At 35.6% G+C, this 230,686-nt stretch carries 235 protein-coding genes, 1 tRNA gene, 8 pseudogenes, 2 riboswitches and 3 other annotated features (2 of these 249 cut by a window edge); of the genes and pseudogenes, 76 read left to right on the top strand and 168 right to left on the bottom strand.

Going from position 1 to position 230,686, the window contains the following annotated elements:
- Nucleotides 1-221: the end of a DUF3149 domain-containing protein gene (locus ABH955_RS12820; protein ID WP_113936978.1), read on the top strand. Its footprint begins 1,276 nt before the window's first position; 221 of the gene's 1,497 nt are visible here — the last part of the coding sequence; its start codon lies off the left edge, out of view; it ends in the stop codon at nucleotides 219-221.
- 29 nt (nucleotides 222-250) lie between these two features.
- On the opposite strand, the gene ABH955_RS12825 is transcribed toward ABH955_RS12820, so the two are convergent.
- Nucleotides 251-532: an aspartyl-phosphate phosphatase Spo0E family protein gene (locus ABH955_RS12825; protein WP_002011543.1), complete on the bottom strand. Its 282-nt coding sequence runs from the start codon at nucleotides 530-532 to the stop codon at nucleotides 251-253.
- A 490-nt stretch (nucleotides 533-1,022) separates the two neighbouring features.
- Here ABH955_RS12825 and ABH955_RS12830 point away from each other — a divergent pair, with 490 nt between their 5' ends.
- Complete coding sequence (locus ABH955_RS12830; protein ID WP_002086817.1) at nucleotides 1,023-1,793, top strand: divergent polysaccharide deacetylase family protein; 771 nt, start codon at nucleotides 1,023-1,025, stop codon at nucleotides 1,791-1,793.
- A 67-nt stretch (nucleotides 1,794-1,860) separates the two neighbouring features.
- Here the strand turns inward: ABH955_RS12830 and cbpA are convergent, their stop codons facing one another.
- The 11 genes from cbpA to ABH955_RS12885 all read right to left on the bottom strand — a co-directional run bounded on the left by cbpA (nucleotide 1,861) and on the right by ABH955_RS12885 (nucleotide 14,386).
- Nucleotides 1,861-2,484 carry a cyclic di-AMP binding protein CbpA gene (cbpA, locus tag ABH955_RS12835; RefSeq protein ID WP_002140932.1) on the bottom strand — a complete coding sequence of 208 codons (624 nt, stop codon included), beginning with the start codon at nucleotides 2,482-2,484 and terminating at the stop codon, nucleotides 1,861-1,863.
- A gap of 125 nt (nucleotides 2,485-2,609) precedes the next feature.
- Complete coding sequence (locus ABH955_RS12840; RefSeq protein ID WP_002011549.1) at nucleotides 2,610-3,239, bottom strand: class II aldolase/adducin family protein; 630 nt, start codon at nucleotides 3,237-3,239, stop codon at nucleotides 2,610-2,612.
- A gap of 249 nt (nucleotides 3,240-3,488) precedes the next feature.
- A complete protein-coding gene (locus tag ABH955_RS12845) occupies nucleotides 3,489-5,774 on the bottom strand; it encodes an NEAT domain-containing leucine-rich repeat protein (protein WP_404457285.1) in 2,286 nt (761 codons plus the stop codon).
- 438 nt (nucleotides 5,775-6,212) lie between these two features.
- Entirely contained in the window at nucleotides 6,213-6,995 is a 783-nt protein-coding gene (locus tag ABH955_RS12850; protein ID WP_113936976.1) for a DeoR/GlpR family DNA-binding transcription regulator, read from the bottom strand.
- Nucleotides 6,996-7,035: 40 nt separating this feature from the next.
- Nucleotides 7,036-8,220: a saccharopine dehydrogenase family protein gene (locus tag ABH955_RS12855; RefSeq protein WP_113936975.1), complete on the bottom strand. Its 1,185-nt coding sequence runs from the start codon at nucleotides 8,218-8,220 to the stop codon at nucleotides 7,036-7,038.
- Entirely contained in the window at nucleotides 8,217-9,314 is a 1,098-nt protein-coding gene (phnW, locus tag ABH955_RS12860; protein WP_113733582.1) for a 2-aminoethylphosphonate--pyruvate transaminase, read from the bottom strand. Before phnW ends, ABH955_RS12855 begins: the two co-directional genes overlap by 4 nt.
- 16 nt (nucleotides 9,315-9,330) lie before the next feature.
- Nucleotides 9,331-10,125 (bottom strand): phosphonoacetaldehyde hydrolase, encoded by a 795-nt coding sequence (gene phnX / locus ABH955_RS12865; protein ID WP_404491156.1) that lies wholly within the window; start codon nucleotides 10,123-10,125, stop codon nucleotides 9,331-9,333.
- 21 nt (nucleotides 10,126-10,146) lie between these two features.
- The gene (locus ABH955_RS12870) at nucleotides 10,147-11,904 is read right to left on the bottom strand and encodes a putative 2-aminoethylphosphonate ABC transporter permease subunit (protein ID WP_404457283.1); all 1,758 of its coding nucleotides are present in this window, start codon (nucleotides 11,902-11,904) and stop codon (nucleotides 10,147-10,149) included.
- Complete coding sequence (locus ABH955_RS12875) at nucleotides 11,905-12,906, bottom strand: putative 2-aminoethylphosphonate ABC transporter ATP-binding protein (protein WP_404491157.1); 1,002 nt, start codon at nucleotides 12,904-12,906, stop codon at nucleotides 11,905-11,907.
- A gap of 19 nt (nucleotides 12,907-12,925) precedes the next feature.
- On the bottom strand, nucleotides 12,926-14,002 hold the full coding sequence (locus tag ABH955_RS12880) for a putative 2-aminoethylphosphonate ABC transporter substrate-binding protein (protein ID WP_113936972.1): 1,077 nt from the start codon (nucleotides 14,000-14,002) through the stop codon (nucleotides 12,926-12,928).
- 228 nt (nucleotides 14,003-14,230) lie between these two features.
- Nucleotides 14,231-14,386, bottom strand: a complete 156-nt coding sequence (locus ABH955_RS12885; protein WP_002011566.1) for a hypothetical protein — start codon at nucleotides 14,384-14,386, stop codon at nucleotides 14,231-14,233.
- A gap of 97 nt (nucleotides 14,387-14,483) precedes the next feature.
- Between ABH955_RS12885 and ABH955_RS12890 the strand changes: the two genes are divergently transcribed.
- Complete coding sequence (locus ABH955_RS12890; RefSeq protein ID WP_002011568.1) at nucleotides 14,484-14,867, top strand: DUF3905 domain-containing protein; 384 nt, start codon at nucleotides 14,484-14,486, stop codon at nucleotides 14,865-14,867.
- 39 nt (nucleotides 14,868-14,906) lie between these two features.
- On the opposite strand, the gene ABH955_RS12895 is transcribed toward ABH955_RS12890, so the two are convergent.
- The 5 genes from ABH955_RS12895 to phaR all read right to left on the bottom strand — a co-directional run bounded on the left by ABH955_RS12895 (nucleotide 14,907) and on the right by phaR (nucleotide 20,120).
- Entirely contained in the window at nucleotides 14,907-16,256 is a 1,350-nt protein-coding gene (locus ABH955_RS12895) for a TrkH family potassium uptake protein (RefSeq protein WP_002011570.1), read from the bottom strand.
- Between the two features lie 25 nt (nucleotides 16,257-16,281).
- Entirely contained in the window at nucleotides 16,282-17,475 is a 1,194-nt protein-coding gene (locus ABH955_RS12900) for an NAD(P)/FAD-dependent oxidoreductase (RefSeq protein ID WP_002011571.1), read from the bottom strand.
- A gap of 94 nt (nucleotides 17,476-17,569) precedes the next feature.
- The gene (gene phaC / locus ABH955_RS12905; protein WP_002011573.1) at nucleotides 17,570-18,655 is read right to left on the bottom strand and encodes a class III poly(R)-hydroxyalkanoic acid synthase subunit PhaC; all 1,086 of its coding nucleotides are present in this window, start codon (nucleotides 18,653-18,655) and stop codon (nucleotides 17,570-17,572) included.
- An 83-nt stretch (nucleotides 18,656-18,738) separates the two neighbouring features.
- Entirely contained in the window at nucleotides 18,739-19,482 is a 744-nt protein-coding gene (locus ABH955_RS12910; protein WP_000250406.1) for an acetoacetyl-CoA reductase, read from the bottom strand.
- Between the two features lie 152 nt (nucleotides 19,483-19,634).
- On the bottom strand, nucleotides 19,635-20,120 hold the full coding sequence (gene phaR, locus ABH955_RS12915; RefSeq protein WP_113936970.1) for a polyhydroxyalkanoic acid synthase subunit PhaR: 486 nt from the start codon (nucleotides 20,118-20,120) through the stop codon (nucleotides 19,635-19,637).
- A 198-nt stretch (nucleotides 20,121-20,318) separates the two neighbouring features.
- On the opposite strand from phaR, the gene phaQ reads away from it, so the two are divergent.
- The 7 genes from phaQ (at nucleotide 20,319) to ABH955_RS12950 (ending at nucleotide 25,790) form a co-directional block, all read left to right on the top strand.
- On the top strand, nucleotides 20,319-20,771 hold the full coding sequence (gene phaQ, locus ABH955_RS12920; protein WP_000903018.1) for a poly-beta-hydroxybutyrate-responsive repressor: 453 nt from the start codon (nucleotides 20,319-20,321) through the stop codon (nucleotides 20,769-20,771).
- Between the two features lie 42 nt (nucleotides 20,772-20,813).
- Nucleotides 20,814-21,338 carry a polyhydroxyalkanoic acid inclusion protein PhaP gene (gene phaP / locus ABH955_RS12925; protein ID WP_002011575.1) on the top strand — a complete coding sequence of 175 codons (525 nt, stop codon included), beginning with the start codon at nucleotides 20,814-20,816 and terminating at the stop codon, nucleotides 21,336-21,338.
- Nucleotides 21,339-21,439: 101 nt separating this feature from the next.
- Complete coding sequence (locus ABH955_RS12930; protein WP_404457278.1) at nucleotides 21,440-21,883, top strand: MaoC family dehydratase; 444 nt, start codon at nucleotides 21,440-21,442, stop codon at nucleotides 21,881-21,883.
- 142 nt (nucleotides 21,884-22,025) lie between these two features.
- Complete coding sequence (locus tag ABH955_RS12935) at nucleotides 22,026-22,211, top strand: alpha/beta-type small acid-soluble spore protein (RefSeq protein WP_000241212.1); 186 nt, start codon at nucleotides 22,026-22,028, stop codon at nucleotides 22,209-22,211.
- Between the two features lie 113 nt (nucleotides 22,212-22,324).
- Nucleotides 22,325-23,644: a TrkH family potassium uptake protein gene (locus tag ABH955_RS12940; protein WP_113936969.1), complete on the top strand. Its 1,320-nt coding sequence runs from the start codon at nucleotides 22,325-22,327 to the stop codon at nucleotides 23,642-23,644.
- 38 nt (nucleotides 23,645-23,682) lie between these two features.
- A riboswitch (yybP-ykoY riboswitch) is annotated at nucleotides 23,683-23,857 on the top strand.
- Nucleotides 23,858-23,934: 77 nt separating this feature from the next.
- Nucleotides 23,935-24,729 (top strand): TerC family protein, encoded by a 795-nt coding sequence (locus tag ABH955_RS12945; RefSeq protein ID WP_113936968.1) that lies wholly within the window; start codon nucleotides 23,935-23,937, stop codon nucleotides 24,727-24,729.
- A gap of 209 nt (nucleotides 24,730-24,938) precedes the next feature.
- On the top strand, nucleotides 24,939-25,790 hold the full coding sequence (locus ABH955_RS12950) for a formate/nitrite transporter family protein (RefSeq protein ID WP_404457276.1): 852 nt from the start codon (nucleotides 24,939-24,941) through the stop codon (nucleotides 25,788-25,790).
- Between the two features lie 27 nt (nucleotides 25,791-25,817).
- Here the strand turns inward: ABH955_RS12950 and ABH955_RS12955 are convergent, their stop codons facing one another.
- From ABH955_RS12955 to ABH955_RS12995, 9 genes are all read right to left on the bottom strand, one after another.
- Nucleotides 25,818-26,129 (bottom strand): cyclic-phosphate processing receiver domain-containing protein, encoded by a 312-nt coding sequence (locus tag ABH955_RS12955; RefSeq protein ID WP_002064363.1) that lies wholly within the window; start codon nucleotides 26,127-26,129, stop codon nucleotides 25,818-25,820.
- 14 nt (nucleotides 26,130-26,143) lie between these two features.
- Nucleotides 26,144-26,866 carry a prepilin peptidase gene (locus ABH955_RS12960; RefSeq protein WP_242309976.1) on the bottom strand — a complete coding sequence of 241 codons (723 nt, stop codon included), beginning with the start codon at nucleotides 26,864-26,866 and terminating at the stop codon, nucleotides 26,144-26,146.
- 112 nt (nucleotides 26,867-26,978) lie between these two features.
- The gene (locus tag ABH955_RS12965) at nucleotides 26,979-27,689 is read right to left on the bottom strand and encodes a LutC/YkgG family protein (protein ID WP_002126142.1); all 711 of its coding nucleotides are present in this window, start codon (nucleotides 27,687-27,689) and stop codon (nucleotides 26,979-26,981) included.
- Nucleotides 27,689-29,110 carry a LutB/LldF family L-lactate oxidation iron-sulfur protein gene (locus ABH955_RS12970; protein WP_002011586.1) on the bottom strand — a complete coding sequence of 474 codons (1,422 nt, stop codon included), beginning with the start codon at nucleotides 29,108-29,110 and terminating at the stop codon, nucleotides 27,689-27,691. Before ABH955_RS12970 ends, ABH955_RS12965 begins: the two co-directional genes overlap by 1 nt.
- Before the next feature lie 16 nt (nucleotides 29,111-29,126).
- Complete coding sequence (locus ABH955_RS12975; RefSeq protein ID WP_113936966.1) at nucleotides 29,127-29,846, bottom strand: (Fe-S)-binding protein; 720 nt, start codon at nucleotides 29,844-29,846, stop codon at nucleotides 29,127-29,129.
- Between the two features lie 168 nt (nucleotides 29,847-30,014).
- Nucleotides 30,015-30,704, bottom strand: coding sequence for a FadR/GntR family transcriptional regulator (locus ABH955_RS12980; RefSeq protein WP_201053587.1), 690 nt, complete (start codon nucleotides 30,702-30,704; stop codon nucleotides 30,015-30,017).
- Between the two features lie 229 nt (nucleotides 30,705-30,933).
- Nucleotides 30,934-32,334 (bottom strand): sensor histidine kinase, encoded by a 1,401-nt coding sequence (locus ABH955_RS12985; RefSeq protein ID WP_078421964.1) that lies wholly within the window; start codon nucleotides 32,332-32,334, stop codon nucleotides 30,934-30,936.
- Between the two features lie 3 nt (nucleotides 32,335-32,337).
- Nucleotides 32,338-33,009, bottom strand: coding sequence for a response regulator transcription factor (locus ABH955_RS12990; RefSeq protein WP_002126137.1), 672 nt, complete (start codon nucleotides 33,007-33,009; stop codon nucleotides 32,338-32,340).
- Nucleotides 33,006-33,977: a YncE family protein gene (locus ABH955_RS12995; RefSeq protein WP_341307344.1), complete on the bottom strand. Its 972-nt coding sequence runs from the start codon at nucleotides 33,975-33,977 to the stop codon at nucleotides 33,006-33,008. The genes ABH955_RS12990 and ABH955_RS12995 overlap by 4 nt, the downstream gene beginning before the upstream one ends.
- A gap of 136 nt (nucleotides 33,978-34,113) precedes the next feature.
- On the opposite strand from ABH955_RS12995, the gene ABH955_RS13000 reads away from it, so the two are divergent.
- The 4 genes from ABH955_RS13000 (at nucleotide 34,114) to ABH955_RS13015 (ending at nucleotide 39,344) form a co-directional block, all read left to right on the top strand.
- The gene (locus tag ABH955_RS13000) at nucleotides 34,114-35,229 is read left to right on the top strand and encodes a CdaR family transcriptional regulator (protein ID WP_404445715.1); all 1,116 of its coding nucleotides are present in this window, start codon (nucleotides 34,114-34,116) and stop codon (nucleotides 35,227-35,229) included.
- A gap of 117 nt (nucleotides 35,230-35,346) precedes the next feature.
- Entirely contained in the window at nucleotides 35,347-36,759 is a 1,413-nt protein-coding gene (glcD, locus tag ABH955_RS13005; protein WP_404445718.1) for a glycolate oxidase subunit GlcD, read from the top strand.
- Nucleotides 36,756-38,084, top strand: a complete 1,329-nt coding sequence (locus ABH955_RS13010; protein WP_404491158.1) for a (Fe-S)-binding protein — start codon at nucleotides 36,756-36,758, stop codon at nucleotides 38,082-38,084. The genes glcD and ABH955_RS13010 overlap by 4 nt, the downstream gene beginning before the upstream one ends.
- 465 nt (nucleotides 38,085-38,549) lie before the next feature.
- On the top strand, nucleotides 38,550-39,344 hold the full coding sequence (locus tag ABH955_RS13015; RefSeq protein ID WP_404491159.1) for a CAP domain-containing protein: 795 nt from the start codon (nucleotides 38,550-38,552) through the stop codon (nucleotides 39,342-39,344).
- A 36-nt stretch (nucleotides 39,345-39,380) separates the two neighbouring features.
- On the opposite strand, the gene ABH955_RS13020 is transcribed toward ABH955_RS13015, so the two are convergent.
- The 11 genes from ABH955_RS13020 to inhA1 form a co-directional block, all read right to left on the bottom strand.
- A complete protein-coding gene (locus tag ABH955_RS13020; RefSeq protein ID WP_002126129.1) occupies nucleotides 39,381-39,986 on the bottom strand; it encodes a DUF1648 domain-containing protein in 606 nt (201 codons plus the stop codon).
- A 91-nt stretch (nucleotides 39,987-40,077) separates the two neighbouring features.
- Nucleotides 40,078-41,001: an RluA family pseudouridine synthase gene (locus ABH955_RS13025; protein WP_201038524.1), complete on the bottom strand. Its 924-nt coding sequence runs from the start codon at nucleotides 40,999-41,001 to the stop codon at nucleotides 40,078-40,080.
- A gap of 100 nt (nucleotides 41,002-41,101) precedes the next feature.
- On the bottom strand, nucleotides 41,102-41,518 hold the full coding sequence (locus ABH955_RS13030) for a hypothetical protein (protein ID WP_002011605.1): 417 nt from the start codon (nucleotides 41,516-41,518) through the stop codon (nucleotides 41,102-41,104).
- A gap of 99 nt (nucleotides 41,519-41,617) precedes the next feature.
- Entirely contained in the window at nucleotides 41,618-43,810 is a 2,193-nt protein-coding gene (locus ABH955_RS13035) for an MMPL family transporter (RefSeq protein WP_404491160.1), read from the bottom strand.
- Between the two features lie 110 nt (nucleotides 43,811-43,920).
- Complete coding sequence (locus ABH955_RS13040; protein WP_404457265.1) at nucleotides 43,921-44,568, bottom strand: phosphatase PAP2 family protein; 648 nt, start codon at nucleotides 44,566-44,568, stop codon at nucleotides 43,921-43,923.
- Nucleotides 44,569-44,628: 60 nt separating this feature from the next.
- Complete coding sequence (potD, locus tag ABH955_RS13045) at nucleotides 44,629-45,678, bottom strand: spermidine/putrescine ABC transporter substrate-binding protein PotD (RefSeq protein WP_016093032.1); 1,050 nt, start codon at nucleotides 45,676-45,678, stop codon at nucleotides 44,629-44,631.
- Between the two features lie 38 nt (nucleotides 45,679-45,716).
- On the bottom strand, nucleotides 45,717-46,517 hold the full coding sequence (gene potC, locus ABH955_RS13050) for a spermidine/putrescine ABC transporter permease PotC (RefSeq protein ID WP_002135065.1): 801 nt from the start codon (nucleotides 46,515-46,517) through the stop codon (nucleotides 45,717-45,719).
- A gap of 6 nt (nucleotides 46,518-46,523) precedes the next feature.
- Complete coding sequence (potB, locus tag ABH955_RS13055) at nucleotides 46,524-47,372, bottom strand: spermidine/putrescine ABC transporter permease PotB (RefSeq protein ID WP_002126118.1); 849 nt, start codon at nucleotides 47,370-47,372, stop codon at nucleotides 46,524-46,526.
- Nucleotides 47,369-48,352 (bottom strand): spermidine/putrescine ABC transporter ATP-binding protein PotA, encoded by a 984-nt coding sequence (gene potA / locus ABH955_RS13060; protein ID WP_113937745.1) that lies wholly within the window; start codon nucleotides 48,350-48,352, stop codon nucleotides 47,369-47,371. Before potA ends, potB begins: the two co-directional genes overlap by 4 nt.
- 236 nt (nucleotides 48,353-48,588) lie before the next feature.
- Nucleotides 48,589-49,956 carry an aldehyde dehydrogenase gene (locus ABH955_RS13065; protein WP_088038168.1) on the bottom strand — a complete coding sequence of 456 codons (1,368 nt, stop codon included), beginning with the start codon at nucleotides 49,954-49,956 and terminating at the stop codon, nucleotides 48,589-48,591.
- A gap of 170 nt (nucleotides 49,957-50,126) precedes the next feature.
- Complete coding sequence (inhA1, locus tag ABH955_RS13070; protein WP_113937744.1) at nucleotides 50,127-52,514, bottom strand: M6 family metalloprotease immune inhibitor InhA1; 2,388 nt, start codon at nucleotides 52,512-52,514, stop codon at nucleotides 50,127-50,129.
- A 342-nt stretch (nucleotides 52,515-52,856) separates the two neighbouring features.
- On the opposite strand from inhA1, the gene ABH955_RS13075 reads away from it, so the two are divergent.
- A complete protein-coding gene (locus ABH955_RS13075) occupies nucleotides 52,857-52,991 on the top strand; it encodes an anti-repressor SinI family protein (protein ID WP_002011474.1) in 135 nt (44 codons plus the stop codon).
- 79 nt (nucleotides 52,992-53,070) lie between these two features.
- On the top strand, nucleotides 53,071-53,394 hold the full coding sequence (locus ABH955_RS13080; protein WP_002011473.1) for a helix-turn-helix domain-containing protein: 324 nt from the start codon (nucleotides 53,071-53,073) through the stop codon (nucleotides 53,392-53,394).
- Between the two features lie 82 nt (nucleotides 53,395-53,476).
- Here ABH955_RS13080 and calY read toward each other — a convergent pair whose 3' ends face one another.
- From calY to ABH955_RS13110, 6 genes are all read right to left on the bottom strand, one after another.
- The gene (gene calY / locus ABH955_RS13085) at nucleotides 53,477-54,070 is read right to left on the bottom strand and encodes a biofilm matrix protein CalY (RefSeq protein WP_002135058.1); all 594 of its coding nucleotides are present in this window, start codon (nucleotides 54,068-54,070) and stop codon (nucleotides 53,477-53,479) included.
- A gap of 423 nt (nucleotides 54,071-54,493) precedes the next feature.
- On the bottom strand, nucleotides 54,494-55,372 hold the full coding sequence (locus ABH955_RS13090; RefSeq protein WP_404491161.1) for a DUF4047 domain-containing protein: 879 nt from the start codon (nucleotides 55,370-55,372) through the stop codon (nucleotides 54,494-54,496).
- 162 nt (nucleotides 55,373-55,534) lie between these two features.
- A complete protein-coding gene (locus ABH955_RS13095) occupies nucleotides 55,535-56,122 on the bottom strand; it encodes a CalY family protein (RefSeq protein ID WP_002064335.1) in 588 nt (195 codons plus the stop codon).
- A gap of 61 nt (nucleotides 56,123-56,183) precedes the next feature.
- The gene (gene sipW, locus ABH955_RS13100) at nucleotides 56,184-56,753 is read right to left on the bottom strand and encodes a signal peptidase I SipW (RefSeq protein ID WP_113937741.1); all 570 of its coding nucleotides are present in this window, start codon (nucleotides 56,751-56,753) and stop codon (nucleotides 56,184-56,186) included.
- 197 nt (nucleotides 56,754-56,950) lie between these two features.
- On the bottom strand, nucleotides 56,951-58,237 hold the full coding sequence (locus ABH955_RS13105; RefSeq protein ID WP_404457260.1) for a D-alanyl-D-alanine carboxypeptidase family protein: 1,287 nt from the start codon (nucleotides 58,235-58,237) through the stop codon (nucleotides 56,951-56,953).
- A gap of 155 nt (nucleotides 58,238-58,392) precedes the next feature.
- The gene (locus ABH955_RS13110; RefSeq protein ID WP_002064332.1) at nucleotides 58,393-58,620 is read right to left on the bottom strand and encodes a hypothetical protein; all 228 of its coding nucleotides are present in this window, start codon (nucleotides 58,618-58,620) and stop codon (nucleotides 58,393-58,395) included.
- Nucleotides 58,621-58,903: 283 nt separating this feature from the next.
- Between ABH955_RS13110 and ABH955_RS13115 the strand changes: the two genes are divergently transcribed.
- Nucleotides 58,904-59,128, top strand: coding sequence for a hypothetical protein (locus ABH955_RS13115; RefSeq protein ID WP_113937739.1), 225 nt, complete (start codon nucleotides 58,904-58,906; stop codon nucleotides 59,126-59,128).
- A gap of 190 nt (nucleotides 59,129-59,318) precedes the next feature.
- Nucleotides 59,319-59,391, top strand: a tRNA-Val gene (locus tag ABH955_RS13120).
- 655 nt (nucleotides 59,392-60,046) lie between these two features.
- Here the strand turns inward: ABH955_RS13120 and ABH955_RS13125 are convergent.
- The 8 genes from ABH955_RS13125 to ABH955_RS13160 form a co-directional block, all read right to left on the bottom strand.
- Entirely contained in the window at nucleotides 60,047-61,288 is a 1,242-nt protein-coding gene (locus ABH955_RS13125; RefSeq protein WP_002135049.1) for an ABC transporter permease, read from the bottom strand.
- Nucleotides 61,281-62,180 carry an ABC transporter ATP-binding protein gene (locus ABH955_RS13130; RefSeq protein ID WP_098635429.1) on the bottom strand — a complete coding sequence of 300 codons (900 nt, stop codon included), beginning with the start codon at nucleotides 62,178-62,180 and terminating at the stop codon, nucleotides 61,281-61,283. Before ABH955_RS13130 ends, ABH955_RS13125 begins: the two co-directional genes overlap by 8 nt.
- Nucleotides 62,181-62,212: 32 nt before the next feature.
- On the bottom strand, nucleotides 62,213-62,371 hold the full coding sequence (locus ABH955_RS13135) for an SDR family oxidoreductase (protein ID WP_404457255.1): 159 nt from the start codon (nucleotides 62,369-62,371) through the stop codon (nucleotides 62,213-62,215).
- Nucleotides 62,372-62,419: 48 nt separating this feature from the next.
- Nucleotides 62,420-62,617 (bottom strand): hypothetical protein, encoded by a 198-nt coding sequence (locus tag ABH955_RS13140; protein WP_404457304.1) that lies wholly within the window; start codon nucleotides 62,615-62,617, stop codon nucleotides 62,420-62,422.
- Between the two features lie 49 nt (nucleotides 62,618-62,666).
- The gene (locus tag ABH955_RS13145) at nucleotides 62,667-63,020 is read right to left on the bottom strand and encodes a hypothetical protein (RefSeq protein ID WP_404457253.1); all 354 of its coding nucleotides are present in this window, start codon (nucleotides 63,018-63,020) and stop codon (nucleotides 62,667-62,669) included.
- 134 nt (nucleotides 63,021-63,154) lie between these two features.
- On the bottom strand, nucleotides 63,155-63,337 hold the full coding sequence (locus ABH955_RS13150) for a DUF3976 domain-containing protein (RefSeq protein ID WP_002086895.1): 183 nt from the start codon (nucleotides 63,335-63,337) through the stop codon (nucleotides 63,155-63,157).
- 28 nt (nucleotides 63,338-63,365) lie between these two features.
- Nucleotides 63,366-63,743, bottom strand: coding sequence for a hypothetical protein (locus ABH955_RS13155; RefSeq protein ID WP_001109902.1), 378 nt, complete (start codon nucleotides 63,741-63,743; stop codon nucleotides 63,366-63,368).
- Complete coding sequence (locus ABH955_RS13160; protein WP_002135046.1) at nucleotides 63,740-63,955, bottom strand: helix-turn-helix transcriptional regulator; 216 nt, start codon at nucleotides 63,953-63,955, stop codon at nucleotides 63,740-63,742. Before ABH955_RS13160 ends, ABH955_RS13155 begins: the two co-directional genes overlap by 4 nt.
- A gap of 826 nt (nucleotides 63,956-64,781) precedes the next feature.
- Here ABH955_RS13160 and odhA point away from each other — a divergent pair.
- The 5 genes from odhA to ABH955_RS13185 all read left to right on the top strand — a co-directional run bounded on the left by odhA (nucleotide 64,782) and on the right by ABH955_RS13185 (nucleotide 74,614).
- Nucleotides 64,782-67,649 carry a 2-oxoglutarate dehydrogenase E1 component gene (odhA, locus tag ABH955_RS13165; RefSeq protein ID WP_404457251.1) on the top strand — a complete coding sequence of 956 codons (2,868 nt, stop codon included), beginning with the start codon at nucleotides 64,782-64,784 and terminating at the stop codon, nucleotides 67,647-67,649.
- 129 nt (nucleotides 67,650-67,778) lie between these two features.
- Complete coding sequence (gene odhB, locus ABH955_RS13170; protein WP_404457249.1) at nucleotides 67,779-69,038, top strand: 2-oxoglutarate dehydrogenase complex dihydrolipoyllysine-residue succinyltransferase; 1,260 nt, start codon at nucleotides 67,779-67,781, stop codon at nucleotides 69,036-69,038.
- A gap of 125 nt (nucleotides 69,039-69,163) precedes the next feature.
- Nucleotides 69,164-71,083 carry a putative thiazole-containing bacteriocin maturation protein gene (locus tag ABH955_RS13175; RefSeq protein ID WP_404491162.1) on the top strand — a complete coding sequence of 640 codons (1,920 nt, stop codon included), beginning with the start codon at nucleotides 69,164-69,166 and terminating at the stop codon, nucleotides 71,081-71,083.
- Nucleotides 71,080-73,029 (top strand): TOMM precursor leader peptide-binding protein, encoded by a 1,950-nt coding sequence (locus tag ABH955_RS13180; protein ID WP_404491163.1) that lies wholly within the window; start codon nucleotides 71,080-71,082, stop codon nucleotides 73,027-73,029. Before ABH955_RS13175 ends, ABH955_RS13180 begins: the two co-directional genes overlap by 4 nt.
- A 22-nt stretch (nucleotides 73,030-73,051) precedes the next feature.
- Entirely contained in the window at nucleotides 73,052-74,614 is a 1,563-nt protein-coding gene (locus tag ABH955_RS13185) for a SagB family peptide dehydrogenase (RefSeq protein WP_113937728.1), read from the top strand.
- A gap of 33 nt (nucleotides 74,615-74,647) precedes the next feature.
- On the opposite strand, the gene ABH955_RS13190 is transcribed toward ABH955_RS13185, so the two are convergent.
- The 15 genes from ABH955_RS13190 to ABH955_RS13260 all read right to left on the bottom strand — a co-directional run bounded on the left by ABH955_RS13190 (nucleotide 74,648) and on the right by ABH955_RS13260 (nucleotide 87,925).
- Nucleotides 74,648-75,304: an HAD family hydrolase gene (locus ABH955_RS13190; RefSeq protein WP_113937727.1), complete on the bottom strand. Its 657-nt coding sequence runs from the start codon at nucleotides 75,302-75,304 to the stop codon at nucleotides 74,648-74,650.
- A gap of 2 nt (nucleotides 75,305-75,306) precedes the next feature.
- Complete coding sequence (locus ABH955_RS13195; protein WP_113937726.1) at nucleotides 75,307-76,080, bottom strand: inositol monophosphatase family protein; 774 nt, start codon at nucleotides 76,078-76,080, stop codon at nucleotides 75,307-75,309.
- Nucleotides 76,050-77,018, bottom strand: coding sequence for an aminoglycoside phosphotransferase family protein (locus tag ABH955_RS13200; RefSeq protein WP_113937725.1), 969 nt, complete (start codon nucleotides 77,016-77,018; stop codon nucleotides 76,050-76,052). The genes ABH955_RS13195 and ABH955_RS13200 overlap by 31 nt, the downstream gene beginning before the upstream one ends.
- A gap of 1 nt (nucleotide 77,019) precedes the next feature.
- Nucleotides 77,020-77,772 (bottom strand): molybdopterin-binding protein, encoded by a 753-nt coding sequence (locus ABH955_RS13205; RefSeq protein WP_113937724.1) that lies wholly within the window; start codon nucleotides 77,770-77,772, stop codon nucleotides 77,020-77,022.
- Nucleotides 77,769-78,884, bottom strand: coding sequence for a class II aldolase/adducin family protein (locus ABH955_RS13210; protein ID WP_235661788.1), 1,116 nt, complete (start codon nucleotides 78,882-78,884; stop codon nucleotides 77,769-77,771). Before ABH955_RS13210 ends, ABH955_RS13205 begins: the two co-directional genes overlap by 4 nt.
- Nucleotides 78,865-80,439 (bottom strand): hypothetical protein, encoded by a 1,575-nt coding sequence (locus ABH955_RS13215; protein WP_113937722.1) that lies wholly within the window; start codon nucleotides 80,437-80,439, stop codon nucleotides 78,865-78,867. The genes ABH955_RS13210 and ABH955_RS13215 overlap by 20 nt, the downstream gene beginning before the upstream one ends.
- 11 nt (nucleotides 80,440-80,450) lie before the next feature.
- On the bottom strand, nucleotides 80,451-81,467 hold the full coding sequence (locus tag ABH955_RS13220) for an ABC transporter ATP-binding protein (RefSeq protein WP_181777942.1): 1,017 nt from the start codon (nucleotides 81,465-81,467) through the stop codon (nucleotides 80,451-80,453).
- Between the two features lie 22 nt (nucleotides 81,468-81,489).
- Nucleotides 81,490-82,290, bottom strand: a complete 801-nt coding sequence (locus ABH955_RS13225; protein WP_404491166.1) for an ABC-2 family transporter protein — start codon at nucleotides 82,288-82,290, stop codon at nucleotides 81,490-81,492.
- A gap of 4 nt (nucleotides 82,291-82,294) precedes the next feature.
- Nucleotides 82,295-83,089 (bottom strand): ABC transporter permease, encoded by a 795-nt coding sequence (locus ABH955_RS13230; protein WP_113937719.1) that lies wholly within the window; start codon nucleotides 83,087-83,089, stop codon nucleotides 82,295-82,297.
- 26 nt (nucleotides 83,090-83,115) lie between these two features.
- On the bottom strand, nucleotides 83,116-84,804 hold the full coding sequence (locus ABH955_RS13235) for a B12-binding domain-containing radical SAM protein (protein WP_113937718.1): 1,689 nt from the start codon (nucleotides 84,802-84,804) through the stop codon (nucleotides 83,116-83,118).
- A gap of 136 nt (nucleotides 84,805-84,940) precedes the next feature.
- Complete coding sequence (locus ABH955_RS13240) at nucleotides 84,941-85,069, bottom strand: hypothetical protein (protein WP_258550642.1); 129 nt, start codon at nucleotides 85,067-85,069, stop codon at nucleotides 84,941-84,943.
- Nucleotides 85,070-85,103: 34 nt separating this feature from the next.
- Entirely contained in the window at nucleotides 85,104-85,232 is a 129-nt protein-coding gene (locus tag ABH955_RS13245; RefSeq protein ID WP_258550641.1) for a hypothetical protein, read from the bottom strand.
- Nucleotides 85,233-85,266: 34 nt separating this feature from the next.
- A complete protein-coding gene (locus ABH955_RS13250) occupies nucleotides 85,267-85,395 on the bottom strand; it encodes a hypothetical protein (RefSeq protein ID WP_404491169.1) in 129 nt (42 codons plus the stop codon).
- A gap of 203 nt (nucleotides 85,396-85,598) precedes the next feature.
- Nucleotides 85,599-85,703, bottom strand: a riboswitch (SAM riboswitch).
- Nucleotides 85,704-86,020: 317 nt separating this feature from the next.
- The gene (locus tag ABH955_RS13255; protein WP_404491170.1) at nucleotides 86,021-86,431 is read right to left on the bottom strand and encodes a DUF3908 family protein; all 411 of its coding nucleotides are present in this window, start codon (nucleotides 86,429-86,431) and stop codon (nucleotides 86,021-86,023) included.
- 159 nt (nucleotides 86,432-86,590) lie between these two features.
- Nucleotides 86,591-87,925, bottom strand: coding sequence for an FAD-dependent oxidoreductase (locus ABH955_RS13260; protein WP_404491172.1), 1,335 nt, complete (start codon nucleotides 87,923-87,925; stop codon nucleotides 86,591-86,593).
- A 199-nt stretch (nucleotides 87,926-88,124) separates the two neighbouring features.
- Between ABH955_RS13260 and ABH955_RS13265 the strand changes: the two genes are divergently transcribed.
- Complete coding sequence (locus tag ABH955_RS13265; protein WP_002135033.1) at nucleotides 88,125-88,553, top strand: hypothetical protein; 429 nt, start codon at nucleotides 88,125-88,127, stop codon at nucleotides 88,551-88,553.
- Nucleotides 88,554-88,593: 40 nt separating this feature from the next.
- Here ABH955_RS13265 and ABH955_RS13270 read toward each other — a convergent pair whose 3' ends face one another.
- The 5 genes and pseudogenes from ABH955_RS13270 to ABH955_RS13290 all read right to left on the bottom strand — a co-directional run bounded on the left by ABH955_RS13270 (nucleotide 88,594) and on the right by ABH955_RS13290 (nucleotide 91,585).
- Nucleotides 88,594-88,704: a YARHG domain-containing protein gene (locus ABH955_RS13270; RefSeq protein WP_235661787.1), complete on the bottom strand. Its 111-nt coding sequence runs from the start codon at nucleotides 88,702-88,704 to the stop codon at nucleotides 88,594-88,596.
- Between the two features lies 1 nt (nucleotide 88,705).
- Nucleotides 88,706-88,873, bottom strand: a pseudogene (locus ABH955_RS13275) (zinc ribbon domain-containing protein); the annotation flags it as partial.
- Between the two features lie 149 nt (nucleotides 88,874-89,022).
- Nucleotides 89,023-90,102, bottom strand: a complete 1,080-nt coding sequence (locus ABH955_RS13280; RefSeq protein ID WP_404491174.1) for an RNA-guided endonuclease InsQ/TnpB family protein — start codon at nucleotides 90,100-90,102, stop codon at nucleotides 89,023-89,025.
- A 333-nt stretch (nucleotides 90,103-90,435) separates the two neighbouring features.
- Nucleotides 90,436-90,783, bottom strand: a pseudogene (locus ABH955_RS13285) (TcaA second domain-containing protein); the annotation flags it as partial.
- Between the two features lie 19 nt (nucleotides 90,784-90,802).
- Complete coding sequence (locus tag ABH955_RS13290; protein WP_113937714.1) at nucleotides 90,803-91,585, bottom strand: zinc ribbon domain-containing protein; 783 nt, start codon at nucleotides 91,583-91,585, stop codon at nucleotides 90,803-90,805.
- Between the two features lie 200 nt (nucleotides 91,586-91,785).
- On the opposite strand from ABH955_RS13290, the gene ABH955_RS13295 reads away from it, so the two are divergent.
- Entirely contained in the window at nucleotides 91,786-92,619 is an 834-nt protein-coding gene (locus ABH955_RS13295; protein WP_404491176.1) for a hypothetical protein, read from the top strand.
- A 45-nt stretch (nucleotides 92,620-92,664) separates the two neighbouring features.
- Here ABH955_RS13295 and ABH955_RS13300 read toward each other — a convergent pair whose 3' ends face one another.
- The 12 genes from ABH955_RS13300 to trpE all read right to left on the bottom strand — a co-directional run bounded on the left by ABH955_RS13300 (nucleotide 92,665) and on the right by trpE (nucleotide 103,539).
- Complete coding sequence (locus tag ABH955_RS13300; RefSeq protein ID WP_404457235.1) at nucleotides 92,665-93,636, bottom strand: DUF4179 domain-containing protein; 972 nt, start codon at nucleotides 93,634-93,636, stop codon at nucleotides 92,665-92,667.
- 4 nt (nucleotides 93,637-93,640) lie between these two features.
- Complete coding sequence (locus tag ABH955_RS13305) at nucleotides 93,641-94,180, bottom strand: sigma-70 family RNA polymerase sigma factor (protein ID WP_404457233.1); 540 nt, start codon at nucleotides 94,178-94,180, stop codon at nucleotides 93,641-93,643.
- A 164-nt stretch (nucleotides 94,181-94,344) separates the two neighbouring features.
- Entirely contained in the window at nucleotides 94,345-95,028 is a 684-nt protein-coding gene (locus ABH955_RS13310) for a DUF2278 family protein (protein WP_404491178.1), read from the bottom strand.
- 90 nt (nucleotides 95,029-95,118) lie between these two features.
- Nucleotides 95,119-96,618: an L-lactate permease gene (locus ABH955_RS13315; protein WP_113937711.1), complete on the bottom strand. Its 1,500-nt coding sequence runs from the start codon at nucleotides 96,616-96,618 to the stop codon at nucleotides 95,119-95,121.
- Between the two features lie 127 nt (nucleotides 96,619-96,745).
- Complete coding sequence (locus tag ABH955_RS13320) at nucleotides 96,746-97,096, bottom strand: DUF4029 domain-containing protein (RefSeq protein ID WP_002086916.1); 351 nt, start codon at nucleotides 97,094-97,096, stop codon at nucleotides 96,746-96,748.
- Nucleotides 97,097-97,170: 74 nt separating this feature from the next.
- Complete coding sequence (trpA, locus tag ABH955_RS13325; RefSeq protein ID WP_002011422.1) at nucleotides 97,171-97,947, bottom strand: tryptophan synthase subunit alpha; 777 nt, start codon at nucleotides 97,945-97,947, stop codon at nucleotides 97,171-97,173.
- Between the two features lie 3 nt (nucleotides 97,948-97,950).
- On the bottom strand, nucleotides 97,951-99,144 hold the full coding sequence (trpB, locus tag ABH955_RS13330; protein WP_002086917.1) for a tryptophan synthase subunit beta: 1,194 nt from the start codon (nucleotides 99,142-99,144) through the stop codon (nucleotides 97,951-97,953).
- Nucleotides 99,141-99,755, bottom strand: coding sequence for a phosphoribosylanthranilate isomerase (locus tag ABH955_RS13335; protein ID WP_404457228.1), 615 nt, complete (start codon nucleotides 99,753-99,755; stop codon nucleotides 99,141-99,143). Before ABH955_RS13335 ends, trpB begins: the two co-directional genes overlap by 4 nt.
- Nucleotides 99,752-100,513 carry an indole-3-glycerol phosphate synthase TrpC gene (gene trpC, locus ABH955_RS13340; protein ID WP_269480919.1) on the bottom strand — a complete coding sequence of 254 codons (762 nt, stop codon included), beginning with the start codon at nucleotides 100,511-100,513 and terminating at the stop codon, nucleotides 99,752-99,754. Before trpC ends, ABH955_RS13335 begins: the two co-directional genes overlap by 4 nt.
- A 1-nt stretch (nucleotide 100,514) precedes the next feature.
- Nucleotides 100,515-101,540 (bottom strand): anthranilate phosphoribosyltransferase, encoded by a 1,026-nt coding sequence (gene trpD, locus ABH955_RS13345; RefSeq protein ID WP_404491179.1) that lies wholly within the window; start codon nucleotides 101,538-101,540, stop codon nucleotides 100,515-100,517.
- The gene (locus tag ABH955_RS13350) at nucleotides 101,537-102,124 is read right to left on the bottom strand and encodes an anthranilate synthase component II (protein WP_269480917.1); all 588 of its coding nucleotides are present in this window, start codon (nucleotides 102,122-102,124) and stop codon (nucleotides 101,537-101,539) included. The genes trpD and ABH955_RS13350 overlap by 4 nt, the downstream gene beginning before the upstream one ends.
- Nucleotides 102,121-103,539 (bottom strand): anthranilate synthase component I, encoded by a 1,419-nt coding sequence (trpE, locus tag ABH955_RS13355; protein ID WP_002086925.1) that lies wholly within the window; start codon nucleotides 103,537-103,539, stop codon nucleotides 102,121-102,123. The genes ABH955_RS13350 and trpE overlap by 4 nt, the downstream gene beginning before the upstream one ends.
- A gap of 51 nt (nucleotides 103,540-103,590) precedes the next feature.
- Nucleotides 103,591-103,835: a binding site (T-box leader), on the bottom strand.
- Nucleotides 103,836-103,877: 42 nt separating this feature from the next.
- Nucleotides 103,878-104,116: a binding site (T-box leader), on the bottom strand.
- A 307-nt stretch (nucleotides 104,117-104,423) separates the two neighbouring features.
- On the opposite strand from trpE, the gene putP reads away from it, so the two are divergent.
- A complete protein-coding gene (gene putP, locus ABH955_RS13360; RefSeq protein ID WP_269480915.1) occupies nucleotides 104,424-105,902 on the top strand; it encodes a sodium/proline symporter PutP in 1,479 nt (492 codons plus the stop codon).
- Between the two features lie 163 nt (nucleotides 105,903-106,065).
- Nucleotides 106,066-106,464, top strand: a complete 399-nt coding sequence (locus ABH955_RS13365) for an Ig-like domain-containing protein (RefSeq protein WP_002064293.1) — start codon at nucleotides 106,066-106,068, stop codon at nucleotides 106,462-106,464.
- Between the two features lie 30 nt (nucleotides 106,465-106,494).
- On the opposite strand, the gene ABH955_RS13370 is transcribed toward ABH955_RS13365, so the two are convergent.
- A complete protein-coding gene (locus ABH955_RS13370; protein WP_269480914.1) occupies nucleotides 106,495-106,890 on the bottom strand; it encodes a PH domain-containing protein in 396 nt (131 codons plus the stop codon).
- Between the two features lie 88 nt (nucleotides 106,891-106,978).
- On the opposite strand from ABH955_RS13370, the gene ABH955_RS13375 reads away from it, so the two are divergent.
- Nucleotides 106,979-107,650, top strand: coding sequence for a DUF4386 domain-containing protein (locus tag ABH955_RS13375; RefSeq protein WP_113937698.1), 672 nt, complete (start codon nucleotides 106,979-106,981; stop codon nucleotides 107,648-107,650).
- Here ABH955_RS13375 and ABH955_RS13380 read toward each other — a convergent pair.
- Together ABH955_RS13380 and ABH955_RS13385 are read right to left on the bottom strand one after the other, a co-directional pair.
- Entirely contained in the window at nucleotides 107,640-108,215 is a 576-nt protein-coding gene (locus ABH955_RS13380; RefSeq protein ID WP_404491180.1) for a Crp/Fnr family transcriptional regulator, read from the bottom strand. The two genes, ABH955_RS13375 and ABH955_RS13380, sit on opposite strands and share 11 nt — an antisense overlap.
- Nucleotides 108,216-108,361: 146 nt before the next feature.
- Nucleotides 108,362-109,273, bottom strand: a complete 912-nt coding sequence (locus ABH955_RS13385) for a DMT family transporter (protein ID WP_000806933.1) — start codon at nucleotides 109,271-109,273, stop codon at nucleotides 108,362-108,364.
- Between the two features lie 199 nt (nucleotides 109,274-109,472).
- Here ABH955_RS13385 and ABH955_RS13390 point away from each other — a divergent pair, with 199 nt between their 5' ends.
- From ABH955_RS13390 to exsF, 6 genes are all read left to right on the top strand, one after another.
- The gene (locus tag ABH955_RS13390; RefSeq protein ID WP_002135007.1) at nucleotides 109,473-110,204 is read left to right on the top strand and encodes an alpha/beta hydrolase; all 732 of its coding nucleotides are present in this window, start codon (nucleotides 109,473-109,475) and stop codon (nucleotides 110,202-110,204) included.
- A gap of 90 nt (nucleotides 110,205-110,294) precedes the next feature.
- A complete protein-coding gene (locus ABH955_RS13395) occupies nucleotides 110,295-110,813 on the top strand; it encodes a YjcG family protein (protein WP_113733636.1) in 519 nt (172 codons plus the stop codon).
- Nucleotide 110,814: 1 nt separating this feature from the next.
- The gene (locus tag ABH955_RS13400) at nucleotides 110,815-111,237 is read left to right on the top strand and encodes a GNAT family N-acetyltransferase (protein WP_044437812.1); all 423 of its coding nucleotides are present in this window, start codon (nucleotides 110,815-110,817) and stop codon (nucleotides 111,235-111,237) included.
- Between the two features lie 223 nt (nucleotides 111,238-111,460).
- Nucleotides 111,461-113,527, top strand: a complete 2,067-nt coding sequence (locus ABH955_RS13405) for an ATP-dependent helicase (RefSeq protein ID WP_002135005.1) — start codon at nucleotides 111,461-111,463, stop codon at nucleotides 113,525-113,527.
- A 142-nt stretch (nucleotides 113,528-113,669) separates the two neighbouring features.
- Entirely contained in the window at nucleotides 113,670-114,140 is a 471-nt protein-coding gene (gene cotY, locus ABH955_RS13410) for a spore coat protein CotY (RefSeq protein ID WP_002135002.1), read from the top strand.
- A 167-nt stretch (nucleotides 114,141-114,307) separates the two neighbouring features.
- A complete protein-coding gene (gene exsF / locus ABH955_RS13415) occupies nucleotides 114,308-114,811 on the top strand; it encodes an exosporium protein ExsF (protein WP_002011391.1) in 504 nt (167 codons plus the stop codon).
- Nucleotides 114,812-114,887: 76 nt separating this feature from the next.
- On the opposite strand, the gene ABH955_RS13420 is transcribed toward exsF, so the two are convergent.
- Nucleotides 114,888-115,073, bottom strand: a complete 186-nt coding sequence (locus tag ABH955_RS13420) for a hypothetical protein (RefSeq protein ID WP_002064286.1) — start codon at nucleotides 115,071-115,073, stop codon at nucleotides 114,888-114,890.
- A 163-nt stretch (nucleotides 115,074-115,236) separates the two neighbouring features.
- Nucleotides 115,237-115,596 (bottom strand): DUF1360 domain-containing protein, encoded by a 360-nt coding sequence (locus ABH955_RS13425; protein ID WP_000899658.1) that lies wholly within the window; start codon nucleotides 115,594-115,596, stop codon nucleotides 115,237-115,239.
- A 124-nt stretch (nucleotides 115,597-115,720) separates the two neighbouring features.
- On the opposite strand from ABH955_RS13425, the gene exsY reads away from it, so the two are divergent.
- Nucleotides 115,721-116,185 (top strand): exosporium assembly protein ExsY, encoded by a 465-nt coding sequence (gene exsY / locus ABH955_RS13430; protein WP_002135000.1) that lies wholly within the window; start codon nucleotides 115,721-115,723, stop codon nucleotides 116,183-116,185.
- 48 nt (nucleotides 116,186-116,233) lie between these two features.
- Here the strand turns inward: exsY and ABH955_RS13435 are convergent, their stop codons facing one another.
- The 10 genes from ABH955_RS13435 to ABH955_RS13480 all read right to left on the bottom strand — a co-directional run bounded on the left by ABH955_RS13435 (nucleotide 116,234) and on the right by ABH955_RS13480 (nucleotide 124,264).
- On the bottom strand, nucleotides 116,234-116,761 hold the full coding sequence (locus ABH955_RS13435; protein WP_181777941.1) for a CotO family spore coat protein: 528 nt from the start codon (nucleotides 116,759-116,761) through the stop codon (nucleotides 116,234-116,236).
- A gap of 147 nt (nucleotides 116,762-116,908) precedes the next feature.
- Nucleotides 116,909-117,679, bottom strand: a complete 771-nt coding sequence (gene fabI / locus ABH955_RS13440) for an enoyl-ACP reductase FabI (protein WP_002011384.1) — start codon at nucleotides 117,677-117,679, stop codon at nucleotides 116,909-116,911.
- Between the two features lie 108 nt (nucleotides 117,680-117,787).
- The gene (rfbD, locus tag ABH955_RS13445) at nucleotides 117,788-118,642 is read right to left on the bottom strand and encodes a dTDP-4-dehydrorhamnose reductase (protein ID WP_404491181.1); all 855 of its coding nucleotides are present in this window, start codon (nucleotides 118,640-118,642) and stop codon (nucleotides 117,788-117,790) included.
- Nucleotides 118,643-118,653: 11 nt separating this feature from the next.
- Nucleotides 118,654-119,625: a dTDP-glucose 4,6-dehydratase gene (gene rfbB / locus ABH955_RS13450; protein ID WP_002125972.1), complete on the bottom strand. Its 972-nt coding sequence runs from the start codon at nucleotides 119,623-119,625 to the stop codon at nucleotides 118,654-118,656.
- A gap of 15 nt (nucleotides 119,626-119,640) precedes the next feature.
- On the bottom strand, nucleotides 119,641-120,186 hold the full coding sequence (gene rfbC / locus ABH955_RS13455; RefSeq protein ID WP_269480913.1) for a dTDP-4-dehydrorhamnose 3,5-epimerase: 546 nt from the start codon (nucleotides 120,184-120,186) through the stop codon (nucleotides 119,641-119,643).
- 8 nt (nucleotides 120,187-120,194) lie between these two features.
- On the bottom strand, nucleotides 120,195-120,932 hold the full coding sequence (locus tag ABH955_RS13460; RefSeq protein ID WP_002030415.1) for a sugar phosphate nucleotidyltransferase: 738 nt from the start codon (nucleotides 120,930-120,932) through the stop codon (nucleotides 120,195-120,197).
- A 14-nt stretch (nucleotides 120,933-120,946) separates the two neighbouring features.
- Entirely contained in the window at nucleotides 120,947-121,627 is a 681-nt protein-coding gene (locus ABH955_RS13465; RefSeq protein WP_002030417.1) for a glycosyltransferase family protein, read from the bottom strand.
- 11 nt (nucleotides 121,628-121,638) lie between these two features.
- Nucleotides 121,639-122,325: a glycosyltransferase family protein gene (locus tag ABH955_RS13470; protein ID WP_088292256.1), complete on the bottom strand. Its 687-nt coding sequence runs from the start codon at nucleotides 122,323-122,325 to the stop codon at nucleotides 121,639-121,641.
- Nucleotides 122,322-123,011 carry a class I SAM-dependent methyltransferase gene (locus ABH955_RS13475; RefSeq protein ID WP_269480911.1) on the bottom strand — a complete coding sequence of 230 codons (690 nt, stop codon included), beginning with the start codon at nucleotides 123,009-123,011 and terminating at the stop codon, nucleotides 122,322-122,324. The genes ABH955_RS13470 and ABH955_RS13475 overlap by 4 nt, the downstream gene beginning before the upstream one ends.
- Before the next feature lie 155 nt (nucleotides 123,012-123,166).
- Complete coding sequence (locus ABH955_RS13480) at nucleotides 123,167-124,264, bottom strand: tetratricopeptide repeat-containing glycosyltransferase family 2 protein (RefSeq protein ID WP_269480910.1); 1,098 nt, start codon at nucleotides 124,262-124,264, stop codon at nucleotides 123,167-123,169.
- Nucleotides 124,265-124,429: 165 nt separating this feature from the next.
- Here ABH955_RS13480 and ABH955_RS13485 point away from each other — a divergent pair, with 165 nt between their 5' ends.
- The 7 genes from ABH955_RS13485 to ABH955_RS13515 all read left to right on the top strand — a co-directional run bounded on the left by ABH955_RS13485 (nucleotide 124,430) and on the right by ABH955_RS13515 (nucleotide 131,940).
- Complete coding sequence (locus ABH955_RS13485) at nucleotides 124,430-125,326, top strand: BclA C-terminal domain-containing protein (RefSeq protein ID WP_404491183.1); 897 nt, start codon at nucleotides 124,430-124,432, stop codon at nucleotides 125,324-125,326.
- A 123-nt stretch (nucleotides 125,327-125,449) separates the two neighbouring features.
- Entirely contained in the window at nucleotides 125,450-126,295 is an 846-nt protein-coding gene (locus ABH955_RS13490) for a TylF/MycF family methyltransferase (RefSeq protein ID WP_113937689.1), read from the top strand.
- Nucleotides 126,296-126,519: 224 nt separating this feature from the next.
- Nucleotides 126,520-127,278 (top strand): class I SAM-dependent methyltransferase, encoded by a 759-nt coding sequence (locus tag ABH955_RS13495; protein ID WP_002134979.1) that lies wholly within the window; start codon nucleotides 126,520-126,522, stop codon nucleotides 127,276-127,278.
- 6 nt (nucleotides 127,279-127,284) lie between these two features.
- Nucleotides 127,285-128,211: a glycosyltransferase family 2 protein gene (locus ABH955_RS13500; RefSeq protein ID WP_002134977.1), complete on the top strand. Its 927-nt coding sequence runs from the start codon at nucleotides 127,285-127,287 to the stop codon at nucleotides 128,209-128,211.
- Between the two features lie 130 nt (nucleotides 128,212-128,341).
- Entirely contained in the window at nucleotides 128,342-129,502 is a 1,161-nt protein-coding gene (locus tag ABH955_RS13505) for an FtsW/RodA/SpoVE family cell cycle protein (protein WP_404455938.1), read from the top strand.
- A 79-nt stretch (nucleotides 129,503-129,581) separates the two neighbouring features.
- Nucleotides 129,582-130,322 (top strand): bis(5'-nucleosyl)-tetraphosphatase PrpE, encoded by a 741-nt coding sequence (gene prpE, locus ABH955_RS13510; RefSeq protein WP_404455935.1) that lies wholly within the window; start codon nucleotides 129,582-129,584, stop codon nucleotides 130,320-130,322.
- Nucleotides 130,323-130,545: 223 nt separating this feature from the next.
- Complete coding sequence (locus ABH955_RS13515) at nucleotides 130,546-131,940, top strand: peptidase G2 autoproteolytic cleavage domain-containing protein (RefSeq protein ID WP_404491185.1); 1,395 nt, start codon at nucleotides 130,546-130,548, stop codon at nucleotides 131,938-131,940.
- A gap of 45 nt (nucleotides 131,941-131,985) precedes the next feature.
- Here the strand turns inward: ABH955_RS13515 and ABH955_RS13520 are convergent, their stop codons facing one another.
- The 4 genes from ABH955_RS13520 to ABH955_RS13535 are packed head-to-tail and all read right to left on the bottom strand — an operon-like array spanning nucleotide 131,986 to nucleotide 134,751.
- Nucleotides 131,986-132,879 (bottom strand): RluA family pseudouridine synthase, encoded by an 894-nt coding sequence (locus tag ABH955_RS13520; RefSeq protein ID WP_219301718.1) that lies wholly within the window; start codon nucleotides 132,877-132,879, stop codon nucleotides 131,986-131,988.
- A 15-nt stretch (nucleotides 132,880-132,894) separates the two neighbouring features.
- Nucleotides 132,895-133,692: an NAD kinase gene (locus tag ABH955_RS13525; protein WP_002011365.1), complete on the bottom strand. Its 798-nt coding sequence runs from the start codon at nucleotides 133,690-133,692 to the stop codon at nucleotides 132,895-132,897.
- A gap of 18 nt (nucleotides 133,693-133,710) precedes the next feature.
- Nucleotides 133,711-134,349, bottom strand: coding sequence for a GTP diphosphokinase (yjbM, locus tag ABH955_RS13530; protein WP_002125951.1), 639 nt, complete (start codon nucleotides 134,347-134,349; stop codon nucleotides 133,711-133,713).
- 30 nt (nucleotides 134,350-134,379) lie between these two features.
- On the bottom strand, nucleotides 134,380-134,751 hold the full coding sequence (locus ABH955_RS13535) for a UPF0738 family protein (protein ID WP_002011362.1): 372 nt from the start codon (nucleotides 134,749-134,751) through the stop codon (nucleotides 134,380-134,382).
- A 144-nt stretch (nucleotides 134,752-134,895) separates the two neighbouring features.
- Here ABH955_RS13535 and ABH955_RS13540 point away from each other — a divergent pair, with 144 nt between their 5' ends.
- The 4 genes from ABH955_RS13540 (at nucleotide 134,896) to ABH955_RS13555 (ending at nucleotide 137,354) form a co-directional block, all read left to right on the top strand.
- Nucleotides 134,896-135,474 carry a CYTH domain-containing protein gene (locus tag ABH955_RS13540; protein WP_404491187.1) on the top strand — a complete coding sequence of 193 codons (579 nt, stop codon included), beginning with the start codon at nucleotides 134,896-134,898 and terminating at the stop codon, nucleotides 135,472-135,474.
- Between the two features lie 185 nt (nucleotides 135,475-135,659).
- A complete protein-coding gene (locus ABH955_RS13545; protein WP_219917488.1) occupies nucleotides 135,660-136,058 on the top strand; it encodes a globin domain-containing protein in 399 nt (132 codons plus the stop codon).
- Nucleotides 136,058-136,951, top strand: coding sequence for a ClpXP adapter SpxH family protein (locus tag ABH955_RS13550; RefSeq protein ID WP_113937683.1), 894 nt, complete (start codon nucleotides 136,058-136,060; stop codon nucleotides 136,949-136,951). Before ABH955_RS13545 ends, ABH955_RS13550 begins: the two co-directional genes overlap by 1 nt.
- Nucleotides 136,952-137,180: 229 nt before the next feature.
- Entirely contained in the window at nucleotides 137,181-137,354 is a 174-nt protein-coding gene (locus ABH955_RS13555) for a hypothetical protein (protein WP_002086970.1), read from the top strand.
- Between the two features lie 146 nt (nucleotides 137,355-137,500).
- On the opposite strand, the gene pepF is transcribed toward ABH955_RS13555, so the two are convergent.
- From pepF to mecA, 4 genes are all read right to left on the bottom strand, one after another.
- The gene (gene pepF, locus ABH955_RS13560) at nucleotides 137,501-139,327 is read right to left on the bottom strand and encodes an oligoendopeptidase F (protein ID WP_404491189.1); all 1,827 of its coding nucleotides are present in this window, start codon (nucleotides 139,325-139,327) and stop codon (nucleotides 137,501-137,503) included.
- 50 nt (nucleotides 139,328-139,377) lie between these two features.
- Nucleotides 139,378-140,613 carry a competence protein CoiA gene (locus ABH955_RS13565; RefSeq protein WP_404491191.1) on the bottom strand — a complete coding sequence of 412 codons (1,236 nt, stop codon included), beginning with the start codon at nucleotides 140,611-140,613 and terminating at the stop codon, nucleotides 139,378-139,380.
- 90 nt (nucleotides 140,614-140,703) lie between these two features.
- Nucleotides 140,704-142,248: a cardiolipin synthase gene (locus ABH955_RS13570; RefSeq protein WP_113937681.1), complete on the bottom strand. Its 1,545-nt coding sequence runs from the start codon at nucleotides 142,246-142,248 to the stop codon at nucleotides 140,704-140,706.
- A gap of 71 nt (nucleotides 142,249-142,319) precedes the next feature.
- Nucleotides 142,320-143,003: an adaptor protein MecA gene (gene mecA / locus ABH955_RS13575; RefSeq protein WP_002149820.1), complete on the bottom strand. Its 684-nt coding sequence runs from the start codon at nucleotides 143,001-143,003 to the stop codon at nucleotides 142,320-142,322.
- A gap of 436 nt (nucleotides 143,004-143,439) precedes the next feature.
- Here mecA and ABH955_RS13580 point away from each other — a divergent pair, with 436 nt between their 5' ends.
- Nucleotides 143,440-144,114, top strand: a complete 675-nt coding sequence (locus tag ABH955_RS13580) for a TerC family protein (RefSeq protein WP_002011349.1) — start codon at nucleotides 143,440-143,442, stop codon at nucleotides 144,112-144,114.
- Nucleotides 144,115-144,164: 50 nt separating this feature from the next.
- On the opposite strand, the gene spx is transcribed toward ABH955_RS13580, so the two are convergent.
- Nucleotides 144,165-144,560: a transcriptional regulator Spx gene (spx, locus tag ABH955_RS13585; protein ID WP_002011348.1), complete on the bottom strand. Its 396-nt coding sequence runs from the start codon at nucleotides 144,558-144,560 to the stop codon at nucleotides 144,165-144,167.
- Nucleotides 144,561-145,139: 579 nt separating this feature from the next.
- On the opposite strand from spx, the gene ABH955_RS13590 reads away from it, so the two are divergent.
- Nucleotides 145,140-145,343, top strand: a complete 204-nt coding sequence (locus ABH955_RS13590; RefSeq protein WP_000559981.1) for a hypothetical protein — start codon at nucleotides 145,140-145,142, stop codon at nucleotides 145,341-145,343.
- A 29-nt stretch (nucleotides 145,344-145,372) separates the two neighbouring features.
- On the opposite strand, the gene ABH955_RS13595 is transcribed toward ABH955_RS13590, so the two are convergent.
- Complete coding sequence (locus ABH955_RS13595) at nucleotides 145,373-147,019, bottom strand: peptide ABC transporter substrate-binding protein (RefSeq protein WP_113937680.1); 1,647 nt, start codon at nucleotides 147,017-147,019, stop codon at nucleotides 145,373-145,375.
- 353 nt (nucleotides 147,020-147,372) lie between these two features.
- Here ABH955_RS13595 and ABH955_RS13600 point away from each other — a divergent pair, with 353 nt between their 5' ends.
- Nucleotides 147,373-148,818, top strand: coding sequence for an MATE family efflux transporter (locus ABH955_RS13600; protein WP_113937679.1), 1,446 nt, complete (start codon nucleotides 147,373-147,375; stop codon nucleotides 148,816-148,818).
- A gap of 190 nt (nucleotides 148,819-149,008) precedes the next feature.
- On the opposite strand, the gene ABH955_RS13605 is transcribed toward ABH955_RS13600, so the two are convergent.
- The 5 genes from ABH955_RS13605 to ABH955_RS13625 all read right to left on the bottom strand — a co-directional run bounded on the left by ABH955_RS13605 (nucleotide 149,009) and on the right by ABH955_RS13625 (nucleotide 154,705).
- Entirely contained in the window at nucleotides 149,009-149,944 is a 936-nt protein-coding gene (locus tag ABH955_RS13605) for an ABC transporter ATP-binding protein (protein ID WP_113937678.1), read from the bottom strand.
- Nucleotides 149,937-150,980 carry an ABC transporter ATP-binding protein gene (locus ABH955_RS13610; protein WP_113937677.1) on the bottom strand — a complete coding sequence of 348 codons (1,044 nt, stop codon included), beginning with the start codon at nucleotides 150,978-150,980 and terminating at the stop codon, nucleotides 149,937-149,939. The genes ABH955_RS13605 and ABH955_RS13610 overlap by 8 nt, the downstream gene beginning before the upstream one ends.
- 20 nt (nucleotides 150,981-151,000) lie before the next feature.
- Nucleotides 151,001-152,017 (bottom strand): oligopeptide ABC transporter permease, encoded by a 1,017-nt coding sequence (gene opp3C, locus ABH955_RS13615; protein ID WP_113937676.1) that lies wholly within the window; start codon nucleotides 152,015-152,017, stop codon nucleotides 151,001-151,003.
- Nucleotides 152,014-152,943, bottom strand: a complete 930-nt coding sequence (gene opp3b, locus ABH955_RS13620; protein ID WP_000534164.1) for an oligopeptide ABC transporter permease — start codon at nucleotides 152,941-152,943, stop codon at nucleotides 152,014-152,016. Before opp3b ends, opp3C begins: the two co-directional genes overlap by 4 nt.
- A gap of 127 nt (nucleotides 152,944-153,070) precedes the next feature.
- The gene (locus ABH955_RS13625) at nucleotides 153,071-154,705 is read right to left on the bottom strand and encodes a peptide ABC transporter substrate-binding protein (RefSeq protein ID WP_404491194.1); all 1,635 of its coding nucleotides are present in this window, start codon (nucleotides 154,703-154,705) and stop codon (nucleotides 153,071-153,073) included.
- A 319-nt stretch (nucleotides 154,706-155,024) separates the two neighbouring features.
- Here ABH955_RS13625 and ABH955_RS13630 point away from each other — a divergent pair, with 319 nt between their 5' ends.
- Both ABH955_RS13630 and trpS read left to right on the top strand, forming a co-directional pair.
- Nucleotides 155,025-155,405: a DUF3899 domain-containing protein gene (locus ABH955_RS13630; protein ID WP_002125921.1), complete on the top strand. Its 381-nt coding sequence runs from the start codon at nucleotides 155,025-155,027 to the stop codon at nucleotides 155,403-155,405.
- Nucleotides 155,406-155,510: 105 nt separating this feature from the next.
- Nucleotides 155,511-155,727 (top strand) — a binding site (T-box leader).
- 75 nt (nucleotides 155,728-155,802) lie between these two features.
- Nucleotides 155,803-156,792 (top strand): tryptophan--tRNA ligase, encoded by a 990-nt coding sequence (gene trpS, locus ABH955_RS13635; RefSeq protein ID WP_000110999.1) that lies wholly within the window; start codon nucleotides 155,803-155,805, stop codon nucleotides 156,790-156,792.
- 391 nt (nucleotides 156,793-157,183) lie between these two features.
- Here the strand turns inward: trpS and ABH955_RS13640 are convergent, their stop codons facing one another.
- The 7 genes from ABH955_RS13640 to ABH955_RS13670 form a co-directional block, all read right to left on the bottom strand.
- Nucleotides 157,184-157,930, bottom strand: coding sequence for a YjbA family protein (locus tag ABH955_RS13640; protein ID WP_002030367.1), 747 nt, complete (start codon nucleotides 157,928-157,930; stop codon nucleotides 157,184-157,186).
- A gap of 141 nt (nucleotides 157,931-158,071) precedes the next feature.
- Nucleotides 158,072-158,863, bottom strand: a complete 792-nt coding sequence (locus ABH955_RS13645) for a DUF2268 domain-containing putative Zn-dependent protease (protein ID WP_404455912.1) — start codon at nucleotides 158,861-158,863, stop codon at nucleotides 158,072-158,074.
- 114 nt (nucleotides 158,864-158,977) lie between these two features.
- Nucleotides 158,978-160,216 (bottom strand): beta-ketoacyl-ACP synthase II, encoded by a 1,239-nt coding sequence (fabF, locus tag ABH955_RS13650; protein ID WP_002030364.1) that lies wholly within the window; start codon nucleotides 160,214-160,216, stop codon nucleotides 158,978-158,980.
- Nucleotides 160,217-160,247: 31 nt separating this feature from the next.
- Nucleotides 160,248-161,180, bottom strand: coding sequence for a beta-ketoacyl-ACP synthase III (gene fabH / locus ABH955_RS13655; protein ID WP_404455909.1), 933 nt, complete (start codon nucleotides 161,178-161,180; stop codon nucleotides 160,248-160,250).
- Nucleotides 161,181-161,615: 435 nt separating this feature from the next.
- Nucleotides 161,616-161,792 (bottom strand): ComZ family protein, encoded by a 177-nt coding sequence (locus ABH955_RS13660; protein WP_002011319.1) that lies wholly within the window; start codon nucleotides 161,790-161,792, stop codon nucleotides 161,616-161,618.
- A gap of 64 nt (nucleotides 161,793-161,856) precedes the next feature.
- Entirely contained in the window at nucleotides 161,857-162,729 is an 873-nt protein-coding gene (locus tag ABH955_RS13665; protein ID WP_242309833.1) for an NAD-dependent epimerase/dehydratase family protein, read from the bottom strand.
- Nucleotides 162,730-162,758: 29 nt separating this feature from the next.
- On the bottom strand, nucleotides 162,759-163,493 hold the full coding sequence (locus tag ABH955_RS13670; RefSeq protein WP_404445910.1) for a lipase family protein: 735 nt from the start codon (nucleotides 163,491-163,493) through the stop codon (nucleotides 162,759-162,761).
- A 156-nt stretch (nucleotides 163,494-163,649) separates the two neighbouring features.
- Here ABH955_RS13670 and ABH955_RS13675 point away from each other — a divergent pair, with 156 nt between their 5' ends.
- Nucleotides 163,650-163,832, top strand: coding sequence for a YjzD family protein (locus ABH955_RS13675; RefSeq protein WP_001211111.1), 183 nt, complete (start codon nucleotides 163,650-163,652; stop codon nucleotides 163,830-163,832).
- Nucleotides 163,833-163,863: 31 nt separating this feature from the next.
- Here ABH955_RS13675 and clpB read toward each other — a convergent pair whose 3' ends face one another.
- Both clpB and ABH955_RS13685 read right to left on the bottom strand, forming a co-directional pair.
- Entirely contained in the window at nucleotides 163,864-166,464 is a 2,601-nt protein-coding gene (gene clpB / locus ABH955_RS13680) for an ATP-dependent chaperone ClpB (RefSeq protein WP_404491196.1), read from the bottom strand.
- A gap of 173 nt (nucleotides 166,465-166,637) precedes the next feature.
- Nucleotides 166,638-166,817, bottom strand: coding sequence for a YjzC family protein (locus tag ABH955_RS13685; RefSeq protein ID WP_002086997.1), 180 nt, complete (start codon nucleotides 166,815-166,817; stop codon nucleotides 166,638-166,640).
- A gap of 491 nt (nucleotides 166,818-167,308) precedes the next feature.
- Between ABH955_RS13685 and ABH955_RS13690 the strand changes: the two genes are divergently transcribed.
- The 3 genes from ABH955_RS13690 (at nucleotide 167,309) to ABH955_RS13700 (ending at nucleotide 168,562) form a co-directional block, all read left to right on the top strand.
- Entirely contained in the window at nucleotides 167,309-168,118 is an 810-nt protein-coding gene (locus ABH955_RS13690) for a Cof-type HAD-IIB family hydrolase (protein WP_002030271.1), read from the top strand.
- A 105-nt stretch (nucleotides 168,119-168,223) separates the two neighbouring features.
- Nucleotides 168,224-168,364 (top strand): hypothetical protein, encoded by a 141-nt coding sequence (locus ABH955_RS13695; protein ID WP_000516816.1) that lies wholly within the window; start codon nucleotides 168,224-168,226, stop codon nucleotides 168,362-168,364.
- Entirely contained in the window at nucleotides 168,365-168,562 is a 198-nt protein-coding gene (locus tag ABH955_RS13700; protein ID WP_002011309.1) for a DUF3813 domain-containing protein, read from the top strand.
- Between the two features lie 26 nt (nucleotides 168,563-168,588).
- Here the strand turns inward: ABH955_RS13700 and ABH955_RS13705 are convergent, their stop codons facing one another.
- On the bottom strand, nucleotides 168,589-169,446 hold the full coding sequence (locus ABH955_RS13705) for a YitT family protein (protein WP_002125914.1): 858 nt from the start codon (nucleotides 169,444-169,446) through the stop codon (nucleotides 168,589-168,591).
- A 100-nt stretch (nucleotides 169,447-169,546) separates the two neighbouring features.
- Here ABH955_RS13705 and ABH955_RS13710 point away from each other — a divergent pair, with 100 nt between their 5' ends.
- Together ABH955_RS13710 and prsA are read left to right on the top strand one after the other, a co-directional pair.
- On the top strand, nucleotides 169,547-169,678 hold the full coding sequence (locus ABH955_RS13710; protein ID WP_001120851.1) for a DUF3941 domain-containing protein: 132 nt from the start codon (nucleotides 169,547-169,549) through the stop codon (nucleotides 169,676-169,678).
- A 130-nt stretch (nucleotides 169,679-169,808) separates the two neighbouring features.
- Nucleotides 169,809-170,666 carry a peptidylprolyl isomerase PrsA gene (prsA, locus tag ABH955_RS13715; protein WP_404491197.1) on the top strand — a complete coding sequence of 286 codons (858 nt, stop codon included), beginning with the start codon at nucleotides 169,809-169,811 and terminating at the stop codon, nucleotides 170,664-170,666.
- Nucleotides 170,667-170,914: 248 nt separating this feature from the next.
- On the opposite strand, the gene ABH955_RS13720 is transcribed toward prsA, so the two are convergent.
- From ABH955_RS13720 to ABH955_RS13745, 6 genes and pseudogenes are all read right to left on the bottom strand, one after another.
- Entirely contained in the window at nucleotides 170,915-171,610 is a 696-nt protein-coding gene (locus ABH955_RS13720; RefSeq protein WP_404491199.1) for a hypothetical protein, read from the bottom strand.
- Between the two features lie 86 nt (nucleotides 171,611-171,696).
- Nucleotides 171,697-172,182: a hypothetical protein gene (locus ABH955_RS13725; RefSeq protein WP_404491201.1), complete on the bottom strand. Its 486-nt coding sequence runs from the start codon at nucleotides 172,180-172,182 to the stop codon at nucleotides 171,697-171,699.
- A gap of 139 nt (nucleotides 172,183-172,321) precedes the next feature.
- Nucleotides 172,322-172,765: a hypothetical protein gene (locus ABH955_RS13730; protein ID WP_404491203.1), complete on the bottom strand. Its 444-nt coding sequence runs from the start codon at nucleotides 172,763-172,765 to the stop codon at nucleotides 172,322-172,324.
- Nucleotides 172,766-173,175: 410 nt separating this feature from the next.
- Nucleotides 173,176-173,529, bottom strand: a complete 354-nt coding sequence (locus tag ABH955_RS13735) for a hypothetical protein (protein WP_078184084.1) — start codon at nucleotides 173,527-173,529, stop codon at nucleotides 173,176-173,178.
- Between the two features lie 194 nt (nucleotides 173,530-173,723).
- A pseudogene (locus tag ABH955_RS13740) lies at nucleotides 173,724-175,496 on the bottom strand (RHS repeat domain-containing protein); the annotation flags it as partial.
- Nucleotides 175,497-175,648: 152 nt separating this feature from the next.
- Nucleotides 175,649-176,503 (bottom strand): CvfB family protein, encoded by an 855-nt coding sequence (locus ABH955_RS13745; protein ID WP_002149869.1) that lies wholly within the window; start codon nucleotides 176,501-176,503, stop codon nucleotides 175,649-175,651.
- A 284-nt stretch (nucleotides 176,504-176,787) separates the two neighbouring features.
- On the opposite strand from ABH955_RS13745, the gene ABH955_RS13750 reads away from it, so the two are divergent.
- Entirely contained in the window at nucleotides 176,788-177,279 is a 492-nt protein-coding gene (locus ABH955_RS13750) for a YajQ family cyclic di-GMP-binding protein (RefSeq protein ID WP_002030284.1), read from the top strand.
- A gap of 18 nt (nucleotides 177,280-177,297) precedes the next feature.
- On the opposite strand, the gene ABH955_RS13755 is transcribed toward ABH955_RS13750, so the two are convergent.
- On the bottom strand, nucleotides 177,298-178,659 hold the full coding sequence (locus ABH955_RS13755) for an alpha-amylase family glycosyl hydrolase (RefSeq protein WP_404491204.1): 1,362 nt from the start codon (nucleotides 178,657-178,659) through the stop codon (nucleotides 177,298-177,300).
- Between the two features lie 157 nt (nucleotides 178,660-178,816).
- Here ABH955_RS13755 and ABH955_RS13760 point away from each other — a divergent pair, with 157 nt between their 5' ends.
- Nucleotides 178,817-180,049 carry an ammonium transporter gene (locus tag ABH955_RS13760; RefSeq protein WP_404491206.1) on the top strand — a complete coding sequence of 411 codons (1,233 nt, stop codon included), beginning with the start codon at nucleotides 178,817-178,819 and terminating at the stop codon, nucleotides 180,047-180,049.
- Between the two features lie 164 nt (nucleotides 180,050-180,213).
- Here ABH955_RS13760 and ABH955_RS13765 read toward each other — a convergent pair whose 3' ends face one another.
- The 4 genes and pseudogenes from ABH955_RS13765 to asnB form a co-directional block, all read right to left on the bottom strand.
- Nucleotides 180,214-180,519, bottom strand: coding sequence for a hypothetical protein (locus ABH955_RS13765; protein WP_000382767.1), 306 nt, complete (start codon nucleotides 180,517-180,519; stop codon nucleotides 180,214-180,216).
- A 120-nt stretch (nucleotides 180,520-180,639) separates the two neighbouring features.
- Entirely contained in the window at nucleotides 180,640-182,106 is a 1,467-nt protein-coding gene (katB, locus tag ABH955_RS13770) for a catalase KatB (protein WP_404491207.1), read from the bottom strand.
- Nucleotides 182,107-182,165: 59 nt separating this feature from the next.
- Nucleotides 182,166-182,619: pseudogene (locus ABH955_RS13775) on the bottom strand (ferrochelatase).
- A 189-nt stretch (nucleotides 182,620-182,808) separates the two neighbouring features.
- Nucleotides 182,809-184,656 (bottom strand): asparagine synthase (glutamine-hydrolyzing), encoded by a 1,848-nt coding sequence (gene asnB, locus ABH955_RS13780; RefSeq protein ID WP_016119809.1) that lies wholly within the window; start codon nucleotides 184,654-184,656, stop codon nucleotides 182,809-182,811.
- Between the two features lie 242 nt (nucleotides 184,657-184,898).
- Between asnB and ABH955_RS13785 the strand changes: the two genes are divergently transcribed.
- On the top strand, nucleotides 184,899-185,453 hold the full coding sequence (locus tag ABH955_RS13785; protein WP_404491208.1) for a DUF2777 domain-containing protein: 555 nt from the start codon (nucleotides 184,899-184,901) through the stop codon (nucleotides 185,451-185,453).
- A 53-nt stretch (nucleotides 185,454-185,506) separates the two neighbouring features.
- On the opposite strand, the gene ABH955_RS13790 is transcribed toward ABH955_RS13785, so the two are convergent.
- Nucleotides 185,507-185,875: a YisL family protein gene (locus tag ABH955_RS13790; protein ID WP_002011256.1), complete on the bottom strand. Its 369-nt coding sequence runs from the start codon at nucleotides 185,873-185,875 to the stop codon at nucleotides 185,507-185,509.
- Between the two features lie 150 nt (nucleotides 185,876-186,025).
- Between ABH955_RS13790 and rocD the strand changes: the two genes are divergently transcribed.
- Both rocD and ABH955_RS13800 read left to right on the top strand, forming a co-directional pair.
- Nucleotides 186,026-187,216, top strand: coding sequence for an ornithine aminotransferase (gene rocD / locus ABH955_RS13795; RefSeq protein ID WP_000616665.1), 1,191 nt, complete (start codon nucleotides 186,026-186,028; stop codon nucleotides 187,214-187,216).
- A 106-nt stretch (nucleotides 187,217-187,322) separates the two neighbouring features.
- Nucleotides 187,323-187,607, top strand: coding sequence for a hypothetical protein (locus ABH955_RS13800; RefSeq protein ID WP_404491209.1), 285 nt, complete (start codon nucleotides 187,323-187,325; stop codon nucleotides 187,605-187,607).
- Nucleotides 187,608-187,641: 34 nt separating this feature from the next.
- On the opposite strand, the gene ABH955_RS13805 is transcribed toward ABH955_RS13800, so the two are convergent.
- Nucleotides 187,642-188,544: a fumarylacetoacetate hydrolase family protein gene (locus tag ABH955_RS13805; protein WP_404491210.1), complete on the bottom strand. Its 903-nt coding sequence runs from the start codon at nucleotides 188,542-188,544 to the stop codon at nucleotides 187,642-187,644.
- A gap of 243 nt (nucleotides 188,545-188,787) precedes the next feature.
- On the opposite strand from ABH955_RS13805, the gene ABH955_RS13810 reads away from it, so the two are divergent.
- From ABH955_RS13810 to gerPF, 7 genes are all read left to right on the top strand, one after another.
- Complete coding sequence (locus ABH955_RS13810; protein WP_002087032.1) at nucleotides 188,788-188,967, top strand: aspartyl-phosphate phosphatase Spo0E family protein; 180 nt, start codon at nucleotides 188,788-188,790, stop codon at nucleotides 188,965-188,967.
- A gap of 96 nt (nucleotides 188,968-189,063) precedes the next feature.
- Entirely contained in the window at nucleotides 189,064-189,285 is a 222-nt protein-coding gene (gene gerPA / locus ABH955_RS13815) for a spore germination protein GerPA (RefSeq protein WP_001111190.1), read from the top strand.
- Nucleotides 189,286-189,299: 14 nt separating this feature from the next.
- Nucleotides 189,300-189,506 (top strand): spore germination protein GerPB, encoded by a 207-nt coding sequence (gerPB, locus tag ABH955_RS13820; protein WP_001012505.1) that lies wholly within the window; start codon nucleotides 189,300-189,302, stop codon nucleotides 189,504-189,506.
- A gap of 67 nt (nucleotides 189,507-189,573) precedes the next feature.
- Nucleotides 189,574-190,188 (top strand): spore germination protein GerPC, encoded by a 615-nt coding sequence (gene gerPC / locus ABH955_RS13825; RefSeq protein WP_044437743.1) that lies wholly within the window; start codon nucleotides 189,574-189,576, stop codon nucleotides 190,186-190,188.
- 6 nt (nucleotides 190,189-190,194) lie between these two features.
- Nucleotides 190,195-190,389 carry a spore germination protein GerPD gene (gene gerPD / locus ABH955_RS13830; RefSeq protein WP_001052805.1) on the top strand — a complete coding sequence of 65 codons (195 nt, stop codon included), beginning with the start codon at nucleotides 190,195-190,197 and terminating at the stop codon, nucleotides 190,387-190,389.
- Nucleotides 190,390-190,403: 14 nt separating this feature from the next.
- Nucleotides 190,404-190,790 (top strand): spore germination protein GerPE, encoded by a 387-nt coding sequence (locus tag ABH955_RS13835; RefSeq protein WP_113937653.1) that lies wholly within the window; start codon nucleotides 190,404-190,406, stop codon nucleotides 190,788-190,790.
- Nucleotides 190,791-190,832: 42 nt separating this feature from the next.
- Complete coding sequence (gene gerPF / locus ABH955_RS13840; RefSeq protein ID WP_001141570.1) at nucleotides 190,833-191,048, top strand: spore germination protein GerPF; 216 nt, start codon at nucleotides 190,833-190,835, stop codon at nucleotides 191,046-191,048.
- A gap of 55 nt (nucleotides 191,049-191,103) precedes the next feature.
- On the opposite strand, the gene ABH955_RS13845 is transcribed toward gerPF, so the two are convergent.
- From ABH955_RS13845 to ABH955_RS13880, 8 genes and pseudogenes are all read right to left on the bottom strand, one after another.
- Complete coding sequence (locus ABH955_RS13845) at nucleotides 191,104-191,811, bottom strand: DNA alkylation repair protein (RefSeq protein ID WP_404491211.1); 708 nt, start codon at nucleotides 191,809-191,811, stop codon at nucleotides 191,104-191,106.
- 96 nt (nucleotides 191,812-191,907) lie between these two features.
- A pseudogene (locus ABH955_RS13850) lies at nucleotides 191,908-192,185 on the bottom strand (RNA polymerase alpha subunit C-terminal domain-containing protein).
- 23 nt (nucleotides 192,186-192,208) lie between these two features.
- Complete coding sequence (gene addA / locus ABH955_RS13855) at nucleotides 192,209-195,934, bottom strand: helicase-exonuclease AddAB subunit AddA (RefSeq protein WP_404491212.1); 3,726 nt, start codon at nucleotides 195,932-195,934, stop codon at nucleotides 192,209-192,211.
- A complete protein-coding gene (addB, locus tag ABH955_RS13860; RefSeq protein ID WP_113937650.1) occupies nucleotides 195,931-199,446 on the bottom strand; it encodes a helicase-exonuclease AddAB subunit AddB in 3,516 nt (1,171 codons plus the stop codon). The genes addA and addB overlap by 4 nt, the downstream gene beginning before the upstream one ends.
- Nucleotides 199,447-199,563: 117 nt before the next feature.
- Nucleotides 199,564-200,127: a signal peptidase I gene (gene lepB, locus ABH955_RS13865; RefSeq protein WP_113937649.1), complete on the bottom strand. Its 564-nt coding sequence runs from the start codon at nucleotides 200,125-200,127 to the stop codon at nucleotides 199,564-199,566.
- Between the two features lie 210 nt (nucleotides 200,128-200,337).
- Complete coding sequence (locus ABH955_RS13870; protein ID WP_113937648.1) at nucleotides 200,338-200,931, bottom strand: TVP38/TMEM64 family protein; 594 nt, start codon at nucleotides 200,929-200,931, stop codon at nucleotides 200,338-200,340.
- Nucleotides 200,932-201,265: 334 nt separating this feature from the next.
- Complete coding sequence (locus tag ABH955_RS13875; protein WP_002011279.1) at nucleotides 201,266-201,847, bottom strand: competence protein ComK; 582 nt, start codon at nucleotides 201,845-201,847, stop codon at nucleotides 201,266-201,268.
- 49 nt (nucleotides 201,848-201,896) lie between these two features.
- Nucleotides 201,897-201,974: pseudogene (locus ABH955_RS13880) on the bottom strand (RNA-guided endonuclease TnpB family protein); the annotation flags it as partial.
- Nucleotides 201,975-202,276: 302 nt separating this feature from the next.
- Here ABH955_RS13880 and ABH955_RS13885 point away from each other — a divergent pair.
- The gene (locus tag ABH955_RS13885; RefSeq protein ID WP_113937647.1) at nucleotides 202,277-202,462 is read left to right on the top strand and encodes a hypothetical protein; all 186 of its coding nucleotides are present in this window, start codon (nucleotides 202,277-202,279) and stop codon (nucleotides 202,460-202,462) included.
- 50 nt (nucleotides 202,463-202,512) lie between these two features.
- On the opposite strand, the pseudogene ABH955_RS13890 reads toward ABH955_RS13885, so the two are convergent.
- Together ABH955_RS13890 and cspA are read right to left on the bottom strand one after the other, a co-directional pair.
- Nucleotides 202,513-202,774: pseudogene (locus ABH955_RS13890) on the bottom strand (hypothetical protein).
- Nucleotides 202,775-202,800: 26 nt separating this feature from the next.
- Nucleotides 202,801-203,004 (bottom strand): RNA chaperone/antiterminator CspA, encoded by a 204-nt coding sequence (cspA, locus tag ABH955_RS13895; protein ID WP_002011282.1) that lies wholly within the window; start codon nucleotides 203,002-203,004, stop codon nucleotides 202,801-202,803.
- 279 nt (nucleotides 203,005-203,283) lie between these two features.
- Between cspA and ABH955_RS13900 the strand changes: the two genes are divergently transcribed.
- The gene (locus ABH955_RS13900; RefSeq protein ID WP_113937645.1) at nucleotides 203,284-203,778 is read left to right on the top strand and encodes a DUF6584 family protein; all 495 of its coding nucleotides are present in this window, start codon (nucleotides 203,284-203,286) and stop codon (nucleotides 203,776-203,778) included.
- A 136-nt stretch (nucleotides 203,779-203,914) separates the two neighbouring features.
- On the opposite strand, the gene aceA is transcribed toward ABH955_RS13900, so the two are convergent.
- From aceA to ABH955_RS13955, 12 genes and pseudogenes are all read right to left on the bottom strand, one after another.
- Complete coding sequence (aceA, locus tag ABH955_RS13905; RefSeq protein WP_002125874.1) at nucleotides 203,915-205,192, bottom strand: isocitrate lyase; 1,278 nt, start codon at nucleotides 205,190-205,192, stop codon at nucleotides 203,915-203,917.
- 25 nt (nucleotides 205,193-205,217) lie between these two features.
- Complete coding sequence (gene aceB, locus ABH955_RS13910) at nucleotides 205,218-206,807, bottom strand: malate synthase A (protein WP_404491213.1); 1,590 nt, start codon at nucleotides 206,805-206,807, stop codon at nucleotides 205,218-205,220.
- Between the two features lie 187 nt (nucleotides 206,808-206,994).
- Nucleotides 206,995-207,660, bottom strand: coding sequence for an S-layer homology domain-containing protein (locus ABH955_RS13915; protein WP_000727132.1), 666 nt, complete (start codon nucleotides 207,658-207,660; stop codon nucleotides 206,995-206,997).
- A 361-nt stretch (nucleotides 207,661-208,021) separates the two neighbouring features.
- Complete coding sequence (locus ABH955_RS13920; RefSeq protein WP_404445976.1) at nucleotides 208,022-208,672, bottom strand: S-layer homology domain-containing protein; 651 nt, start codon at nucleotides 208,670-208,672, stop codon at nucleotides 208,022-208,024.
- A 400-nt stretch (nucleotides 208,673-209,072) separates the two neighbouring features.
- Entirely contained in the window at nucleotides 209,073-209,264 is a 192-nt protein-coding gene (locus ABH955_RS13925) for an S-layer homology domain-containing protein (RefSeq protein ID WP_395922792.1), read from the bottom strand.
- A 77-nt stretch (nucleotides 209,265-209,341) separates the two neighbouring features.
- The gene (locus ABH955_RS13930) at nucleotides 209,342-210,250 is read right to left on the bottom strand and encodes a DMT family transporter (protein WP_404491215.1); all 909 of its coding nucleotides are present in this window, start codon (nucleotides 210,248-210,250) and stop codon (nucleotides 209,342-209,344) included.
- A 219-nt stretch (nucleotides 210,251-210,469) separates the two neighbouring features.
- A complete protein-coding gene (locus ABH955_RS29170) occupies nucleotides 210,470-211,423 on the bottom strand; it encodes a methyl-accepting chemotaxis protein (RefSeq protein WP_483862309.1) in 954 nt (317 codons plus the stop codon).
- Nucleotides 211,418-212,197: pseudogene (locus ABH955_RS29175) on the bottom strand (MCP four helix bundle domain-containing protein); the annotation flags it as partial. The pseudogene ABH955_RS29175 and the gene ABH955_RS29170, both read right to left, overlap by 6 nt.
- 134 nt (nucleotides 212,198-212,331) lie before the next feature.
- Nucleotides 212,332-213,600, bottom strand: coding sequence for a M48 family metallopeptidase (locus ABH955_RS13940; protein WP_404491217.1), 1,269 nt, complete (start codon nucleotides 213,598-213,600; stop codon nucleotides 212,332-212,334).
- Between the two features lie 262 nt (nucleotides 213,601-213,862).
- Nucleotides 213,863-214,162 (bottom strand): hypothetical protein, encoded by a 300-nt coding sequence (locus ABH955_RS13945; protein ID WP_061676514.1) that lies wholly within the window; start codon nucleotides 214,160-214,162, stop codon nucleotides 213,863-213,865.
- Between the two features lie 31 nt (nucleotides 214,163-214,193).
- Nucleotides 214,194-214,550, bottom strand: a complete 357-nt coding sequence (locus tag ABH955_RS13950; RefSeq protein WP_002064186.1) for a hypothetical protein — start codon at nucleotides 214,548-214,550, stop codon at nucleotides 214,194-214,196.
- A gap of 1 nt (nucleotide 214,551) precedes the next feature.
- Nucleotides 214,552-215,400, bottom strand: coding sequence for a CPBP family intramembrane glutamic endopeptidase (locus tag ABH955_RS13955; protein WP_404491218.1), 849 nt, complete (start codon nucleotides 215,398-215,400; stop codon nucleotides 214,552-214,554).
- Between the two features lie 139 nt (nucleotides 215,401-215,539).
- On the opposite strand from ABH955_RS13955, the gene ABH955_RS13960 reads away from it, so the two are divergent.
- Complete coding sequence (locus ABH955_RS13960) at nucleotides 215,540-216,244, top strand: response regulator transcription factor (protein ID WP_404491219.1); 705 nt, start codon at nucleotides 215,540-215,542, stop codon at nucleotides 216,242-216,244.
- Between the two features lie 9 nt (nucleotides 216,245-216,253).
- Nucleotides 216,254-217,996, top strand: a complete 1,743-nt coding sequence (locus ABH955_RS13965) for an ATP-binding response regulator (protein WP_404491220.1) — start codon at nucleotides 216,254-216,256, stop codon at nucleotides 217,994-217,996.
- Nucleotides 217,997-218,314: 318 nt separating this feature from the next.
- Here the strand turns inward: ABH955_RS13965 and ABH955_RS13970 are convergent, their stop codons facing one another.
- Nucleotides 218,315-219,217, bottom strand: coding sequence for an AraC family transcriptional regulator (locus tag ABH955_RS13970; RefSeq protein ID WP_404491221.1), 903 nt, complete (start codon nucleotides 219,215-219,217; stop codon nucleotides 218,315-218,317).
- A 136-nt stretch (nucleotides 219,218-219,353) separates the two neighbouring features.
- Between ABH955_RS13970 and ABH955_RS13975 the strand changes: the two genes are divergently transcribed.
- Both ABH955_RS13975 and ABH955_RS13980 read left to right on the top strand, forming a co-directional pair.
- The gene (locus tag ABH955_RS13975; RefSeq protein ID WP_002125854.1) at nucleotides 219,354-219,839 is read left to right on the top strand and encodes an RNA polymerase sigma factor; all 486 of its coding nucleotides are present in this window, start codon (nucleotides 219,354-219,356) and stop codon (nucleotides 219,837-219,839) included.
- A 5-nt stretch (nucleotides 219,840-219,844) separates the two neighbouring features.
- On the top strand, nucleotides 219,845-220,966 hold the full coding sequence (locus ABH955_RS13980) for an anti-sigma factor (protein WP_404491222.1): 1,122 nt from the start codon (nucleotides 219,845-219,847) through the stop codon (nucleotides 220,964-220,966).
- A 67-nt stretch (nucleotides 220,967-221,033) separates the two neighbouring features.
- Here the strand turns inward: ABH955_RS13980 and ABH955_RS13985 are convergent, their stop codons facing one another.
- The 5 genes from ABH955_RS13985 to ABH955_RS14005 all read right to left on the bottom strand — a co-directional run bounded on the left by ABH955_RS13985 (nucleotide 221,034) and on the right by ABH955_RS14005 (nucleotide 224,725).
- Nucleotides 221,034-221,645 (bottom strand): hypothetical protein, encoded by a 612-nt coding sequence (locus tag ABH955_RS13985; RefSeq protein WP_061674920.1) that lies wholly within the window; start codon nucleotides 221,643-221,645, stop codon nucleotides 221,034-221,036.
- 484 nt (nucleotides 221,646-222,129) lie between these two features.
- The gene (locus ABH955_RS13990) at nucleotides 222,130-223,107 is read right to left on the bottom strand and encodes an HD domain-containing protein (protein WP_404448325.1); all 978 of its coding nucleotides are present in this window, start codon (nucleotides 223,105-223,107) and stop codon (nucleotides 222,130-222,132) included.
- 270 nt (nucleotides 223,108-223,377) lie between these two features.
- Nucleotides 223,378-223,794 (bottom strand): YvaD family protein, encoded by a 417-nt coding sequence (locus ABH955_RS13995; protein WP_016093106.1) that lies wholly within the window; start codon nucleotides 223,792-223,794, stop codon nucleotides 223,378-223,380.
- A complete protein-coding gene (locus tag ABH955_RS14000; RefSeq protein WP_016093107.1) occupies nucleotides 223,791-224,153 on the bottom strand; it encodes a DMT family transporter in 363 nt (120 codons plus the stop codon). Before ABH955_RS14000 ends, ABH955_RS13995 begins: the two co-directional genes overlap by 4 nt.
- A gap of 14 nt (nucleotides 224,154-224,167) precedes the next feature.
- On the bottom strand, nucleotides 224,168-224,725 hold the full coding sequence (locus ABH955_RS14005) for a TetR/AcrR family transcriptional regulator (protein WP_002087086.1): 558 nt from the start codon (nucleotides 224,723-224,725) through the stop codon (nucleotides 224,168-224,170).
- Between the two features lie 577 nt (nucleotides 224,726-225,302).
- On the opposite strand from ABH955_RS14005, the gene ABH955_RS14010 reads away from it, so the two are divergent.
- On the top strand, nucleotides 225,303-226,193 hold the full coding sequence (locus tag ABH955_RS14010) for a CPBP family intramembrane glutamic endopeptidase (RefSeq protein WP_002087088.1): 891 nt from the start codon (nucleotides 225,303-225,305) through the stop codon (nucleotides 226,191-226,193).
- 74 nt (nucleotides 226,194-226,267) lie between these two features.
- Here ABH955_RS14010 and ABH955_RS14015 read toward each other — a convergent pair whose 3' ends face one another.
- From ABH955_RS14015 to ABH955_RS14030, 4 genes are all read right to left on the bottom strand, one after another.
- On the bottom strand, nucleotides 226,268-227,374 hold the full coding sequence (locus ABH955_RS14015) for a metallophosphoesterase (protein ID WP_113936559.1): 1,107 nt from the start codon (nucleotides 227,372-227,374) through the stop codon (nucleotides 226,268-226,270).
- Nucleotides 227,375-228,455: 1,081 nt separating this feature from the next.
- The gene (locus tag ABH955_RS14020) at nucleotides 228,456-229,304 is read right to left on the bottom strand and encodes a hypothetical protein (RefSeq protein WP_404491223.1); all 849 of its coding nucleotides are present in this window, start codon (nucleotides 229,302-229,304) and stop codon (nucleotides 228,456-228,458) included.
- 238 nt (nucleotides 229,305-229,542) lie between these two features.
- Nucleotides 229,543-230,457: a hypothetical protein gene (locus ABH955_RS14025; RefSeq protein ID WP_404491224.1), complete on the bottom strand. Its 915-nt coding sequence runs from the start codon at nucleotides 230,455-230,457 to the stop codon at nucleotides 229,543-229,545.
- A gap of 111 nt (nucleotides 230,458-230,568) precedes the next feature.
- Nucleotides 230,569-230,686, bottom strand: the 3' end of a protein-coding gene (locus tag ABH955_RS14030; RefSeq protein WP_113936563.1) for a DUF6882 domain-containing protein. The gene runs 347 nt beyond the window's last position; only the last 118 of its 465 coding nucleotides appear in the window; its start codon lies off the right edge, out of view; it ends in the stop codon at nucleotides 230,569-230,571.

Consider the following 230,686-nt stretch of genomic DNA (forward strand, 5'->3'; position numbering starts at 1 on the left):
AACACGCACACTTGCAAATTATTGATACTGGAAAAGGGATTCCTAAACATATTCAAAAACACCTCTTTCATCCGTTCTTTACTAATAAAGATACTGGAACAGGTCTTGGGCTTGTTATATGTAAACGAATTGTAGAGATGTACAATGGGCATATATTTATTGATAGTAAAGAAAACAAAGGAACGACAGTTCATATAGAGATTCCATTACACATAGTATAATTATCCTTATCTTAAAAGGGTAATTATACTTATTTCATAAAACCAGCTACAAACATTCTCCAAAAATTGTTTGATTTCCCTTCATACCCAATTTGAAAAATAGGAACCTTTATAATTGAAAACCATTTCGGTGTTTGTTTTTCTTTGTAACGCTGATACTGTACGATAAGCTTGTCCAATTCTTGACTAACTTGAATTGTCTCCATACTATTTAACCCACTTGTTAATCCTAAATGAATCATTTCTTCACGTTTCATATGAATATCATGCGAAAGCTTTTCTAATGTGTACTTCCTTTTTACAGTAAACATCCATATCCCCCTTATTTTTCTTCAATACTCTCAACGCCTCTTCTACTTTAGCCCTTTAAACACTTAATCCTATTTAAAATTGAAGAATCAGAAAATTTAACATTTTTCCCCTGTAATTTACAAATCTTTACCCTCACTTTGAGAATTATTACAAATTATTCTATCTTTGTAAATACATTCGCAATAATAGACATTTTTTTCATCTTCTTTTTTGTAAATACTCAGTAAACAGTGGATTCTCTATTTTCAATGTACTTTTCTTCGACATTTTTTGTTTAATTTATGTAAAAACGCAAAACATAATGATGATTGATAAAGTGAAACTTGAATTAGTGGGGATTTTGTTCATCCCCCACTAATTATTAGCCTTCACCAATCGAGCGCTTACGGGCAGTGGATCTCCCACCTAACTTCTTTGCTCCAGCCGAATTTTGAGGTGGGAGTCTTACTGCCCGCAAATAGCGGGATAAAATAGAAAGGAAATATTTATATGCGCAAATATACCATTGCATTTCTCGTCTTCACCCTGTTCATACCCTTCTTCTTCTTTCCTATTCAAGCAAACGCTCATACGAATAAGGTTGCTATTGTCATCGATGATTTCGGCAATAATATGAAAGGCACAGATAAGATGTTATCACTTCCAATTCCACTCACTGTTGCTGTTATGCCATTTCTTCCTTCTACTAAACAAGACGCAATAGCTGCCCATAAAAAAGGGCATGAAGTTATTATACATATGCCAATGGAACCAATTAGAGGAAAAAAAGAGTGGCTTGGACCAAAAGCGATTACAACAGATTTAAGCGATGAAGAAATAAACAACCGACTCGAACAAGCAATTCAAGAAATACCTCATGCAATAGGAATGAACAATCATATGGGATCAAAAGTAACCGCTGATGAAAGGATTGTACGTCTTATACTTTCTGCCTGTAAAAAACACGGTTTATTTTATTTAGATAGTAAAACAAACCCTAATAGTGTTGTCCCAAAAATCGGTAAAGAATTAGGCGTGCCTATTATTGAAAACCAATTATTTTTTGATGATGTATATACGGTAAGTCACATTTCAAAACAAGCACAATTACTCATAAAAAAAATCCAAGACAAACCCATTATGGTAGCTATCGGACACGTTGGGGCTCCAGGTGAAATTACATCACGTATTATCGAAACTTCTATTCCTAAAATTCGTGAGCATGCAGACTTTATTTTTTTATCTGATTTAGCGCTATCTCCACCTTCTGTTTCAAAATAAGATTCATTTCTCGCACTAAAAAAGGTACCTATCTACATATAGCAGATAGGTACCTTTCCTTTTCAACTTAAATATAATCTACATGACTCACCCTGAATCCCTTTTTCTCTATCTTTTCAATTAATTGCTTTAATTTTTTTTCATTTAACTCATCCGATATATTTACGATAACACGGCGAATATATTGATCACCATTATCAAGCGTAAACAGCCCACCGATATTATATGCTTTTAATAATGTCCCAAGCTCTTTAATTGTTCCCTTACAATCTTGTGTTGCAATTGTTAATATATAACCACCCGTCCGCATACCGAACGAATCCTCAATAACATCAAATACATTAGAATGTGTTAAAATGCCGACAAATTCATTATACTCATTTAAAACCGCTAAAAACGGGAGACGACGAATAACGTAAAAAGCTCTAAAAAAAGAATCCTTTTCAAAAATAAACGAATTTGGATTTTCCAGTACATCTTCTGTACTTACATCCTCTAATCTGCTATTACACTTCTTTTCTAAAAGATCTACTTTATAAATAATCCCCGTGAATTCCTTCTCATTTTCTGCTAATACAGGGATTGCGCGAAATCCCGTTTCATTCATAATTTGTAACGCCTTTTCACCAGAATCATTCGTTTTACAAAATGTCACCTGCTGTTTTGGCAGAAAATGATATTTAACTCGCAAAATATGTTCCTCCTTACATGTCAACATGTAATCTATATATAATAAGGAGACCTATATTTTATGAGTGAAATTTCTTTTTAAAACGCTTTCATTTTTATGGAATGGTAATCTCTGTGAATACATCTTTATATAACAGAACTTTTTGCCCCTTTTATCATTAAAAGCTTTACGTGATAGTTCATTAAATACTCTATACCTTCCAACCATTTTTTCGCTTCTTCTGGAGTTTTCCCCCACACGATCATTCCGTAATTATGAACAAGGACTACTCCTCCACCTTCAATAAAATTCGGAACATTATTTTCTAATAAATTAGCGAATTTCTTTTCATCTTCTACAATTGGAATTGTCATTTCTGTAATACCATCTTTTCCAAAAACACGTTCCACACTACGTTTTTCGAATGTTACTTCTCCTTCTTTCCCATATAGCTCTGACATTAAATGACTATCTACAGTCTGTACTTGTAAAATGCATTCTGCACTACTTTTTTTATAAATATCCGCATGCATAAATGACTCTATAGCTGGTTTTTCTTCGTTTTCAAATACTGGCTCACACATGCAATTTACGACAATAAAATCTTCTTCAGAAAATACCCCTTTATCTCTTCCCTCTACATTCACTAAAAATGTTAATGGCTCTTTTGACGTACACATCGATAAACTAATTTTCGTACCATAAAACCAATCGCGAAGTGCCAATTCTGCTTTCACATCTTTTAATTCGTTCCATTTTTTCAGAAAAAATAACATTTCGTCACCCCCGGCGTAATATTAATATAATGTTCAAATCCTTTCTATATAAAAGGAATGTTTTTTGATTATTCTAAAAATTTAATTGAATTATCACACGAGAATGCCTTTTTGTCAATATCGTTTCAGCACCTATCGGAAAAATAGGCCTATCACATGTAAACACTCCTGTCTATTTAGCACTTGATTTTGTACATATAAAAAATACGTTATTCTTCTTATTAAAGAATAACGTATTTTTCTCATTTATTATTTTTTTATTGCCTTATACAGAAATTGCGCATATTGCTCACGTGTTACGAAATCATCCCCTAAAAAGTTCCCATTCCCGTCACCTTTTGATATATTATTATCCACTAATGCTTTCACATATCCTTCTGCCCAATGACCTGTTGGTACGTCTGTAAAGTTCTCCAAATTATTTTCATTTTCATTTAACTGAAATACTTTTTGTAATACTACTGACATCTCGTACCTAGTTAATACTCCTTCTGGACGAAACTTACCTGTACCATCTCCTTGCATAATTCCAGCTTGTGCAACTGTAGCAATATCTTGCTCAAACATATGCCCTTTCGTATCAGTAAACATCTCTTTCTGCTCTACTTTACTTTCTAATTTCAAGTACCTTTGTACTAAAGACGCAACTTGTCCACGAGTAATATTATCCCCAAATCCAAATTTACCATTTCCATATCCTTTAAAAATATCTTCTTTCGCTAAATAGTTAATTGCTGTCTCTGACCAATGTCCTTTCGGCACATCATTAAATTCTATTACTGCTTCTATTTTCTCGTCTTCTTTAGAAGGATTGTCCTCTTTACTTTCTACTACATTTTGAATAACAGATCCTGTGAAGAAGATTCCTGTATCTGCAAATGGGTCTTTCACACCAAATTCATATACTTTCTCACCTGGTGTACTCCACTTAACTACATCGTTACTATACGTACCATCTTCACTCTTCAAACGAATTTTTGTAGAGATTTTACCATCTTTTTCGTATACAGGTACTTTCACTTCTTTATTTACTTCTGTGTCCGCTAAAAAGACTTTTTGATTTTGAACATTAATGTAAGCTGTCTTACTTAGTTCCACAACTGGTCTCACATCGCGGATTTCATTTGCCACAAAACTTAGAAATACTAACTTTTTCAAATTGCTAACTGGTGTTAAGTCTGAAATATAATTTGCCTCTAAATCAAGCTTTTGTAAGTTTACTAGACTTGATAATGGAGTAATATCCTTTAACTCATTATTAGGTAAATCTAATTCTGTAAGCTGAGTCATTTTAGCAAGTGGTGTCACATCTTCAATTTGATTTTTCCCGATAAATAATTTATTTAATTGATTCATTTGATCAATACCCGATAAATCTTTAACTTTATTACGCGTTAATACTAAATCCTTTAAAGGTAATGAATATAACGGTTTAATATCTTCAATTTGATTACCTGCTAAAGTTAAGTATGTTACATTTTTCAACGCGCTTAATGGAGCAACATTCGTAATTTTATTATTTGCTAAATTCAAGTAATCTAGTTGTTCCATTTTCGCTAATGCTGTTACATCTTCTATTTGGTTGCCTGATAGATATAAACTTTTTACATTTTTCATTTCAATTAGTGGTGCAATATTTGTAATTTTATTATTACTCAAATCAAGAGATTCTAAATTATCCATCTTAACAAGTGGTGTTACATCTGAAAATTCATTACCACGCAAAGCTAAATGATTTAATTGCTTTAAATTCGCAAAGAACGACGGATCTGTTATCTTCGCATTCGCAACTGTTAAAGATTTTAAATTTGGCATATATTTTAATGCACTATAATCCAGAATCTCATTCGTGTTTAAAAACAAGTCCTTTACTTGTAATAACTCCTCTTTCGTAATTGGTGTATTTAAATCTTTTCGATTAAATACTTTTTTATTAACAAGTTCTCTTAATTTGTTATCTGTTATCATATTTTGACTATCAACTGGATGATCCGTTTCCGTATTGCCTGAATTAGAGTTATCATCTGGTTTCTCTGTTTCTTTGTCACCTACAGTTGGATCTTTAATTTCAAATTGAACTTGATATTTGTGATCATATCCGATGGCCGGAATAAGTATATGCATTTGCATATTATGCTTCTTCTCAAATTCGCCAATTTCAAATTGGACTACTTTCGTTCCATTTTTCCTCTTATCTTCTGATAAAACTTTCACATCTTGAAATACACCAGGTTGGTTTTTATCCTCTATTCTAAGATATTGAAAATAATCGCTATCTTGTATTGTTACAGTAACGATTTTTTTCCCGTCTTTAATTGCTACTTTAGGATTTTTTATGTACTGAGAAACCATAGATGGCTCATCTTTTTGATCCTTATATATTTTAATCTCAGTATCATACGTGCGATCACTGGCTGCTGCTACCGACTGGTTTGCTTCAATTTTTATTGCTGCTAACGCTGGAGTAGAATACGCAGCAAATGGAATAGCTAATGTTGTTGCTACTACTAGAGCTTTAATATAACTTTTTTTCAAAATAATATCCCCTTATCTTATATATATTTCAATTGATAATTACTATCAATTACTAACATAATAAATGATAATGAATCTCATTATCATTGTCAACAAGAATATTACATTAAGTTTATATTTCCATAGATAAAAAATAAAAAACCCTTTACTCAAAGGGCTTTTTTGCCTATCGTATGAAGGATTTCACTTTTTTCTTTTTCATTAATAACACCAATTTTTTGCAAAATGTTTGCATACAATACAAGTTTATTATATATCCGTTCCGACATACTTTCCCTTCTTTCCTTCGACCAACTTTTTTTGTATTGGTAAATTATATGAACGAGATGAGAAAATGTGTCCACTTTTTGCATAAATACAAAGCTTTTATTTTTTTACTTGCTGCTAGTAAAACTCCCACCTAAAAATTAGGTGGGAGTCTAAACGTATTCAATTCATTTAGCAAACTGTCCATTGAATATTATGCTTTTTGACTTCTTCTTCAAAACTATAGGGCATTTTCTTATCACACATAATATGTTGAATACGAGAAAATCCTGCTATTCGGTAGTTCCCTTTTACGCCTACCTTTGTATGATCGCATAAAATATACGTTTTCTCAGCTAATTTCATCATCGCTTCTGACAGTTTCGCCTTTTCTAATTCAAAGCTAGAAACCCCAAAACCTTGCAACAACCCATCAATCGAAACGAATGCTTTATGAAAATGAAATTGATGAATTACTTGCTGTGAAATAGACCCCGACACACGTGAATGTTTTGGAGATACTTTCCCGCCTATAAATAAAACTTCACCGTGAAACATCTTTTTATTAATAGAAGAAATTAATTGTGTTGCTACTGGAAATGAACTTGTTACAATCGTTAAATTTTTACGATGAACAAGATATGGCACCATTTGAAGTGGTGTACTTCCATCATCAATCGCAATAACATCTCCATCTTCCACAAACGTTGCTGCTTTATACCCAATTCTTTTCTTCTCTTCTATATGCAGCATCTCTCGTTCTAACATCGGTGCCTCTATCCCAGCTCCCGGAAGTTGAACGGCTCCACCGTACACTTTCTTCAATTTTTTTTCACGATCTAATTCTTCTAAATACCGACGAATCGTCTCTGTTGATACTGCGAACTCTCTCGCTAATTCTGAAACTTTTACTTTTCCTTTAAACTCTACCTTCTCAAGAATTGTCCTCTTTCTCTCTTCACCTACTACAGACATAGCCTCACCCCATTTATATCTACCTCATAAACTGTCTTACTTATACAAAGTTATAATTTTCTTTTTCAGTGAAAATCTCTTCATGAATATAAATACCGCGCTTTTCTAGTTCGTCAAAAATAATTTGTGGATTTTCGAAAGCTTCTTCAGGAGTAATAACACCGACTTTATTAACTACTCCTTTTGCAATTAACTCTGTAGCGATTCCAAATGGGATACCAACATTTCTTGTATAGGCCCTTAATTTCTCCCAACCTACTACAGAACCGTCAGATAGCGGATGTGTATGGTATAACACATGCCTTTGTTTTTGATTATTTTTCATACCTACTACTTCTACATGAAGTGCATAACCATAAAGCTCTGTTTCTTGTCCTTCTTTCGATTTTAATAGATACTTCGAAATACAATCCATAATACCAATTTCTTTACCCTTTATTTCAATTTGATCATTACGCAATATACCATAATCATATAAAGCACGAACGAGCTGCATATTTTGCTCTGGCCAAGTTCCTCTTGTTTCAATAAGCTGTACACCTTTATCCTCCAGTGCCTTCGCTAACGTAATCGTTTCTGAATGCGGGATTATATACTGCATTGTTTTTCCGTAAGGTGCTGGTAATTCAATTTCTCTCGGGCGCGCAAACGGAGGTACTTGCTTGAATTCACCTTCCTCATACACTGTACGCGTCGGCAAATGTGGATCATATTCATATGTCGTTGTCTCTGTAATTGATGCAGAAAAAGCAATTGGACGATACGAGCCATGACTTACTCGAACTGACTCTACAGTATCTAGCTGATTTGCTGCATACATGGCCATCATTTGCGTTACACCTGGTGTCATACCAAACCCAGGTAAACATGTTGTTCCATGTTGAACAAATTTAGAATGGGATTCATTTTCTTCACCGAATCCATTTAAGTTCACACCGTGACAACCGGCCTCTGCGATACAGCGAGTAGACAATCCATTTAACTTTATCGTCGTACCATCCATTACAATGTTATAGCCCTTCATTTTTGCGACCGTATCCTCATGATTTGTCACATCGACTTTCACAAAATCAACACGAGGATCATTTAACCACTCTACTACTTTTCGGCCTTCCTCTTCATTAAAATCGGCTACCGTAATCGTCTCAAAAGATGAAAATTGAACTAAATCTAAAATTGCTTCACGACAAATTTTACCTGCTCCACCTAAGCAAAATACTTTCACCCTATAACAACCCCTTTAGCAATACTATCAACTAAGCGATTAATATCGTCTTCATGTACATCACCGATATTTCCAATGCGGAACGTATCTACTTTCGAAATTTTACCTGGATAAATAACAAATCCATATCGCTTTAATTCATTATATAGCTGCAAAAATTCAAATCCTGCTTCTGGATAAATGAAAGATGTAATAATAGGAGATTGATATTTTTCATCTACTAATGGCTTAAAGCCTATTTCTTTCATTTTGTGCACTAGTAGTTTTTGATTGCTATAATATCGATTGTAACGGGCTCTTACCCCGCCTTCTTCTTCTAATTCAAGCAATGCCTGATAAAAAGCATGTACAACATGTGTAGGTGAAGTAAAGCGCCATTTCCCATTTTGCTCTTCCATCGTTTCCCACTGATCATATAAATCTAATGATAAAGAACGAGCTTGTCCTTTACATTTCAATAGTTCATCACGATTTGCGATGACAAAACCGAATCCGGGAACACCTTGAATACATTTATTCGCACTACTAATTAGAAAGTCAATTTGCAACTCAGCGATATCTATTTCAATACCACCGAAACTACTCATTGCGTCAACCAGTGTAACTTTTCCATATTGTTTTCCCAATTTACATACGTCTACAATTGGATTAATAATACCTGTAGTTGTTTCACAATGAACAACTACAATATGCGTAATCTCTTTATCTTGTTGTAATAACTGTTCTACTTCTGCAATATTAGTAGGCTCCCACTCTTCTGTTTGACTGACCACCACATCTATATGTAACATCTCTGCCATTTGTACAATCCGCTTACCATACGCACCATTTGTACAAACTAGCAGCTTTCCGTTTCTAGGAATAACAGAACCAATTACTGCTTCAACCGAAAACGTACCGCTTCCTTGCATTAAAACTGTTGTGTACTTTTCTTCCTCCTTTGTCGCTAACGATACAAGCCTATTTCTTACATCTTGCACCATCGTGTTATATTCAACATCCCACGTACACCAATCGTATAACATAACTTCTTTTACAGTTTTTGTTGTCGTTAATGGTCCTGGTGTTAATAATAAATAGTGATTTTCATTCATGATCGTGTGCCCCCCTTTATGAAATAATAAGTTCTTGTTTCTCGATATGTTCAATTACGTTTTCGAGCTCCTGCATCGTTTCAATTGTAAAATGAGCCCCATTTTCAACGAAACGATTACGAACTACTTCTATTTTTTCACGAAGATCTAACGGATCCATATTCTCAACTTCCTCTTCCGTTAAACCGAGCTCACTACTACCGAGGATTACACCAACTGTCCACATTCCAGCATTTCGGCCCTCTTTCATATCTGACACGGTGTCTCCAACTTTTATCATATGATTCATTGGGTATACACAGAGTTCCATCGCATTTTTATAACACATCCACGGATATGGACGACCTGCTGGAACATCATTTGGCGTCACAAGAAAATCAGGTTTATACCCTTGTATTTCTGCTTCTTTTGCAACAATGTCCATCATTTCTCTCGTATAACCAGTTGTTGATCCAATTTTAATACCTCTTTCACGTAGTGAAGAAACCACTTCTTTTACCCCATCAATTAGCGTGGCATAGTACGGTAAAATAGCAAAGAGAATTTCTTCAAACTCTTCATACATCTCATGAATGTCTTCTTCTGTTGGTAATTGTCCGAAGACACGCTTCCACTCATTCGAAATACGGGGCATTTCCGTTAATACCCTAACATGATCAATCTTCAATAACCCCATTGGTTTACGAGCTTCTTCTGCTGTAATTTCAACACCGCGTTTATGAAAAATCTTCATGAATACTTCTAATGGTGCAAAACATCCGTAATCAACTGTCGTACCTGCCCAATCAAAAATAACTGCTTCAATTTTCATTCTATCCATCACCCTTCTTACTTATCTTTTTTGCCATTGTGACGTTCGGTTACGAAGTGCTTTCGTTCCCCATTCATATACAACCCTCACTACAATATTTGTAACAACAATAAGTACACTCATTGCAGCTGCTGGTGCTACATTTCCTGCATCATCCATATTTACAATTGATACAGCAGCTAGTTTAAAATCAGCCGCGTATAAGAACACTACTGCCGATACAGTTACCATTGAATTTACGAAATAGTACATAACCATTTCTAAAATAGCTGGTAAACACATCGGTACTGTTACTCGAAAGAAAGTTTTATAGAATGGTACACTCATCGACTGTGAAACAAGTTCAAACTCTCGGTCCAGTTTCTTTAAAGCAGTCGTTGCGGTAACAAACGTTACAGAGTAAAAATGTATGATATTTACTAATACTAAAACAGCAATTGTGCCATATAAGGAATGAAACGGATTTGTTACTGAAAGTCCTAGAATTTGAATTGTTGGTTGACTGAAGAAAAAGACATATCCTAATCCAAGTACTAATCCAGGAATCGCTAACGGTACAATAGAAAAAAAGTAGCCTACTTTTCTGAAAAAATGTAGCTGTTCTATTTTTTCAATCGCATAAGCGAACACAAATGTTAAAATCGCACCGATAACTGCCGTAACGGCTGAGACAATTACACTATTTTTAAACGCTTCAAGTCCGTCTCCTGTCAAACTTGAAAAATTAAAATGCTCAAGTGTAAAGCTCATATTATAGGGCCATACTTTCACACTTGCAGCAATACCAACTGCCACAAATAAAAGAATGATCATAGACGTGACTACGCTACAATATACGAATGAAATAACATCTCTTTTCTTATTATTTATTATTCTGTAAGGTACTGCTTTTGAAGATAAAAGATTCGCCTGTTTTCTTTGCGTAATACGATCAACTGCAAATGCGAAAATAGCTGGGATCAATAAAATCATTCCGACAGTTGCGCCCATGGACATATTTTGCTGTCCAATTACTTGCTTATATACGTCAGTAGCAAGTACGTTATATTGTCCTCCAACAATTTTAGGTGCCCCAAAATCAGTGAAACTAAGTGTAAATACAACGAACATCGCACTAATTAATCCGTATTTCACACTAGGTAAAGTAACCGTAAGAAACTGTTTCACTTTACTTGCACCCAACATATTAGAAGCTTCATATAAACGATAATCAGAACCTTGGAGAGCAATTAATAAAATAAGGAATGCTTGCGGAAATGTATACATAACTTCAGCCATTACAATTCCTACTGGTCCGTATAACGGTATTTGTATTCCTTCAAATAAACCAAACATCCCTTTTGTTATTAACCCTTGATTACCAAATAAATATGTAAGCGCAATACCGTGCATCATCGTTGGTGCGAATAATGGTAATAATGCTATGTATTGAAATACGCGCTTTCCAAAAACATTTGTACGAGTGATCGCATATGCGTAAGCGAAAGCGAGTGTAACCGAAATAATTGTTGTAGCGCCCGAAATCCATATCGTATTTTGTAATGATTGAACTAGCGTTGGTGTTGTGAAATATTTACTGAAATTCGCAACACCAACAAAAGCTCCATCTTTATCATAAAAGGCTTGTGTAAACAGTTGTAATAAAGGCAATACAAGCATGATAAAAAATGAAAGAAGCATACCAATAATTAATAGTCTTTGTATCCACTCTTCTTTACCGATACGTCTCTTAATCTTTTTTTTTGTACTTTCTACCTTAAAGTTTTCTAACATCTCCATCTATACAATGACCTTCTTTCCATATGACAACATATGATTTTCTAAGAAAGAGATTTGAATTGGCTTTCCTTTTCTAATAGCAGTTTCCTCTACTTCTGATGCCAATATATCCACTACAATTTTCTCATTATAAAGGTGTGTTTTCTCTTCTATGACCCGCACTTCCGTCCGGTATACAGAACCGCGAAATTCCATGCTTTCTACAACTGTTTTAATACCATTATTTTGTACAACTGTTACATGTTCAGGACGAATTGCATGTTCTTCGTTATTTTTCGAAAAGAAATTAATAGAACCAATAAAATCTGCCACAAACGGATTGGCTGGTCTTTGATAAATCTCCTCTGGTGTTCCAATCTGCATAATTTCCGCATGATTCATTACAACAATTTTATCAGCCATCGTTAATGCCTCTTCTTGATCATGCGTTACCATAATAGTTGTTACTCCCACTTTTTCTTGCAAATCACGCATTTCTCTGCGCAACTTTTCACGCACTTTTGCATCTAAAGCAGATAATGGCTCATCAAGTAACAAAATATCGGGAGACAGAGCGAGCGCACGTGCAAGTGCTACTCGCTGCTGTTGTCCACCAGACATTTGAGCAGGATATTTATCTTTTACATTCAGCAAATCAACAAGTTCTAACGCCGATAGCGCATTTTCTTTTACTTCTGCTTTTCCATATTTTTTTGTTTTTAAGCCGTATTCAATGTTTTCAAGTGCAGTTAAATTCGGAAATAATGCATACGATTGAAAAACCATTCCGAAGTTCCTCTTTCCAGGTGGTAATGCTGTAATATCTTTTCCATTCACAGCAATACTACCTGTTGTTGCCTCTTCTAGCCCCGCTAAAATTCGGAGCAATGTCGTTTTCCCACAACCACTTGGGCCTAATAAACAAACAAACTCATTTTTTTTCACAGTAAAAGAAATATCCTTTAACGCTGTAAATGCATCAAACTGTTTTTGAATGTGTTGAATTGATAAATATTCGCTCATTTTTCTCTCTCCCACTCACTTACTTTTTCGGTTCTGCTTTTTGGCCAAACTCTTTTTCCCATTTTTCTAAAATTTTGTCACGATTTTCTGCTGCCCATTTAAAGTCATTCTTTTTATATAACTTTTCTGTCACATCTTTAGGGAATCCATCTGGAAGTTTATAATCATTTTTAATTGTCGCAAATCCATTTTTCTCGAAGTATAACTTCATTACATCATCTGTAATTGCCCAATCTAAAAATGCTTGCGCTAATTTATCATTTTTAGCATTATCTTTTTTAATAAGTGCGTTCGCTTCTACTTCCCAGCCTAATCCTTCTTTCGGCAGTACAACTTCAACTGGTGCACCTTTTTGTTTCTCTTTCAAAGCACTATAAACCATTGATACACCAACTGGATATTCACCTGCGCCTGCTAATTTCGCTGGTTTTGAACCTGAATGAGTATAAGTTGCCATATTATCATGAAGTTTCTTCATGTAATCCCAGCCCTTATCTTCTCCCATAATTTGTAGCCATGCAGAAACTGTTAAAAATCCTGTTCCAGAAGAAGCCGGATGCGGCATAACTAGCGTTCCTTTATATTCTGGTTTCGTTAAATCTTCATATGATTCTGGCATCGGTAAATTTTTCTTCTTCAATTCTTCTTTATTTACAGCAATCCCCGTCATAAATGCAGTATTTCCTACCCATTTTTCTGGTTTCTTATCGTCTTTAAATTGCGGAAGGACACGATCTGCTCCTTTTGGAGAGTATCCTTTTAACATATCTTTTTTCTCTAAAGCTAATAGACTAGACGCTGCAGTTCCCCATACAACATCTGCTTGTGTATTTTTTCCTTCAGCTAGCAATTTCGCTGTAATAACTCCTGTTGAATCACGAACAATGTTCAACTTCACGTCTGGGTACTTCTGTTTAAAAGAATCAAGATAAATTGGTACAAGCTCTTCTTCAATCGCTGTGTAGACAGTTAATGATCCAGATAATTTATCATCTTTTACTTTTGCTCCAGCACTTTCTTCTTTCTTTGCACCACACCCCATTAATAACGAAAATACCATTCCAGTTGCTACAGCTTTAAAGATTGTTTTTTTCACTGTCTCTCTCTCCTTTTACAAATCTTATGTACAACTCTAATATAAACAACTAGTGTAAAAGCAGTATTAAACCAACATTAATCTTTTGTTTGTTGTTTGTTTTTGTGTAATACGTTGCTACTTCTATGTTTTTTCGCATTTTTCTGCTAATATCAAACGTGAAATTTACAAATAATTAAAAAAACCTTTATAATCCCACAAAAAAATGAGGCGTTTGTAAAAAACGCCTCATTTTTGTTTACCTTTTTTTGAATTACGATTTGCATACTTCGCACTATTTTCTCCTTCATACTCTAATGCAAATTCTGCATCTGGTAAGCTTTCTTTCGGAGTTTTATTATTATTAATTGCTGCATTTTGTTTTACTTTTCTTTTTACCAACATATTCACCTGCTCTCACGAAATAACTTTCTATTCTAGTTTGAAACAACTTACAGTAATTATTACTGGGAAGTGTTAACAAGTACATAAGAGCTTATAGATGGAAATACTACATACGAACAAGCCATTACAAAAAGGAGCGATTACTTTGAAAGAAAAAGAAACGATACAATCGCCAATTTTAGACGAGACGCTCCCTCATCAAATGAACTTTCCTTCTTTTAAAGGCACAGGCAAAAAGATGCAACAACCTTTTATAAATCAATATGATGTTGTAATTGGAGACAGTAAATACGATTCCACTAACAGTCCTCTTAATAATTGGAGTGATGAGGTAGATCCTGCCATTATGGCTGGGGAAGAATGGATCCATCCTACAAATGATATCGGATGGATTGCAGAAGAAAATCAAGAATTACTTAAAAACGAAGTTGATAATAAAAATGATGCTTTTATGCATCCCCAATTCGGAATTAACGACTAAAAAAACCATTCTACCTAACTCAGGTAGAATGGTTTCATACTATCCAATAATAATTCGCTCTTTCGGGTACTTATAGCGAGCTGGTTGCTCTCTTCCACCACTAGCTAAAATAAATGTCAAAATACCGACGCGTCCGATAAACATAAGTACAATAAGTACAAGTTTACCAACAGTTGTTAAATCAGGAGTAACACCTGTTGATAGTCCCGTCGTTCCGAAAGCAGAACAAACTTCAACGATTAAGCTCATAAGCGGTACATTTTCCGTAATAGATAAAATGAATAGCGCTGAGGCACATAATAAAATCCCCATCGTCATAACGACAGATGCTTTCAACACGTCCTCTTCATGTAGCTGGCGTTTGAAAACTCGGACTGTTCTCCCGCCTCTTGCAAATGTATATAACGATAATATACTAACTGCAAATGTTGTTGTACGTATTCCGCCCCCAACTGAACTTGGAGATGCCCCAATGAACATTAATATACTCATAAATAAAAGCGTTGGTTGTGATAATTCACGTATGTCCATTGTAGCGAGTCCTCCACTTCGCGTCGTCACAGATTGGAATAATGTATAAAATACAGTTTCATGCCATGACTTTCCTACTAAAAAATGATTTCGTTCTAATAGAAAAATCATAATTGTTCCAACAATAACGAGTACAAAAAATGTCGTTGTCGTCAATTTTGTAAATAACGAAAAGCGAAATAGTTGTTGTCGCCTTTTACTAAGGAATTGTTTTACTTCCATTAACACTGGGAAACCGATAGCTCCTAAAATAATAAGCAACATATGAATCATTTGAACAATATAATCTTTTTTGTACGGAATAAGTGATTGTCCTGTTAAATCAAATCCTCCGTTCGTTGTTGCGCTCACAGCGGCAAAGAAACCGTGAAAATAAGCTTCTTGCCAAGTCGGGAAATATAGTAAGAATCTTGTACCTAACAGTATTGCTCCAATGAGTTCTATCGAAATAATTACAATTAAAATAGAACGCATCAATTCTACAAGGCCCGATAAATTCCCTTGGTTATGGTCTGCCATAATTAATCTTCTTCTTTGCAAACCAATCTTTTTCCCCGTTATAATCCAGACGAATGTACCAAGCGCCATAATTCCTAATCCGCCTAATTGTAAAATAAGGGCTAAAACAATAATTCCTGCCGTTGTAAACGTATCTGAAATCGTAACAACAGACAGTCCCGTAACACTTACCGCACTAACAGATGTAAATAGTGCATCGATAAATGTCCATTTCACTTCAGGCTTCGTAACAAATGGTAAACTAAGCAAAATTACCGATACGACTACTGCTAGTAAATAAAATACAACGATAAGTTGTACGGGACGTAACTTTTGTAAAAACTTTTTTATATCTCTCATTCCATCACTTCGCTACCTTTTTTTTCTATCGATTAAATAAAGAAAAATCATCACTTTCTTCATTTGTAAATAACTGCTGAAATAGTTTCGCAAATACCATTCCGTATACAGTTCCATTTCCCCCATACGGCAGTGCGTAATATAAATTATGTATTTTTTTATCTTCTTTTAAAATAGGAAGACCGTCATGACTGCCACCAAATGCTGCTGCCCAATAGTACTCTGCCCGTATATTTTTATACTGCGGGAACATTTCTTTTACAATGTTAATAAGAAGATCACGCTTATGCAATAATTTCGTATCGCCGATTTTTTGAATTTTCAGCGCCTCATCTAATCCGCCTATAACAATGCGGTTTTGATACGTTCGACTATACAAATACGGACGTGCTGTTTCCCAAATTAACGATTGCTCATGCCAGCCTTCAAAATAATCTATCTTATTTGTCACAACGGCATAAGACGTTTCTACTGTTGTATTTTTTTCTTTCTTTCCAAAAATTGCTTCATAACCTGTCGCCATAATAATATTCTTTGCTACTATTTTATTTCCTGTATTCGTGTAACAAATTAAATCATTTTGGATTTGTTTAATATGTAATGCCTCTGTATGTTCGTATATAGTAGCGCCCATTTGTTTCGCTTTATGCAAAAGACTATGCGCTAATAAATACGGATTCACTTCTGCATCACCGCTTGTATATAACGCTGCTTGTTTTGCAAATGAATAACGTTTCTTAATATCAGACTCTGTAAAATATTCAACCGGAAATCCATAATGGCGTAACGTATTATATTCTTCTTGTAAAAATGAAACATCCTCATCTCTACTTGCATAATACAAACTATTTCGCGGAATAAAATGGGGATCAATATCGAGAGTTGGCACAACCTTCTCCATTGTTTGCAGCGCTTCATAACAAAGTCTATATGCTCGTACCCCTTTCTCTTCACCAAATGTATGAATAAGAGAGGTTAACGATTTATCATGAACAAATTGTAATAATCCTGTATTTGCAGCTGTGCTACCACATGCAATTGCTCTTTTTTCAATGAGCATAACACGCATTCCAATTTTAGCTAACGAATACGCTATATGAGCACCCGCTTCTCCACTTCCAATTACGAGCACATCACATATCATATCATTTTCTAACGTTGGATAACAAGGTACAGAAACTCCAGAATTCCAAAACAACTTACCAGTCATAAGCTTCATAATTATACTCCTACCATATAATTTTCTCCTTTCTATGTTTCGTCATTTTCCATAAAAAAATCCAACTAACATACGCTAGTTGGATTTTTTCTCTTTAATTAGAACGCTCTTCAAGCCAATTTCCAACCGTCGGATATGTTTGCTTTACAGCCGTTCCACCATACACAATAGACATATGTCCTGTCGGTAAACATACATACTCTTTATCTGTGCTAGAAATATGATCAAGTAAAGCTTCTACTTGACATGGCAGAGCGATATGATCACGCTTCGCAGAAATATTTAAGACATTCGCCTTAATATTTGCAAGGTCTACCTTTTGTCCGCGAATAACGAGTTCACCCTTCACTAATTTATTATTTTGATAAAAATCACGAATCCATTGTCTATACGATTCACCTGGGAACGGAATACCATCGCCTACCCACTTTTGAACTAATTTCCAACTTTCGACGAAGCGCTCATTTTCTGAACGATCGACTAAAGCAACATATGGACCGACAAAGTTTGTAATTGGTTTTAACATCTTATTTCCGAAATCAATCATTTCTGGTGGAATATTTCCAAATGTATCAACTGCTTTATCTAAATTGAAATATTTCTCATCTAATAAAGGACCGTATAACCCTGTTTCAGAGAAATCAAAAGGACTTGTCATAAAAATCAAGTTTCGAATTGGCATGTCCGGATGAAGCGCTGCATAAATAGATGTTAACGTTCCACCCATGCAATAACCAAGTAAAGAAATCTCGTCCGATTTTGCAGTTCTCATTACTTTTTTCACTGCTTTTGCAATATAATCGAACACGAAATCATCAAATTTCAAATGACTATCTTCTAAACCAAATGTGCCCCAATCAAGCATATACACATCAAAACCACGATCTACTAAATATTCCACTAAACTATTACCTGGAGTTAAATCCATAATATACGGTTTATTAATAAGAGCGTATATTAATAAGATTGGAACTCTCTGTGTTTTTTCTTGTTTTGGAATGTAACGATAAAGCTTCGTTTTATTCTTCGTCCAAATAACCTCTTTCGGTGTTAAACCAACTTGTGGTTCTGGTTCGCGTAATAAAACTTCGCTCGCTCTTTTCACACGGCGATATGCTTTACGATATTCTTCTGGGTACAACTCCAATTGCTTTTCCCATTCTGTTACGAATGTAGTCATTTTTTCTATCTCCTTTTTGGTCAATTTCTTTCTAAAAAAAGAAGTGCATTCCTGCTATGGATATGCACTTTTTTCTTACTTCATTACATGTATAATCCGCCGTTAATGTTTAATTGCTGACCTGTGATATACGCACCGTCACGGCATAGATATACTACACCTTTTGCAATTTCATCAGCTTGACCAAAACGTTTTTTCGGGATTTTCGCAACGATTTTTTGACGCACTTCTTCTGGTACTTCTGCTACCATTTCAGTATCAATAAATCCTGGGCAAATTGCGTTTACAGTTACATTTGTTCTTGCAAGTTCTAACGCTAATGATTTTGTAAATCCTAGCATACCTGCTTTTGCTGCTGAGTAGTTTGTTTGTCCAAATCCACCAGCTTGGCCAATAATAGAAGAAATACTAATGATTCTTCCTTCTTCTGCTTCCGATATGTATGGAAGTACCGCACTTGTCGTATTAAATACACTGCTTAAGTTCACGTCAATTACGCGCTCCCAATCTTCACGATTTAATTTTTTGAATGTACGATCTCTTGTAATACCAGCATTATTAACAAGAATATCAACTTTACCAAAATGATTCACAGCTTCTTCTACAAGTCTGTTTGCATCTTCTACTTTAGAAACATCCGCTTGAACTGCATAAACGTCATGTCCTTCTTTTCCTAATTCATTTACTAAGTTTTCAGCTGCTTCTTTACTGCTGTTATAGTTAATAACTACTTTTGCTCCCTCTTCTGCTAATGCTACTGTAATTGCTTTTCCAATTCCTTTTGCCCCACCTGTTACGATTGCTACTTTGCCATTTAATTGAACCATTTCTTTTCCCCCTTAAATGAATTTGTGAACGATTGTTATGAATCATTTTGGTACTCATACTAATTGAGTCCATATATTAATTATGTTTCGTTGTTTATACATGAAAAGAGATTCTCCCTCTCTCTTTTACACGTTATAAACAAACGCGATTATCATTTTTTATTTTCTGGCTTATTTACTACAGGCTTTACTTCTTCTTTTACAGGTACTTGTAGTTTAGCTAGTACTGCATTTTGCTTTTCTAGCAATTCTAAAATTTGATCAACTTTCGTTTCTAACGTGCGCATATCTTGTTTTACTTTCGTAACATCACGCTTTAATGTAGGGGCTTGTCCTAATGAATCCACTTTCTCTTCTAGAATTTCCTCGATATTATCAACTTTATTTTCTAAGTTAATAACAAGCGTAGCTACTCTAGCGATATCCTCTCTCGTCGGCACATTCACCTGTTCTAAATAATTTTTTGTCGTATCATTTAATGCTTTTTGATAAAACAAATTCAAATCTAGAACGCTGCCCATCCAAGCAGAATATTCTTCTGTTTTAATTGTTTCATTGAGCGCTTTTCCCCAAAATGTTTCGGTTTGTTCATAAGCATTTTTCCATGCTTGCAATGGATCGAATTTTTGATCAATCACTTCGACTACACTCCCTTTTTCGTTTTTGAAACAATTCAACCTATTCACTATTTTCTAATATTCCGAATAAAACTTCAAGTATATATTTTATTTTTCTTTATTTTCTAACAAATGTATTGACATTAAAAACAGATAGGTGTAAATTGCACTTATAAGCAAAAAATTCCATCTAACTGATTCATGAGGTGATGCACAATCATGCTACATAATGAACCAGAACACCCAGAAAGTTTGGAAAAAAACCAAGCGAAACAACCAAACTCCATGCCAAAAAACTTCTTAGTTCCTTTCTTACTTCTCTGTCTAAAAGACTGGAGTCTTCATGGTTACAAACTTATTCAAATGCTAATGGACATCGGCTTTTCTTCTGTTGACCAAGGTAATGTGTATAGGACACTACGCAAATTAGAAAAAGAAAATCTTATTTCTTCTACTTGGGATACAAGCGAAGGCGGGCCAGCGAAACGAATTTATTCTTTAACAGAATATGGAGAGCAATATTTAACAACATGTGCGACTTCTTTTGAACATTATCAAAATATGTTGCGGACGTTTTTCACGTTATACACCAATGCATTCTTTCCATTTTCTACTTCTCCAGAAAAGGATGAAAAGGATTCTTCATCTTCACCTGGTGGTACAGCAGAGTAATCTGCGTTCACAATATGCAAAAAAACATTTGGAGGTCAAACAATGGAAACTAAGCCATACGAATTAGTCGATGCATTTTGGAAAAACTGGTCTCAATCTCTTTCCCTCTTCTCTTCAGCTGGGAAACAATTAGAGCAACTTACTTTAGAAACGTTAAAACAACAACAAGACGCTTTGCATAAATTAACATCAGGAGTAGATGAACTAGAAAAAGAACTACACCAATTCACTGCTCAGTTCAATAACCAATATACAGACTATGTGAAGCAATTAACTGGAAACTCCTTAAATGATCAAATTAACGAGTGGCAAGAAAAGTGGAATGAGCTTTCTAATCAAATGCACCAACTTACTGTTTCGCCTACGAAAACATCTTTGTCTATTCTTACTCAAACTAGCGGCCAATTTGAAGAAACAACAAAACACTTTATCGAACAACAACAGTCGCAACGTGAAGAGGTTCAAAAACAGTTAGAAGTTTTTTTGGGAGAGTTCAAGTCCAAACAACTAGAACTCGCAAAGCAGTTCGAGGAAAACTCAAAAAATCTATTTACTTCCATCAAGTAAGAAAAATGTGGCAACTAACTGCAGCACAAACAAAACTCTTTCTTCCTCCTACTACATCAAGATGGCTTACATTTTTCGATATGGAAAAGAAGGAGGACAAAATGAATCCATTTCAAGAAGCACAAACTGTTCCGGAGCTTCGTTACGATGAGATTCAAGTCGGTGATCAAGCATCACTTACAAAAAATATTACGGATGAGGACGTTATCAATTTTGCAAAATTGACTGGAGATGTAAATCCTATTCACATTCTAGACTCTTTTGCAAAAACGACAATGTTCAAAGAACGTATTGCCCATGGCATGCTCGTTTCAAGTTTTATTTCTACCATTCTTGGAACGAAACTTCCTGGCAAAAATACGATTTATTTATCACAAAACGTTTCATTCCGTGCTCCTGTCAAAATCGGTGATACACTTCGCGTTGTGGCAGAAGTTATTAAAAAACGGGACGATAAAAAAATTATCACATTGCAAACAAACATATATAATCAATCTGATGATATTGTCGTAGAAGGTACAGCGACAATACTGAAAAAAGAGTAGCAAATTTGCTACTCTTTTTTCTATCCAAGAACTTCTAATCACACCGTTTACTTCCGTGTATGAGTACGTCGTTTACACATAAAATAACATTACCAGATAGCACTTAGCTAAACTGGATTACTCTTTAAGGATGTGTATCAACATGGTGAAAACAAACAAATTACTAGTTCCGGGTGCAGAGCAAGCACTTGAACAATTCAAATATGAAATCGCACAAGAATTCGGTGTAAGCTTAGGATCTAATACAGCATCTCGTTCTAACGGATCAGTTGGCGGTGAAGTAACGAAACGTCTTGTTGCTTTAGCTCAACAACAATTACGCGGATAACTATATAACCTATGGCTTAGAGGCAGATATTCTCTGCCTCTTTCTTTTTTAACATACATAATAGTGCTTCTTCACATACTAGTAAGAGCAAATCGAAAGGAACGATATGTGAAATGAAACGGATTAACATTAGCATGAGTCCTCCCCGTGTTCTTACTGTATCTTTTATTATGCTATCAATTATCGGTACATGCCTATTGAAATTGCCAATTGCTACAACAACGTCTATTTCATGGCTCGATGCTTTATTTACAACGGTTTCTGCTTGTACGGTTACAGGGCTTGGTGTTGTGGACACTGGTAAAGTATTTACCTTATTTGGCCAATGTGTCATTTTAACACTTATACAAGTTGGCGGGCTTGGCATTATGAGCTTTGCTGTTTTAATTGCAATTATGCTCGGCAGAAAAATCGGCCTTCAAAACCGGATTTTATTACAACAAGCATTAAACCAAACAAATGTCGGCGGAATCATTCGTCTTGCAAAAGCGTTATTTTTATTTTCTTTTACTGTAGAATGTATCGCTACTTTACTTCTCTCTTTTGAATGGGTACCAAAATACGGGGTTGCCAAAGGTATATATTATAGCTTTTTTCATTCTATCTCAGCCTTTAACAATGCTGGGTTTTCTGTGTGGAGCGATAATTTAATGCCGCACTCCCATAGCATTCTCGTCAATCTCGTTATTTCTTCCCTCATTATTTTAGGTGGGATTGGTTTTACGGTTATCGTAGATATAAAAAGAAAGAAAAACTTTAAAAACCTTACTTTACACTCAAAGCTTATGCTCTCTTCTACTCTAATCATCAATATTATTGCTACAGCTTTTATTTTTATATTCGAGTTCCATAATTCTCTTTCTATGAGAGGATTTACACCATTTGAAGAAGGTATGGCTGCTTATTTTCAAGCAATCTCGACTCGTACAGCTGGGTTTAATACAGTGGATATTGCCGCTCTATCTAAACCATCACTTTTATTAATGATGCTTCTTATGTTTATTGGTGCTGGCAGTGCTTCTACTGGTGGTGGGATTAAATTAACAACTTTTTTAATTATGTTTTTCGGCGTATTTAAATTTTTGCAAGAACAAGATGATATTGTCGTGTTTAAAAAATCCATTAAAGATACGCTCATTGTCAAATCATTAACGATTACTATTATTTCAATTTCGTTTATTTTTCTTTCCATTTTAATTTTAAGCATCACTGAGAAGGTTCCTTTATTAATGAGTGCTTTTGAAGTATTTTCAGCATTTGGAACTGTCGGCCTTAGCATGAATTTGACACCACACTTAACAATCATCGGCAAAACAATTATTATCTTTATGATGTTTTTTGGAAAGATGGGGCCTTTAACATTAGCCTTTTCATTTGCACGTAAAAAACAAAGAAAAATAAAATATCCAAACGAAGATATTTTAACAGGTTGACAACCGTATAAATTATCCATATAATGAGAGTACAATAGCATATCTCCAAAGGGGAGTAGCGTCCAAGAACTATTTCTTGGAAACAAAGTCGTCATTACGTAGAACTTAGTTCTTCCGGCTTTGTTGGCATTTTCATTACATATGTCTAGCAAGACCTTTGCCTATCAACGGCAGAGGTCTTTTTTGTTTTCAAATTTCCTCCACCGTTGATGCGCAGGAGTATGGGGAAACTAAACAGTGGGGAACTTCTTCACTTGTTTAGACTTTATAGAAATGAGAGGAGAATTTACATGGATGTATCATTATTATTGGAGTATGGTTGGGTATTACTCATCCTAATTGCACTAGAGGGGATTTTAGCGGCCGATAACGCTCTCGTTCTCGCAATTATGGTAAAACATTTACCAGAAGAAAAACGAAAGAAAGCACTATTTTATGGATTAGCAGGAGCGTTCGTTTTCCGATTCGGATCACTATTTATGATTTCGTTCCTAGTCGATGTATGGCAAGTGCAAGCAATCGGTGCAATTTACCTTATGTTTATCGCTGGTAATCACTTATTTAAAACGTATGTTAAAAAGAATTCAGATGAAGAAACAGAAGAAAAAGAAGCAAAGAAAAAACAAGAGAACTTTTGGTGGACTGTATTTAAAGTCGAGGTTGCTGATATCGCCTTCGCAGTTGATTCAATTTTAGCTGCTGTTGCATTAGCAATGACTTTACCGAAAACAGGATTAGGTACAATCGGTAGTCTTGATACTGGACAATTCATTGTTATCTTTGTAGGTGGACTTATCGGATTAATCATTATGCGATTTGCAGCAACTGCTTTCGTACAAATTTTAAAACGTAAACCAGGACTTGAAACTGCAGCATTCTTAATTGTAGGTTGGGTTGGTGTGAAATTAGCAGTTTATACATTAGCACACCCTGCATTAAATGTAATTCCGCATTCATTCCCAACATCTACTCCGTGGAAACTTACTTTCTGGATTGTATTAGTTGGAATCGCAGTTGGCGGTTGGTTCTTCTCGAAAGAAGTAGAAGTAAAAGTAGAAAAGAATTTAGACGAAAAAGCGCTGTAATTACAGCGCTTTTTCTTTTTTCTCGTTTCAATCCCCCTCTCTATTTTTAGAAAAAATTCCATTATACTACCTTTTGTAAGCGCTTCCCTTCTAGATGTATGTCCTTTTTGTGAAACATTGCACAAACTTATTGAAACTATGAACAAATCCATGTACCTTATTCATATAAGGAGTATTTATAGACGATGTATTAAAGGAGCGTATTACTCATGCTAGAACAAGGATTAGATTACGTTGTAAAACTGGCTAAGAGCAAAAAACAAATGCTAGATATAAATCCAATGCAATATTTCATTCGTGCTGCACTTGCGGGCATTTATATCGGTTTTATTATTGTACTATGTTTTAAATTAGGTAACTTTTTTCATATTGCAGATTCACCAGCAACATATTTAGCTTCCTCCATGTTTTTCGGAATTGCTCTCGTACTTATTATATATGGCGGCGCTGAATTATTTACTGGCAATACGATGTACTTCACAGTGGCAACTTTAAGAAAAGAAACAACGATTTCTGATACACTTCGCAACTGGGTTGCTTGTTATGCAGGTAACTTAGCTGGCGCTTTATTCTTTGCCTTACTATTTTACGCAACTGGAATTTTCGAAGCAATTGATTACAGTCATTTAATGAATAAAGTTGTTGAAGGAAAGATGAATACACCTACAATGCAATTATTCTTTAAAGCGATTTTATGTAACTGGCTCGTATGTCTTGCCTGCTTCTTACCTTCTCAAGTGAAAGGTGACACAGCCAAAATATTAATGATGATGATGCTCGTTTTCACTTTCTTTTTATCTGGTTATGAGCATAGCATTGCTAACTTATCACTGTTTGCTTTATCTTTAGTATCACCACATCCTGAGACAATTTCTTTTGCGGGCGCTATTCATAACTTAATTCCAGTTACAATCGGTAACATTATTGGCGGATCCGTATTTGTCGGTATGGTATATCATTACTTAACAAAGAAAGCACCTGTTGTTGAACAAGAGAAAACTCAATTAGTTGGAGCTCAAACAGAGGAAATTATTCCTTTACAAGCACATATGAAACATTAAAAACTCCAAAGTTTCACTTTGGAGTTTTTAGCTCCCTACATATTTCAAGGCAATATAAGGATTAATTTCCCCGTTTTCCTTCCCTCTCTCTATGCTCTTTTTCATCTGATGCATACCGATGACATCATTTGTATGAAGGTGAATTTCATTAACATATAAACCTTCGTTGCAGAAAGCTTCTACGAAATCTAACCCACTTTTTTGTCGCCATCCCATATTATAATCAAGGGAAATAATATTTACCTCATTGTCCCTAACAATTTGCAAGGCAGATTCTACTGTAGTTGCCAAAACATATCCGTATGGGCAACTTCTTTGATCATCCATATATACATTCATTTTCTATCTCCTCTCTATTTTGCATATGTGACCAACACATAACATATTGCTCCAAGGCTAATAAAAGGTCCAAACGGAATTGGAGTTCTTATTTTTATACGCTTTAGCGCTATACCTATTCCGAAAAAACAAAGACTAAAGCAAGATGCTAAAAATAAAGTTATAAAAACCCCTTTCACTCCGACTATACATCCGAGTAACGAAAGTAATTTTACATCACCTCCGCCAAGACCATCTGGATAAATCTTTTGCATGCAATATAACAAAATGAATATAGTTCCACTGCCAGCTAAACTATCTATCCAAGTAACTAACGGTACAAAAATACATTCTAAAATAAGCAAAAGCGCAAACCAAATTAAAATACGATTAGGTATTAGCATATATACTAAATCTGTAACTGAAATAATTAGAAGTAACGAAAAAAGCGATAAAATGATGATGAGCTCTCGTTCCATTCCAATTACATATACAGTAAGAAAAAATAAACTGCCTGTAACAAATTCAAATACTATGTACAAACTTGAGATTTTCCTTTTACAATTCGTACAACGCCCTTTTTGTATACAAAATGAAATGATTGGAATAAGTTCTTTCGGCTGTAACGTATACTTGCAGTAATGACAGTACGAACGCGGTGTAATAATAGATTCCCCTACTGGGACTCTCATCGCAATCACCATAAAAAAAGAACCAAACACCATACCTATTAACAATGCATATAAATAAGTGAACATCCCTTCCTCTCCTTTCCAAAAGAACATAACAAAAAAAGGAGAGAACTTCTACTTCATATTATCTTTATTCTATTAAAAAAGCAGGCCGTTTTCCGGCCTGCTTTCCCCTATTTTATACGATGAAATATACTGCTTTTAATGGCCCGTGTACTCCGACAACAAGATTCATTTCAATATCCGCAGAGTTACTTGGTCCTGTAATAAAGTTAATACAAGATGCGACTGCTTCACCTTTTTCCACACGTGAGTTCATATGTTGAACTGCTTGTGTAATACGCGGTACAAGTGTTTCACGTGGAATAATAGCAAAGTATACAGTCGGTAAAAAGTGTAAAGAACGCCCTTGTCCTTTATGACTTTGTACAACAATCGTACCAGATTCAGCTAAAGTATAATCACTAAATGCAATACCGATATTCGCTTTTTCCGCTATACGCATATTCTCTTCTTTTTTCTCAGGATCCCATACATTTACCTCAACATTTTGCTTTGGAAGCTCTTCTTTAAATAAAGAAGTCAATCCATAGGAATCAAAACGTTCATCTGCTGATAATATAATAGGTCCTCCGCCGTTTTCAACGATTACTTTTTGAATATCTTCACGTAAGCGGTCGTTTGTCGTTTCCACAACAGTTGTATGAATGTTTGTACATTGCTTTTTAAATACTTCTAACAATTCTTCTTGTGAATAATCTTTTAACGTTTCTACATTCACATTACTTTTCCATGCTGGACGTTCTACGCCTTCTGTTTTACGCGCGCGCCCAAGTTCTTTTGCGATATTATCTAGAAAGGACTCACGGTTTTGAATTAATCCTGTCATTATTTGTCCCCGCCTTTCTTATGATCTTTATACCAATCACGGAATCGTTCTTTACTTGGAGCTGGGAATTCACGAATATCCGTCCAGTTTTTAAGTGGTCCAACACCTTTTGATACACGGTTACCAGATGTAAATGGACTCATTGCTGCCGGTGCCATTTTCGATCCCATTTTATATAAAGCTGCTGAAGAAGCACCCATACTAAACATTTTCATTGCTAATTTTTCTGCAAGTGGGGCACGACCTTCTTGCTCAACGATGACTTGACGATGTTTTAATAATAAATCATGTAATGGAATTTTTACTGGACAAGCTTCTGTACATGCTCCGCATAAACTAGATGCATAAGGAAGCTCTTTGTAATCGTCATACCCACCTAAAAGTGGTGTTAATACCGCACCGATTGGTCCTGAATAAATAGATCCATACGAATGTCCACCAACGTGACGATATACGGGACATACGTTAACACAAGCGGCACAACGAATACATTGCAATATTGAACGGAATTCCGATCCAAGAATTTGAGAGCGGCCATTATCAACAACGACTAAATGAAACTCTTCTGGTCCATCTACCTCTTCCTCTTGAATTGGTCCTGCTACTGTTACATAACTTGTTAATTTTTGACCTACCGCACTACGACATAGTAAACCAACTAAAACATCTAATTCTTCCATTGTCGGAACCATACGTTCCATACCCATTACTGCAATTTGTGTTTTCGGAATCGACATGACAAGATCGGCATTACCTTCGTTCGTCACTAAACAAAGAGAGCCAGTATTTGCAACAGCGAAGTTACAACCTGTCACACCAATTTCTGCATCCATAAATTTCTCACGAAGTTGTTTACGAACAAACTTTGTCATTTCGTATGGATCATCAGAATTTTCATATCCAAGTTTTTCTTTAAATACATCACGAATTTGCGTTCTGTTTTTATGAAGTGCAGGCGCAATAATATGTGATGGTGGATCGTTATCTACTTGCAAGATATACTCTCCTAAGTCACTCTCTAACACTTCACAACCAATCTCTTCAAGGGCATGATTCATACTAATTTCTTCAGTTACCATTGATTTTGATTTTACAACTTTCTTCGCTTGTTTCTTTTTTGCAACGTCTTGAATATACTTTGCTGCATCCTCTTTCGTTTTCGCAAAGTAAACGTGACCGCCTCTTTTTGATACATTTTCACTTAACTGCATTAAATAATAATCAAGATTTTCTAACGTATGTTGACGAATTTGTTCACCTAGTTCACGCCACTCTTCCCAGTTTCCCAACTCGTCAGCTGCTTTTAATCGATTTGTATATAAACGCGTTTGTGCAGAAGATACCGCTCCGCGCATAAACGAATCTTGAATTCCATCGCCAACGCGATCATTAAATTTTTTCTCACTGATTTTCATAGACATAGCTTATGTTCCCCCTTCATGAGCGACTATTCAAGACCTCAGCAATATGCATTACTTTTACTTCTTTTCCTAAACGCTCAATACGTCCGCCAATGTTTAACAAACACCCACAATCTGCACCGATTAAATAATCAGCACCTGTTTCCATTACACTATCTACTTTTTCATCTACCATTTGCTCAGAAATTGGAGTCATCTTAACTGAAAACGTTCCCCCAAACCCACAACAATTTTGCACGTTCGGCAGTTCTCTCACAATTAATCCTTTTACGCTTGATAATAAAATTCCTGGTGCCTCTTTTACTCCAAGCAGGCGTGTCATATGACAAGATTTATGAATAGTAGCTATCCCTGGTAAACTTGCACCAACATCTGTAACTTTTAAAACATCTACAATAAATTGTGTAAATTCATATGTTTTATCAGCAACCTTTTGTGCACGTTTAGCCCACTTCGGATCATCTTTAAAAACATGCGGATACTCATGAAACATTGTCGCACAAGATCCAGATGGCGTAACGATATATTCTGCATCTTCGAAAGTTTCAATCATATGTTTCATCGCTTCTTTTGCTGCTTCTACATGGCCGCTATTATAAGCAGGCTGACCACAACAAACTTGTGCTTCTGGAAATTCAATTTCACAACCTAAACGCTCCAATACTTCAACTGTTGCTTTACCGACGTTTGTTTCAAACATATCGACTAAACAAGTAACAAATAAAGTAACTCTCATAACTATAATTCCCCCTCATTACAACTCCGCCAAAAATCATATGGTCATCAGATGACTAAGATTAGAAGAAGTAGGCTCAACCATGGCCTATCCTCTCCCCCTTCTAAAGAAAGCGCTTACTTAATCTCTCTCTATTTTATCAGAAAATTAGATTTTTAAAAGATTAAATTACGAATTTATATCGCTTTTACCTGTGACAATATGTTCTACATTTGTTAAATGATCTAGCATCGCTTGCTGCGCTAATTCCACATCTTGCTTTAACACCGCATCATATATAGATTGATGCTCTTCTAAAAGTCGTTCTGATGTTGTTTGTTCACCATATAAAATAATGCGTCTTGATTCACCAATCGTTTCAGCAATCATCTCTGAAACATGATTCATGAGCTCAAGCAAGATATTATTATGCGAAGATTCTGCAATTCCCATATGAAAATGAAAGTCTGCTTTTTCGCCAGCCTTCTCATCTCCAATGCTCTTTGCCATTTCATCTAACCACTGCTTCATATTTTGCAAATTAGCTTCCGTACGTTTTGCCGCTGCCGCTCGAACTGCCCCCACTTCGAGCACCTTCCGTACTTCTAATAAATTCAAAATATCCTCTTTCTTCATTAATAACTTGTTATTTAGTGATTTTGTTAATGAAGAAGGATCGAAATTCCTTACATATGTACCTTCTCCTTGTTTCATTTCAATTAAGCCCATTGCTCTTAGCGCACTTAGCGCTTCACGAACAGCAGATCTGCCAACTTGAAACTGCTCAGCTAATTGATGAACAGGAAGTAGTTTGTCACCAGGTTTTAACGTACCATTTTTAATCATTGTTAAAATAGCTTCAGATACTTCTTCGTAAATTTTTTTCGGTTTAATAGATTTGTACTCCAGTTAAATCACCTCAGTATCTTCCAAACAACAATTGTAACGTTTTATAAGAACTTAGCATCCATAACTATTTTAGAACGAATTAGTAAGAAGTACAAATGTTTTGTTCATAAAATAGTCAAATTTTTGATATTTGTTTGATATTAATTAATACATTTACGCGTAACTATTTACCTTCAATATGAAGAGCATATTCCAAAAGTTAGAATATGCTCTCCTCATCTTGTGCTTTTAATTTAATACTAACTGTCGTGCCCTTACCTTTTTCACTTTCTATTCTCCACTCACCGTCATGTATATGAACAATTTGCCTTACAATTGCAAGACCTAAACCTGTTCCACCGTGTTGACGACTTCTCGCTTTATCTACTCGGTAAAAGCGTTCCCCCAGATTTTCTAAATGCTCTCTATCAATACCTATTCCTGTATCTTTTATGTGCAATTCACAATAATCATCGATTTGCTTTAATGTTATTATGATATCCCCGTTTTGATTTGTATAACGTATCGCATTATCTAACACATTATGAAGTACTTGTTGCATACGATCCTCATCAATCATTACGATAATTTCAGGATTTAAATTCGTTGAAATACGAAGGGTTTTTTCTACAAACTGTAACTCGTACGTATTTAGTACATCTTCAATAAGCTGTGAAAAAACGATAGGTTGTTTCTTTAGGGGAAAGTGTTCACCTTCTAGCTGCGCTAGATCTAATAAATCATGAACGAGGCGCTGCATGCGACCTGCTTCTTTATGAATAAGTTGCGTTACTTTTTCCTGCTGCGGCCCCTTCGCTACACCGTCTAAAATAGCTTCACTATATCCTTTAATATAACTAAGCGGTGTTCTAAGTTCATGCGAAACATTAGCTAAAAATTCCTTACGCTTTACATCTTCTGTTTCTAAGGAATTTGCCATTTTATTAAAGGCTTTTCCCAATCGTCCAATTTCATCTTCTGAAGAAATTGTAATCCGCTCTGAGAAATCTCCAGTAGCCAAATGATTTGCAACTCGTTCCATTTGCGAAAGCGGTCTCGTAATGGCGATAATAATTTTTCTACCAATCCATATTGTAATTAAAATCATTGCAAGTGCTAACGGCGCTAAAATAAGACCCATATCAAATATTAAGTCTTTTATACTTTTTAAAGGAATATAAGAGTATACAATACCAACTAATTTTTTATTATCTAAAACAGGGATGACAACACCCATAATATTACGATCAAAATGTTCTTCATACCCTATCTTTGTCACAGTTTTCCCATCTAATAGTGCCTGTCTATCCCCTTCACTTATAAGAGAATGATGGTGAACATCAAAAGGCAAACATGCGCTTAAATCACGCGGATTGTATACGAAAAGGACATCTGAACTAGATATTTGATCATATGCCCTTACTTTCTCTTCAAAAGTGGATACTCCTTCACGTTTATCATATTGCGTGGCAAGACGTTTCCCTTCCATTACTAATGAATCTTTTAAATTATCAACGTATAACTTTTCATATGAGTATAAAGATACAAAATAAAGAAAGGAAACTGTTACACATACTGCACATACTACTGTAAGCCAAAGCTTTTGTACCATCGTAAACATACGTTACACCTCAAATTTATAACCTACACCCCAAACGGTTTGAATGTAGTTTCCACTTTCTCCTAGCTTTAGACGCATCGTTTTCACATGCGTATCTACCGTTCTTGTACTTCCTGCATAATCATATCCCCACACCTTTTCAAGCAATTGTTCCCGGCTAAATACTTGTCCATTATGTTGGCAAAGAAAATATAGTAAATCGAACTCTTTTACCGTAAGAGGAATCGTCTCACCATTCGTCTCGACCCTCCTACTTTTTTCATTAATAAGAATCGGTCCAAATTGAATCTCTTCTTGCTGTTCTTGCTTTGTATATCGTCTTAAAACAGCTTCCATACGAGCAATTAGTTCCCCGGGACTAAATGGCTTTACAATATAATCATCTGCTCCCATACGTAAGCCGTTCACCCTATTCCACTCTTCACCTTTTGCTGTTAAAAATATAATAGGTACATCCGACGTTTTTCGAATCTCTTTACAAACTGAAAGCCCATCCATCTCAGGCATCATAATATCTAGTACAACGAAATCGTAATGATCCGTCTCTAATTTTCGAAGTGCCTCTTTTCCATTTTCAGCTTCTCCCCACTCGTATCCGAAGTTATCTAAGTACATTCCGACAAGTTGCCTCATATCACTTTCATCATCTACGACTAGCACGTTATATTTACTCATTGTCCTTCCCCTTCTCTCTCTATGAGTTGAAACGGTCCTTTTCCGACTTTAATTGTTTGTTTTATTTTCATATTCTTCATATCCATTACGCATACTTCATCGCTATCATAACTAGCTACATATCCTTCTGCCCCGCTTTTCAAAAATGCAAATGGATTAGATCCTACTTCTGCAAACCCTACCTCTTGATACGTACTTGCATCAAACTTTCTAAGCGTATTTGAACCGTGACTTAGCGCATATACATACTTATCATCCTTTGTTATATTCACAGGCATAAACGGAGCATGTAAAGAACGCATCATCTCTCCGCTTTGTAAAGAATACACTAATACTTTCTCATTCACTTGACTTCCATCACCATGTCCACCAATCCATATTTCTTTCCCATCAGCGCTAACCGTTGCTCCTGTTGATGCTGGTGGAATCATAAAGGACTGTATCACTTCTTTTTTCTTTGTATCAATGGTCGTTAGTTTCGTATCATAAAAGTTGAGTACTGATAACTGGTTATGATGCTCTACCATCGTTATCGGCCCTTTTCCTGTTGAAACACTCCCTGTCTCTTTTCCTTTTATCGTAAAGAACCTTACCTTTTGTTCATTTTGATCGGCAGCAAATAATTGTTTTCCATCATCTGATGCGATAACATTAGCAATTCCTTTTCCAGTCTTATATTTGTCCACTTGTCTTCCTTCTGCTAGTGAATATACATACATATATTCTAATTGCTTACCATAAACAAGTATTTCTTCGCCATTTGGAAGTAGCGTAACCCCCGCAATCGGCTCATTTAATTCCCATGTTGTTAATAGCTTCTTTGTTTTTTTATCAATAAAACTAATACTACCTTCCTTTATATTCGTTGTTATAATAACACTTTTATCTTTAGCAATCGGTGTATACGAACTTCCTTGACACCCTACTAATAGAAATAAAAAACAGAGAAGAAAAACATACTTTCTCAAAAGATTCCCTCCATCTTCAGATGATTTCGTTATAATTGTAAAATAACAAATAAATGTGTGGAAAATGTGAAATCTTCCTTTATTAATAAACTTACATATATAATGTACAACAAATAGAATTTGAGGTGTGTAAATTATGCTTTTTCCTGATTTAGCGAATAAAATTGTACGTGAAGTACGCAGATTAATTACTGAAAACATTATTATTATTAATATACAAGGCATTATTATCGCAAGTACAGATGCGGAAAGAATCGGTCAATTTCATGAAGGTGCACTCCGCTGTGCGAAACAAAAGAAAACTGTCATTATTACAAAAGATGATGAACGACGACTGCAAGGTGTAAAAGCTGGTATGAATCTTCCTTTACTATTCCATGACGAAGTAATCGGCGTGATTGGAATTACAGGAGAACCTGAAAATATTTCACAATACGGAGAAATATTACGTAAGATGACCGAATTATTAATTCATGAAAACTACTTTTTAGAACAACTAGAACTTGAGCACCGTTCTTATGAAGCATTTGTCTTTGATTGGCTTCAAAATACAGACTGGTCTCCAAGTTTTCTCGATCGTGCAAAAACGCTTGGCATTGATTTATATAAGAAGAAACAACTTATTTTATTATCAATCGCCCAAGATAATACGATGCTCCAGCGTAAAATTTGGCAACATATGCGCAACATTTTAGCAAAAGAAAATTTATTTGTTCGCTGGGGAAATGATCGGTTTATTTTGTTTACAACAATCCAATCCAAAGAGCAAACCTTTCAATTTTTAAAACGGTTAAAGCAAGACTGTGAAACTTTATTTTCTATTACTTTATATATCGGGATTGGACAAACAGTTACGCCAAGCAATATGAACTTATCGTACGAACAAGCATTACGCGCCCTTTCAGTATCACTTGAAACGAAAAAAATTGTATTTAATGAAGATTTACGTTTAGAAATGTGCTTACAAGATATTTCTACTGAAACTCGAGAACAGTTTCTAGAGCGTACCATTGAAAACTTAGTATCATCTCCTGAGCTTATGCACACTTTACGTTTATTTATCGATTATAACCAATCTTATAAGCAGACAGCTGAGCAATTACATATACACATTAACACATTGCATTACAGGCTAAAAAAGATTGAAGAGCATACAGGACTTGACCCGAAACAATTCAAAGATTTAAATGTTTTATACTTCGCACTCCTCTTATTAGATAATCATACAAAAAATAATGATAAAATAGATTAATCTTTAGATGATTGTACATAGAAAGAATCCCCCAACTTTTTTATCATTATAACGAAAGCACTGTTACAACGTTTTTTATTATGACGAAATACGTTAACAGTTTGAGGGGGATTTCCAATGTTAGAAAAGCAAATTATTGATTCATTCGTATCTATTGTTGGCGAAGATAATGTAGATACATCCAATATGGGGCGTTTAACTTATAGTTATGATGCCACTCCAAACTTCCAAGCGATGCCTGATGCAGTCATTGCTCCTCGTAATACAAATGAAGTAGCTGAAGTGTTAAAAGTATGTAACGCTCACAAAATCCCTGTGTATGTTCGTGGTTCTGGAACAAACCTTTGTGCAGGAACTTGTCCACTAGAAGGCGGTATCGTCCTTATTTTCCGCCATATGAACAATATTTTAGAAATTGATGAAGAGAATTTAACAATTACCGTACAAGCTGGTGTCATTACACTTGATATTATTAAAGCAGTAGAAGAAAAAGGTTTATTTTATCCACCAGATCCAAGCTCTATGAAAATTTCTACAATCGGCGGTAACATTAATGAAAACTCCGGCGGATTACGTGGTTTAAAATATGGCGTAACACGTGATTATGTAATGGGGCTTAAAATTGTTTTACCGAACGGCGATATCATTCGCACTGGCGGTAAATTAGCAAAAGATGTAGCTGGTTATGATTTAACTCGTTTATTTATTGGTTCTGAAGGAACACTTGGTGTTGTTACAGAAGCTATATTAAAACTTGTCCCTATGCCTGAAACGAAGAAAACGATGCTTGCGCTATATGAAGATATTAACGAAGCTGCTCGAGCTGTTTCTGCTATTATTGCAAATAAAATCATTCCTGCGACACTTGAGTTTTTAGATCAACCGACAATTGAAGTTGTAGAAGAGTTTGCACAAATCGGTTTACCAACTGATGTCAAAGCAATTTTATTAATTGAACAAGATGGCCCGCCCGAGGTTGTCAATCGAGATATTGAAAAAATGGCTAACGTTTGCCGTGCTATGAATGCGGTCGATGTTCGCATTGCAAAAGATGAAGCCGAAGCAGATGCGCTTCGTACAGCACGCCGTAGTGCACTATCAGCACTTGCAAGACTAAAACCGACAACAATATTAGAAGATGCAACTGTACCACGTTCACAAATCGCTCCAATGGTTGAAGCAATTAATGCAATTGCAAAGAAATATAATATTCCTATTTGTACTTTTGGTCATGCTGGTGATGGCAATTTGCATCCAACTTGTATGACAGATGCCCGTAATGAAGAAGAAATGCATCGTGCCGAACAAGCTTTTGCTGAAATATTTGCGAAAGCGATTGAGCTTGGTGGTACGATTACTGGTGAACATGGTGTTGGCGCAATGAAAGCTCCGTATTTAGAAATGAAATTAGGTAAAGAAGGTATTGCTGCTATGCAAGGGATTAAACAAGCCTTCGACCCAAACAACATTATGAATCCTGGAAAGATGTTCGCGAAAGACTCTCGTAAAAGAGTGGTGGTTGAGCGATGACCACATTAAATAAAGAAAACATTCAAAAGGAATTTAAAGAACGATTAAGTGAAGATGAACTACTAAACTGTATGCGATGCGGCTTTTGTTTACCAACTTGCCCTACTTACATTCAATCTGGGTATAAAGAATCACATTCCCCACGCGGACGTATCGCCTTAATGAAAGCCGTCGCTGATGGTTTAATTGAGCCGGATGAAGATGTTGAAGATACATTAAATGTTTGCCTTGGCTGCCGCGCTTGTGAACCTGTTTGTCCATCTGGTGTGAATTATGGACATTTATTAGAAGAAGCTCGTGATATTATTAATCAAAATAAAAAGTTCTCCATGCCCGTGAGAGCTGTTCGTAAAGTTGTTTTTGAAGGACTATTCCCGCATCAAAACCGAATGCGAACATTAACAGGACTAATCGGATTTTACCAGCGTTCTGGTTTACAAACGCTAACACATAAAACAGGTATTATGAAGTTATTCCCTGAAACACTTGCAACGATGGACCTCGTTTTGCCAAAAGTCCCTAAAATGAAAGCAATGAAAGATCGTCCTGAATTTTTACCTGCTGAGGTGGCAAAGAAGAAACAAGTTGCATTCTTCACAGGCTGTTTAATGGATACGATGTTTTTAGAAACAAATAACGCAACGATGAAACTTCTTCAGTTAGCTGGTTGTGATATCGTTATTCCGAAAACACAAAGTTGCTGCGGGGCATTACACGGACATGCTGGTGAAAAAAGTGGAGCAAAAGAATTAGCGAAGCGAAATATAGAAGCATTCGAAGATTTAAACATCGACTATATTATTACGAATGCAGGTGGTTGCGGAGCTTACCTCGTAGATTATGATTATTTACTAAAGGATGATCCAGAGTGGGCAGAACGCGCAAAGCAGTTTGTTTCTAAAATTAAAGATATTACTGCTATATTAGTAGAACTAGATTTCCATAAACGTAATGACTTACGACTCACGCCGCAAATCATTACGTATCAAGACTCTTGTCATTTACGCAATGTTATGCGAACATCTTCTGAACCTCGTATGTTACTAGAGGCCATCAAAGGTGCAATCTATCGTGAAATGAAAGATGCAGACCGCTGCTGTGGTTCTGCTGGTATTTATAATATTGTTCATTCAGAGTTATCAATGGAGTTTCTAGATTACAAAATGGACCGTGTGCATGAAACAGATGCAGCGACAATTGTTACTGCAAATCCTGGATGTCTATTACAAATGAAACTAGGTATTGAACGAGAAGATCTTTCTCATAAAATGAGAGGAATTCACATTGTAGATCTATTATTAGAAGCAATTGAAACCAACTCGTAATAACTCGTAACATACGTAATAATAGGAAAACGGCTATCTCCTTCGTCTATGTAAAGAGATAGCCGCTTTTTTGTCTGCTACAACATTAAAAATATGTTACTTTATTATAAAAAAGAACAACAGAAACATTACAGTTTTGTAAAAATACATCCAGTATATTCCTCGAAAAAATGCTCAAATCATTGATACAATAGGATTCTTTATTTTTAATATAGGTACATTTATCCAAAAATCCCCTCTTAAAACCAAGTATAAAAATGCTAAAAATTCCTTTTATACTCTATGTTTCTCTTATTTCATCCCTTTCCTCCTCTTAGGATAAATTAGGAAAATTTAAAGTCTATGAATTTTTTTCCATCTTTTTTCTCGCAAATTGTATGCTACGATGAATTGGTCAGTCAGACAGGCTGTCAAAAACAAATCGTGTGAAAACAAATTAAAACTTTATATAGGGGGACACACATCATGAAAAAGCGTGTTTTATTATCTGTAGCTGCTGCAACAGCTCTTACTTTAGGAGTATCTTCTTTAGATGCACAAGCTGCAACAGTACAACCATCTAACATAAAGGTTCAAAATATTCAGCATTCAAAAATGATGATGAAGCAAATGAGCCAACAAGAATTACAAGCATTCTTACAATCTATGGGAGTTGAATCATTAGCACAATGGAATCAAGGTCAATTCCAACAAGATTGCTTCATTCCTGGTCAACAGCCTACTGAAAATGTTGTTACTGAACAACCAACAGCTAAGCCAGAAGCTCAAAAGCCTGCTGAAGAAGTTCAAAAACCAGAAGCTCAAAAACCTGCTGAAAATAACAATACTCAAACTGAAACACAAAAACCTGCTGAGCAAAAGCCTGCTGAAGAAGCAAAATCTTTAAGCGAATTCGAACAACGTGTTGTTGAATTAACAAACGCAGAGCGTACAAAACAAGGCTTATCAGCATTACAAATCGATACTGAATTAAGCAAAGTAGCACGCATTAAGTCTGAAGATATGCAAAAAAACAACTACTTTGATCATAACAGCCCTACATACGGGTCTCCGTTTGACATGATGAAGAAATTTGGTATTTCTTATAAATCTGCAGGTGAAAACATCGCCCAAGGTCAACGTACACCAGAAGAAGTTGTACAAGCTTGGATGAACAGTGCTGGACACCGTGCAAACATCTTAAATAGTGGCTTCACTCATATCGGTGTTGGCTATGTAGAAAGCGGAAACTACTGGACACAACAATTTATTACGAAGTAAATAGAAAAAAGAGTCTTCTCCTAGAAGACTCTTTTTTTATGTTTCATAGCTTTCTAATATGTATGCGTATAAAATGTAGAACATAAACAAAATAGACCCGCAGCTTATTACACTAATTAACAAGTAAAATCCCCACTTCAGGCTCAAAAGCAACGAAAATAATATGCTGCATGCCATCACTTGAAAGATTCGCCTACTAACTAAACGGATTTTTTGTAATTTGATCGGTTCTTTCTCTCTATCCTTCACCTTTTTAAACACTTTACTAAACATAAAAAGAAACATACTAATTCCAATCGTTAGTCCTGTCTGAAAGGATATAATACTTCCCAAATTAATAAAGAGAATTAGTATATGGACAAACATCATAAATAAAGTAATACTCTTTATAAATCCATTTATAATGAAGTACTCCCCTTCATTAAACTTATATATATTATGTAAAATAACATATACTAATCCATGTAAAATAATAATAAGGACAGGGATAAATAATACGACAACTTGTTTACTCATAAACTCGTTCGCTCCACCATTCTCGTTCCAATGCACTGCCATACGAGTTGGTAAATATGGATAAATACATAGAGTAAGTAAAAGACAAGCGAAAAATATCCCTAGCATATATTTATATTTGATCAAGTAATTCTCACCTCTCTTTTCTCTTAACGGCTTCGCCTCTTTTAGAGAAATCCCTGCAAAAATCTACCTTTTTCAACTTTAAATTTACACTTTACCCATTTTCTCTTTCAAATTTTTTCATTGTATCGTTTAAATTTGTAGGGAAAGGTACGTCAACAACGATCTCTTCTTTCGTAATCGGATGCAAAAAATTAATCTTCATCGCATGTAACGCTTGCCCGGACATATATGTTGTTTGCCCACCATATAATACATCCCCAACTAATGGATTTCCATTATAGCTCATATGAACGCGAATTTGATGCGTTCTACCGGTTTCTAACTGTAACGTTACGAGCGTCGCATTTTGTTTTTTAAAATATTTCTCTACTTTATAATACGTTATAGCTTGGTCTCCCTTTGGAGAAACACGACGCCTTGTAGCATGATGTCGATCTCTTCCGATAGCTGCATCAATTGTCCCCTGCTTCTTTTTTACTTTTCCTTCAACAAGTGCCATATACGTTCTTTTGATTTTCCGTTCCATTAATAAACGATCCATAATTGCACCCGCAATTCTATGTTTTGCGAATACAACACCACCTGTCGTATCTTTATCTAATCTATGGATATGCCGAACCTTCGTCTCTAAACCTTGCATTTGAAAATGAAAAGCAACAAGATTGGCAAGTGTTCCCGTCCCATTTTTTTCAGAAGGATGTGTATCCATTTGCCCCTGCTTATTTACAATGAGTACGTGATCGTCTTCAAACACTACATTTAATTCACCATATTCCGGCTCTACGCCGTACTCCTCCTCCATAAACATATGAACTTGTAACTTATCTCCTTCTTTTAAAAGTTCATTCCATCTCCTTTGTTCTCCGTTAACCGTAACACCTTTTTCCATACGAAGTTGATGTAATAACTTTTTTGGTACTTCCCATTCCATTTTTAACAACGACTCAATACTTATACCATTCCACGTCGCTGGAACCGTAATTTCGCACCATTCGCCCTTTTTCTTTGTTTCCATACTATAATCACCTTATTTCTATTGATTCTCTCATTGTAACGGAAAACATACTTTGATGCACCGTCAAAAATAGAGGACAGTCTTATAATCGACTGTCCCCTCACGCTCTAAGCCTTTTCATCTCCTGCAACACTTCTTCAGCTTTTTGTTCATACAACAAATCTTTAAAGAAATCCGCCAATCGTTTATAGTCGTTGTACGTATCTAATAAGTCGTCTATTTTCTCTCCTTTCATAACTTGCTGCTTTTGCTTCATTTTTACTGGATAACGATACCCCGATACTTCTTGTATTTTATAATACTCATCCTCTACTTGAATAACTTTTACAATTTCCTCTTCTTCCGCATCCATCGTATACCCGTCAAATTCTCTAAGTAGTTCATAAATAATATGAGTCCATTCATCTTTTGGGTAAAACCCTTTTTCTAACCGATAACCGACAATGCGATACATATGCCCATCGTTTTCAGCAAACTGTACTGTATCATTTAGCTTAAACTTAAAATAACGAAACATTGCCTTCACCTACTTGTATGTAATCTTCTTATCACATACTATGCGCAAAATATAGGCCCTGCTATTCATAAAAAAAACTCATCTTATAGATGAGTTTTTTTATGATGATTTTTCTCTTTTCTTTCGAAATGGTAGCCACCAGTTCCAATCCCCAAACAATTTCATTAAACTTGGTACGAGCATAAGACGGATAATTGTTGCATCAAGAAATATTGCTAATGCAACCCCAAGCCCCATCTGCTTTACTGGTAAAATATCAGTAAAGGCGAACGCACCGGTAACAACAATCATAATTAAAGCAGCTGACGTAATGATTCTACTTGTCGATACAAGTCCTTCTAACGTTGCTTGATCGTTATCTCCTGTTTCTTCATAGAGCTCATGAATACGTGAAATAAGAAATACTTCATAATCCATGCTAAGCCCAAATACGAGGCCGAAAATAAAGATTGGTAATACAAATAAAACTGAACTCTCTTCTAATCCGAAATGGCCACCTTCAAATAACCAAATAACAATTCCAATTGTTGCACTTAAACTAAGTACGTTCATAATAATAGCTTTAATTGGAATGAGTATAGAGCGGAATGCCAATAATAAAATGACAAAGGTTGATCCAAATATAACAGACATACCAATTGCAACTTTATCTTTAATTTCATCTTCTAACTCTTGCTGGAACGTTGTCATACCGCCCAAATAATAAGTAACATCATTTTCTTTATAATTCTTTTTGAAATCACGAACCCATTGTTTTGCAGTTTCTGTACTTGGCTTCGTATCCAAAAAGACTTCCATTGTTGTTTTATTTCCTTTCGTATACGCTTCAAATACAGGAGCTATTTTCGCAGCTTCTGGCGACTGCAATATTCCAGCAACTTGATCTGCCTTCATTCCATTTAGCCCGTCATATACACTTTTCACCTTATATACTTGCTTATCATCTTTTAACTTTTGAACAACAGCTTCTATCTTTTGTAAACTTTCTTTTTCTGTTATGTTTTTCTTCGTCTCTACTACTAATGTAACATCAGCGTGTGTTTGGACAGTTTTATTAAAGGCTTCTTCATACTTCTCAAATGCAACTCTCGTATCACTCTTTTCAGGTAACGCTTCAACACCAGGAAACTGCAAGTTAGCTGTACGTAGCGGTAATAAACAAATAACAATAAATGTTGTAACAACAATAATCATGACGATTGGATGTTTCATTACAAACTGTGCAAATTTACGCCATACATTTGATGGGGTAGGCGCCGCCTGATTCTTTTTTAATATCCTTTTACCAATTAAAGATAATAACGCTGGAAGAAGTGTGAGCGAAAACAAAATGCTCATAATAACGACAATCATCCCGCTAATAGCAACAGACTGAATATAATCTATCTTAAAGAAAAATAAGCCTGATAAACCGACGAATACACATAACCCTGAAAATACGATAGCACGCCCTGCCGTTTGATACGTAATCGCTATCGCTTCTTTCACTGTTCTCCTCGCAACTTCCTCTCGAAAACGATTTACAAATAACAGTGCAAAATCAATTGATAATGCGAGCCCAATCATCGGCGCAACATTTAACACGAAAATAGATAGCTCTTTATCACTACCTATAAAATATAAAATCCCCATCGTACTAATTACACTAAGCGCACCATTTACAATCGGTAAAATAGAAGCAATCAGACTACCAAATGAGAATAATAGTACGAGAAAAGCAATAGGTAATCCAATCATCTCTGCTACTTTTAAATCATTTTGCGTTCTTTCATTAATCTCTTGATTAATTTTCGGATATCCTGTCGGTGTTACTTTTAATACGCTATTACTTTCCTTCTCGATTTTTCCGGCAAATTGTAATGTCTTTTCCATTCGTTCTTTATTTGTTTTCCCGGAAAATAAAATCGTCGCATAACCGATATCATCTTGTAGCATCACTTTATTTTCTATCGGATGATGGAAAGACTCATACGTTTCTTTCTCTTGAATATGTTTTATAATTCCCTCTATACCTTTTTGAAACTCCTCATGTGAAGCATTCTTGTTCTTCTCAAAAATGAGTAAAAGTGTATCCTGAGACTGCTTAAAATCTTTATCTAAAATTTCCTTCGTCTTTTGATAATCCCCTTCTGTTTGGAAACCATCACCGCCCAATACTCCTGGAAGTTTTGGAGCAAAAATACCGAGCACTATCGCAAGTAGTAGTAATGCTACAATTACTGTATAACGAAATTGATACAAAAAAGTTCCTAACTTCCCCCACTTATCAATTTTATGTACATTTGTCTTCACACATTTTCACCTACTTTATATAATTCACTTGTCATTTATACTGTATCACATCTCCCCGTAAACAAAAAACGTCTAGAAAAACTATAATACTAGTTTTTCTAGACGTTTTTCTATCTCTCGTTATTAAGTCCCAATCTCTCGGTAAGTAAACGATGACAATAAATTGCTATAATTAACAAAATACCACTTGCGCAGTAACCTGCTAAAATATCGGTTGGATAATGAACATTTAAAATGACTCTACTTAATCCAATCAATATAATTAATATGCCCATTGAAATCGTAATACCACATTTTCCAGCTACACTCTTCAAATTCGCAGCAATGATATAGGCAAGAAAACCAAATGTCATAATAGATAGCATTGCATGTCCACTCGGGAAGCTATATCCAAGTGCATCAAGTGCCTCGTTTAATGATGGACGGTCTCTTTTTACAATTTCTTTTATCCCTTTATTAACAAGATGTGTCGTTAATATAGCCATTGGATACACGATCATAGCAGCATAATAACGTTTTTTCCAAAAAACGAGCAAACTTATAATTAGTGTCGTTATAACTCCAATTGCAGATCCTAACTTTGTAAAATATGTGAAGAATGTAATTGAGCTTTCTGTTTGTAATCCTTTTACCATCTCTCGGGCATATGTATCCACTGCTGTAACTCCGCTTGCTTGTACTCTCCAAGCGATAATGCCGAATAAAGCAAGTAATAAAATCATACACATGAACTCATATCGATGTAACTTTTTCTTCAAACGATTTCCTCCTACTTATGAAAAAATGCGATTTCTACTTTAGAAACCGCATTTTCTTACTTATTTACCTTTTGTTTTCAGCTCTGTCCAGTAACGATCGTAATCTTTTAACTTATCGTCTACATCAACAAGCCATTCTGTACGATCTAATTCTTCTTTCGTTAAGAAAATCATGTGGTTTTCACGATATTCTTTACTATGAAGAGGACGAGCTTTTTCATTTGGATTACTGTAACCAATTGACTCATAGTTTTTCACACTTACTTTTTCATCTAATAAGTAATTCATAAACTTCTCTGCAAGTTCTTTATGTTTCGCACCTTTTGGAATCGCTAACGTGTCAGCCCAAATTGTGCCGCCTTCTTTTGGTACAACGTATCCTACATCTTTGTTATCTTTCGCGATAAATGCTGCGTCTCCAGACCATACAGTCCCGATCCACGCATCTTCTGTAATGAATTTTTGTTTAATATTATCTGTATCAAATGCTAATAAGTTTGGAAGTAGCTTCTGTAAATCATTAGACGCTGTCTTTAACTGTGCATCCTCTTTTGTACTATTAGAGAAACCATTTTTCTTAAGTCCCATTCCTAATACTTCACGAGAATCATTTAATAAAGTAACATGTCCTTTATATTTATCGTTCCATAAATCATTCCAGCTTGTAGGTGCTTCTTTCACATACTTTTTATTGTATGCAATGCCTGTTACACCCCAAGTATATACTAGAGAATACTTATTCTCTGGATCAAACGCAGGTGTTTTAAAGTTAGAAACAAGGTTCTCGATATTCGGGATGTTCTTCTTATCTAAAGGCGCTAATAAGTCCATCTTCGCCATCGTTTTCACCATGTAATCAGATGGCTGAATTAAATCATATGTCGCGCCACCAGCTTGTAATTTCGCAAGCATTTCTTCATTACTTGCATATTTATCATAGTTAATTTTCACGTTATATTTCTTTTCAAAATCTTTTAAAACTTGCTCATCAAAATTGTCAGCCCAGCTATAAATGTTTAATTCTTCTTTTTTCTCACCACAACCAGCAAGTACACCTGCAGCAAGACTGAAGCTAATTGCTATACCAGCTAATCTCTTCACTAATTTCATCGGTTTATTACCTCCTCGTTCTTTCTATATCATTCGTATTATAAAGGAAGGTGTCCTCCAGAGTTTTCTTCACCGTCTGCACCTTTATTACGGAAGATTTCCGATAGCACCATTAATCCTACAATTACAACAATTAATATTGTAGAAAGAGCATTAATTTCAGGTGATACTCCGCGCTTAACCATACTATAAATGTATAATGGCAATGTTGTTGATCCTGGTCCTGATACGAAGAAACTAATTACAAAATCATCAATCGATAATGTGAATGTTAATAATGCGGCTGAAATAACTCCTGGTGCAATTGCTGGAAACGTTACATAACGAAACGTTTGCCACGGCGTTGCTCCTAAATCGTTTGCAGCCTCTTCTAAATCACGTCCCATACCAGAAAGACGTGCCGCTAAAATAACAACAACAAATGAAATACTGAATGTAATGTGTGCAATAATAATTGTTGTTTTTCCAAGTTCTATACCTAATTGACTAAATAGGATAAGTAAAGATAATCCCATTAAAATATCAGGAATTAAAATTGGTAAATATACAAGACCGTTAATGGCCCCTTCAAAACGATATTTGTAACGGTGTATTGCAATAGCAAAAATCACACCAAGAACTGTCGTCACAATTGTCGTTATAAGAGCAATCGTAATACTATTTACAAACGCATCAATAACATCTTGTTTTTGAAATAAATCTGTATACCAATGGAGTGTAAAGCCCTCCCATTCCGCATTAATGCGAGAATCATTGAAGGAATATACCATTAAAACCATCATTGGAAAATACAAAAACAATAAGATTAACCAAGAATAAGAAACTAAAAACTTCTTCATTTTTGCCTATTCCCCTCCGTTTCCATCATATTTATATACTTTCGTTGCACGATAATATAAGTAAATTAACAGAACAGAGAATAGAACAACAATCATAGATAACGCGGAACCAAACGGCCAGTCACGTGAACCTAAGAATTGGTTTTGAATTACGTTTCCGATTAATGCTACTTTCGATCCACCCATAACGTCTGATACAACAAACATTCCGATAGACGAAACGAATACTAAAATAGAACCCGTAGTAATCCCTGACATCGTCATCGGTACTGTTACATTCCAAAATGCCTTTACTGGTGTTGCTCCTAAATCATAAGCTGCCTCTAGCTTACGCTTATCAAGCTGCTCAATTGCTGCATACACTGGTAAAATCATAAATGGTAATAAAGAATATACCATTCCGAGTATTACAGAAGGTGTATTGTATAACAGATTTAAAGGTTCACTAATAATACCTAGTTTCAATAGCAATGTGTTTACAAGTCCTTGTGAACGTAAAATAACAATCCATGCGTATGAACGAACAAGAAAGTTAATCCAGAACGGAATCGTTGCCAATAATAGAAGGATAGAACGATATTTACGATCAACAATTGTAATTGTATAGGCGAATGGATAACCGATTAATAAACATAGTACTGTCGTAATAACAGCTATCTTCACTGTTTCCCATAATGTCCCCATATATAATGGATCAAACACACGTGCTATGTTATCTAATGTAAATTTCATTTCCACTGTCCCGTATGCTCCGCGCTGCATGAAGGCAAATGCTAATACGAACAGAAGTGGAATTAGGAAGAAGAGTAACAGCCATACGACTGTAGGTAATGCGAGTAATTTCCCTTTCTTCAATTTAAGGTCACCTCGTCCTCTTGCTCCCAGCCTACATATACATTATCTCCAATGCTCCACTGCGTTGCTTCTTCAGCAGTTTGGTATGCCATTAGTAATTCCGCTGTTTTCTCCTCACGTACATATAGCTTTTCCATATTTCCAACAAATTCAATATCTTCAATATGTCCAAGATGGTATTCTTTTAAAATTGGCTCTTCAACCGAGCGAACTTTTACATGTTCAGGGCGAACTGCTACGTAGTTTTCCCCATTTTTCACGATATTATTTTCACCGATGAACGTCGCAACAAACAATGTTTTCGGCTTATTGTAAATTTCTTTAGGCGTGCCGACTTGTTCGATATGCCCTTTATTCATAACGACAATACGATCACTCATACTCATCGCTTCTTCTTGATCGTGCGTTACATATATGAATGTAATTCCTAAATTACGTTGTAAGTTTTTCAATTCACGTTGCAAATCTTTTCTTAACTTAAAGTCAAGCGCTCCAAGTGGCTCATCTAATAGTAATACACGTGGGTTGTTTACAATTGCTCTTGCAATTGCTACACGCTGCTGCTGTCCACCAGAAAGCTTCGAAGGTTTACGATTACGGAACTCAAGTAACTGCGTTAAACGCATTGCCTCTTCCGCACGTTCTTTCTGTTCTGCTGCTGATACTTTTTGCATTTTCATACCGAAACAAATATTTTTTTCAACATTCATATGTGGGAATAGTGCGTAATGTTGGAACACTAAATTCATATGACGCTTGTATGGCGGCAAATCGTTAATCTTTTCATCATCTAATAAAAGATTCCCTTTAGTTGGGGTTTCAAATCCTGCGATCATACGAAGTAAAGTCGTTTTCCCGCAACCACTCGGTCCTAAAATTGTTAAAAATTCTCCTTCTTTAATATCTAAAGAAAGAGGGGGGATAATCACTTGATTTCCAAAATGTTTTTCTACTGCTTCAACTTTAATAATCTTTTTCATTTTCCCGTCCTATCTACCTTAAATTTTAATTTTTATATTCATGAATAAATATTTATGTTCTATAGACTATTTTTTGTTTCGATCCAAACAAAAATGGTTGTTTAGCAGCGTTCTCTTCTATTCTTTATGTAGTATGTTTGATTCATTTTCGCATGATACATATGTCGAACAGAAAAACCCCTTCAGTTGCGAAGGGGTTTTTATCATACGGCTACGCCTACTGATAAACACCATCATCATTTTAACAACTTTCGTATGAATTTTAAAGCACTTTTTGTAGAAGAGTAACGAATTTTCATGTCGAATGCTGTAGATTGGGACAAAATGCTTTTATAATGGGAAAAAGTCCGAAAACTTTGTTCACCATGATAGCTGCCTAATCCACTACTTCCAACGCCCCCAAAAGGTAAATATGGCGTTGCAAGATGATATACGACATCATTTATACATCCTCCGCCATATGAAATATTACTCGTCACTTTCTCTTGCACTTTTCTATCTTCAGAAAATACATATAGTGCTAACGGCTTTGGATGGTGCTGAATCGTTTCAATTACCTCTTCTATTTTGTCATATTCTATAATTGGTAAAATCGGCCCAAAAATTTCATCTTCCATAACAGCACTTTGCCATGTAACATTCGTTAACACTGTCGGCTCGATGTGTAATGTTTCTTTCGTATAATTCCCGCCAATCACAGGTTTACCATCTTGCAAAAATGTACATAAGCGTTCAAAATGACGCTCACTCACAATTCGTACATAATTGTCATTTTGCAAAGCATCTTTTCCATATTGCTCTGCGATTTCATGTCTTAATGCCTCGATTAACTGCTCTTTCACTGAAGAATGAACGTACATATAATCAGGCGCTACACACGTCTGCCCAGCATTCAAAAACTTCCCCCAAACGATACGTCTTGCGGTTACATCTAGCTTTGCATCTTTATGTACAATACATGGGCTTTTCCCGCCAAGCTCTAACGTAAGAGGCGTTAATTTTTTCGCCGCTGCTTCCATCACAACTTTTCCAACACCAACACTACCTGTAAAGAAAATATAGTCAAACGGTTCCTTTAAAAGTGCAGTGCTTTCCTGAGCACCGCCTTCTACTACCGATACAAGCTCTTCTGGGAATAATTCACCTAACATTCTCGTAAGCACTTTTGAAACGTTTGGCGTTAACTCTGACGGCTTTAAAACGACTGTATTGCCAGCTGCCAATGCTCCTACGAGTGGTGCAATTGCTAATTGAAACGGATAGTTCCACGGTGCGATAATAAGCGTCACACCATACGGTTCTGGCACCACTTTCCCCTTCGATCCAAAATGAGTAAGAGCTGTGCGAACACGCTTTGATTTACTCCAAGATGAAATATGCTTCATTTGAAAAGAAATCTCTTTTAGTACATATCCAATTTCTGTTGTAAATGATTCGTGAACTGATTTATTCAAATCTAATTTCAACGCTTGAAAAATCTCACCTTCAAAACGCTGAATTCCTTCATACAGCTTCTGCAAATTATTCTTTCTTGTCTCTACACTTCTCGTATGCCCTTTATAAAAATATTCCTTTTGTTTATTTACAATAGAGGAAATACTCATTCACTCACCTTCTCCCACTATTTTTATCCAATTCTTTCATTATTTATATAGACTTCATATGTAACAAATTTCTATTCTTAAAGTTACATTATATATAACTTTTCCCTTTATATAAAATTCATTGCTCACAAAAAACTACCGAAAGAAAATCTCCCGGTAGTTTTACTGTATTAACGGTATAAACGAACAGCACCTGCAGAATTATCATCAGCTTGTCCTACTACTTCAAACTTCAGACCAAGCTTCGGTAAAATACGTCCTGCATCTGGAATCTGCTCATTAATATACTTTTTAGAGTCATCGAACTTCGGTACCCCTGGTAATCCATCGTATACGAATGTTCCACGCGTTGGAGATACAACTTTCCAAGCTGGCGTTTTGTCGAATGAGAACGCCGCATCAGCAATTTGGAATCGCGTACTGCTTGTAAATGTTGGTTTGCCATTTAAAGTTCCTGCAATTGCTTCTGGATGAGAGTCAACTACACCAAGGAAACCATGTCCTGGATGTATGCCAACCCAGTTATCTGTGTAAGCTGAATCCGCATACCATACAACCATACCAGTGTTATATACTGGACCGCGAGCAAATTTCAATGCGTTATCTGAACCCGCATAGTTTCTCCACTCTACATAGTAGTTATGCTTTTTCTTATCCATTCCGTTAGATGCAACGAAACCGTCCAATTTGAATTGTGGTGTACCTTCTGCATCATCAGAGAATGCAACTTTACCATCTACTGTTAATGACGCATTATCAAGAGCAAATCCGTTTAACGCTAAACCACCATCCGTAATGTACTCAAATGTTAATTTCACTTTCTTACCTTTGAACTGACTTAAATCATATGATTTATCAACCCATTTTCCATTTGTCGTAGCTGCATTTCCACTATTTGCTTTCTCACCAATTCTTTCAATCAACGTTTTTTGTCCATCTTCTGTTACAGCGTGTACTTCAAGGAAATCGTACTCTGCTTCGATTTCATACAATGACTTATAATCGAATTTTGCAGTCGTTGCTTTCGTTAAATCGAATAGTGGCGTTTCCATCGTTGTATGAAGGTCATCACCTTTTGTGCTGTAGTAATACTGTTTACCAAATGCAGGCTGAATTCCTTTTACATCTTTATCTGGTAAGTTAACACGAATCAGACCTGGACGATCTGACTTCGTAACACTTTGGTCTAAGTATGTTGCAAGACCGATACCTTTATTTAATTTCTCGTAATCTACTTCTACGATATTCGCCCAGTTACCACCGATTGTTTTTTGGAAAAACTCTTTATTTTGTGGTGATAAACTCGTTGGCGTTGTTCCTGCGATTTTACCAGCCCAGCTTCCGCCACTCATAATAGACCAAGCTTCAACCGGTTCACCATCACCGCTATACTGTGTATCATACTCATCTGGAAGACCTAAATCATGGCCATATTCATGTGCGAATACACCAACTGCACCATCTTCTGGTTCAATTGTGTAATCATACGCAGCCATCTTTCCTTCCCAATACGGAACTTTCGACTTTGTTCCTTCAATCGGGAATGGCTTTGATCCAACTGTCCAACGATGTGACCAAATCGCATCATCACCTAATTTACCACCGCCTGCTTCTTGTCCAACGCCCGCATGAATAATCATTAAATGATCGATTAAACCATCAGGTTGATTTTTATTTCCATCTTCATTTACATCATATTGGTCAAATTGATCAAACTCTGATAAATCAAGTCCGCTATCTACAGCCGCTTTTAATGCATCTTTTACTAGATCACGTGGTCCTTTTGGTCCTTTATTATCATGACCTGTACCAGCATCTGCACCGTAATCAGCAGCTTTACCTGGAACTGTTAACCATTTTGTGACTGTTCCGTCCACTGTGTAACTACCACCTGATTGCTCTTCGTAATATTGTTTAAACGTTTCGATTTTGCTTCCATCCTCTAACGCGAATGGCTCATTACCGAATAACATTTTTTCATAATGTTCTTTGTTAAAATCGTTAGAATACATGTAGCCAGGCTCTTTATCAATATTGTTATGCTTGAAATCAGCGTACTCTACAAGTAAAACAAGTACTTTATCTTTACGAACTTCACCGTTATACTCTTTTTGCTTAGCAGGTGAAGTTGGTACTTTCCCATTTAAGCCTCCTCTAACTGGACCTGTTCCTGCTGTAGTCCCGTTTGCTGGCTGCTCTGATTTTTCTTTCGTATCTGCCTTTGCATCTTTCACTTTCTTTAAAAAGTCAGATGCATCTTTCGTAAGTTGGTCCCCACTTGCCGCTTCTTTCCCAGGATTTTCACCCTTCTTTTTCTCTACATACTTTTCGACAGCTTTCTTTGTTTCTGTCCCTGAAGCAGATGAATCAATTACCCCACGTTTTTTTAGCGCATTTGCTAATCTCTCTTCTGGGATTAAGTGATCATCAACTGGGCTTGTAGCTGTCTTGTTCTCCGGCGTTTCAGCATATACAGACTGGCTTCCAGCACCAAACGACAAGCCTAGAACAGCTGTCAAAGCAATTGATGATAACACTTTAAATGGTTTCTTTTTCATCCCTTATTGCCTCCCCTAATATAAAATATGTATTACATACTCTATATTATTAAAAATTCAATATATTTTCAATATTTAGTTATATTATGTAATTTTTTTAATATATTTGTAAAAATTTCATAGTTAGTATACGAATATATCACAATTCAACAATGTTTTCAGAAAATATTGAAAATATTTGTCAGAAACTTTATAATCGCCATAGAGGGAATTTAATGGGGATTTTATCTTTGTTTCATCTACAAAATATTTGATAATTCACTATATAAAATACAAAATCCGATTGCATTATCATATATTCTGTAGCAGCAATTATGACCACTAATTAGGGAGGAATTACATTTGTACAAAGATAAGGCTGACTCACTAGATCAAGAATGGATTGATTTAATACTTGAAGCTCTAGATGCTGGCATTGCCCTGCAAGATATTGAACACTTTTTTCAACGTATGAAGCATACGAGCCAGGCTCAATAGCCTCGTTCTTTTTAACGAAGTTTATGTTATAATAATCACATCATAAGACGACTACATATTGATAGAAAGGTGCGCAAATATGATAGGAGAACGTATAAAACGCCTTCGTTTACAAAAAGGCATTTCATTAACAGAACTCGCCGAAAAAGCTGGTGTCGCTAAATCTTACATTAGTTCTATAGAACGGAATTTACAAAAAAACCCTTCTATTCAGTTTCTTGAAAAAATTGCAGCTGTTCTACAAATTCCAGTTGATACTTTACTTCACGATGAAACAACAACGGAAAGTCATCTAGACTCCGAATGGACACAGCTCGTTAAAGATGCGATGAGCTCTGGTGTCTCAAAAGAACAGTTTCGTGAATTTCTCGAATTTACACAATGGAAGAAAAATCAACAATAATACATATGAAAGAGTGCTTAAAACGGGCACTTCTTTTTTTCTTTATAAAAAAAAGCGGGGAATCCCCCGCTTTTTTTATTTATTATTTTTCTTCGCCATCTGTTTGGTTAGCATTGAATGTCCATTCTAAGTTCAATGAATCGCCTTGGAATTTGTTTTGATCTTTACCATCATCTTCGAATACAAATTGTACCCATAGATAGTCTTCTGAATTTGGTGCTAGACCACCATTCTCTGCCCACTCTGGAGCAAAGATGTCTTTAGCTAAAACATCTGGATCCACATTTTGTAAATCTGCTAAAGTTGTTTCATATACAGGCTCACTTTGTTTATCCCAGTTCCAAAGGAATTTCACTTTAATGTGCTTACCAAAATCTTCACCAGCATTATCACCTTTTGCATCTTTAATAGTATACTTTGTCGCTAATTTAACGTCTTTAATCGCTAACGTACCGTCGTTCTTTAATAAGAACTCTTTCTTAACAGAATCCCCTGGTTTTAAATCTTTAATATCTACAAGCGTTTTAGGGTTTAATGTAAGATCTAACGTCCCAGCTGCAAATGTATTGTTCGATACTTCTTTATCGCTAAAGTAAGCGAATGTTCCTCCACCAATTAAAGATAACCCCAATGCTGCTGATGCAACTCCCATACCTAATTTCTTTTTCAGACTCACAATCAATTCCCCCTAGCTGTTTTTTGTATTTTTATCTCTTATTTCAAAATAAGAGGTGTAACTAAAACTATATTAGCTTAGCTAATATTTGTTCTTTTTTAAAAACCTTAAGTTCATTATAACGAACAAATCTATATAAGTACAATATATTTTTGATTATTTTTATTTCTCAATATTATTTTGACTTTTCAGAAATCAAAAAAGAGATACTTTAATAATTTAACAATTATTCATTTTTAATACTATAAGAAAAAGAAAGTAAAACAAAGAGGTGAGGGCTGGCGTTCCCTCACACTCATATAAACATTAATATTTTTTATAACTATTTACAGCTAATGTATTCGCATTCTCTTGCACCACATTATTATTTTCCAGCCGTTTCATGATCCATTTGATCAGACTGTTTTTCTATTTATATTTTTTCTACTCTTCTAGCTTTTTTTGTTCTTCTGCTTTCTTCTGTTCTTCTACTTTCTTTTGTTCTTCTGCTTTCTTCTGTTCTTCTACTTTCTTTTGTTCTTCTGCTTTCTTCTGTTCTTCTGCTTTCTTTTGTTCTTCTACTTTCTTCTGTTCTTCTGCTTTCTTCTGTTCTTCTGCTTTCTTCTGTTCTTCTACTTTCTTCTGCTCTTCTGTTTTCTTTTGTTCTTCTAGCTTCTTCTGTTCTTCTACTTTTTTCTGCTCTTCTAGCTTCTTCTGTTCTTCTACTTTTTTCTGCTCTTCTAGCTTCTTCTGTGCTTCTGTTTCATTCTGCTTCTTTACTGTTTCATCTTTTAATAGTTGTTGTAACGCCTGAATTTGTTCATCAATGGCTTGCAAACTAGCCTCTTTATCAACATAATCACGCTTCTCTTTAATGCTATGAAAACCTTCGTTCACATACAAGGATACTTGCTGAATTGATTCACTTTTATTCACTTTCAATTCTTCTTGTATTTGATTGTAAGGCGTTTCTATTAAAGTATATACTTTTTGTAAAGACTCCTTCTCATAAGCAATTTTCTCACGCCCTTGCTGCCATACAACAATTGCTTGTTCTATTTCTTCAATAGAAGTAACTTTCAATTTCGCTTTCATTTCTCCATACTCATGTCCAATAAGCTGTTTATGTTGCTCAGCTTGCTCTTTTAACGTATCAACTGTTTTCGGAAATATAATCGCTGTAGAAAGAGTGGCTTCTACTTTCGTTTCGTGAATAAATGAAGCTTCTGTATACGTCATCATTTGAGAGCCTAAATAAAACGTAATAGAGCACATACACGGCAATATAAGCATCCTTTTTAATTTGCGAGGTGTTTTCAGCATCTTAATCTCTCCCATCGAACAATGTGTTCTTTATACAGAACGTTACTTTCATTATAATAAAGACCTGTACAAAATGATAGCCATATCCTAGAAAATACATTCCAATCCACGCTATTTAAATGTAAAAGGGGCTATCAAGGTGATAGCCCCTTTTACATTATATTATCTTTCTGTACCATCTGTTTGTTGTGCATCAAACGTCCAAGTTAAATTTAGTTTATCGCCTTGGAATTCATTTTGGTCTTTTTTATTATCAACAAACTCGAATTTCACTGTAAATTTATCTGACTTACCTGCAGAAATACCTTTTTCATCCCAGAACCAAGCAGATAAATCATTGTCTACCGCTGTAAGTGTGTCACCCTTCAATTTATCTAGCGTTGTTTCTTTTACAATTGTTTCATGCTTATCTACATTCTTTAAGAATGTTACTTTAATATGTTTACCAAAATCATCTTTATTGTCGCCCTTCGCATCGCTTACTTTGTAATCTGTTTTTAGTAAAACTTTTTTAATGTCTAAAGAGCCTTTATTTTCTAGTTTAAAATCTCTTTTAATTGTATCGCCAGGCTTTAAATTCGATACATCAACAACTGTCGATGGGTTTGCCGCTAAATCAAGTGTACCAGCCGCAAATGTATTGTTTGACACTTCTTTGTCGCTAAAGAATGCAAATGTTCCTCCACCAACTAATGCTGCTCCTAGTACTGCTGATGCGATACCCATTCCTAATTTTTTCTTTAAAGTCATGTCCAAATCCCCCATAATATATATTTGTTAACTTCCTAATAGGAAGATATAACCAAACTAACTATACGGATTGTTCTACTTTTTTATCTTTCTTTTCTCCGTCGATGCTACGAATAGCGCCAAAAATAGAAATCGCGGAATAACCAAGTAAAAAGACTCCTGGAATAATAAGAAGTAATGCTGCTCCCGCTTTTGAACTCGCATAATTCAGTCCATAACCAAGGTATGGAACTGTAATATCTGCATATTTTCCGATTACATTCTCTGCAAGTACTGGTGCTAAATCTGGTCCGTTGTTGTTATCACCTTTTGTTTCATACATTACTTTTCCATTTGTATCTTTCACACCGATAATACGGTGAGTGATAATTTTGTTATCTTTCTCTTTAAACGTAATAACGTCACCTTTTTTATATTTAGATCCATCTTTCGTAGGCTCTATCGCAATGATGGATCCTGTTAAAAATGTTGGTTCCATCGACCCTGAAAGAACGCTCTTAAATTGATATCCCATAACAGTCGGATCCCCGCCACTCGCTTTTGACGAAATAACTACAAAAGCTAAAAAAACCATCAGTGCAAATAAAACAAATGAGATAACGTTGCTAATAATCTTCCAAACGAATTTCATCATCTCTCTCCCTCTCTGTTGTTTTATATCATTTTGAAATTAATAACGCTCTAATTGTTCTTTAACAAGAACATAAACAAATAATATAACGAACAAATAAGAAATGCAAGGTGAAAATTTACAATTATTAGTTAAATCACTTTTGAAATGCATGCAAAAAAGACCGTGACAAAATCTCATCACGGTCTACTAGCAATTTATTTTTCTTCTGATTTCATCCCTTGGTTATTTCGGCGCAGCACTACATATAAAATCGCTCCAAATAATACAATCGCACCGATCCCAACACTTATCACTTTCACATTCGATACCTTTACTTCAGGTGCAACTGTATCTTTTTTAGGCATCGCAAAAGTAACATCTTCTTTTGAAAGAACATTTATCGTCGCAATTGTTTGATTATTCTTCGTAATATCAACTGCACCAACTATCTCACCACGATGGATTCCCTTATGATACAAAGAGTCTTTATCTAATGAAGCGGCTCGAAAAATAGTTTTCACATTTTTCCCTTCATCTTTCTTAAGCATAAGCTCAGCACTTTTTTCTAACTCAGAATCAACATCTTTATTTAAATATGTTGTCTTTTGATGCCAACTATGTTTATCTAGCACCGTTTGTTTCGTAAATTGCCCAAAAGAATATTCCGCCATCTGCTTTAAATCCTCATAGATTTCAGGTCTTTGAGAAGCCATTACTACATTTATAATACGATTTCCATCTTTCTCATTTAATAAAACGAGCGTATTGCGCGCTTCATTCGTAAATCCTGTCTTACCACCAATGCTATATGGATTTTCAAAATAAGTAGACTTATTAAAAATAGAAACTGTTTGCGTAGATGTCATAACCGTCGTTCTTTTCGTATTCATCGCTTGTAAAATTTCAGGATACTTTTGCACACCTCTCGTAATCATGGCCATATCATATGGCGTCGTATAATGATTTGGATCATGCAATCCATTTGGCGTTACAAAATGGCTATCTTTAGCCCCTAATTGCTTCGCCTTTTCATTCATCATATTAGCGAAATTTTCAACACTTCCTCCAATACGCTCCGCAATCTCATACGACACATCATTCGCACTTAGCACCATTAAAATCATAAGCGCAGTATTTCTATTCACCGTCTCACCAGGTTGAAACTCAATTTGATAATTACTCTTCTCCTGATCTAATGCTAATTGCGAAAATGTAAATTGATCCTCTGGCTTCGTATGCTCCATAAGTAAAATTGCCGTTAACACTTTCGTTATACTAGCCGGAAACGCACGATGATGTGCATTTTTGTCATACAACACATCCCCTGTTTTCGCATCAATCGTAGCTGCAAACTGACTAAAAACATTCGGCCCTTCCGCTGGTGGTGGTGCCACTTGCTCCGGATTCACTCCAACATTCGTCTCAGCATATAACGTCATAGGTGTCAAAAAAAATAAACAAATAACCATAATAAAAGCCGAAATTTTCTTAAAATTAACCATATGACTCTCCCTTTTCACTTTACTTTCACACTCTATAAAATGACTCTACCAATCTATATGTAATTTGTATTAAATTGGAAGAATATTCACTGTTTTTTACTATATCATATTTTTACGATAAATAACATAAATATACAATAAAAAATAAGAAGGAATTACTCTTTCTTATCCTTCTCATCAATCAACGAATCTATTAACTTTTGTCCAGCTTCCTCGGCCGTAATCTCATCCGTCATCCCCATAAATGACCACCCTTTAGAATCGACCCACTCAACGAACTCTTGCAAAAACTCATCATGCGTCACATCCACATCAAGAATCGAACCATCAATCGAAATCGTTCTATTTCTAGACACACGCATCTTGAACGTTTTTCTTACCATTACAATTATTCTCCCTCTACTCCTGAATATTTATAAATATCTTGTACTTCTTTTATACATGATTTCTTGAAAATTGTAAAAAGGATATATTGGCCAATTTGCATATTAAAAATGAAAATCTCTTATTATATAACCCTCACACTACATTCATTTAGTCATAAATTACGGAATACATCCATATAAAAAAACAAACCAACTTACATTATATCACACCAAACACACTTGACTTTAGTACAATGAAATCGAATATATTAGAAAATACCTTAAAATGAGGAGGAACTCCATGGCGCGTTGTACGTATTGTAAAACGAAGTGGAAAATAAAAGATGTATGGTCAATACTCGTGACATTTGAAAAAGATTGTCCGTATTGTTTCGGAAGACAATATCTATCAAAGAAAACATTGAACGCTATGCCAGAACTTATAAGCTTACCTTTACACTTCTTATTCCCTTTTCTTGTTGATTTAAGCGATAAAGGTCCTTTGGATTGGTATCGGAAATCATAATATAACCGGTTTATTCAAAATCCACTTTCAATTAAATGCTCTTCTTATATATTCCTTAATACACTACTAGCCTGATTCCAAATACTTTACCTTTAAAAGATTACCACAAAAATATTGTAAAATTTCAGTTAATTATATATAATTGCTTTAGCATAATTATTAAAGATGCTATTAGATAAGCATTTTTAAAGATCCCGTAGCTCAGCAGGGAGAGCGCCACCTTGACAGGGTGGAGGTCGCTGGTTCGAGGCCAGTCGGGATCATATGAGAAACCCCTTGATAGTCAAGGGGTTTTCTTTATGTAGCAAATCAATATATTATTTTTATAATAAATTTTTTATATACTGTTCAAGATTTGATCAATAGCTCTCTTTTGGTTAACGATTAATTTTTCATATGAAAATAAACTTATGATTTTAAATCTCTTATTAGATTTGAGTCAATATTTTAGACAAAAAAATTCAATCTAAGCTAGCTTTATTTTATTTGATTTACTGCTATTTGTAATATCGTTCACCGTGATATAGCAAAGTGCGATTCTAAACTTGTAATATTATAAATATATTAAAAAATAAGTAAATATATCCTTTTCTTTCAACTTATATTCATCTCGATTGAAACATTGCGTAAGATTCTGTGAGACTTCCGGTTCATCAATCGCTAATATTATATTTCTACCATTTTCCCCTACTTCTTTTCCTCAATTCTTGAGAAAGACATAAATTATATCAATCATCACTCTGCGTTGTTCGCCAAAACTCAATTCTTCACTCTCTTCTTGGGAGCTTTTTAAAGTTTTCTTTGAAAAATAGCCTAATACAATAATTTTTATATTTATTTATATACATTTTACAACAACAAAGAACTACATAGATTAACCATGTAGTTCTTTGTTGTTGTAAAATGAATGGGCTAATCTTATTTCTTCCCTAACTTGATTGCCTTTTTTATATTACTGAATGCACCTTTACCATATAATAATACACCACCGCGGTAAACACGGCTCGTTAAACCAATCATCATACATATTGTTACTAATAGAATCGCTAATGTAAGCGCAATCTCCCATACTGGGATATTGAGGAATCCAATTCGTACGAGCATAACAATAGGAGTAAAGAAAGGTATATAGCTAGTAATGGTAACAACCGTGCTGCTTGGATTTGACATTCCATAAAGCGCGATATACAAAGCAGCAATTAACATAAACATCAGTGGCATAACAGCTTGAGAAGATTCCTCTATACGACTAATAATAGAGCCGAGTAGACAAGATAATGAGCCATATAATAAGAATCCTAATGTGAAGAATAGAATCCCATACACTACTAGAGTAGGAGCAACAGAATTTAAATCAATACTATTTAAAATATCATTTTTCGATTCATTAATTGCTGTTTTATACCCTACAGTTGCGACCAAGCCCCAAATTATTATTTGTGTAATACCTGCCAACAATGTTGAGAAGAGCTTCGCATATAAATGTTTTGTAGGCGAAATACTTGAAACAACTAACTCCATTACACGAGAAGATTTTTCTGTTGCAACATCTGTAGCTAATTGTGCAGCATACATTAATATCATTACATAATTTAGCATGATAAAGGTATTAATTAAAATTCCTACACCCTCTGTATGTTCTCCATCTTTAACCTTATCTGAAACAGTTTTGGTTTGTATTTCTACTGGCGTTGTTAACACCTTTAATTCATCTTGCGATAGATTCAATTGCTGAGCGAAATTAGAAGATTGTATTTGAGATAAAATAGTTTGAACCTTGCTAACATCTTGCTGATTTGTATCTGTCTCAGTTATATACGTAGCCTTTAGTTGTTTATTATCCAATTCCTCTACAACGATTGCATATGTATAATCACCATTTTTAACACCTGATTCTGCTTTTGGTTTATCCGTACTACGTTTAACATGCAATTTACTATCTACATTTTTAAACACTTGATGAATAGTTGTATATAATTCTTCTTTTTCTGTAACAATGACAACTTGCTCTTCCTCGTTACCTACAAAATAGTTATAAATTTTGTCAAAATTCATCAATCCTATAATTAACATAGAAATTATGATTGTAATAGCAATATATGATTTAGCTTTTACCTTAGATTTATAGTTTTGTAAAAAAATCGTCCAGAAACTATTCATGCTGTGTACCTACTTTCTCAATAAAGATGTCATTTAGTGTAGGCTCTTCTACTGCGAACTTTTTAACATACCCTAATTTCGTTATCTCTTTAAATAAAACATGCGAAACTTCTTCATATGAGATTTTAAGAGTAACTGCATTCTTACGTTTCTTCATACTTTCTACACCTTTTATTTCTTTCAAATGGTCAAAGTCATGATCGCCAACGATTACAACATTCTTTTTACCAAAGTCACTTTTAATTTTGGCAATGTCTCCTTGAACAACAGGTACTCCTTTGTGCATGATACAAATGTGTTGGCATAATTCTTCCACATGTTCCATACGATGTGAACTAAAAAGAATCGACGCCCCTTGTTTTTGCATATCAAGAACAGCTTCTTTTAACATTTCAACATTTACTGGATCTAAACCACTAAATGGTTCATCTAAAATTAAGAGTTCAGGCTTATGTATAATCGCTGTTATCAGCTGAATTTTTTGCTGATTCCCTTTTGAAAGTTCTCCTACCTTTTTGTTCAGATACTCAGTTATATTAAAACGCTCCAGCCAATAGTGAAGTTCTTTTTCTGCATCTTTACTTTTCATGTTCTTTAATTTTGCAAAAAAGTTAACCTGTTCTTTGACAGTCATTTTCGCATAAAGCCCACGTTCTTCTGGTAAATACCCAATCTTATCCGTAACATCATAATTTATAGGTTTACCATTCCATGAAATGGTTCCGCTTGATTTCGATAAAAGTCCAAGTATCATTCGAAATGTAGTCGTTTTACCTGCTCCATTCCCGCCCAAGAATCCAAATATTTCACCTTTTGGTATCTCGATATTCAAATTATTCACTGCAACATGTTCGTCAAATTTCTTTATTAAATCTTTAATTAGTAAACTCATTATCCACACCCTTAATTCCCAAGATGATTTATTTATACAATTGTATATCCATAGTCAACAACAATATTTTGACCTCTAATGGCATCGCTTTTATCAGACATTGAAAATAAGATGACGTTTGTAACATCTGAACTTCTAATAATTTCCCTATATGGTATTTTTTTCGACAACTTATTTCCTTCAAAAATCATTCATTACCAACAAATGTTATATTTTCCATTATAAGTTTAGCATAAGATTTAGAATAACCAATATGCAATTTTGCATATTTTAATATTTTTATAAGGTATTTCTTTGAAAAAATTTTCGTTATGTACTTTAAAACAGCTTATTATTGCGCCACCATTTAAGTTTTGTTCCTTAAACGTGTTTATAAGCTGCTCAACAGATGAGTCATTCGTTTTTATTTTTTCAAAAGTTCCTGCTTTCCATCTCATAACGCTCACTACTCTCTATTAAAAATTTATTTTTTCATTATTATAGTACTTACTTTAACATCGGCCTTACTACTCTACATTCTTCACTATTAGGTTCTTTTGCGAGTATAGGCGGCCTTTCATCCTCTTCTTCTAAAATCATTTCAAATACTTCTGTTTTTTCTTGTAATATGTTGGATTCACTATCTTTAGTAGGCTGTTTGCTCGTTTCAGTTTTCTTTGTTACTTCACCAAGTCTTTGTCCGATTTCTTCTGCTTTGGCAGGTTCATTCGTAACGTAGTATTCTTGGTTCTCCCATACTAACATAGGTGGCACTTGTTCTCGTTTGTTACATATTATATAAGTAATACTAGCTACAAGTAGTAAACATGTTAATAAAAAGAAGATAGCTTTTTTATTCATATACTATTCTCCTTATCTATCATTTTATTTGATTATATAATAAAAGATATAGATAAAAAATGGATTTTATGGTAATTTTTAGTTTTATTTTCAAAAAGAAAAACCTTACAAAAGTAAGGTTCCATTTTTAAATTCTATAGTGACTGATTTATTAAAACGATCATTACGATAATCGCTATAAACATAACAACTAAACAGCCGATCATTTTATAAAATCCTCGTTTCGTTAACGTTCCGCCTTGAACGTCTTTACGAATAAATAAGAATACCGCTAAAAATAATACAAGCCCCATGCCAAAAGCGTACATCATTTGCATATGTTAATCTTCCTTTCTCTATTACATCTTAATATCTTTTCGATAAAACAACAAACGATATAAAAACTGTACTCATCGTGAGTGCCATAAGTATGTTCAATAGTTCAGTAGCAGATAGTGTAAGTATTTTTAAGTTTAAGCCGATAGAGAAAAGAAGATAATATGCGGTTAGTGCAAAAAAGGTCACGAACATCCCTTTATAACGAATAAGCTTCATTCGCTCGTCTTTTTCTTTAAATTGTGGGTGCAAGTAACTTAGGCAGAAACTCATAATCATCATCCCAAGCAATGGATAAGTTATAGCTGGCGGTGCAGAATGCGTCATTATACCTGTTAATATCATAAATCCACTCATAAATAGAAAAATAATCCCCATAATTACAAAGTACTTTTGTGAATAATTCATCCTTTCTCCTCCTCTTCTTTTCCCTCATAAATAAATACATGTTCTATCGTTGTCTGAAATGTTTTTGCAATTTCAAATGCTAACGGAAGTGACGGATCGTATTTCCCTTTTTCAATTGAGATAATGGTTTGTCTGGAAACTCCAAGTTTCTCAGCCAATTTTTCTTGAGATAGTCCAAGTTTTTTTCGATATTCGACCATTTTATTTTCCAAGGAAATTTCTCCCTCCTTCCTTATACCGAGTATATACGTAAAGGAAACTTTACGTCAAGGTTCCTTTACATTCATTTCGTTTATTTTTCATTCTATTTATATAGAAGAAACTTTTTCAAATTCAGCACGTCTATTTTGAAATGAAACATGGAACAATGTATATAGCCGTTACTATATCTCCTCCCCGTTTTTATGAAAATTTAATATCTCCATATTTGTTTTATCCTTTTAAAATGTTTCATTCTGCTCTTTATCGAGTGAAATGCGCTATTGTTTTTACGTTGTTTTTCGCCATATTTATAGAAACTAACGGTTTATGAAGCATTTTTTATGTATAGCCACTTTTTTTGTAGAAATCCTTCATTTTCCTTTCGATATTTAACACTATCGAGATAAAGTTTATGGTAAATTCATAATTTTTTATTTTTTATACTATATTCCGTTATATTGTTGTATAATATCAATGAAAGCGCTTATTATTCCAATATACATAATTCGAACTAAACTTTATCGAAACATTCTGATAGTTATACTTATATTTAAATGCAACAATTATAGGTATTAATGTAGGTATACCAAATATATCCACCCCGTTTTCCCGTGAAATTACTTTATAACATGAAAGATTAACTTGGGTGATAAGTTATTGTGAATGTTTTTTTACAAAACAGATAAGTAATAGTGTTTGGTATTATGTAAATTATTGTAATAACATAAGAGTAAAGAAAAACATTTACATTGATTATTGGTTCATCAATTATTGAAAAGAGCAAAATGCACCTTTTTGTATGGAAAAAGGATTATATGCATTGGGAGGTTTAAACAAATGACGAGGAAGAATACAACGACAAACCCTTGGGCCAAGTTCCATGGTCCGAACCTTGGTTATGTTATTGAACAGTATGATCTTTACGTAACTGGAGCAGGTTCTGTTGATCCGGAATTACAAGAGCTTTTTGAAATTTTTGGAGCTCCTTCGTTTCAAGATGATGTCGTAACAGGGGACAACACAGCAACACATTTTTCTCCTCAAAACACAGGGAACATTGAAAAGATTCTTAAAGTCGTTCAACTTGTTGAACAGATTCGTTCTTTCGGGCATACATTGGCTCACATTAATCCGATGGAAGATGCTGCAAACGGACAATCTCTTATCGAGAAAACAATGAACGAACTGAGCGATGCTGACTTGAAAGCGATTCCAGCAAAAACAGTATGGCAAGATGCACCAGAGGGTATTCACACTGCACTTGATGTAATTCATAGATTAAAAGACGTTTATACAAAATCTTTAGCTTATGAATTCTCACATATACAAGATAGTGAAGAACGCGCGTGGTTGCATCAAATGGTGGAATCAAATTCATTGCGTCAACCATTATCAAATAAAAAACGAACTGCTCTTTTAAAACGTTTAACTGCTGTTGAAGGTTTCGAGCAATTCTTGCATAAAACATTCGTTGGTCAAAAACGTTTCTCAATAGAGGGCGTTGATATGCTTGTACCTGTACTAGATGAAATTGTTTCTGAAGGTGCTAAAGACGGCGTAGAAGATGTCATGATTGGTATGGCTCACCGTGGTCGTCTAAGCGTACTCGCTCACGTATTAGAAAAGCCATATAATCACATGTTTGCAGAATTCAAACATGCAAAAATAGAAGGTGCAGTGGCAAATGCTGGCTGGACTGGCGACGTGAAATACCATTTAGGTAGAGAACAAGTCGTTGGTAATGAAGAAGTTAGCACTCGTGTTACATTAGCAAATAACCCGAGTCATCTTGAGTTCGTTAATCCTGTTGTTGAAGGTTTCGCACGTGCTGCTCAAGAGAATCGTAAAAAATCTGGTCTTCCAGAACAAGATACTACAAAATCATTCGTAATTTTAGTTCATGGTGATGCTGCATTCCCTGGTCAAGGTGTTGTGTCTGAGACACTCAACTTAAGTAGATTGAATGCGTACCAAACTGGCGGAACTATTCATGTTATCGCAAATAATGCAGTCGGCTTTACGACTGATAGCTATGATTCTCGTTCTACTAAATATTCAAGCGACCTTGCAAAAGGTTTCGATATTCCGATTGTTCACGTGAATGCTGATGATCCGGAAGCTTGTCTTGCTGCTGCAAACCTTGCGATCCAATATCGTACGCTGTTCAAAAAGGACTTCTTAATCGATTTAATCGGTTACCGCCGATATGGTCATAACGAAATGGATGATCCAGCAGTTACGCAACCACAAGTGTACAAAAAAATTAAAAATCACCCAACTGTAAGAGCAATTTATGCAGATCAATTACAATCTGCTGGCGTTCTGAATGCAGATGAGGTTGAAACAATTACTCAGTTTATACAAGAGGAATTAAAGGCTGAATACGCACAAGTGCCACCAGCTGATACGAGTGCTGCAACAATTCACGTTAAAGTTCCAGAGGTTGTTGCAAAAGGAATCCAGCCGATTGACACTGGTGTTTCAATTGAATCACTTCGTGCAATTAATGAAGGACTATTATCTTGGCCTGAAGGCTTTAACGTATATCCAAAAGTGAAGAAAATTCTTGAGCGCCGTAAAGATGCTCTTGAAGAGAACGGTAAAATTGAATGGGCACTTGCTGAATCGTTAGCATTCGCTTCAATTTTGCAAGAAGGTACGCCAATTCGTTTAACTGGTCAAGATTCACAGCGTGGTACATTCGCGCACCGTCATATCGTATTACACGATACTGATACAAACGAAACATATTCACCATTACACCGTTTACCGAACATTAACGCATCATTCTCTGTTCATAACAGTCCGTTATCAGAAGCTGCTGTTGTTGGTTACGAATATGGTTACAACGTATTTGCTCCAGAAACTCTTGTTATGTGGGAAGCTCAATACGGTGACTTCTCAAATACTGCGCAAGCATTATTTGATCAATATGTTTCAGCAGGAAGAGCAAAATGGGGTCAAAAATCTGGTTTAGTTCTTCTATTACCACACGGTTATGAAGGTCAAGGGCCAGAGCACTCTAGTGCACGTCCAGAGCGTTTCTTACAATTAGCTGCTGAGAACAACTGGACAGTTGCAAACTTAACGAGCGCGGCACAATACTTCCATATTTTACGTCGTCAAGCATCTATCTTAGGAACAGAAGCTGTTCGACCGTTAGTGCTTATGACGCCAAAGAGTTTATTACGTCATCCACTTACGCTTTCAACTGCTAGTCAGTTAAGCGAAGGACGTTTCCAATCTGCTTTAGAACAAGAAAACCTTGGTGCGAAACCAAACAAAGTAAAACGTCTTGTTTTAAGTACAGGTAAAATGGCAATTGACTTAGCAGCAGAAATCGAAAGTGGTAAGCATGAGTACAGCCTAGATGAAGTTCATATGGTTCGTATCGAGCAGTTGTACCCATTCCCTGCTGAAAAAGTTCAATCTATTATTAAACGCTTTAAAAACTTAGAAGAAATCATTTGGGTTCAAGAAGAACCTCGTAATATGGGCGCATGGCATTACATGGCTCCAATTCTGTTCGAACTAGCTGGGGATAAAGTGAAAACAGGTTACATTGGGCGCCCGGATCGTTCTAGCCCATCTGGTGGCGATCCATTCGCTCACAAAGCTGAGCAAGAATTAATCGTTGCACACGCTTTAGATGTGAAGTACAACTTCCGTCAAGATAAACAAGAAATTGAAGTTTTCAGCAACTGAAAGTAACAATGAGTTTTTCAGGCTTGGCTATGGCAGATAGTCTGCCACAGCCAGGCTAACAAATGGAGATTACCGAAGATTAAAGAAGACAAAACACACCGTTAGGCAAATAAGGGGAGGACATTTAAAATGATCGAAATTAAAGTACCTGAGCTTGCAGAATCTATTTCAGAAGGAACTATTTCACAATGGCTTATCAACGTAGGCGACAAAGTTGAGAAAGGTGGCAGCGTTGTTGAGCTTGAGACTGACAAAGTCAATGTAGAAATCATTGCAGAGGATTCAGGTATTGTATCGAAGTTACTAGGCGAACCTGGGGATACAGTTGAAGTTGGCGCTACTATCGCAATTTTAGATGCAAACGGCGCAGGAGTTGCAGTAAGTACACCAGCACCACCTGCTGAGCAACCAAAACAAGAAACTACTGAAGCACCTAAAGCAGCAGCTCCAAGTGCTGAACAAAATAAAGCGTTACAAGGTTTACCAAATACAAATCGTCCTATCGCATCACCAGCTGCTCGCAAAATGGCTCGTGAATTAGGAATCGACTTAAACGACGTACGCAGCACAGATCCACTTGGACGTGTGAGACCACATGATGTACAAGCTCACGCTGCAGCGCCAAAAGAAGCACCAGCTGCTCCAAAAAGTCCAGCTCCTGCTCCAGTTGCAAAAACTGAATTCGAAAAACCAGTTGAGCGTGTGAAAATGTCCCGCCGCCGTCAAACAATTGCAAAACGTCTTGTAGAAGTTCAACAAACATCTGCAATGTTAACTACATTTAACGAAGTTGATATGAGTGCAATCATGGAATTACGTAAAGAACGCAAAGATGCTTTCGAGAAAAAACATGATGTACGTCTTGGCTTTATGTCATTCTTCACAAAAGCAGTTGTTGCAGCATTAAAACAGTTCCCATTATTAAATGCTGAAATTCAAGGCGATGAGCTTATCATTAAAAAATTCTATGATATCGGTATTGCAGTAGCAGCTCCAGATGGATTAGTTGTTCCAGTTGTACGCGATGCTAATCAATTGAACTTCGCTGAAATTGAAAGCGAGATTCGTAATTTAGGTCTGAAAGCACGCGATAATAAACTTTCATTAAAAGAGCTACAAGGTGGTACATTTACAATTACAAACGGTGGTGTGTTCGGTTCTCTAATGTCTACACCAATCCTAAATAGTCCACAAGTAGGTATTCTAGGGATGCATAAAATCCAAGTACGTCCAGTTGCGATCGATAACGAGCGTATGGAAAACCGTCCAATGATGTACCTTGCACTATCTTACGATCACCGTATTGTTGATGGTAAAGAAGCGGTTAGCTTCCTTGTTGCTGTTAAAGATATGCTTGAAGATCCAAAATCATTATTATTAGAAGGTTGATAGATTATTAATCTATTAAAGGCTGTAGAATGAATCATTCTACAGCCTTTTTTCATTATGTTCATATGGGACAAATCACACTACATAGACTAACAATGTATGCCTAAAACGTAAGGGGGATAAACATGAATAACCTTCCAGTTCATGCAAAACTTAAAGCAAATAAGGATACTTTCTTCCTCCCCGATTCAAACGGGGGTGTTTACTTTCGAAATAACTCCAGTTCATTCCGTATGGATGGTGATGGAATTTATGACTGGATTGAGAAATTAATGCCTATGTTTAACGGTAATCATTCTTTGACAGAAATAACCGATGGTCTCCCTCTCCCCTATCAAAATCGTGTATTTGAAATTGGAGAGATTTTATATGAAAATGGTTTCATTCGTGATGTAAGCCAAGATGCTCCCCACGAATTAAACAGTGCATTACTCGACAGATATGCTTCGCAAATTGAGTTTTTAGAAGCTGATTCCCATTCAGGCGCTTTAAAATTCGAAACGTACCGCGCAGCAAATGTGCTTATAATTGGTTCTGGCGATATGCTTACTTCCCTAGTTTCTTCTTTATTAGAATCTGGTTTACCTACATTCCATTATCTTGTTACAGATCGTGCTGAAACAAACTACGATCGAATTCATGAACTAAGCGAACGTGCATATGCAAATGATGACAATGTACTTATTCAAGAAATAGATATTACAATTGATCGCCCTTTACATGAAGTATTCGAGCCTTTCGACTGGATTTTATACGTTTCCCAAAATGGAGATATTGAAAGTTTAAGAGCAATCCATACTATTTGTAGAGAGTTTAAGAAAAATTTCATACCAGCTATTTGCTTATCAAGAATTGGTTTAGCTGGACCCGTCGTAACCACAGACCGTGAGGAATGCTGGGAATCAGCTTGGCATCGTCTACACGAAACTACTTTACAAAGTGAAAATCCACCTGAACCTTTCTCACCAATTGCATCTGCAATGTTAGCAAATGTTATCGTTTTTGAGTTATTTAAACATGTCGCTGAAGATTCACATAGGCAGCATAATCCTCAATTCTTTTTATTAAACTTGGAAACACTTGAAGGAAAGTGGCACCCTTTCATAAAACATCTTCTCGCAACCGATGAAATCTTTACAATTGATACGGTGCAAAATCTTCAAGAAAACCTTGCCCAACGTTCCGGACAATATACTTCAACTGAACTTTTTCGTTTTTTTGATACGTTAACTTCTAAAGAAGCTGGCATATTCCACATGTGGGATGAACAAGATTTACACCAATTGCCTTTATCACAGTGCAATATTCAAGTTGCAAATCCATTATCAGACGGACCTACCTCTCCCCTTCCTACTATAACTTGCGGTGGATTAACTCATAATGAAGCACGCCGCGAAGCTGGTTTAACAGGAGTTGAAACATATGTAGCTGAAATGATTCATCGTCTTATCCCCGAACATACTGATATCGGTATTGGTGCTGGGGAAACGATGATAGAAGGTGTATACCGAGCACTCCAAAAACATTTAAATAATAAGCTATATGAACGCCAATCACATATGCTAGAAGAGATTACAGAGCTTTATTTAACCGAAATTCATGATAAACATTGTAGGTTTTACTACGATGCTCTCTCTACAATTCATGAAATACCTAAAGTAGGAATGAGTGAGGAGTTACTTGGTTTTCCTGTCGTTTGGATCGGTATTAATGATAGATGGTATGGTGCGGCAAATATTAATATAACACTCGCATTAAGAAATGCTCTGCAACAAGCACTCCTTCATATTCAAAATGAAGAGATTCCTTATAAAGCTAATATGTTACCGGAATCATCCATTGTTTTATATAGCACGGATTCTGTTAGAGTAGCAATACAAGAAGAGGAAGAAATTCCAGGCGTACAGTCTTTACAAGTTTCTTTGCAAAATTTAGCGGAAAACAACTTGTATCCATTCGTTTTTGATTTAGCTATTGAGTCATTTTTAAGAGACAGCTTAGACGGTGTATATGGAGTATTAATTGCAAAGGAGGATGACCAATGACTCAAAACATACTACTTATAGGAGATGGCCTACTCACAGACTATGTACATGAACAATTGTGTAAGCAATATTCACTCATCCGCCAGCATACAATTACAGAAGCTCTTCCTGAAAACATTCATCTTGCTCTCGTTTTACATGACGGGTCTCCTTCTTCCGTACATCGCGATGCTGAGCTTATCTTTCGCTCAAATAATATTCCGTGGCTTCGCGCGTTTACTTCGTTTGGTGAAGGTATTATCGGTCCTTACGTGAAGCCTCTTACAACTGGATGTTCCCACTGCGCTGATGGACGCCGGTTTATAGCTGGCTTTGATCAAAGAGAAATGTGGGAACTACAACGAAAATATGCATTAAAAGCAGAGAACGTGACGAGGCGTGATGTACGCGCCACCCAAAATGGAATGTTACAAATGTGCCAGCTCATTCATGCTGAAACAGAGAAAATATTAGCTCATGGATATTCTTCTTTAGAAAACGAACTCATTTTACTGGACTTACAAACGTTACAATGTACCCGGAATTCGTTTCTTCCAGACCCTCTCTGTCCGGTATGCAGCAATTTGTCTGACGATACAGCAGATGCAGCGCAAATTTCTTTACAACCAAGTTTGAAAACGAGTACTGCAACGTATCGCTGTCGTTCCATTCATGAGCTAAACACATTTTTAACGAGAGACTATTTAGATTACCGGACTGGTATTTTAAACGGCCAAATGCAACATTCTTTATTACCGTTTGCTGATGTCATTATAAACATGCCGTTACTGTTTGGAAATGAAGGTGTCGCGGGCCGGACTCATTCATTTTCACTTAGTGAAGCAACCGCTATTTTAGAAGGATTAGAACGCTATTGCGGTATGTCGCCTCGTGGAAAAAAAACAAATGTACATGGCAGTTTTCGTGAGCTAGAAGATGTTGCACTGAATCCCCTCACACTTGGTGTACATACAAATGAACATTACAATCGTGATAGTTTTCCATTTAAGCCGTTTGATCCTGATTATGAGCAAAACTGGGTATGGGGATATTCTTTATTACAAAGCAGGCCCCTTCTAGTTCCAGAATCAATCGCTTATTATAGCCTTGGTCATAGAGATGCTTTCGTGTATGAAACATCAAATGGATGTGCCATTGGTGGTAGTTTAGAAGAAGCAATTTTTCACGGCATTTTAGAAATTGTAGAGCGTGACGCCTTTTTGCTCACTTGGTATGCCGAATTACCTCTTCCCCGTCTCGATCTTAGTTCAGCCAATGATACTGAATTGCAATTAATGATTGAACGCTTACGCACAATTACTGGATATGAATTATACGTTTTCAACGCGACGATGGAACATGGTATTCCGAGCATATGGGTCATTGCGAAAAATACAAGGCAAGATGGTATGAATCTCGTCTGTGCTGGCGGCGCACATATGGAACCAATTCGAGCTGTAAAAAATGCAATTCATGAAATAGCGGGCATGTTACTTATAACAGATGAAGAGCTTGAACAAAAAAGAGAGAAATATGAAAACTGTTTACAAGATCCATATCTTGTTTCGCAAATGGAAGACCATAGTATGCTGTATGGATTGAAAGAAGCGGAAGAACGTCTTCACTTCCTTTTACGTGATGATGCTCCGGTGCAAACGTTCCAAGAAATGAATGCATTACAATCATTTGATGTGGATTTAACATCTGATCTTCATCAACTTTTAAACAGGTTACATCAATCTGGACTTGAAGTAATTGTTGTAGATCAAACGGTCCCCCTTATAGAAAAGAACGGCTTACATTGTGTAAAAGTAATTATTCCAGGCATGTTACCGATGACGTTCGGTCACCATCTCACTCGGGTTACAGGACTGGATAGAGTGTATACCGTACCGATGACACTTGGATATTGGGCTGAGCCTTTAACGAATGAAAGTTTAAATCCACATCCGCATCCGTTTCCATAATTCATAGTGAGGGGGAAATTTGATGCAACCTGATACTTTTTTACATCATCTCCATTTTTCTATTAATGAAATTATGTCGTCCGATAAAGATATTGACTGGGAAGACGCACCACTTCCTTATAAATTATATCGAAATTTACCAGTAATCCCTCTCTCTTTAGAAATCCCATTAACTTTGCGGAATTCTTCTACTGAACCTACCTTAGAGGAAATCGGTCATTATCTTTGGTACTCATTTGGTTTAACACAATTATGTCAGCCTACTACTAACCTAGAAAATAATAAAACAACGACTCTATTTCGAAGATTCATCCCTTCTGGGGGTGCTTTATATCCAAATGAATTATATATGTATTTAAAAATTGATCATTATCCAGACGGCATTTACCATTACGACGCCGCGCACCACCGTCTTATCTTACTTCGTGAAGGAAATTTTGATTCTTATCTTACAGAAGCACTCGGCAATCGTTGTAACATACATTCTTGTTTTGGTGCTGCATTTGTATCCACTATGTTTTGGAAAAACTTCTTTAAATACAATAACTTTTCGTATCGTCTTCAAGGATTAGATAGCGGTGTTCTCATCGGTCAATTACTTGAATGCGCAAAACAATTTGGTTATACAAATGGTGTATATTTTCAGTTTCTAGATCGGGCAATGAATCATTTACTTGGACTGTCAGAAGGTGAAGAAAGTGTGTATGCTGTTATTCCTTTAAGTACAGAACCGAATACAGATTGGTTTCATGATGATCATCGTAAAAATAAAACCATTACTTCTCATGACTTGTTGCAGCAAATCCCGCCGTTAACACATGAGCATTTCGTTCGCTCAAAATATGTAGATGAATATCCGATGATAAAAAAAATAAACGCGGCATCTATGATTGAATCAACAGAACACTTCCAAACATTTACCTGTGAAGAACGACAACAATATAGTGCACACGCTATGCAGCTACCTAAAGTGGAACGTTTATCATATGATTTTTTACAACTTTGTAAAAAACGATATTCACCTGATTCTGACTTCATTTTAACGAAATGGGATGCAGCCGAGCTCGCTACTTTACTACAAGAAGCGAGCCTCTCCTTCCCTTATTACAACGACCTTGATGGCAAGTATGTAAATGAAAACGCACGAGTCTCACTATATGGATGCTTTTATAACGTAAAAGACATAGAAAACGGCGCTTACGCTTATAACAGTAGGACACATTCCATACAGCCACTTCGGTACGGAGACCTTCGTTATTCTCTGCAATCCAGTATGACGATGGATAACGTAAATCTTTTTCAAGTACCACTTTGTCTACATGTAATCGGAAATAAAGATTACTATAAAAATAAATTAGGTTATAGAGGATATCGAATTCATCAAATGGAAGCTGGCATGCTCGTTCATAAACTCGTTTTTGCAGCGACTGCGATGGGAATGGGTGGGCATCCTTTACTTAGTTTTGATACAAATTCATGCGATCAATTGTACGGGATAGATGTTGGAAAAGAAACGTCACTTATTCAAATTCCTGTTGGGGCGTATCGAGCGCGAAATTGGCTAAAAGGGTCCTTGCATAATTGAAATTGCACCCTTTGTTCACACAAAGGGTGCAATTCAAATATACACGCGTTCAAAATAATTTTCTTTATTAAACTCTAAAAAAGAATCGAATTTAACATGTGCATGGTTAAACAATAAGTTTTTCGTTAATTTTGTTGGTATCACAATACAATTTAATCCGGCCCTATAAGCTGATTCTAAACCTATTGGAGTATCTTCAAAAGCAATCGTATTAGAAGCAGAAACATTTAATTCAGATAAAGTTTTTATATAGACTTCAGGATTAGGTTTAAAATTCGTTACATCATTTGCAGTATTTATAATATCGAAAAAATCTAATAATTTTAAATGCATTAAAAAACTAAGTACCCAATCTATGTCTGAGTTAGATGCTAAACCTATTTTCACGTTGCTAGCTTTTAACGATATTAGTAAATCTTTCACACCCTCTCTAGGTTTTTCATCGCTTAATAAAGAATAGAACAACTTTTTACGTTCCCTATGTAATTCTTTTATATTTACATTGTAACCTAATTTTTTTTCTAAAAACATATAGGGATTAGTTTTGTGACGTGAGCCTATATTGTTTAACCATAAATCTTTTGGAAACTCTTCATCAAAACATTTATATAGCTCTTTAAAGCTTTTATATTCATGTTTTTCCGTATCAAAAATAATACCATCAAAATCAAATATAACTGCTCTTTGCATTTCTATTCCTCCACAGTTTTTAAATTCATATAATTATTTAGTTCTTGATAGATAGATTGAGAAGTGGCTAATACTGAGCTTTTATTATTGATAGTAAGTTTCTTACCATACGCTGTTGTTATAATACCCCCTGCTTCTTCAATCAACAATTTTCCTGCTACAAAGTCCCAGGGTTGTAACCTGTCGTATAAAAATATATCTAATCTACCAGCCGCAATATAAGCTAATTCTAAAGATGCACTTCCTAATTGCCTGATTCCTCGTACGTTAAATGGTTGTTTAAATGGATTGTTTTTTTGATTCCAACAAACATTAAGCAAGCACTCTTGTAGCGAGTTTTCATGTTTCATGAAAATTTTTTTATCATTTAAAAATGCCCCTTTATTTTTAATAGCATAAAAAAATTCATCTCTAGAAGGATCGTAAATTCCCGAAATCATAGGTTCATTATTTTTACATAAAGCTATGGCAATTGTAAAATTTATTTTTTGATGTACATAGTTTACTGTTCCATCTAAAGGGTCAATAATCCAAGAATAATTAGAATTCTGTACCACACTCAAATCTGTATTATTCTCTTCTGAGATTATGTTATGATTTGGATAATACCTATTTATGCTACTCTCTAAAAAACAATTAATATCTCTGTCCATACTCGTAACAATATCATTCAGCCCTTTATTTGTTACTTCTAAATTTTTTTTAGTTTCTAATGACATTTTTCCTGCCTTTTTAATAATTCTCCTTATAAATTCAATAAATTCGATATACTCCATACTTCTCCATCTTCCTTACTTATAAATTTTATAGCAGTATTATAGAGTTCTTGGATAAATTCAATTGACTCACTTATTCTGTTTGGGGTAGATAAAATTAATAGATACGCCAATTCCAACTTATATATTTGCAAATATATAAGCATGTTTTTTTGAAAAATTTCAGGATTTATACCATATCCTCGATAAAATATTTCTTTATATTTAAATTGAGGAAAGATAAACATTTCCAGAACTCTAAAGTCATATATAGGATCTCCAATTAAGGACCATTCAAAATCCAAAATACCTATTCTTTCTTCCGAGGCAAAATCAACTACGATATTATTTGGATAAAAATCCCCATGTAAGAGAGCTAAATTATTAGATTCTCTCATTTCATCTATTAAATAGTGAAAATACTTTCTAAGAACAACTAAATAATTAGACATACCATTTATACAAATTCTTTGTTTCTTTATTTCACATATCCATTTATCTATTCGTATCCTTAGAAAATCTTTCCAGTTGAATACTGTAGAAGCATTTATATAACCGATTTTTTCATTTGTCCTAATAGAATGAATCTTTTTTAATGTCTTCCCCATCTTAAAAAAGATTCTTGGTAAGTTCTCTACATTATTTTCTAAATATATTCCTAAATTAGATCCTTTCATCCCTTCTGTAAGTATGAATTCAGTAGATTGATTATTATATTGAAAATTCCCATGTTGCAATATCTTAGGAACAATTAGACCATTTTCACCTAAGATCTCCAACATGAAAATTTGGCGTTTCTTTTTATGTGAAATATGATACTTATTTAACCATAGGTAGAGAATTTTATTTTTTAACTGAATTTTAAAAGCTTGATTTGAATAACTGCCTTTAGCTAATTGAATAGATTCTATTGGTTCATCTACCATTCCATTTAATAATTTTTTTAAGTCGTCAATCATCTTATCCCCCTTCTAAAGAATAAATAAAGTCCTCCCATTTCTTTTTGTAATACTCATGGTGCTTGTATATGGTTAGAGTTATCTTTATTTGGTTATTTATTACCCTTAATAGTACATCTACATTTTTATCATTGAACCATCCTTGCTCTTTTAAACTCTTATTAACCTCTAGTTCAGCTTTTCCCTCAATTTTTTTTTCTATTTTATGAATTTCTTTCACAGTTAAATACGGTTTGTATTTGATAGATATATATTGACTAATTGATGTTTCAATTAAATTTTTCACTTCTTTCGGTACCCCTGGCAAGAAAATAAGCATCGTACTATTAATAAAAATTGAAAAAGCTGGCGAAGTTCCTAAATCATTTAAGAATATTTCTGCTTCTTTTGGCACTACAAGCTGTTTAGAAATCCCTCTAGGCCACCTACAATTCCATTTTGAATAACATTTTTTGATTTGATCCCTATACATTTTCCCTAAAATCTTTGGTGGCGTATTAGATAGTTCCAAAGCCACTTGTCTTGTAACGTCCAAATCACTCCCTCCCATCCCACCTGTAATAATCACGAAATCGTTACATCTAGAAATATCAATTATAGTTTTTCTTATTAATTCAATTTTGTCATTAATAATTCTAATTTCTTGACACTTATAACCGCAGCCTGAAAAATAGTTCGTTAACCAATAACCATTTTCATCACGTACTCCAGTAAACAATTCTTTCCCCGTAATAATTATTGAAAAATTCATCATACTAGTTCTAGCTCTCTACTACTGTCTGATTGTATTTTAATTAAATGTTCTATGGCCTTTTCTAATGTATTCCCTACCACTATCTCACCGTGATCTCTAGCAATGGCAAAATTACTTTGCAGGGATTGCATTTTATGTATAATTCCTTTCCCAAATTGGAAAGTTCCATATCTTAAATATGAATTGCTTCGATATCTATCTAAAAAAGTTGCGTATGTTAAAGACGGACAATGACTATGTATGACAGATTTCATCTCAGTATTAGCATAAACTTCATAGTGCAAAGGTGTTTCACTCGAAGGTGAATTAATGCCTTTCCAATATACTTCATTATTTAAATGATCTACATGTTGTACCCATACAAGTTCTTCCATTTTAATATTTCCAAGCTCACATCCTGAGGAAGTGATTACAAATCCTTTTTCTACTCTTTTACTAATACACCCCTTTGAACCATTAGTTAAACCATACGTAACTAATTTTCCACCTACTTCTTTAAATTCTTCATATACATTCTTTATGGTACGATGCCAAGTGAAAGATTCATCTGTATCATCATTCAATACCTGAATTGATTTAAATCTAATTTTATTAAAATCATATATTATACTATCATTTACCTTTTCACCGAACGCCATCGTACAGTAAGACCCTTCTATTCTAGGATGGATCATTTTCACACCAATTTTAATTAATTTTTGAAGATTTTGTTGTAAAATTGGACTTCTCCATAGATCAATATTCATTGAAGGCGCTAAATAAATAGGTGTATTTCTTCCAATTGCTGCTGCAATACAAGAAGTAGCAAAATTATCAGCAATTCCTCCTGCTATTTTGTTTATTGTTGAATATGTTGCAGGTGCAATAACTATTAAATCTTCAAGCGGAAGTGATTCACCGTCTTTTTTATCAAATGAATCTCTGATGAAGTTTCCACTGGCCTCTTTTAACAACTCTAAATCTACCATCTGATGCGCAGAAGGAGTTAAAATAACAAATACATTCGCACCTAAATCCGATAACTCCTTTATATATCGATAAGACTCCTTAGATTTTCTAGCCCCAGTTAAAATATAATATATATTTTTACCCTTAATAGACACTGTTCTCACCTCTCCCAAGTTCTAATCCCCCATTAGAAGGAATATATAATGTATTCCCTAAAACTTCCTCTATTTTTTCAGTCCATTCTATTGAACCACCCGGTATCCAAAGACTATTAATTAGGCTGTCTCGAAATTTAATTATATTATTTTGATTCAATTCTCTATATTGACTTTCAATTGACCTTGCAATAAAGAATGCTATGAGTCTTGCTTCAGAATATTGGTTTTTAGTTCCAATTAATTCCTGGTAACTCCATCTCATTTCATTTATATCCTGATTTACTAGCAGAAATTTAAGATCATTTTCAAATTTTATTTGATTTATATTCTCGCCACCATTTTCATATATCTCAATTTTAGTCATAACTGCTGAACAGATGCGCCTAATAAATAATAAATAGTACTTATTCCATATTTCAAGGGCTTCATAATATTCATTTTCACTTAGTCCTATATAATGAAGTAAAAATTCACGACTCTTAGCCAGGGATTCTATTGTTTGTGCCATCCCTTCTGTAAAGGCTGTACTTTCTCCTTGAAATAAGAAATTATCATACCTTATATATTCTGCATGAAGGGCATGACCAAATTCATGAAAGATAACTTCTAGAATATTTAGATTTTTCAATGAAGGGTTTATTAATATTTTAATCTCAAATTTATTCTTAAACATTGTGACCGCAGGAAAATTCGACTTACCCAAATATTCTATTTGAATATTTGATTTATTTTTCAAAAATCCATAATCAGATAAAAAGTTTTTTATTTGTAATATTATTTCTGTTGAATCTATATTTAGTAATGGGTGTTCAAATTCTTTTCTACTAAATAAATGCATCAAATCAAAATGTCTTACTTTTTTCAAGCCAAGATTATCAGATTCTTTTTTATAATAATAGGTATATAGCTCTCGAGTCCGTTCTTCAAAACTCATTATTAACGCCTTGAGTTTTGGGATTTCCATCCCCTGATTTTCTAATAATAAATTAGAATAAAAATCGAATTTATTCTCTTTTGCTATTTGATTTTGAGTCTGAACTAGCTCTTTAATATGCTTCTCTAATTCTCCCCCCATCATAGGTAAATTTCCATATAAGCATTTTCTTTTTAAAGCGCTGGCTTGAAATCTCATCTCGTTTTCAAATTGATTTACAGTAAGTTTTATTTTTTTATAGTGATTACTAGCTATTAAATTTATTTTTTTTTCTACTCTAAATAAATATTCAGAGTTCAAAACTTGCTGTTCAACATATAACCTTTTAAGTGCCTTTACTTTCTGTTTCACATTTACATCTATATTACTAAATTTACACTCTACTATATTTTTATAAAAACCACTTGAATTAATTAATTCGGCTTTAATTTTTTGTAGTCTTCTTGTTTTTTGAATATCAACTTCCTCATCCTTAGCAAAATTATAATAAATATCAATATGAGCTTCTTTAATTTCAGAAAGTAAATTTTCCACATGATCAACATAACTATATAATTGTTGGTGACTATTTGGTGAGAAATCTAATAACTCTTTATATGGCATATGCATTATTTTATTATCTTTCAACAAAATCATTCCTAACTAATTTTCATATTATTAGTAGTAGCTGCATCCAAGCTTCTAAACAATTTAGAGATAACTCTTTCAATATTTTCTTCTGAAACCTCCATTTCTTGTATAATATTTCTTTCAAAGAAAGGTATTAAAACATCAGATATTTCTAAATCTTTTTTAGAATAAAAAATTTCTATATTATAATTGGATTTTTTATTAATTTCTAAAACATCCCTAAATTCATCTGGAATGATAACAGGGTTTTGAGTAATTAAATTTATAGATTTCATCCCCCCGTATAGTTCTTTAAGCTCATTTTGACTACCGTCAAAAAATATTTGTCCATCATCAATAAACATAATTCTACTACAAAGCTTTTCAATATCTGACATATCATGTGTTGTAAGGATAACAGTGACCTTTTTTTCACGATTCATTATCTTTATAAACTCTCTGATTTCCTCTTTTGCTTCAATATCTAATCCTATTGTTGGCTCATCTAAAAACAATACCTTTGGATTATGTAGCAAACTAGCTGCTATATCACAGCGCATTCTTTCGCCAAGACTCATAAGACGAACCGGCTTATTTAAAAGCGACTGCAAGTTTAAAACATCATCAAATTGTGATATTTTCCTTCTAAATTCTTGTTCCGATATTCCATATATATCTCTTAAAAGTTTGAAAGAATCTATAAGAGGAAGGTCCCACCAAAGTTGTGTCCTTTGACCAAAAACAACTCCAATTTCTGATGATATTTTTCTTCTGTCAATGTAAGGGTCAAAACCATTAATCTCAATAGCACCGTTTGATGGCATTAAAACACCTGTTAACATCTTAATAGTCGTAGACTTTCCTGCCCCATTTTTCCCAATGTAACCAACTATTTCTCCCTGTTCAATATCAAAACTAATATTTTTGACGGCATCAATTTGATTATACTTTCTATAAAATAAACTCATTGCTTTTTCAATTTTATTGGTTGTGGGTTTTGGTACCTTATAGCTTTTACTCAAGTTCTTCACTTGAATGACCTTCATAGTAACACACTCCTCTTTTATACTATGATCCTGTTGCATCGTATTTTCGTAACATTAAATTCCATATTTTCCATGTGAATATTAAATAGAAAAAACCCAATCCTGGAGATATACCAATTAATATATCGGGAAAATCTACCAATTGTTTTCCTAATATAAAGTGAATCGGTATGTACGCTACTATCCCATATGGGATTAATAAAACAAGAATCCATTTCAGATACCAAGGATATATCAACAGTGGAAATCTACTCATTTCTTTTGATACCCCAATTGTATTCTCAAATGTTTCAGTAGTATCTATTTGTTTAAAAGCCATACTAGAGTTTAAAATAAATGTACCTGCAATTGTAGCTGCTCCACCGATAGTACTATATATTAAGAAAATAACATCTATTATTGTAAAATTTATACCTATAGATAAAACTCCCCATATAAACATAATGATAGAGGATAAAGCAACACCAATCGTACTTATGGGTAAATTACTTGAAATATAATAATAAAGTGGTGAAATTGGACGAATTAAGTATTTTATAAAATTGCCATCTCTTACTTCAAAAATTAAAGTTGCCACATGAATACAAAAAATCGAGGCTATTGCCCATGACATATAGAATAATGAAATCAATAACAATATTTCCGAAAATTCCCACCCTCCAATTGTTCCATACTTAACCATCGCAAATTTTATGCCAAATAACCAAACACTTACTGACGAAAATACCCCTATCAGCTCAAGTATAAAGTTAAAATGAAATGAAAATCGGCCTTTCAAGTGAGCTAGTTTCAATGTAAAAAACAACCTTAAATGATACCTCACATTACTATCCCCCTTGAATTATCAACTTTTTAAACATTACTCTCCATAAAATTATATTTGTAATATATAACACTACTATCCATATAAATCCTGTCACTAATTCTGAAAGTACGTCCTCTTGCGATATAATTCCATTAAATATACTTGTTGGAACATAGTATAAAAATTTAAGTGGTAATAGTTGTATTACATATTGTATTTTTTCTGGATATATCCAAATTGGAAAAGGCATTCCTCCCAAAAAAAACGTCAGTGAATTAAAAAGTACCCAAACTCCACTTGTTTCAACATATTTCATCATAAGCAGACAAAAATTAATATTAATAAAGAAACCTACAAGTATACTAATTATTGTAGCTACTAAAAAAGATAAGAATACTTTAGCTTCCGGGATATACCCAGTACTTAAAAACACTACAAAACTATAAATTGGAAGTACAATAAAGAAAAAGAAGATTAAAACTGTACCTATTCTTTCAAAAAAAAGTTTCCTTATAAAATTACCTGGTCTTAAAATATCAAAGACAATATTCCCATTTCTAATTTTCTCATTAAATGGATGTCGCATTCGCATACTATGTAATTGTGGAATTAATATTGCATATGATATTGCCATATACGTAATCATCTGACTAATTGAAATTCCATCGATTTGTTCTTTTCCTTGATATAATCCCTTCCAAAAAAAGATCCAAAGGACAAAGGCTATTATCATCCCAAATACATTTAGCCAAAGATCACCTTTATATACTAACTGTTGCTTTATTCCTATTTTTGAATAAGCTATATACTTTTTCATAAACTTCACCCCATGTAACCATTGTTTTAATTAGTTACATATTCTCTTTTTATCTCTTGATATTTTTCTAAGCTATGTATAAGAGCTTTTTCTTTTCCAAGAAAATACGTATTATATTTCATGAAGCTTTCCCATACACTATCTAAAACTTCAAATTGTTTTATTTCGTGTTCTTCTTCATCTTTTAGTTGTTCGACTATATAACTTAAAGTTTCTACTGTAAATTTAGCTAGGTATTTATTCCACTCTATTAATTTCTTTAACTCTTCATGAGATTGTTGATGATTTGGATTTTCAGAAATTCGCTTTAAGCAACTAGTTCTATATTTTTGATTAATTAATATTTGGCGTCCTATTTCACCTCGAACAAGTCCACATGCATGAGCAATTGTAGCCAATTTAGAATTTTGATAAATAAAAGCTTCGCTATGATTTCGCTTTAGAGCATGTTTATCAACATTTTCAATATGTTCAGCACTTTGGTTATACAGAAATCCCTTTTTTGTGTATTCAAGATGGGATGGTGTTCCTTCAGTAACAAAAAGCACCCCACCTATCAATTTTTCAGGTTTAGAAAATAGCCATCCTTTAGTCTTACAAATTTCTTTAAGATTCACAATATTTTCTTCTAGTTCTTCAATGGTTGTTTCAGCATCAAATAATATAAATCCAGGATGTATATATATATCATATTTCTTACAAATATCAATCGCTCGCATATTAGTTTTTACTTTTGTTCCTTTGGTATATCTGTTTAATTGCGTTTGGCTAAATGATTCTAAGCCTAACAGTATGGTAGTTAATCCTGCTTCTTTTAGTATTTTGATTGTTTCGTCATCTACAGTATCAGCACGCGCGTAAAGGAAAAATTTGACATCTATATTTCTCCTCATAATTTCTCGCGCAATTTCTTTTGCGTATTTTTTCCCCTTTTTTCCTGGTCCAATAAATAGTGGATCACCAAAGTAAAAAAATTTCACACCATACTCTTTATTTACATTTTCTATCTCATCTACTACGCGCCCTGGTGACATAATTCTCCAATTATAACGTTCGTAAAAATCTGCGAAGGACTGGACCTGACAAAACGTACACTTCCCATAACATCCATAGCTACTTCGAATAAGACATAGTAAATTGTTGAATGGCTTCTTTTCTTTCTTTAAGTTTTCAAATTGATATCTTTTGTAGTAAGGTAGCTCATTCAATTCTTCTTGGCTTGATAATGGTAATGGCTTATTAATTTTAATAGATCCATTTTGTAAAAATACAGTGGCTGGAGAATCTTTCACACAATTCTCCAAAACACTACTGACATATCTCACAATTGATTGTTCTTCACCAATATTACCTAAATATAGAGAATCTACTATTCCATCTATAAGATATTCATGAAAATGATTTGGGCTTTGGATCCAAAGAGAGAGATGTGTCTCTTTAAAAGCCTCTTCTTTACTTATTAATTCAATTAATTTTTTGTTAGGTTCCCAATCATAACTATTTAGATGTGTAAATACAATAATTAGTTTGGGCTTCTCATTAATCAAATCTTGAATATTATATTCTTGAGGGTTCAAATTAAAATCATATACTTTGACGTCATAATTATGCTTCTCTAAAACTGCAGCGCCAAAAGATAAATAATGATTTTCTACTTGGAACACCTCATTTTCTACATAATGTCTCCCTGATACAAGCATTAAAATATCAGCCATTCCCTATCACCTTCCATTCCTTATTTTAACAATTTATTGATATTAATTTCTTAAACATCGTAAGCCACAACACACCTAAAACTCTCCTTATGATGTGGCTTATGATAATTTATGAATTTATGTAAATCTCAATTGATTACATAGATGTCATTTCACCCGCTAATACAAAGGCTAAAGTATGCATTGCTGTTGCATCTTCTAATGACAATTCTTCTTGACTATTCGTTTCTACTTCCTCAAGAATCGATTCTAAGTACTCTTCCATTTCTTTCACCTCCCTTCACTTAGAAGATACAACACTACATAGATGTCATTTCACCCGCTAATACAAAGGCTAAAGTATGCATTGCTGTTGCATCTTCTAATGACAACTCTTCTTTACTATTTGTTTCTACTTCTTCAAGAATTGATTCTAAGTACTTTTCCATTTCTTTCACCTCCCTTCACTTAGAAGATACAACACTACATAGATGTCATTTCACCCGCTAATACGAAGGCTAAAGAATGCATTGCTGTTGCATCTTCTAATGACAACTCTTCTTTACTATTTGTTTCTACTTCTTCAAGAATTGATTCTAAGTACTTTTCCATTTTTTCACCTCCTTTCAATAAATAAATAGTTTTATGAATTTGAATACGCCACCAATACACATTAAACGCATGTGTATAATATGAATTAATTGTACATATATCTCTTTTTTATCATTTTTATAGTATTTATGGTAATAATAAAAGACGCTAATAAAAAACCCTTCTCTAAATAAGGAGAAGGGTTTTTTTATTAAAAATACTTCTTCTTATTTTTTAGGATATACATCCTACAGGAATTAGCACCTTCTTTTAAACACAAGGTTGCTGAGGTGTCATAGGGCCAGTCCCTCTACCTCTCTTAATAAGAATTAATCTTTATATTCAATTTTATAGCTTACAAAATTTAGTATATACAAAATATAAAGAAATTGCAATATCTTTAGAAAATTATTTTTAAATAAATTTTCAGATATATATAACCTATGAAATTTTATTTTTTTATTTAATAAACTCTACTCACTCATTATTCCAGGCATTATAAATCTAACGTTAAAACTTAATACCATTTCATTTACTTTTAGGAAACATTTGTTCGAAATCGTTACTTATACCCTGAAGTATTATCAGCACTTGTTTCTTTATCTACAACCTAAAAAAGCAGCCCCCTTTGAGGCCTGCTTTTTCACTAGATTACTTTAAAAATACTCTTAATTTGTCTCGCAAATAACCAATTTTTCGTACCGTAGTTATCATTTAAACTATCTAAATTGATAGATTGTCCATTAGCAAACTTTAATTCTAACGTTGTATTTTTGTCATTTGTTTTTAAGTTGCTATTTGTAATGTTATCATACTTTAATTTTTCAATCTCAATATACTCTTCCTTCTCTTCTCCGATAACGACGTGATCTTGGAAGAAGAAGAATACTTCTACTTTCTTACCGAAACAAAATACGTTTTTCGTATAAATTAATGTCGCGTTATCAAGTCCGACACATACTTCTTTCATCTCTTCAACAATGTTTCCTAAGTCTTCTTCGTTTCTTGCATTTGATTCAGCAATCCATTCTTCGATTGTATTCATGTTAATTGCCATACTGTGCCCCCTGGTTCGTTCATTGCTTTATTAAAAAATAAATACTATATGACAATATAAGCGATACGCACTATGTTTTCAAGGGTGAACGGTATATTCACAATAAAGTGAAACTTTATTTATTCCCCTTTCACAAAAAAAATAGCACTTAAAAAAGTGCTATTCCGCTCTCCTTGCTGCTTGTTGAATTGGATCCCAAACGCTGTTATATGGTGGTGCGTAACTTAAGTCGACATCTTCTAAATCGTGAATACTCATTTTATTGAAAAGTGCCATCGCGATAACATCAATACGTTTATCTACTCCCTCTTCTCCAATTACTTGACCGCCTAATAATTGTTTCGTATCGGCGTGATATAGTAATTTCAAGTGAAGTGGCGAAGCGCTCGGGTAATAGCCCGCCATATTTGTTGAATCTACTTTGACCGTCTTATACGGGATGTTTAGCCCTTTCGCTTCTTTTTCATTTAAGCCTGTTCTTGCGAGCGTCAGATTCATAAATTTAATAATGCCCGTACCTAACGTACCTTTAAATGCCCTTCGTTTATCAACCATATTGAGTCCGGCAAGTCGCCCTTGTTTATTCGCAGTCGTTCCAAGCGGGATATGATCATGCATTTCCTTTATAACATGGTAATGCGTTGCACAATCACCAGCAGCGTATACGTCTTTCACATTCGTTTGCATATAAGCATTTACTTCAATTGCACCTTTATGGTTTTTACGTATATTTGTCCCCTCAAGAAAATCAGTATTTGACTGTACACCGACAGACACTAAAACGAGATCAGTTTTATACGTCCCTTTATCCGTCTCCAGTTGTTCTACTCTTTCTTTTCCTTTAAACGCTTTTACATTTTCATTCGTTAAAATTTCAATATTATGTTTATCTGCTTCTTTATGTATATATTCCGCCATATCGGCATCATAAATTGTGCCAATATGATCGTTTCGCTCAATCATTCTTACTTTCTTACCAAGTTCGACGAATGTTTCTGCCATCTCTAGTCCAATTGCACCGCCGCCAATAATAGTTACAGCCTCAACTTTATTCGTTTCTAGCGTTTTTAATATGCGCTCAGCATCCGGAATTGTTTTTAAAAGATGAACGCCTTGCAAATCTCGCCCTTCCCATTTTGGCATAACAGGACGCACTCCAGTCGCAATTAATAAACGGTCATACGGAAATTCAAAAACATCTTTCGTCTCCGTATGCTCTGCGTACACCATTTTCTTTTCCGTATCTATTTTCGTTACTTCATGACGTACTTTCGCATCAATTCCATATTTATCACGAAACGTCTTTACATCGCGTGCAATTAACTTTTCAGTAGAAGCAATAACACCACTAATCACATACGGTAATCCGCACTGAGCGTATGAATAGATTTCACCTTTTTCTAACGTTACAACATTTGCAGTTTCATCGTTTCTAACAATTTGCATTGCTGCACTCATACCAGCGGCATCTCCGCCAATAATGACATAGTTCACTTTACCACTCCTTCTTTTTTACATACTCTTTACGATTTCCATATTTTATAGAAATAACACCTACTTAAATTGTAAAGAAAAAGAATTTAATCTACAAGTTTGGTGCACAAAACTATGCCTTAATAGGTATCCGTCGTGTCTTATAAACAAGATGTTTAATATGCTATAACAGCAACTATTGAAAGTAGGTGAAATATACATGTGCGCCGGCCTTCTCGTCCAGCTTCCAGAGGAACCGATAGAACCGGGACCCGCCCTCCCGCTTGAACAAGAGTTTACCGTTAGTGTAACTTTATACAGTGCACGTGCTTGGTTATCTGATAATGACACTTTCTCACAAACTATTTGGAAATCGACTCGCTTTGCTTCTGCCTCACACGCTCGCAAATCCATCTTCCCAGTTGGTACTGTTAAAATTGTGAACTTTTCTGAGGATACAATAACGGTTACTATATCATCAGAATCAGATGATGCACTCAAAATAGTCGTTCCCCCTCGTTCTGAAGCTGCTTTAACGTCTAGTTCTTTATCTGATGTGCAAGCAAGTACATCAGGAGGAGCAAGTAAAGTCACATTCCTCTTTCACATCTTTTTCTCAAGGGATCCTGGTCCAGCTAAACAACCATAGAAAAGGTACAGTAATATACACTGTACCTTTTTCATGCACTCTATTCTCTTGATTTAATCAGTTCAACATTATAAGATTCCACACTCGTTAACGTTCCTGTAAAATACGGATTTTCTCTGTACCAAGACTGTTTTAAAAAATACGCTTGCATATCTTTCGTTTGAAAGCAACGTCGTATAATACGTCTTCGCTTTCAATTTATACCGATCAAATAAAAAGAAATACTTCCCGTCTTTCGTTAAAGAAAAATCTGCTCTTTCTATTCCATCCCCTCGTTTTTCACCTTGCCTCAAATATTCGTTCAATTCATTCACTTGAGACTCCCACGACTAAAGTCGCAAGCCCGAATCCTTATGGAATTACGGGTGGGATTCTTGAATGACTAAACGTTCGCAGTCCATTTCTGTTTTGAACAGCCTTCAAGATGAGGGCATCTCATTGCCCCTCCTAAACCAGACCATATAGGTGCTTAGGCTGATTGACTGTTACCATCAATCACAGTTGCATAGCGAATATTCATCGCCCCAACGATATCACGATGTGTCTCAAACCTACATGGACACTTGTATTTTCTGTCTTGTGCCTTATTCTTTTCAGCACATTTCGGACAGCTTTGACTTGTATAAGCCGGATTCACATATTCAACCTGAATACCAACTAATGCTGCTTTGTATGCAATAAATCGTGATAAACGATAGAATGACCAAGTGTGTAGGTTTTTTTCGTTTTTACGGCTTGTTCTTGCCGTCTGTCTTATATTCGTTAATTGTTCTAATCGAATGACAGAAATATGATTTGCAATCGCAAAATTAATAATTTCACGACTTATTTTATGATCTTTATCTTGCATCCATCTTTGTTCTTTATCATCCAATCGCCGAATCGCATTCACTTTTTTGTCTTTTCCTAACTTCTTACGCACACTACGAAACTTACGCTTCCTATATTTGTTTTGCCTACCATTTCCAAAGAAACGAACCTTGTCATCATCTGTAATCGCTACCGCAGGGACTTTGAGGCCTAGGTCTACTCCTAAAATTTTCGTCTCTGCTCTTTCATTTGTAGGAACCATGACAGATATTTGGGCCATCCACTTATTCGATTTCTTTGTGATGCGAAGTGTACCTAACTTATGTTTTAGCAAATCCAAATTGCGATTGTTTTTATCGATTAATAAAGCTCGGACCTTTAAACGAGTGGCCTTTCCATTTACCTTAAACGGGATTGAAATATGAGTGGCGTCAAACGAATAATTTTGATTGTTCCATATACAAACAGGCCTCTTTAAAATCGGAATGATTTTATAATTGCTTTTCTTTACTTTTGTAGCAAACAAACTTTTCGCGTCTTTGATTGCTTGATTCTTCACCGCACTTGGGATATTTGCTTCAATATCTTTTGTGCTTTTTTTCGTACTTGTCTTTGCTTTAACCATTTCCGATACAAGTGTATTTATAACTTTGATATATTCATGACTACTTTGTTCTAATAAACGGATTTGCTCTTTTGTTGGAATCAATTTCACTTTCACTGTTAGGGTCTGTGACATGCGTTTCATCCCCTTGTTTTTTGATTTTCAACATCGTGCATTTGATACATTTCTAGCAATAGAAACAAAATGAGAACGTGTCCATAAACTTTACAACTACATGAGGTGAGGAGATTTTCCTCTCAAACACTTTGAAACGTACTGCTATCATCATTGATTCTAGTTACAATGTATCATTTACTTTCGAAAAATTACAACAAAAAGACTCGAAGAAACTCCCTATATTTTGGATACTTAAAGTACCACGAACCTTGCGATTTTTAGTGGTACTCCGTATCCAACCTCACTTTCATCCCATGCCTAAAGGCAATGCTTTCTCGTTCGGAAAGGGCTGTAAGATGGATTTTCTTTTATATATGAAAATAGAGGCGTTACACTCTCTCTTGTGACAATAACGGCTGGATCATCTGCCGTGGTGATCTCAGCTAATTTCTCCCCGTCCCTCTCTTGTAAAACAGTAATAATTCTCTCTACTTGCGATGATTGTGAGTAATATGAAGATCCATACGCATATAATCCGCCCAATACTATAATAAAAAATGTTAAAAGTGTAATTCCAATTATTGTCCCTTTGCTCATTTTCTGCTTCTTTACTACAGGATCCCGCCTCTTCGTCCCGCAGTTTTGACAAAATTGCACACTGTCTTCAAAATGAGTCCCGCACTTTGTGCATACATTCATCCGTTCAACCACCTTTTCGTTAGAAGCCTGTTAATCCCCCGATAAAGGTTTGGATTATCGTTTTAATGTAAGACCAAAACACGATAAACGTTGCAATTCCGATTAAAACATTTGCGATAATAAGTGTGTACACAGGATCTAATCCGCCGTTGTCTAGTTTTAATATAGCTACAATTATACTAATTACCATATACGTTGTAGCTATCCATAGTAATATTGGTAAGAAAAAGATTAATAAAAAACTAAAAAGAAAAGAAAGAACTAGTATAGCAATAGCTGGCGTCGCTATCGTCCCCCATATACCGAATGCTTCAAGAAAAGAAAAAGATGATTTCATCATCTTACCACTTACAAAAATAATAAATCCGACAAATAAAGTTAAAATTAATAAAAAGAAAAAGACCATTACAGATTCTCCAAAGAAAGTAGGAGTAGATACATCTGGCACTAATGTCCTCGTAACAGTCGCCGCTGCGCTCATCATTCTATAAAAAATACACGCTCCTAAAAAACAAATAAGCACAAGACTTACAATTCCATTTCGCACTTCAATATTTCCACTTTCCATAATGGCCGATGGTGATTTAAAAGCATTTTTAAAGAACTGAAAATAGCCACTTGCAAATTGTTTCGCTTGCTCTACCGTTTCATTCGGACGAGTTTCCTTTACTCGTGCCGGGCGCGATAGCTGCCCTTCTTCCTGCCCACCACTCGCTACCACTTCTTCCGTTAACGAATGTCCACAATTCCCGCAAAACCTTGCTTCCGCTGCATTTTCAGTATTACATGCCGGACATTTCATTCTCTCATCCCTCCTTAAGCATATACCTTATAGGGTGTTACAAATTCAATATATGACTTTGTACATAAAACATGACTACAAGAAAAAGAATATGAAATCCTTCTTTTAAACGAAACTATGTGTGCTAGTATTATAGAAAAATAATGGTATTATGAAACAGAGCAAATAAAGTGAAACTTTAAACAGATTGGATGAAGACAGTGGAATTTGTAAACTCGATTTTTCAAACACTCCTTACAAGCGTGATCCAATTATTTTCTTTAATTGGTGTCATCATTGTAATTGGATTTATATTAGGTTATTTAGAATCTCTCACACGAACGTATTGGTCGAGAGCTTTTGGTAGGAAAGGCTTTCTTTTGACTGCGTGGATTGGTGTTCCTATTCATGAACTTGGACATGCAATTATGTGTCTATTATTCCGCCATAAAATTGTAGCAACGCAGTTCTTCCCGACAGATACAAGTCAAGGAGCTTTAGGTTACGTCCAACATCAATACAATCAAAAAAGCGTATATCAACGAATCGGTAATTTCTTTATCGGCATCGGTCCTATTATTTCTGGTATTACTGCCTTAATACTTTTAATGCGCTATTTCGTACCAGAGTCATATTATTTATTTAATACGAATCTGGAAAAAACTGTTGCATCGACTTCTATTAACTTAGACATGATCCAAAACATGCTACTATCGACATTTGTATTATTGAAAAGCTTATTTACATTTAGCAATTTATTGAATCCTTCATTTTGGTTATTTTTATTTATCGCTATTTGCATTTCCGCACATATCGCTTTAAGTAAACCAGACATTAAAGGATCAATAGACGGTGTTATCGTCATGTTTATCATATTATTTTTATTCAATATAATAGCAGGACTTTTTCAGTACGATAGTAATCAACTAATCGGCAAAGTTATGAAATATAATATGTATTTCATTGCATTTTCTAGTGTGGCGCTTCTTTTCTCTTCTATTTCTACACTTGTTAGTTTTGGGTTTTATAAAATGAGAGGAGGACGTTCGTTGTGAACGTCCTCTTCTCTCCTTAAATAATTATTTATCAGCTTTAATAAGTTATTGAATCGGAATAGGTGGTCCAATTTTTTTGTTTTCTTTCCCCGAATACGGTACAAGTGAATATTTTCCCACCGCTACATTTATTCCATCAAATCTACTAAAAGAAATACCGCCATCTTCATTCGATATAACCACCTCTTTAAATGTATGTGCTTCCCCAGATTCTGATTCGATTTTAAAATAAATATCTTCATTTGTACTTTGTTTCACATCATAATAAATCGTTGTGGAAATCGGCGTAGAAACTACTTTTTTAACAGTTACTTTATTGCCATCATATAAAACAATTGTTTCATTTAAATCAAACGTCTGCTTCTCTTTCATCAACTGAGCTTGCGATACTTCAATATCAAATATCCATGGTTGCTCAATTACAGTATCCCTGTTGAATGTATCATAAGTAATTTCGATTTGAAGTTCATCAGTTTGTGGCATTTCACTTAACTCGATACCACCGTAAATTGTAAACATAGAATCATTTACTTCAATTGATTGTGCATCCTTTGTATTAGAAAAGTCACGCCCATTTATTCGTACCTGTGGAATTAAATATGTTTGATAATCAAATTTCACACCCTTCGCTGGCTCAAATGTTGAACTGATGAATAATTTATTGTCATCCACTAATACCTCATTTAACGTCAGTTTACCGTATTTATTTTCAGCAGTTTTCCCAATAGCCGTTTTATAGGGAGAATAGTCAAGTGGTTGCTGTTTATCAATATATTTTTCAATCAATCCCGCAATAAATGGCATATTTGCTAAAGATGTTTGTCCAAGTGGCACTATAATACTGACAATTAACATGCAAGCTGCTGCGACTCCGAACCATTTTTTTGTTTTTTTATTTTTGCGTAGCTTATTTTTCACACGTTTTTCCCACTGCTTTTCCTCTATTTTGGTTAAGGGAGTCTCCTCAAACTCTGTGATGTCCAACTGAATATCATTTAACTCTTTATAAATAGACATGCCCTCACACTCCATTTTTAAAAATAAAAATCTGTTTGAGCTTTTTTCGTCCGCGTGACAGTTTGTTATGAATCCATGACTCTTTCACATTAAGGTGGGATGCAATTTCACGAGACGGTACACCTTCTAAATAATACTTTTCAAAAATGTTACGCTCTGTTGCTGACAACTCACTAAGCAATTCCTGTACGTCTAAGAAGTCATTTTGTTTTCTTTGTTCTTGATACAGACGATCATTAATCTCTGTACAGACAGTTTGTTGCTGATTTCTCGCATGTTTCCGCTGATAATCAATTGCCCGATATTTAGCAATGGCTGCTATCCATTGTTTAAACGTATTTTTACTTGAATCAAATGAATCGATATGAAACCAAATGGCTAATAATACATCATCTAAGCATTCTTCATAATCTTGCTGATTACTATATACATATCGTTTAATAATAGCGCTGAGTAAACCTCCATATGTTTGGATAATGAACGTAATGCTCTTTTCATTACGTTGTTGAATTTGTTGCACAACATTTTCTTCTGTTATCTTCAAGCGTAGACCTCCTTGTACTGCTAATTGGTACCTACTTTCTAATACGAATGAAAATCGATTACTCTATCACTGCTTTTAATATTGCAAACATAATCTCACCATTCCATGCCATATACCTCGCTCACGATAAGAAGAGCTAGTTCATTTAGAACTAGCTCTTCTTATCACTTCTCCCTCTTATAATCACAATGCTCAACCGGAACACGAGCATGCCCTTCTTCATCCGTACACCATGACTGTGACTGAAAGGCAAGAAAAATACCAATCCACTCTTCCTTCTTCTCAAAGTGAATCAATATCCCACCGTCTTGCCATTTGCCATCATCACCTTGCCATTTCTCTACATTCCCTTGATTCATATGAATATCGTGTATACCGTTTCCAGGTGTAAAGTGGAAATACGAATCCGGAACCTTTTCTTCTGGTCCCCACCTTTCACCAAACGCATAAATAATCGCCTTTTCTTCTATTGCTCGCTTTATATAACGCTCTATCTTTTCATTTAAATCATTATCAACTCCTGCTTTTTCAGCAGGTAAAGGAATCATTTGCTTTGAATCAAATAAATTACCTCTTACATAATCTAAAGCTATTTTCGGTTCATTATTTTTTATTTCTGTAAAACCGAACGGTAATGTCGGTAAAATATGAATCGCCTCTGATCGAATATCGTCGCTCGCAAAATATAAAACTTCCGATGGATAACTTTGCGATTTCACGTTAATTGCAATGCGATAATCTACTCCTGCTTCACCTTGTAAATGAACTTGATAATGAGGTGTTTTGCCTTTTCCAATCTTAGATTGTATAACTGTACCTTTTAATACACCGTAGTTTTTTAAGGGCATACCTTTCATCTCCTATTCATTTAGTAGAAGCTTTTCATATTTAAAACATTATCCAGTCATAAAGAAAATCCTCCTATGTTAGGAGGATTTTTAATTTCTCAATATATACCAAAAGAAAACTTCCACTACTACAAGTAACACCGCACCAAAAATCATTAACGTCGTCTTCTTTAATAGTTCATTTTCACGATACGGGATATTGCATAAATACGCGCCTAGTGTAATCCGTGATGGACAAGCGATTGTCGCTACTGATGATGCGGTGTTTTGGAGCGTTGTGACGTATTGCCACGGGAGTGCTACGTTTTGGGCTGTTTGCATTTGTAGCTTTATAAACATCGCATTTGATCCTGCGTTACTACCAGTTAAAAAACCGCCAATTCCGCCTATGAATGGAGCAACGAAAACGAAAAAGGTACCAAAGGTTTCACCAGCTGTTTTTGCGAGTAATGAATGCATACCAGATGCGCCCATTAGTTCTGAAATTGCAATGAACATCGTCGTTGTAATAGCGAAAGGAATCCATTGTTTTATCGTTTGCGAGAGTGATTGTTTAATAACATTAGATGGAATGCGGAAGAAAATAATTGTAAATAAACAAGTCATGGCGAGCCAAAATCCTGGCGAATATAGTAGCTCTAGTTTGTAAGAATATGATTTTAAATCGAGAACTGCATATGACCTAAGAAAATCATGTAATGCTGGAACGAGGCGAGAAAGTAAAATACAAACTGTTAAGAATATATAAGGGCTAATAATTTTTATAATCGATACTTCTCTCTCCGTAGCCGCCGCATGTTCTGTTAAAAGGTTTTGCTCATCTTTTCCTTTTAACTTAATGATTAAAAAACCAAATGAAATGGTAACGATAGAACTTAATATCCCTGCTAGTTCAACACTTACGTATGCGTTAGAAAGATAGATTCCGAGAGAAAATAATAGAAAGAATCCTACTCCTTCCTTCCACTTTTCTATAACTGCCTGCCAGCCACCGACAACGTATAAAGAAAGGAAGATAAAGTATGCGAAAATCGGGATGCTTAATAATGCTGTATTTGTACCAAGAGTTGTGAGCGGCATGTTAATAAGCTGAGAACCGATAATCGTACCCGTTGCCATTGCGCCCCATGAACTTGCAAGTAAACCGATAAACGATAGTAGCACAGCTTGAAACGGTTTATAACCGAGCGAAAGAAAAATAGGTGCTGCGACCATAAAACCAATTCCGAATCCACTCACTGATTCAATAAGTGGACAAATACCAAAACACATAAGAAGCATTTGCAATAATCGATCGCGCGTGACTTGTTCTAGAAATCGTGCTACTTGATCGATGTATCCCATTTTGTTCATGAGGTGAAATAAAAAAATACCGAAAAATAAAACGTATCCGACAATGAAACAAATTAACCACCCTTTAATTGTTGCGTGTACAGTTTCACTTATCCCTAATTGAAACGTTGGCGAGAGTAAAACGATTCCGACAGAAACGGTATAAGAGATTAATGAGGCTCTTAATGACGTTTGTTTAAACAAAAACAAACAAATAAAAATCATCATAATCGGGATAAGTGCCAACAATATGGCCATGCTATCATCTCTTTTCGTAAAAATTGCAATTTTTAACTATTATATAACAGATGTTATGATTTTCAATTATTTTTATAACAGATTTAAAAAAGGAGCCGCTTGGCTCCTTTTTTGAATAACTAATATTTTATCTTTTATCCTGAAAAACCGTCTGCTGTCCAATCATTTTTTCTAGCACAACAAACACAATATAAGCACATATTACTTGCAATACAATATTCCCAAGTTTTATTAATTCAAATGAATGGATCCATTGGAATAATTCACTTAATAATACAATCGAAACGATACTAAATAGTTCTATACTAACCGAAAATATACATACTTCTAAAATAGATTGCTCTTGTATTCGATTTAATTGGGAAAAGATGAATACATATCCTAAAAACAGAGCCATCAACTCTATTTTCGTCATGCTAATGAGCCAAGCGTATAATGGTACAGTTAAAAGAAGATATAATAGTTTACGTCTTAGCATGCCTTCTCACCCTCTAAGTTATAAGTATTTTCTGTATATTTTAACATTTATTACACAAAAGAAACAGAAGAGACTTAAGCCTCTTCTGTTTCTTTTACTGCATGTATTAACTCACAAATTTCTTCTCGCTTTTCATTTTCTAACAGCTCAATGACTTTACTTCCAACGACAACGCCGTCACATATTGTAATCATTTCTTCAATTTGCTCTCGTGTTGAAATACCGAATCCTGCGACTACTGGTAAGTGGACGTGTGCTTTTACTTTTTCTAAGTAACTACGAATCTCATCTTTAAAGTTTTGACGTACTCCCGTTACGCCCGCTACTGTAACGGCGTAGACGAATCCTTGTGATTCACTCGTAATTTTTTCGATTCGTTCAATAGGGCTCGTTACGGTAACGAGTGGAATTAAAGCGATATTCGCCACGCGAAGGAGCGGTGCAATAATGTCTTGTTCTTCATACGGTAAGTCTGGAACGATAATACCGTCCACCCCTGCTTCAAGACAGCTCTCAATGAAACGTTCCTTTCCGAATGCGAGTACTGGATTTAAATATGTCATAAGTACAAATGGAATTTGAACTTCTTGCCTCACCTCTATTAATGCTTGAAAAATACCTTTCAATGTTACACCGCTATCTAATGCTCTTTTTCCTGCCCTTTGAATAGTTGGACCGTCTGCGACTGGATCTGAAAATGGGATACCAATTTCAACGATGCTTGCTCCTGCTTCATCAAGAAAACGAATTCTTTCTTTTAACTTTTCAAGTCCACCATCTCCGCCCATTACATACGGAATAAATGCTTTCTTGCCATTTTCAAACGCTGCTATAATTTTTTCTACTCCCATTTTTTACACCTCTTCCATATAACGTTTTATACTCTCTACATCTTTATCACCGCGGCCGGATAAACAAATGACAAGTCCTTCGTCTTTCTTCATTTGCGGCGCTAGTTTTAAAGCGTATGCAACAGCATGTGAACTTTCTAATGCCGGGATAATCCCTTCTTTTTTCGTTAATAATTGAAATGCTTCTAACGCTTCTTCATCTGTAATGGAATGATAAGAAACGCGGCCAATATCTTTTAGCAAGCTATGTTCTGGCCCAACACCTGGGTAATCCAGCCCTGCCGAAATAGAGTGTGCTTCTTGAATTTGCCCTTCTTCATTTTGCAGAAGGTACATCATCGATCCGTGTAAAACACCGACACTTCCTTTCGTTAAAGTGGCTGCGTGCTTTTCTGTGTGAACACCTTTTCCAGCTGCTTCAACACCGTAAAGAGCAACTTCTTCATCGTGTACGAACGGATAAAACATTCCCATTGCATTACTACCACCGCCAATACAAGCAACGACTGCTTCTGGTAATTTCCCTTCTAACGCTTCGTATTGCTTTTTCGTTTCTTTCCCAATTACACTTTGGAAATCACGAACAATTTGCGGGAATGGATGTGGCCCGAGAACTGATCCCATAATGTAGTGCGTATCGTGTACATGTGAAACCCAGTAACGAAGCGCCTCGTTTACCGCATCTTTCAACGTGCCGCTACCTGCCGCTACGCTTTCTACTTTTGCTCCGAGTAATTCCATTCGAAACACGTTTAATTTTTGTCGTCTCACATCTTCTTCTCCCATGAAGATGACGCATTCTAAACCGAAAAGTGCACATACAGTAGCTGTTGCAACTCCGTGTTGTCCTGCTCCTGTTTCAGCGACAACTTTCTTCTTACCCATTCTTACCGCAAGAAGTGCTTGACCGATTGTATTGTTAATTTTATGAGCTCCCGTATGGTTCAAATCTTCACGTTTCAAATAAATCTTTGCTCCGCCGCAATACTTCGTCATATTTTCAGCGAAATAAAGCGGTGTTTCTCTTCCAACGTACGTTTGTAAATAATGATCTAATTCCTTTTGAAACGCTTCATCTTGCATCGCTTCTTTATATGCTTCTTCTAGTTCTAATACGGATTGCATTAACGTTTCTGGAACGTATCGTCCTCCGTATATACCGTAATGACCTTTTTCATCTGGATATGCGTAGTTCATTTTGAACACTCCTTCGCTTTTTTAATAAATTGTTTTATTTTCTTTAGATCTTTCTTTCCTTCTGTCTCTACTCCGCTGCTCACATCGATCATATATGGCTGAACGGTTCGAATTGCTTCTTCTATATTAAGGATGTTTAATCCGCCAGCTAATATCGTTTTCTCTCGCAACTCGTTTGGCATATGTGCGAGTAACTCCCATGAGAATGTCTTTCCGTTTCCTCCGTGGAACTTTTCTTTCGGGCTATCAAATAACAGATAATCTGTATCGTATTTTTTCGCACATTCAATATCTTTCTCTAAAGCTACTCCTACCGCTTTTATAGACGGAATATTCAATCTTGTAATTTGATGATTGTCTTCATCCCCATGTAGTTGCACATGCGTTAACCCGCACTCCTCTGCAATTTTCTGGATCACTTCGACTGATTCATTTACGAAAACACCTACCTTGAAAACGTGGGCTGGAATTTCCCCAATAATTTCTTTCGCTTGTCCTGGAGTGATTTTCCGTTTACTTTCTGCAAAAACAAATCCGATTGCATCTGCTCCGTATTCACACGCTCTTTTTGCTGTTTCCATATCAGTGATGCCGCAAATCTTCACTTTCATATACTCACCTTACAGTCTTCAAAAAAGGTACTAATAGAAGACGATGTCATAAGCGCTTCTCCGACTAACACGCCTTTTGCACCAGCTCGTTTGACGCGAATAATATCTTCTTTTGAATGAATACCACTTTCACTAATCCAAAGTAGGTTTTCCTCATTCAGTCGTTTTCCGAGCTTTTCAGTTTGGCTTAAATCTACTTCAAACGTTTTTAAATTACGGTTATTAATTCCGATAACGTGCGGATTTAATTCGATTGCAATTTCTAATTCCTGTTCATCATGAACTTCAACAATCGCTTCTAATCCCACTTCTAGTACGTAGTTATAAAGCTCTTTTAGCTTCTCTTTTGACAATGCTGCAACGATTAATAAAATTAAATCTGCACCAGCTTCATACGCCCTATCAATTTGAATCTTATCTATTATAAAATCTTTACATAAAAGCGGAATGTTACTTTCTGCTCTTGCCGTTTGTAAGTCGTGAAACGACCCTTTAAAAAATTGACCGTCTGTTAAAACCGAAACTGCTCCAGCACCGCATTCTTCATATGTTTTCACTTGTTTTGGCACATCAACGTGTAAATTAATATCGCCTTTTGATGGAGACGCTCGCTTTACCTCTGCTATTACAGTAAACTGCTCTAAAGCTTTTACAAGTGAGTGTGTTTTCCTTTTTTCTTTCACTGGTGAATATGTTTCATATAACTCCGCAACTTCTACTTTCTTTTGCTCTACAATTTTGTCTAAAATCGTCCCCATTTTAATTCACCCTTTCTAAATTTTCATGGCTTGCTGCAATTAATAAGTTTAGTTTGGCTAATGCTTTTTCAGAGTCAATGCTATGTGCCGCTAGTGTAATTCCTTCTTCAATCGTTTCTGCTCTTCCATTTGCGAAAAGGGCTAGACCTGCATTTAATAAAACAGTATCGCGATAGACACTCTTTTCTCCGCTTAATACTCCGAGCGTAATCTGTGCATTTTCTTTCGAATTCCCGCCCCTAATTTCTTCATTTTTCACTCTTGAAAAACCATACTTTTCTGGATCAATACTCATTTCTACTATTTCATTATCTTTTAAAACGACGACATGATTTTCTCCCTGTAATGATGCTTCATCTAAAAAGCCACTTCCGTTTACGACGAGCGCTTGTTTTCTGCCAAGTTTCTGCAATACTTCCGCTACTGGCAATAACATATCTCGCTTATAAATACCGACAAATTGTGTTTCTAAATTAACCGGATTCGTCAACGGTCCAATTAAGTTAAAAATCGTAGGAACGTTTAATTCTTTTCTTATTTTCATAATGCGTCTTAATGCTGGATGCATCGCTGGTGCGAATAAGAAGGCAATACCTACATTCTCTAATAAATAGTCAATCTCACCCGGCGTACAGCTTATGTTTACACCGAGTTCTTCTAATAAATCAGCACTTCCTGTTTTACTAGAAACAGCGCGGTTTCCATGTTTCGCAACCTTTACACCAGCTCCGGCAAGTACAAATGCCGATGTTGTACTAATATTGAATGTTTGCGCACCGTCACCACCCGTTCCGCAATTGTCCATCGCGCCTTTTATATGATTTGAAAACGGTAATGCCTTTTCGCGAAGAGCACGAACGAGACCGTATATTTCTTCTGCTGTTTCGCCTTTCGCTTTCAGCAATACTAAGAAAGCTGCAACTTCACTTTCCAATATGTTGTCACTTAATAAAAGAAGTCCCGCTTCATACATTTCTTCTTCTGTTAAATGTTGTCCCTCTACTAATTTTCGAAGATAACTGTTCATACTCTCTCCTCCTCTTTCACTTCTGCTAAAAAGGCACGTATTAACTTTCCGCCTTCTTCTGTTGCAATTGATTCTGGGTGAAACTGTAATCCGAAGAGCGGATAATAGTTGTGACGAACTGCCATGATTTCTCCGTCATCCATCGCTGTCGCAAGTATGTCAAAACACTGCGGCAAACTATTTTGCACTGCGACGAGTGAATGGTAACGCATCGCTGTTAACGGCTGCGTTACGTACGAAAAGATTGACATTCCGTTATGTTTCACACGCGATGTTTTTCCGTGTTTAATGCGCTCTGCTCTAACAATTTCTCCTCCAAATGCGGATATGATCGCTTGATGGCCAAGGCAAATCCCTAAGATGGGAACGTTCTTATAAAAATGACGAATAACATCGATACAAATTCCAGCATCTTCTGGTTTCCCAGGTCCTGGCGAGAGCACAATTCCTTTCGGCTTCATCTCCTCTAATTGTTCAATTGTTATTTGATCATTTCTTACGACAACAATTTCTTTCTCGTACTCGCCTAATAGTTGATACAAGTTATATGTGAACGAATCATAATTATCGATAAGTACAATCATTTCATAACCTCCAAAAGCGCTCTCGCTTTATTTAATGTTTCTTCATATTCAGCAACCGGGTCTGAATCGTAGACGATACCCGCTCCTGCCTGAACGTACGCTTTCTCGTCTTTTACAACCATCGTTCGAATTGCTAGCGCCATATCAAGGTTTCCTGAGAATGAAATATATCCAACCGCTCCGGCATATACATTTCTTTTTTCATGCTCTAACGTATTAATAATTTCCATCGCCCTTATTTTCGGAGCACCTGATACTGTACCAGCTGGTAAACAATACGCTAATGCATCAAATCCACTCGTTTGTTTTCGCAATGTTCCGTAAACTTCAGATACAATGTGCATAACGTGAGAGTATTTTTCTACTTTCATATATTTATCTATCGTCACAGAGCCAATTTCACTTACTCTGCCAATATCATTTCGTCCTAGGTCCACAAGCATCATATGCTCTGCTCGCTCTTTCTCATTTCCTAACAGTTCTTTTTCGATTTCCTCATCTTCCTGCTTCGTTTTCCCTCTCGGCCTCGTACCAGCAATTGGGTTTGTCATCACTTTATCCTCTCTTACTGATAACAAACTTTCCGGCGAAGAGCCAAGTACAACATAATCTTGAAAATCGATATAGAACATATATGGTGATGGATTTGCAATTCGAAGTTTCCGGTATAATGCAAATGGATCTCCAATACATTCACTTTGCAAACGCTGGGATAATACAACTTGGAAAATATCTCCGGCCCGAATGTATTCTTTCGCTGTTTCTACCATTTCACAAAATTCTTTTTCAGTTATTGAAGAAGTGAATGATAATATTGATTGTATTTCATTTACTTCCGCTTCTTCTCCCTTTAGCACTTCCTCTTTGTATACTTGCAATCTTTCGTATACTTCTTCATAAGAAGCTGAATCGTCTTCCCTGCATACATATACAAATGACAACTTTTGGCGTAAATGATCGTAAACGGTAAACTCACGATATAGTAAAAGGTGTACTTCTGGAATATTTAATGGATCGTGTAAATCTGCTCCAATGTTTTCATACTGCCGAATGACGTCATAGCCAATATATCCAACTGCTCCCCCGCAAAACGGAAATGGACTGTCTACTTGCGCTGGTGCGATTACCTCTTCTAGCATTTGCAGTACGTTACCCTGCAGCTTTTCTTTTTTCCCATACATCATTCGCTCTACTTCTATACCAACGCTTTTCACTTCTCCATAAGGATTACACCCTAAGTAAGAATAGCGCCCTTTATCTTGATGAAGCTGCGAACTTTCTAATAAAAACTTTTTCTTTCCCTTCATACGTCTATATAAAGAAATTGGCGTAATGCTATCTCCTTCTTCTTCAGCGATTACTAAAAATGTGTTTCTTTGTTCTTTTTGCTTCATAAATTCCTCTTTTGTCATCATGCCTTTCACCTCACTCTGAAAAATAAAAAAGTCCCCTACATATCGAAATATGTAGAGGACGATAAATTTACCGTGGTACCACCTCAGGTTGGACGCAAAAGCATCCCGCTTTATTCAGGTACAAAATATATACCTTATCCTTGTAACGGCGGAACCCGGGTTGCCTACTGAAAATAATTGTTCAGCATACCTCTCGTAAGCCCATTCCGTATATGGCACCGCACCGGGCTCCCACCTGTCCCCGGCTCTCTGAAACGTCTCCAATATACGTACTCTTCTTACTTAAACGATTTAACATATTTAATTTTTTGTACACAAAAAGGGAGTACTCATCCTATAGAAAGGACGGGTACTCCCGTGGTGCCACCTTAATTCGTTACGAATGTAACGCACTTTGCCGTATCAAAAAATAATACGTGTCTCTTGTATCGATGAGATCATGTCGCCAAAGCCTACTTCTTTCGTTTCGGTTTGGAAGCTCCGAAGCCCATTCCACATCAATCCCATACTGATTCGCACCAACCATCAGCTCTCTGACATGTTCATCATGTGTACTCTTCTTCATCAACGCTTGCATTTTTTTAAGTTGCACTCATTATAGACCTAACTTTTTTCACAAGTCAATACTTTTTTTAAAAAAATATTTCTCCCTTCTTTCAATATTATATTGACAAAACAACGTGTTTTTATGTAAATATAATAAATACTCTATTAAAATTAAGGTTTTTTCGTCTGAAATTTATATATTTAAAAAGTAAAACGATGTCAAAAAACGCTTACATTTCTGAAAATTCGTATTTCTGTATGGATTTTTCAGAATAATCATGATAGATTATAAATATGCATAACGCATCAAAAGACATGACAAAAGGAAGGGGAACTACATGAGTACGCAGATGTTAACTTTAACTTCTATCTCTATTTACATGCTCGGGATGTTAGTAATCGGCTATTTCGCCTACAAACGAACGTCCAACTTAACAGATTATATGCTTGGCGGGCGTACACTAGGCCCCGCAGTAACAGCATTAAGTGCTGGAGCATCTGATATGAGTGGTTGGCTTTTAATGGGATTACCCGGTGCAATGTTTAGCGTTGGATTAAGTAGTAGTTGGATTGCGATCGGCCTAACACTAGGCGCATACGCAAACTGGCTTTATGTCGCTCCTCGCTTACGTACCTACTCTGAAATTGCAAACAACTCTATTACTATTCCAGAATTTTTGGAACACCGTTTCCACGACAAATCTCACATGCTACGCTTAGTATCCGGACTTGTTATTATGATTTTCTTTACTTTCTATGTAGCTTCAGGATTAGTTTCAGGCGCTGTATTATTTGAAAATTCATTTGGTATGAACTATCATGTTGGATTACTCATTGTAGCAGGCGTTGTTGTAGCTTACACATTATTTGGTGGTTTCTTAGCAGTAAGTTGGACGGACTTCGTGCAAGGAATCATTATGGTAGTTGCCCTTATTCTTGTTCCTATCGTAACAATTATGAATACAAACGGACTTGGACCTGCATTTGATACAATTCGATCTGTAGATCCAACACGTCTAGATATTTTTAAAGGTGCCTCTACTTTAGGAATGATTTCTTTATTCGCATGGGGCCTTGGTTATGTTGGACAACCTCATATCATCGTACGCTTTATGGCAATTTCGTCTGTAAAAGAAATTAAAAGCGCGCGAAGAATTGGTATGAGCTGGATGATTTTCTCTGTTGTCGGAGCTATGTTTACTGGTCTTATCGGTATTGCTTACTATTCACAACAAGGTTTGACATTATCTAACCCAGAGACAATTTTCCTTGAACTTGGAAAAATTTTATTCCATCCACTTATTACTGGATTTTTATTAGCCGCTATTTTAGCAGCTATTATGAGCACAATCTCTTCTCAGTTGCTCGTTACTTCAAGTGCAGTAACAGAAGACTTATATCGTACATTCTTTAAGCGTTCTGCTTCTGATAAAGAACTTGTATTTGTCGGTCGTATGGCTGTTCTTGGTATCGCTTTAATTGGATGTGCATTAGCGCTTAAACAAAATGATACGATTTTAGCTCTTGTTGGATATGCTTGGGCTGGATTTGGTTCTTCATTTGGACCTGCTATTTTATTAAGCTTATATTGGAAACGTATGACGAAATGGGGCGCGCTTGCTGGTATGATTTCAGGTGCAACCACAGTAATTATTTGGACACAGTTTAAGTTTCTAAAAGATTTCTTATATGAAATGATTCCTGGTTTCGCTATTAGTTTAATAGTGATCATAATTGTTAGTTTACTAACTAAACCTTCAAAAGAAGTTGAAGAGCAATTTGAGAATTTTGAAAAACAACATATTCATAATCTATAAAAAGAAAGCTCTGCTGTTACGATAACAGCAGAGCTTTCTTTTAACCGCATTTCGACAATATTCTTCTCGAATTTAACAATTTCTTTATGTTTCGTTAAATTTACTATAACATTCTTCCTTTATATTATTAGTATCGACACCTATACAGAAAGGGGACCCCACAATGTTAGCATCTTTACAGCAACAACATATAAGAAAATTTTCACCTATCACAAACACTTCTACTTCTCGTTTAAACATACAACCTAATCCATCCAAAATTTCAATTGCTCCTTCTGTTATATCTGTAATTGGTATTCATATACAGAAAAATAAGCTTAAAATAAAAACCGGACAAAGTGCCGATTTATCAGCTTCCGTTTTGCCAATGCAGGCAAAGAATCAAGAGCTTATTTGGACAAATATGAACTCCGACGTCATCACCATCTATCCGAAAGGTGAGACAGTAACGATTACTGGAAAAAGTGCAGGAAGAGCAGTCGTAATTGTCACAACTGCCGAAGGAAAATTCCGCGACTTATGTGTCGTTCACGTGCAACCTTATATGACAAATCCAAAGTGACATAAAGAGAGTAGATATGAATCCACTCTCTTACTTTATTTCAATCCCAGGATTTTTTCTTTTTAACAACAAAATAAATTCTTCTTTATTTCTTGGAGAAATAAGTTCTGTTTCATATGATCCGTAAACAATTTCTAATCGATCGAATGATAGTGCATGAGCTGCGATTGGATTTTTTGTATTGGAAATTCGTTTTATGTCTCGTATAAATATACGTTTTTTAACGGGACCTGATGTAATTATAATTATTTCTTCCTTAACGATATATTTTGTTGAAAACCAACTCCAACTAAACAGTATAGCTAATGGAATTGTAAAAAATAAGAGAAAATATTCTCTCCCTGCAAATATTGGAGCGAAACAGGCGCCTAAAACAATGAAAAAGATTGGATATAACCATACATCTTTTTTTGATGGAAATTCCATTACGCTCTCTCCTCTCTTGATTTAAGTCAATGACTTCTCCTCCTTCCCTTATTAAAATAAAAGTAATATTGAAATAGGAGGACGACATATGAATGAACGAAAGTTTGCCTTATTTACTGGTGCTTCTCTTCTTATTATGGCATTTGCTGCATTTTTTTCTTACGGTTTTGTTCACGGAAATCTCGTTGTACAAGGAGATGCGAGCACGACACTCCATAATATTCAAACTTCAAGTTCACTTTTCAAAGCTGAAATTTTCGGATGGATTATCATTTTCATTACGGATATTATCGCCTCGTGGGCTCTTTATTTCTTTCTAAAACCTATCCATACTAGCCTCTCATTACTAGCTGCCTGTCTTCGTCTTATGTATACAGCTATACTTGGGATTGCTATATTCAATTTAATATTTGTATTACTTCTTTCAAAAAACACAGTTGCTAATTCAGAAGCATATACAATGTTATTTCTAGAAGCTTTTGAATACATTTGGTCTGTAGGATTAATCATTTTCGGCTTACATCTTCTCACCTTAGGATACGTAACCTTTCAATCTAAAAACATACCGAAAACTATTAGTATATTACTGCTCATTGCTGCAATCGGCTATATCATCATTAACGTAATGAATACGATGTTTTCACAATATGATGCGATTATTTCCATTCTTAACGTTGTCTTTCAACTACCGATGATCGCAGGTGAACTAGGATTTAGTATATGGCTATTGCTTAGAGGTGGAAAAAACTCTACTGTTTGAGTCGTTTCTTAATTCTGCTTAATGATTCTTGCGTAATACCCAGATAACTTGCCAATTGATATTGAGGAACACGATCGATTAAATGAGGTCGTTTTTGTAATAATGATTTGTAGCGCTCTTCTGGTGTCGATGTAATAAATAATGTAAGTTCTTCTTGTACTTCACCAAAATTGTATTCAATCATTTGGCGCGTCATTTCTTCTAACTGTGAATATTTCTTATACATGTCCTTTGCACTATACAGATCGCCAACTACAACTAGACAATCTTCTAGGCACGTTAACGTATGTGGGGATAATTTATCTTGTTTATGATGGTTGAAATTCGCGATTGCTTGTTCTTCTGTATAAAAATTTGATGTAACTTCTTTTCCAGATTCATCTATACAATGTTGCCTCACGCATCCTTTTAATACAAAATAACATTTAGACGGAACATCTCCTTGTCTTAAGAGCACTGTTCCTTTTTTATACTCTTCAATTTGTAATTCTTCTACGATCATGCGCTGCTGCTCTTCACTTAATGTTGTAAGATTTGTCATGTATTTCATTAAAATCTCTTTCATTTGGTCTCTCCTTCCCCCACTATATATTATCTTTTTTCATGCTACATGGTGGGAATTCCCCCTATTAATCTGTTTTATTTTCTGCATGGAACAAAAAAAAGAGAAGTTACCAATAACTTCTCTTTTCGCAAATTAGAATAAACTCGTTATAATTCCTGTGTATAAGCCGGTTCGTTCACCACATTTTTTGCTGTTCGCTTTTGTTGCTGTAGTAAGAAAACAGATACACCAAACAATACGAGCATGCTACCGATAATTTGCATTGCATTTAATTTTTCTCCAAGTAAGAAGAACGCTAGTATAGATGCCCCAACTGGTTCTCCTAAAATACTCATTGAAATTGTTGTTGCATTTACGTAGTTTAATAGCCAGTTATTAATGACATGTGACACTGTCGGCACAATCGCAAGTAAAAGAAAAATAGTCCAATCCCACTTCGTATAACCTGTAAAAGGTACTTGTAGCACGATATTATAAATCCCCATAAAAATACCTGCGAATGCAAAAACTGTAAAGCTATAAATCCAGTGTGATACTTTCTTTACTGTCGTTTGCCCGATAAATAAATAACCGACAACCGCTATTACACTTAAAAAGGATAATATATCTCCATAAATTGCTTGTTTACTTAAACCTAAATCTCCCCAACCAATACACATTACACCTAATATAGCGATACCCATCGTCGCAATGGCTGAATAGGTTGTTCTTTCTTTAAATAAGAAGAAACCTCCAACTAAAGATACGATCGGTTGAAGTGCTAAAATAATCGTTGAACTAGCAACTGTTGTATGCTTTAAAGATTCAAACCATAAAAGAAAATGAAGCGCTAAAAAGAATCCAGATCCAATTAAAAATCCCCAATCTTTTATTTGAATCTTATGGAACTCTTCCCGCTTTTTCCAAACGATTGGCAGCATAATAAGTACGATAATCCATAATCGGTACATACTTAAAATAGAAGATGGTGCTGAGGACATCTTTACAAAAACTGCTGCGAATGAAATTGCTATAATAGAAATTGCTAATGGTAGTGCGATTGATTTTTCTTGTTTCAAACCCTGTCTCCCCTCTCACCTGTAAAAATCCCACTTCATTATATCCGTTTTCTTTCATAACTTAAATACTAATTTTTTAGATTCTTCGTACCATTATGGTAAAATATAAATTGAGGCACCTATTAGTGAATATTTCTTTCCTTTTCACTACAAGCGTCGCTGTTACAATCATAGTAAATTTTTATTTAGGGGGATATACATGAATCAAACAATAGGGAGAATTGAAGAAATTTCATTTTTTAGTACATCACTTCAAGAGGAACTTACACTTCTTGTTTATTTACCAGTAAATTACACACCTCTCCATAAGCATACGGTTGTTATTGCACAAGATGGTAGAGATTATTTTCAGCTTGGTAAAGCGCACCGTGTAATTGAGCGCCTTCGCGAAACTGAAGAAATTGACCGCACAATTATTGTCGGTATTCCATATAAAAATGTACACGATCGTAAGGAAAAATATTTCCCAAATGATGTAAAGAATGCTGCTTACATTCGCTTCCTTGCTCACGAGCTTGCTCCATATATTGATGAAAATTATCCAACGTATCAAATGGGTAAAGGACGCGTTTTAATTGGAGATTCTCTTGGCGGTACAGTTTCTTTCATGACTTCACTTATGTATCCGCATACATTCGGTAAAGTCGTTATGCAATCACCATTTGTTGATGAAACAGTAATGAACTTAGCAAAAGACTTCAAAGATCCACAGGCGTTAGAACTTTATCACATCATTGGAACAGAAGAAACAGCTGTAAAGCGCACAGACGGACAAGTATCTGATTTCGTAGAACCAAATCGCGAGTTAAATAAACTTCTTACAGATAGAAATTTCATCACGCATTATGAAGAGTTTGAAGGGAATCACACTTGGAAGTATTGGCAAGCTGATTTACCGAGAGCTTTTTCTCATATTCTATCAATGAAATAATAGAGAGCGGTATTCAGAATAATTTGATATAATAGATAAAGAGATTTATTCTCAAAATCTAACTAGACTTGCAAAGGGAGGAATTGGAACATGAAATTAGGAATTGTAATTTTCCCATCAAAAATGATTCAAGATAAAGCGAACGGATTGCGTAAACGTTATGATCCGCACTACGCATTAGTTCCGCCACATGTTACATTGAAAACACCCTTTGAGACGCAAGATGATCAACTAGAATCGATTGTAAACGAGTTACATACAATCGCAAGTAAAACGAACCCTTTCACCCTTCATGTTGGAAAAGTCGGTTCATTCGCACCTGTTAATAATGTCCTTTATTTTAAAGTAGAAAAAACACCTGAACTAACTTTCTTAAATGAAGAAATGCATAATGGTTTCTTTACACAAGAGCGTGAATACTCTTTCGTACCTCATTTAACAATCGGTCAAGATTTATCAGATGCAGAGCATGCTGATGTATTAGGTCGATTACGTATGAAAGATTTCTATTATGAACAACCAATCGATCGTTTCCACCTTCTATACCAATTAGAAAATGGAACGTGGACTGTACATGAAACATTCCACCTTGGAAAGGAGAACAACTAATTTGCACGCACAAATCGTACAAACGGACGAACAACTAAGAGATGCATTCTCTGTACGTAAGCAAGTATTTGTGAATGAGCAACGTGTTTCTGCAGAAGAAGAGTATGATGAGTTTGAAGAAATTTCAACACACGTTGTTATATATGATAATGATGTTCCAGTTGGCGCTGGTCGCTTCCGCATCGTTGATGGAGTTGGAAAGATGGAACGCATTTGCGTACTAGCTTCCCATCGCAAAAAAGGCATTGGCAAAATCATTATGGATGCACTTGAAGCGTATGCGAAGGAAGAGTCTCTACCGAAATTGAAACTCCATGCTCAAACACATGCTGAATTTTTCTATAAAAAGCTAGGATACGTGACGGCTTCTGATGTGTTTATGGAAGCAAATATCCCGCACGTCGTAATGATAAAAGAATTATAAAGTGAAACTTTAATCAGTGGGGGTTTTGTTCATCCCCCACTGATTATTAGCCTTCACCAATCGGGCGTTTACGGACACCTGAATTTTGAGGTGAGAGTTTTACTGCCCGCAAATAGCGGGGTAATTTTGTAGCAGGAGGTAGCCCCTCCTGTTTTTTACATTGCTATTTTCTTTTTCTTCCGCTAAAGTTAAATGTTGATGCTATAGTTTTGAAGGTGAATATATGACACAAGAAAAATTTTCACAAAAATCGTTAACACACGCTGGTATTCCGCAAGCGACGTATCATATTCCGAAAACATCTACCCATTTAATTATGGAAGAAGATGCAGATGCGGCGTATTTCCGCGCTTTAGAACAGCAAGGTGTTTATTTAAATGAAAAACAGTTAGAAGCAGTGCAAACGACAGAAGGACCTGTCCTTACACTAGCTGGTGCTGGAAGTGGTAAAACATCTGTTTTAACAACTCGCGTTGGTTATTTAGTTAATGTAAAACATGTCCATCCGCGAAATATTTTGCTGCTGACGTTTACACAAAAAGCAGCTGAAGAAATTCGAAGCCGTGTAGCGAATTTACCTGGTATGAATCATGCCGCAAGTAGCTATGTCGTTGCTGGTACATTCCACTCTGTCTTTTTAAAATTGCTTCGTAGTCAAGGATATAATCAGCAAATTTTAGCAAATGAAAAACATAAACAAATTATGATAAAGAAAATTTTGAAAGAATTGCGCTTAAAAGACGATTATGATGCCGAAACGATACTCGCTATGATTTCACTTGAGAAAAACAAATTGAATCGTCCGAAAGATGTAAAAGCGAAAACACCGGTTGAACAAGAGTTCAAAGAAGTATACGAACGTTTCGAAGAGGTAAAACAACGACACAATTATATCGATTTTGACGACATCTTATTAGAAATGTATTATATGTTAGAAAATAACGCTCCCCTGCTTACTCAATTACAAGAGCGTTTTCATTACATTGAAGTAGATGAGTTTCAAGATACGTCGTATGCACAATATGAAATTGTAAAATTGTTAGCCACGCCGAGAAATAATTTATTTATCGCAGGTGATGACGATCAAGCGATTTACGGCTGGCGAGGGGCAAGTCACCAAATTATTTTATCTTTTCCAAAGGAATTTGATAATACAACGATTATCGCACTTAATACGAATTATCGATCTAATCCATTTATCGTCGGACTTGGAAATGAAGTTATTAAGCTAAATCAAGAACGTTTTGATAAAGAGCTATATTCTGTTCGTGAAGAAGGTGTACAACCATTTTACGCACGACCAGCTACAACTCTTGATGAAGCAAATCAAATTTTGCAACTCATTCAGGAAAAAGTAGATAGTGGTGAACGAAATTATAAAGATTTTTGTTTATTATATCGTACACATTCTGTAAGCCGTTCTTTACTTGATCAGCTTACAATTCATAAGATTCCATTTATTAAACATGGAGCGAGCCAATCGTTCTACGAACATTCTTTAATTAGGCCCGTATTAGATCACTTACGACTCGTGCTTGAACCGTTCCGCCTCGAATCACTTTCAAATATATTACCAACAATGTATATTGGCCGTGATGAGTGCATTTCATTTATTGAACGTGAACAATGGAAATATGGTGAGGGCCGTTTCCCTTCTCTTCTTCATTTTCTATTACTAAACCCGAGCTTGAAACCTTTTCAAGTTAAAAAAGTAAATGAGCGAATCGATTTTATTAAGTTTATAAAAGAACTTGAACCGAAAAAAGCATTGAAAGAAATTATTCATGGTAAAGGAAAGTATTTAGAGTACTTACAAAGTAATGATCGTTCTTCCTTTACGATGCATAAGGACATACAAGAAGAAATGTTAGAAGAATTAATGGAATCAGCAACTCGCTTTACGGATATTCCAGCTTACTTACAATTTATTAACGAGGCCATTCAAGGTCAAAAAGAAATGGAAGCATTAAAAACAATGCCGCAAAAAGATGCCGTATCGCTTATGTCAATTCATAACGCGAAAGGCCTTGAGTTTCCATGCGTCTTTTTACTCGGAGCAAGCGATGGTATATTGCCGCATACTTCTTCTTTAAAAGATGCAAATGACCGTGTAACTGAGACTTCTGAAGCATTAGAAGAAGAAAGACGATTACTCTATGTCGCCATTACACGCGCAAAAGAAGAACTTTACATTTCCTCCCCGCAATTTTTCAGAGGAAAAAAACTAGATATATCTCGTTTTTTATATACTGCGCGAAAAGATTTACCTGAAAAGACACCCATTAAATAAGGGTGTCTTTTTGCATATCACGTTATGTACATCCCCTCTATATAAATTCCCTGTTTCTATCCTGAGAATTAACGTAATATCAATCATATCCCGTTCATATTGTAATAGTGTATGTCAGAACTCACGATAAGGAGTGAACATAATGAGCTGCAATTGTAATGAAGATCATCATCACCATGATTGTGATTTCAACTGTGTATCAAATGTCGTTCGTTTTATACATGAACTACAAGAATGTGCAACCACAACCTGCGGATCTGGTTGCGAAGTTCCATTTTTAGGAGCACATAACACTGCATCAGTAGCGAATACACGTCCTTTTATTTTATACACAAAAGCTGGAACACCTTTTGAAGCATTTGCACCATCTTCAAGCCTTACTAGCTGCCAATCTCCAATTTTCCGTGTAGAGAGTATAGATGATGATGACTGTGCTGTATTGCGTGTATTAACTGTAGTTTTAGGTGATGGTACCTCTGTACCACCTGGTGACGATCCAATCTGTACATTTTTAGCTGTACCAAATGCAAGATTAGTATCAACCTCCTCTTGTATTACTGTTGATTTAAGTTGCTTCTGCGCTATTCAATGCTTACGCGATGTTTCTATATAAAACTGAATACTAATTTAAGCATGGATTGGGTGGCAGATGATTCTGCCACCCAATCCATGCTTAAAAGGTATTATTATGTATTTTTTATAAAATTGGGAACTTGTCTAGAACATAAAACCTGTCCTTTTCATTAACTAAAAGTAGAAACAGATAAAGGAGTGAAAAACATGTTCTCTTCTGATTGCGAATTTAATAACATTGATTGTGAGGCGAAACCAGCTAGTACACTACCTGCCTTCGGTTTTGCTTTCAACGCTTCTGCACCTCAGTTCGCTTCATTATTCACACCATTACTATTACCTAGCGTAAGTCCAAACCCAAATATTACTGTTCCTGTAATAAATAATACAGTAAGTGTCGGAGACGGTATTCGAATTCAAGTAGCTGGTATTTATCAAATCAGTTATACATTAACGATCAGTCTTGATAACGTTCCTACTGCACCAGAAGCTGGTCGTTTCTTCTTATCATTAGGTACACCAGCTAACATTATTCCTGGATCAGGTACAGCGGTTCGCTCTAACGTTATTGGTACTGGTGAAGTAGACGTATCCAGTGGTGTTATTCTTATTAACTTAAACCCTGGTGACTTAATTCAAATTGTACCAGTTGAACTGCTTGGAACTGTAGACATTCGTGCTGCAGCATTAACAGTTGCACAAATTAGCTAGTAAAAAGCGGTATTTCTTAATTGAAATACCGCTTTTTATTTTTACAATAAAAAACACTCACAGTAACATGAGTGTTTCATTCTTCATATTGTTTTATTTTATTTTTCTTTTTCCCACAGTTGCATCCCTTTTTTTTCACAAACCCTTGTTGCTGTAACTGTTCTTGATATGCCTGTTGGTGTGCTTGTTGCTGTTGCTGTATGTTATACCACTGCTGTAGATCATATGAATTTTGCCTTGGATTATTGCTCACAGCAAACATCTCCTCTACTGTCAATTCTGTCTATTTACTATATGAACAACTCCTTATTTCCGTTCCCGCATCCTCTTAAACTCCGCTTTTTCTAACATCATGAAGATTTATCACGATTGGTGCGGGCTAATAACAAGCGGGCAATGCCCCCACTGATTAAAGTTTCACTTTATTATTCTCCCATAAAATATCCTGTAATTGTTTCAATGATCGCTGCTGCACCTGCAATGGCTAATAATGCTAGTACAGGCTCTGCAACAATAGGAATCCATTTATATAAAACTAATAAAAAAGCACTAACCCACACACCTGTACACCAATAGCAGCTTAATAATTCTCCAATCCACTTTCTTAATCCTTTCCCTTTCACCTTTGTAAAAGTCGATACACTTCCATCAGGCTCTGTAATCTCTAACTCATCAATAAACGGTCTTCGCAAAAAAGCTGTAATTTTATCATAAACAATAAGACGAGTTAACCTAAATGCAGCTAGCGCAAAAATAAAAAATAAAAGCCAGCTTGTAAATAACATAATTCCACCTTCCCTATCCTCTTTAGCCTATTTAAAAAAAAAGGTCTTAAGATTGTGACCAAATCTCCCCCACTCCAATATCTTATTAATGTAAATACAAACAAGAAGATAAGGAGTGACATTAATGAGTTGTAACGAAAATAAACACCATAGCTCTTCTCACTGCGTAGTTGACGTCGTAAAATTCATCAATGAATTACAAGATTGCTCTAGTTCAACATGTGGTTCTGGTTGTGAAATTCCATTTTTAGGAGCACACAATACTGCAGCAGTAGCAAATACACGCCCTTTTATTTTATACACAAAAGCTGGAACGCCATTTGAAGCATTTGCACCATCTGCAAGCCTTACTAGCTGCCAATCTCCAATTTTCCGTGTAGAAAGCGTAGATGACGATAGCTGTGCTGTCCTACGTGTGTTAACTGTAGTATTAGGTGATGGGTCTCCTGTACCACCTGGCGACGATCCAATTTGTACGTTTTTAGCTGTACCAAATGCAAGATTAATCTCGACATCTACTTGCATTACTGTTGATTTAAGCTGCTTCTGTGCTATTCAGTGCTTACGCGACGTTTCTATAGTTAAGTAAACTAAAAAACTATTGGGGTGGTAGAAGCTTTCTACCACCTTTACATATTTAAAAACCGGCCATATCAATCGTTTTGATGTCTTCTATAGATAACCGAACATCTCTCATACTATTTGGTGGCATAATGGATACAATGCCATTACGATAAGATATAATCGATCCTATATATGAGACGGTAGTCGTTCTTATCCTACATCTTACTTTCGGAATGTAATGAGGACGATTTAATAAAAAATGAATTTTTTCTTCATTATTCATATCCTTAAAGGATTTATTGTAAGGGACCGTTCTCACTTGCTCTTCCTCTACTTTTTCTTCCACCTCCACTTGAGGCTCCTCTCGTGGTTCTTGTTTCTCTTGTTCTACCACTTCTTCCACAGCACTACTTACAATACTTACAATACTTTCATTTCTATTACTTTGCTCTTTTTGATCCTCATCTTCAAAATTCGTTAAAATAATTCTTTTTATTTTCGGTGCAGCGAGTTCTAAATTTACTTGTGCAATATATAACAACGGTTTTCCAACTGTTGAACTTTTATTTTTATTCTTCACACTCGTCCCTCCCACTTCCATACGTAGCTGGATAAATCGTGTACTATTATAGTTATATTCATAACGTGGCTAGAACTTTCGTTAAAAATCGTTCTTTCTGGGAACAATTAAAAAGGACAGTCTCAACGTTTAGAGACTGTCCTTTTTAAACTTTAATTCCTATTATATTTATCCTAAAATATGATATCCTGAATCAACATGAATGTTTTCACCTGTTACTCCGCGTGCTAAATCACTGAATAAGAATACTGCTGTATCTCCAACTTCTTCTGGAGTCGTCGCACGACGAAGTGGTGCGCGTTCCTCAATTTCTTTTAAGATTGAGTTAAAGTCGCCTACACCTTTCGCAGATAACGTACGAATTGGTCCTGCAGAAATAGCGTTAACGCGAATGCCATGTTGTCCTAAATCGTTCGCTAAATATTTCACGCTAGCTTCTAACGAAGCTTTCGCAACACCCATAACGTTATAGTTTTTCACAACGCGCTCGCCGCCAAGGTATGTTAAAGTTAAAATATTTCCGCCTTCTGTCATCACTTTCTTCGCTTCTCTTGCTACAGCTGTTAAAGAGAATGCACTAATATTTTGTGCAAGTAAAAATCCATCGCGAGAAGTATCTACAAATTCGCCTTTTAAATCATCACGATTTGCAAAAGCAATACAGTGTGCAACACCGTGAATTGTACCAACTTCTTGCTTAATAGTTTCAAAGCAAGCTGTAAGTTCTTCATCATTCGTTACATCACAAGGTAATACAAGTGATTCTTGTCCTTCTAATGTTTCCGCTAGTTCACGAACATTTCTTTCTAAACGCTCTCCTGCATATGTGAATATTAATTTTGCACCTGCATTATGCAAAGAGCGAGCAATTCCCCATGCAATACTTCTTTGGTTCGCAACGCCCATAACAACAAATGTTTTCCCTTGTAATAGTTCCATGATATATCCTCCCAGAAATACTTATACTTGTTATTAGTACCTGATACTATAATTATAGTACCATAAAACCTCTTAAAGGCAAACAAAAAAGTCACTAACATAAATTTGTTAATGACTTTTTGTTTCTATAAAAAACCTTTCTAATCCTTCTTCCCAAGTAGGCATTTGTAAAAAACCATTTAATTGTAGCATTTTATGCTGAAAGATCGAATATTTTGGTCTCGCAGCCGCCGATCCGAATTCTTCAGTTGAAACAGGTAATACATTCACTTTCATATTTGCATACGAAAATATTTTTTGGGCAAATTCAAACCAAGAACATGATCCTCTATTGGATACGTGATACGTACCGTATAAAGAAGTGTGAATGAGCTTATTAATCATCATATTTAAATCTGCCACGTACGTAGGAGAGCCAATTTGATCCGCTACAACAGATATGTTTTCTCTCTCTTTTCCTAATCGTAGCATCGTTTTCACAAAATTATTTCCATGCTTACCATACAACCACGATGTACGAACTATAAAATATTTATTATGTAACTCTTTTACGAACTGCTCTCCTGCAAATTTAGAAGCTCCATATATATTTATCGGTGCTGGATTATGAAATTCATGATAGCCATCCGGTTTGTCACCTGGAAATACATAATCAGTACTGACATACACTAACTTAGCCCCTACTAATTGTGAAGCAACCGCTATGTTTCGAGCTCCAATCGCATTTATTAAGTAAGCAAGATCCTGTTCTTTCTCAGCACCATCTACCTTCGTATACGCTGCACAATGAACAATTGTATGTGGCTTTATTTCTTGTACCACTTGCTTAATTCGGGATATATTTGTTACATCTAATAACTTTTTATCAAATGGATATATGTCATATTCCTCAGAATTCAACTCTTCTTGTAGTTGCTTCCCTAGCTGACCGTTCGCTCCCGTTATGATAATCCGCTCTTTCATCTACATGCCCCTTACTTTTCTTTTAGTGGTTTCCACCAGTCCACATTGTTTTTATACCATTCCACCGTTTCTTTTAATCCTTGTTCGAACGTATACTTCGGTTCCCATTCAAACTCATTCTTCATTTTTTGTGCATCAATCGCATAACGACGGTCGTGACCTAAACGGTCTGTTACAAATTCAATATCTTTTTTCGTTTTTCCTAAAAGTTTTATAATTTGTTCCACAACATCTACATTTGTTTTTTCGTTATTCCCGCCGATATTATACACCTCTCCTACACATCCCTTATGCAAAACGGTGTCAATTGCACTACAATGATCCGTTACATGCAGCCAATCCCTTACATTCAATCCATCACCATATAATGGTAGTTTCTTTCCTTCAAGCGCATTCGTAACCATTAACGGAATTAATTTCTCAGGATATTGGTACGGTCCGTAGTTATTAGAACAACGCGTTATAATAACCGGTAATTGATACGTTTCATAATAAGATAAGGCTATCATGTCGCTACTCGCTTTACTTGAAGAATATGGACTATTAGGAGCTAGCGGGGTTTCCTCGGTAAACTTTCCTGTTTTCCCTAAAGAACCGTATACTTCATCTGTTGATACTTGCACGAGTTTAATATGTGAATATTTTTTCACTAACTCCAACAGCGTGACTGTACCTATTACATTCGTATCATAAAAAGGAATTGGGTTTTCAATACTACGATCCACATGTGATTCAGCTGCGAAATTTACAATTACTTGCACGTCACGTTCCTTAACAACATGTTCCAGCAGCTCTCCATTTTGGATTTTCCCTTTTACAAATGAGTAGTTAGGATTTTCTTGAATAGACTTTACATTATTTAAATTCCCGCTATATGTTAATGCATCGTAATTAATGATTTTATATGTTTCATAGTTTTTTAACATATAGTGAATGAAATTACTTCCAATAAATCCAGCTCCACCTGTAACTAATATATTCATAAACAACTCTCCTACTTAAAAACTATCTTCATATTCCTGAAGTAATGGTAATATTCGATCCTTATCGGACAAGATAGGATTTGTTACCGGCCATGGAATTGATAATTCTTTATCTTCCCAAAGCAAACCGGAATCGTGATCAGCACTATAATACTCATCTACTTTATACATAACAATTGTATGAGGTACAAGTGTACAAAAACCATGAGCAAATCCTTTCGGCACTAATAATTGCCTATGATTATCCGCACTTAAAATATAACCTCTCCACTTTTTAAATGTAGGTGAATCTTTTCGCAAATCAACGATAACATCATATATTGCACCTTGCATAACTTGAATGAGTTTCGTTTGTGCTTTCGGATTTTTTTGAAAGTGTAGCCCTCGAATCGTCCCCGAATGCGCTGAATAAGATACGTTATCTTGCACAAATGAATGCGTAATCCCTAACGATTCTAGCATCTTCTTATTATAACTTTCAGTAAAAAAACCTCGCTCGTCTTCAAACAATCTCGGTTCTAACAATTTCGCATCGGTAAAATTTGTTTCTACAACTTTCATATTTTCACCTATTCTCCATTAAACTGTTTCCCAAAGTTTATATCCCGCGCTAACGTATTCGCTCTTTGAAGAGAAGCATGCGTTCCCGCATCAGTCCACCAGCCACTCATTTCATTATAAGTAAGTACTCCTCGTTTTAAATACCAATTATTTATATCTGTAATTTCAAGTTCCCCTCTTGCGGAAGGTTTTAATTCTTTTATATAAGAAAAGACTTTCGAATCATACAAATAAATTCCCGTAACAGCATAAGAACTTTTCGGCTCATTCGGCTTTTCTTCAATTCCAATTATTTTTCGGCCTTGAATATGCGCTACACCAAATCGCTCGGGATCTTCTACAGATTGAAGCAGCACTTTAGCCCCTTCTTTTTGACTTGTAAACTCTTCAACATACGGGCAAATATCATCTGAAAAGATATTATCTCCTAATATAACTACCATCCGATCATTTCCTACGAAATCTTCACAAAGTCCTAGTGCCTGCGCAATCCCACCCGCCTTATCTTGCACACGATACGTAAAGGATACACCAAACTCTTGACCACTTCCTAGAAAGCTCACAACATCTCCCATATGCTCTTTACCGGTAATAATCATAATATCTGTAATTTCACATCGCTTCAGCTTATATACCGCATGATAAATCATCGGATACCGCCCAACGGGAAGTAAATGTTTATTCGTTACTTTCGTTATTGGATATAATCTCGATCCTGTCCCGCCTGCTAAAATAATCCCTTTCATCCTTCATCTCTCCCTTATGATGGAGATAGCACCTCTTTATAATGTTCCACAAAAATTCCCCGGTATTTCTCATATGTATCCGCATCAAACTCATCTCCGTTGTAATGAATACACCATAGATTTGCTTGATTAGGGATACCAATTAAATATCCAGCCTTTTGAAATTCTAAAGACTGTGACACATCATAGAAATGGAATCCTTGAAACAAATCCTCTCGCCACGGAATATCATACTGCGTTGCCATGAGTAAACCATCGATTGCTTGCACTGACATAAAAGATTGATTTCCATAAAACCCCTGATCCAAATTTAATAATTGATAATTCTGTCTTCTGTACTCAATCACTTTCCCTACTAAATTTTTTCCTTCCCACCATATCCCGTTACTCGGTAAAAACTGAGCACCAGCTACTCCAATTAAACCAAGCTTTTCATTTTCTTTAAAAAGCGAAATGAGGGTACAAAACATATCACGATTAATAAGGTAAGTATCTTGATGTATATATACTTTATATTTCGCCGGATATGAAAGTGCTCGATTGTACGCACTTGCCATACTTTTCGCATCTCGTATCGGAAAAATTTGCACTACATAGCCAGGGGGAACAACAATGTTTCTTATTTGCCTTTCGCATTGCTCGAAAAGCTCTTCATTATTTACACAAACAACGACTAATATTGTATGATCTTTCATTTTGTAGCCCTCTATTCTTCCTTATTCACATCTGACATATAGTTCTCTACAAATACTTTTCTATACTTTTCATAGTTCGTCATATTTACATCAAAATGATAATGAATACACCAAGCATCACGCTGCACAGGGACACCGACTGTATACCCAGCTTTTTTAAATTCAAAAGATTGGGATACATCATAAAAATCAAACCCATCAAATAAGTCCTCTCGCCACGGAATATCATATTGTGTCGCCATCAATAAACCGTCAATACATTCCACAGGAATAAACGTTTTCGATTCATGAAATGGTTGCTCTAAACTTGCCATATAAAACAAATCGTTCATATAACCAATGACTTTCCCGACAATCCCACGCCCTTCGTTCCATACACCATTTGGAGGAACATATTGGGATCCAACCATCCCAATCATCCCAAGATGTTCATGATCCTCAAATAATTGAATTAATCCGTATAGAAAGGCTCCATTTATAATAAAGACATCTTGGTGTAAATACACTTTATACTTCGCTGGATGTGAAATGGCTTGATTGTATCCGCTCGTCATACTTTTTGCATTTCGAATCGGCATAAATTGTATAGTATACCCAGGAGGTACTGCCAATTTCAATATATGTCGCGCACATTGTGCATACAATTTCCGATCATTTATACATGTAACAAATAGTATTGTTTTTTCTGCAGCACTCATAATTGTGATTTTTCTGCTTCAATAATATATTGAAATACAACTGTCTCAGCCATGAAGCCACTTCCAAGACGATACTTTTTACAAATTCCATATAACTCTTCAATAAGTGGCTCATATATTTTATGATCAACATATACACGATCTACTTTACTAATAGAATATCCTGCTTTTAAAAACATTCTTAGCATTTCATTAAAAGTAAAGAAACGAATATGCGTTTTATCTAATAAGCCATATTCTGTATACGTCCAATTTCCAGCGAGTAAGGGAGCTAATACTGAAATGTGCGCAACGTTTGGTATGCTAGCTAAAATCACACCATTTTCTTTTATATATGGCTTTACTTTCTTTATGACAGCCCACGGATCAAATAAATGCTCTAATACATCCCCGAATATGACACAATCAAATTGTTCCTTCTCATAAGGAAGATCCATTGTTTCTATATCACCTAAAATAACATGATCTAATTTTTCTTTCGCTTTTTCGGCAGCCTCTGGGAACGCCTCAATTCCTGATACACGTGCTCCATTTTCTTTTATAGCCGCCCCTAATGCACCGCTCGAGCAACCAATATCAAGAACTTCTTGCCATTCCATTTTTATATGCTTGAATAAATTAGGATTTATCGCATTATAATAATGTTCAGATTTTTCTTCGTATAAAGAACTTTTCTCCCGATTCATTTCACACACTCCTTATGCAAATTGAATTTGAAATAGAAACAAAAGATATTCTACAAAGGATGCCATCTCTATTGGTTGCATTACCGATACTCTAATATATAGCCATTCTACTATCATTAGAATAGCGACAAGTCATTTCCTAAAAATAGAACAAATTACATTTTATATTGTTTATCATAGACGCCTCTAAAATATTTACGGTTATATTCAATCGCAGCATTATTCGGAACATAAGAAGCTGCCAATTCATTATAATAATAAGCTTTATCTTGATCTCCTAATCTGCTATAACAAATACACATTTGTAAATATGGAATCCACGTATAACTAGCCGGACTGTGAAAAGGACTATCCTCTGCTAGCGGCACTTCAGTTGCTAGCTTAAACCAAAATATCGCTTCATTATACTTTTGTTGTTCCATATATATATATCCTATTCTTGTACAATTCTCTCCTCTAGGAATACCATAACGAAACGACTTCGTACAAGTTTCAACTGCCTTCTCCCAGTCTCCTAACTTCGCATAACAATCTCCTAACTTACCACATGCATAAATTTTCTCTTCATGCCATCCTTCCTCTTGATTAAGAAATGTTTCATACAGAAGAACCGCATCGTCGTATTTTTGATTATCCATAGATTCATTACCGTAATAAAATAAATCTCTCGGGCTTAATTCTTCTCCAGCTGCTACAGCATTTTGAAAAATTTTCAAATTACGATTCGTTATTTCTTTTTCTTTCTTATGTGTAATGGCGACATTACTATTGTAAATCTCACCAGAAACAGCTAAATACTCATGCACCTTTCCAAACCATTGAAATTGTTTTTCACGCTTTACAAGTCGATATCTTCTTGTGCAATATAAAGGTTTCCCATTAGAATCCATTACAAGATAATAAGGCATAGAAACAGCGTCAACTTTACCATTTAACTCTCGTTTTAATGTTTTCAGTGATTCTTGAGCTTCCTCTAATAACACATCATCAGCATCTAACCATAATATATATTCTTGCGTTGCTTTTGAAAACGCAAAATTTCTAGCTGCCGCAAAATCATCAACCCACGGAAAATCGTGTATGTTAGAAGTATATTTTGCTACAATTTCCTTCGTTCGATCAGTGGATCCTGTATCAACTACAATAATTTCATCAACAATTTTTTCTACCGCGTCCAAACATCGATCTATTGTATTTTCCTCATCGCGAACAATCATACATAGACTAATTGTAATTCCTTGCTTGTTCAACATAATCACCCTCTTCCAACTCAATCATATGTTATACATACAATAAACTTTCCATTTTTTTAACTTGTTCAAGCTATTTAAGATTTCTTTTTAATAATTCAAATGTCCGTGTCATTTTCTTACGATTTTGCATCTACTATATAATGAAAGCTTTATGGAGGTGAATTTATGTCAAATAATAATTATTCAGATGGCTTAAATCCTGATGAATTCTTATCAGCTAGTGCATTTGATCCTAATCTTGTAGGTCCAACTTTACCACCAATACCACCGTTTACACTTCCAACCGGGCCAACTGGGCCTACTGGGCCTACTGGGCCTACTGGACCGACTGGACCTACCGTACCTACTGGGCCTACTGGACCTACTGGACCTACTGGACCTACTGGGCCTACTGGAGACACTGGCGCAACTGGACCGACTGGGCCTACTGGAGACACTGGCGCAACTGGACCGACTGGGCCTACTGGGCCTACTGGAGACACTGGCGCAACTGGACCGACTGGGCCTACTGGAGACACTGGCGCAACTGGACCGACTGGGCCTACTGGAGACACTGGCGCAACTGGACCTACTGGGCCTACTGGAGACACTGGTGCAACTGGACCTACTGGGCCTACTGGTGCGACTGGACCGACTGGGCCTACTGGGCCATCTGGATTAGGACTTCCAGCAGGATTGTATGCATTTAACTCTGCTACAATTAGCGTAGCTCTTGGAGTTAATGAGCCAGTACCATTTAATACTGTTGGATCTCAGTTTGGTACAGCAATTTCTCAATTAGATGCCGATACTTTCATCATAAGTGAAACTGGATTCTACAAAATTACTGTTATCGCATATACTGCATTAGTAAGTGTATTAGGTAGCCTTGCAATTCAAGTGAACGGCGTTAATATACCTGGCGCTGGAACAAGTTTAATCTCACTTGGAGCGCCTCTCGTTATCCAGGCAATTACACAAATTACAATAACGCCATCAATGGTTGAAGCTGTTGTTACAGGACTTGGATTATCTCTAGCTCTTGGTACAAGTGCATCCATTATTATTGAAAAAATCGCTTAATTTTTTTACTTAGCAGTAAAACTGATATCAGTTTTACTGCTTTTTCAATTATGAATTCAATCATGAAACCTTCACTACCTACATAATCATATTGTTGTATGACATTTCGCAGGAGGCATCTATATGGAAAATAAATCTGCTGTCCGGCTTTATCTCGAGTTGTTAAAGAAAACAATTCTGTTTGAAATATGGCTAGAGTATGAGCCATATTTACCTGCTTCGTTACATATATCTAAGGAACTTCCATACGAACCCGTTACAGTTCCACTCCCTTTATTTATTAAACAATATGCAGAAAATCATAATTTAAAAATTATTAAACCTAATGTTTTAAAAAGCGAACGTCAAGACGGAATGGATTGGCCAAGAGCAGCACACAGTATGATCGGCCGGGAACGCATGAATCAATTACATGAAGCATTAGAAACAGTTGTCCGTGAAAATATAGAAGGTGATTTTATTGAAACAGGTGTGTGGCGCGGGGGATCGTGCATTTTTATGAATGGTTTTTTACAAGCAAACAACATTACTGATCGCAATGTATGGGTTGCCGATTCATTTGAGGGCCTCCCAACACCAAATATAGAACAATACCCGAGAGATTTCGGCGATTACTTACACAGCTTTGATTATTTACGTGTTTCTTTAGAACAAGTACAAGAAAACTTTAGAAAATACGATTTATTAAATGACCAGGTAAAGTTTTTAAAAGGTTGGTTTAAAGATACTTTACCGTCAGCACCGATAGAAAAAATTGCGATTGCTCGCCTTGACGGTGATATGTATGAATCAACGATGGATGGTCTCGTAAACTTATACGATAAAGTTTCTAAGGGCGGCTATATAATTATCGATGACTATGGGCTACCACCATGTGCTGAGGCTGTGACAGACTTTAGAAATCAAAGAAACTTAAAAGCTCCTATTACTAAAATTGATGTATTCGGGGTTTATTGGCGAAAAGAATAGGGCGAAACTTTATTCAGTTAGGGTTTCTCCATCTCACACTAATTATTAGCCTTCGCCAATAGCATGATAAATAAAAACAAAAGCTCCCATTACTATTTCCAGTTGTTCTAGGGAGCTTTTTACATATCACAACAGTTCTAATATCGTTTCCCCTCCCACTATAAAATGTTAGCTGCAGATTAAAAATGTTGGTTCCCTATTTACTACAAGGAAGGAGTGAAATTATGAGCGAGCTTGAAAAAAAAATCGCATTAATCCCACCTCCCGAACTCGTCCAATATGTAGGTGGCGACTTTCAAAAGGTTGGAAAAGAATTCATAAAGCATTTTATTCAAATTGGTAGTTTAAAATCCAATGAAACAGTGTTAGATGTAGGTTGTGGTGTCGGTCGAATGGCGGTTCCATTAATGAATTACTTAGGTGATGATGGAGCTTATTATGGATTTGATTTATTTAAAGATGGCATTACATGGTGCAAAAATAATATTTCAGCTGCCCGTAGCAATTTTCATTTTGAACACGTTGATATATATAATCAATTCTACAACCCAGAAGGAAAAGAAGATGCTTCTCAATACAAATTTCCATATGAAGACGATTCATTCGATTTTGTTTTTTTAACTTCTGTATTTACCCATCTCCTTCCGAAAGAATTAGAACATTACGTATCTGAGATTGTACGTGTTCTAAAAAAAGATGGGAGATGTTTTATTACCTTCTTTCTCATTAACCCTGAATCATCCTATTACTTAAATTCAGGGCTAAGTACATTAGGTTTTTATCATCAAATTGAAAATTGTTATGTTGTGAATAAAGATATTCCTAATTTTGCAGTTGCCTATCCTGAAGAAGATATCCGCATCTTATTAAATAAATATGGCTTAGAGGTAATTAATAAACCGCATTATGGTTTATGGTGCGGCAGAAATGAGTATACAAGTTATCAAGATATCGTTCTTACAAAAAAAGCTTCTGAAAGGTAGTTTCGTATGAATAATGAAAAAAAGCCACCTCTCGTTTCCATCCTTATTCCCACTTATAATCGACCACATTATTTCAAAATCGCTCTAGAAAGTGCATTAGCACAAACTTATCCAAACATTGAAATTATTATAGGAGACGATAGTACAAATGATGAAACAGAAATCTTAATAAATGAACAGTATTTACCTAATTATAAAAACATAACATACATTCGAAATACCACTACTTTAGGACAATTTCATAACGATCTTATGCTCTTAGAGAAATCTAATGGGGAGTATATAAATTTTTTAATGGACGATGATGTGTTTTATAATCATAAAATACAAAAAATGATGGCTTATTTTGAGCAAGACACAAATAAAAATCTCGCTCTTATAACTTCTTATCGAGTACGTATTGATGATCACGGAAATTTAATTGGAGATGCTCATCCAACACAAAGATTATATAGCGAAGACATTCAATTAAACGGAATATTTTTAGGCGACTGGATGTTAAAAGGTGGACATAACATTATCGGTGAGCCTACAACTATTCTGTTTAGAAAACAGTTACTCACTGAACCTTTCGGCACGCTAAAAGGAAGGCACTATTCTTGTAGTGTCGATATGGCATCATGGATTTCCTTACTTTCTAAAGGAAACGCAGTATACATATCCGAACCTTTAAGCCAATTTCGCTACCATACTGGGCAACAAATACACAGCAAGCTCCTTGAAGGATCTGAGGATTTTACGCACCTCGTTATAACTTCAAAAGAATACGGATTTTTACAAGATAATACAGATTATAGACTAGGTCTAATTAGCGCTTATAAATGGTGTAAAAATTCCTTAGAATATTATAGCCAGCTACCAAACCTCATTCCAGATACACATGTACGTCTTTCCCATTGTTTGGACATAATTATAAAAGAGCTACATCATTAGTCTATTCTGCGAAAATAAAATGTGTGAGCTTTACGTGAATAATGCGTATAGTTCATACATTCTTTTTAAACTATGTGATGCACCAACTAAAACCCACTAATATAGAGAGCAGTAGAAAGGAATTCATACAGTGAAAGATCCGAACACTCAATATCAAATAGACTACATATTAATATTCATTTTATTTGCCATTGGGATTGTTAGCTGCTTTGCTATCGCAAGTGCACAAGCTTCTTTACCACCATTTTTACAAAACGTAAATTTTGTATTAAAACAAATCCAATGGTATGCCATTGGATTTATCGCCATTGGTGTTATTATGGTTATTGATTTCGATCGCTATAAACAAATTGCTTGGTATTTATATAGCTTTGCACTCATACTTCTAATTGGCCTAGAACTTCAAGTTCCTGGCGCCGTTACAATTAAAGGGGCTACCGCGTGGTACAGACTTCCAGGCATCGGAAACTTTCAGCCTTCTGAAATTATGAAATTATTTTTGATTATCGTCGTTGGACGAATTATAGCGAATCATAATGAAAAATACCTTTTTCGGACAACTCGTGAAGATTTCATTTTACTTTTAAAAATATTTGCAGCTAGTTTACCTCCACTACTTCTAATCGCAAAAGAACCTGATTTAGGAAACACAATGGTCATTTCAGCGATGCTTGCAACAATGGTTTTAGTTTCTGGTATACGTTGGCGCTTTATCCTCGGATTAACCTCCGGTATTTTCGCCATAGGCTCTACCTTAACATATATTTATTTCACGCATCCAGAGTTCTTTAAAGAGCACATTCTAAAAGAATATCAATTAAATCGCTTCTATGGTTGGCTTGCACCTTATGAATATGACGCACAAGGATACCAATTAAGACAAGCATTTTTAGCTACTGGATCCGGAGAGATGCAAGGAAAAGGATGGGAAAATAGACAAGTATATTTTCCAGAGCCACATACAGATTTTATTTTTACAAATATCGCTGAACAATTCGGTTTTTTAGGAGCAAGTGTTATTATTTCATTTTTTTTCTTACTCATTTACCGAATGATCCATATTGCTTTAGAAAGCAATGAACCTTTCGGTAGTTATATTTGCGCTGGTACAATTGGAATGTTTACGTTCCAAGTATTCCAAAATATTGGGATGACAATTGGTTTACTCCCTATTACAGGAATAACGTTACCGCTTATGAGCTACGGCGGGAGTTCACTGCTCACATATATGGTTGCTATTGGATTTATTTTAAACGTACGCTCAAGAACTAAAATCTTTATGTTTAAATGAACCATATCGAAAAACGGTATGTTTTTTTTCTATGTCCATTTTAGATATACTAATGAAAAAATGGGCTGGAGGTTTAAATATGAAATATGACATTATAGGTGATATTCACGGATGCTTCCAAGAGTTTCAAGATTTAACAACGAAACTAGGGTATAGCTGGGATAGTGGTATCCCAATTCATAACGCAAAACGAAGGCTTGCATTCGTTGGTGATATTACAGACCGAGGTCCTCATTCATTACGGATGATTGAAATTGTATGGGAGCTCGTAATAAATAGAAAAGATGCTTACTATGCTCCAGGGAATCACTGTAATAAACTGTATCGTTTCTTCCTTGGACGTAATGTTACAATCGCTCATGGGCTCGAAACAACTGTTGCAGAATATGAAGCATTGTCTTCTAATAAGCAACAAATAATAAAAGAAAAATTCATTACTCTTTACGAACAATCACCGCTATATCACATACTGGATGAAAAAAAATTAACCGTCTGTCACGCTGGTATTCGGCAAGATTACATAGGAAGACAAGATAAAAAAGTACAAACCTTTGTACTATATGGTGATATTACAGGCGAAAAACACCCTGACGGCTCACCTGTCCGCCGAGATTGGGCGAAAGAGTATAAGGGTGAAACATGGATTGTTTATGGACATACACCTGTCAATGAACCTCGCTTTGTGAATCATACAGTCAATATTGATACTGGTGCTGTATTTGGTGGTAAACTAACTGGACTACGTTACCCTGAGTTGGAGACCGTTTCTGTCCCTTCTTCCCTACCTTTTGTCCCTGAAAAGTTCCGCCCAATTTCATAAAGTGAAACTTTAATCAGTGGGGGTTTTGTTCATCCCCCACTGATTATGAGCCCGCACCAATCGGGATAAATACCTCTACTTAATACAATTCACGATTTGCAGAGGATCATGGTGTTTTCTAGACATATTCCACACTAAAACTAGATAAAGCAATTAAAAAAAGATGCAATAAAGTGCATCTTTTTTTAATTGCACGGCATATACTGTCGCAGGAGGTGACGGAATGAAGAAAAAATCTTCTAAACAAAAAAGAAAATTCCACCCTTTATACTATCCCATGTATGGAATTAACAACTGGTGCAGTATTCGAGCTGCAGCTATAGAAGAAATAGAAGAACAAGAGTCATCAAAAAAAAGCAAACCGAGAGAAAAATATATCTCTTTAGAAAATGCTGTTATGAGGCGAATTATAGATAGCAGGAAAATAAAAGCAAAACAAAAAAAGAAGCTCGCTTCTAATAATGATGAACCTGTGCTTAATTCGGAAAAGATACAAGAAAATATAGAAGAAAACATTCCTGCAGCAATAAAGGAAAAAGTACAACCAGAAATTCCAGCTACTATTATAAATCAAGTAAAAAAAATAAAAGAAGCATTAATCTCGGGCAACGATGTACAAATAGAAGGATCCACCCCTATTCAGGCTCCTGTACCTACACCTATAAAAAAAGAAAATAACAAAGGAGCTCGTCACGCATATAAAGAAGGACTTCACTCTAAAGCTGATGGAATCGCTTCACATGCAGAAGGGCTTCTTACACATGCAACGGGTCCCTTTTCTCATGCAGAAGGGACAAAAACAAAGGCAACTGGACATAGTTCGCATAGCGAAGGAAGTGAAACGACAGCAGGCGGCTCTTATTCTCATGCAGAAGGAAAACATGCAATTGCTTTGGGAGAAGCAGCACATGCAGAAGGAACCGCAACTATCGCTAACGGATTCTCATCTCATGCGGAAGGAAATCATACATCAACAGCTAATTTTGCAGGCAGCCATATTATGGGGAAATTTGGTACAGCAGAAGAAGCTTATTCCTGGTTTATCGCAAATGGGACAAATGACACTGATTATAATATAGGTGCCAAATGGCTTGCCCATAACGGAGAAATGTATATCGATGGTGCTTCTTACAATGCAGGTGGTACTGATTTTGCACAAATGTTTGAGGCAGCAGATCATAGCCCTATTGATATCGGCTATTTCATTACATTTAGTAGCGAAGAAAAAATTCGAAAAGCTACTTCAAATGATACATTCATATTAGGCATATCCAGCGCTACTCCTGCTCTCATAGGAAATAGCGGTGCTTTAAGTTGGCAAAAACGCTATGAAACAGACAGCTTCGGAAAACGTCAATATACACGTACTAATAAACAAGAAATACAACCCCTTTTAAATACAGAATGGGATCCAGCTTGTAAGTATATATCAAGAAGAGACCGTACTGAGTGGCTTCCTGTCGGATTAATTGGACAAATGTTAGTACGTGATGACGGCACTTGCGAAACACACGGATATTGTCGTCCAAATGATGACGGCATTGCCACAAAAGCTGAAAGTGGCTTTTTCGTTATAAAACGTACTGGTGAAAATCAAATTTTAATATTATTTCGCTAAAAAAAGGGAACAAAATTCTTTTTATGATAAGAATTTTGTTCCCTTTTAATTGTTATGTAAAGCGTATTGCATATCCTCTGGGATACTTACGGTAAAAGTCATTCCCTTTTCTAAAATAGGATGATAAAACGTCAAAGATGTACTATGCAGCGCTTGACGTTTTATCACATCTCTTCGGCCACCGTATAGATCATCCCCAAGTAGCGGATGTCCTATATATGCCATATGTACACGAATTTGATGTGTTCTTCCCGTCTCGAGCTCAAGCGCTACATGCGTCTTATCGGAAGAACTCTCCATCACTCTAAAATGAGTAACAGCTCTTTGACCATCTTCACAGACAGTTCGCTCGATAATACTATCCGATTTTCGTCCGATTGGCGCGTCAATCGTTCCTACTTCTTCTAAAATAGTCCCATGAACGATTGCCTCATACGTTCGTTTCACCCCTTTTTGTTGATGCTGCTTCGATAAAAGGTGGTGAACGAATCTATTTTTCGCAATTAACATAAGCCCTGAAGTATCACGGTCTAACCTCGTCACAATGTGCACCGTACTTGCAAGATTTTGTTTATCATAATGATATAAAAGAGCGTTTGCAATACTTCCTGACGGGTGCTCCCTAGACGGAATCGTCGACATATTTGCTTCTTTATTTATAACAAGAACCGCATCATCTTCATATACGATACACAAAGGGATCTCTTCCACTTCCATCCCTTCACTTCTTTCCTCCACTGGAAAAAAGATTTGTAACTCTTCACCAGCTTGTAACTTGTGACGAACACTTGTGTGTTGACCGTTTACTTCAATTGCTCCCCCGCGGAACTTTATATCCGTTAAAGCAGCTTTCGAAATCCCTTTTGTTTTCAAAAATTCTCTAACTAAAGTTCCCTCTTCAGCAAGCCCTATATCCCATTTCAATGTAAATCTGTTCAAATATATAAACCCTCTCTATTTATCTGCAACAAACGAGTCACGAACACGTTTCCAGAATGGGAACGGACGGAAACGAACAAATCGTACTTTCTCGTTTGCAACGCGATACTGAATTGATTTCACATCTTGATGAACCATCGTCAAATGATCCACGGTAATTTGCATGTTCATTCCTGCAGCCGGCTTTAAAACGCATGTATGATGCTTCGGCAGTACGAGCGGTGAACCTACCGTACGAAATACACGATTGTTGATAGATGCCATTTCTGCAATTTGAATCGCTTCAATAGAAGGGTGAATAATTGCTCCGCCAAGCGCCTTATTATAAGCGGTACTTCCTGAAGGAGTAGAAATACAAAGACCATCTCCGCGAAACGTTTCGAAATACTCTCCGCGTATTTCCACTTCTGTTACTAATGTACCTTCTGCACTTTTTACAGTCGCTTCATTCATCGCCAAATACTGCGACTCTTTACTACCATTCACATAGCGAATAATCACTTCTAAAAGTGGATATTCAACCACTTGGAACGGTGTTTTAGCGATTGCAATCACCAACTTCTCTACTTCCGTGGGTAACCAATCTGCATAGAAACCTAAATGCCCTGTATGTACACCAACAAATGCGGTTTCATCTAATCGATTATAGTAACGATGGAATGCATATAAAAGCGTTCCATCTCCCCCAACAGAAATTACAATATCAGGTTCCTTTTCATCCATTGTAAACCCAAAATCTAACAAGTATTCTTTCATCGTACTTGCTAGTGTATCTGATGATTGATCTCCCTTTGACATAATTGTAAATTTCATCGCCCAACACCCTTTAGTTTATGATTCAGAATCTTTCGTTTCCTGCTTTCGTGAAAAGACCTTTTGCGCTTCTTGAATTTCAAGACGAATGGAAGACATTTCTTCATCTAATAAAAACGCCGCTTCCGCTGCACGTTGTAAGCGTATTTTAATATCTTCAGGAAAACGTCCACTATATTTGTAATTTAAAGAATGCTCAATCGTTGCCCAAAAATTCATTGCTAACGTGCGAATTTGAATTTCAACTAACACTTTTTTCTCCCCCTGTATCGTTTGAACAGGATAACTAATGACAACGTGGTAAGAGCGATAGCCGCTATCTTTCTTTTGCGTTACATAATCACGTTCTTCTACAATGTCAAAATCATTTCGTTTTCGAAGATATTCTACAACAGGCTTAATCTCATCTACGAATTGACACATCATTCGAAGGCCCGCGATGTCCTGCATATCTTCTCTAATTCGGTCTAGCGGTACATTTCTCTTCTCCGCTTTATCAATAATACTTGCAACCGACTTTACCCTTCCTGTTACAAACTCAATTGGAGAATGCTCCGTTAACATTGCAAATTGAGTACGCATTCCTTTTAGTTTCACTTTCAGCTCCGCCACCGCTTGGTGATACGGTGCTAAAAATTCTTCCCAATTACGATTCATTTCAACCACCACCAAAATCAATCCATTTGCTTATAGAAACACTTTTTCTACAGCAGTTACTAGTTCTTCTCCGTAATTTGCATTACCTTCAATATTTTCAACTAAATATTCTACTTCTTCTTTTAATCCTTCTAATTCTATTTCAACATCATTCACGCGAATAAACATCGCTGTATCTTTATTCATCGCTTCATGCATTGCTTCCCAGCATGTATGCGGAATACTTACATAAATGAAAGATGATTCATTTTCTAAGATATATAAAAATGATAAATTGTCTGAGTCTACAAGTACGTGATTACGCGCACTTAACTCCTTTACCTCTATTTCAGTATTTTCCGCACAAAAAATAAGCGCATTCTCTCTCGTTTCTACGCTCTTAACTTGAATTTTATTTTGCATACTCGAACTCCTCCATCTCAACTTCCTGTCTTACTTAACAGTATTATTGTATCATAACATGGACGCAAACAAATAAAACATTGAACCAAATTTGCGAAAAAGCGATAATGTGGAAAGAATTATTTTTCAAAAGGAGCGCATACAATGACACAAGAAATTGAAATTGAATTTAAAAATATGGTTACAGAGGAAGAATTCCAAACATTATGCAAATCTTTTTCTATTGAAGCATTTACAAAACAAGTAAATCACTACTTTGAAACGCCTCACTTCTCTTTAAAAGATACGGGCTCTGCACTTCGTATTCGTCATAAAGATGGAACTTATACATTAACATTAAAACAACCTGCTGAAATTGGTTTATTAGAAACTCATCAGTCTGTAACAGAAAAAGAAGCACAACTTATGATGGAAACAAACACAATCATTCAAGGAACTGTAATGGATCAGCTACACAAATTACAAATTCCCGTTTCCTCTTTAACTTATATGGGTAGTTTAACAACAGAAAGAGCTGAAATATTATTTGAAGGCGGAACGCTTGTCTTTGATCATAGTTTCTATTACAATCACGATGATTATGAAATTGAATACGAAGTGCAAGATGAAAAGATCGGTAAAGCAGCATTTATAAGGTTATTAAAGCAACATAACGTACCAGTTCGTCATACAAACAACAAAGTAAAACGCTTTTTCCTTGCCAAACAAAACGAAGAGCGCTAAAGTAAAATTTCCATCAGTGAAGAAGAGCTGTACTTACGGCTACATTTCACCTTTTTGAAAAGCAAAAGATTTATTAGCAACATATAGAATAAGCAAAGAATGTTATGAAGGCTGTTTAGTTGCTCTTCATAACATTCCATTGCTACAATAGATATACATTTCATGGAAAAAGGAGTTTATAAAGGATGAGCAAGCAACCGATGACACCATTTGAAGCAATTGGCGGTGAACAATGCATTGCAACATTAGTGGATACATTTTATTCCTATGTCAGTGAACACCCTGACTTATCTCCGATCTTCCCGGATGATTTAACAGAAACTGCTAGGAAGCAGAAACAATTTTTAACGCAATATTTAGGTGGTCCTAATTTATACACTGAAGAACATGGGCATCCTATGCTAAGAGCACGCCATCTTCCGTTTGAGATTACTCCAAAACGCGCAGAAGCTTGGCTGTCATGTATGGAGCAAGCAATGGATGATACAGGAGTGCACGGTCATATAAGAGAGTTTGTTTTTGAACGTTTAGCATTAACTGCTCAACATATGGTCAATACTCCAAATGAAACAGGTGAAGCGTAATGGATAAGCAGGAAGCAAAGCATATAAATATGCCTTCTCCTTCCACATGCGAGCATAAATCTGTAGAAGCATATTTATTTATTGATCCACTTTGTAAAGATTGCTGGGATATCGAGCCATTTATTATTAAACTATGGCTTGAGTATGGGAAATACTTCTCTATTCGTCATATCGTAACAGGAAAAGTGGACGGAGCAAACGCTTCCTCACACAAATGGAATAAACCTGCTAATATTCGATTTGTGTGGGAAAAAACAACAAGTTTACAAGGTTTTTCATGTGATGGAAAAGTACATATGCAAGAGGCATCGTCAACACCATATTTAGTTTCGATGGCAATTAAGGCGGCGGAATTGCAAGGCCGAAAAGCAGGTTCGAAATTTTTGCGAAAACTCCAAGAATACATTCTTCTTGAAAATGTATCAAACCCTGACTGTGAATTATTGCTTACATGCGCTAAAGATAGTGGCATTGATGTAGAGGAATTTAAAAAAGACCTACACTCAGTTAGCGCAAAAAAAGCTTTCCAATGCGACCTAAAATTCACAAATGAGATGCATATTACAGAAATACCTTCCCTCCTATTTTTTCATGCAAATTCAGATGAGGAAGGTATTAAAATCGCGGGAATTTATTCCTATGATGTATACGTACAGTTATTAAAAGAACTTATAAAGTGCGAGATTGAGCCAGAACCATTACCTCCTTTAGAAGTATTACTAGAAGCAACACAATTTATTTCTTCAAAGGAAATCTCATTTATATATGACTGCCCTCAACAAGAAATAGAGCGTGAACTAAAGAAATTACAACTAAAACGAAAAGTACAAATGATTGAAGTGAAGTGCGAGCGTTATTGGAAATGGATAGCAAAAGAAAAAGACCCGGTGTAAACACCAGGTCTTTTTCTTTACGGCTTATAAAAATATTAAAGGGGATGGGAGAAATTTTCACGTTCAAACAAAGGGGTATATGTTTGTATGTGAATTCGTTCACGCTTATTATATTACAAGATTCGACGTCAGATGACAACCCCTTTTGTCGAATTTCACATTTTTGTCACATTCTAAACGTTTTCATTTTTGAATAAGCTATAAAAAGAACATTTAGGAGGTTTTATTAATGAAAAAGTCTCATATCGCTCTAATTTTTCTAGCTTTCATTGTTTCTTTTTTCTTGTACATCCTTTCTCTACTACAAGCTTTTCCTAAAATTATTGCCTTCCCTCTTTTATTCGGAGTTATCGTCATCGCTGTCTCTTATTTCAACTATAGAAAACGATTTAAAGGATTTTAACTATAAAAATAAGTCATGAAAATTCCTTCTAATATAGAAAAAGTAAAGAAAATCACCTTAATAATTCGACAAATATCGACATTATGTACTTTTGAGAAAATGTTTCAAACAAAAAAGACGAGGATAAAATCCCTCGTCTTTTCTCATTACTTCTCTTCAAACAATAGCGCTTCTAATTCATTTAACTTCTCTTCAAATACTTGTAATGCTTCTTTTACAGGTTCTGGTGATGCCATATCTACTCCTGCTTTTTTCAACACTTCAATTGGGTAATCAGAGCTTCCAGCTTTTAAGAATTCGTTAATGTAACGTTCTACTGCTGGTTGTCCCTCTTCTAAAATTTGTTTTGACAAAGCTGTCGCTGCACTAAATCCTGTTGCGTATTGATATACGTAATAGTTGTAATAGAAGTGCGGAATACGAGACCATTCTAAACCGATTTCTTTATCGATTACTAAAGCGTCCCCGAAATATTTCTTATTTAAATCGTAGTAGATCTCCGTTAACATATCTGGCGTAACAGCATGTCCTTCTTGTACTTTCTTATGAATGATATGCTCGAACTCTGCAAACATTGTTTGACGGAATACAGTACCACGGAATCCTTCTAAATAATGATTTAATAAATATAGACGCTCTTTTTTATCTTCTGTCGTTTTTAATAAATAATCATTTAGAAGCGCTTCATTACAAGTTGATGCTACCTCTGCAACGAAGATTGAATAATCACCGTATACGTGTGGCTGTGTCTTTCTTGTGTAATAACTATGCACCGAATGACCAAACTCATGAGCAAGTGTATATAAATTATTTACATTATCATGCCAGTTCATTAAAATATACGGATTTGTTCCGTATGCACCAGATGAATACGCTCCGCTTCGTTTGCCTTTATTCTCGTACACATCTACCCAGCGATTTTCATATGCTTCTTTTAAAATTTCAACATATTCATCACCAAGTACGTTTAAAGATTTTAATAACAGGTCTTGCGCTTCTTCATACTTCACATTCATTTTCACTTCTTGTACAAGTGGTGTATATAAATCGTACATATGAAGCTCATCAAGTCCTAGTGCACGCTTACGAATATCAATGTATCGATGTAGTAAGTGTAAATTATCATTTACCGATTCAATAAGTTGATCATACACCGCCTCAGGAATATTATTATTACTTAATGCAGCTTGACGTGCAGAATCGTATTTACGAACGCGCGCATTGAAATTATTACGTTTCACAGCCCCGCTTAACGTACTTGCAAATGTGTTCTTATATTTTCCGTACGTTTCAAATACAGCTTTGAATGCATCTTCCCGTACACGACGATCATCACTTTCTAAAAACTGAATGTAACGACCATGCGTTATTTCTACCTCTTCTCCATCCTCACCTTTAATAGATGGGAATTTCAAATCCGCATTATTCAACATACCGAATGTATTACTTGATGCACTCATCACTTCAGATGCTTCTGCTAATAACGCTTCTTCTGCCTCAGATAATACGTGCGGACGTTGACGGGTAATTTCTTCTAATGCATGCTCATATACACTTAGTTCTCGATTTTCTTGTAAGAAAGTTTGCAATGTATCTTCTGAAATAGCTAAAATTTCAGGTACGATATACGCTGTACTACTAGATACTTGTGAGTATAAATTTGTTGCGCGATCATTCAGTGCTTGATACACAGAGTTTGTTGTATCTTGATCGTAACGCATATGTGCATATGTATATAGCTTACCTAATCGCATTGAAATTTCATCTTCATATTGCAATGCCTCAAGCAAATTGTCTGCAGAGTCGCCAAGCTTCCCTTTAAATTCAGTTAACTTTGGCAATAGCTCTTTAATAGCTTGGAATTCTTTTTCCCATTCTGCATCTGTTTGGAAAATATCTTCTAATCGCCATGTGCTTGCTTCTTCAATCTCATTGCGATCTGGTAATGTTTTTGCTTTATTTTGTTCAGACATTCTGTAAGCCCTCCTTTAAATATCTCTACTTAAGTACAATTCTGTTTTTCTTATGTAATTCCTTCACGTTCATTCTTTATTATATCCCCTTTTTCTTCTCTCATGTTGAACTTTGTCTCAAATAGAGATAGTGCGTGCGCTAAGCCAATTTCATCATATTTCATAATTTCTCCCTCTGTTTTTACCAACACAACATCTCTTATTTTTCGATACTTATTAATACCTATTTTTATTAATACACCTGCATAACATAAAAATGTCATATACTCCGCAACTGCTACCTTCCATATATGTTGTGCAAAATACGGAAGTAGACGCCTCTTCGTATATTTTGCTACATAGTTACATGCGTATTGCAGAGAAATATACTCCCCTACCTTAAGCATACCTATACACTTCATATAAAGAGAAGCTTGCCATATAAATGGATTTGTTTGAAAAGCAAACGCGGATGGGAGCGGAACACCGATTTCAGAAGGAAAACTCGCTGGGGTACATTTATATTGATATAAGAGGCGGAGTAGTGACTTATGATTATAATTCCAGATAGATAGAGCGTTTTGCCGAAAATGGTTCTTTTTTCTCTTCCATTCTTGTCCTAATACCTCTTTTTGGAAAGGAACGGGGGAAAAGAGCATGTCAACAGTAGTCGTATCAGTTGGTAAATAAATAGTATGTGAGAAAGAGACGTTTGTAGAAAACGGAGTGATAAAGGCGCATTTCATAAATGATTTTTGTTTCGGACAGAAGAAAATAAGAAATGGCTGAGGATAAGATTGTAAGGAGAAAGCCAGAAGTGAGGAAAATTTCATCCAATATGCAGATTGCTTTTTTAATTGATTTCCACCAATGATCCAGATGACCTGTATACCAGCTTGCCAATACGAGTATGTTCGTTTAGAAAGCTGTTCTATGGAGAGATTGGCGCATTGATATTCAATCGCAATTTCCCTACCTGCTCTCTCTACGAAAACATCTGGTCTTTGCTGGATTTTTGGAAGGTATTGCTCTATATCCACATGAAAATTTTGACGTTTCAACCATCTATATAACAATTCTTTACCGTGCATATGATACATAGATTCTGCTTCATAAAAGGTAAGACATGAATCCACTTTCTTATGAGCAAAATGCCAGCTCTTTTGTTTTCCTAATTTCATTTGCACTTCTTTTCCGCAAGCTGTACAAAAGAATTTTTCTCGTTTACGCATTTCGCGTAAACGTTCTTCATCCCGGTTATATAATAGATGAATTTTCTCTCCGTTTTCTCTCCTTGCAATAAACATCACCATCACACCCTTTCAACTTCTTGTATTCTACAATTTACTACAAATTCCTCTCAAAAAAAGAGATGTCCTAAATTAGGACATCTCTTTCTATAATAAAGGTGATAATAACCGGTACGTCGATTCAACAATCCGCCTATGAAGACGTCTCTTATGAAATCGGTCAACATGAATTTCACTGGATTCTTCTAAATCGTCTTTAAAATCTTGAACGAGCTTTCTAATGCTACCTGTATCATATAAAAAGGCATTTACTTCAAAGTTTAAATGAAAACTTCTCATATCCATATTAGCTGTCCCAATTGATGCGAGATCAGAATCCACGATGACAACTTTACTATGAAGAAACCCTTTTTCATATTCATATATTTTTACTCCTGCATCTAATAACTCCGGAAAGTACGATCTTGATGCATAAAAGACAGTCCGCTTATCTGGCTTACTTGGCATTAACAAACGAACATCGATACCAGCAAGTGCAGCTACTTTTAATGCAGATAAAATATCATCATCTGGAATAAAGTATGGTGTTGCAATCCAAATCGATTTCCTAGCTGAAGCAATCATTGCAAAATATAAATGTTTAATTGTTTCCCATTTATTATCCGGTCCACCTCCAACAAGTTGGACTCCGCCCCAATGATCACCCTCAACTGCTTCCGCTTGTAAATATTCAGGTGCTAATACCGCCTCACCAGTCATATAAAACCAGTCTTGAAGGAAAATTAGCTGTAAACTTTGAACTGCTTCACCGCGTAAATATAAATGCGTGTCTCGCCAAAAACCGAAATATTTATCCTTCCCTAAATACTCATCACCAATATTTAATCCACCTACAAACCCCTCATTTCCATCTATAATAACGATTTTTCGGTGGTTTCGATAATTAATTTTATCGTTTAAAATTGGAAAGCGCACAGGGAAAAATGGAATCATTTCTACTCCTGCATCATTCAATTCTGCAATATACGAATTTGATAATTTAAAGCTTCCAACCGCGTCGTATAAAAAACGAACGACAACGCCTTCTTTTGATTTTTTTATTAAAATATCTTTAATTTCTGTACCGAGCTTGTCATCACGTACAATGTAATACTCCATATGAATGTGGTGTTTCGCTCGATTTAACCCATCTAAAATTGCCTGAAACGTTTCGTCTCCATTTGTTAATGTCCTCGTTTCAGTTTGAAATGAAATATTTAAAGCACCCAATCGATCTGCTAAACGAAATAACAATTCTTGATGCTTATGATTTCGTAAAATCCGTTCTTCGTAATCTTCGTGTCCCTTATATTGTAAAAACGCCTGTTCATCGAGTAATGCCTTCTTTTGGAACATTCTTTTTCTGCGAAAGTTTTGTCCAAATAAAAGATAAGCAAAGAAACCGAACACTGGAAAAATACCTAGTACGATTAACCACGTAAGTGTTTTTGACGGATGGCGATTTTCTAAGAAAATAACACATCCAATTAAAAATGCGGAAACCGTAAATAAAATACTAATAATACCTAAAATCGAAACATCCTTTATCCCCATGACATCCGAATAAAATGCTACATCAATAAACATGCGTAATGAAACAAATAATGCGAACAGTAGTAGAAAAAAGAAAAGTAGTTTTAGTGTATTTTTCATCTCTTCCCCCCTAATAAGAAAGCCTTCCTATTCTTCATAAAAAAAGCCGATTTCATACTATAGAAATCGGCCTACGTTTTAGGAGGGAAATTGTTGCGAATTGTCTCAAGCGCACGCTCTTTCACAACCTGTTTCCCATACTCACTTACACGGTGAATCGTTAAAGTAGATTCTTCTCCATATTCTAAAACAATACTTAAAATACGATCAATCTCTTCTTCATCATGTAGCACTTCATCGAATTCCACATATACATAATAGCGGTCCTCAAATGAATGTAATTCATCTTTTATATCTTCAAAGATAAGACGATGACTTAATGAAATAACATCTTCAAAATCATTAAACTTAATTAAAAAGCCAAACGTACCATCTTCATTAAAGTTTGTTCCTACTTGTTCTTCTACCTCTTCCACTAATTCTTGCTGGAATAATGATTCGATGCCTTCATCTAGAGGAATGTCTATAATTTTGTCTACACCTATTGGTAATTCCAGCTTTTGTCCATCCTTTGAAAGCTCCGCTTTCGTTACAAGTACTTCAATCCCTTTATCGACTGCTTGCACTTGGATCCATAACGGCCCATCGATAAAGAAATCATCATGATCACGAGCTTCGTCCATCATCTCCCAAAAGAGCTCTTCACTTCGTTCGCGATCATACCAAATTTCTTCACGATTAAACCCTCTGTCCTCTATATCAATGTACGTAATAAAAAATTTCATCGTATGGTCATTAATTCTTTCAATATCCAAAATACAACGCTCCCTTCCTGCTTAGAATTGTTATGAAGGGATTCCCCACTCATATGACAAAACAATAGATTCTTGTACTCTCATTTTATGATAAGATTCTCCAGAAGGGAAATAAAATCGATTTATTTTACAAAAATAGTTATATACCTATCTGTATTCGACTTTTTACATAAAGTGAAACAATAATCAGTATTTTTTTCATCCTCCACTGATTATTAGCTCGCACTAATCGGAATAAATATACCATTATACCAATTCACTGCTCGCAAAAAATTTGGACATACATTCCCATATTCCCTCGTACACTGTAATAAAGTGAAACTTCTATTAGAGGTGATTATTTTTTCCCCAGGCGCGCGGGATCAAAACTAGACAAACTTTCTTCACCACATACATATATTTCGCTTATTAAAACATCATAAATGGAGGCAGACGAATGGACTTAGAGTTTTTAACATCTGTACTAATGATTGTCGGTATCGATGTTGTACTAGGTGGCGATAACGCAATTGTCATCGCACTAGCTAGCCGAAATTTACCTGAAGCAAAACGAAATAAAGCCATTTTGATTGGTACTATGTTAGCAATTGTGCTACGAATTCTCCTCACGATACTAGCTGTCTATTTACTTGATATCCCATTTTTACAACTCACCGGCGGAATTTTACTCACATTAATTGCGGTCAATTTACTCACTGATAATAACAACGACCTTTCTTCTATCAAAGGAAAAACGACTTTATTCCAAGCTGTGCGTACAATTGTATTCGCGGATCTCGTTATGGGGTTTGACAATGTTATTGCCATTGCAGGAGCAGCTCACGGAAGACTTTCACTCGTAATTATCGGTTTATTCATTTCTATCCCGATTATCATTTGGGGAAGCAAACTTATTTTAATACTCATGGAACGCTTTCCATTTCTCATTTATTGCGGAGCAGCAGTTCTCGCCTATACAGCAGGAAAAATGATTACACACGAAGACAGACTTGCAACGTTTTTTCATCATAATCCTAGTTTTGCCACAAGTATCCCTTATTTGTTCATTTTCACCATTTTATGCATAGGCTTTATCGTTCAACAAGTGCGATTACGTAATGTTAAACAGTAAAAAAAAACCTTCTACTCTATAATAGGTAGAAGGTTTTCATATTATTATAATTAATTTACAAGACGCTGTGCTTCACGTAATTGGAACGTTCTTACTGTACGTGGTAAGAAACGACGGATTTCATCTTCGTTGTAACCTACTTGAAGGCGTTTTTCGTCAATCATAATTGGACGACGTAAAATACCTGGATAATCACGAATCATCTTATATAAATCTTGAAGTGGTAAAGACTCTAAGTTCACATTCAATTCTTGGAAAACTTTTGAACGAGTAGAAATAATCTCATCCGTTCCGCTTTCTGTCATACGTAAAATCTCTTTAATCTCATCAATCGTTAATGGATCTGAGAAAATATTACGTTCTGTATAAGGAATATGATTTTCCTCTAGCCATAATTTCGCCTTTCTACAAGACGTACAGCTTGGAGAACTATATAATGTTACCATACAAAGCTCACTCTCCTTAAAGAGTACAAATTCTGTACTAATTACAGTTTAAATTTCTAACTTCCGCAATTTTTCGCGATAACTTGTCTTATAGCAAAGTAAAAAATCGCAATTCATGTAAGCAACAATAATTACTTTTAATAAGTAACTTCTATAATCATTATACAATAGTTTTTGCAAGAAATATACAGTGAATTTACTGCTAGTTGAGAAAATTTCTCCGTGTACTCCACTGCTATGCAACATGATTATACTGAGTAAAACTGTCCTTTAACAACGGTCTTCAACCCTTTTGATACTTACTTTCTACAATAATCTTCACTTGATATACAATTACAGTTTCATAATCTTCCTCGTTAAAAAGAGAGCGTTTTCTTACCTTTTCCCGACAAAACAATTGAGAAATGTAAGACTCTAAAGGTTAGAAATAAAAGGAACATTTGTTCTTATTTTAACAAATCTCTCCGCTCATGTCTATATGCTTTCTAAAGTAAATCGAATATTTTTCTGACATTTCTTTCTTTTTTACCATTTATCTCATACAATAAAAATACAGACAGACAAAGGGGGAATTTGCATATGATCGCTTTTTTTACTGATTTTATCATTGTTGCTACCCTCATCATCGGAATAACAGCATTGATTGGTGTCATTACAAATAGCATCGGTGAAAAACTCTTTGGTGGGAAAGAAAAAATGAAGTTTGTTAACAAAAGTTTAGATGTACAATCTGGCTGGAACCAAGTTGGCGGGAAAGGCATTTATAAAAAACGTACGTATTAAAAAAAAGCAGGTCATCACCTGCTTTTTTCTTATTTTCCTACTGATGCCCATTTAAAGCTTACATCGGGGCCATATTTATGGTTGTACATATCTTTAATTGTTTCTCTTTGTAAATATGCTCTACCACGTTGATATACCGGAACAATCGCAGCGTCATCAAGTAGCATTTTTTCTGCTTCAAGTAAGTTTTTCCAGCGAGCATTTACATCGCTTCCATCTTTCTTCGCTTTCATAATAATCTCATCGTACTTCGGATTAGAATACTTCATTTTGTTTTGGGCTCCGTCAGTTACAAACATATCAAGATATGTAACTGGATCTGGGAAGTCTGCCCCCCATCCAGAGAATGACATTACATAATCGCCTGCATCTTCTAATTTTAGTTTTTGTGCGAATGGTTGTTGTTTAATTTTCACTGTTAAGCCTGGTAAATTCTTTTCTAACTCACCTTTTAAATATTCACCAGTTTTCTTCGATAATTCAACGTCTTCATTTAACATCTCTAATTCAATTTCATTTTTACCAAGCTCTTTTTTACCAGCTTCCCAATACTTTTTCGCTTCTTTTACATTTGGTTTTATAATATCTCCATTTTCAGCACGGAAATCTTTTTTATCCGGACCTTTAATGAAATTATCAGGAATTAATCCTGTCGCTGGCCTAGAACCGTTATTTAATAATGTATCAACGAATGGTTTACGATCAAAGCCAAGTGAAATTGCTTTACGAATATTTTTATTTGCTAAAGATGGGTCTTTTTGATTTAAACGAAGGAAGAATACAGATGTCTCTTCTACTGTTTTGAAATCTGGTTTTCCTTTATATTTATCGATGAACTCTGCTAATAACGTCGCTCGATCGACTGCGTTTGTTTCATATAAATTAATTGGCGTAGACGTATCTTTTACAATATTAAAGTTTACTTCCTCAAGTTTCACTTCTTTATTGTCCCAATACGATGGGCTCTTTGTCATTTTGAAACTACGTTCATGTTGCCAATCACTTAATGTAAATGGACCGTTGTAAAGTGTTGTATTTGCTTCTAAACCAAACTTCGTCCCTTGCTCTTTCACATACTTTTCATTAACAGGATAGAAGATCGGATAGACCATTAAATCAATAAGATATGGGATAGAATTATCTAATTCTACTTCTAATGTATGATCATCAATCGCTTTCACGCCTAATTGGTCTGGACTCATCTCTTTTTTATTAATTTTCTCAGCATTTTTTATATCGTACATAATGTACGCCGATTTCGCAGCTGTATCTGGATTAATTGCTCTTTGCCATGCATACACGAAATCTTTCGCCGTTACAGGTTCACCATTTGACCATTTTGCATCTTCACGTAATTTAAATGTATACTTTTTACCGTCTTCTGACTTTTGGAATTCTTTCGCTACACCTGGAACTAATTTATCGTCTTTCCCAAGGCGGTATAGACCTTCCATCGTATTGTTCATTACTTTTGAAGAAACTGCATCAGCTGATAACGCAGGGTCCATCGTTGGAATTTCTTGCGTTTCAATTAAGTTTATAACTTGCTTCGCACCGCTTTTCCCGCTATCCCCTTTTGCGTTCGCTTGCGGTTCATCTTTTTGGTAGCCACATGCCCCTAAAATCATGCTCATTGCTACTGTTGATGCTACAAAAACTGGTATCTTTTTTTTCATACTTCCACCCTCCAAAAAAATGTTAGCCCTTTCATTTTCAAACAGAAAGAAATATATATATGTTCTAATAATTCATATTATACACACAAATATATTCTTTGTATATTTATATTTCTATTTTATTAAAATTTTCTGTTAACACTTTGTGTATTTGTAAACGTTTCATACTACGTTTTTATTGAATTAAAGTGTTGAAAATGACGATTTTTATACTTTTCTAAATTATCAGAGAAAAATAAATTTTATATTCTATAATATCTTACGCATAATTATTCCTCCTTTTTTGTCATAAAATGAAGGTTTATTCATATTGAAAATATGTAGGCTAAAATAAGTGCAAAGGATATGAAAGTGTGTTACGATACACTTTGCTAAAAATAGATATCGGTAAAGAGGGGACGGACATGACAGCAATTCGCTCAAAAAACGGGCCAACAGAGAAATTAAGTTTATTCTTATTAACATGGCCTATTTTTCTAGAAGTTTTTCTTTTTATGCTGATGGGGATCGCTGATACTTTCATGTTAAGTGCATTATCAGACGATGCTGTATCTGGGGTTGGTGCAGCGAATCAATACCTTCATATCGCGATTTTAGTACTAGAAGTCATCGGGAATGGTGCAGCTATCGTTGTATCCCAATACCTCGGTTCTAAACGCTTTATGGAAGCATCAAAAATATCAGCATTAGCCGTCACATTAAATTTAGTGGTCGGACTCATTATAAGCGCTGGTTTTCTTTTATTTTCAAAACATATGATGACGGCAATGAATTTACAAGGCGATGTACTAACGTATGCACAAAGCTATCTATCCATCGTCGGAGGAGCTATTTTCCTTCAAGCTATTATTAACTCATTAGCCGCAATTATCCGCGTTCACGGCTTTACAAAGCAAGCGATGTTTGTTTCGCTTGGAATGAATATTATTCATATCGCCGGAAACTACGTACTTATTTTCGGGAAATTCGGTTTCCCTGAACTTGGTGTGCAAGGGGCCGCGATTTCTTCCGCTGTCAGCCGGTTAATCGCACTTATCATTTTCTTCTGGTTACTATACCGCGTTATGGAATACCGTGTGAAATTACAATATTACTTCACTTTATCAAAAGAATATGTTGGCAAAATTTTGAAGATTGGCATTCCATCTGCATTCGAACAAGTCATGTATCAAGCTTGTCAAATTGTCTTCTTATATTACGCAACATACTTAGGTACGGAATCGTTAGCTGCAAGACAATACGCTACTAACATTTCCATGTTCACTTATTTATTCGCCATTGCTATCGGTATGGGAACAGCTATTATCGTTGGACGCCTAGTTGGCGGAAATGAAAAGGATGAAGCTTACACACGCGTATGGAAAAGTGTACAATGGGCGATTGGTGTAACTTTATTTATGGTCATGCTCGTTGTTACATTCCGCACACAATTAATGGGACTATTTACGGATAATCCTCATATTATCGCTCTAGGGGCAAGCGTTCTTTTACTAAGTGTACTACTTGAAACAGGACGGACGATGAACATCGTCATCATTAATTCACTTCGTGCAGCTGGCGATGCAAAATATCCTGTTTTAATCGGCGCATTCTCCATGGTGTTAATGAGCTTACCACTCGGTTACTTTTTCGCCTTCCATTTAGACATGGGGCTCGTTGGTATTTGGCTAGCGATTGCTATTGATGAATGGACGCGGGCGATTATTATGTTCTTCCGATGGAGAAGTAGATCGTGGGAAAATTATGCACTTGTTAAACCTGATGAACAAGAAGATAGTGCTTCTGTTCAAGCGCAATAAAATAAAAGTGTTTCTAAATGAAAAAAAGGCGGCTGATTTCAGTCGCCTTTTTCTTCATTCTCGGAAACTCTTACTTCGCTGTCTTTAAACAGAAAAAGAACTTGGATAAAATCTCTTTATACTAACTTAAGTTTAACTAGTATAAAAAAGTAGAGCCATCCTTCTGTAATAGAAGAATGGCTCTACTTTTTTATTGATAAATCTCTTTATATTTCTTATACTCCGCTTCAGAACATAATACGAAATGTCCTGGGCGAATTTCACGCATTGTTGGTACTTCGCTACCATAATCATGCTGAGTTGGATCGTATACGATACGTTTACGATTGCGCTCATAATCTGGATCTGGAAGCGGAATTGCAGATAGTAGTGATTTTGTATATGGATGCATTGGATTCGCATATAACTCTTCACTTGTTGTCAACTCAACGATTTGACCACGGTACATTACACCAATGCGATCACTAATGTATTTTACCATTGATAAATCATGGGCGATGAATAAGTATGTTAAACCTTTTTCTCTTTGTAACTGTTTCAGTAAGTTTACAACTTGCGCCTGAATCGATACGTCAAGTGCTGAGATTGGTTCATCAGCAATGATAAATTCAGGTTCTACAGCTAGCGCACGAGCGATACCGATACGTTGACGTTGTCCGCCTGAGAATTCATGCGGGAAACGGTTCGCGTGCTCTTTATTTAAACCAACTGTATTTAACAGCTCGTGAACACGGTCCATACGCTCTTTTTTGCCTTTTGCTAGTCCGTGAATATCAATACCTTCTGCGATAATATCCCCTACTGTCATACGAGGATTTAATGATGCATATGGATCTTGGAAAATCATTTGCATTTTACGGTTGAACTTCTTAAGTTCTGCGCGTGATTTTTTCCCATGTACATTTTCACCATCGAACAACACTTCACCGGCAGTTGCATCGTATAAACGAATGATCGTTCTTCCAGTTGTTGACTTACCACAACCAGATTCTCCTACAAGTCCAAATGTTTCACCGCGGTAAATATCAAATGAAATATCATTAACTGCTTTAACAACACCACCACTCACATCAAAGTGTTGTTTCACATTTTTCACTTCAATTAATTTCTCACGTTGTTTAGTCATGTTGTTCACCTGCTTTCATTTGAAGAATACGTTTTTCAACAACTGCTGGTGGTTTTACTTCTGGCGCTTGCTCATGAAGTAACCAAGTTGCCGCATAATGTGTATCACTTACTTTAAATAAAGGTGGTTCCATTTCAAAATCAATTTTCAGCGCCTGCGGGTTACGTGGTGCAAAAGCATCACCCTTTGGCGGTTTTAATAAGTCTGGAGGCGTTCCTGGAATCGCATATAGCTCGTCCTCTGAACCATCTAAGCTTGGCATAGATGCGATTAAGCCCCATGTGTATGGATGTTTTGGATTGTAGAAAATTTCATCAACCGTTCCAATTTCAACAACTTTACCAGCGTACATAACCGCAACTCGGTCTGCAACGTTTGCCACTACACCTAAGTCATGCGTAATGAAAATGATTGCTGCTTCTGTTTTTTGCTGAATGTCCTTCATAAGTTCTAAAATTTGCGCTTGAATTGTAACGTCTAGCGCTGTTGTCGGCTCATCGGCAATTAATAATTTCGGATTACAAGCTAACGCCATCGCAATAACTACACGTTGTCTCATACCACCTGAGAATTGGTGAGGATATTGTTTTAAGCGCGCTTCTGGATTTGGAATACCTACAAGGTCGATTAATTCTAAAGCAACTTTACGTGCATCTGCTCTACTCATCCCTTGGTGTTTAATAAGACCTTCCATAATCTGATTACCAATTGTCATCGTTGGGTTTAATGATGTCATTGGATCTTGGAAAATCATCGCAATGTCTTTACCGCGTACTTGCTGCATTTCTTTTTCTGTTAGTTTCGTTAAATCACGACCGTCAAATACAATCTCTCCATTTTTAATACGGCCTGGAGGATTCGGGATTAATCCCATTAGCGCTTTAGAAGTAACTGATTTCCCAGAACCAGACTCTCCTACAATCGCTAATGTTTCCCCTTTTTTCAAATCAAAAGTAACTCCGCGCACTGCTTGTACTTCACCTGCATGTGTATCAAAGGAGACTTGTAAATCTTTTACCTCTAACAATGTTTTCATTTTTACTTCTCCCTCCTCGTTTACTTACGCATTTTTGGATCTAACGCATCGCGTAATCCATCTGCCATTAAGTTGAATGCTAGAATTAACATACTGATGACAACCGCAGGGATGAACATCATGTGTGGATACGTTTGAATTGATTTATATCCATCATTTACAAGAGAACCAAGTGATGCGAATGGTGGCTGAATGCCTAAACCGATGAAGCTTAAGAATGCCTCACCAAACACCGCTGATGGAATTGTAAACATTGTCATTACGATAATTGGTCCCATAACGTTTGGAATTAAGTGTTTCACAATTAATTGTGTATTTGTTGCACCTAATGTACGAGACGCTAATACATACTCTTGATTTTTTAACTTTAAGATTTGTCCACGAACAATCCGCGACATCCCTATCCAACCTGTAATCGCCATCGCGAGTGTGATCGACCAAATACCTGACCCCATAATGATTACCATTAAAATAACGATGATTAAGTATGGAATACCGTTAATAATCTCCATAATCCGTTGCATAATATTATCTACTCTGCCGCCGTAGAACGCTGAAATACCTCCGTATGCAACCCCAATTACTAAGTCAATTGCTGCTGCTAAAAGAGCGATATATAATGATACACGCGTACCTTCCCAAGTTCTTGTCCATAAATCACGGCCAAGATCATCTGTACCAAACCAGAAGTACTCTTTAATATCACGTTTTTCATATTGGTCAACACCATATTGATCTGTACCGTCAAATGGTAACCAATGAACATTTTCAATCACTGGAATTTTCGGTGGCATTTTCGCACGACCTAAGTCTTGCTCTTTATACGAGTGTTTACTTATCATCGGTCCAAAAATTGCTAGTAATATAATAAGCGCTAATAAAATGAAACCAAACATTGCTCCTTTATGTTGGAACAATCGTCTTCTTACATCTTGCCAAAACGTTAAGCTTGGACGGGCAATGACTTCATTATCAACATTATTTTGATTGGCTTGTTGAAATAAATCTGGAGATAATTTTTGTACATCTTTCATCATTTTTTCCCTCCCGCTAAACGAATACGAGGATCAATAATTCCGTATAAAATATCGACAATGAAAATAACTAAAATGAAGATTGCACTATAGAAAATCGTAGTTCCCATAATAATTGTATAGTCATTTACTGTAATAGATTTAACGAATTGTTCCCCAAGTCCTGGTACAGCATAAATTTGCTCAATAACAAGTGTCCCTGTAATTAATGCAGCAACCATTGGCCCTAAAATTGTTACAACTGGAATTAACGCGTTACGAAGTGCGTGTTTTACAATGATAACGCCTTGACTAATCCCTTTTGCTTTCGCTGTTAAAATGTAGTCAGCTTGCATAACTTCAATTAATTCTGCACGAGAGAAACGTGCGATTGTTGCGATAACTCCCATCGATAGTGCAATTGTAGGCATTACAGTAAACTCCGGTCCTTTCCAGAATGCTACTGGGAACCAACCAAGTTTTACCCCTACGAAATATTGTAGTAATGCGGCGAATACGAATGATGGTACCGACATCCCGAGTACGGAAATAATTGTCGCCCCATAATCGACCCACGTATTGTTACGAAGTGCCGCAATGATTCCTAAAATTAAACCGATAAATGTTCCTAATATAATCGCTTGTAAACCAAGTTGTGCTGATGGTCCAATACGATCCACAATCATATCTGTTACCGGACGGTTATCATATTGGAATGATACCCCTAAATCACCTTTTGCTAAGTTACCTAAGTAACGTGCATATTGAACTGGTACCGGATCATTTAAACCATATTTTTCAAGAATGATTTCTTTTTGTGCCGGTGATAACTTCTCCTGGTTTTTCAGCGGAGAACCCGGAAGTAATTTCATCAAGAAGAAAGTCAGTGTAGTAATTAAAAATAATGTCAAAGCCATGTACACGAAACGTTTTAATACATAACGTCCCATAGTCAAGCACCTCCCCGTTTTTCTCAAAAGCAATAAGATAGTTTAAAATATTCTTACTTTTATTTTTTTAAAATAAGAGCATATGCCCATCATAGGCATATACCCTTATTCATGATGGAAACCATTTTTAGTTTTTGAGTTCAACCCACTTATAGCTAAATTCTCCGCCATATTTATGTTCTAATAGGCCTGTAATTGAACTACGTTGTAAATATGCCTTTCCAGGTTGATATACTGGAGCAATCGCTGCATCTTCAAGCAGTTGTTGTTCTGCTTTTAATAGAGCATCCCAACGAGCTTGTACATCTACTTCTGTTTTGGCTTTCTTAATTAGTTCATCATAAGCTGGATTTGCGTAATTCACTTTATTTTGTGAATTACCTGTTGTATACATTTCAAGGAATGACATTGGATCCATATAATCTGGACTCCATCCCGCATATGACATCGCATAATCTCCACTTGCTTCAAGTTTTAATTTTTGTGCAAATGGCTGCATTTTTGTTGAAACTGTTAAACCTGGTAAGTTCTTTTCGAATTGTCCTTTTAAATACTCTCCGATTTTTTTGGCATCATCAGTATCAAAGTTTAATAACTCTAACTCTACTTTGTCTACACCAAGTTCTTTTTTACCAGCTTCCCAATATTTTTGAGCTTCTTTAACATCCTCTTTTATAAGCTTTCCGTTCTCTTCACGGAAGTCTTTTCCGTTAGGTCCTTTTGCCAAACCCTTCGGAACAAAACCATACATTCCTTCTGAACCATCGTTTAAGATAACTTTCCCGATATTTTCACGTTCAAAGGACATCGCAATTGCTTTTCGGATATTTTTATTTGCTAAAAACTTATTTTTTTCATTTAAGCGAATGAATTGTGTAGATGGTCTCTTAATTGTTTTAAAATCAGCATCTGATTTGTATTTATCTACAAACTCTGATGTTAATACTACACGATCAATTGCTTTTGTTTCATATAAATTTATAGCCGTTGAACGATCCTTAACAATATTGAAGTTTACTTCCTCAAGTTTTACTACTTTATTTTCCCAATACGTCGGGTTCTTCGTCAATTTGAAACTTTGTTCATGCTTCCATTCATTTAAAACGAATGGGCCATTATAAAGTGTCGTATTGGATTCTAATCCGAATTTATCTCCTTGTTCTTTTACAAACTTCTCATTCAAAGGATAAAATGTTGGATAGACTGTTAGACTTACAAAATAAGGAACAGGATTATCTAATTCCACTTCAAGTGTGTGATCATCAATTGCTTTTACACCAAGTTCCTCAACTGGTAATTCTTTTTTATTAATTTTCTCTGCATTTTTCACATCAAATAGTATGTAAGCAAATTTGGCACCCGTATTTGAATCAACAGCTCTTCTCCAAGAATAAACGAAGTCTTTCGCTGTTACAGGTTCACCATTCGACCATTTCGCATCTTCACGTAATTTAAATACATACTTTTTACCATCTTCTGATTTCTCATAAGATTTAGCGACTCCTGGAACGAGGTTATCGTCTTTCCCCAGACGATACAATCCTTCCATTGTGTTATTCATGATGTTAGAAGATGCTGCATCCGTTGATAGCGTCGTATCCATTGTTGGTATTTCAGCAGTTTCTGTTAGATTCAATACTTGCTTATTTGAAGTACTGGATCCTTTCACGCTTGCCTTATTATCATCTTTTTGATAACTACAGGCTCCTAGCACACTTACTGTCAACGTCGATGCAAGCAATAGCGGTATCTTTTTCTTCATGCTGTGTTGCCTCCCCTAATTGCACTTCCTGTACCCTCACTTGTAGAAAAACAGAATTGAAAGAATAATCTCCAAGTTTCTACAATTTTCATTATACATATAATATGACGATTGTGAATATAGTTTTTTGTTTTTTTGTTAAAATTTTTAATAAAATGTTTATATTTTTAATTTTTTGTAAAGGGATACGTTAACATTGCTACCATCATCTTGAAATTAGAACCTCAATTGTGTATAATTTTCAAAAAATTATTTATATTACTTATTATAACTTTTATAGTATAATAATTCTAGTAATATTTTGACGGAGGGGAATATTTTGAATAAAGTTTTTTTTCATACTTGTATACTATTTTTGGTTGCGATAATCGCTTCTAGTGTGGGCGCATTCCTCGTTTCATCTCATTTTTTGTTGAATTTTGTCAACATCTCATTCTATATTGCATTGTTTTTTATTCTTATAGGTGGTTTTTTATTCATATTTCAAAACGGATTTTTTAACGTAACAATTTACGCATTCCAAAGAGTATTTGGTACGAATAAAAAAATTGACTCTTTAATTGAAGAAGCAGAGGAACCTATCGATAAGAAAGAACGTATTTATAAAACATATTCATTCAAATGGACGTATCCGATTTGTATTACCGGTATCGTACTTGGGTTGTTCTCGATCCTCATTAGCTTTACTATTTTGATGTAGTTTGCAAACACTATCCCATATGATATAATAATCAGCAAAACATTTTGTTATAAAACTTTAGTTCTTTCATATTAAAAGAGCTTAGGTAACAATAAATAAATTTACATGTATGCGATGATAAAGAAGAGTACATATTGAGGCAATTTCAGAGAGCTTGTGGCTGGTGTGAACAAGTAATTGCGCAGTATGGAATGGGCTTTTGAGCACCAAACCGAACCGAAAGTAGTAGGCTTTGGCGTTATATCCAAACGTTATTATGGATTAGAGAGATTTCACAGTAGTGAAATAATTAGGGTGGTACCGCGGTCCATTCGTCCCTATAGTTTTTTGGGATGAATGGGCTTTTTTGTTTGCCTTCTCTTCCCCATCACGCATTCAAATTTAGGAGGAATTACTTATGTCAGTTATCTTTTCTGGTATTCAGCCGAGTGGAACAATTACACTTGGAAACTATTTAGGAGCTATGAAGCAATTTACAGAGCTTCAAAATGAACACGACTGTTATTTCTGTATTGTAAACCAACATGCGATTACAGTACCTCAAGATCCCGTACAACTTCGTAAAAACATTCGCAGTCTTGCTGCACTTTATGTAGCATGCGGCATCGATCCTGAAAAAGCTACTTTATTTGTACAATCAGAAGTACCAGCACACGCTCAACTAGGATGGATTATGCAATCAGTTGCTTACGTTGGAGAATTAGAGCGTATGACGCAATATAAAGATAAATCTTCTGGTAGAGATTCAGTTCCAGCTGGATTACTAACGTATCCACCATTAATGGCTGCTGATATTTTACTTTACAACACTGAAATCGTACCTGTTGGTGATGATCAAAAACAACATATGGAATTAACACGCGACCTAGCAGAGCGTTTCAACAAACGCTTCCGTGAAGTGTTCACTGTTCCTGAAATTCGTATTCCAAAAGTAGGAGCTCGCGTTATGTCATTAACAGAACCTACGAAAAAAATGAGTAAATCTGATCCGAATCCAAAAGCAATGATCAGTATGCTTGATGAACCAAAAACAATTGAAAAGAAAATTAAAAGTGCTGTAACTGATTCTGAAGGTATCGTGAAATTTGATAAAGAAAACAAACCTGGAATCTCTAACTTATTAACAATCTACTCTTCATTCTCTGGAAAAACAGTTGAAGAAATAGAAGCAATGTACGAAGGAAAAGGATACGGAGACTTCAAAGGCGACCTAGCACAAGTAGTCGTAGAAGCAATTCGTCCAATCCAAGACAAATATAACGAACTAATCAACTCCCCAGAACTAGACGAAATTCTAGACAAAGGTGCCGAAAAAGCGAACCGCGTTGCATTCAAACAACTACGCAAAGTAGAAAACGCAATGGGATTAAGTAGAAAGCGTAGGTAATATATAAAGCGGAAGCGGCTCGTTCAGCTCTGACTGGCTAAGGTTCTTTCGCATAAAAGGCGCTTTTTGCCTTCTTATGCGGAAGGTTCTTAGACACGAAGAGCTTGCCGCTGGAGCTGGATTTATTTATAAAGCGGAAGCGGCTCGTTCAGCTCTGACTGGCTAAGGTTCTTTCCCACAGAAGGTGCTTTTTACCTTCTCGTGTGGAAGGTTCTTAGACGCGAAGGGCTAGGAGCCGGAGCTGGATTTCACATAAAGCGGAAGCGGCTCGCTTAGAATGTGAGGGGGATGGAGCTCCTGACGTAGAGGCGGGTTTTGCCTCGCAGGAAGGCGCGAAGCCACCGAACATTCTTGTCACCTCCATAAAAAAAACCGCCAATTGGCGGTTTTTTTAATTTACCTTCTGCTCATTTTCCATTTCCCATAACTTTTCAAAAAACGGCTGTCCTTTTACAAGGCGCTCACATAATTGCTCGTGCTTCTCAGACCATCCAGTTTTCGCTTCATCATAAAGTTTAGCCCAAACATCTTCAAACTCCATATGTTGGACCATTCCGTACGCTGATGGATCCCACTCTGTGAACCAATAGCGAATTTCAGCTGGATTTTTCGTTGTATGTAATTGATCTAATGCCATAAATAATAATTGTTTTAACTGTCTTTCTTTACGAGTTAGGCCGTTCATAATGAAAGGTGACGGCGATAAAATATGATGTTCTTTTTCAATCTCTTCCACTTGGAACTCATACTTTTCTGCTTGCACATTCTCTACCATCTCATATACCATCTGTTCTTGACGCGGTATAAGCCTACTTTTTCTAATTGGCACATTATAGCCGATTGAATCAATCGCAATAATTCCTTTTCCATCTGTAACTACAAAACAATATTCTTGTTGCAAGCGTTCGTGATTTTTACGAATATAAGCCTTATGATATACGTCTTCCAATAATTTTTGCGGAAGCTCTAATAATTCGTTCTCGATGTAATGATATAATGTGGCATCTACTTTTAATAATGGCACTTGATCTAATAGCTCAATCGTATCATCTTTCCGCCATTCGTAAAAATGACAAACGTTATACCCATTCTCTTCACCTTCAAACCAATTTACCCATACATCATGTAGATATAACATTCACTACCCCTCACTTCACTACTGTTTGTACCAATCATTATGTTCATTTTTGCTTAACTTTATTCCACTTGAGGAAATATATTCTAATTATTATTTTTTCTTCTATAATATTAAAAAAACAGGAGATAGCTCCCCTGTTTTTCATGAAACATGAAATGTATTTGCTTTATTCAATATTTCTTTCGCATCTATAGATAATAAAGAAAGTGTATTTCCTCCTTCAAATGCTACACAATCTTTCACAATATGAAATCCAAGTGCATAGCCAAGCATTTTCGGATACGAGTGCAGTCCATTTAATAAAACATCATGCTCCCTCGTACCTCTCTTTACGCCTATTCGTTCTTGTATTGAATTCCTCCAATAATAAATAGCATCTTCTTTTGAAATGTAAGTAGTCCACGGTGCACATCTTTTTTCTGTATACCTTTCATACACAGCTTGCTCAGCTAACCCTTCCATAATCATCGTATCAAGTAATGTATACTCTGTTTCTTTCGTCTCAATTTGATGTAACCTACATATATGATGGTATTCATGCGTTAATAAAGCTTTTAGTTCCTCTACTGAATTACGTCCACATACGAATAAGAATATAACGTGACGCATAGATAAGCCAGCCTTCCCGTTATATTCCTCTTGTACAGTTCGATTGTATGAATCTGATAATAAAATAAAGATAGGGACATCTGGACCTTTTAGCCAACCTTTCAATTTTTCATACTCCATGCTAAGTTCTTTCCAAATTTCTTTCTTCTCTAACTCTTTAATTTCCTGCTCCCCCCGCATTACTGGTCGATACATACCTTTAGAGATTAAAAAGCGATACAGCCTCTCTTTTGGCAATGGAATATACTTTGTAAATTTCTCACAAAGCTTCTCTGGACGTCCATAATACAGATGTAACCATTCTGCCGTTTCAACAACCCCCACCTTCATCCCTCCTTTTCTTATGTATATGCAAAAAAGAAAGGAACGTAAAGGTGATAAAAAATAAATAAGGTGTCTTTTCGTAATACTTTACGAAAAGACACCTTATTGTACATATTATTTATATGCTTTAAATACTAATACTGCGTTATGACCACCGAATCCTAATGAATTACTTAATACAGCTCGCACTTCTTGATGTCTCGCTGTATTTGGTACGTAATCTAAATCACATTCTGGATCTGGTGTTTCATAGTTAATCGTCGGAGGAATTACTCCGTCTGTAATTGATTTAATAGAGAAGATCGCTTCAACAGCACCAGCTGCTCCTAATAAATGACCTGTCATTGATTTCGTTGAGCTAATCGCTACTTTATATGCATGCTCACCGAAAGTTTCTTTAATTGCCATCGTTTCATACTTTTCATTTGCATCTGTACTTGTACCATGTGCATTAATGTAATCAATATCTTTTGGCTCTAGACCTGCATCAGCTAAAGCTTGACGCATCGCACGAACTCCGCCTTCACCGCCAGGAGCAGGCATTGTAATATGGAACGCATCACCAGTTGCACCATAACCAGCAATTTCCGCATAAATGTGAGCACCACGTGCTAATGCGTGCTCTAATTCTTCAAGAATAAGAATTCCTGATCCTTCACCCATTACGAAACCGCTACGATTTTTATCGAATGGGCGGCAAGCCGTTGCTGGATCTTCATTGAATGTTAATGCTTTCGCTGAGCTAAACCCAGCGAATGCCATACTTGTTAATGGCGCTTCTGCTCCGCCTGTTATCATCGCATCAGCATCACCGCGCTGGATTACTTTAAACGCATCACCAATTGAGTTTGCTCCAGATGCACAAGCTGTTACAGAGCAAGTATTAATTCCTTTCGCTCCTGTAGCGATTGACACTTGACCTGCTGCCATATCTGGAATCATCATTGGTACGAAGAATGGGCTCACGCGGCGCGGACCTTTTTCAGTAAAAATCTTAAATTGTTCTTCGTATGTTTCCATACCACCAATACCAGAACCAACCCATACACCAATGCGTGGTGCATTTTCTTCTGTAATTTCAAGCTTCGCATCCGCAACTGCCATTTTCGCTGCTGCTACTGCATATTGCGTAAAGCGGTCCATACGGCGCGCTTCTTTTTTATCTATATATTTTTCGACTTCAAAGTCGTTAATTTCTGCTGCTACTTTTGCAGGAATTTGTTCTGAATCTATTCTTGTAAGTCGTCCGATTCCGGATACACCGTTTTTAATGTTTTCCCAAGCTGTTTCAACATCTGTTCCGATCGGTGTAACAGCTCCTAGCCCTGTAATTACGACCCTCTTTTTTTCCATACAAAATACACTCCTTTTTTTCTCTCAGTCCTTATTTACCCCAACGAAGAGCTACTGCTCCCCATGTTAACCCGCCGCCAAAACCGACTAGTATAATTAAATCACCATCTTGAATACGTCCATTTTGCAATTCCTCTACCATTGCAATTGGAATGGAAGAAGCCGATGTATTACCGAACTTTTCAATTGTCATACTCATTTTTTCTTTCGGTAAATTTAATCTTTCTCTTGCAGATTCCATAATACGAATATTCGCTTGATGTGGTACTAAGAAGTCCACATCCTCTTTCGTAAGTCCCGCTTTTTCTAACACGCGAAGACAGGAATCACCAAGTTGGCGAACAGCAAATTTAAAGACTTCTCTGCCGTTCATCATAACATACTCGTCTTGATAAAGATGCTTACCGCCACTTCCGTCCGCTCCTAATTCAAAAGAAAGTACACCCTTTCCTTCCGAAACAGCTCCCATTACGATAGCACCTGCTCCGTCCCCAAATAGTACGGCTGTATTTCGATCGTTCCAGTCTACAATTTTAGATAGTTTGTCACTACCAACTACTAATACATTTTTATAAGTTCCCGTTTGAATAAATTGCTGCGCTGTAATCATTCCGTACATAAAGCCAGCACACGCTGCACTTAAATCCATTGCGGCTGCGTGTTTTGCGCCAATTGCTTCTTGGATTACACAAGCTACTGCTGGGAATGCGCGATCTGGCGTTACTGTTGCCACTAAAATAAGATCGATATCCTCTCCGCTAATCCTGGCATCTTCAAGTGCTTTTTTAGAAGCCTCTACCGCCATATATGAAGTATCTATTGTATCATCGGCAATGCGTCTTTCTGCAATTCCCGTTCTCGTACGAATCCATTCATCAGATGTATCTACGATTTTCTCTAAATCGTGATTTGTGACTACTTTTTCTGGCACATATCTTCCGATCCCTAAAATGCCCACGTTCACATCGCAGCCCTCCGTTTTATATCAATTATTATGACTTGGTACTAATTTTAAAACATAAATGTACTTTTGTCTAGAATATATTTCAGCTAAAAAAATAAGACAGCGTATCACTAACTTTATTTTTCATTAAAAGAAACAGAAAAATCCCTATCCTTTCAAAAGATAAACTTCCCAATACTTTTGACCTTACTCCGCTCGAAACAAAAAAAGCCCTTTCCGCTTCTATCCACAGCTCGAGCCTCTCTCCCATCAAAAAAGAAGGGTTTGGTTTTATTCTTTATCTGCTTTCCCTTCAAAACTAAGACCTTCTCCTCATAACCTTCCCCTTTAGCCTCATCATCCCCCAGGTTTCACTCCACTCGAAACAAAAAAAGGCCCCAACCGCTTCTATCCACGGCTCGAGCCTCTCTTCCATCAAAAAAGAAGGGTTTGGTTTTATTCTTTATCTGCTTTCCCAAGCTCATATGCTTCGCCCATTACTTTCATCAATAGCTCTAACACCGGCTGTGCTTTCTCCATATCAAGTGCAATTCCATTAGAATCTAAAATTGCCTTTGCTTCTGGTAAATGCTTCATTGCGATTTGTAAAAATTGCATACTTTTTTCGTTCATGTAATCTCTTCCTCTCCATTAAAGCTTTTCAATCAATTATCCATACAATAGTGTAACACGCATGCTACCCTTCGTATAACTCTTTATATTTTTTCATATGTGCCAATTGTTTATTTAAACCGAATTCTACTGGTGTATTTTTTTGAATAGAAATGACCTCTACAGCTTCATCTCTTACTTCCACATTTTTGTTATTTACTTTATCATCTGCATGTAAAAGACTCATACCTTTTTCCCATAACTCTTCTTTTCCACTAAGTAAATTATATATACCGAGGTGTTTTACATTCATTCCATTTTCCCATAAATATTCACATACATCTTCAACGTAAAGTAAATCCCTTCCTTTTTCTCCATTTATACAACGGCACTCTTTTTCATCAAGTTCTGATAAAATAAGCTGATGATACATCATAAACGACGGTTGCCACGGCCCATATAATGTAGGAACTCGATATGCACTATATTGTAATTCGCCTTTTTTCAACCCTTCTTCCACTTTCGAAAATAGATGTTTGTTTTCGGATTCTTCAGTGCTTCCTATTTCAATAGAAGAAATTAGATTTAACTTTACTTTATTTTTTTCACACATCCTTACGATTCGTTTTAAATATTGTAATATGACCCTTTCATTCCGAAATCCACTTTGCTGATTCGGCTCATACAAGCAAAAATAAACTGTATCGAAACTCTCTTCCTCTACCGATCGCCATCCGTCTTCATCCCTTATAGAATAGTAAGTAAATAACGCATTCCGCCCAATCAACAATAATTTCTCTTCATTAATTTTTGTCATACTATCAAATTCATCAAAATCAAGACCATATACTTCTACTTCTTCTGCAATCATTTTATTCACAAGGTGATAACCTACAAACGTAAGTGCACCTATAATCAGCACGCGTTTCATACCACCAACCCTTTCCCCTTGAAACAAATAGCTCCTCATTTATGTATATGGGAGCTTCACAATTCTTCTTCATATTTTTTAAAGAAATCAGTCGTTTGTCTAACCATTTTATATTTCACATCTTGCAGATGGAATAAAACAGAAGTATCGCATTGATTGAATTGCCTCATTTTCTCGTATTTACGTAACAATTGTTTTCTTCCTCTTTTTTCCTGTGTTGAGACAAAAATTTTAACAGGTACACAAGACGGCAGAAGCGCAAATGATTTCTTATTTATTTTTGATTCTAATTCTTCTTCTTTGGAATCATACGCCAAACTTAATTCCTTCACTAATCTTTTGTAAAAAAACTTATGCTCTTTCTCAAAATCCACATATTCTGGTAAATCTAAACACGGATTTAACATAACGACAGAACGTATACATTCAGGGTATTTGTTCATCATCTCCAGCGCTACAAGCGCTCCCATACCATCTGCCATAATGTGCATTTTCGCATTCAATGTCTCTTTTCTTAGAACGACATCATACAAACGTTTTGCAAGACAAACAGCTCGGTCGTTCCCCCAATGCCTTCCATATAAGTTAGATGAAAAGACCGTATAGCCTTTTTCAATAAGGCCCTGTAAAAAATAAGCTCTCCCTGCATGCTGTGTCCATAAACTTGTACCATTCTCAATAAAATAGTTATAATCTCCTAGGAGCATAACAGAAAATCCATTTGGCTTTTCCGGTAAATAAATTACACATGGTTCTTTTTCTAAGTAAAAAAAACGTTCCGTAATACTCATTTTTCTCCCGCCTTATTTTCTAAACGTATAAAAGTACTCTTTTATACTGTATGAACAGAATGCAAATTTGCGTTGAAAAATCTACAAATATTTTTCTATATTCTTTTTTCAATTGTGTTACAATAAGGACAGATTGAACGAATAGAGGTGTAAAATATGCGTTTCATTTGGGCATTAATTTGGTCGTTCGCGCTTGTACATATGATGAGCTACGTAATCGGCTCTATGACTGGCGGTACATACGATTTTAACCAAGCGTCTATTTTCTCAGTTGTTCTTGCGGTATTAGTATTAGCGATTGCAGCTGCGATTCCAAACGAGCCAGTAGAACAACACTAAAAAGAGTCCGGATTTTATCCGAACTCTTTTTTTACTTTACATGAACGACTAATTCGTTATTTTCTACATCAACCACTACGTGACTATTGTCCGTAATCGTTCCTGCAATTAATTCTCTCGCTAATTTCGTCTCAACTTGACGCTGTACGTATCGTTTTAACGGACGAGCTCCGTACAGCGGGTCGAATCCAGCTTCTACAACAAATTCTTTTGCAGATTCCGTCAATTCTAATGATATGTGGCGATCTGCTAAACGCCCTTGTAATTCTTGTACAATCTTATCAACAATACCTTTAATTTCATTCCTTGTAAGAGGTTTGAATAAAATAATTTCATCGACACGGTTTAAGAATTCTGGTCGGAAATGTCCTCTTAATTGTCCCATTACAAGTTCTCTTGACTCTTCTTTAATAGAACCATCTTCTTCTAGCCCTTCTAATAAGTGAGCAGATCCAATATTTGAAGTCATAATAATAACCGTATTTTTAAAGTCTACTGTACGTCCTTGTGAATCTGTAATGCGGCCATCGTCTAACATTTGTAATAAAATGTTGAATACTTCTGGATGTGCTTTTTCGATTTCATCTAACAAAATAACAGAATATGCTTTACGTCTTACTGCTTCTGTTAATTGTCCACCTTCTTCATATCCAACATATCCAGGAGGCGCTCCAATTAAGCGTGACACTGCGTGTTTCTCCATATACTCAGACATATCAATACGAATCATTTGCTCTTCACTGTCAAATAATGTTTGTGCTAGCGTTTTTGCAAGCTCAGTTTTACCAACACCTGTAGGGCCTAAGAAAATGAATGAACCAATTGGACGATTCGGATCTTTAATGCCAGCGCGCGCACGAAGAACTGCGTCTGATACAAGGCTTACCGCTTCCTCTTGACCGATAACACGCTCTGATAAAATTTGTTCAAGACGTAATAATTTCTCACGTTCACCTTCAACGAGTTTTGCGACAGGAATACCAGTCCATCTTGAAACAATGTCTGCAATTTCTTCTTCGCTTACTTCCTCGCGTAATAAACGATTTTCTTGTTTATTATGTGCACCCATCTCTTCCGCTTCTTTTAACTCTTTTTCGATAGCTGGAATTTTCCCGTGGCGAAGCTCAGCTGCTTTATTTAAATCGTAATTTCCTTCTGCTTCTTCTAACTCACGGCGCAAGCGCTCTAAATGCTCACGTAAGTCACGCACTTTGTGAATGTCTTCTTTTTCTTTCTCCCATTTCGCTCTCATACTACTTGCAACTTCTTTTAAATCCGATAATTCACGTTGCAATGTTTTTAGGCGCTCTTGACTACCTAAATCCTTTTCTTTCCCAAGAGCAGCTTCTTCAATTTCCAGCTGCATAATGCGGCGCGTTACTTCATCTAATTCTGTTGGCATAGAATCAATTTCTGTTCGAATTGTTGCACAAGCTTCATCAACAATATCAATTGCTTTATCGGGCAAGAAACGATCCGAAATATATCGATCTGATAAAACAGATGCCGCTACAATCGCGCGGTCATGAATATTTACACCGTGATAAATTTCAAAACGCTCTTTTAAACCACGTAAAATGGAAATTGTATCCTCAACAGTTGGCTCTTCTGCTAACACTTGTTGGAAACGTCTTTCTAACGCTGGATCTTTCTCAATATATTTACGGTATTCATCTAATGTCGTTGCCCCGATACAATGCAGTTCACCACGCGCTAGCATTGGTTTTAACATATTTCCCGCATCCATCGCTCCTTCTGTTTTACCAGCGCCGACGATTGTATGAAGTTCATCAATGAATAATAAAATACGGCCTTCACTCTTTTTAATTTCATTTAATACAGCTTGCAGACGTTCTTCAAACTCACCGCGGAATTTTGCTCCGGCCACAAGTGCACTCATATCTAAAGCGAAAATTGTTCTATCTTTTAATCCTTCTGGGACATCTTTTTTCACAATACGCTGCGCTAATCCTTCAACGATTGCTGTTTTACCAACACCTGGCTCTCCGATTAAAACGGGGTTATTTTTCGTTTTGCGTGAAAGAATGCGGATTACGCGGCGAATTTCACTATCTCTGCCAATTACAGGATCAATTTTCCCCGCTCTTACTTCAGCCACTAAATCACGGCCATATTTTTCTAACGCTTCATAAGTTGCTTCTGGATTTTGACTAGTCACTCTTTGATTCCCCCGAACTGTCATTAAAGACTGTAATAAGTTATCTTTCGTAATATAAAATTTTGCAAATAATTGATTTATATCGCCTTTCTCTTCAGAAAAAGCAAGTAATACATGTTCGATTGAAATGTAGTCATCTTGCAATTTCTCCGCTTCTTTTCCCGCTTTTACAAGCAGTTGTTGCAAAGCACCTGTTACATATAATTTCCCTGCCTCTGCCCCGCTTCCAGTTACAGAAGGCTTTTTCTTAATTAAACTTTCTACATCTGTTTTTAATACTTCTATATCGACATTCATTTTTTGAAAAATACGTACCGTTAATCCGTCTTGTTGCTCTAATAACGTAAGCAATAGATGAACAGTATCTACTTCTTGGTGATGATGAGATACCGCTAAAGATTGAGCACTCATAATCGCTTCCTGTGTTTTTGTTGTCATTTGATTTAAGTCCATCTTTACAGTCCTCCAAACGTTTGACTTTCTTTGACCTTTGATTTGATTATACGCCAACTGACTTTTTTATACAATAATTTTGCTTATGTATTTTCAAACTTATTATTGGAAAAAGAAAAAAGTAACATTCATTTTCCTAATCAAAAAAGCCGCAATAACGATTGCGGCTTCTGTTACGGTTTTCTTTTATATGTCCACTGACGGTTATGATTTGCGTTCTCTGGAAACTTTTCACCGGCAGTTAATTGTACCATTTGCGGATTTTTCACCATACTTCCCGTTTCACCAATTTCTACGTAAATGCCATCATTTGGCGCTTTTTGCCCTGAACGAAACCTGCGATTTTGTCCCATTTCCATTCTCCTTCCATGACGTCTTGCCTCATTAGTATATCCATTTTAAAAGAAAGCTTTTCTGTCATGTTTAGGAAACAAGTACTACCGTTTACCCATGTACATATATATAATTACACAACCTTAAGCAGGAATTATTGGCATATTTGTTGAAAAAAAAGAAACCAACCAAAGTTTAGGCCAGTTTCAAAGGAGAGTCAAACATATACGAGAAGATTACATGTTCATTATAAGTCGGATCATTCAAACAATGTAACCCTTTTCACAAATTGTACATAATGAAAGCAACATTGTTTGAACTTTCTAAAAATATATTGACTTTTCCTAATTTCCAACGAGAAATAGTAGACACCACAGCGCTTCGCGACGTAAGATGGATATATAGTGAAACTTTCATCTACAGTAGTTTCACCCAGTCTAACCTCTTATTTCTGCATATTAAAAACGGAAATACAGATAGAATCAAAAAATTTATTATAAGAGGTGAAATTATGAACAAACAACATTTAATCGCATTAGACTTAGACGGAACTTTATTAACAGACAACAAAATAATTTCTCCAAGAACGAAAAACACAATTGCAAAAGCAAAAGAACAAGGACATATTGTCGTTATTTCAACAGGGCGTCCATTCCGCGCTAGTTACGATTATTATAAAGAACTTAGCCTTAACACACCAATCGTAAACTTTAATGGAGCTTACGTGCATCACCCTCTTGATTCAAGTTGGGGAACACATCACTCTCCTCTTGAACTTTCAACAGCGCAAGAAATAGTCCGAGCTTGCTTTGATTTCGGCGTGAAAAATGTCTATGCTGAAGTCATCGATGATGTGTATGTCCGTGAAATTGATGAAGATAAAAAACATATTTTTGAATTCGGTTCTCCAAAGATTTTCACAGGAGATTTATTAAATATTTTAAACGACCATCCAACTTGCTTATTAATCGATGCACATGACGAGCATTCTGCTGCAATTCGCCAACATTTAACAGATATGCATGCTGAAGTCATCGACCATAGAAAATGGGGTGCACCTTGGCCAATTATTGAAATTGTAAAAAGCGGATTAAATAAAGCTGTCGGATTACAAAAAATTTCAGGCCATTATAACATTCCTAAAGAGCGAATTATCGCTTTTGGTGATGAGGATAACGACTTTGAAATGATCGAATTTGCTGGTCATGGAATCGCAATGGGTAATGCAATTCCTGAATTAAAATCACTTGCAAATCATACGACATTAACGAATGAAGAAGATGGTATCGCTCTATATTTAGAAGAGGTTCTTGGATTGTAATCTAAAAATTCCCTGCTTATAGTTTCTCGCTAAACGCTCATACTATTATTAGACGCAAAAGTCAGCGCGTCAATTGTTTTCAGCTAAATAAAGGGGGTTTTTCGAATGGGTAAAAAGAACAAATCAAAACGTTTTATCCAGCAAGGAGCCGATGCTGTTATGAAGCATGATGCAAGATTCCCGTACAGAGGTACATTAGCTGAGGCAGAAAAAGCGAGAAGTAACTCTTCATTTGGAGGGGTTTAAATGGGGAACTTACTATTCCAACAAGCTAGAGACGCTGTTTCAAGTGCCGTTTCTTGTTCAAGTGGCGCTGAACAACAGGAACTCGTTTATAGAGCAAAAAACTCTTTGCACTCTGCTTATGCAAACTCTTCAACTGCTGAAAAAGTTCAGCTACGTGAAATGCAGGAGCAATTGCAAAACATTACGAATTCGCATTAAAAAAGGAGGACCAGCTTTGGTCCTCTTTAATCTTTTCTAAACAATCCAAACACACCGACCGTTTGCAGTATATTTGTAAATGCACCTGGGTCCACTTGTTTAATAACCCTCTCTAATTCGTACAACTCATAACGAGTAATAACAATCATTAACATTTCTTTATTTTCATTTGTATAAGCACCTGTTGCTGGTATAGTTGTAATCCCTCTCACTAAGCGAGAGTGAATCGCTTTTCGCACATCTGCCCCGTTCTTTGTAACAATTAATGCCGTAATCTTCACATGACGGGTATGAATCGCATCAATAATTCTCGTTGATACATACAAAGTGACTAAAGTATATAATGCCTTTTCCCATCCATATACGTAGCCAGCAGCGATAATGATAAGTGCATTAAAGAAGAAAAAATACGTGCCGACAGGCTTATCTTTTATTTTTGATAAAATCATAGCAATAATATCTAGACCACCTGTAGAAGCCCCCCACTTTAAAGCAACCCCTACCCCAATCGCTGAAATAATACCACCAAAAATCGCATTCAATATAATATCGTGCGAAACCGCTCTAACTGGGATAATTTCTAAAAACAAAGTCATAAATACAACACAAAGAAAACTAAAAAATGTAAAGGCCTTCCCAACCTTTTTCCACGCTAAAATAACGACAGGAATATTAAACAAACTAAACAATACCCCCGTAGATATATGAATAGATAAAAAGTCACCTAATATTTGTGACAATAATTGAGACAATCCAGCAAAACCACTCGCATACACTTTCGCTGGTGTTAAAAATAAATTCATCCCAATCGCATTTAATAAACCCGCAATAATTACAACGACTAACTTCTTAATAAGTTCAGTATAATTCAGCTTCAAATCCATTTCTAATCCACCTTTAGTATTCATGAATGCACCGCTATACATAGTCTTTACGAAAAAGGAAATGATAAACATACAACGTTTAGAAATGGAGTTGATACATATGCCACATACTAGCGATAACGACAAAAAAGCACGCGACAATAATGCAAAGCGCACTCAAAAAAATGAACAAGAGCAAAAAAATATTCAGCAAGGAAAACGTGCATATTCTAAGAAAACCGATCACCTTTGATTACATCGTACATCAACTTTAATGTTGATGTACTTTTTTTACATTTTACAGGGAAAAAACATTAAAAATTCACTTCATGTTCACTTCTATATTCTACAATAGCGATAACATATTCGGATGAGGTGTTAGCATGAAAGGAAAAAGTACATTCATTATCACTGCACTAATAAGTATATTAATACTATCTGCTTGCGGACAAAAAAATGACTCGGCCACAATCGCTACAACAACAAACTCAACCATTACGAAGAGCGATTTCGAAAAACAATTGAAAGATCGATACGGAAAAGACACGCTATACGAAATGGTAGCACAAGATGTTATTACTAAAAAATATAAAGTATCTGATGATGCAGTAGATAAAGAAGTAGAAAAAGCAAAAGATCAATACGGAGAACAATTCAAAGCAACACTAGAAAATAATCGTTTAAAAGATGAAGAAGATTTCAAAAATCAAATCAAATTCAAACTTGCATTGAATGAAGCGATTAAACAAAGCGTTACAGAAAAAGATGTGAAAGACCACTATAAACCAGAACTTAAAGCTAGTCACATTTTAGTAAGTAACGAAAATGAAGCGAAAGAGATAAAGAAGAAATTAGATACCGGCACTTCATTTGAAGAATTAGCAAAACAAGAATCTCAAGATTTAGCATCAAAAGATAATGGCGGAGACCTCGGATACTTCGGGGCAGGCAAAATGACACCTGAATTTGAAAAAGCTGCCTACAAATTAAAGCCCGGCCAAATTAGCAATCCCGTAAAATCACCAAACGGCTATCACATTATTAAACTAACTGATAAAAAAGATTTACAACCTTACGATAAAGTGAAAGACTCTATACGTAAAGACTTAGAAGAAGAACGTCTTGCCGACCCTTCCTTCGGTCAAAAATTATTACAAGATGAATTAAAAAAGGCAGATATTAAAATAAACGACAGTGACTTAAAAGATACATTTTCTCATCTTTTTGGGAAAGGGAACTAAAAAACAAGAGTGCAAACTTTTTAAACAGTATACATGATGGTAAATGAGATTATATAAGCATTGTTTAAAATATATCGATTTGCCGACCAAAATCGACAACATAAAGAAGTAGGCTGCTTGAGCAGCCTACTTCTTTTATTCTTTCATTAATACTTTCAGCTTTTTCTTCAGACTTTTATAATGCCAATTGATGTGATCTAGTTCTATCTCCATTTTAATCCGGTGCTTATACCTCTTTCTTTAAAAGATTATATGCATTTCACAATTAACCACGGATACCACAATACCTCTTCTGCCTCAATTTCTCCATCATCAATTAAATGGATAATCTGCTTTGCATCTTCATACTTATCAACAAGTGATAATTCATTTAATTTCTTACCAAAATCCTCTTGTAAATTGTTATGAATAAAAGAATAAAAATCATTGTTACTAAATCCACATATATCAAATCCTAATATTTCATCGTTTTCAACATCAACAGGTAATGAACTTTCGAGAAAGTTATATATAGAAACTTTAAAGTCATTTTCTTCTCGCTCATTTATTAAAAAATCCGTCCGATACTCTTCTGAAAGATGCAAACTAATAATCTCTAAATTTTCTATCCCTTTTAAATAATTTCGCTTAAAGAATCTCGCATCTTCTAAATTTTTAAAAACATTCGGCCACGAGAACTTTTCTTCTTCCATTAGTGTATCTAAAAAAGATTGCCCACTTTCATGTTCCTCTTTACTAATCTTCAACCTTCCATTTATCATCTGAGCAATAGGATCATTTTTATTTGAATTACACCAAGGGAAAAACCAATAATCCGGAAATGTAGGCCGAATCTCATTACATATCGTTAAAATCGTTTGTGATAGTCCCTCAATATTGCATTCTTTATAGATAAGTTCCCTATCGTAGGAAATTATGAGGTATCCAGCGTTATAAAATTTCATATGCATATCTCCTTTTCAAAGGGTTACTAAACATTCATTACAAATGTGGAATTCTCATACTTCCGGTTAGCTATACAGTTTCTACTTTACGGATGCTCTCTAGTTTCTTTATACTCATCAATAATATATCCTGAATAAGCAGTAGCCTGCCTCTCATATCCAATTCTCGTTAGTTTTATATCATTAATCCATTGGAAATAATGCGTTAGCTCATGCGCAATAGTAACCAGACAGCACCCTAAAGCGTTATCTTTTCCATTTTTTTGCACCGTATCATAATAATCCCCTGTCGAAATACGAATATACGGCTCAACATTTCGATCAAACGGCCCAAAGAAAGTACCATAGACTAGCTCTCCATCCATTGCCTTTATTTTATATGAAGTTTTCACATAAATAGGTACTCTAATTGGGAAAAAGTATTCTTGGCGCAGCCATTTACAAAATTCCTTAATGGCTCTTCTTACTTCAGGATCAATATCTGTATCAAATTTCAATCGTAATCCAGTACGGTGACTCTCCTCTTCTAAATTATAATATTCTTCCCAATTCCTCAGCGTCCAAATATGCATATTATCAGCCTCATTACTTCATATTTCCTAAAGAAGGAAGGTTCATTTCGATTATTTGATTGGCTCCCCTAATTTTTCACCATTTTTAGTTTTAATACTAAAACTATCCTACCTTCTAAAAACTATAGAATAGTTAATCCTATAACTTTTTGATGTTATAACATACCTCTTCTATACCTTTTACATCCGCTTCAAATGATACTTCATACTCCCATTTTTCACTCTTTAAATCATTTTTAGAAAAAGTAAAGTATACGAAAAATCGATTTCTTTTGAGCTTCACTTTAAGCTCCATTTCCTCTTCATCGGCACTTAATATAACTTCCTTAATTTCTTTTCGTAGTAATGCTTCTAGTTTTTTACCAAATCCAATTATTTCACTCATCAAAAACATTGGCCCTTTATACTCATAATGGACATTATTTGAGGATACCGCTAAGAAATTCAGTTGTAAATCACGTAAATACAACTCATCATCATTTGGATACAAAGATCCAAATGATGCAATGGTTATCTGTTTTTCGCCCCCTAAAAATACCAGCTCAAATTCTTTTCTTCTTTCCACCATATGACCTTCTTCCATTGTTTATCCTTCTGCGAACAATACCTTAGAGTAATAGCCTCATATTCGTAACTTGCAATCACATTTCCTTCTCCATCTGTTTCGTATAGCGGATTACTTTGTATCAAAAAAGTGCATCCCAAAATTAAACTATTTGTTTAGATTTTGAGATACACCGAATCGACTTTACTTTTCTTTTTCAAAAATACCAGCTAAGAACAAACTAATTCCTAGAAAAATGAATATCAATATGTTAATTTTGCAACTCAAGAGCGACATATAGGAAGTAAAACTTATTAAAATGGCATATATTAGACTCACTACTAACACCGTTACCACTTTATATTGTCTTTTTTAACATAATCGCTAATACAACTGCAATTAAACCAACATTATATACACCCATATTTCCTACATTTTACAAACTTCTTCTACACTGTCATAGCATACATAATATGAAAATAACAGCTAAGACCATAAATAATAAGTGCAATCATTGTAATATACCACTTTCCCCCGCACTTCTTTACATACTGCATAAGCCCCCAAAGGCAAAGTAATATAACTGATTGAACTACTAAGATTTTTAATGTCCCCAATAGTGTAGCTATCATAGAATAGGTAATCCATATACTCAAAAATGAACGTATAACTATAACCGCAGCAGCGATTTTTTGATAATAAAATAGTTTTATACTACCCGCATAGTAATCTTGCAAAAGAATAACAGACGCTATTAAAATATTTAAAACAAGAATCACAATAAATTCCAAAACCGCTATCAATTCTTCAGTTCTCCTTCTTTAAATTTATTTACGCTTTCCTATCGCATTAGAAATACGCATTAACTTTGCTTTTGCAGAATTCTTCTTCGCTTTAGCTATACTCTCTAACCTCGCTCCTGGAAGCCTTCCAAAATGTTTTTTCGGATTTTTAGCCAATCGGGATACATTACGACCCACCTGTTTAAACGGGACAGTCACTCTTCCTTGGATAGTTTTCCCCAGAAGTCTTGCCCCCCTTTCATAGGAGTTATAAAACCTAAAACTCTCCCTACTCCTCCGAAAGCCAAATCACGTAAAGCACCTGTCCCTGTGGCTTTTAAAGCACCTTTCCAACTATATCCACTCTTCCTGTTTTTGTATAAATAAGAAGCTAATCCAAAACCAGCACCCATTGCTGCACTTGCAACCCACCATGGAGCATGCCCATCAGGATCCACCATCATCACCGGATTATTATCACCATACGTATACCCATTCATTGTAATCGGATCATCTTCATCACCTGGATCAGGATCCACCGATAAGAACACACCATGATCTGGATTATAATAACGTGCCATCAGATAATACGTGCCAATTTCTTTATCATACATGTATCCCGCATATCCAAATGGATTGTCTGCTGCGATACCTTTTACTTCACTCTTTAATACGTTACCCCACGAATCATATTCATACGTTGCGACAACTTCTCTATTTTGATCTGTCATCGCGACTACATCACCACGAGGGTTATAGTGGTAGTATACTGTTTGTCCTTGCGATTTCATGGCTAAGCGTGTACCACTTGTAGAATATACATATTGACGAAGTACAGTTCCACTTCCATCTGTTTCATACAATGGATTGATACTATCTCCATCATAGAAATAACGTGTTACTTGACCATTGACATTCTTTTCAATACGGCGATTATCCTCGTCATACTTATATGTTGCGAATGCATTGCTTTCCCCTTGTTTCGTAATCGCTACAATCTGGTCATCTTCATTCCATGTATACATGTACTTTCCGTCTGATGTACGATTTCCATTTGCATCATATGTTAACGATTCGTTTCCGAATTTCACGAGCTGATTTCCGTCATTAAACGTTGCGGCTATAGACTTTGCTTCTTTTCCATTCTCTACAACTTTCACACTCGTACGATTTCCAAATCAGTCATATGTGTAAGATTTACTTGTTCCGTTTGGTAATGTCTCGTTTAATAGTTGGTTAATCGGGTCATATATAAAGTTTGTTTCTGTTACTTTTCCGCCTGTACTTTCATGCTTTATCTTCGTACGGTTCCCCGCTTGATCATATTCATATCGTTCAGAAAGTAGAATACTGTTTGATGTACCTACTACTAAATCTTTAATCTTGTTCGCATGGTCATAGTTGAAGGTAGAACCTGAACCATTTCCAGCTGTATACGTACGAACATTTCCTTGATCGTCGTAATCAAATCGATACGTTTGAGAACCGTCTGTCACACGTATGTTTTGGTCTAACGTGTTGTAGTCATACGATACTTTATTTGTGTATCCACCTTGCGTTACTGTTTGTTCTTTTAATTTTTCTGTCTTACTGTTTGCTTTGTCGTGATATGCCCAGTCAACTTTTCCGCCTCGGCTATCCGTTGCACTTGTGGCGCGATCTGCCTTATCGTATGTTTTCGTACGTTCTACACCATTAACATGATCTTTTACTTTCGTAACTTGTCCATTCTCATCACGTTCGAATGTAAATGAATCTTTTCCATTTCGCTTTTCACCAATGAGGCGATCTGCTGAATCATAAACAGATTCTAAAATTGAGCCGTTTGGCATTTTTGTTTTAATCTTGTTTGCACTTTCATCATATGTGTGTTCAATACGACGATTTAACGCATCGACATACACTGTATTTTTATTATCTACATCATATTCATATTTGTGTGTTTGCGTTTTCCCACCAAACATGACAGATTTCTCTGTTGTATTTCCTTAAAAAAATAATCCCCTAACATTTTAAACATCAATAATAATAAATAATAACATGAATATTCAATTAATTTATCGTATTTTTTAGAAAATGGCAAAACAAAAAAGACCCATTCCCTAACAAACTAGAGAAAAATAGATCTTTTTCATTCACTTTATTTCTTAAAGTAAGTCCAACCTTCTTCTTGGTAAATCTTTTCTTCTTTCATCAGTTTACCAAGTGCACGCTTAAATGCAGCCTTACTCATATTGAAACGTTCTTTAATGTCTTCTGGGTTGCTCTTATCCCAAAACGGCATTGCTCCGCCTCGTTCTTCCATATATGCATAAAGTACTGCAGCATCATCTTCCATTCCTTCTTCTTTACGAGGAAGAAGTGAAATGTTGATTGTGCCGTCATCTTTCACGTCAATGATACGGCCTGTTACGCGCTCACCGATGCGGACTTGTTCTTTTCTTTCTGTATGGTGTAAGAAAGCACGGAAATGCTCGTCAGTTAGTATGAATGAACCAACTTGAAGTGAGCGATACACACGTCCATTTACGTTTTTATTACGCATAGATGGCGTTGCATCTACGATAATTTCTTGCATATCACTGTCTCTTGCCGGAAGAGCAATTAAACGATCACGATTCGTTAATTTTAACGTACAATATAATTCGTCGCCTTCCTCTGGCCATACTGGCATATAAATTGGGAACTCATCAAGTGGAATTAGTATATCTTTCGATACACCAATATCAACAAACACACCTAAACTAGGAATAACTTCTACAACCTTTACCCAATTCCAATCATGCGTTGTAATAAGTGGTTCCTTCATTGTTGCTGAAATACGATTTTGGTGATCAAGGTATAAGAATACATCAATCGTATCGCCTTCTGCAATTTCTCCAGCTAATTCGTTTTTATGTAGGAAGATTTCTTCCTCTTCGTTTCCAACCATATATCCGATTTCCGTTTCGCGTAAAACAGTTACCTGTTCAATCGATCCTAATTGCAAATACATATTTTTTAATTCCCTTCTATATATATAAAATTATCTTTTTTATCATTCCAAACAAAAGTTAATTATAACACGATTTTTCCTTTATTTGTCCAACTGCCCAAAATTCACTATAATTAAATAAAGACTGTATCTATAGGACTATATTCTCCTACGGATGATCCGTCAAAACACTTAAGTTGCAACACTCTATCTAATCGATGTATTTTCCGCTATACTTTAATATGTATATTACATAGCCTATTTAGGTGCATGAAAAGATAGAAATTTATTTGGAGGTGCTAACTATGGCAAAAGAGAGTTCTTTTGACATCGTTTCGAAAGTAGAATTACCTGAAGTAACAAACGCAATTAACATCGCATTAAAGGAAATCCAAAACCGATATGACTTTAAGGGTAGTAAAAGTGATATTAAATTAGAAAAAGAAGTACTTGTTTTAACTTCTGATGACGAGTTCAAATTAGACCAAGTAAAAGACGTTCTAATTTCTAAACTTGTAAAACGTAACGTTCCAATTAAAAACTTGGACTATGGAAAAGTTGAAACTGCATCTGGTAATACTGTTCGCCAACGTGCAACTCTGCAACAAGGTATCGATAAAGATAACGCGAAAAAAATCAACAACATCATTAAAGAAATGAAATTAAAAGTGAAAACACAAGTACAAGATGACCAAGTACGTGTAACAGCGAAAAGCCGTGATGACTTACAAGCAGTAATCGCAGCCGTTCGCAGCGTCGACTTACCAATCGACGTACAGTTCATTAACTACCGCTAAGAAAAAAAGATCCTCTATCTATACAGAGGATCTTTTCTTTTTAACCGCAATTAAAAAAGCAATAAATAATACGTTCACACCGACTATTAAGGAGATAAACAACCAATTCACACCTGTTTCTTCGCTAACTTTATACACATTCGACTCTTCGCGCTTTAAAACAAGATAAAACTTTCCGTTTTCTTCTCTTATAATTTCGTCTTCTAACAATCCTCTTAACTCTTGTTTTTCACCAATTGCACTTACAGGTAAGGAAATCTTTTTCGTCTCTTTCGTATTATTAATCGCTACTAGTGTTACTTCATCTTTATACTTTCGTTTTAATATACTCATTCCATCTTTATCATATAGAAGTTCAAACGTACCACGTCGTAAAGACGGTCTCGCTTGTCTAAGTTCACCTAGCTTCGTTATGTGCTGCATAAACTTTTCATCAGATTTGAAATCCATTAATCGTCTATTATCTGGAGCATCTCCCCCATCTAATGCGATTTCAGTTCCGTAATAAAAATTCGGTATCCCCGGGGATGTTAATAAGTAAGTGATCGCTAGTTTTAAACGAGACGGCGGGTAATACATATTTTCTTTTGCAATACGTGCAAATCGCTTTGTTTCTTGATTATCTAAAAACGTAGCGAATTCCTCTTCTTTTCCACTCACATCATATAAAGGTTTCACAGACATATCTGCTTTTGAAAATGACTCTACTATTTTTTTATAGTACTCATTATCTTCCTTTGTCATAATGTGAAAATCTTTCTTTACCTTCTGCAAATCCTTTTGCACTTCATCCCAAAAAGCACGCGGCTTTTTTTCACTATGTATCACATAACTTCCGTCTAAATCGACTTCTTTTATCCACCATTTCATCGAGTCTATTAATTGTTGTTCATTTTCTTCATACGGAAATTGAAAGACAACTTTCATTCCTTTTTTGTGAGCCTCATTTACAAGTTCTTTCACATCATTTTCTGTTCCGAAATGTTCATTTACTTTTTGAAAATTTCGAACGCTTAATCCGTCATACTTTTCACTTTCAAAAAGCGGCGAAAGCATAATAGTAGTAAATCCCATTTCTTTTATGTAGTCCAATCTTTTTATAATCCCACGTATATCTCCGCCCTGATACCCTTCTAAATTACCAACGTCTAACTGTTTGTCATTTTTCGATTCTCCGTTATTAAAGCGATCAATCATAATGGAATATATAACTTCATCTCGCCATTCCCTTTTTTCTTCCGCAAAAGTATGTACTGGTACAAACAAAATAACAGCTAAACAAAAACAAATGAATAGTTCCTTAGTCCATATTTTTTTCACACGCATCCCCCAAACTTCCAATTGTAAGAATATTATACCAATTTTTAGAGCAAATCGCATACGTTGATTTTATCCCCCAAAAATACATCATGTTAGGTTTTCTAACATCACCTAAAAAATTTTCTGAATTTTCAGTTGATTTTTCTTTTTATTTCGAATATGATATGAAACATAACATATATATGTTATTTTTTCTAACATCATAGGAGGAGAGAGAATGAATACGGGAGATACAGTTTTTATTTTTGTAACGACAGTAATGGTCATGTTGATGACACCAGGATTGGCACTTTTTTATGGGGGTATGGTTCGCAGTAAAAACGTACTCAGCACGACAATGCACAGTTATAGCGCAATGGCTATCGTTTCGATTCAATGGATTGTTATCGGTTATTCTTTATCATTCGGGCCAGATTGGCACGGACTTATCGGCAATCTCGATTGGTTCGGTCTAAACGGAGTTACCTACGTACCAAACCCAGACTACTCATCTACTATTCCTCACAATTTATTTATGATGTTCCAACTCATGTTCGCTATTTTAACTCCCGCTTTAATTTCAGGGGCATTCGCCGAAAGAATGCGATTTTCTGCCTTTCTTATTTTTATCCTTCTTTGGACAACAATCGTTTACAATCCTGTCGCTCATTGGGTATGGGGCGTTGGCGGATGGCTGAGAGAACTCGGCGCGTTAGACTTCGCTGGTGGTAATGTCGTTCATATCACATCTGGCGTTGCTGGTCTTGTATTAGCTATTTTTCTTGGAAAACGAAAAAACATAAGCGGCACCTCCCCTCATCATTTACCATTTACAATGTTAGGCGCAGGCTTACTCTGGTTCGGCTGGTTCGGTTTCAACGTCGGTAGTGCATTATCTTTAAATGACGTAGCTTTAACTGCATTTATTAATACAAATATAGCCGCCGCTGCCTCAGCTCTAACTTGGATGCTTTCTGAATGGTTCTTCCAATCAAAACCGACTGCGATGGGAGCTGCTTCCGGGGTTGTTTCTGGTTTAGTCGCAATTACGCCGGCTTGTGGATTCGTTACACCTTTCTCCGCTCTTCTTATCGGAGCAATTGGCGGTATATTATGCTTCGGAGCTGTCTTCTTCTTAAAAAACAAATTCGGATACGACGATACACTCGATGCATTTGGATGCCACGGCATTGGAGGAACTTGGGGCGGTATTGCAACTGGACTATTTGCTACTACTACTATAAATAGCGATGGCGCTAACGGATTATTTTACGGAAACGCATCTCTCCTTTTCAAACAACTTGTAGCAATCGGCGCAACATATGCATTCACAATCATAATGACGTACGCCATCATTAAAGCCATTAACTTCTTCCTCCCTGTTCGCGTCGATGAGCACGAAGAACAAATGGGGCTTGATATTTCGATGCACGGGGAGAAAGCTTATGAGTATACTGAGCGAGTGAACTAAAAAAAGAGAGGCAATCTATTGGTAGTAGATTGCCTCTCTTTTTATTGTACAGGGCGGCAGCATACCCCACCCAGTATTTACGTGAATATATCAGCGATTCTTTCAATATATCGATTTACCAATAAATTTCGACATAACGAAACCGAAAAATACCCCTGCATAAGTTACGAATCACCGTATTTACTTTTATTCAAACTTAATATAATAAGAAACGCAATCGCTATTACAGCTAAAAAGCGAACTGGATTAAACGGTGTTCCTACCGTTTCATTAAAACGATGATAAATGAAAGGGATCATTTCAAGAACCATTAGCCCCATCGCAATTTTAAATGTCTCAGCCATCGCTTTATTTTTTATAAACGTAGCACGTTCATCACCTTGTTTTCCAATCGCTATAAACATTTTTATAATAGCAAACACTACAAATAAAAAGACACTTAATGCAATAATAAAAATCAAAACATCCATCAAAATACACCCCTTATATGTAAAATCCATTTGACAAGAGTATAACATTTTTTACATTTGGTGTAAAATATCTTTTACATAAAAAGACGACCGAAAATTCTTCCAGTCGTCTTTTCCTATTTACTTCGGAACATTCCCTACATACTGCGTAATATCAACATTTAACGCCCCTGCTAAACGCATTCCGTAGTCATGATCTGCGCGGAAGAAGTTGCAAATAGCTAGTAATTTCGTTTGCTCATTTACGCCTTTTAAGTCGTTTGTTAAGTTCGCAATTAAGTTGTCTTGCTCTTCTTTAGAGAATGAACGGTAACGCTCACCCGCTTGCTTGAAATCATTTGGTTTGTCAATTTTTTCACGAGATACGTAGCCTTCTACTTTCATAGTTGAATCGCGGTAAGTTGGGTCCTCAACTGGATTTTCAGTATGACGGCTCGGTTCGTAGTTTATTGTAGATGGGTTTTGATCCACTTGCATCGCACCATCACGTTGTTGATTACGAACAGCTGCGTATGGGCAGTTTACAGGAATTTGTAAATAGTTTGCACCAAGGCGATAACGCTGCGTATCTGGGTAAGAGAATAAACGACCTTGTAATAATTTATCTTCAGATGGTTCAATACCATTTACAGTTGCACTTGGAGTAAACGCCGCTTGTTCTACTTCCGCAAAGAAGTTTTTCGGGTTACGATTTAACGTCATTGTCCCTACTTCAATTAATGGGAAACGATCTTCTGGCCATACTTTCGTCGGATCTAGTGGATCGAAATCTAAAGAATCCGTTTCTTCTAGTTGCATCACTTGTACGTGTAAATCCCATTTCGGATAGTTTCCTTTTTCGATTGCATCGAACAAGTCACGAGTTGCATGATTGAAGTCTTTCCCTTGCACTTCTTGCACTTCTTTCGCACTTAAATTACGTACACCTTGCTGTGGCTTCCAATGATATTTAATGTAAACAATTTTACCTTCCGCATTAATCCATTTAAATGAATGTACGCCGAATCCTTCCATTTCACGGTAGTTTGCCGGTGTACCATAATCAGAAAATACCCACGTCATCATATGTGTAGATTCTGGAGTTAACGTCATGAAATCCCAGTAACGATCTGGCGTTTGAACATTTGTATCAGGTGCTGGCTTTAAAGAATGCACCATGTCAGGGAATTTAATTGCGTCACGAATGAAGAAAACTGGTAAGTGGTTACCTACGATATCGTAGTTTCCTTCTTCTGTATAAAATTTAACAGCGAACCCACGCGGATCACGAGCTGTCTCTGGAGAACCTTGACCATGAATAACCGTTGAGAAACGAACGAATACAGGTGTTTCAGTTCCTTCATTTTGTAAAAACGCTGCTTTCGTATATTGCTGCATGCTGTTTTTCGTTACGAATACACCGTGAGCACCTGCACCACGCGCATGCACAACACGCTCAGGAATACGTTCACGATCAAAGTGAGCAAGTTTTTCTACTAAATGATAGTCTTCTAACAATACCGGTCCACGGCGACCAGCTGTACGAGAGTTTTGGTTATCTCCAACTGGAGCACCTTGGTTTGTTGTTAAGCGCTTATTTGGATTCATCAAGGGTGATCCTCCTCTTTCTTTCATAGTAATTATTATTTATTTAAAATTATTATAAACTAATTATTATTCGAAATTAAATCCTTGTCAACTATTTCCTTCATTTTTTTGGAAACAATTTCAGCTAAACAATCCATAAATACAGATTGTGAATTGGGCATATTTAGTCTAAAATATGCGGCATTTAATTCATCAGTTACAACTTTATCTTCATAATCGGTGTCATATAAAACTCCTAAATCGAGCAATGTGTTTTAAACCTAAGTAACAAACAAATTCATACTCTGTAAACATTTTATTCATTGAATCTGTTAATTTATGCGCCTGCTCTTTCGTTATTTTCCCAAGCGGTGAAATTCCACCAATTGCTTTATACCGTCCGGTTAAATTTTGAAGCGCTTCTTCAGACGGCTTACGCCCGTGATGAATGTGAGTATAATAAGCTTCTACATCATCTAATGACTCCGGCGTTCCATACGCCATTACAAGCAAACCTATTTTCTTCTTCGTCATCTATATAGCACCTCAATTTTGGAAATGAGAATCTTTTTCAAGAACATTTGTTTCCAATTATAACAAGCAATAATAAGTACGTCAAAATAATAATTCTAAATAAGTATTGTTTCTAATATGATTTCGAATTTTATATGACAATTTATTTAAGAAAAAGAGCGGCTCACATAAATATAAGCCGCTCTTTCCCTATTCCTTAATATTTACCCCATACTCTTTAAACCAAACATGAATTTGTGCTAAATGAGCTAAAAGTTGAGGACCTGTCATTAATTGACCGAACCACGGTTTTTGAAATGCACTGCCGCCAGACTGGATCAATCCGCTCAATTGCTCCTTATCGAACAATTCATGCAAAATTGAGCCTTTATCCGTTAATAAATCTTGGAGCCATACTGTGACTGCTTTCGTATAGTGCGGGTTATGCGTTTTCGGATACGGACTTTTCTTTCTATACAATATATCATTTGGAAGTAATCCTTCTAAAGCCTTACGCAATAGACCTTTTTCGCGGTTTTTATACATTTTCATTTCCCAAGGAATATTCCACGCATATTCGACAAGTCGGTGGTCCGCAAATGGAACGCGTACTTCTAAGCTTGCCCCCATACTCATACGGTCTTTTCTGTCTAATAATGTTGTCATAAACCATACCATGTTTAAATAAAATAATTGTCGTCTCTTCGCTTCTAATGGGCTCTCTCCCTCTAAAATAGGAACTTCTTGAATGGATTCTTCATAGCGTTGTTGTACATATTGTTGTAAATTTAATTTATTTCTCCATTCTTTCTTCAGAAGTTGTTCACGCGCTTCTGTAGAACGCATCCACGGAAATGCACTTGATTGTAAATCATCTTCTCTATAAAACCACGGATAACCGCCGAATATTTCATCTGCACATTCTCCAGATAAACCGACGACAAAATCTTGTTTTATTTCACGGCAAAACCATAATAATGAAGAATCAATATCTGCCATACCAGGCAAATCGCGAACGAGTACTGCTTCTGTTAAATACTGTGCTAGTTGTTCATTAGAAATGACGCAGCGATGATGAATTGTTTGAAATGTCTCTGTCATTAAATTAATAAATGGTGCATCTGAATTCGGCTGAAACGCATTCGCTTTAAAATATTTGTCGTTATCTTCATAGTCAACAGAATACGTGTGCAATTGACCTTTCCCTGATCTTTCATACTCTTTCGCGGCAATTGCTGTGATAGCACTTGAATCTACACCTCCTGATAAAAAAGTGCATAGTGGTACGTCAGAAACTAATTGTCTCGTAATCGCATCTTGTAATAAAAAACGAGTTTTCTCTACTGTTTCTTCAAATGAATCTTCATGTTTTTTACTTTCTACATTCCAATATCTCCATATGCATAAACCGTCTTTTGAGAACGTCATTGCATGACCCGGACGCAGTTCTTGAATACCAGCATATATACCGTGACCAGGTGTTCTAGATGGTCCGAGGCCAAATATTTCTGACAACCCTTCTAACGTTACTTCCGCCTTCACATCTGGATGCGCTAGTATCGCTTTTAACTCTGAACCAAATAATAATCGTCCGCTATCATATTTATAAAAAAGCGGTTTTACACCTAATCGATCTCTGGCAATAAAGACTCTTTCATTTTTCTCATCCCATACTGCAAACGCATATATACCGTTTAAATGATCGACACATTCTTCTTTCCATTCAATATAAGATGCCAATAGTACTTCTGTATCGGAATGCCCTTTAAATGTATAACCTCTTCTTAATAACTCTTTGCGAATATCTTCTGTATTGTAGAGCTCTCCGTTATAGCAAATCGCATAACTCGTTTCGTCTTTTAAACAAGTCATGGGTTGTTTACCACCTTCAGGATCTACAACGATTAACCGTTTATGCCCAAATGCGACGTTCCCTTTAATCCAAACTTTATTATCATCTGGACCGCGTTTCGCTAGCGTTTCCGCCATCTTCGTCACGATGTCCCTTTCCCCTTCTAATGAGCGTTTATAATCCACCCATCCTGTAATCCCGCACATAAGAATCATCCTTCCTAATCTAATATCTGTTTCTGAACGTGCAGTAATCCCCACCCTATGAGTGCGGATACATAAAAACAACAAACTTGACGATAACTAACTATCCATATATGGAATAGCAGTTTCACAGTGTAAAGCGTGTTTTATTGTATGCCCATCTATCTTTAGGTGTGTCTAGTTATAAAGAACGTACGAACTGTCCATAACAAGAATAACTATTTCTATAAAAGGAGAAATGAACTATGATACAACGCAAACATATTTTGTATAACCAACCGCGCGCTCATACAGTCGGTAATGTAGAATATATAAACAAAGAATGGGTATTCTTTGATGATGAAAATGATGAGGCTTTTCTATTAGAAGATATTGCTGAAGATGGTTTTGAAATTTTATATAACAACAATTGGCTACCAGCTCGTTTTTATGAACAAGACATATTACAAATTGCAAATGAACAACATTCTCTCCAAAACGGGGAAATGATACGAATTCGAAAAAAATTACTTCTTAGCTATAATGAATGGCTTGAGGAATTACCTGACTCTGTCTTTACATTATTAACCGAATCATTGCAATCACTTAATTACTCTTTATATGATTGCATGTATTGTCATAATTATTTATCCTTCTTGCCAAAAGAGGAAGCAGGTGAAGGAGTAAATATTCTTTTATTCGATAACGACGAAATGATTTGTACATTGCAGCATCATTTTGTACGCCACTCTTCCTCTAATAAAAATATTTTGCGATTTACGAAAGTAAACGGAGAAGAGTTGCATATTGATGCGACATAAAATAAAAACCACCTTATCTCCCAAATATTTGAGATCATAAGGTGGTTTTATTTTTATTTGAATACGTACCAGCCAAGCGGTAATTTTAGTCCTAAGTATAATACCGCTACTAGCGCGACAATAAATAAGCCCCAAACCGCCCCTGTTGGTTTGTTTTTGCTCATTTTCACAAGAACCATTTCCATTCCAGCGATTACTAATATACCAGCTAGCATTTTCATGCCGTACCACATGTGCATGCTACCTGTTGCCGTCTTCACAATACTCATGTACAACATGAAACCTGTCACAATAATGATGATATACATAAGGCGAAGCCCCATATGTACACCTTTACCTTTTCTTCCTGCTGAATAAAGTGAATACGCAACGAAGAATAAAATTAATCCTAACGCCCATGCTGTAATATGCATATGTACCATCGTATCCCTGCCTCCTCTTTTTCACACTTTTTCACTCTATATGATAACATGTTCATATATTTTCAGGAAATGTTTCGCTTTTTTATATTTAAATGCTATAATATTTAGAGTATTTACAAACTTCTTGTAATAACAAAAGGGGGAACAATCATGATTCAAACTAAGGATATTATCGAACTTACAGACACATACGGGGCAAATAACTACCATCCACTTCCAATCGTTATTTCTAAAGCAGAAGGCGTTTGGGTAGAAGATCCTGAAGGAAACCGCTATATGGACTTATTAAGTGCATATTCTGCAGTAAACCAAGGTCATCGTCATCCAAAAATCATTAACGCTTTAATTGACCAAGCTAATCGAGTGACGTTAACTTCTCGTGCTTTCCATAGCGATCAATTAGGTCCTTGGTACGAAAAAGTTGCGAAACTAACAAATAAAAATATGGTACTTCCTATGAATACAGGTGCAGAGGCTGTTGAAACTGCAATTAAAACAGCTCGTCGCTGGGCTTATGATGTGAAAAAGGTAGAGGCAAACCGTGCAGAAATCATCGTTTGTGAAGATAACTTCCACGGACGTACAATGGGTGCTGTTTCTATGTCATCAAACGAAGAGTACAAGCGCGGCTTCGGTCCAATGCTTCCTGGCATTATTGTAATTCCTTACGGTGATTTAGAAGCGTTAAAAGCTGCGATTACACCAAATACAGCTGCATTCATTTTAGAGCCAATCCAAGGTGAAGCAGGAATTAACATTCCACCAGCTGGTTTCTTACAAGAAGCTTTTGAAGTATGTAAAAAAGAAAACGTTTTATTCGTAGCAGATGAAATCCAAACAGGCTTAGGCCGTACGGGTAAAGTATTTGCTTGCGACTGGGACAATGTAACTCCTGACATGTACATACTTGGTAAAGCACTTGGCGGCGGCGTATTCCCAATCTCTTGTGTTGCAGCAAACAGCGACATTTTAGGTGTATTCGAGCCAGGTTCTCACGGTTCTACATTCGGTGGTAACCCACTTGCATGTGCTGTTTCTATTGCAGCTCTTGAAGTATTAGAAGAAGAAAAATTAACAGAGCGTTCTCTTCAATTAGGAGAAAAACTAGTTGGGCAATTAAAAGAAATTGATAACCCAATGATTACTGACATTCGCGGTAAAGGTTTATTCATCGGTATCGAATTAAACGAGCCAGCTCGTCCTTACTGTGAACAACTAAAAGCAGCTGGTCTATTATGTAAAGAAACACACGAAAACGTAATTCGTATTGCACCACCTCTAGTAATCTCTGAAGAAGATTTAGAGTGGGCGTTCCAAAAAATTAAAGCTGTACTATCTTAATTATAGTGAGGTTGTCCTAAATATAGGACAACCTCTTTCTTTTTTTAGTAGTTTATCGTAAAATAAAATTGAATATTCTGTTTTTCGTTAAAAAGGGGGTAACTGTATGCTATTGAAATACGGTAAACACATTAACAATTTAGCTACAATTTTTATTTCTATGACATTCATCGGCTTCATATTATCTACAACTTTACTCAGTCATTATTCAACTCCTAATACATTCACACTACTCAAAACATCATTTTGGGCTGCTGTTTTCCTTACAATTATCGGTTTTGGCCGTGAGAGAAGCGCACTTGCAGTTATGCTAATTGGAATTTGTACTTTAGCATTAATCGGATTGTATATTTTCGCCATCATAGATTACTCCATTAATCCACGCCCATAGAAAAGAGCTATCTTTTCACAAGATAGCTCTTTTTTCATTTCACTATATTTCTTAACGTACCAATTCCTTCTACTGTAATAACAACTTCATCACCAGCATGTAAAAACTTCGGCGGTGTAAAACCTTTACCAACACCAGCTGGTGTCCCTGTTGCAATGATATCTCCTGGCTCTAATGTCATGCCTTTACTTATAGTTGAAATAATTTCTTCTACTGAAAAAATCATTTCTCTCGTATTTGAAGTTTGCCTTACTTCTCCATTTACCACTGTTTCAATGTGTAATGCATTCGGCGTTCTAACCATCGATTTATGAATTAAATACGGTCCCATCGGACAAAATGTATCGAAACTTTTCCCTAGGAAAAATTGTTTATGTTTCCTTTGAATATCCCGAGCAGTTACATCATTTATAACTGTATATCCAAAAACATGATCAAGAGCTTTTTCTATTTTTATTTGTTTCCCTCGCTTACCGATAACGATTGCTAGTTCACCTTCGTAATCAAGTTCATTCGTCGCGTGAGGGTGACCATTAATTTGCTCATCAATTCCGATAACTGTTGTTGGCGCCTTTGTAAAAATCATTATATTTTCAGGGATAGACTCTATTCCGCCCATTTCTACCGCATGCTCACGATAGTTCTTTCCAACACAAAGAATATTTTTTCTCGGCCTTGGAATCGGTGCTAATATTTTCACCTCTGCTAACGGATAATACGCCGATCCCGCATTTTCCTTCGCCCAATTTACAATATCGTACACTTTCTCAAGACATTCGCTTCCTCTTTCAATACACTCTAACATGGTAATTGGGATAGTAACCTTTTCCCCTTTTTGTCTTTGCGCTTCTCTTAAATGTAATACCTTTTCTTCCTCTTCATCCACAATACCTACAAATACTTTTTCTTCTTTCTTCGCCGTTACAAAACGCAACATTTCCACTCTCCATCCTAAAACTCATACCCTATAATTGTATTCGCATCCTTAAGAAAAAAACCTTCTTACACACGCTAATTTTTACAATATTCAACCATTCTTACATTTGTTCCTCATCCGTTATTTGACATAAAATGTAGAAATTATACTTTTTTTAGCGAAGATGTTTCTTTTTTATGGGATTTTTGTATAATATGTACTACATATATACATAAAATTTATTGAGAGATGGAGCCGATTTCAATGTTTGAGCAAGCTATCGAAAAAAAACGCGAAAAAATGATCTATTTTGCTGAACGCTACGGAATGACTTCTCAAAAAACAGTAGATTGTAGCCAGGAATTGGACAGGCTCTTAAATGTTGTTTGGCCTATACATACAGATTGCACACATACTCAAATGTTCGAAACACATACGCAATAACGTATGTGTTTCTTTTATTTCGAAAAAATACACATTTTATTGAAAACGCCCATACAATAGTAGAAAAGAAAATTTTAAAAACGAAAGGTGTTTTGTATGCCAGCTATGGTCGGACATATTCGTATCGTTAACATTGGATCAAGTGGTATTTTTCATATTGGAGATGTATTTGCGATTAGACCTATTAGTTATTCACGCGCTTTTGCCGGAGCCGGTTCATTTAATGTTGGGGATAACGTCTCTGTCTACAATTATCAAAGCTCAACGACCGTCAATGATTCAGATGTAATTGATCAAGCAATAATTGGTTCGAACTAAAGGGGGCGATTGCATTGAATTTTTATGTGAACCAAAGTATCATCATTAACAGCATTAAAATCGATAGCATTACGACCTCTTCCGTTTTTCAAATTGGAACTGCAGGTAGTATTAAGGCTCTTTCTAAATTCTCAAATTCTGGCGGATTTACAGAACCGCTTCGCCCTTTACATGCGAAAGGACAAATTATTTCCATCAAACCATCAACTAGTTCTTCTTAAGGTATCCTTGTCATAAATATATAGCAGGAATATATTTCCCCTCCCTATTGAAAAGGAGGTTTCACAAATGAATCAAGATATATATACTTACCTACACCAACTTCAACAAGCTCTCCAAATACAGCAGCAAACTATTCTAAACCTTGAAGAGCAAGTTCGCCTACTACAAGAAGAGCTTAATGAGTTAAAAAGTCGTCCCTCCTCTTCTATAGGAAAAGTGGAATATAAATTCGATCAATTAAAAGTAGAAAATTTAAACGGCACTTTAAATATTGGCTTGAATCCATTTTCATCAAAAGGGCAACAAATTGAAGATTTTCAAGTGGATACAGAAACATTAAAAGTAAATCCTGAAACAGAAACAAATCCAGACTTTTATCAAGGTATCCTCCAAGAAATGCATCGCTATTTAGATGAAGAAGCATATAGTCGAATTCTCCATTTTGAACAAGAAGAGAGAACGCCGCTTGATGAGATGTATCGACAAATGATGGTGGATGACATAAAAAAACAGATGGAACATAGACTTCCATATTATTTATCACAAGTTCAATCGTATGAGGGTATTTCCACAGATCCCGATTATTTACGAGACATCATTATTCAAGCGATGAAACAAGATATTGACAAGGCGTTCCTTTCCTTTATTCAACACATACCGGGCAATTTCCGAAAGGAGTGAGTATGTATGAATTTAAATGTTGTAAACCGCGAGTTAAAAGTAGGCCAGATTAAAATGAACGGGGTTTCTTCTTCCGCATTATTTTTAATTGGAGATGCAAACCTTCTCATCCTTTCTTCTATTCTTGATACGCCATTCGAATCTGTTACAGAGGGACCATTTGTACCATTAGTAACAGATGTCCCTCCGACTCCAGGTTGAGGAGAGGAAAAATTATGCTCCGTCATACTTCAATTGTACAAAATGTTTCTATCATTTCTATGGGGGTTTCAGCCGTCTTCCAGGCCGGGGATTCTAATCAAATAGAATTAAAAAATAGAGCACTTATCGTTCATCGAGAAATCCCTTGTTATATAAAAGGTGAAGGTCGTTTTGATGCGTTTGAAATCTTTACAGATGAGTACATTACAATTCCAAAGCGAACAACAGATGTAAAAATGAATATTGTAAATGAGTGCCCTTTTATTGAAGTAAATGATGTTCACTTGCGAACGCTTTTAAATTCCGCGTGCTTCCAAATCGGCAATGTTGACTATGTTTTTAATAATTCTCGCACGCTACAAATCCGCCAATTTATTACTGATGAACCTTCCTCTAAATAATTCATATAGTAATTAAAAAGCTTAGTAAAGTAGGTGGATGGTATGCCTTCGGTTGTAGGAAATCTTGTCGTTCAAAACAGTAACGGCTCTTTCAACTTAGGAGATTTTTATAACGTGTCTCCAAAAGAAAATACGAAAGCTTATAACGGATCTGGGGCTTCCAATGTCGGATTTGTCGTCAACACCTTTAGCGGTGTTAGCGCAACGAATACATTTGATTCTGATGTAGCAGACCAAGATCAAATTGGAACAGCGTAAAAAAGAAACAGCCCTAGCTCTATTTTGTGTAGAGCTAGGGCTGTTTCTTTTAATTTTAACATCTTACATATTTACGTTTGAATCCGAGTCTTCCTCTATCAAGTTCTTTATGAATACTTTCGTAAGCATTTAGAAAACTGCTTTTTTTGTTGTCCCGTTTTAGCTCCACTATGCCTACTTCCTTTGCAGTTTCAACTGCCTTTTCATGTAGCGGCACATATGAAATCCCCACAGTGTTTAGAAAATTATTCATAGCGGATTTCGTTCGTTCTGGCGCATCGTGAATTGTATTTTTCACAACTTCTAGCATACTGGTAATCTTACTTTCGGAAAATTCATTGTCTTTTCGATTCCCTAAAAGCCAGCAGTAGCAACTCCAGCCCGCGGACATTCTTAGTTCGTCACCACTTGCAATCCATTTATCAGCAACGTCTTGTGCAAAATCTGATTCTGATAAAGTTACTGCCACCACATAATCGGACAGCATATAAAAGTACGCCCCATCCATCCAACGATCAAAATCCGATTCATTCATAATTTTTGGGTCTGCAATAATGCCTGCAAAGTACATTGCATCGTAGTTACCTGTGGCATACAGCTCTTCAGCTAAACTTTGATTTATTTTTATTTTCTTTGCGATTGGTTTCATAGCACCTGTAGCTACGCCAAAAAGTGGATCCTTTGCACCATTGGATATGTATATTTTTTTAGTTCGTTCCTTGCCGAGAGTTTCAAGCTCTTGCATTACTGTTTCAAAATCCATAGTGTTGCACTTCCTTCCTTAATATTATAATCAATTCGATTATATAAACTAATCATTAGTTTAAGATGCTACTCCTCACTAATGATTAGTTTTTCTTTATTGAAATGATAATCCCTTATCTTCTAAATCCGCTCTTAATTTAGGTAAAGATGCTGGCCCTATACCGTGCAGTTTCAAAATTTCTTTTTCACTATACTTTGAAAGTTCTTCTAGAGTATGAATTCCATGGTGCTCTAACGCTCGCCTTGCTGGTGCTGAAAGAAGAGAAAGAAAGCCTTCTTTTGGCTTTCTCTCTTTCTCACAGGTTGGGCAAGTTGGACAATCGCTACTTTGTAGTACTCGTGTCCTTGATCACAAGTTCTTAACGTCGCCATAATCCATAACCCCTTTCTAAGCTCTATTCCTCAATATTTACAACATGATTTCCATCAAAGAAATATAAACATTTCTCTTTCACAGGATGTTTTAAGCTTTTCTCGAGTGCTTTTGCATATAGTGAAAGCTGTACTTTGTATCGGTCTTCTAAAATTGGTTTCGCTTGATCAAATCCGCCTGGGAACTTTCCTTCAATCGTATCTGTTTTAAAGTCGATTAAAGTAATTCCGTCTTCCTCTTCGATCATGCAGTCGATAACCCCTTGGACAAGTATTGATTCGCCTTTCTTCCCTTGCCAATCTTGATACGCTTCTTCTGCTGAAAGCATCATCGTAAATGGTACTTCGCGCTCAACACTTTTTGCTGCTAATACCCTTTTACCTAAGTCACTGTCAAAGAATGAAATTACCTTTTCAATCGCTATTTCTTCAGCTTGTTCAAATGTTAATAGTTCTTTATTTACCATTCTTGCAATTTGTTCTTGAAGAACTTCAATCGTAATTGGTTTCTTCAAATCTACATGCTGCATAACGGCATGGACTGCTGTCCCTCGCTCTGCGTATGTTAGCCCTTTTTTCTCCATAAAGCGCGGACGTGTTTTAATTGGTGCACGAAGTTTTTTAATAAAGGCGTTATCGCTACCTTCTTCAGATTGATAATTTCTCTTTATTTCTGTAACAGACTGCTTCGCACGGTGAGATGTCGCGTCCGCATACCCGTATTCCCACATCAATCTGTCGTACACTTCTTCTTTCCGTTCACTTTCTAACGGAACAGCTTTTTTATCACGAAGCGCTTCTAATAACTCTTGTTTCTCTTCTTGAACTGGTTCTGGTGCAAGTAAATCTTTTCCTTCAACAACTTCTACTTTCCAGCTAGCACTATATTCATAAATTTCGCCTGGAATATTTCCTTGTCCTAATTCAAGAAGCATTTCACTATCACGGTGTCTATATAATGAAGGTGCAATCCAGTCTAAGTAGCAAGACGCTCCGGCACGTATATGGTCTGGTAATAACCATTCACTATGCTCCCTTGCATCGAGCCATTTTTCCATTTCTTTATTGGCATCTTTAACCGTTCCAATTAAAATTAACTTCTCTTTCGCACGCGTTAACGCTACGTATAACACGCGCATTTCTTCCGCGATTAATTCCATTTTCATTTTACGCTTAATTGCTAGTTGCGATAATGTCGTATATTTAATTCGTTTACGAGGATCGATAAATTGTGAACCGAAACCGAAATCTTTATGAAGTAAGAAACGCTTCATTAAATCTTGTGTATTAAAACGGCGACCAAGTCCAGCTACAAATACGACTGGGAACTCTAGCCCTTTACTTTTATGAATCGTCATAATGCGAACAACATCTTCTTGTTCTCCAAGAGCTCTCGCCGTTCCCATATCATCTCCGCGTTCTAAAATACGCTCAATAAAACGTAAGAAGCGGAATAATCCTCTAAACGATGTTGCTTCATATTGTCTTGCACGGTCATATAGTACACGCAGGTTTGCCTGCCTTTGCTTTCCGGCTGGTAAACCGCCGACAAAGTCGTAATAGCCTGTCTCACCGTACACTTTCCAAATTAAATCAGAAAGAGATTGTTGACGCGCAAATTCACGCCACCCTTGCAGTAAGTTATAAAACCACTCTAATTTATCATGCAGTTCTTGTTCTTCTTCAAGCGGCGCTCCCTTTAAGAATAAGCTCATCACTTCATAAAACGAGCCTTTCTTTCCATGAGCACGAAGCGTCGCAAGTTCTTCGTCATTTAGTCCAACGATCGGTGAACGAAGTACAGCTGCAAGCGGAATATCTTGCATCGGGTTATCAATGACGCGGAATACGTTCATCATAATATTTACTTCTGTCGCTTCAAAGTAACCAGTCGCAAGGTCAGCATATACCGGAATTCCTTGTAGTTTTAACTCTTCCATAATTTGCGGCGCCCATGGCATGGAGCGAAGTAAAATAACGAAATCACGATATTGCACTGGGCGCATACTATCGGTTTTACGATCATACACTTCATATCCTGAATCGACCATTGCTTTAATACGCTGCGCCATAAGACGAGCTTCAAGCTGCGCTTTTTCTACTTCGGCACCTTCTTCACCGTCTTGCACTTCTTCCTCAGTTTGCTGAATACATAATAGCTCTGCCGCTACATCTTCACCTTCTGGATAGCTAGCACCTAGCTTTAATTCAGCGTCAGCATCATAATCGATTTCGCCGACTTCTTCGCCCATAATTTGTTTGAAAATAAAGTTCGTACCTGCTAGCACTTCATGACGGCTACGGAAGTTTTTCGCTAAGTCAATCTTCATTCCGCCGCCCGATCCTTCTTGTGTGAAACGTTTATATTTTCCTAAGAATAAACCAGGCTCTGCTAGTCGGAAACGATAGATTGACTGTTTTACGTCACCAACCATGAACAAGTTTCCTTCACTCTCAGAATCTTTCGTTACGAATTTAATAATTGATTCCTGTACGAAGTTCGTATCTTGATATTCATCAACTAGTACTTCAGCAAATTTATTACGATATTGAAGTGCTACTGCTGACGGCTTCATTTCACCGTCTTCACTTTGCTCGCTTAAAATTTGCAAACAGAAATGCTCTAAATCTGTGAAATCGACCATTCCTTTATCTCGCTTAATCGCTTGGAAACGCTCTGTAAATACTTTTACAAGCTTCACGAGTTTTTCTAATACAGGATGCATATCTTGAAAATCTCGTAAGAAACTTTCGGGTCTGCGGCTAAATAGCTCTTCTTGTAATTTCTTCACTTCATCTTTCGCTTTATTCCGAAGAGAATCTACTTGTTTTACAACATCTTCGTTGTAATCACTTTTTTTAATACGCTTTAACGTTTGCCACGATACATTTTGCATCGCTTCATAAACGCTTGTCCACGATCCACGCGCTGCTGAGGATAACGTTCCAAGTAAAGCTAAATCCGCTTGTAAAGTTTCAACGCGAGGCGCTGGACCATCAGGAAGCATTGCGAGTTCAGTCGCCTTACGAATATGCTTTTCCGCTGTTTCAAGCTGAAACTTCACATCCTCTAATAAGTAAGAAGCGTACACTAAATCTTCAATCGTCTTTCCTTCAACGTCGTATGCTTCTACTAATTTATCAAGCCACTTCTCCGGGTTTGGATGCGCTCTTGATTCTGTATGAAGCGCTAAAATCATTCGTTGTAAGTCATCGTCACTACGGTCACTCGTATAACGATCAACTAGTTCAAAGAAAATACTATTATCTTCGATTCCATATTCTTCTTCTAATATGTCATCTAGCACTTCTTCTTTTAATAACTCATTTTCTGTTTGGTTCGCAATACGAAAACGAGGATCGACATCAAGCATGTAATAATATCCTCTAATAACTTGTAAACAAAATGAATGAATTGTAGAAATGGAAGCTTTATTTAATAAGCTAAGCTGCTTTCTTATATGCTGTGAACCTGGCCCATCAATTAATACTTTTTCTAACGCTTCCCCAATTCGATTTTTCATTTCTTGCGCTGCTGCATTCGTAAATGTTACAACGAGCAGGCGGTCGACATCGACTGGATTTTCCTCACTTATAATCTTTTTAATAATACGTTCAACTAATACCGCTGTTTTCCCTGATCCAGCTGCCGCTGCGACTAAAATATCACGTCCGTTCGCTACAACCGCTTTCCACTGGTCATCTGTCCATTGACTACCTTCTGGTTTCTGAGGCCAATTTTCTATCATTCTCCGCCAACCTCCTCTCTAATTTTCTCCATCGCTTCGCTATCTTTCATATCTTTTAACGTACGGAATTGGTTATCTTCAAGTGATTCATCAAATTGACAAACAGATTTGAAGTTACAGAACGTACATGCCGCTTTATTCCCCTTTTTGTAAGGAGCAATATCGATAACACCTTCTGTAATGTCTTTTCCGATATTTTCAAACGAGTGGTGTACATATTTTTGAAGTACGTTAAACTCTTGTTCACTTGCAATGCTAGAACGCGCACTAAAACTACCATCTTTTTTCAGACCAGCAGAAATAATATCAGAGCTTCCTGTTGAAAGTTTATTATCCATTAAACGCACAACGTCAGCATCTCCTAGTACGAGACCTTTCATTTTAAATTTCTTTAAAATTTCTTTCTCAATTTCTTCTTCAGATGCATCGCCTTTCATCTCAACAATCGGGTTATGAATATGGAAATACAATACACCCGCCGGTGATGCAGTACTGCCCTTTTTCATCCACGTATGTGCATTTGAAGTAACAACATCTAAATACGTTAACATTTGAAGTGCGAGTCCGTAATACACTTCTGTTAAATCTAACGCTTTCGAACTTGATTTATAATCAATAATACGAAGGAACGTACCACTCTCATCTTCCGCCTTATCAACACGGTCAATACGGCCAACTACTTCCATCTTCACACCATTTGGCAACGCAAATTCCATCGGCGGAAGCGATCCAGTCCCGCCCATACCGAACGGTACTTCTAAATCAACTGGTACAAATCCACTCGACTTCGCATGTTCACGAAGAATAAGTGACGTACGGAAAATGATTTGTTGTAGTTTTTGCTTTAAATAGAAATGACGGTTCGAACTTAATAAAATTTGTCTTTGTAATAACGGTGCAATTTCTTCTATTACTAAAGCAGAAAGGTGTTCACACTCTTTTATTGATAAATCCGCCCAAGTCCGATTTTCACGTAATAGCTTGTCTGCAATTCTCTTCAGCGCTGCATGGAATAATTCACCGATATCTGGCGCATCAAGTTTGAAAATATCACGCTCTCTTAGCGATAAACCGTGCTGGGCAAAATGAGCGTACGCACAGCGATTAAATAGTTCCATACGAGAAACGCTTCCCTTAATTGTATCTCCATATAAATCCCTACTTACATCTGTACTTAGTTTCTGTGCACGATTTCGGTAGAATAAACTTGATAACACACGGCTACTTTTTTGCTTCCATTCATCTGAAGTAACGTAGAAGTTATATACGTCCCACCAAAAGTCTAAATTCCCTTCAAATCCGTATCGCTTCCACGTTTGCAGTTGCTGCATGACATAAGACAACGTTACTTCTGGCGTTGCTACATATGAGATTTGTTCCGAACGCGATAAGTCATTTACATCATTCGTAATAAACGATTCTTTCACATCAGGGAACATTCTTTTTATTTTTTTAATAAAACTAGAAGCAAGTAACGTCTTTCCTTCTTCATCCGCAAGTGGACAGGAAATGTATAACTTCTCAGATGCTCTCGTCACCATTTGATACATAACGAACTGTTCTTCTAATAAAGTTTGTCTCGTCGTTGGTGCTAATTCGATACCTGCAGCGGTGAGAACATTTCTTTCCTCATCAGAAAGCATACCTTCATCCATAGGCGCTGCTGGAATCACTCCTTCATTTACTCCAATAATGAACGTCGCTTTAATATCTGATAATCTAGAATGATCAATATTAGCAACTAACACTTGATCTAGTGACGGCGGAATGTTCGCAAATTGAAGTGCCTCAAGACCTGTCGACATAACCTCCGTAAACATTGAAAGGGACATCTTCTCTTCGCCAAGCATCTCAACGAACGTATCAAGAAGATTCATCACTTCTTCCCATACTTGCTCATGGTCTGTCGCAAATAAGAAATCTCCATTTTCTTCTGCACGAACACGTAATTCTTCTAGTTTTTTCGGAACGTCAAGCTCCTCTAAAAATAAATATACCGCTTCGCACATTTGCATAACTGTTCCAGCACGCTTCAGTCTTTTTTGCATACGAATAACTGGCGTTCTTACAACGTCGCGAAGTCGATTTATTTTCTCTTCCATTTCACGCTCACTGTCTGTTATCATTTCGCTCGCATCATCAAGAGAACGATAACGACGATACATCCACGGATCTTCAGAAGTCCATCTCTTCCCTTGTACACCGTACGCTAAACAGTAGTTTTCAAACTCATCCATCTCTTCGCGCATCGCTTCTTTTCTTACATCTAATGGATATAAAAGCTCTGTTTTCACGCAGCGAAATACTGCATCATAACGCCAATTCCCGCTAATAATCTCGAGTGCAGAACGAATACATTCTACTAGCGGATGATGTGACATTGGGCGTTTTTCATCGATGAAATGCGGGATATTATAATCCGTAAATAACGTTCGCATTACGTCGTAATAACTTTCTCCGTTACGAAGAAGGACTGCGATATCTCGGTAACGATAGTCTTCATCCGCCACAAGTCTTCTAATTTCACGAGCTACCCCTTCTACTTCAGCTCGTAAATTAGCTGCTGTACTAATTGTCACACTCGCTTCACCGTGATACTTTTCATTCGGACGCGCTTCATAATGCGTTTCTAAATGAGCTAATGCTGGAGAATGAAAACGCGGTTGTTCCATAAGTGGAATTGTTTTTTCAATTTCTATTTTCTCTTCACGCGCTACTTGTTTTATTTTTTCATACGTTAACGTCGTTTCATAAAATAAATCTAGTTCATTCACTGGCTGCGCTAACGTTTTTTCATCTATCGTTAATGTTATTGTTACTCTTGTTCCTAATTTCATTAGCCCTCTAACGATTTCTAGCTCTTGAGGAGAAAATGAATGGAATCCATCTATATAAATTTCCGCGCCTTTTACATACTCAGAGTCTGAAAGCTTCTCAATTAATAATTGTAAGTAGTCTTCTGAATCTAAATACTTTCCGATTAAAGCACGTTCAAAATCATCATATAATAACTGTAAATCATACACTTTATTCGCTAGTAGCTTTTGCTCTGCACTACTGCTATGTGTGTCTAATTGTTGCCACATTTCATATACGTTAGACGGCGTCACATTGTAACGTTTAAACTCAGCAATCATACTACCAAGATGTTCAAAGAAACCGTTTTGCTCCGCTGCTTTTTGAAACACAGATAGTCCATCTTTACGAGACTCTACAATTTTACGAAGCAACATATGTACACCAGCTTCATCAATATGAAGACGACTCGCTCCGCCAACTTCTTGCAGCACCTTCCACGCTAATCGCGAAAAACTAAAAACTTGTGCCCGAATAGAACCTCTTACATCTTCACTCCCAATTAACGCCTGCTGCGTTTGGAATGTCATCTGTTCTGGCACAAGATATAATATTGTTTTCCCTCTTGGGCGCTGTTTTAACTCTTCTTGCACTTCGTGTAAACAAAGTGTACTTTTTCCACTTCCAGCTCTACCAATCACAAATCGAAGTGACATGTAACCCCACCTTTCACTTACATAACGAACGTTAGTTTGCTATCACAATTGTATTATAGGACGATAAAAAAGACAAACATACTCGTTTGTCTTTTCCTTATACTTCATTTTATTATATCAGCCTTTTGAAAAATTCGTTTGTACCTCTTGAATCGGCCAATATCGTAAATCAACTTTACCGACAACTGTATCAGCTTTCACAAAGCCGAAGTGCCTACTATCCCAACTACCAAGGCGGTTGTCACCAACTACAAAAATAGAACCGGGTGGTACAAACTTTTCTTTCGTTAATTCTTCTAATTTAAAATCACCTGTTAATTGCCGTCCATTCGTCTCTTTCTTATACGTCTCTAAATAAGGTTCCTCCACGAATTGTCCGTTTATATATAATTTATCATGCTTATATTCGATATGATCCCCAGGTAAACCGATAATTCGCTTTACATAGTCCTCTTTTTTATTCGCATGAAAAACGACGACATCAAATCGATTCAAGTCCCCTACTTGATAACTCACCTTATTCACAACGAGCATATTTCCATCTTGCAATGTCGGCATCATTGACTTCCCCTCTACAACGTACGTTGAAAAGAAAAACGTTCGAAAAAATACAGCTAATAGTACACCAATTAAAATTGTTCTTATCCACTCTAGCCCTTCTTTTTTCAAAGTTTTCTTCATTCGCTTCTCCCCTCGCCCTTTAATAATTAAGCTTGCATTTATAAAGTGAAACTTAATCGGTGGGGGTTTTGTTCATCCCCCACCGATTATTAGCCCGCACCAATCGGGCATTTACGGGCAGTTTGATCTCCCACCTAACTTCTTTGCTTCAGTCGAATTTTTTGGTGGGAGTTTTATTGCCCCCAAATAGCGGGACAAAGAAGAATTTTCCTACTGTAGTTCTAACTTTACTTCAATTTTTTTACCGACATACCATAAACTAAAAATAACAACGCCCACAATAACCGATTTCACCGGCTTATGAATAAATGACACTAAATCATGACCGATATACGTTAAAATAAAGATCATAACAAGCTTTCCGAATGCTAATGCTAGTCCAAACTGTTTTACGCTAATGCGAGATAAACCAGCTACAACGTTTATAAGCGCAGATGGTGTGAACGGAAAACAAAATATAACAAAGATTGGCGCGAACCCTTTTCTTTCAATCCATCCCATCGCTTTTCGCACTCTCTCATGCTTATTTACAAAAGAAAAGAAACGACTTCTTCCAAAGCTACGAATAATGAAAAATACAAGCATTGCACCAATTACTGACCCAATCCATGAATAAAGAAAACCGAACCAAAAACCAAATGCAACAGCATTCGCCAACACAAACACAATGAGTGGCAATGCCGGAATAAGCGCCTCTATCATCGGTAAGCCAATACCGAGAAGCGGTCCGAACGCACGATAACTTTCAACAATATGATCCATATTTTCTGGTGAAAAATACTCTTTGATTGTTTGAAAATCCATTCTACACTTTACCCCTTTACTCTAATTACTACCTCTACTGTATCATCGCTTAAATGAAAGAGGAAATGGTAGATACGACATATGGAGATGTATTTATTAAAGTTTCCATATCATTCGCTAGAATTCCTTCATTATTATGCTATGATAATCTTTCAATATTCGACAAGGTTTGTTGTATGTTTGGTTGTTTGAGGAACAATATTTTTTGATGATTTTTTCGGTAAATGAAATTACACCGGTGATTTTCTGAATACATCGATCACAATTTGATTTTTATCGACTTTCCGACAAAAACAGACAAATAAAAAGGATGAGTCTCCCCATCCTTTCCCTCTCACACTTCGCCTTCCTTCACAAAATACACTTTCTCATATGCTGGTGTTAATTTAGATTCTTCATTTTTATCAATCTCTTTAAAGCAAGGATTTCCTTGTTTTTTCTTACGATCTTCATACTCTGTCCGTAATTTCGCTGTACGATTTTGCTGATTTTCAAAGCTACTTTTTGACATTTCTAGTTTCACAGCGAAACCATTTATAAATCTAATAATAAGATTTCCATCTTTTAATTCTTTATTATCTTCAATATGAAAATGAGATAACCACGCACACTCTTTTCGAGAATAAGAATACGTAGGGAAAAAATAAAGTTGATCTGTCGGACTAATTGCGATAGGAGCTTTATGTGTAATACGAGTTAACTCCTTCGTTCCTTCTTTTCTTCCAAAGAAACTAGAACCATGTTTCCGGCAACTTCTCTCTATAATATCAAGAGGCTTTTGAAATACGAAAAAAGAATCTTCCATTTCAACAATTCGCGTAACAACTTTCTTTTCTCCTAGAACAACAGGAAGTAAGGCCATTGTATTTTTGCTTACAACATAGTTTTCGACATAACGTTCTACTTTACTTTCCATAGTCTACTGTCTGCTACTACAAATATAGGCAAATGTATATCCTTAGAGTATGTAGTTTTTGCACGCTAAGAATACTTTTATCTATACTCGCTCTTTTGTTAGTAACAGATTTTTCACCTCTCTTTTTTTAATTTTCGATTGCTATTTAATTTCCCTTCTTCATTTCCCTTTTATAGTAGCACCTACGAAAAGGAAATGGTTTACATTCTGCGATTCTTTACAAATACTTATAATAAATCAAATATAATACAAATCTGTTAATGATAATATATGGATACCAAAAGAATAATCTGTATAAAAAGAGGATTCTATATACGAAAAAAGAATTTATATCATTTGTAATATGTTTAACACATTCCCCTTTTCATATAATTACAGCAATTAATTTTGCTATAATTAAAATATAAATCAAATATACGGAGGTCTCTCATGGAAGAAAATCAAGATCATCCAACAATTCAAATGAAAAATAGTAACATTGTTATCGTAAAAAATTCAGCGAGTATTATATTCGGTTTATTTTTTATTTTACTGTTCTTCGCGAAGCCTTTTCGTAAATCTAAATGTCCAGAATGCAAGAAACGTGAAAAGAAAAAAGCTGTGAAAGAACACTAAAAGGCCTTCCTTTACGGGAAAGCCTTTTTACATACTGATTACCATTTCCTTCATTCTTCTTCATCCTCAAAAAAACCTACTATTTTTTCTTCCAAGATTCTCTGTATCTCTTTCAACCTGTACTATGATTATATATGGTTCTTGATCTAAATAACGAGAATGAGACTTCCTCAAATCAATTACCGTCACTTTATCATTTTCATAAGTTTTCGAGTACGCCTTTATTTCTTCAATCGTACTTTTTAGGCTGTCTTTATTACTAATATAAATATCGTATATCTCAACAACAAAAAAAAGGATGGCATAAGCCATCCTTTTTTCTATAATAAACTATAAAATTATAGTTTGATTACGTTTTTAGCTTGAGGTCCACGGTTGCCATCTTCGATTTCGAAGCTAACTTTTTGGCCTTCTTCTAAAGATTTGAAACCATCAGTTTCGATTGCAGAGAAATGTACGAATACATCGTTTTCGCCTGGAACTTCGATGAAACCGAAGCCTTTTTCGTTGTTAAACCATTTTACTTGTCCTGTAACTGTCATAATTATTTCCTCCTAAGAAAATACATTTTATTATTTAGTCTTCATGTATAAAAAAAGAATCCACACATTATCAAATTCGAAACATAAACTAGTTCTCACATACTTTTCCCCGTTTGTTTTCGGCACTTGATAATATATGGATTGCTTAATTTAATTATTCAACTGGTATTATCATAGCATACTTAAAATAGAATGTACAATCCTTTTTAAAAATAAAGTTTCTAAATTTTAGTATTTTTTATAAAATATAACCACACCTATTCTAATAAGGAGGCGTGTATGACAGAAATAATCCCTAAAAAAACATTAAAGAGAATTGAAAAAGATATTGAAAATAACAACCTTGGAAAAGCAAGAGATAGATTACACGGATTAATCGCTACTTATCCGAATGAATTAGAAATTAGGAAAAAACTCGGTGACATTTACTTTACATTACAATACCCAGAAATGGCTGGACGGTATTGGTATCTTGAAAAAGAGAAAACAGATGTTATGCACGCGGCATGTCTACAATTTGAAAAATCGATGGGAAACGACTCTTATCATATTGTACGTGCTTTAAAATTCAAAGGAGATCGTAACATTATTACAGGACTACACACCGAACGTCCCTTACAGCCATTGCAGAAAAAAGTGATAGAGAAACTAATTGATGATTATGAAGAAACATGGAAAGACAAACTATTTACATGGGGCTGTCTATCATTATTCGCATTCCTTCTTTTCACTGCTATTATTGGTATATTCACTATATTGGATTGGATATTTTAAATAGAAGTGAACGTCCCACAATACGACGACAAATAAAATCACATCCACTTTCCGACAAAGTTTAACAATGTCAGCGACGTAATAATAAATAAGAAAAGTGCCCCCAAATTTTTTTGGGGGGCACCTACTTATACCTTTATTTCGTAAACTGTTCTTCTTCTGTGGATCCTTTTAGAGCAGTCGTTGATGAAGTACCGCCTGTAATCACTTGTGCTACTTCATCAAAGTATCCTGTTCCTACTTCGCGTTGATGGCGCGTTGCTGAGTAACCGTATTTCTCTGCTGCGAACTCTGCTTGTTGTAATTCAGAGTACGCTGCCATGCCGCGCTCTTTATAACCACGCGCTAATTCAAACATGCCGTAATTTAACGAATGGAATCCAGCAAGCGTTACGAACTGGAATTTATAACCGTACGATGCAATTTCTTTTTGGAAGCTTGCAATCGTTTTTTCATCTAATTTTTGTTTCCAGTTAAAAGAAGGGGAACAGTTGTAAGCAAGTAGCTTCCCTGGATATTTCTTATGAATTGCGTCCGCAAAGCGTTTTGCATCTTCTAAATTTGGCTCCGACGTTTCACACCAAACGAGATCTGCATACGGCGCATACGCTAAACCACGTGCAATTGCTTGATCAAGACCTGCTTTCGTATGATAAAACCCTTCTGGCGTTCTTTCACCTGTAATAAACTCTTGATCAACTGGATCGATATCGCTCGTAATTAAATCTGCTGCATCTGCATCTGTTCTTGCAACGATAATTGTTGGTACACCCATTACATCCGCAGCAAGACGTGCCGAAATTAAATTACGCACCGCTGTTTGCGTCGGTAATAATACTTTTCCGCCTAAATGCCCGCATTTTTTCTCTGAAGATAATTGGTCTTCAAAGTGCACGCCAGATGCACCCGCTTCAATCATCCCTTTCATTAATTCAAATACGTTTAACTGTCCACCAAACCCAGCTTCAGCATCCGCCACAATTGGGACGAAATAATCTGTATCACCGCTACCTTCCATATGCTGAATTTGATCAGCACGTTGAAGTGTTTGGTTAATTCGTTTTACAACAGCTGGCACACTGTTCGCCGGGTATAAGCTTTGGTCAGGATACATATGTCCAGAAAGATTCGCATCTGCCGCTACTTGCCAACCGCTTAAATAAATTGCTTTTAATCCAGCCTTCACTTGTTGCATCGCTTGGTTTCCTGTTAATGCCCCAAGTGCATTAATATAATCTTCTGTATGAAGTGATTTCCAAAGCTTCTCTGCACCGCAGCGCGCTAACGTATGTTCAATATCAATCGATCCGCGCAGACGAATTACATCTTCAGCTGTATATGGACGTGTTATCCCTTTCCAGCGCGTATCTAATTCCCAGCTTTCCTGCAATTTATCAATTCTTTCGTTTTTCATATGTTCCATCCCCTTTTCTTGTTTCTTATAAAATTTCATAACCCGGTAATGTTAAAAACGGCATGAACTCGTTATTACGAACAAGGTTTGTAAACAGTTTTGTAGCCTCTTCAAATCTCCCCTTATTAAATGCTTCCTTACCAATCTCTCTTTCTATTTTTGCTAGTTCTTCTTCTTTCAATTCTTCCATCAATTTAAAAGTGATATTACGGCCATCACTTAGCTTTCCACCCTCATGACGAATCCACTGCCATACTTGTGCTCTTGATATTTCCGCTGTTGCCGCATCTTCCATTAAGTTATAAATTGGAGCTGCTCCTCTCCCGCTTAACCAAGATGCAATATATTGAATACCGACGTTAATATTCGTGCGAAGACCACCTTCTGTAATCGTTCCTATCGGTACTTCTAATAAATCCTTTTCTGTTACACGTATTTCTTCACGCTTTCTAAAAATTTGATTTGACGTTTTCATTATGTGATTAAATACTTCCATTGCAACCGGTACAAGTCCCGGGTGGGCAACCCAAGTCCCATCATGACCGTCTAAAGCTTCGCGCTCCTTATCAGCACGCACTTTCTCGAAAGCTGCCTCATTTGCTTCTGGATCATTTTTAATTGGGATTTGCGCCGCCATCCCTCCGATTGCTGGCGCGTTACGACGATGACACGTTTGAATAACTTTCAAAGAATACGCGCGCATAAACGGCGCTGTCATCGTGACTTGCGCTCTATCCGGAAGTAAAAATTCATTATGATTACGGAAGCTCTTTAAGAAACTAAATATATAATCCCATCGTCCGCAGTTTAAACCAGCAGAATGATCTCTTAGTTCATACAAAATTTCATCCATTTCAAATGAAGCGTGAATCGTTTCTATTAACACAGTCGCTTTAATCGTTCCATTCGGAATACCGATATACTTTTGAGCGAATATGAAAACGTCATTCCATAATCTTGCCTCTAAGTAACTTTCCATTTTCGGTAAGTAAAAGTACGGGCCACTTCCTTTTGCTAAAAGCGTCTTCGCATTATGGAAAAAGTACAATCCAAAATCTACTAAACTGCCAGACATGTTCTTACCGTCAACTTGCATATGCTTTTCTTCTAAATGCCACCCTCTCGGACGCACAATTAATACAGCTGTTTTACTATTTAAACGATATTCTTTTCCGTTTTCATTTTTATGTGAGATCGTTCTCACAGCAGCATCTCGTAAGTTAATTTGACCTTCGACAGCATTTCTCCAAGTTGGTGCATTCGAATCTTCAAAGTCTGCCATAAAAAGATGTGCTCCTGAATTTAAAGCGTTAATGACCATCTTTCTATCCACCGGACCAGTAATCTCCACGCGGCGATCCTCTAAATCTTTCGGAAGCTGGGCGATTGTCCAATCCCCTTCACGTATATGCTTTGTCTCTTCTAAAAACGTAGGAAACTCCCCCGCATCAATTCTTTTTTGTTTCTCCACACGCTTTTGTAAAAGTTCCGTGCGGCGTTCATTGAAATTTTCATGCAGTTCCTTTAAAAAACTAAGCGCCTCAGGTGTCAATATTTCGTTGTACGCTGGTAACATTTCTCCGGCCAGTGTAACCCGTGAAGTTTGCGTCGACATATTAGCATCCCCTTTTTAAGCTGTCTTATAACAGATTTGATTTTATGTTTTATATTATATAACAAATCTTCAGAAAAGGAAGTTTTTTTTGAAAATTTAATGGTTTTTTTACAAAACTGTGTTTATCCATTATGATTTCAAGCAAAAAAAGAGTCAGTGTTATATAACACTGACTCTTTTTTATTATTTATTCAAAAATTGTTTTAAATAAGAACTGCGCATATTGTTCACGTGTTACTTTCATGTTTGGAGCAAAGTTTCCAGTTCCATCTCCTACAGAAATACCATTTGAACCTACTGCATTAATCGCATTGTATGCCCAATGTCCTTTCGGTACATCTTTAAATCCTTGTGTTCCTTTTACTTCTAATTCATATGCTACTGTAAGCACTTGAGCCATTTCTGCACGTGTTAGTGTATCTTTCGGTCTAAAGTTTCCAGTTCCATCACCGTTAAAGATACCTACCTCTGTTAATACTAAAATTTCTTCTAAGAACATTGTTGATTTTTCATTAATATCTTTGTATGGATTCTCAAGGATATCGCCTTCCTCGAATACTTCACTGAAATCGATAGTACGATAAATTAAAGCAGCTACTTGTTCACGAGTTATGTTATGTCCAAAACCGAACACGCCATTTCCATAACCAAGCATAATTTCTTCTTGTGCTAAAGTTTGAATTGCTTCGTAAGACCAATGTCCTGCTGGTACATCTTTAAAGATAGCCTGACTTGCTTGTTGTGGCTTAGGCTTAGCAGCTACTTCAGCATTCGCTGTAGCGCCTTCAGCACTAAATGCAACTCCACCCATAATTGTTAAAGCTGTTGCTACTTTTAAAATCTTTTTCTTCACTGTATTCTCTCCCTAAAAAAACATATTTTTTTCTAATATAAAGAATTTATGGAAAAGTAACAATACACTTATCCATATAATGTTTGTCTAATTTGTGAACTGTATTTCACATACTTATCTTTATACTTAATTAACAATAAAGTTACTAAATCGTACTTTTTTTCAATAAAAAGTAACTATAATTAACCTGTTTTTTCCATAAATACTAACCACGGAACTATGAACAGCAGAATAAATATACAGATAAACAATTTAAAATAAGAAAAAAGCGCGTAATTTCCGCGCTTTTTTTAAAGAAATATGATATATTAATATAATTTTATTTTTCTTGTACTATTTTTTTAAAAACTTCCGTTTCATGTTATTCATCTTTCAAATGAAAATTAATAATAGCTTTATATAAAAATGTTGCATATTGCTCACGTGTTACAACTTTATTCGGTTCAAACTTTCCATTTCCTGTCCCTACTATGACATTATTTGATTGCAGAGCACTAATTGAATTTTTTGCCCAGTAATTATTCGGTACATCTTTAAATGTATGCTGTTGCTTCACTTCAAATGAAAATGCCTGTGTAAGAACTTGCGCTACTTCTGCACGTGTAATTGTTTCCCTAGGTCTAAAGTTCCCCTTCTCATCACCTTTAAAAATACCGCGCTCTGTTAATGCTAAAATTTCATTTGGAAACATTGTTGATCTTTCAGAAATATCCTTATAAGGATTTTTTAATGGGCCTTCATGTTTTATATTAAGTGCGCGATACAGTACTGCCGCCACTTGTTCACGTGTTACGTTATCACCTACACCAAACTTTCCATTTCCATAACCTAGCATAATTTTATTATATGCCGCATCTAGAATATAATCATATGCCCAATGGTTTACTGGGACATCGTCAAATACAATCATTTCAGGATATTCTTCTGCTTTTATGTTAGGAACATTTGCACTTACCAATAATCCACCCATAATAGTCGCTGCCGCCATTATACGGAACATTTTTTTCTTCATAGTCCTCGCTCCTTCATTTCCACTTTATTAAAAGTGGAACATAATAGACTAAATTCTTTCCCCATATTACATATGCTGTATTTGCAAGCCCTATGTAATATATTGCATTTTTAACATCTATTATTTTGAAGATTACTAGGAGAGCCAATTCGCTCTCAATTCCAATTGGTATTCTGAATTGCATGCAAATCATTTGAAGAAATACTCTTATCTTTGCGCTCTAGTTTCTCTGTTTGATTTTCAAAAAGGATAAACAAAAGCTTTTGCAAAGATGTTATATATACAATATTCTACTATCTACTAATCAAGTCCTTCACTTATAAAAATTTCACTTTATAGACAAAAAAAGCGCAAATATCATATTTGCGCTTTTTTCGATCTTCATAGATTAATCGTTTGCTTAGAATCTTTGAATTGTATTATTTAAGAACTTCGCATACTGTTCACGGGTTACAAGTTTTTCTGGTTCAAATAAACCATTACCCGTTCCAACTATAGCTTTATTTGCTGAAACAATATCACCGCTAACAAATATCCACCCTATTAAACTTAATGATGTAGCTACCTTTAATAACTTTTTCATCCTTCTCATCCGCATCTTCCTTTATTTTCCTACTCTTATATTGTATAAAAAATAAGGGGATTCTCAATACGATAGGAGGTAATTTTTCACACTTCATAATACCTATTTTCTTTTACCACCACTTTTTCATCCTTCGTTTTTCGAAAAGTAAATGCCATTCCTACAAATATAAGAATAATCCCTACAATTTGCATACTAGTCGGTCTAAAACCGGTAAAAATCGTATCTAACAAAATTGCAACAGCAGGATCTAAAAACACTAATACAGAAATAAGTCTCGTCGGTAAATCCCTTAAACTGTCAAAAAACAAGTAATATACAAACCCAGTATGTATAAGTCCTGTCGCAGTAATCATCATCCAGTTCATCTCTGTTAATCCTTGAAAATGTCCGAAATCTACGAATGGCAGCAATAAAAATATGCCTAAAAACGTTTGTAAAAAGGTCATCGCATATGCGCTCGTATGCTGAATCCCCTTTCCTAGTAACGTGGTAAAAGCATAAAATAAAGCCGCAAGAAGTGCCCATACCATTCCAGATGACATTAATTTCTCAAGTGACATACTACCGTCCACTCCAGCTACTAACACTGTGCCGATAAAACAAATAACAATGGACATAACAGCAAATACTGTAAGTCTCTCTTTAAATACGATACTACCGATCATTAATACGATAATTGGCGCGAGATGATACACTGAAATCGCAATTGTAATCGACATGAGTTCAAACGCTTTAAATAAAAACACCCAGTTAAAAACGAGAAATACGCCACACGCTAATATTTGCACAATTTCTTTTTTATTCCATTTCTCATTTTTATATTGTCCTGTTGCAAACCAACATAGCGTTAAAAATAAAGTCGCACAAATACAACGAATAAATACTAATTCAAAAGATGGTAAACCCGTTTGGACAGAAAAAAATCCAATCGATCCGAAAATAGACATCGAAAGGATCATTTTTATAGTCGGCATTGATTTTGAATGAAACAATTTTCTCCTCCCCCTACAATCATCTTTTTATAAACTAAAAATTCTAAAAACATTACATATCATTATATATCACAATTGAAAAACTGTAAAAAAATAGAATGTAAAAAGTAGAATTCACACCAAATCTTCATAATAAAAAAATCATCCTTTATTTCTTATAAAGGATGATTTTTTTGCTATTTATTCAGAGGAATTTCACTATATATAAACTTAAATATACTATTTTTGAAGAGTAAATTGTGAAACAATCTGCTTTAATCCTCCTGCTACGCTATGCAGATGCTCAATTGAAACTGAGATTTCTTGAACTGATTTTTCTTGCTGTTGAATAGACTCTTTTACCCTATCAGTTCGATCAGATGACCTTTGAGAAATTTGCGCCATGTCTTCTGTAGAAGCAGAAATCTCCTCACTACTCGCTGCAATTTCATCTGTAGACATAGATACCGTTTGAATTTGCTCAGATACTTGCTGCACTTTTTTTGTAATTGTTCCAAATACTTTTTCTGTATGCATTACTACTTGAGTACCTGCCTGCACCTCATTATCTACTTTCCCCATCATATGTACCGTATGGTTCGTTGTTCCCATAACTTGAATAATAAGTTTCTCAATTTGTTTTGCAGAATCACTAGATTGTTCTGCTAATTTTCTTACTTCATCTGCCACAATTGCAAATCCTCTACCACTTTCTCCAGCACGTGCAGCCTCAATTGCGGCATTTAATGCTAATAAGTTAATCTGAGAGGTAATACCTTGCATAACATCAATAATTTTAACAATTTCTTCTGATTGTTCTTTCATAGTCTCTACTTGTTTCACACCGCTATGTACTGAATTTTGGATTGTATCCATCTGTTGAATCATTTGTTTCATTAATTTGTTACCACTCTCTGCATCTAATGCTGATTGAGCAGACAATTCATTTACAGAGGATGATGTATTCACTATGCTCTGCATTCCTTGTGTCAACTCTTCCATCGCACCCGCAGTTTGTTCCATTGCTTGCATTTGGCTCTCTGCGCCATTGGCAACTTCTTCAATATCTATAGTGATTTTCTTTGCTGCACCGCTAGATACTTCTGATGCAGATACTACTCCGTCTGCATGTTGGAATAAAAGCTGAATATTATTCTCTACTTCTTGCATATTTGTTCTTAGCCCTGCAATCATCTCGTTAAAATCACTTACTAATATACCTAATTCATCTTTAGCATTATAATCACCATGTACAGTTAAATCTCCCTCTTTTGCTCTTTCCATCATACGACTAACCGTTTGTAAAGGAGCAACTATAAGTTTGCTAATAATATAACTTACTATACATATAATGATTGTAGTAACTACTGCAAGAATGATAAAGGTAATAACGGACCGATCTATCATTTTTTGAGAATCTTTAAATACTTGGTCAGCTAAATTTGAAACATACTCTTCTAAATCTACAGCATAACCAGCTAACTCTACTCCCTTCGGTTTTAAGTCCTTTTGAAATTCGTTTACCATTTGAGATTCATTTGTTCCCTTTGCTTTGTCAAACAACTTCTTATATGTCTCCATATAACTTGGCAAAGATTTCTTCATCTTCTGAAACAGCTCATCCTCTTGCTTACTTAAATCAACGCCATCATCATATTCTTTTAATAAAGAATCATATTTTTTAAGATCCTTTTCAACATTACCAATAATCCCTTCTTTATTTGTCCCCTCATTTTGTGACGTTGTAATTAATTCTAGTAAGTTATATTCTAGTGAATTTTGTGTACGAAGCATTCCTTCTAATAAAACTGCAGAATTTTGATAATCATCTACTACAACCTCTGTATCGTGCTTAATCTTATTAATAGAATTAATTGCTACACAACTCATAATTGCCATGCCCAAAACTGCTAATGAGATAAGTAAGAATAATTTATGTTTCACTTTTAAATTTTGTAAAAAATACATATTTCCACCTTTATTCCTTTATATATAGATTTTTAGAATTTTATAGCTTATTATTTACAAAATCACAATAAAAAGCAATGATAAATATTCCCAATACCAAACTTATATTTCTATAAAAAAAAGTAGCATAATCGCTACTTCTTGTTTTTTTGTTTTTCATATTGTTCAAACGTATGAATTCTTTCGAAAATTGGTGGATGTGTATATAAGAAAAACTTCACTAACGCAGGCGGATTCACTTGGCTTAAACTTGTTTTTGATAAATATTGAAAAGTTTTCACACCTGATTTTCCATCTTTCGTCATGTCTAGAGCGTATTGATCTGCCGCCCGTTCCTCTATACGAGAAACGTAGTTTGTTGCTGGTTGTGCTGCAAAAGATAATAAAGAGGAAATTAAGAAAAATAAAGGTAAAATTGAGAAACATGCTAATTTTGGAATTTGCAGTGTATCTCCCCATTTTCGAATACACATATTTATAATACGACTAATTAAATACATACCTATAAACGATAGCAACACATAGCTCGCAACGCCCCAATATATATGTTTCATTACGTAATGTCCCATTTCATGAGCCATTATAAATAAAATCTCTTTATCTTTTAATTGCTTAAGCGTCGTATCCCACATTACAATGCGTGAGTTAAGGCCAATTCCCGTTACGTACGCATTTAACGAATTCGTTTTTTCCGACATATTTACTTCATATACGTGCTTAGCTGGAATATCAGCTTTATCTGCCATTGTCAAAATTTTCGTTTCTAATTCTTTATTTTTTAGCGTCGAGAAATCATTGTAAAGTGGATCAATAATAACAGGTTGCACGAACGTTAAAAAGATTGTAAATGGTACAGAGAGCGCCCACCCTGCTAGCCACCATCTCTTTGGAAATTTACGGATGAGCCATAACAGAACCGAAACAATGAGTAACATAGTCGCATAATTCACCCAAAAATCGATAACATGATCTTTTATCCAGCTTTGTGTACTTTGCGTGGAAATACCGTAAGCAACGGATACTTTACGCCCGATCCACTGCATCGGTAATGCAAGAACTGTTGTTAGTAGTGATAAATAAAAGAAATAAATCGCAACTTGTAAGACATTTATTTTGGTCGTTTCCTTCGACCATTTCTCAAACTTTTTTGAAATACCGAGCACGAGTACAAATAATAAAATAATCCATTCAAGAGGCGTCGCTAAAAAGAACAGTAAATTTTTCACACGCGAATAATCTTGACTTAGCGTAAGCTCCCTCGCATTCATAAAAGTTTCTGGATCTGCACTCGTTCCTTTATACATGTCCGGAATGAGTTCATGATTCCATCCAAATAAATACCAATATATAAGTAACGCAAACCCAACGTACAAAAAAAGCGACCACCCAATAACTTTCCTCACGCTATTCCCTCCTCTATGCTGCCTGTCTATTATTATTGTAAGTTCGTACATGCTAAATTAGAACAAGCTTATTACGCGAATTGCTCGAGATCCTTTTATTTACATAAAAAAACTCTTCTACAAAAAGAAGAGTTTTACCTACCTTTAGACCCTTTCTTCGGTTCATAATCTGGAATAAGAAACGTACTTACACCCCAACATATTAAACCAGCGCCTTTTATATAGCGTATATATTCATAGTCTTGAAATATGACGCGCCCCCTTAAGGAAGTACATCCACTAATAAACTAAAATCTTGCAGAGAAAAAGAACTATATTTCATAATACCTTGCACAGCTAAAAGTAAAATAAGACCGGTCACACACATATAATTAACGCTTTCTTCACTCTTTTTTTCAGCAACTATTCCGCCGCTTATACATAATATTCCTAACAAATGGAGTGCTAAATACATAAAGAAATACGCTTCCTCCCAGCGAAGAATAACATTGACTGTCGTTATCAGCACTATACTAAGCACAATCAAATAAAAAAACTTATTTGATGATATTGTTTCATTCATATAATTTTATACATCCCTTTCAAATTTCGAATTAATGATGTTTCAAAGCTATAAAGTAAATGATTGTTTTCATGCCATAAAACAAAAGGAAAGCCACCATTACTTTCTCGAATACTTTATGAACCCACATATACTTCTCTTCATTTTTTTTGAAGATGCGCTTCATCATTTCTTCTACAATTAGACCAAATATTAGTAAAACCCCTAACACAATAAGAAGAGAAATAATATTTTCTTTTACATGAGTACTAGAAAATAAGTAATACTCTGGAAACACAATTGTATCTACTACAGGTTGCACCCAATGACAAACGCTTTTATCACACATATCTGTAAGAGACGTAGACTCTATAATGTCTTTCAATATTTTTTCAAACGTTTTCTTCATCTTACTTATCCCCCACTACATCTGAAAAACTCTTTCCCTGCTCTACATATATAGCTGGCATTTCTTTATTCCAATATTTGCGGTTAACAAATAAAAAGATGAGTACTAAGTTTAATCCCGTTATAAAAATAATAAGTCCTGGAAAGAACGTCGTATAATTTGAGAAATCTGCAAAACTCATTATCTCTTCTTTATTTATTAGAAAAGAAACGCCGATTACAAGCGCATTGTTTAACATATGAATAGCAATTGGCATGAGCAAGCTTTTCGTACGAATATATACGATTGATAGTACGACGCTAAACACAACTGCACCAAGGAAATCAACATGTAAGCAAGCAAATAAAAGTGCTACAACGACCATTGCTATACTAGTACCCCATTTTGCTGCAAAACGCTGCAGTAAAAACCCTCGAAAAACAAACTCTCCGACAATAGGCGCGATAAATACAACCCTAATAAATTGAAATACATATCCCCCGGTACTATCTATAATCGGTTCATGCAAGGCATTCATAATAAAATCTGGTGTAATCCATGCAAAGCTGTACATATATAAAATAAGATAGCCGTAACTAAACATACAAAGCATAATCGCGATGTACAAAACTTGCACTAGGTTAAATGTTTCGTTTCTATTAATAAATAATGAAAATGAAACACGATGCTTTCTATATCCGTAAAAAATCCATATTATTGGAAGGATATAAAATATAAGCATATTTATAAAAGATGAATTTTGTATATGAAATGTACTTTCTAGCAATTCATTACTGCTTCGTGCTATTAAAATTAATAGTGCAAATACAATTAAAAAATATCTAGCTCGCATCGTTTGAAACGGATTCACATTCATCTCCTCCCCATGTTACTTTTATCATATCATTTGAATCTTAATTTTTTGTGAAAGAAAACCTTAAAATTTCCTTAAAAATTCCATAAGTTACAAAAAGATGATATGATATTCGAGGAAATTAGGAGGGATTCATATGTATCAAGCAAATATATTACTCATCGATGATGAAACAGCAATTTTACAACTACTAACTACCATTCTTGAAAAAGAAGGTTTTTCTCATATTACAACTGCAACATCAGCTGAATTAGCTTTATCTCTCACCGAAAAAAACAATTACGATTTAATTATTTTAGATGTCATGCTTCCTGGACAATCTGGTTTTGATATTTGTCCGATTATTCGCCAACAAACAGATTGTCCGATTTTCTTCCTATCAGCGAAGGCATCTGATTTAGATAAAATATCTGGATTTTCATACGGTGCAGATGATTATATTACGAAGCCATTTAATCCATTAGAAGTCGTAGCTCGTATGAAAGCACAACTTCGAAGACATATGAAACAAACAGTACTACACGAACAAAACGCACACTCCATTTCATTTGGGAGATTTGAAATTGATCAACATTCTGCGGAACTAACAGTAGATGGAAACGTTGTCGAATGTTCCGCTCAACTCTTTCAACTACTACTATTCTTTTGTGAGAATCCGAACTACGTATTTTCGAAGGAAGAATTATATGAAAAAGTTTGGGGAGCACCTGCCTATAATGGAGATGATAATACTGTTATGGTTCACATTCGAAAACTACGTGAAAAAATTGAACAAGATCCAAGTAAACCAGAATACATAAAAACAGTTCGTGGACTTGGCTATAAGTTCATTACAAAGTAGGTTAAAGATATGAATTTTAATAAACGACTTATAATCCAGTTTATTTTACAACACGTTTTTGTCTTAGTTACGTTACTTATCGCAGTAATTGCTTCTTTTTCTTATTTAATTTTTCTTCTTAATAGTACTTTATATGAACCTAATATTTCTGATTATGATACCTTTACAATCTCCGAATATATTTCTTCTGAAGACAATAACATTACTTTAAAATCTGAGGTAAAAGATTTAATAACAGAAAAGAGTGATTGGCTTCAAATTGTAGATGAAGATGGAAAGGTCCTTTACAACTTTAATACGCCTAACGATGTTCCGACCTCTTACACAAAGACATCCTTACTTACGTATTTACAGAATAGCAACAACAATATTTATAAATTTAACTATTGGGAAATTAAATTAGAAAAGAAACCAGTGATCGTTATTTACGGTGCCAAACTAAAAAGTAATGCATTACTAAAAACGATACAACAAGGACACCCTTCTTTATCATTAAGTGAATTTGCATTAACTGAACAAGAAAAACAATTACTTTCTAAAGAAAAAGCAACACTGCAAATATTTAATAACAATGGCGAAGAAGTTTTTTCCTATCCAACTGGGAAGAAAAAAACATTTTCGGCTATAAAAACGGCTCTTAATGAAAAAGAACCGTGGAATTATAAAGAAAATACATCTAGTTTTTACGATTCAAATAGCGGTCATCTCGTCGTTGTATCCGCCCCAAACGCTCATTATTATCCAGATGATGAATTAGATGATATATTTACCAAGAAACTTCTAATCGGATGCAGCTTAATCCTCCTTATTGTGTTTGTTTATTTAGTCATTCTTTCAATTTGGTATGGAAATAAGTTTGGAAAGCCTTTATTACACACGATGCGCTGGCTTAAAAACATAGCCGGAGGAAAATATGAAGAACCTGTTAGTAAAAAAGGCAAACCTGTTCGGTTTCGGCGCTCCGGTAAAGAAAAATGGTCGTTCCGCATATTTAAAGATGTTACAAACTCACTAGAGCACCTTTCTATTACTTTGAAAAAGAACGATGCAATGAGAAAAGTACTGCAACAAACACGTGAAGAGTGGATTACCGGCCTGACGCATGATCTAAAAACACCGCTTAGCTCTATATACGGCTATGCATTATTACTAGAATCGAAGCAATATAATTGGACGGATCAAGACATTCAACAATTTGGCCATGTAATGAAAGAAAAATCTCAATATATGACTACATTAATTGACGACTTAAGCTTAACATATCAATTAAAAAATGATACTCTTCCTGCGCAACACGTAAATGTTGAAATTAATCAGTTCGTCCGAAAAGTACTATTACAATTTATTAATAACCCGACACTCCAAAATCAAAACATTGAATTCGTGCCAAGTTCAAGCAAAATCCAATATTTTATTGAAGAAAAATGGTTCCAACGTATTATCGAAAACCTACTCGCAAACGCTGTAAAACATAATAATGAAACGACAAACGTAATCGTAAAACTTTCGCAAAATACAAATTCATTTACACTATCTATTTCAGATAATGGAAAAGGTATGGATGATAAAACGAAAGAACTTCTATTCGAGCGATATTACAGAGGAACGAATACAGAAGAAAGCAACATCGGGACTGGACTTGGTCTCGCCATTACAAAACAGCTCGTTCATGCCCATAACGGAACGATTTTCATTGATAGTGAACTTGGAAAAGGAACGACGATTATACTTGTGTTTCCGTTTAGTTCGTAGAAAAGGCGCTATATGGCGCCTTTTCTTTTTTGGATCATTATTTCGTGAAGGAAATTTTGTTGAGTATCTTTTATTTTTTCTTTTCTGGGGAAGTTTTTCGGTAAATGAAATTATATCGATGATTTTCTAAATATATCAACCGTAACTCGAATTATATCAGCGATTTTCAAGATATATCGATTTACCGACAAAAATCGTCAAATATAGCAACCTATATTATAAGAGCAGCTGTTTCATATTTCTTACAAACAACGATTCAACAATCAGGTTTTTACGAAATAAAAAAGCGAACCACTCAGTGGCTCGCTTTTCCTCCTATTACTTCTTCTTCACTGGTATCCAAAGCTCAACTTGAGCAAATTCACTCTTATCTGCATGGCAACGCTCATCGTATTGTTCAAACTCTGTAACTCCGCAATGTTCATATCCTGAATGCGGGAACCATTCTGAGAATACAGCATTCCACGTTTGGTGAATAGACGATACCATTTCTTCATGAGGAACTTTCGGCGTTGTAAATACTGCATATGTTGCGGATGGGAATGTACGCTTTGCAACTTCATTTGGTACATTTTCAAAGTCTGTAACTTCCATTCCAATAATATAAGTGAAGTCCCCTGTTTCTAAATTAAAATCAGTACATAATCCTAGCTCTACCCATTGGCTCGTATCTTTACGATTCGGAATCGTCGTTCCAAGATCTTTTTGTAAATATTCTTCCCAAAATGCTGGGATATCTTGATGGTTTTTTCCTTCTTTACTTGTCGTCTTCAGCTCATAACCCGCCATTAAAAATTCTGGTTTATTTACAATACGATATTCCATTTGTATGCCCCCTAAATATGGATTTAATTTTCTTTGTTTCACATTCACTCTATAATACATTGGTGTTTCAATTTCTTGTTTTCGATATTCACTTGGTGTCATTTGAAATAATTTTTTAAAGGCTCTCGTGAACGTTTCGTGAGATTGAAAGCCATGCTCAAATGCGATATCAATAACTTTTTCATCCGTATGAGAAAGTTGATAAGCTGCCCGGGCTAACCTCCTCTTTCGAACATACTCCATTACTGTATCGCCTACTAACGCCTGGAATACACGATGAAAATGCGACTCAGAAAAACCTGCAACACGTGCTAAATTACGCAGCGTTTGTTTTTCCATTACATCTTCCTCAATATAATCAATTGACCTTTGAATTTGTGTTTCATAGCTTTCCATCTCTGTTCACCCGCCTTATATGTATTATGATAAAAGAGAATCCTATCCAATTCTTGACGTTTTTTACTATAATTTCGTAAAAATTGTAACTTTTTTATATGTATTTCGTTGTTATGTATGAAGGGAGGGAAATGTAGTGAAACGTAAACAATCATTAGAAGAAATTTACTCAGAGCATATGCAAGATTTATTTCGCTATCTTCTCTCCCTAACCGGAGATTCTCATAGTGCTGAAGATCTCATGCAAGAAACATTTTATCGAATGCTCGTCCATATTGACTATTATAAAGGAGAAGAAATTAGGCCGTGGTTATTTACAATCGCCTACAACGCCTTTATCGATTGGTACCGAAAAGAAAAGAAGTATAAAACAACGCAAATTGAAGAATTCCATTTACCAAACGTGCCAAGTACAGAACACTCTTATTTCGTAAAACATGAGATTGCTAGTTGGTTACAAAGTATATCCTCTCTTCCGCTCGAAAGACGAAATGTGTTACTACTACGAGATTACTACGGATTCTCTTATAAGGAAATAGCAGAAATGACTGGTCTCTCGTTAGCAAAAGTAAAAATTGAATTACACAGAGGACGAAAAGAAACGAAAAGCATAAAGGAGTGATACAGATGGGTTGTGAAAAATTCAAAAAACTGTGGGAGAAGTACGAAAAAGGAACGCTCACACATGATGAACAAGAGCAGCTAGAAAGTCATATTGAGACTTGCGAAGAGTGTGAAGTGCATTTGGATGAGTTGCTTGCGAAGACCGAACCCGTTAAGAAAAGGTTACCGCCAAAAGATCTTAAAGTTCCTTTTTGGAGGATTAAGTGGAAACATCGGTTACAAACGGTTGGTTTTATACTAGCAATTTGTATCGTTATATATATGATTGGCGGGGTATTATCTGCCTTTTACTTTCAAGCTGATAATGATAAAAGGCTAAAAGAAATAAGAGATGTTCCTTCTCTTGCGCTTGAAGCAACTATCCCAAATAGCCGCGTCATGGGGGGCGGAACAAGTGTAGAAGCTTTCTTTCGAACTAACAGCCAATTTGATTTAGTCAAAACGATTGGTAAAAAAGAAATGCCTCTCGGTACAATAGAAACGAGCAGCTTCTTATCTTCTTTAAATATCACACATAAATCTTGGGTGAACATGCACTATCAACCGAACATCCACTTTGTTCATCCAAAAATAAAACAAGGTGATTATTTGAAAGAAGCATCTAAAAAGGTTTGGGATACACTTGCAAAGGTACATGAGGGAACCGTTGCAGAAGTAGCAATTTCTTTTGATAAAACTTACACTTTAAAAGAATTAGAACCGCTTTTATATAGCATATTCGAAGCACAAGAACTCCCTCCAACTCCTGTATGGTACGCTTTAGATACAGGACAAGAAAGAAAAAATGTAGATGACTATATCTTACATGGCGGAGAAGCTATAGGATTTCCAGAACATGTAAGATTTCTAGGTAGTAACGCAGACAAGTACAAAACGCCAGAAGATCAAGTAATCGAAATGATGCGCGTCCTTTCTATCCATAAAAAAACGGTAAGTAAAATAGCAGCACTTCCTGAGAAAGAACTAAACTTAGATAAACGTTATAAATATGTAAAAGATAACGGCGTAAAAGTATACGGCATTGTCATTACTGGGCCGTCGAAAGAATTATTAAAATTACAAAACTCCCCGCACGTACGTTATGCGACTCTTGGAGATATTGAGGTTTGGAATTGGTTTGATTAGTGAAAATGAAAAAGTTGTGTAGAAAATAGCAGCTATTTTCTACACAACCTTTTTAATAATTTAAAACCTATATTTCACTAACAGAATCCGTGAATAAAGCGTGGAATACGTTAACTTCCCCCATACGTAAACATTCTGTTTCTATATCAGGAATTGCAGTTCTAGCAACCTCTCGTTCTACTCTTACAAATCCTTTTGTATTCATTAGTTTCTCAAATTCACAAATGGTATCCATTTCTACATCGATTGTTTCAAAAGTCCATTCCCTTACATCTTCATCATATGTTGTTTTTAATACGTAGTAATAATAATATTTATCAAGTAAGCTAACAAAAACCCCTAAATCAAGGCGCTCACCTCTTGATTTTCGTATCCAATCAATATCATCATTTAACATCGGTTCTTTTCCATTTAGTAACACATTATATTCTAGACAATTATATAGGTTTAAATCTGTATAGTCTGACACGTGATAATCACAAAATGTTGACTCGATTAAAGACAAAATTTCCTTTTGAGAGCTTTCGTTTTTTATAAAACTCTCTTTCAAGTCTACAAACTTTTTATGTTCTTTGGACTCCTCGTACAATCCTTCTTCTTTCACAATATTTTTCGGAAAGAATTTGTAAACTGTTTCTTTTAATTCATTCATCATTTCAGGTTTTGCCGTTTTAACCATTCTGTAAATCCTCCTATGCTAAAAAGAATTCTCACCGCAATAAAGAATCATACCCTAAATATGTTATTAATTAACAAATAAATTATATTAAAATAAGCAATATGATTCAATTCTGTTTTTTAAAATTTTTTCTGTTATAATGGCTGATTCCGAACATTACGTTTATCATAATATGAAAATTACAACAAAAAACGACAAAAACCTTTAAATTACCTTAAAAAATATAACAATCCATATATAAAGAACGAAAGATTCTAAAGCGATTATTGAAAAATATATTATTTTTGTCACATTAAAAATTAGTACTTTTTTCACAAATTATTTTCAATGGAAAACTTTATAAAATTTATTTTTTACTATAAAAGGTATTTCTCTGGTAAAATATTATAGTCTCGTAAAAATGTAACACATTTCCATACGAACAACCCTTTAAAGCGAAAAGGTGTCATCATAATTGATGACACCTTTTCCTATTACAAATAAACTAATTAGAAATCACTTTCACATACATCCCTCTTATCGCCTTTTCATAAGCGATATCGCTCATCTGTCTTATTTTTTCCGATACAACAGACGATCGAACAACTTCACCTTCACGAAGTAATGGAGGATCAATAAGACGCACTTTATTTTTCTGATGTAGATCATACTCATTTCTATCTTCTTTTACTTCTATACTTGGATGAACTTTTCTTAATAAAGCATCTACTTCTTGATCTTTACATAGCCGCAATTTCGTAATAAGCTCATGATCTTCAAGAAGAAAATCATCTGGATGGATTATCTTTTTATGAAGAGCTAATTTTAACGTTTTAGCTAACATATCGTTTCCATAAATATTCATTGGTTTCATAAAGAAATCAATTACTTCTTTGTAATACGTCTTCGTAAACCACTCTGCCATTTCGATACTTTGAAGAACCATTTTCCCATCTACTTCGATTAAGTCCTCTAAAAAACTATGAACTTCTTCTAAAGAAATATATCCATATGTAAACATATCCCGTAATGTGTAATCCACTCGGTCTGCACATAATTCTGGCGCAGATCTTTCAAGTAATGTCCACTTCGAATCATCTAACAAAATATCTTCATAGTTATAACCATGTTTTGAAAGAATCGCCGGAATTTCCGAGTTTTTCACGACAGCACTAAATATTTCTTCATGATAACTTTCATTTTCGTTATCAAAAACATAATCAATCACATGAGAAAAAGCAGTATGCGATACGTCATGCAGTAAACCAGCAATCTGTTCTTCTACTGAACCACCAAGCTTTTTAATTAACAACATAGCACCAACTGAATGATCAAAACGTGTTACATTCCATTTCTCATTCATTAAGTAACTTGCTCCGGCTTGATGAACCCCTTTCAGCCTTTGCACAGGTTTACTTAAAATTAATTCTTCTAACACTTTATCTACTTTAAACTCACCGTATATGACATCTGATATGATCACTTAAAATCCCCCTTTTTAAGCAGCGTCTTCTATTTGTTTTAATTCATTTGTTTTTATTGAGCGCTCCTTATATGGAGCCTTTTTTTATTGAAAAATGTGGGGACTTTCATTTCTATCAAGCTAAGATATTAAAGTATCCCAAAAAGAAAATTTTATCTCTTCATAGTTGTCCATGGGAATTCAGTTCGTTTTTTTATTTCGCGAAACAATGTACTTCTTAACTTGATGGCGATGTGGCGAGTTCCTTTTCTTCCTCCACTCCGATTATACCTATTGAATTTTCTTCTCTCTTATCTCATGCCAGCCACACTCTCTCCAAATAATTTTTAAATAAAAACATGGATAAACTAATAAATATAAATTAGGAATCCACCAAGAAATATCGAAATCTAAACGGATTGTCCAAAATGCTAGAGCTTGTAATCCTGAACAAAAAGTTAAAATTAATGATACGAACGCAAAATGGCTCCAAATAGGATTTTGTTTAAAGTGCAAATACAAACTTAAGAATCCCGTCAACGAGATTAATAAATCTAAAGGTAGAAAAGACCAATTCCATGCCACTAAAATAGGATTTTGATAATCTTTAAACAAATATTCTTGTGGAATCATATGAAAAATTGTTATGAACCAATACATAACGAACCCAATATCAGTAATAAGGAAAAAATATTTTAAACGGTTCAATGTACATGCTCCTCCACCACTTCTTTTTTCTTCTCTTCATGTGCTGCACTATTAAAATTTAAGATTACAACTCCAATTAAAATAAAAAGAATCGCTAGTATCTTAATTACATTGATACTTTCTCCAAAATAAACAAAACCAATTATTGTAATCGTTACAATTCCCATACCTGACCAAACTGCATATGCAACGGACATCTCCATCCCCTTTAATGTAAATGACAGAAATGAAAAACTTACTACATAAAATACAAAAATAAGAATACTTGGGACAAGTTTCGTTAATCCATCAGATAGTTTCATCGCAGTTGTACCAGCTACTTCAAATAAAATTGCGAAGCATAAATAAATCCACTGCATTATTCTCCCACCTTCTATTTCGAATTGGAAATTCCATACAACAACATGTCCATAATTGATTCAAGCATACTTCCTAATGTATATTCACTCTTTTCAATAAACATAGGATCATATATGCGATTCAGTGCTCCTAAATATACTTCAATAAAAAACGGAACTTGAATTTGTCTAATACTCCCTTCCCTCATTCCCTCCTCTATTAACCGTATTACAGTAGACCAACCTTCACGTAAAAATTGATCTAATTTCAACCATTGATTATAATGGTTCTTTTTTAGTTCTACTAATAAACGTGCATCCATGAATTTAAATTGTTGTGGAGTGCAAATTAAAATGCTTCTTATTTTTTCAACTGTTTGTAACGTATCATCTTCAGCGATATTTTTTTCCTTTTCTTGAATACTTTCTATAACATTGAGAATAACTTCATCTACTATCTCATCTTTTGAAGAGTAGTGCTCATAGATTGTCCTCTTACTCACAGCTAATTGTTTTGCTAAGTCACTAATTGTAAATGTAAATCCCTTCGTTTGAATTTGATAAATTGTTTCTGTTAATATTCTTTGTTTCATAATCCGCCCCCTAAACCCTTGGTACCCATTCAGTTTTATTGGTACCATTTTATTTTACAATATTTAACACTACCTACACAACTAGTATTTCACAAACCCTCTTTTATTTAACGAATTAAAATCGCGTCTGTTAGTTCTCCTAGTTCAGCTATTTAATATCTCAATCGTTGTTTCAGCAAACCAAAAACTGGTAAAATATAAGATTACTGAGGACGATAAAGGTGCATTTATAGTATCTTGATCACATAAATTTAAGAAATTAGATGCGGAAAGTAAAAAACTACATGCACAGTTACAATTTGTTTATGCAGAGGTTTATGAAAAATAAGGGGCCATACCTGACTGTTCAACAATCGGGTTAATTTGCAGGGTAATACTGATACATGAAGCTCTAGATAAAGTTAAACGCAACTCTATAGTTTTTAGGAATTACGTCGCATACTGTTAGAAATTTGATAACATAAGTATATTATTGAATTTCATCAAAAAATATTACCTAAATAATGATAGGTACAATGCAGCGAACGAAGCCACTTGGAAACTAATTTATAATTATAGTATGAAAGGTCGGATAACTATGAGTAGTTATTTTCCAAAAGCGGGGAAGTTAATTGGTGGGATAATTATGCTTATTATTTTTCTTTCATCTCTTTGGCTTATATGGACTGGAGAAACAAACATTCGTTATAGTGGAGATCATAAGGGCACGATGCCTTTTTGGAACAAGTGGATCCCTGTTATTGTCGGTATACTCCTTGTCCGTTTCTTACCATTTCATCATAAAAACTATAATCCCTTTCAACAGTCTGAACCAAGGCGCATCATGATTCAAGCTATTGTCTTATTCTTGAGTGGATCCCTCTTCACGATTAGTCTTCTCACCACGAACTTTGAAGAGATGGCATTACAATTGTGGTTTATGATATTTAAAATTATTTTATTATTATTCACCCCATTAATGCTTCTTTTGTTTTATAAAAGTAACCCTAAAAAAGAGCGACCAAGATCTGTAAAATCAATAGAGAATAATAGATGGTATCGTTTTACACCACTTATTGTCATTATAATCTGGGGTTACTTCAACTTCTTTTCTACATTCTCTACACCATTTGTTTCAGCGAGAATGGAACCCACGGTTTTAATCTTAATTTTACTCGTAGGGTTTCTTATAAATAGTGTACTTGAAGAGCTTTTTTATAGGGTTTGGTTGCAAACACGTTTGGAATTATTACTAGGTATTTGGCCGGCTATTCTTCTTACTTCATTGTTATGGGCGAGCTGGCATATCGCATTACACGGCTCTGGTCATTGGGATGTTGATACAGCTACGGTCATTGCAAACCATGGTATCGTAGGTCTATTCTTAGGATGTTTGTGGGCACGTTATCGCAAGGTATGGGCAATTATTATTGTCCATGGACTAATTAATGCACATCCACAACAACTAATTGAGATTATATTCAAGTAAAGGGCGCGATTGCGAAATAAAAACTAAAATGGGCTATACATATTAATCATGTATAGTCCCTTTTATATATAACCCTATGCAAAAGTAACCTCCACCTGTACAATTTCCGACCTACTTCCAAGTCTTAATGGTGGTCCCCAGAATCCAAACCCAGAAGAAACAATCGCGTGGAATGCACCTTTTTGTGCGTATCCCCAGTCTAGTTCGTACATTCTTCTCGTTACAATATGATTCGGTGCCATTTGTCCGCGGTGCGTGTGACCGGATAGTAGTAAATCAACGCCAGCATCCGCTGCTTGTTTTAATTCAAATGGTTGGTGATCCATTGCGATAACAGGAAGCGATTTATCTACCGTACTCATTAGATTTTCAAAGCTTTGACGATCACGCTCTGTTTTATCCCTTCTTCCGACGAGATAAAAATCATCTTCAATTGTAATGACTTCATCTAAAAGAATACGAATATCAATCTTATCCATCTCTTGTAAAAACTCAGGAACAGCTCGGCCGTAATATTCATGGTTTCCTAACACACCATATACGCCTAATGGAGCTTTCATCTGTTTCATGATTGGTCCCATATTTTTTTGAATGAACACACCTGGATGATCATCGATAATATCACCCGGCAGTAAAATAATATCGGGTTTCATTTCATTTACATGACGAACGAGTCTCTTTAAATGAGCAACTCCAGACAGTTTACCGAAATGCATATCAGAGGCCATCGCAATGCGTAAACTTTTACGCCCTTCTACTTTTTTCGGTATGTGCACTTCGTACTTTCTTACTACTGGACTATATGCGTTGAATACTCCATACGCAAAAATAAAGATGAACGCAAGTAACACGGCCAATCCTGTCCAAACAATTGCCGTCTCTTTCTCCATTGAAAACTGTAGAAGGAAAACTGTAATATCGGCTAACGGCAATAACATAAGCGCGTATTGTATAACCGCAAACCAAATTGAACCGACCGTTCGCAGGAAAGGAAGGAATTTAAACACTTGTACGAGAATGTACGCATATGAAATAAATCCGACTATGAAAGCGTAATATCCCCAAGATTCCCAGCCGAACACCGTACTGAGCCAAATCCATCCGTTCCAGCCGATGTAAAACATGAGTAGTGTGTATACAATTAAAATAGTGAATATATTGAGATAACGAAAATTTTTCACTGCTAGCCTCCTTATTGATTTCTTCTATTATATCTTGTTATGTACCAATAACGTAAATATTAAGCATTCCAAACGGACCGTAATAAGCTGCTTTATCTGCTACAGCACAAAGTTATTTTTACAGGTTTTCTTTATAGTAACCTGCTATTTGTGATCCTCTGGCATTAAATCGGACATTTTTTTGTAACTGATATATTAAAACCACCTTTTCTTAGAATTAGTTTTTTTCGGTCTATAATCCGTATATCCTTTTTTATACACCTTATAATATCCATCTACAAAAACCGCCACGTCCGGAATCAGTCCTATCCCTCCACCAGCTTTACTACCAGTGAATAGCGCTCCTTTGACCGCTGATTTCGCTATATTTTCACTTAATTATAAGAGCTACTTTTCTTTTTTTAAATCCCACTGGCTATCCCAACACACATACATAGAAAACAGTCTGCAAGAACGATAAGTTGTGAGTAGTTCACTGACGAGAAGATTCATAGTCAAATATAATACATGATAGTATTACCAAAAATACTACACCACTATATTGTATAGCAAGGGGAATACCATTTAAAACAGACGCTAATATGTCTGTAAATGTAACAATAAAAAGTAGTGTAAGTATCGTTAACATAAGTGCGGCTGAAAATAAGAAACCTTGTTTGATACATTTAAAAATCCAGCCGATTCCAATACATATTAAAATTATACGTACTGGATACTTTAAAAGTATCAAAAATAAATTGTCTATACTATTAAAATTCATCATCAAATTCACCAAGATCACTTTCTGGATTTTTTATTATTTTAACGCTAGTTTTTATATGTTTGTTTATGTCCTTTGTATACTGCCTATCCAAAACATAAGCATTTTCTATTAATCTAACGCCCACAAATGCTTTGAGACTTAATTTTAACCTGCTTTTCTAGCAGCTTTATTCACATATTCCTTGTTATAGGCTGGCCTATTTTGCTGTTTATAATTATGTTTACCTGTAGAATACCAAAGATAAAACCCTGCGTATAAAGACAATCCTTTCTCTTAACATTGCAATTCTCTTTAATCGTTCGTTCATATTTATCATCCTCATATATTAAGTAACTCAACATAATATAGCGTATCATCCGTCTGAAAATACATAACAGATCCGCGGCTATAATAAATAACAAATTGAATCGGTTCTCCTAGTTCATTACGAAGATTCATATCATGCACATGATTATTATTTAAATCATAAACAACCAACTTTTTGTCTAGAGTAATGAATACTACTTTATCTTGAGCGACCGCAAAACTTTCCGACCATATTTCCCTAATTAAATTTATTTCATTCCATGACATATGAATTTTTTTATCTTTCATTTGAACTAAAGGAAATTCTGAATAATAATAGAGCCAAACGTCTCCATCTATAACGTTCATTGCATAACAATCATCTATATAAGGTATATTATATTTTTCTACATATTGATCATAACTATCAAAAATAAATTGACCTTTAGAATCAAAAGCAACTATACCATTTACTCCAATTGGGCACTCTCCGAAAACCCCTTCATCACAATAACTAACCCATATATCTTCATTCACATCAACCTGACAATCTTGAATCCCTTCTCCGGCATAAAACTTACAATGTTCACTTCCGTCCGAATTATAAATAACCGCATTATCTTCTTCATAATTAAATATAAGTAACCATCTCTCTCCAATTCGTTGCATACATTGGACAGATTCAACATCGATATCTACGTTTAAATTGAATTTACTTATATTCACATTATTTTTATCCAAATAAATAATACAAGGTCGATTCTGCTTGTCTTGTACTAGTAACATTACATTTTGTTTATAATCCAAACTCATTTTTTTAAACTGATAGGCTTCAACAATAGACTTAAAACTTATTAACTCTTTACACACAATATCTTTCATATACATCAAAACCCTCTCATTTATTCTGAACATAAAAAAATAAGCATTAAACCTCCTGAATCTTAATAAGTTTGACGCTTTCGCCTCTTTCACTTGTTTTTCTAATAGTAAAAGATCTTCTTCCTTCCCAATTACTAAACTAATAGCCTCTAAAAGCAAACCGAATATACAAGTAAGTACCAACACCATAAATACCAAAAGTAATTACAAATCATTTCCCTATTTATTCTCTATCTTTTTAAATTCCATGTTGCTCCCAACAATATACGCTGTTCTCTTTAACAGCATATATTGTTTGATCCCTTGAAAAAATATACTCAAATTGAATAGGATTTCCATCACTATCTACTATTAATAAAGTTGATATTTTTTTATTTGCAAGTGAATATGCATGTATTTGATTAGTATCTACATCAAAGATAATAGTATTTTTTATTTTTAAACATAGTGATGTATGATTCAATGCTGTTTCATACAGAATAACTTGTTCATATCGTTCTTTATTAATTTGTGTGAATGTATGTGTTCCTTGCTCGTTATAGTAAGACATTAAAATATTCCCTGTCTTCTGTATATGTATTGCTGTACAATCACAGACAGATCTCCTTATTGAATTATTGAATTCATTAGTAATTAAATCGCCATTTTTAGAGAAAATAGCTAGTCCGCTCTTTTCCAATTTATTAGTATCATATATATTTTCCCAATCTATCGAATCGAACTCTTCATCTGAAATAAACAATTCATCTACAGAAGTAAATATACCTTCTTCACTATAGCCAACCAATAAATGTTCTTCTTCATCAACTTGAAAATATTTTATTCCATTTCCCAAATAATATGAAGTAATGATATTTCCTTTTTTATCAAAAATTGTAGCCGTTGTATCTTCCTTTTTCTCAACGAAACTTTTAACCAAAATCCAATTTTCTCCTAAAGGTTGAATGAAGTTAAAATATTGATTATTTTCTATAGTATATTGTTTCAAAACGCCAGATTTCAACGAGTGTATAATTTTATAATAATAAATGTCTGTAACCTTTTTATCCAATACTAAAATTATAATATCTTGTTTATTTCCCGTTGCAATACAGAGAATTTCCCCTTCTACACATGAAAAATCCATCCGCTTATTAAATACTAGTTTTTTCATAACTAACAGACCTCCAATGAATTGATAATACTCTAATTCAGTCGGAATGCTCTCACTTCCACCAGATAAAAGGAAGAGCTTACCTTATCTATAATTTTTAGTAGGCTCTACTTACAATCCATTCGGTAACATAACAGCCATAAACAAATCACTTCTTTCACCTGGTGATATATATATTCCTTCTGCATCTAAATATTCAATGGAAAAGGCTGCTAGCTCATACGCCATT

It is taken from the genome of Bacillus sp. RC240, assembly GCF_044907945.1.
Taxonomy (GTDB): domain Bacteria; phylum Bacillota; class Bacilli; order Bacillales; family Bacillaceae_G; genus Bacillus_A; species Bacillus_A mycoides.

Coding starts and splice junctions, on each gene's coding strand:
- ABH955_RS13640 (WP_002030367.1), bottom strand. CDS start 157,930: ATGTTATATCTACATGATGTATGGGTAAATTGGTTTGAAGGTGAAGAG.
- ABH955_RS13080 (WP_002011473.1), top strand. CDS start 53,071: ATGATAGGAGAACGTATAAAACGCCTTCGTTTACAAAAAGGCATTTCA.
- ABH955_RS13490 (WP_113937689.1), top strand. CDS start 125,450: ATGGAAAATAAATCTGCTGTCCGGCTTTATCTCGAGTTGTTAAAGAAA.
- ABH955_RS13670 (WP_404445910.1), bottom strand. CDS start 163,493: ATGAGTATTACGGAACGTTTTTTTTACTTAGAAAAAGAACCATGTGTA.
- ABH955_RS13150 (WP_002086895.1), bottom strand. CDS start 63,337: ATGCAAATGATGTACGCTTTTGGCATGGGGCTTGTATTATTTTTAGCG.
- ABH955_RS13280 (WP_404491174.1), bottom strand. CDS start 90,102: ATGTCACAGACCCTAACAGTGAAAGTGAAATTGATTCCAACAAAAGAG.
- phaQ (WP_000903018.1), top strand. CDS start 20,319: ATGCTACATAATGAACCAGAACACCCAGAAAGTTTGGAAAAAAACCAA.
- ABH955_RS13595 (WP_113937680.1), bottom strand. CDS start 147,019: ATGAAAAAAAAGATACCAGTTTTTGTAGCATCAACAGTAGCAATGAGC.
- ABH955_RS13205 (WP_113937724.1), bottom strand. CDS start 77,772: ATGATGAATTTTTCAATAATTATTACGGGGAAAGAATTGTTTACTGGA.
- ABH955_RS13960 (WP_404491219.1), top strand. CDS start 215,540: ATGTATCAAGCAAATATATTACTCATCGATGATGAAACAGCAATTTTA.
- ABH955_RS13135 (WP_404457255.1), bottom strand. CDS start 62,371: ATGATTTTTGAAGGAAATAAGTTGTCGAAAAAAATACCATATAGGGAA.
- ABH955_RS13370 (WP_269480914.1), bottom strand. CDS start 106,890: ATGGAATTTCCATCAAAAAAAGATGTATGGTTATATCCAATCTTTTTC.
- ABH955_RS13435 (WP_181777941.1), bottom strand. CDS start 116,761: ATGGAAGTGGGAGGGACGAGTGTGAAGAATAAAAATAAAAGTTCAACA.
- ABH955_RS12935 (WP_000241212.1), top strand. CDS start 22,026: ATGGTGAAAACAAACAAATTACTAGTTCCGGGTGCAGAGCAAGCACTT.
- ABH955_RS13180 (WP_404491163.1), top strand. CDS start 71,080: ATGACTCAAAACATACTACTTATAGGAGATGGCCTACTCACAGACTAT.
- ABH955_RS14025 (WP_404491224.1), bottom strand. CDS start 230,457: ATGAAAAAACTAGTATTTAATAAGCGGATGGATTTTTCATGTGTAGAA.
- ABH955_RS13500 (WP_002134977.1), top strand. CDS start 127,285: ATGAATAATGAAAAAAAGCCACCTCTCGTTTCCATCCTTATTCCCACT.
- gerPF (WP_001141570.1), top strand. CDS start 190,833: ATGCCTTCGGTTGTAGGAAATCTTGTCGTTCAAAACAGTAACGGCTCT.
- cotY (WP_002135002.1), top strand. CDS start 113,670: ATGAGCTGCAATTGTAATGAAGATCATCATCACCATGATTGTGATTTC.
- ABH955_RS13065 (WP_088038168.1), bottom strand. CDS start 49,956: ATGAGTATTTCCTCTATTGTAAATAAACAAAAGGAATATTTTTATAAA.
- ABH955_RS13290 (WP_113937714.1), bottom strand. CDS start 91,585: ATGAAATGTCCGGCATGTAATACTGAAAATGCAGCGGAAGCAAGGTTT.
- ABH955_RS12825 (WP_002011543.1), bottom strand. CDS start 532: ATGTTTACTGTAAAAAGGAAGTACACATTAGAAAAGCTTTCGCATGAT.
- ABH955_RS12945 (WP_113936968.1), top strand. CDS start 23,935: ATGGATGTATCATTATTATTGGAGTATGGTTGGGTATTACTCATCCTA.
- ABH955_RS13365 (WP_002064293.1), top strand. CDS start 106,066: ATGTTAGCATCTTTACAGCAACAACATATAAGAAAATTTTCACCTATC.
- ABH955_RS13725 (WP_404491201.1), bottom strand. CDS start 172,182: ATGCATATTTGGACGCTGAGGAATTGGGAAGAATATTATAATTTAGAA.
- ABH955_RS13705 (WP_002125914.1), bottom strand. CDS start 169,446: ATGGATTTGAAGCTGAATTATACTGAACTTATTAAGAAGTTAGTCGTT.
- ABH955_RS13090 (WP_404491161.1), bottom strand. CDS start 55,372: ATGCTGAAAACACCTCGCAAATTAAAAAGGATGCTTATATTGCCGTGT.
- putP (WP_269480915.1), top strand. CDS start 104,424: ATGAGTACGCAGATGTTAACTTTAACTTCTATCTCTATTTACATGCTC.
- ABH955_RS13265 (WP_002135033.1), top strand. CDS start 88,125: ATGTGCGCCGGCCTTCTCGTCCAGCTTCCAGAGGAACCGATAGAACCG.
- ABH955_RS12985 (WP_078421964.1), bottom strand. CDS start 32,334: ATGTTTACGATGGTACAAAAGCTTTGGCTTACAGTAGTATGTGCAGTA.
- odhB (WP_404457249.1), top strand. CDS start 67,779: ATGATCGAAATTAAAGTACCTGAGCTTGCAGAATCTATTTCAGAAGGA.
- ABH955_RS13900 (WP_113937645.1), top strand. CDS start 203,284: ATGACAGAAATAATCCCTAAAAAAACATTAAAGAGAATTGAAAAAGAT.
- ABH955_RS13980 (WP_404491222.1), top strand. CDS start 219,845: ATGGGTTGTGAAAAATTCAAAAAACTGTGGGAGAAGTACGAAAAAGGA.
- ABH955_RS13525 (WP_002011365.1), bottom strand. CDS start 133,692: ATGAAATTTACAATTATGTCAAAGGGAGATCAATCATCAGATACACTA.
- gerPC (WP_044437743.1), top strand. CDS start 189,574: ATGAATCAAGATATATATACTTACCTACACCAACTTCAACAAGCTCTC.
- ABH955_RS12940 (WP_113936969.1), top strand. CDS start 22,325: ATGAAACGGATTAACATTAGCATGAGTCCTCCCCGTGTTCTTACTGTA.
- ABH955_RS13025 (WP_201038524.1), bottom strand. CDS start 41,001: ATGGAAACAAAGAAAAAGGGCGAATGGTGCGAAATTACGGTTCCAGCG.
- ABH955_RS13010 (WP_404491158.1), top strand. CDS start 36,756: ATGACCACATTAAATAAAGAAAACATTCAAAAGGAATTTAAAGAACGA.
- opp3b (WP_000534164.1), bottom strand. CDS start 152,943: ATGGGACGTTATGTATTAAAACGTTTCGTGTACATGGCTTTGACATTA.
- ABH955_RS12850 (WP_113936976.1), bottom strand. CDS start 6,995: ATGTCTGTAGTAGGTGAAGAGAGAAAGAGGACAATTCTTGAGAAGGTA.
- ABH955_RS13145 (WP_404457253.1), bottom strand. CDS start 63,020: ATGAATAAAAAAGCTATCTTCTTTTTATTAACATGTTTACTACTTGTA.
- ABH955_RS13175 (WP_404491162.1), top strand. CDS start 69,164: ATGAATAACCTTCCAGTTCATGCAAAACTTAAAGCAAATAAGGATACT.
- ABH955_RS12990 (WP_002126137.1), bottom strand. CDS start 33,009: ATGAGTAAATATAACGTGCTAGTCGTAGATGATGAAAGTGATATGAGG.
- ABH955_RS13535 (WP_002011362.1), bottom strand. CDS start 134,751: ATGCAAAATAAAATTCAAGTTAAGAGCGTAGAAACGAGAGAGAATGCG.
- ABH955_RS13195 (WP_113937726.1), bottom strand. CDS start 76,080: ATGGAGTATATCGAATTTATTGAATTTATAAGGAGAATTATTAAAAAG.
- ABH955_RS13540 (WP_404491187.1), top strand. CDS start 134,896: ATGACACAAGAAATTGAAATTGAATTTAAAAATATGGTTACAGAGGAA.
- potD (WP_016093032.1), bottom strand. CDS start 45,678: ATGAAATTAGTGAAGAGATTAGCTGGTATAGCAATTAGCTTCAGTCTT.
- ABH955_RS13710 (WP_001120851.1), top strand. CDS start 169,547: ATGCCACATACTAGCGATAACGACAAAAAAGCACGCGACAATAATGCA.
- opp3C (WP_113937676.1), bottom strand. CDS start 152,017: ATGATGAAAGATGTACAAAAATTATCTCCAGATTTATTTCAACAAGCC.
- gerPA (WP_001111190.1), top strand. CDS start 189,064: ATGCCAGCTATGGTCGGACATATTCGTATCGTTAACATTGGATCAAGT.
- ABH955_RS14020 (WP_404491223.1), bottom strand. CDS start 229,304: ATGAAAGATATTGTGTGTAAAGAGTTAATAAGTTTTAAGTCTATTGTT.
- ABH955_RS13690 (WP_002030271.1), top strand. CDS start 167,309: ATGAACAAACAACATTTAATCGCATTAGACTTAGACGGAACTTTATTA.
- rocD (WP_000616665.1), top strand. CDS start 186,026: ATGATTCAAACTAAGGATATTATCGAACTTACAGACACATACGGGGCA.
- ABH955_RS12960 (WP_242309976.1), bottom strand. CDS start 26,866: ATGTTCACTTATTTATATGCATTGTTAATAGGTATGGTGTTTGGTTCT.
- ABH955_RS13625 (WP_404491194.1), bottom strand. CDS start 154,705: ATGAAGAAAAAGATACCGCTATTGCTTGCATCGACGTTGACAGTAAGT.
- ABH955_RS13745 (WP_002149869.1), bottom strand. CDS start 176,503: ATGTATTTGCAATTAGGATCGATTGAACAGGTAACTGTTTTACGCGAA.
- ABH955_RS13805 (WP_404491210.1), bottom strand. CDS start 188,544: ATGTTGCGTTTTGTAACGGCGAAGAAAGAAGAAAAAGTATTTGTAGGT.
- ABH955_RS13590 (WP_000559981.1), top strand. CDS start 145,140: ATGATCGCTTTTTTTACTGATTTTATCATTGTTGCTACCCTCATCATC.
- aceA (WP_002125874.1), bottom strand. CDS start 205,192: ATGAAAAACGAAAGAATTGATAAATTGCAGGAAAGCTGGGAATTAGAT.
- ABH955_RS13925 (WP_395922792.1), bottom strand. CDS start 209,264: ATGAGAAGGATGAAAAAGTTATTAAAGGTAGCTACATCATTAAGTTTA.
- trpC (WP_269480919.1), bottom strand. CDS start 100,513: ATGGGGACGATTTTAGACAAAATTGTAGAGCAAAAGAAAGTAGAAGTT.
- phaP (WP_002011575.1), top strand. CDS start 20,814: ATGGAAACTAAGCCATACGAATTAGTCGATGCATTTTGGAAAAACTGG.
- ABH955_RS13220 (WP_181777942.1), bottom strand. CDS start 81,467: ATGAAGGTCATTCAAGTGAAGAACTTGAGTAAAAGCTATAAGGTACCA.
- ABH955_RS14000 (WP_016093107.1), bottom strand. CDS start 224,153: ATGCAGTGGATTTATTTATGCTTCGCAATTTTATTTGAAGTAGCTGGT.
- rfbD (WP_404491181.1), bottom strand. CDS start 118,642: ATGAAAGAGCGGATTATCATAACGGGAGCGAACGGTCAGCTAGGGAAG.
- ABH955_RS12830 (WP_002086817.1), top strand. CDS start 1,023: ATGCGCAAATATACCATTGCATTTCTCGTCTTCACCCTGTTCATACCC.
- ABH955_RS13985 (WP_061674920.1), bottom strand. CDS start 221,645: ATGGTTAAAACGGCAAAACCTGAAATGATGAATGAATTAAAAGAAACA.
- rfbC (WP_269480913.1), bottom strand. CDS start 120,186: ATGAAAGTTGTAGAAACAAATTTTACCGATGCGAAATTGTTAGAACCG.
- ABH955_RS13185 (WP_113937728.1), top strand. CDS start 73,052: ATGCAACCTGATACTTTTTTACATCATCTCCATTTTTCTATTAATGAA.
- inhA1 (WP_113937744.1), bottom strand. CDS start 52,514: ATGAAAAAGAAACCATTTAAAGTGTTATCATCAATTGCTTTGACAGCT.
- exsF (WP_002011391.1), top strand. CDS start 114,308: ATGTTCTCTTCTGATTGCGAATTTAATAACATTGATTGTGAGGCGAAA.
- addA (WP_404491212.1), bottom strand. CDS start 195,934: ATGATAGAAAATTGGCCTCAGAAACCAGAAGGTAGTCAATGGACAGAT.
- ABH955_RS13105 (WP_404457260.1), bottom strand. CDS start 58,237: ATGGTTAATTTTAAGAAAATTTCGGCTTTTATTATGGTTATTTGTTTA.
- odhA (WP_404457251.1), top strand. CDS start 64,782: ATGACGAGGAAGAATACAACGACAAACCCTTGGGCCAAGTTCCATGGT.
- ABH955_RS13395 (WP_113733636.1), top strand. CDS start 110,295: ATGAAATTAGGAATTGTAATTTTCCCATCAAAAATGATTCAAGATAAA.
- ABH955_RS13970 (WP_404491221.1), bottom strand. CDS start 219,217: ATGGAAAGCTATGAAACACAAATTCAAAGGTCAATTGATTATATTGAG.
- ABH955_RS13405 (WP_002135005.1), top strand. CDS start 111,461: ATGACACAAGAAAAATTTTCACAAAAATCGTTAACACACGCTGGTATT.
- ABH955_RS13580 (WP_002011349.1), top strand. CDS start 143,440: ATGGACTTAGAGTTTTTAACATCTGTACTAATGATTGTCGGTATCGAT.
- katB (WP_404491207.1), bottom strand. CDS start 182,106: ATGAATCCAAATAAGCGCTTAACAACAAACCAAGGTGCTCCAGTTGGA.
- ABH955_RS13420 (WP_002064286.1), bottom strand. CDS start 115,073: ATGTTTGCTGTGAGCAATAATCCAAGGCAAAATTCATATGATCTACAG.
- ABH955_RS13465 (WP_002030417.1), bottom strand. CDS start 121,627: ATGAAAGATCATACAATATTAGTCGTTGTTTGTGTAAATAATGAAGAG.
- ABH955_RS13730 (WP_404491203.1), bottom strand. CDS start 172,765: ATGGAAGAAGGTCATATGGTGGAAAGAAGAAAAGAATTTGAGCTGGTA.
- ABH955_RS13885 (WP_113937647.1), top strand. CDS start 202,277: ATGGAAGAAAATCAAGATCATCCAACAATTCAAATGAAAAATAGTAAC.
- ABH955_RS13695 (WP_000516816.1), top strand. CDS start 168,224: ATGGGTAAAAAGAACAAATCAAAACGTTTTATCCAGCAAGGAGCCGAT.
- trpE (WP_002086925.1), bottom strand. CDS start 103,539: ATGATGACAAAAGAGGAATTTATGAAGCAAAAAGAACAAAGAAACACA.
- ABH955_RS13470 (WP_088292256.1), bottom strand. CDS start 122,325: ATGAGTGCTGCAGAAAAAACAATACTATTTGTTACATGTATAAATGAT.
- ABH955_RS13335 (WP_404457228.1), bottom strand. CDS start 99,755: ATGAAAGTGAAGATTTGCGGCATCACTGATATGGAAACAGCAAAAAGA.
- ABH955_RS14005 (WP_002087086.1), bottom strand. CDS start 224,725: ATGAAACAAAGAATATTAACAGAAACAATTTATCAAATTCAAACGAAG.
- ABH955_RS13255 (WP_404491170.1), bottom strand. CDS start 86,431: ATGGCAATTAACATGAATACAATCGAAGAATGGATTGCTGAATCAAAT.
- ABH955_RS13460 (WP_002030415.1), bottom strand. CDS start 120,932: ATGAAAGGGATTATTTTAGCAGGCGGGACAGGATCGAGATTATATCCA.
- ABH955_RS13115 (WP_113937739.1), top strand. CDS start 58,904: ATGGCGCGTTGTACGTATTGTAAAACGAAGTGGAAAATAAAAGATGTA.
- ABH955_RS13390 (WP_002135007.1), top strand. CDS start 109,473: ATGAATCAAACAATAGGGAGAATTGAAGAAATTTCATTTTTTAGTACA.
- ABH955_RS13800 (WP_404491209.1), top strand. CDS start 187,323: ATGCTATTGAAATACGGTAAACACATTAACAATTTAGCTACAATTTTT.
- ABH955_RS13350 (WP_269480917.1), bottom strand. CDS start 102,124: ATGATTGTACTTATCGATAATTATGATTCGTTCACATATAACTTGTAT.
- trpB (WP_002086917.1), bottom strand. CDS start 99,144: ATGAACTACGCATATCCAGATGAAAAAGGTCATTACGGTATATACGGA.
- spx (WP_002011348.1), bottom strand. CDS start 144,560: ATGGTAACATTATATAGTTCTCCAAGCTGTACGTCTTGTAGAAAGGCG.
- ABH955_RS13610 (WP_113937677.1), bottom strand. CDS start 150,980: ATGAAAACATTGTTAGAGGTAAAAGATTTACAAGTCTCCTTTGATACA.
- gerPD (WP_001052805.1), top strand. CDS start 190,195: ATGAATTTAAATGTTGTAAACCGCGAGTTAAAAGTAGGCCAGATTAAA.
- ABH955_RS13545 (WP_219917488.1), top strand. CDS start 135,660: ATGAGCAAGCAACCGATGACACCATTTGAAGCAATTGGCGGTGAACAA.
- prsA (WP_404491197.1), top strand. CDS start 169,809: ATGAAAGGAAAAAGTACATTCATTATCACTGCACTAATAAGTATATTA.
- ABH955_RS13765 (WP_000382767.1), bottom strand. CDS start 180,519: ATGGATGTTTTGATTTTTATTATTGCATTAAGTGTCTTTTTATTTGTA.
- ABH955_RS13810 (WP_002087032.1), top strand. CDS start 188,788: ATGTTTGAGCAAGCTATCGAAAAAAAACGCGAAAAAATGATCTATTTT.
- fabI (WP_002011384.1), bottom strand. CDS start 117,679: ATGGAACTATTACAAGGGAAAACATTTGTTGTTATGGGCGTTGCGAAC.
- ABH955_RS13685 (WP_002086997.1), bottom strand. CDS start 166,817: ATGGGACAAAATCGCAGGTTTCGTTCAGGGCAAAAAGCGCCAAATGAT.
- ABH955_RS13190 (WP_113937727.1), bottom strand. CDS start 75,304: ATGCAAAGAGCAGTTATATTTGATTTTGATGGTATTATTTTTGATACG.
- ABH955_RS13485 (WP_404491183.1), top strand. CDS start 124,430: ATGTCAAATAATAATTATTCAGATGGCTTAAATCCTGATGAATTCTTA.
- glcD (WP_404445718.1), top strand. CDS start 35,347: ATGTTAGAAAAGCAAATTATTGATTCATTCGTATCTATTGTTGGCGAA.
- clpB (WP_404491196.1), bottom strand. CDS start 166,464: ATGGACTTAAATCAAATGACAACAAAAACACAGGAAGCGATTATGAGT.
- ABH955_RS12840 (WP_002011549.1), bottom strand. CDS start 3,239: ATGTTATTTTTTCTGAAAAAATGGAACGAATTAAAAGATGTGAAAGCA.
- rfbB (WP_002125972.1), bottom strand. CDS start 119,625: ATGAATATATTAGTTACAGGTGGAGCTGGATTTATTGGAAGTAATTTC.
- ABH955_RS13425 (WP_000899658.1), bottom strand. CDS start 115,596: ATGTTATTTACAAGCTGGCTTTTATTTTTTATTTTTGCGCTAGCTGCA.
- ABH955_RS29170 (WP_483862309.1), bottom strand. CDS start 211,423: ATGATTGCAGGGCTAAGAACAAATATGCAAGAAGTAGAGAATAATATT.
- ABH955_RS13270 (WP_235661787.1), bottom strand. CDS start 88,704: ATGCAAGCGTATTTTTTAAAACAGTCTTGGTACAGAGAAAATCCGTAT.
- ABH955_RS12870 (WP_404457283.1), bottom strand. CDS start 11,904: ATGGAGATGTTAGAAAACTTTAAGGTAGAAAGTACAAAAAAAAAGATT.
- prpE (WP_404455935.1), top strand. CDS start 129,582: ATGAAATATGACATTATAGGTGATATTCACGGATGCTTCCAAGAGTTT.
- ABH955_RS13835 (WP_113937653.1), top strand. CDS start 190,404: ATGCTCCGTCATACTTCAATTGTACAAAATGTTTCTATCATTTCTATG.
- ABH955_RS12930 (WP_404457278.1), top strand. CDS start 21,440: ATGAATCCATTTCAAGAAGCACAAACTGTTCCGGAGCTTCGTTACGAT.
- phnX (WP_404491156.1), bottom strand. CDS start 10,125: ATGAAAATTGAAGCAGTTATTTTTGATTGGGCAGGTACGACAGTTGAT.
- ABH955_RS13570 (WP_113937681.1), bottom strand. CDS start 142,248: ATGAAAAATACACTAAAACTACTTTTCTTTTTTCTACTACTGTTCGCA.
- ABH955_RS13380 (WP_404491180.1), bottom strand. CDS start 108,215: ATGAAAGAGATTTTAATGAAATACATGACAAATCTTACAACATTAAGT.
- ABH955_RS12875 (WP_404491157.1), bottom strand. CDS start 12,906: ATGAGCGAATATTTATCAATTCAACACATTCAAAAACAGTTTGATGCA.
- ABH955_RS13565 (WP_404491191.1), bottom strand. CDS start 140,613: ATGTTTATTGCAAGGAGAGAAAACGGAGAGAAAATTCATCTATTATAT.
- yjbM (WP_002125951.1), bottom strand. CDS start 134,349: ATGAATCGTAATTGGGAAGAATTTTTAGCACCGTATCACCAAGCGGTG.
- potC (WP_002135065.1), bottom strand. CDS start 46,517: ATGAAGAAGTTTTTAGTTTCTTATTCTTGGTTAATCTTATTGTTTTTG.
- ABH955_RS13480 (WP_269480910.1), bottom strand. CDS start 124,264: ATGTTGAACAAGCAAGGAATTACAATTAGTCTATGTATGATTGTTCGC.
- ABH955_RS12900 (WP_002011571.1), bottom strand. CDS start 17,475: ATGAAGCTTATGACTGGTAAGTTGTTTTGGAATTCTGGAGTTTCTGTA.
- ABH955_RS12895 (WP_002011570.1), bottom strand. CDS start 16,256: ATGAGAGATATAAAAAAGTTTTTACAAAAGTTACGTCCCGTACAACTT.
- ABH955_RS13845 (WP_404491211.1), bottom strand. CDS start 191,811: ATGGATTTTGAAACAGTAATGCAAGAGCTTGAAACTCTCGGCAAGGAA.
- ABH955_RS13300 (WP_404457235.1), bottom strand. CDS start 93,636: ATGTCTATTTATAAAGAGTTAAATGATATTCAGTTGGACATCACAGAG.
- exsY (WP_002135000.1), top strand. CDS start 115,721: ATGAGTTGTAACGAAAATAAACACCATAGCTCTTCTCACTGCGTAGTT.
- phnW (WP_113733582.1), bottom strand. CDS start 9,314: ATGAATGAAAATCACTATTTATTATTAACACCAGGACCATTAACGACA.
- ABH955_RS13555 (WP_002086970.1), top strand. CDS start 137,181: ATGAAAAAGTCTCATATCGCTCTAATTTTTCTAGCTTTCATTGTTTCT.
- ABH955_RS13125 (WP_002135049.1), bottom strand. CDS start 61,288: ATGAATAGTTTCTGGACGATTTTTTTACAAAACTATAAATCTAAGGTA.
- ABH955_RS13130 (WP_098635429.1), bottom strand. CDS start 62,180: ATGAGTTTACTAATTAAAGATTTAATAAAGAAATTTGACGAACATGTT.
- ABH955_RS13375 (WP_113937698.1), top strand. CDS start 106,979: ATGAATGAACGAAAGTTTGCCTTATTTACTGGTGCTTCTCTTCTTATT.
- trpD (WP_404491179.1), bottom strand. CDS start 101,540: ATGAACAGTTATCTTCGAAAATTAGTAGAGGGACAACATTTAACAGAA.
- ABH955_RS13000 (WP_404445715.1), top strand. CDS start 34,114: ATGCTTTTTCCTGATTTAGCGAATAAAATTGTACGTGAAGTACGCAGA.
- ABH955_RS13965 (WP_404491220.1), top strand. CDS start 216,254: ATGAATTTTAATAAACGACTTATAATCCAGTTTATTTTACAACACGTT.
- ABH955_RS13950 (WP_002064186.1), bottom strand. CDS start 214,550: ATGAAGAAAACGTTTGAAAAAATATTGAAAGACATTATAGAGTCTACG.
- ABH955_RS13240 (WP_258550642.1), bottom strand. CDS start 85,069: ATGGAAGAGTACTTAGAATCGATTCTTGAGGAAGTAGAAACGAATAGT.
- ABH955_RS13030 (WP_002011605.1), bottom strand. CDS start 41,518: ATGTTTCGTTATTTTAAGTTTAAGCTAAATGATACAGTACAGTTTGCT.
- ABH955_RS13235 (WP_113937718.1), bottom strand. CDS start 84,804: ATGGCTGATATTTTAATGCTTGTATCAGGGAGACATTATGTAGAAAAT.
- ABH955_RS13515 (WP_404491185.1), top strand. CDS start 130,546: ATGAAGAAAAAATCTTCTAAACAAAAAAGAAAATTCCACCCTTTATAC.
- ABH955_RS13140 (WP_404457304.1), bottom strand. CDS start 62,617: ATGAGATGGAAAGCAGGAACTTTTGAAAAAATAAAAACGAATGACTCA.
- ABH955_RS12950 (WP_404457276.1), top strand. CDS start 24,939: ATGCTAGAACAAGGATTAGATTACGTTGTAAAACTGGCTAAGAGCAAA.
- ABH955_RS13250 (WP_404491169.1), bottom strand. CDS start 85,395: ATGGAAAAGTACTTAGAATCAATTCTTGAAGAAGTAGAAACAAATAGT.
- ABH955_RS13945 (WP_061676514.1), bottom strand. CDS start 214,162: ATGAATGAAACAATATCATCAAATAAGTTTTTTTATTTGATTGTGCTT.
- fabF (WP_002030364.1), bottom strand. CDS start 160,216: ATGGAAAAAAAGAGGGTCGTAATTACAGGGCTAGGAGCTGTTACACCG.
- ABH955_RS13550 (WP_113937683.1), top strand. CDS start 136,058: ATGGATAAGCAGGAAGCAAAGCATATAAATATGCCTTCTCCTTCCACA.
- ABH955_RS13755 (WP_404491204.1), bottom strand. CDS start 178,659: ATGCGATTTGCTCTAAAAATTGGTATAATATTCTTACAATTGGAAGTT.
- trpS (WP_000110999.1), top strand. CDS start 155,803: ATGTCAGTTATCTTTTCTGGTATTCAGCCGAGTGGAACAATTACACTT.
- ABH955_RS13110 (WP_002064332.1), bottom strand. CDS start 58,620: ATGGTAAGAAAAACGTTCAAGATGCGTGTGTCTAGAAATAGAACGATT.
- ABH955_RS12890 (WP_002011568.1), top strand. CDS start 14,484: ATGGAAATACTACATACGAACAAGCCATTACAAAAAGGAGCGATTACT.
- ABH955_RS13315 (WP_113937711.1), bottom strand. CDS start 96,618: ATGGCCATATTGTTGGCACTTATCCCGATTATGATGATTTTTATTTGT.
- ABH955_RS13760 (WP_404491206.1), top strand. CDS start 178,817: ATGAATACGGGAGATACAGTTTTTATTTTTGTAACGACAGTAATGGTC.
- ABH955_RS12885 (WP_002011566.1), bottom strand. CDS start 14,386: ATGTTGGTAAAAAGAAAAGTAAAACAAAATGCAGCAATTAATAATAAT.
- ABH955_RS13230 (WP_113937719.1), bottom strand. CDS start 83,089: ATGAAAAAGTATATAGCTTATTCAAAAATAGGAATAAAGCAACAGTTA.
- ABH955_RS13310 (WP_404491178.1), bottom strand. CDS start 95,028: ATGCCCTTAAAAAACTACGGTGTATTAAAAGGTACAGTTATACAATCT.
- ABH955_RS12910 (WP_000250406.1), bottom strand. CDS start 19,482: ATGGTTCAATTAAATGGCAAAGTAGCAATCGTAACAGGTGGGGCAAAA.
- potA (WP_113937745.1), bottom strand. CDS start 48,352: ATGAAAAAGATTATTAAAGTTGAAGCAGTAGAAAAACATTTTGGAAAT.
- ABH955_RS13155 (WP_001109902.1), bottom strand. CDS start 63,743: ATGAATTATTCACAAAAGTACTTTGTAATTATGGGGATTATTTTTCTA.
- addB (WP_113937650.1), bottom strand. CDS start 199,446: ATGTCACTTCGATTTGTGATTGGTAGAGCTGGAAGTGGAAAAAGTACA.
- ABH955_RS13720 (WP_404491199.1), bottom strand. CDS start 171,610: ATGAAATTTTATAACGCTGGATACCTCATAATTTCCTACGATAGGGAA.
- ABH955_RS13675 (WP_001211111.1), top strand. CDS start 163,650: ATGCGTTTCATTTGGGCATTAATTTGGTCGTTCGCGCTTGTACATATG.
- ABH955_RS12955 (WP_002064363.1), bottom strand. CDS start 26,129: ATGAATGTATATATGGATGATCAAAGAAGTTGCCCATACGGATATGTT.
- ABH955_RS13870 (WP_113937648.1), bottom strand. CDS start 200,931: ATGGATTTTCAAACAATCAAAGAGTATTTTTCACCAGAAAATATGGAT.
- ABH955_RS13660 (WP_002011319.1), bottom strand. CDS start 161,792: ATGAACGAAAAAAGTATGCAATTTTTACAAATCGCAATGAAGCATTTA.
- ABH955_RS13700 (WP_002011309.1), top strand. CDS start 168,365: ATGGGGAACTTACTATTCCAACAAGCTAGAGACGCTGTTTCAAGTGCC.
- ABH955_RS13495 (WP_002134979.1), top strand. CDS start 126,520: ATGAGCGAGCTTGAAAAAAAAATCGCATTAATCCCACCTCCCGAACTC.
- phaC (WP_002011573.1), bottom strand. CDS start 18,655: ATGACTACATTCGTAACAGAATGGGAAAAGCAATTGGAGTTGTACCCA.
- ABH955_RS13475 (WP_269480911.1), bottom strand. CDS start 123,011: ATGAATCGGGAGAAAAGTTCTTTATACGAAGAAAAATCTGAACATTAT.
- lepB (WP_113937649.1), bottom strand. CDS start 200,127: ATGAAGAAAACTTTGAAAAAAGAAGGGCTAGAGTGGATAAGAACAATT.
- ABH955_RS13200 (WP_113937725.1), bottom strand. CDS start 77,018: ATGATTGACGACTTAAAAAAATTATTAAATGGAATGGTAGATGAACCA.
- ABH955_RS12975 (WP_113936966.1), bottom strand. CDS start 29,846: ATGAGAGTTACTTTATTTGTTACTTGTTTAGTCGATATGTTTGAAACA.
- ABH955_RS13750 (WP_002030284.1), top strand. CDS start 176,788: ATGGCAAAAGAGAGTTCTTTTGACATCGTTTCGAAAGTAGAATTACCT.
- ABH955_RS13320 (WP_002086916.1), bottom strand. CDS start 97,096: ATGCTAAGACGTAAACTATTATATCTTCTTTTAACTGTACCATTATAC.
- aceB (WP_404491213.1), bottom strand. CDS start 206,807: ATGTCGACGCAAACTTCACGGGTTACACTGGCCGGAGAAATGTTACCA.
- ABH955_RS13785 (WP_404491208.1), top strand. CDS start 184,899: ATGATACAACGCAAACATATTTTGTATAACCAACCGCGCGCTCATACA.
- ABH955_RS13790 (WP_002011256.1), bottom strand. CDS start 185,875: ATGGTACATATGCATATTACAGCATGGGCGTTAGGATTAATTTTATTC.
- ABH955_RS14010 (WP_002087088.1), top strand. CDS start 225,303: ATGAGTAGTTATTTTCCAAAAGCGGGGAAGTTAATTGGTGGGATAATT.
- ABH955_RS13095 (WP_002064335.1), bottom strand. CDS start 56,122: ATGACTTTAAAGAAAAAATTAGGAATGGGTATCGCATCAGCAGTACTA.
- pepF (WP_404491189.1), bottom strand. CDS start 139,327: ATGTCTGAACAAAATAAAGCAAAAACATTACCAGATCGCAATGAGATT.
- ABH955_RS13875 (WP_002011279.1), bottom strand. CDS start 201,847: ATGGAAAGTAAAGTAGAACGTTATGTCGAAAACTATGTTGTAAGCAAA.
- ABH955_RS13920 (WP_404445976.1), bottom strand. CDS start 208,672: ATGAAGAAAAAAATGTTCCGTATAATGGCGGCAGCGACTATTATGGGT.
- ABH955_RS12965 (WP_002126142.1), bottom strand. CDS start 27,689: ATGACAGGATTAATTCAAAACCGTGAGTCCTTTCTAGATAATATCGCA.
- cspA (WP_002011282.1), bottom strand. CDS start 203,004: ATGACAGTTACAGGACAAGTAAAATGGTTTAACAACGAAAAAGGCTTC.
- asnB (WP_016119809.1), bottom strand. CDS start 184,656: ATGTGCGGGATTACAGGATGGGTGGATTATAAACGCTCATTAGAAGGG.
- ABH955_RS12970 (WP_002011586.1), bottom strand. CDS start 29,110: ATGTCTATGAAAATCAGTGAGAAAAAATTTAATGATCGCGTTGGCGAT.
- sipW (WP_113937741.1), bottom strand. CDS start 56,753: ATGAAATTCGTTTGGAAGATTATTAGCAACGTTATCTCATTTGTTTTA.
- trpA (WP_002011422.1), bottom strand. CDS start 97,947: ATGGGAGTAGAAAAAATTATAGCAGCGTTTGAAAATGGCAAGAAAGCA.
- ABH955_RS13015 (WP_404491159.1), top strand. CDS start 38,550: ATGAAAAAGCGTGTTTTATTATCTGTAGCTGCTGCAACAGCTCTTACT.
- ABH955_RS13605 (WP_113937678.1), bottom strand. CDS start 149,944: ATGACTAAACAACGTGAGAAATTAATTGAAGTGAAAAATGTGAAACAA.
- ABH955_RS13245 (WP_258550641.1), bottom strand. CDS start 85,232: ATGGAAAAGTACTTAGAATCAATTCTTGAAGAAGTAGAAACAAATAGT.